Origin of the sequence: Geomonas oryzisoli (genome assembly GCF_018986915.1) — a bacterium.
Taxonomy (GTDB): Bacteria; Desulfobacterota; Desulfuromonadia; order Geobacterales; family Geobacteraceae; genus Geomonas; species Geomonas oryzisoli.
In genome coordinates, this window is sequence record NZ_CP076723.1 from 4,457,231 (window position 1) to 4,687,916 (window position 230,686).

Annotated in this window: 193 protein-coding genes, 4 tRNA genes and 1 pseudogene (2 of these 198 cut by a window edge); 103 read left to right on the forward strand and 95 right to left on the reverse strand. The window is 61.7% G+C overall.

What is annotated here, in order from left to right; all coding sequences use genetic code 11:
- From extKL to extH, 4 genes are all read right to left on the reverse strand, one after another.
- Nucleotides 1-475: the 5' end (the start) of a multiheme c-type cytochrome (seleno)protein ExtKL gene (gene extKL / locus KP004_RS19410; protein WP_275423146.1), read on the reverse strand. Its footprint begins 875 nt before the window's first position; the window shows 475 of its 1,350 coding nt (coding positions 1-475); it begins with the start codon at nt 473-475; its stop codon lies beyond the left edge, outside the window.
- 67 nt (nt 476-542) lie between these two features.
- Nucleotides 543-863: a selenite/tellurite reduction operon protein ExtJ gene (extJ, locus tag KP004_RS19415; protein ID WP_216800032.1), complete on the reverse strand. Its 321-nt coding sequence runs from the start codon at nt 861-863 to the stop codon at nt 543-545.
- 67 nt (nt 864-930) lie between these two features.
- Nucleotides 931-2,130: a selenite/tellurite reduction operon porin ExtI gene (extI, locus tag KP004_RS19420; RefSeq protein ID WP_216800033.1), complete on the reverse strand. Its 1,200-nt coding sequence runs from the start codon at nt 2,128-2,130 to the stop codon at nt 931-933.
- A gap of 60 nt (nt 2,131-2,190) precedes the next feature.
- Entirely contained in the window at nt 2,191-3,504 is a 1,314-nt protein-coding gene (gene extH, locus KP004_RS19425; protein WP_216800034.1) for a selenite/tellurite reduction operon rhodanese-like protein ExtH, read from the reverse strand.
- 513 nt (nt 3,505-4,017) lie between these two features.
- Between extH and KP004_RS19430 the strand changes: the two genes are divergently transcribed.
- Both KP004_RS19430 and nifJ read left to right on the forward strand, forming a co-directional pair.
- Complete coding sequence (locus tag KP004_RS19430; RefSeq protein ID WP_216800035.1) at nt 4,018-4,941, forward strand: LysR family transcriptional regulator; 924 nt, start codon at nt 4,018-4,020, stop codon at nt 4,939-4,941.
- A 253-nt stretch (nt 4,942-5,194) separates the two neighbouring features.
- Nucleotides 5,195-8,917, forward strand: a complete 3,723-nt coding sequence (gene nifJ, locus KP004_RS19435) for a pyruvate:ferredoxin (flavodoxin) oxidoreductase (protein WP_216800036.1) — start codon at nt 5,195-5,197, stop codon at nt 8,915-8,917.
- A gap of 283 nt (nt 8,918-9,200) precedes the next feature.
- Here the strand turns inward: nifJ and KP004_RS19440 are convergent, their stop codons facing one another.
- The 5 genes from KP004_RS19440 to KP004_RS19460 all read right to left on the reverse strand — a co-directional run bounded on the left by KP004_RS19440 (nt 9,201) and on the right by KP004_RS19460 (nt 17,071).
- A complete protein-coding gene (locus KP004_RS19440) occupies nt 9,201-10,463 on the reverse strand; it encodes an MFS transporter (RefSeq protein WP_216800037.1) in 1,263 nt (420 codons plus the stop codon).
- Between the two features lie 104 nt (nt 10,464-10,567).
- A complete protein-coding gene (locus KP004_RS19445; RefSeq protein WP_216800038.1) occupies nt 10,568-12,364 on the reverse strand; it encodes a flavocytochrome c in 1,797 nt (598 codons plus the stop codon).
- A gap of 43 nt (nt 12,365-12,407) precedes the next feature.
- Nucleotides 12,408-13,688 carry a porin gene (locus KP004_RS19450; RefSeq protein ID WP_216800039.1) on the reverse strand — a complete coding sequence of 427 codons (1,281 nt, stop codon included), beginning with the start codon at nt 13,686-13,688 and terminating at the stop codon, nt 12,408-12,410.
- Between the two features lie 265 nt (nt 13,689-13,953).
- Nucleotides 13,954-15,360, reverse strand: coding sequence for a sigma-54-dependent transcriptional regulator (locus KP004_RS19455; protein WP_216800040.1), 1,407 nt, complete (start codon nt 15,358-15,360; stop codon nt 13,954-13,956).
- The gene (locus KP004_RS19460; protein WP_216800041.1) at nt 15,350-17,071 is read right to left on the reverse strand and encodes a transporter substrate-binding domain-containing protein; all 1,722 of its coding nucleotides are present in this window, start codon (nt 17,069-17,071) and stop codon (nt 15,350-15,352) included. Before KP004_RS19460 ends, KP004_RS19455 begins: the two co-directional genes overlap by 11 nt.
- 340 nt (nt 17,072-17,411) lie before the next feature.
- Here KP004_RS19460 and KP004_RS19465 point away from each other — a divergent pair, with 340 nt between their 5' ends.
- The 5 genes from KP004_RS19465 (at nt 17,412) to KP004_RS19485 (ending at nt 20,762) form a co-directional block, all read left to right on the forward strand.
- Nucleotides 17,412-17,666 carry a GSU3529 family protein gene (locus KP004_RS19465; RefSeq protein ID WP_216800042.1) on the forward strand — a complete coding sequence of 85 codons (255 nt, stop codon included), beginning with the start codon at nt 17,412-17,414 and terminating at the stop codon, nt 17,664-17,666.
- 94 nt (nt 17,667-17,760) lie between these two features.
- On the forward strand, nt 17,761-18,027 hold the full coding sequence (locus tag KP004_RS19470; RefSeq protein ID WP_216800043.1) for a hypothetical protein: 267 nt from the start codon (nt 17,761-17,763) through the stop codon (nt 18,025-18,027).
- Nucleotides 18,028-18,218: 191 nt separating this feature from the next.
- The gene (locus tag KP004_RS19475; RefSeq protein ID WP_216800044.1) at nt 18,219-19,511 is read left to right on the forward strand and encodes a double-cubane-cluster-containing anaerobic reductase; all 1,293 of its coding nucleotides are present in this window, start codon (nt 18,219-18,221) and stop codon (nt 19,509-19,511) included.
- 3 nt (nt 19,512-19,514) lie between these two features.
- Nucleotides 19,515-20,258 carry an acyl-CoA dehydratase activase gene (locus tag KP004_RS19480; RefSeq protein ID WP_216800045.1) on the forward strand — a complete coding sequence of 248 codons (744 nt, stop codon included), beginning with the start codon at nt 19,515-19,517 and terminating at the stop codon, nt 20,256-20,258.
- 63 nt (nt 20,259-20,321) lie between these two features.
- On the forward strand, nt 20,322-20,762 hold the full coding sequence (locus KP004_RS19485; RefSeq protein ID WP_216800046.1) for a rhodanese-like domain-containing protein: 441 nt from the start codon (nt 20,322-20,324) through the stop codon (nt 20,760-20,762).
- Nucleotides 20,763-20,893: 131 nt separating this feature from the next.
- Here KP004_RS19485 and KP004_RS19490 read toward each other — a convergent pair whose 3' ends face one another.
- A complete protein-coding gene (locus tag KP004_RS19490) occupies nt 20,894-23,305 on the reverse strand; it encodes an ATP-dependent DNA helicase (protein WP_216800047.1) in 2,412 nt (803 codons plus the stop codon).
- Between the two features lie 149 nt (nt 23,306-23,454).
- Between KP004_RS19490 and KP004_RS19495 the strand changes: the two genes are divergently transcribed.
- From KP004_RS19495 to KP004_RS19510, 4 genes are all read left to right on the forward strand, one after another.
- Nucleotides 23,455-23,739, forward strand: coding sequence for a cytochrome c7 (locus KP004_RS19495; protein ID WP_216800048.1), 285 nt, complete (start codon nt 23,455-23,457; stop codon nt 23,737-23,739).
- 264 nt (nt 23,740-24,003) lie between these two features.
- A complete protein-coding gene (locus tag KP004_RS19500) occupies nt 24,004-24,432 on the forward strand; it encodes a hypothetical protein (protein ID WP_216800049.1) in 429 nt (142 codons plus the stop codon).
- A gap of 81 nt (nt 24,433-24,513) precedes the next feature.
- Complete coding sequence (locus tag KP004_RS19505; RefSeq protein WP_216800050.1) at nt 24,514-24,936, forward strand: hypothetical protein; 423 nt, start codon at nt 24,514-24,516, stop codon at nt 24,934-24,936.
- 25 nt (nt 24,937-24,961) lie between these two features.
- Nucleotides 24,962-26,356: a radical SAM/SPASM domain-containing protein gene (locus tag KP004_RS19510; protein WP_216800051.1), complete on the forward strand. Its 1,395-nt coding sequence runs from the start codon at nt 24,962-24,964 to the stop codon at nt 26,354-26,356.
- A gap of 13 nt (nt 26,357-26,369) precedes the next feature.
- Here KP004_RS19510 and trhA read toward each other — a convergent pair whose 3' ends face one another.
- The gene (trhA, locus tag KP004_RS19515) at nt 26,370-27,038 is read right to left on the reverse strand and encodes a PAQR family membrane homeostasis protein TrhA (protein ID WP_216800052.1); all 669 of its coding nucleotides are present in this window, start codon (nt 27,036-27,038) and stop codon (nt 26,370-26,372) included.
- A gap of 166 nt (nt 27,039-27,204) precedes the next feature.
- On the opposite strand from trhA, the gene KP004_RS19520 reads away from it, so the two are divergent.
- Nucleotides 27,205-28,302, forward strand: a complete 1,098-nt coding sequence (locus KP004_RS19520; protein ID WP_216800053.1) for a phosphotransacetylase family protein — start codon at nt 27,205-27,207, stop codon at nt 28,300-28,302.
- Between the two features lie 277 nt (nt 28,303-28,579).
- Here KP004_RS19520 and KP004_RS19525 read toward each other — a convergent pair whose 3' ends face one another.
- Nucleotides 28,580-28,852 carry a cytochrome c7 gene (locus tag KP004_RS19525; RefSeq protein ID WP_216800054.1) on the reverse strand — a complete coding sequence of 91 codons (273 nt, stop codon included), beginning with the start codon at nt 28,850-28,852 and terminating at the stop codon, nt 28,580-28,582.
- A 178-nt stretch (nt 28,853-29,030) separates the two neighbouring features.
- On the opposite strand from KP004_RS19525, the gene KP004_RS19530 reads away from it, so the two are divergent.
- The gene (locus KP004_RS19530) at nt 29,031-29,945 is read left to right on the forward strand and encodes a helix-turn-helix domain-containing protein (RefSeq protein ID WP_216800055.1); all 915 of its coding nucleotides are present in this window, start codon (nt 29,031-29,033) and stop codon (nt 29,943-29,945) included.
- 200 nt (nt 29,946-30,145) lie between these two features.
- Nucleotides 30,146-30,655 (forward strand): type 1 glutamine amidotransferase domain-containing protein, encoded by a 510-nt coding sequence (locus tag KP004_RS19535; protein ID WP_216800056.1) that lies wholly within the window; start codon nt 30,146-30,148, stop codon nt 30,653-30,655.
- 85 nt (nt 30,656-30,740) lie between these two features.
- Here KP004_RS19535 and KP004_RS19540 read toward each other — a convergent pair whose 3' ends face one another.
- From KP004_RS19540 to rpmH, 14 genes are all read right to left on the reverse strand, one after another.
- A complete protein-coding gene (locus KP004_RS19540) occupies nt 30,741-31,973 on the reverse strand; it encodes an LL-diaminopimelate aminotransferase (protein ID WP_216800057.1) in 1,233 nt (410 codons plus the stop codon).
- Between the two features lie 17 nt (nt 31,974-31,990).
- Nucleotides 31,991-32,389, reverse strand: coding sequence for a HEPN domain-containing protein (locus KP004_RS19545; RefSeq protein WP_216800058.1), 399 nt, complete (start codon nt 32,387-32,389; stop codon nt 31,991-31,993).
- Nucleotides 32,382-32,693 (reverse strand): nucleotidyltransferase domain-containing protein, encoded by a 312-nt coding sequence (locus KP004_RS19550; protein ID WP_216800059.1) that lies wholly within the window; start codon nt 32,691-32,693, stop codon nt 32,382-32,384. Before KP004_RS19550 ends, KP004_RS19545 begins: the two co-directional genes overlap by 8 nt.
- 41 nt (nt 32,694-32,734) lie before the next feature.
- Nucleotides 32,735-33,538: a 4-hydroxy-tetrahydrodipicolinate reductase gene (gene dapB / locus KP004_RS19555; protein ID WP_216800060.1), complete on the reverse strand. Its 804-nt coding sequence runs from the start codon at nt 33,536-33,538 to the stop codon at nt 32,735-32,737.
- 171 nt (nt 33,539-33,709) lie between these two features.
- Nucleotides 33,710-34,582 (reverse strand): 4-hydroxy-tetrahydrodipicolinate synthase, encoded by an 873-nt coding sequence (gene dapA, locus KP004_RS19560; RefSeq protein WP_199387205.1) that lies wholly within the window; start codon nt 34,580-34,582, stop codon nt 33,710-33,712.
- A gap of 85 nt (nt 34,583-34,667) precedes the next feature.
- A complete protein-coding gene (gene lysA / locus KP004_RS19565) occupies nt 34,668-35,921 on the reverse strand; it encodes a diaminopimelate decarboxylase (RefSeq protein WP_216800061.1) in 1,254 nt (417 codons plus the stop codon).
- Between the two features lie 477 nt (nt 35,922-36,398).
- Entirely contained in the window at nt 36,399-37,052 is a 654-nt protein-coding gene (gene rsmG, locus KP004_RS19570) for a 16S rRNA (guanine(527)-N(7))-methyltransferase RsmG (protein ID WP_216800062.1), read from the reverse strand.
- A complete protein-coding gene (gene mnmG, locus KP004_RS19575; protein WP_216800063.1) occupies nt 37,049-38,923 on the reverse strand; it encodes a tRNA uridine-5-carboxymethylaminomethyl(34) synthesis enzyme MnmG in 1,875 nt (624 codons plus the stop codon). Before mnmG ends, rsmG begins: the two co-directional genes overlap by 4 nt.
- A 143-nt stretch (nt 38,924-39,066) precedes the next feature.
- Entirely contained in the window at nt 39,067-39,657 is a 591-nt protein-coding gene (locus tag KP004_RS21520; RefSeq protein WP_367620768.1) for a hypothetical protein, read from the reverse strand.
- A gap of 271 nt (nt 39,658-39,928) precedes the next feature.
- Nucleotides 39,929-41,296 carry a tRNA uridine-5-carboxymethylaminomethyl(34) synthesis GTPase MnmE gene (mnmE, locus tag KP004_RS19580; RefSeq protein WP_216800064.1) on the reverse strand — a complete coding sequence of 456 codons (1,368 nt, stop codon included), beginning with the start codon at nt 41,294-41,296 and terminating at the stop codon, nt 39,929-39,931.
- A 19-nt stretch (nt 41,297-41,315) separates the two neighbouring features.
- The gene (gene yidC, locus KP004_RS19585; protein ID WP_216800065.1) at nt 41,316-42,932 is read right to left on the reverse strand and encodes a membrane protein insertase YidC; all 1,617 of its coding nucleotides are present in this window, start codon (nt 42,930-42,932) and stop codon (nt 41,316-41,318) included.
- Nucleotides 42,933-42,950: 18 nt separating this feature from the next.
- A complete protein-coding gene (gene yidD, locus KP004_RS19590) occupies nt 42,951-43,163 on the reverse strand; it encodes a membrane protein insertion efficiency factor YidD (RefSeq protein WP_216500147.1) in 213 nt (70 codons plus the stop codon).
- Nucleotides 43,153-43,506 (reverse strand): ribonuclease P protein component, encoded by a 354-nt coding sequence (gene rnpA, locus KP004_RS19595; RefSeq protein WP_199387211.1) that lies wholly within the window; start codon nt 43,504-43,506, stop codon nt 43,153-43,155. The genes yidD and rnpA overlap by 11 nt, the downstream gene beginning before the upstream one ends.
- Before the next feature lie 8 nt (nt 43,507-43,514).
- Nucleotides 43,515-43,664 (reverse strand): 50S ribosomal protein L34, encoded by a 150-nt coding sequence (gene rpmH / locus KP004_RS19600; RefSeq protein ID WP_183344104.1) that lies wholly within the window; start codon nt 43,662-43,664, stop codon nt 43,515-43,517.
- A gap of 271 nt (nt 43,665-43,935) precedes the next feature.
- Here rpmH and dnaA point away from each other — a divergent pair, with 271 nt between their 5' ends.
- The 19 genes from dnaA (at nt 43,936) to KP004_RS19695 (ending at nt 74,744) form a co-directional block, all read left to right on the forward strand.
- Nucleotides 43,936-45,315, forward strand: coding sequence for a chromosomal replication initiator protein DnaA (gene dnaA, locus KP004_RS19605; RefSeq protein ID WP_216800066.1), 1,380 nt, complete (start codon nt 43,936-43,938; stop codon nt 45,313-45,315).
- Nucleotides 45,316-45,530: 215 nt separating this feature from the next.
- Nucleotides 45,531-46,649 (forward strand): DNA polymerase III subunit beta, encoded by a 1,119-nt coding sequence (gene dnaN, locus KP004_RS19610; RefSeq protein ID WP_216800067.1) that lies wholly within the window; start codon nt 45,531-45,533, stop codon nt 46,647-46,649.
- Between the two features lie 187 nt (nt 46,650-46,836).
- Complete coding sequence (gene recF / locus KP004_RS19615) at nt 46,837-47,931, forward strand: DNA replication/repair protein RecF (protein WP_216800068.1); 1,095 nt, start codon at nt 46,837-46,839, stop codon at nt 47,929-47,931.
- A gap of 257 nt (nt 47,932-48,188) precedes the next feature.
- A complete protein-coding gene (gyrB, locus tag KP004_RS19620; RefSeq protein ID WP_216800069.1) occupies nt 48,189-50,579 on the forward strand; it encodes a DNA topoisomerase (ATP-hydrolyzing) subunit B in 2,391 nt (796 codons plus the stop codon).
- A gap of 259 nt (nt 50,580-50,838) precedes the next feature.
- Entirely contained in the window at nt 50,839-53,352 is a 2,514-nt protein-coding gene (gyrA, locus tag KP004_RS19625; protein ID WP_216800070.1) for a DNA gyrase subunit A, read from the forward strand.
- Between the two features lie 152 nt (nt 53,353-53,504).
- The gene (locus KP004_RS19630) at nt 53,505-55,013 is read left to right on the forward strand and encodes a HEAT repeat domain-containing protein (protein WP_239026867.1); all 1,509 of its coding nucleotides are present in this window, start codon (nt 53,505-53,507) and stop codon (nt 55,011-55,013) included.
- Nucleotides 55,014-55,163: 150 nt separating this feature from the next.
- Nucleotides 55,164-56,171: an NAD(P)H-dependent glycerol-3-phosphate dehydrogenase gene (locus KP004_RS19635; protein ID WP_216800072.1), complete on the forward strand. Its 1,008-nt coding sequence runs from the start codon at nt 55,164-55,166 to the stop codon at nt 56,169-56,171.
- A gap of 83 nt (nt 56,172-56,254) precedes the next feature.
- Complete coding sequence (locus KP004_RS19640; protein ID WP_216800073.1) at nt 56,255-58,525, forward strand: ATP-binding protein; 2,271 nt, start codon at nt 56,255-56,257, stop codon at nt 58,523-58,525.
- On the forward strand, nt 58,512-60,044 hold the full coding sequence (locus tag KP004_RS19645) for an ATP-binding response regulator (RefSeq protein ID WP_216800074.1): 1,533 nt from the start codon (nt 58,512-58,514) through the stop codon (nt 60,042-60,044). Before KP004_RS19640 ends, KP004_RS19645 begins: the two co-directional genes overlap by 14 nt.
- 183 nt (nt 60,045-60,227) lie before the next feature.
- Entirely contained in the window at nt 60,228-61,352 is a 1,125-nt protein-coding gene (locus KP004_RS19650) for a PAS domain-containing sensor histidine kinase (RefSeq protein WP_216800075.1), read from the forward strand.
- A 183-nt stretch (nt 61,353-61,535) separates the two neighbouring features.
- Entirely contained in the window at nt 61,536-63,683 is a 2,148-nt protein-coding gene (locus KP004_RS19655) for a hybrid sensor histidine kinase/response regulator (protein ID WP_216800076.1), read from the forward strand.
- Between the two features lie 186 nt (nt 63,684-63,869).
- Nucleotides 63,870-64,796: an ABC transporter ATP-binding protein gene (locus KP004_RS19660; RefSeq protein ID WP_216800077.1), complete on the forward strand. Its 927-nt coding sequence runs from the start codon at nt 63,870-63,872 to the stop codon at nt 64,794-64,796.
- A 91-nt stretch (nt 64,797-64,887) separates the two neighbouring features.
- Nucleotides 64,888-65,643, forward strand: coding sequence for an ABC transporter permease (locus tag KP004_RS19665; protein ID WP_216800078.1), 756 nt, complete (start codon nt 64,888-64,890; stop codon nt 65,641-65,643).
- Between the two features lie 216 nt (nt 65,644-65,859).
- Nucleotides 65,860-66,936 carry a radical SAM/SPASM domain-containing protein gene (locus KP004_RS19670; protein WP_216800079.1) on the forward strand — a complete coding sequence of 359 codons (1,077 nt, stop codon included), beginning with the start codon at nt 65,860-65,862 and terminating at the stop codon, nt 66,934-66,936.
- 213 nt (nt 66,937-67,149) lie between these two features.
- On the forward strand, nt 67,150-68,169 hold the full coding sequence (gene hemE, locus KP004_RS19675) for a uroporphyrinogen decarboxylase (protein WP_216500549.1): 1,020 nt from the start codon (nt 67,150-67,152) through the stop codon (nt 68,167-68,169).
- 117 nt (nt 68,170-68,286) lie between these two features.
- Nucleotides 68,287-69,240, forward strand: a complete 954-nt coding sequence (corA, locus tag KP004_RS19680) for a magnesium/cobalt transporter CorA (RefSeq protein ID WP_216800080.1) — start codon at nt 68,287-68,289, stop codon at nt 69,238-69,240.
- Nucleotides 69,241-69,352: 112 nt separating this feature from the next.
- Complete coding sequence (locus KP004_RS19685; protein ID WP_216800081.1) at nt 69,353-70,582, forward strand: OmpP1/FadL family transporter; 1,230 nt, start codon at nt 69,353-69,355, stop codon at nt 70,580-70,582.
- A gap of 317 nt (nt 70,583-70,899) precedes the next feature.
- Complete coding sequence (locus tag KP004_RS19690) at nt 70,900-71,841, forward strand: ABC transporter substrate-binding protein (protein ID WP_216800082.1); 942 nt, start codon at nt 70,900-70,902, stop codon at nt 71,839-71,841.
- A 26-nt stretch (nt 71,842-71,867) separates the two neighbouring features.
- A complete protein-coding gene (locus KP004_RS19695; protein WP_216800083.1) occupies nt 71,868-74,744 on the forward strand; it encodes a hybrid sensor histidine kinase/response regulator in 2,877 nt (958 codons plus the stop codon).
- Nucleotides 74,745-74,769: 25 nt separating this feature from the next.
- Here KP004_RS19695 and KP004_RS19700 read toward each other — a convergent pair whose 3' ends face one another.
- The 11 genes from KP004_RS19700 to KP004_RS19750 form a co-directional block, all read right to left on the reverse strand.
- Nucleotides 74,770-75,807 carry a cytochrome-c peroxidase gene (locus KP004_RS19700; protein WP_216800084.1) on the reverse strand — a complete coding sequence of 346 codons (1,038 nt, stop codon included), beginning with the start codon at nt 75,805-75,807 and terminating at the stop codon, nt 74,770-74,772.
- A gap of 372 nt (nt 75,808-76,179) precedes the next feature.
- Nucleotides 76,180-77,589 carry an NADPH-dependent glutamate synthase gene (gene gltA / locus KP004_RS19705; protein ID WP_216800085.1) on the reverse strand — a complete coding sequence of 470 codons (1,410 nt, stop codon included), beginning with the start codon at nt 77,587-77,589 and terminating at the stop codon, nt 76,180-76,182.
- Entirely contained in the window at nt 77,586-78,434 is an 849-nt protein-coding gene (locus KP004_RS19710; RefSeq protein ID WP_216800086.1) for a sulfide/dihydroorotate dehydrogenase-like FAD/NAD-binding protein, read from the reverse strand. The genes gltA and KP004_RS19710 overlap by 4 nt, the downstream gene beginning before the upstream one ends.
- A gap of 285 nt (nt 78,435-78,719) precedes the next feature.
- A complete protein-coding gene (locus tag KP004_RS19715; protein ID WP_216800087.1) occupies nt 78,720-79,595 on the reverse strand; it encodes a DMT family transporter in 876 nt (291 codons plus the stop codon).
- A 248-nt stretch (nt 79,596-79,843) separates the two neighbouring features.
- Nucleotides 79,844-80,686 (reverse strand): FAD/NAD(P)-binding protein, encoded by an 843-nt coding sequence (locus KP004_RS19720; RefSeq protein ID WP_183344149.1) that lies wholly within the window; start codon nt 80,684-80,686, stop codon nt 79,844-79,846.
- Between the two features lie 184 nt (nt 80,687-80,870).
- Nucleotides 80,871-81,875 (reverse strand): 4Fe-4S dicluster domain-containing protein, encoded by a 1,005-nt coding sequence (locus KP004_RS19725; protein WP_216800088.1) that lies wholly within the window; start codon nt 81,873-81,875, stop codon nt 80,871-80,873.
- Between the two features lie 220 nt (nt 81,876-82,095).
- Nucleotides 82,096-83,040 carry a ferredoxin family protein gene (locus tag KP004_RS19730; RefSeq protein WP_216800089.1) on the reverse strand — a complete coding sequence of 315 codons (945 nt, stop codon included), beginning with the start codon at nt 83,038-83,040 and terminating at the stop codon, nt 82,096-82,098.
- Nucleotides 83,041-83,207: 167 nt separating this feature from the next.
- The gene (locus tag KP004_RS19735) at nt 83,208-83,693 is read right to left on the reverse strand and encodes a hydrogenase iron-sulfur subunit (RefSeq protein WP_216800090.1); all 486 of its coding nucleotides are present in this window, start codon (nt 83,691-83,693) and stop codon (nt 83,208-83,210) included.
- A 127-nt stretch (nt 83,694-83,820) separates the two neighbouring features.
- Nucleotides 83,821-85,818, reverse strand: coding sequence for a CoB--CoM heterodisulfide reductase iron-sulfur subunit A family protein (locus tag KP004_RS19740; RefSeq protein WP_216800091.1), 1,998 nt, complete (start codon nt 85,816-85,818; stop codon nt 83,821-83,823).
- A gap of 33 nt (nt 85,819-85,851) precedes the next feature.
- On the reverse strand, nt 85,852-86,805 hold the full coding sequence (locus tag KP004_RS19745; RefSeq protein WP_216800092.1) for a CoB--CoM heterodisulfide reductase iron-sulfur subunit B family protein: 954 nt from the start codon (nt 86,803-86,805) through the stop codon (nt 85,852-85,854).
- Nucleotides 86,802-87,386 (reverse strand): 4Fe-4S dicluster domain-containing protein, encoded by a 585-nt coding sequence (locus tag KP004_RS19750; RefSeq protein WP_183344161.1) that lies wholly within the window; start codon nt 87,384-87,386, stop codon nt 86,802-86,804. Before KP004_RS19750 ends, KP004_RS19745 begins: the two co-directional genes overlap by 4 nt.
- A gap of 581 nt (nt 87,387-87,967) precedes the next feature.
- Between KP004_RS19750 and KP004_RS19755 the strand changes: the two genes are divergently transcribed.
- From KP004_RS19755 to KP004_RS19770, 4 genes are all read left to right on the forward strand, one after another.
- Nucleotides 87,968-89,677 (forward strand): ABC transporter ATP-binding protein, encoded by a 1,710-nt coding sequence (locus KP004_RS19755; RefSeq protein ID WP_216802713.1) that lies wholly within the window; start codon nt 87,968-87,970, stop codon nt 89,675-89,677.
- Between the two features lie 153 nt (nt 89,678-89,830).
- The gene (locus KP004_RS19760) at nt 89,831-91,771 is read left to right on the forward strand and encodes an ABC transporter ATP-binding protein (protein ID WP_216800093.1); all 1,941 of its coding nucleotides are present in this window, start codon (nt 89,831-89,833) and stop codon (nt 91,769-91,771) included.
- A 194-nt stretch (nt 91,772-91,965) separates the two neighbouring features.
- A complete protein-coding gene (selB, locus tag KP004_RS19765; RefSeq protein WP_216800094.1) occupies nt 91,966-93,876 on the forward strand; it encodes a selenocysteine-specific translation elongation factor in 1,911 nt (636 codons plus the stop codon).
- A 167-nt stretch (nt 93,877-94,043) separates the two neighbouring features.
- On the forward strand, nt 94,044-94,469 hold the full coding sequence (locus tag KP004_RS19770) for an endonuclease domain-containing protein (RefSeq protein ID WP_216800095.1): 426 nt from the start codon (nt 94,044-94,046) through the stop codon (nt 94,467-94,469).
- A 153-nt stretch (nt 94,470-94,622) separates the two neighbouring features.
- On the opposite strand, the gene KP004_RS19775 is transcribed toward KP004_RS19770, so the two are convergent.
- The 6 genes from KP004_RS19775 to KP004_RS19800 form a co-directional block, all read right to left on the reverse strand.
- Nucleotides 94,623-96,575 carry a TraB/GumN family protein gene (locus KP004_RS19775; protein WP_216802715.1) on the reverse strand — a complete coding sequence of 651 codons (1,953 nt, stop codon included), beginning with the start codon at nt 96,573-96,575 and terminating at the stop codon, nt 94,623-94,625.
- Between the two features lie 138 nt (nt 96,576-96,713).
- On the reverse strand, nt 96,714-97,532 hold the full coding sequence (locus KP004_RS19780) for an AAA family ATPase (RefSeq protein ID WP_216800096.1): 819 nt from the start codon (nt 97,530-97,532) through the stop codon (nt 96,714-96,716).
- 134 nt (nt 97,533-97,666) lie between these two features.
- A complete protein-coding gene (locus KP004_RS19785) occupies nt 97,667-97,846 on the reverse strand; it encodes a hypothetical protein (protein ID WP_183344170.1) in 180 nt (59 codons plus the stop codon).
- Nucleotides 97,843-98,799, reverse strand: coding sequence for a ferrochelatase (gene hemH, locus KP004_RS19790; RefSeq protein WP_216800097.1), 957 nt, complete (start codon nt 98,797-98,799; stop codon nt 97,843-97,845). The genes KP004_RS19785 and hemH overlap by 4 nt, the downstream gene beginning before the upstream one ends.
- Before the next feature lie 222 nt (nt 98,800-99,021).
- On the reverse strand, nt 99,022-100,578 hold the full coding sequence (locus KP004_RS19795; protein ID WP_216800098.1) for a bacteriohemerythrin: 1,557 nt from the start codon (nt 100,576-100,578) through the stop codon (nt 99,022-99,024).
- 182 nt (nt 100,579-100,760) lie between these two features.
- Nucleotides 100,761-100,949: a hypothetical protein gene (locus KP004_RS19800; protein ID WP_216800099.1), complete on the reverse strand. Its 189-nt coding sequence runs from the start codon at nt 100,947-100,949 to the stop codon at nt 100,761-100,763.
- A gap of 241 nt (nt 100,950-101,190) precedes the next feature.
- Here KP004_RS19800 and KP004_RS19805 point away from each other — a divergent pair, with 241 nt between their 5' ends.
- The 7 genes from KP004_RS19805 to KP004_RS19835 all read left to right on the forward strand — a co-directional run bounded on the left by KP004_RS19805 (nt 101,191) and on the right by KP004_RS19835 (nt 106,716).
- A complete protein-coding gene (locus KP004_RS19805) occupies nt 101,191-102,090 on the forward strand; it encodes an SCO family protein (RefSeq protein WP_239026868.1) in 900 nt (299 codons plus the stop codon).
- A 31-nt stretch (nt 102,091-102,121) separates the two neighbouring features.
- Nucleotides 102,122-103,741 (forward strand): cytochrome c oxidase subunit I, encoded by a 1,620-nt coding sequence (gene ctaD / locus KP004_RS19810; RefSeq protein ID WP_216800100.1) that lies wholly within the window; start codon nt 102,122-102,124, stop codon nt 103,739-103,741.
- The gene (locus KP004_RS19815) at nt 103,738-104,337 is read left to right on the forward strand and encodes a cytochrome c oxidase subunit 3 family protein (RefSeq protein ID WP_216800101.1); all 600 of its coding nucleotides are present in this window, start codon (nt 103,738-103,740) and stop codon (nt 104,335-104,337) included. Before ctaD ends, KP004_RS19815 begins: the two co-directional genes overlap by 4 nt.
- A 45-nt stretch (nt 104,338-104,382) precedes the next feature.
- On the forward strand, nt 104,383-104,670 hold the full coding sequence (locus KP004_RS19820; RefSeq protein WP_216800102.1) for a cytochrome C oxidase subunit IV family protein: 288 nt from the start codon (nt 104,383-104,385) through the stop codon (nt 104,668-104,670).
- A 25-nt stretch (nt 104,671-104,695) separates the two neighbouring features.
- Nucleotides 104,696-105,583, forward strand: a complete 888-nt coding sequence (gene coxB / locus KP004_RS19825) for a cytochrome c oxidase subunit II (RefSeq protein WP_239026869.1) — start codon at nt 104,696-104,698, stop codon at nt 105,581-105,583.
- The gene (locus KP004_RS19830) at nt 105,580-106,419 is read left to right on the forward strand and encodes a protoheme IX farnesyltransferase (protein WP_216800104.1); all 840 of its coding nucleotides are present in this window, start codon (nt 105,580-105,582) and stop codon (nt 106,417-106,419) included. The genes coxB and KP004_RS19830 overlap by 4 nt, the downstream gene beginning before the upstream one ends.
- A 105-nt stretch (nt 106,420-106,524) precedes the next feature.
- Nucleotides 106,525-106,716 carry a hypothetical protein gene (locus KP004_RS19835; RefSeq protein WP_216800105.1) on the forward strand — a complete coding sequence of 64 codons (192 nt, stop codon included), beginning with the start codon at nt 106,525-106,527 and terminating at the stop codon, nt 106,714-106,716.
- 15 nt (nt 106,717-106,731) lie between these two features.
- Here KP004_RS19835 and KP004_RS19840 read toward each other — a convergent pair whose 3' ends face one another.
- The 4 genes from KP004_RS19840 to tdh all read right to left on the reverse strand — a co-directional run bounded on the left by KP004_RS19840 (nt 106,732) and on the right by tdh (nt 111,092).
- Nucleotides 106,732-107,955, reverse strand: a complete 1,224-nt coding sequence (locus tag KP004_RS19840) for a TonB-dependent receptor (RefSeq protein WP_216800106.1) — start codon at nt 107,953-107,955, stop codon at nt 106,732-106,734.
- A 13-nt stretch (nt 107,956-107,968) separates the two neighbouring features.
- Nucleotides 107,969-108,415: a type 2 periplasmic-binding domain-containing protein gene (locus tag KP004_RS19845; RefSeq protein ID WP_216800107.1), complete on the reverse strand. Its 447-nt coding sequence runs from the start codon at nt 108,413-108,415 to the stop codon at nt 107,969-107,971.
- A gap of 260 nt (nt 108,416-108,675) precedes the next feature.
- Nucleotides 108,676-109,866 carry a glycine C-acetyltransferase gene (locus KP004_RS19850; RefSeq protein WP_216800108.1) on the reverse strand — a complete coding sequence of 397 codons (1,191 nt, stop codon included), beginning with the start codon at nt 109,864-109,866 and terminating at the stop codon, nt 108,676-108,678.
- Between the two features lie 173 nt (nt 109,867-110,039).
- Entirely contained in the window at nt 110,040-111,092 is a 1,053-nt protein-coding gene (tdh, locus tag KP004_RS19855) for an L-threonine 3-dehydrogenase (RefSeq protein WP_216800109.1), read from the reverse strand.
- A 463-nt stretch (nt 111,093-111,555) separates the two neighbouring features.
- On the opposite strand from tdh, the gene KP004_RS19860 reads away from it, so the two are divergent.
- Complete coding sequence (locus KP004_RS19860) at nt 111,556-112,206, forward strand: substrate-binding domain-containing protein (RefSeq protein WP_216800110.1); 651 nt, start codon at nt 111,556-111,558, stop codon at nt 112,204-112,206.
- A 40-nt stretch (nt 112,207-112,246) separates the two neighbouring features.
- Here KP004_RS19860 and KP004_RS19865 read toward each other — a convergent pair whose 3' ends face one another.
- Together KP004_RS19865 and KP004_RS19870 are read right to left on the reverse strand one after the other, a co-directional pair.
- Nucleotides 112,247-112,558 carry a helix-turn-helix domain-containing protein gene (locus KP004_RS19865; protein ID WP_216800111.1) on the reverse strand — a complete coding sequence of 104 codons (312 nt, stop codon included), beginning with the start codon at nt 112,556-112,558 and terminating at the stop codon, nt 112,247-112,249.
- The gene (locus KP004_RS19870; RefSeq protein WP_216800112.1) at nt 112,545-112,865 is read right to left on the reverse strand and encodes a type II toxin-antitoxin system RelE/ParE family toxin; all 321 of its coding nucleotides are present in this window, start codon (nt 112,863-112,865) and stop codon (nt 112,545-112,547) included. The genes KP004_RS19865 and KP004_RS19870 overlap by 14 nt, the downstream gene beginning before the upstream one ends.
- A gap of 194 nt (nt 112,866-113,059) precedes the next feature.
- On the opposite strand from KP004_RS19870, the gene cmoA reads away from it, so the two are divergent.
- Together cmoA and cmoB are read left to right on the forward strand one after the other, a co-directional pair.
- On the forward strand, nt 113,060-113,794 hold the full coding sequence (gene cmoA, locus KP004_RS19875; protein ID WP_216800113.1) for a carboxy-S-adenosyl-L-methionine synthase CmoA: 735 nt from the start codon (nt 113,060-113,062) through the stop codon (nt 113,792-113,794).
- Nucleotides 113,791-114,759: a tRNA 5-methoxyuridine(34)/uridine 5-oxyacetic acid(34) synthase CmoB gene (cmoB, locus tag KP004_RS19880; protein WP_216800114.1), complete on the forward strand. Its 969-nt coding sequence runs from the start codon at nt 113,791-113,793 to the stop codon at nt 114,757-114,759. Before cmoA ends, cmoB begins: the two co-directional genes overlap by 4 nt.
- Nucleotides 114,760-115,378: 619 nt before the next feature.
- On the opposite strand, the gene KP004_RS19885 is transcribed toward cmoB, so the two are convergent.
- Together KP004_RS19885 and KP004_RS19890 are read right to left on the reverse strand one after the other, a co-directional pair.
- A complete protein-coding gene (locus KP004_RS19885) occupies nt 115,379-115,546 on the reverse strand; it encodes a hypothetical protein (protein WP_216800115.1) in 168 nt (55 codons plus the stop codon).
- Nucleotides 115,547-115,649: 103 nt separating this feature from the next.
- On the reverse strand, nt 115,650-116,027 hold the full coding sequence (locus tag KP004_RS19890) for a response regulator (RefSeq protein ID WP_216800116.1): 378 nt from the start codon (nt 116,025-116,027) through the stop codon (nt 115,650-115,652).
- Nucleotides 116,028-116,250: 223 nt separating this feature from the next.
- Here KP004_RS19890 and KP004_RS19895 point away from each other — a divergent pair, with 223 nt between their 5' ends.
- The 4 genes from KP004_RS19895 to KP004_RS19910 all read left to right on the forward strand — a co-directional run bounded on the left by KP004_RS19895 (nt 116,251) and on the right by KP004_RS19910 (nt 118,479).
- Nucleotides 116,251-116,430: a hypothetical protein gene (locus KP004_RS19895; RefSeq protein WP_216800117.1), complete on the forward strand. Its 180-nt coding sequence runs from the start codon at nt 116,251-116,253 to the stop codon at nt 116,428-116,430.
- 309 nt (nt 116,431-116,739) lie between these two features.
- Nucleotides 116,740-117,756: an OmpA family protein gene (locus KP004_RS19900; protein ID WP_216800118.1), complete on the forward strand. Its 1,017-nt coding sequence runs from the start codon at nt 116,740-116,742 to the stop codon at nt 117,754-117,756.
- A 101-nt stretch (nt 117,757-117,857) separates the two neighbouring features.
- Nucleotides 117,858-118,175, forward strand: coding sequence for a type II toxin-antitoxin system HicA family toxin (locus KP004_RS21420; protein ID WP_239026870.1), 318 nt, complete (start codon nt 117,858-117,860; stop codon nt 118,173-118,175).
- The gene (locus KP004_RS19910) at nt 118,063-118,479 is read left to right on the forward strand and encodes a type II toxin-antitoxin system HicB family antitoxin (RefSeq protein WP_216800119.1); all 417 of its coding nucleotides are present in this window, start codon (nt 118,063-118,065) and stop codon (nt 118,477-118,479) included. Before KP004_RS21420 ends, KP004_RS19910 begins: the two co-directional genes overlap by 113 nt.
- Before the next feature lie 10 nt (nt 118,480-118,489).
- Here KP004_RS19910 and KP004_RS19915 read toward each other — a convergent pair whose 3' ends face one another.
- Nucleotides 118,490-119,494: a M28 family peptidase gene (locus tag KP004_RS19915; protein WP_216800120.1), complete on the reverse strand. Its 1,005-nt coding sequence runs from the start codon at nt 119,492-119,494 to the stop codon at nt 118,490-118,492.
- 183 nt (nt 119,495-119,677) lie between these two features.
- Here KP004_RS19915 and ovoA point away from each other — a divergent pair, with 183 nt between their 5' ends.
- Complete coding sequence (gene ovoA / locus KP004_RS19920; protein WP_216800121.1) at nt 119,678-121,783, forward strand: 5-histidylcysteine sulfoxide synthase; 2,106 nt, start codon at nt 119,678-119,680, stop codon at nt 121,781-121,783.
- Nucleotides 121,780-122,934: a MalY/PatB family protein gene (locus KP004_RS19925; RefSeq protein ID WP_216800122.1), complete on the forward strand. Its 1,155-nt coding sequence runs from the start codon at nt 121,780-121,782 to the stop codon at nt 122,932-122,934. Before ovoA ends, KP004_RS19925 begins: the two co-directional genes overlap by 4 nt.
- A gap of 154 nt (nt 122,935-123,088) precedes the next feature.
- Here the strand turns inward: KP004_RS19925 and KP004_RS19930 are convergent, their stop codons facing one another.
- Nucleotides 123,089-124,132 (reverse strand): GMP reductase, encoded by a 1,044-nt coding sequence (locus KP004_RS19930; RefSeq protein ID WP_216800123.1) that lies wholly within the window; start codon nt 124,130-124,132, stop codon nt 123,089-123,091.
- A 171-nt stretch (nt 124,133-124,303) separates the two neighbouring features.
- On the opposite strand from KP004_RS19930, the gene KP004_RS19935 reads away from it, so the two are divergent.
- A complete protein-coding gene (locus KP004_RS19935; protein WP_216800124.1) occupies nt 124,304-125,560 on the forward strand; it encodes an MFS transporter in 1,257 nt (418 codons plus the stop codon).
- 17 nt (nt 125,561-125,577) lie between these two features.
- On the opposite strand, the gene KP004_RS19940 is transcribed toward KP004_RS19935, so the two are convergent.
- Complete coding sequence (locus tag KP004_RS19940; protein WP_216800125.1) at nt 125,578-126,582, reverse strand: tRNA dihydrouridine synthase; 1,005 nt, start codon at nt 126,580-126,582, stop codon at nt 125,578-125,580.
- Between the two features lie 134 nt (nt 126,583-126,716).
- Nucleotides 126,717-127,223: an FKBP-type peptidyl-prolyl cis-trans isomerase gene (locus tag KP004_RS19945; RefSeq protein WP_216800126.1), complete on the reverse strand. Its 507-nt coding sequence runs from the start codon at nt 127,221-127,223 to the stop codon at nt 126,717-126,719.
- A 219-nt stretch (nt 127,224-127,442) separates the two neighbouring features.
- On the opposite strand from KP004_RS19945, the gene KP004_RS19950 reads away from it, so the two are divergent.
- On the forward strand, nt 127,443-127,649 hold the full coding sequence (locus tag KP004_RS19950; protein ID WP_216800127.1) for a MerR family transcriptional regulator: 207 nt from the start codon (nt 127,443-127,445) through the stop codon (nt 127,647-127,649).
- A gap of 105 nt (nt 127,650-127,754) precedes the next feature.
- Here KP004_RS19950 and KP004_RS19955 read toward each other — a convergent pair whose 3' ends face one another.
- Nucleotides 127,755-128,213: a hypothetical protein gene (locus KP004_RS19955; protein ID WP_216800128.1), complete on the reverse strand. Its 459-nt coding sequence runs from the start codon at nt 128,211-128,213 to the stop codon at nt 127,755-127,757.
- 229 nt (nt 128,214-128,442) lie between these two features.
- Between KP004_RS19955 and KP004_RS19960 the strand changes: the two genes are divergently transcribed.
- The 3 genes from KP004_RS19960 (at nt 128,443) to KP004_RS19970 (ending at nt 130,271) form a co-directional block, all read left to right on the forward strand.
- A complete protein-coding gene (locus KP004_RS19960) occupies nt 128,443-129,090 on the forward strand; it encodes a YceH family protein (RefSeq protein ID WP_216800129.1) in 648 nt (215 codons plus the stop codon).
- 9 nt (nt 129,091-129,099) lie between these two features.
- Nucleotides 129,100-129,402 carry a DUF2288 domain-containing protein gene (locus tag KP004_RS19965; protein WP_216800130.1) on the forward strand — a complete coding sequence of 101 codons (303 nt, stop codon included), beginning with the start codon at nt 129,100-129,102 and terminating at the stop codon, nt 129,400-129,402.
- Nucleotides 129,403-129,548: 146 nt separating this feature from the next.
- A complete protein-coding gene (locus KP004_RS19970; RefSeq protein WP_216800131.1) occupies nt 129,549-130,271 on the forward strand; it encodes a DUF1847 domain-containing protein in 723 nt (240 codons plus the stop codon).
- Here the strand turns inward: KP004_RS19970 and KP004_RS19975 are convergent.
- Entirely contained in the window at nt 130,255-130,458 is a 204-nt protein-coding gene (locus tag KP004_RS19975) for a hypothetical protein (protein WP_216800132.1), read from the reverse strand. The two genes, KP004_RS19970 and KP004_RS19975, sit on opposite strands and share 17 nt — an antisense overlap.
- Nucleotides 130,459-130,722: 264 nt before the next feature.
- Here KP004_RS19975 and KP004_RS19980 point away from each other — a divergent pair, with 264 nt between their 5' ends.
- The 4 genes from KP004_RS19980 to KP004_RS19995 all read left to right on the forward strand — a co-directional run bounded on the left by KP004_RS19980 (nt 130,723) and on the right by KP004_RS19995 (nt 136,250).
- Nucleotides 130,723-132,705, forward strand: coding sequence for an APC family permease (locus KP004_RS19980; protein ID WP_216800133.1), 1,983 nt, complete (start codon nt 130,723-130,725; stop codon nt 132,703-132,705).
- A 76-nt stretch (nt 132,706-132,781) separates the two neighbouring features.
- Nucleotides 132,782-134,353, forward strand: coding sequence for a DUF4118 domain-containing protein (locus tag KP004_RS19985; RefSeq protein WP_216800134.1), 1,572 nt, complete (start codon nt 132,782-132,784; stop codon nt 134,351-134,353).
- Nucleotides 134,319-135,047, forward strand: coding sequence for a response regulator (locus tag KP004_RS19990; protein ID WP_437178138.1), 729 nt, complete (start codon nt 134,319-134,321; stop codon nt 135,045-135,047). The genes KP004_RS19985 and KP004_RS19990 overlap by 35 nt, the downstream gene beginning before the upstream one ends.
- Before the next feature lie 384 nt (nt 135,048-135,431).
- Nucleotides 135,432-136,250: a flagellin N-terminal helical domain-containing protein gene (locus KP004_RS19995; protein WP_216800135.1), complete on the forward strand. Its 819-nt coding sequence runs from the start codon at nt 135,432-135,434 to the stop codon at nt 136,248-136,250.
- 191 nt (nt 136,251-136,441) lie between these two features.
- Here KP004_RS19995 and thpR read toward each other — a convergent pair whose 3' ends face one another.
- Nucleotides 136,442-136,978, reverse strand: coding sequence for an RNA 2',3'-cyclic phosphodiesterase (gene thpR / locus KP004_RS20000; protein WP_216800136.1), 537 nt, complete (start codon nt 136,976-136,978; stop codon nt 136,442-136,444).
- Between the two features lie 119 nt (nt 136,979-137,097).
- On the opposite strand from thpR, the gene serS reads away from it, so the two are divergent.
- From serS to KP004_RS20030, 6 genes are all read left to right on the forward strand, one after another.
- A complete protein-coding gene (serS, locus tag KP004_RS20005) occupies nt 137,098-138,366 on the forward strand; it encodes a serine--tRNA ligase (protein WP_216800137.1) in 1,269 nt (422 codons plus the stop codon).
- 5 nt (nt 138,367-138,371) lie between these two features.
- A tRNA-Ser gene (locus KP004_RS20010) sits at nt 138,372-138,457 on the forward strand.
- Nucleotides 138,458-138,496: 39 nt separating this feature from the next.
- Nucleotides 138,497-138,589: transfer RNA gene (locus KP004_RS20015), tRNA-Ser, on the forward strand.
- A gap of 48 nt (nt 138,590-138,637) precedes the next feature.
- The gene (locus KP004_RS20020) at nt 138,638-139,114 is read left to right on the forward strand and encodes a DUF2155 domain-containing protein (RefSeq protein WP_216800138.1); all 477 of its coding nucleotides are present in this window, start codon (nt 138,638-138,640) and stop codon (nt 139,112-139,114) included.
- 8 nt (nt 139,115-139,122) lie between these two features.
- Nucleotides 139,123-139,199 (forward strand) — tRNA-Arg (locus KP004_RS20025).
- 96 nt (nt 139,200-139,295) lie between these two features.
- Nucleotides 139,296-139,372, forward strand: a tRNA-Arg gene (locus KP004_RS20030).
- Nucleotides 139,373-139,905: 533 nt separating this feature from the next.
- Here KP004_RS20030 and KP004_RS20035 read toward each other — a convergent pair.
- Genes KP004_RS20035 through KP004_RS20045 form a run of 3 tightly spaced genes read right to left on the reverse strand, consistent with a single transcriptional unit; the run spans nt 139,906 to nt 143,878 of the window.
- Nucleotides 139,906-141,279 carry an AAA domain-containing protein gene (locus KP004_RS20035; protein WP_216800139.1) on the reverse strand — a complete coding sequence of 458 codons (1,374 nt, stop codon included), beginning with the start codon at nt 141,277-141,279 and terminating at the stop codon, nt 139,906-139,908.
- Complete coding sequence (locus tag KP004_RS20040) at nt 141,276-142,757, reverse strand: hypothetical protein (RefSeq protein ID WP_216800140.1); 1,482 nt, start codon at nt 142,755-142,757, stop codon at nt 141,276-141,278. Before KP004_RS20040 ends, KP004_RS20035 begins: the two co-directional genes overlap by 4 nt.
- Nucleotides 142,754-143,878: a hypothetical protein gene (locus KP004_RS20045; protein WP_216800141.1), complete on the reverse strand. Its 1,125-nt coding sequence runs from the start codon at nt 143,876-143,878 to the stop codon at nt 142,754-142,756. The genes KP004_RS20040 and KP004_RS20045 overlap by 4 nt, the downstream gene beginning before the upstream one ends.
- Before the next feature lie 1,027 nt (nt 143,879-144,905).
- Here KP004_RS20045 and KP004_RS20050 point away from each other — a divergent pair.
- The 7 genes from KP004_RS20050 (at nt 144,906) to KP004_RS20080 (ending at nt 153,232) form a co-directional block, all read left to right on the forward strand.
- Complete coding sequence (locus tag KP004_RS20050) at nt 144,906-145,370, forward strand: DUF2840 domain-containing protein (protein WP_216800142.1); 465 nt, start codon at nt 144,906-144,908, stop codon at nt 145,368-145,370.
- Between the two features lie 318 nt (nt 145,371-145,688).
- Entirely contained in the window at nt 145,689-147,314 is a 1,626-nt protein-coding gene (locus KP004_RS20055; protein WP_216800143.1) for a DUF3363 domain-containing protein, read from the forward strand.
- An 11-nt stretch (nt 147,315-147,325) separates the two neighbouring features.
- Complete coding sequence (locus tag KP004_RS20060) at nt 147,326-149,704, forward strand: type IV secretory system conjugative DNA transfer family protein (RefSeq protein ID WP_216800144.1); 2,379 nt, start codon at nt 147,326-147,328, stop codon at nt 149,702-149,704.
- Complete coding sequence (locus KP004_RS20065; protein WP_216800145.1) at nt 149,701-150,177, forward strand: ribbon-helix-helix protein, CopG family; 477 nt, start codon at nt 149,701-149,703, stop codon at nt 150,175-150,177. Before KP004_RS20060 ends, KP004_RS20065 begins: the two co-directional genes overlap by 4 nt.
- Before the next feature lie 266 nt (nt 150,178-150,443).
- Nucleotides 150,444-150,671, forward strand: a complete 228-nt coding sequence (locus KP004_RS20070; protein WP_216800146.1) for a helix-turn-helix transcriptional regulator — start codon at nt 150,444-150,446, stop codon at nt 150,669-150,671.
- A gap of 92 nt (nt 150,672-150,763) precedes the next feature.
- Complete coding sequence (locus KP004_RS20075) at nt 150,764-152,488, forward strand: Eco57I restriction-modification methylase domain-containing protein (RefSeq protein ID WP_216800147.1); 1,725 nt, start codon at nt 150,764-150,766, stop codon at nt 152,486-152,488.
- 3 nt (nt 152,489-152,491) lie between these two features.
- The gene (locus tag KP004_RS20080) at nt 152,492-153,232 is read left to right on the forward strand and encodes a PaeR7I family type II restriction endonuclease (protein WP_216800148.1); all 741 of its coding nucleotides are present in this window, start codon (nt 152,492-152,494) and stop codon (nt 153,230-153,232) included.
- Nucleotides 153,233-153,338: 106 nt separating this feature from the next.
- Here KP004_RS20080 and KP004_RS20085 read toward each other — a convergent pair whose 3' ends face one another.
- The 12 genes and pseudogenes from KP004_RS20085 to KP004_RS21620 form a co-directional block, all read right to left on the reverse strand.
- Nucleotides 153,339-154,460, reverse strand: a complete 1,122-nt coding sequence (locus KP004_RS20085) for a hypothetical protein (RefSeq protein ID WP_216800149.1) — start codon at nt 154,458-154,460, stop codon at nt 153,339-153,341.
- 89 nt (nt 154,461-154,549) lie between these two features.
- Nucleotides 154,550-154,981: a hypothetical protein gene (locus KP004_RS20090; protein WP_216800150.1), complete on the reverse strand. Its 432-nt coding sequence runs from the start codon at nt 154,979-154,981 to the stop codon at nt 154,550-154,552.
- 348 nt (nt 154,982-155,329) lie between these two features.
- The gene (locus KP004_RS20095; RefSeq protein WP_216800151.1) at nt 155,330-156,610 is read right to left on the reverse strand and encodes a tyrosine-type recombinase/integrase; all 1,281 of its coding nucleotides are present in this window, start codon (nt 156,608-156,610) and stop codon (nt 155,330-155,332) included.
- A gap of 374 nt (nt 156,611-156,984) precedes the next feature.
- Nucleotides 156,985-157,671, reverse strand: coding sequence for a cytochrome c biogenesis CcdA family protein (locus KP004_RS20100; protein ID WP_216800152.1), 687 nt, complete (start codon nt 157,669-157,671; stop codon nt 156,985-156,987).
- Nucleotides 157,668-158,045: a thioredoxin family protein gene (locus KP004_RS20105; RefSeq protein WP_216800153.1), complete on the reverse strand. Its 378-nt coding sequence runs from the start codon at nt 158,043-158,045 to the stop codon at nt 157,668-157,670. The genes KP004_RS20100 and KP004_RS20105 overlap by 4 nt, the downstream gene beginning before the upstream one ends.
- A complete protein-coding gene (locus tag KP004_RS20110) occupies nt 158,042-158,272 on the reverse strand; it encodes a thioredoxin family protein (protein WP_216800154.1) in 231 nt (76 codons plus the stop codon). Before KP004_RS20110 ends, KP004_RS20105 begins: the two co-directional genes overlap by 4 nt.
- Before the next feature lie 14 nt (nt 158,273-158,286).
- Nucleotides 158,287-159,234 (reverse strand): permease, encoded by a 948-nt coding sequence (locus KP004_RS20115; protein WP_216800155.1) that lies wholly within the window; start codon nt 159,232-159,234, stop codon nt 158,287-158,289.
- Between the two features lie 153 nt (nt 159,235-159,387).
- Entirely contained in the window at nt 159,388-159,726 is a 339-nt protein-coding gene (locus KP004_RS20120; RefSeq protein WP_216800156.1) for an ArsR/SmtB family transcription factor, read from the reverse strand.
- Nucleotides 159,727-160,440: 714 nt separating this feature from the next.
- Nucleotides 160,441-160,875, reverse strand: coding sequence for a hypothetical protein (locus KP004_RS20125; RefSeq protein WP_216800157.1), 435 nt, complete (start codon nt 160,873-160,875; stop codon nt 160,441-160,443).
- Between the two features lie 296 nt (nt 160,876-161,171).
- Complete coding sequence (locus KP004_RS20130) at nt 161,172-162,743, reverse strand: alpha-2-macroglobulin (RefSeq protein WP_239026871.1); 1,572 nt, start codon at nt 162,741-162,743, stop codon at nt 161,172-161,174.
- A 403-nt stretch (nt 162,744-163,146) separates the two neighbouring features.
- Nucleotides 163,147-165,570, reverse strand: a complete 2,424-nt coding sequence (locus KP004_RS20135) for a CheR family methyltransferase (protein ID WP_239026872.1) — start codon at nt 165,568-165,570, stop codon at nt 163,147-163,149.
- A 103-nt stretch (nt 165,571-165,673) separates the two neighbouring features.
- A pseudogene (locus KP004_RS21620) lies at nt 165,674-166,114 on the reverse strand (chemotaxis protein CheB); the annotation flags it as partial.
- A 165-nt stretch (nt 166,115-166,279) separates the two neighbouring features.
- Here KP004_RS21620 and KP004_RS20140 point away from each other — a divergent pair.
- From KP004_RS20140 to KP004_RS20180, 9 genes are all read left to right on the forward strand, one after another.
- On the forward strand, nt 166,280-167,272 hold the full coding sequence (locus tag KP004_RS20140) for a chemotaxis protein CheB (RefSeq protein ID WP_216800159.1): 993 nt from the start codon (nt 166,280-166,282) through the stop codon (nt 167,270-167,272).
- 190 nt (nt 167,273-167,462) lie between these two features.
- On the forward strand, nt 167,463-168,293 hold the full coding sequence (locus KP004_RS20145; RefSeq protein ID WP_216800160.1) for a sensor histidine kinase: 831 nt from the start codon (nt 167,463-167,465) through the stop codon (nt 168,291-168,293).
- A 306-nt stretch (nt 168,294-168,599) separates the two neighbouring features.
- Nucleotides 168,600-168,959: a hypothetical protein gene (locus KP004_RS20150; protein WP_216800161.1), complete on the forward strand. Its 360-nt coding sequence runs from the start codon at nt 168,600-168,602 to the stop codon at nt 168,957-168,959.
- 434 nt (nt 168,960-169,393) lie between these two features.
- The gene (locus KP004_RS20155; RefSeq protein WP_239026873.1) at nt 169,394-171,613 is read left to right on the forward strand and encodes a multicopper oxidase family protein; all 2,220 of its coding nucleotides are present in this window, start codon (nt 169,394-169,396) and stop codon (nt 171,611-171,613) included.
- A gap of 723 nt (nt 171,614-172,336) precedes the next feature.
- Nucleotides 172,337-174,391, forward strand: coding sequence for a TonB-dependent receptor plug domain-containing protein (locus KP004_RS20160; RefSeq protein ID WP_216800163.1), 2,055 nt, complete (start codon nt 172,337-172,339; stop codon nt 174,389-174,391).
- Between the two features lie 13 nt (nt 174,392-174,404).
- A complete protein-coding gene (locus tag KP004_RS20165) occupies nt 174,405-174,971 on the forward strand; it encodes a TOL_0243 family YfiR-like periplasmic protein (RefSeq protein ID WP_239026874.1) in 567 nt (188 codons plus the stop codon).
- Between the two features lies 1 nt (nt 174,972).
- Complete coding sequence (locus KP004_RS20170; RefSeq protein ID WP_239026875.1) at nt 174,973-177,144, forward strand: putative bifunctional diguanylate cyclase/phosphodiesterase; 2,172 nt, start codon at nt 174,973-174,975, stop codon at nt 177,142-177,144.
- A 19-nt stretch (nt 177,145-177,163) separates the two neighbouring features.
- Complete coding sequence (locus KP004_RS20175; protein WP_216800164.1) at nt 177,164-179,410, forward strand: GspE/PulE family protein; 2,247 nt, start codon at nt 177,164-177,166, stop codon at nt 179,408-179,410.
- Nucleotides 179,411-179,456: 46 nt separating this feature from the next.
- The gene (locus KP004_RS20180; RefSeq protein ID WP_216800165.1) at nt 179,457-182,195 is read left to right on the forward strand and encodes a hybrid sensor histidine kinase/response regulator; all 2,739 of its coding nucleotides are present in this window, start codon (nt 179,457-179,459) and stop codon (nt 182,193-182,195) included.
- A gap of 22 nt (nt 182,196-182,217) precedes the next feature.
- On the opposite strand, the gene KP004_RS20185 is transcribed toward KP004_RS20180, so the two are convergent.
- The 10 genes from KP004_RS20185 to KP004_RS20230 all read right to left on the reverse strand — a co-directional run bounded on the left by KP004_RS20185 (nt 182,218) and on the right by KP004_RS20230 (nt 192,576).
- Nucleotides 182,218-182,718 carry a c-type cytochrome gene (locus KP004_RS20185; RefSeq protein ID WP_216800166.1) on the reverse strand — a complete coding sequence of 167 codons (501 nt, stop codon included), beginning with the start codon at nt 182,716-182,718 and terminating at the stop codon, nt 182,218-182,220.
- A complete protein-coding gene (locus tag KP004_RS20190; RefSeq protein WP_216800167.1) occupies nt 182,718-183,005 on the reverse strand; it encodes a hypothetical protein in 288 nt (95 codons plus the stop codon). Before KP004_RS20190 ends, KP004_RS20185 begins: the two co-directional genes overlap by 1 nt.
- An 8-nt stretch (nt 183,006-183,013) precedes the next feature.
- The gene (locus KP004_RS20195) at nt 183,014-183,295 is read right to left on the reverse strand and encodes a hypothetical protein (protein WP_239026876.1); all 282 of its coding nucleotides are present in this window, start codon (nt 183,293-183,295) and stop codon (nt 183,014-183,016) included.
- Nucleotides 183,296-183,368: 73 nt separating this feature from the next.
- A complete protein-coding gene (gene ccoS, locus KP004_RS20200) occupies nt 183,369-183,554 on the reverse strand; it encodes a cbb3-type cytochrome oxidase assembly protein CcoS (RefSeq protein WP_216800168.1) in 186 nt (61 codons plus the stop codon).
- Nucleotides 183,555-183,677: 123 nt separating this feature from the next.
- Complete coding sequence (locus KP004_RS20205; protein WP_216800169.1) at nt 183,678-184,667, reverse strand: cbb3-type cytochrome c oxidase subunit II; 990 nt, start codon at nt 184,665-184,667, stop codon at nt 183,678-183,680.
- A complete protein-coding gene (locus KP004_RS20210; RefSeq protein ID WP_216800170.1) occupies nt 184,664-186,049 on the reverse strand; it encodes a cbb3-type cytochrome c oxidase subunit I in 1,386 nt (461 codons plus the stop codon). Before KP004_RS20210 ends, KP004_RS20205 begins: the two co-directional genes overlap by 4 nt.
- An 83-nt stretch (nt 186,050-186,132) precedes the next feature.
- Nucleotides 186,133-186,702, reverse strand: coding sequence for a cytochrome c3 family protein (locus tag KP004_RS20215; RefSeq protein ID WP_239026877.1), 570 nt, complete (start codon nt 186,700-186,702; stop codon nt 186,133-186,135).
- Nucleotides 186,699-187,754 (reverse strand): hypothetical protein, encoded by a 1,056-nt coding sequence (locus KP004_RS20220; RefSeq protein WP_216800171.1) that lies wholly within the window; start codon nt 187,752-187,754, stop codon nt 186,699-186,701. Before KP004_RS20220 ends, KP004_RS20215 begins: the two co-directional genes overlap by 4 nt.
- The gene (locus KP004_RS20225) at nt 187,741-189,612 is read right to left on the reverse strand and encodes a quinol:electron acceptor oxidoreductase subunit ActD (RefSeq protein ID WP_239026878.1); all 1,872 of its coding nucleotides are present in this window, start codon (nt 189,610-189,612) and stop codon (nt 187,741-187,743) included. The genes KP004_RS20220 and KP004_RS20225 overlap by 14 nt, the downstream gene beginning before the upstream one ends.
- 66 nt (nt 189,613-189,678) lie before the next feature.
- Nucleotides 189,679-192,576, reverse strand: a complete 2,898-nt coding sequence (locus KP004_RS20230) for a 4Fe-4S dicluster domain-containing protein (RefSeq protein WP_216800172.1) — start codon at nt 192,574-192,576, stop codon at nt 189,679-189,681.
- Nucleotides 192,577-192,777: 201 nt separating this feature from the next.
- On the opposite strand from KP004_RS20230, the gene KP004_RS20235 reads away from it, so the two are divergent.
- Both KP004_RS20235 and KP004_RS20240 read left to right on the forward strand, forming a co-directional pair.
- Nucleotides 192,778-194,568 carry a thiamine pyrophosphate-requiring protein gene (locus KP004_RS20235; RefSeq protein WP_216800173.1) on the forward strand — a complete coding sequence of 597 codons (1,791 nt, stop codon included), beginning with the start codon at nt 192,778-192,780 and terminating at the stop codon, nt 194,566-194,568.
- Nucleotides 194,569-194,835: 267 nt separating this feature from the next.
- The gene (locus tag KP004_RS20240; RefSeq protein WP_216800174.1) at nt 194,836-195,708 is read left to right on the forward strand and encodes an ADP-polyphosphate phosphotransferase; all 873 of its coding nucleotides are present in this window, start codon (nt 194,836-194,838) and stop codon (nt 195,706-195,708) included.
- Between the two features lie 105 nt (nt 195,709-195,813).
- On the opposite strand, the gene KP004_RS20245 is transcribed toward KP004_RS20240, so the two are convergent.
- Together KP004_RS20245 and ligD are read right to left on the reverse strand one after the other, a co-directional pair.
- A complete protein-coding gene (locus KP004_RS20245) occupies nt 195,814-195,990 on the reverse strand; it encodes a DUF1328 family protein (RefSeq protein WP_216800175.1) in 177 nt (58 codons plus the stop codon).
- Between the two features lie 146 nt (nt 195,991-196,136).
- Nucleotides 196,137-198,839 carry a DNA ligase D gene (ligD, locus tag KP004_RS20250; protein WP_216800176.1) on the reverse strand — a complete coding sequence of 901 codons (2,703 nt, stop codon included), beginning with the start codon at nt 198,837-198,839 and terminating at the stop codon, nt 196,137-196,139.
- 148 nt (nt 198,840-198,987) lie between these two features.
- Between ligD and KP004_RS20255 the strand changes: the two genes are divergently transcribed.
- The 9 genes from KP004_RS20255 to KP004_RS20295 all read left to right on the forward strand — a co-directional run bounded on the left by KP004_RS20255 (nt 198,988) and on the right by KP004_RS20295 (nt 213,402).
- A complete protein-coding gene (locus tag KP004_RS20255) occupies nt 198,988-199,167 on the forward strand; it encodes an SAP domain-containing protein (RefSeq protein WP_216800177.1) in 180 nt (59 codons plus the stop codon).
- A 23-nt stretch (nt 199,168-199,190) separates the two neighbouring features.
- Nucleotides 199,191-199,358, forward strand: coding sequence for a hypothetical protein (locus KP004_RS20260; RefSeq protein WP_216800178.1), 168 nt, complete (start codon nt 199,191-199,193; stop codon nt 199,356-199,358).
- A gap of 107 nt (nt 199,359-199,465) precedes the next feature.
- Nucleotides 199,466-199,906, forward strand: a complete 441-nt coding sequence (locus KP004_RS20265) for a ferritin-like domain-containing protein (protein WP_216800179.1) — start codon at nt 199,466-199,468, stop codon at nt 199,904-199,906.
- Between the two features lie 236 nt (nt 199,907-200,142).
- Nucleotides 200,143-202,029 carry a malto-oligosyltrehalose trehalohydrolase gene (gene treZ / locus KP004_RS20270; RefSeq protein WP_216800180.1) on the forward strand — a complete coding sequence of 629 codons (1,887 nt, stop codon included), beginning with the start codon at nt 200,143-200,145 and terminating at the stop codon, nt 202,027-202,029.
- Nucleotides 202,016-204,460 (forward strand): DUF3536 domain-containing protein, encoded by a 2,445-nt coding sequence (locus KP004_RS20275; protein WP_216800181.1) that lies wholly within the window; start codon nt 202,016-202,018, stop codon nt 204,458-204,460. Before treZ ends, KP004_RS20275 begins: the two co-directional genes overlap by 14 nt.
- Before the next feature lie 12 nt (nt 204,461-204,472).
- The gene (locus tag KP004_RS20280) at nt 204,473-207,427 is read left to right on the forward strand and encodes a malto-oligosyltrehalose synthase (protein ID WP_216800182.1); all 2,955 of its coding nucleotides are present in this window, start codon (nt 204,473-204,475) and stop codon (nt 207,425-207,427) included.
- A 31-nt stretch (nt 207,428-207,458) separates the two neighbouring features.
- Nucleotides 207,459-209,438, forward strand: coding sequence for an alpha-1,4-glucan--maltose-1-phosphate maltosyltransferase (locus KP004_RS20285; protein ID WP_216800183.1), 1,980 nt, complete (start codon nt 207,459-207,461; stop codon nt 209,436-209,438).
- A gap of 153 nt (nt 209,439-209,591) precedes the next feature.
- Nucleotides 209,592-212,927, forward strand: coding sequence for a maltose alpha-D-glucosyltransferase (treS, locus tag KP004_RS20290; protein WP_216800184.1), 3,336 nt, complete (start codon nt 209,592-209,594; stop codon nt 212,925-212,927).
- 16 nt (nt 212,928-212,943) lie between these two features.
- Nucleotides 212,944-213,402, forward strand: coding sequence for a CHRD domain-containing protein (locus KP004_RS20295; RefSeq protein ID WP_216800185.1), 459 nt, complete (start codon nt 212,944-212,946; stop codon nt 213,400-213,402).
- Nucleotides 213,403-213,549: 147 nt separating this feature from the next.
- Here KP004_RS20295 and KP004_RS20300 read toward each other — a convergent pair whose 3' ends face one another.
- The 6 genes from KP004_RS20300 to ku form a co-directional block, all read right to left on the reverse strand.
- The gene (locus tag KP004_RS20300) at nt 213,550-214,512 is read right to left on the reverse strand and encodes a YihY/virulence factor BrkB family protein (RefSeq protein ID WP_216800186.1); all 963 of its coding nucleotides are present in this window, start codon (nt 214,510-214,512) and stop codon (nt 213,550-213,552) included.
- A gap of 178 nt (nt 214,513-214,690) precedes the next feature.
- Nucleotides 214,691-215,773: an SDR family NAD(P)-dependent oxidoreductase gene (locus KP004_RS20305; RefSeq protein ID WP_216800187.1), complete on the reverse strand. Its 1,083-nt coding sequence runs from the start codon at nt 215,771-215,773 to the stop codon at nt 214,691-214,693.
- A gap of 68 nt (nt 215,774-215,841) precedes the next feature.
- Complete coding sequence (locus KP004_RS20310; RefSeq protein WP_216800188.1) at nt 215,842-216,702, reverse strand: SDR family oxidoreductase; 861 nt, start codon at nt 216,700-216,702, stop codon at nt 215,842-215,844.
- Nucleotides 216,703-216,884: 182 nt separating this feature from the next.
- Nucleotides 216,885-218,105, reverse strand: coding sequence for a zinc-dependent alcohol dehydrogenase (locus KP004_RS20315; RefSeq protein ID WP_216800189.1), 1,221 nt, complete (start codon nt 218,103-218,105; stop codon nt 216,885-216,887).
- 42 nt (nt 218,106-218,147) lie between these two features.
- A complete protein-coding gene (locus KP004_RS20320; protein WP_216800190.1) occupies nt 218,148-218,876 on the reverse strand; it encodes an SRPBCC family protein in 729 nt (242 codons plus the stop codon).
- 300 nt (nt 218,877-219,176) lie between these two features.
- Nucleotides 219,177-219,953, reverse strand: coding sequence for a non-homologous end joining protein Ku (ku, locus tag KP004_RS20325; RefSeq protein WP_216800191.1), 777 nt, complete (start codon nt 219,951-219,953; stop codon nt 219,177-219,179).
- Nucleotides 219,954-220,146: 193 nt separating this feature from the next.
- Between ku and KP004_RS20330 the strand changes: the two genes are divergently transcribed.
- The 6 genes from KP004_RS20330 to KP004_RS20355 all read left to right on the forward strand — a co-directional run bounded on the left by KP004_RS20330 (nt 220,147) and on the right by KP004_RS20355 (nt 224,216).
- Entirely contained in the window at nt 220,147-221,772 is a 1,626-nt protein-coding gene (locus KP004_RS20330; RefSeq protein WP_216800192.1) for an AsmA family protein, read from the forward strand.
- Between the two features lie 40 nt (nt 221,773-221,812).
- Complete coding sequence (locus KP004_RS20335; RefSeq protein WP_199393418.1) at nt 221,813-221,965, forward strand: DUF3309 family protein; 153 nt, start codon at nt 221,813-221,815, stop codon at nt 221,963-221,965.
- A 33-nt stretch (nt 221,966-221,998) separates the two neighbouring features.
- Entirely contained in the window at nt 221,999-222,184 is a 186-nt protein-coding gene (locus KP004_RS20340) for a DUF6496 domain-containing protein (protein WP_129124983.1), read from the forward strand.
- 44 nt (nt 222,185-222,228) lie between these two features.
- Nucleotides 222,229-222,792, forward strand: coding sequence for a quinol:electron acceptor oxidoreductase subunit ActD (locus KP004_RS20345; RefSeq protein ID WP_216800193.1), 564 nt, complete (start codon nt 222,229-222,231; stop codon nt 222,790-222,792).
- Between the two features lie 105 nt (nt 222,793-222,897).
- Nucleotides 222,898-223,410 carry a hemerythrin domain-containing protein gene (locus tag KP004_RS20350; RefSeq protein WP_216800194.1) on the forward strand — a complete coding sequence of 171 codons (513 nt, stop codon included), beginning with the start codon at nt 222,898-222,900 and terminating at the stop codon, nt 223,408-223,410.
- A gap of 422 nt (nt 223,411-223,832) precedes the next feature.
- A complete protein-coding gene (locus tag KP004_RS20355; protein ID WP_216800195.1) occupies nt 223,833-224,216 on the forward strand; it encodes a response regulator in 384 nt (127 codons plus the stop codon).
- Between the two features lie 20 nt (nt 224,217-224,236).
- On the opposite strand, the gene KP004_RS20360 is transcribed toward KP004_RS20355, so the two are convergent.
- The 3 genes from KP004_RS20360 to KP004_RS20370 all read right to left on the reverse strand — a co-directional run bounded on the left by KP004_RS20360 (nt 224,237) and on the right by KP004_RS20370 (nt 227,335).
- On the reverse strand, nt 224,237-225,088 hold the full coding sequence (locus KP004_RS20360) for an HDOD domain-containing protein (RefSeq protein WP_216800196.1): 852 nt from the start codon (nt 225,086-225,088) through the stop codon (nt 224,237-224,239).
- Nucleotides 225,089-225,131: 43 nt separating this feature from the next.
- On the reverse strand, nt 225,132-227,027 hold the full coding sequence (locus KP004_RS20365; protein ID WP_216800197.1) for a GspE/PulE family protein: 1,896 nt from the start codon (nt 227,025-227,027) through the stop codon (nt 225,132-225,134).
- Between the two features lie 116 nt (nt 227,028-227,143).
- On the reverse strand, nt 227,144-227,335 hold the full coding sequence (locus KP004_RS20370; RefSeq protein WP_015718486.1) for a twin-arginine translocase TatA/TatE family subunit: 192 nt from the start codon (nt 227,333-227,335) through the stop codon (nt 227,144-227,146).
- Between the two features lie 174 nt (nt 227,336-227,509).
- On the opposite strand from KP004_RS20370, the gene KP004_RS20375 reads away from it, so the two are divergent.
- Nucleotides 227,510-227,959, forward strand: a complete 450-nt coding sequence (locus KP004_RS20375; RefSeq protein WP_216800198.1) for a response regulator — start codon at nt 227,510-227,512, stop codon at nt 227,957-227,959.
- A 45-nt stretch (nt 227,960-228,004) separates the two neighbouring features.
- Entirely contained in the window at nt 228,005-229,993 is a 1,989-nt protein-coding gene (gene uvrB, locus KP004_RS20380; RefSeq protein WP_216800199.1) for an excinuclease ABC subunit UvrB, read from the forward strand.
- Nucleotides 229,994-230,227: 234 nt separating this feature from the next.
- Here the strand turns inward: uvrB and pcnB are convergent, their stop codons facing one another.
- Nucleotides 230,228-230,686, reverse strand: partial view of a polynucleotide adenylyltransferase PcnB gene (gene pcnB / locus KP004_RS20385; RefSeq protein ID WP_216800200.1) — the end only. Its footprint extends 978 nt past the window's final position; the window shows 459 of its 1,437 coding nt (coding positions 979-1,437); the start codon falls outside the window, past its right edge; it ends in the stop codon at nt 230,228-230,230.

A 230,686-nucleotide genomic window follows, 5' to 3' on the forward strand; every position in this document is an offset into this window, starting at 1 on the left:
CGAGTTTCTTGGCCCCCTCCTTGTCCTTCTTGGCCCGCGCCTCCTTCCAGCCGTAGAGGGTGGTGACCAGTTCCTGGGCCACCGAATCCTCGGCGTCGGCCAGTTGCGGCAGATGGCACTTGGCGCACCCCATCAGGTGCTCCACCTTGACGTCCTTCGGGCTCTTCACCCCCGAATAGGGTTCCTCCATCAGGCCGTTCTCAATAGTGGTCATTATGGTCATCGCCGTGCGCGCCGTGCCGAAGAGGGAGCGCGAGTGAATTGATTTCTGGGCCTGGTCATGCTGCTCCTGGTGACATTCGACGCAGGAGCTCGAGTCGTACATCTTGGCCAATTCGGCCAGGGTCTTCGCCTTCCCCGACTTGGCCGCTATCGTTTCCTGCCAGCCGATGCCGGCCTTACCCGCGAAAGCCGGCGCCGCCAACGCCACAAGAAGAGCGGCCGCCAGGCTTGCCTGCACATTCAGTCTCTTCATGATTTCCTCTGTCCTTTCCGGTTATCGAACAAAAGGGCGCCCCGCGCAGGCGGGGCGCCCATCCGCATCAGCAGCCCTGCAACTCATCCCCCTCGCACTCCGTGAGGGAGATCGGGGAATCCACCTTGATCTTTTCCGCCTTGGCTTTGCCGAACTTAAGCGTCACCTCGTTTCCCTGCACCGCGAGCACCTTCGGGCTCCCGCCGAGGGAAGTTACCATGGCGCCTTTCTTGACGAACGCAGGAGGAGCCGCCTCCAGGGTCACCGTGACCTGCTCCCCTTCCACCTTGGTTACTTTCCCCTTCGCCGGTCCTGCCGCGAAGGCCGTCGCCGCCAGGCTCAGCGCCACCAGGCCTGCCGCCGCAATCCGCATCGTTTTACCAAACATCGCTTTTCCTCCTCTTGGCCGAGGGGGACTGGCACCTACCGGAGCCAGTCCCCTTGGCTGTCTGTGGTTAGAAGATCACCTGGAGCTGGGTCACGTAGGTCATGAAGTCCTCGGTCCCGTCGGCCGTGGTACCGCTGCCGTTACGGAAGCCGGTGGAGTTGGCCTCGAAGGTGAGCTTCAGGTTCTGGTCACGCAGGTAGTAGTTCGCGCCGCCGCCGGTCCAGAAAACGCGCTGGTCGTAGATGCCGTTCAAGTTGGCGAACTTCCAGTTCTCGTGGCGCACGAACAGCTGGAGCGGGATGTTGGGGAGCATGTAGCCCGCCTTGACGTAGTAGCCGTTTTTCTCCCCGTTGATGCCGACCACGTTGACGTCGGGATTGTCGCCCAGGTAGGCGTTGTCGAGATCCACCTTCTCGTACGCGCCGGAAGCGGTGAAGGTTCCCAGCCCCTCGACCGGGTATTCGACGAAGCCGTCGAAGGTCCAGGCCTTGTAATCCTTCTTGCCGGTCCTGGCGATGGTGTCGGCGTAGGCGATGTCAGGCTCGAACTGGTAGGCCGCGCCGAAGGTGGCGACCTTCTTCTTGCCCAGGTAGGTCCCCTTGTAGCCGTAGTCGTTCTCCGGGTCGAGCAGCGTCACGTGGGCGCGGGCCGAGTAGCGGAAGTTCGAGGCGGGTGCGGTGTCCCCGGAAACGGCCTTGCGTCCCTCCATGGCGTCCAGGCGGTATTGGAACATGTCGTTGAAGAGGTTGCCCCAGACGGCCACACCGGTGTCGCGGGTGGTGACGTAGGGGGCCCGGATGAAGAGCGAGCGGTCCAGGGTAAGGGGCGCCTCGCAGGCCTCCAGGTTCTCGCGCGACAGGTTGTACTTGAACTTGCCGACGTTGATGCGGAATGCGTTGTCGATCTTGAAGCGGACCACCGCGTCCAGGAGCTGGAAGTTGGAGCCCTGGTTCTCGGATGCCACGTCGAGCGGGGTCAGGTTCTGGTCGTCGGTGTACTCGGTCTGCACGTAGATGGACATCATGTCGCCGTACTTGCCCATGAGCGCCAGGCGGTTGCGGCGGAAGTTGAAGTTGGCCGTGGTGTCCTCGTTGTTGTCGCCGGAGCCGATGTCGCGGAAGGTCATCTGGAACTGGCCCTTGTAGTCCAGCTGCAGCGCCCCCTCGTCGTTGGGTCCGAAGGTCATCTTGGGTCCTGCATATGCGGTTCCGCTGGCCAGAGCTACCCCGAGCAGGGCAGCACAGACGGTCTTGTTGATTTTGATCATAGTCGTCTACTCCCTATATGGTCATGTGGTCGATTGATGATCCGAAAGCTGCCTGGGCTCCTAGCAGCCGCCTCCGCCGCCGGAAGTGCCGCTGCCGCCGCTGGTGGTAACCGGGCTATGGTAGGCCGCATCCGTGTCTTCGATCTGGTTGCCGTTCGCGTAGCTCGGCTCCGGGCTCAAGAGGCGGGAGGTGTAGGTGACGATGGTGCGCCCGGCATCGATGTTGTAGGTGCGGGAATCGGTCAGGGCCGTGGTGTCCCAGATGGAACCGACGGCGAGCTTGCCGCCCGCGTTGGCCAGGGTGGTGCCGACTTTGTCGGAGCTGGCCATGAGCCCCCACTGTCCCCAGGAGCCGTCGTACCAGACCGCTTTCATGGTCCCGGCGGTGGTCTCGTTGTAGTAGGCATAGCCGTCGATGGCGAAGAACAGGACCGAGGCGATGTTGCCGGCGCGACAGATGGTGTAGATCGAGGTGCGGCCGGCCGGGATGGCCAGCGCCGTTTTGACGTCGTCGACGGACTTGAACTTGCCTGCCGTGTGCAGCAGGGTGTGCGCCTTGTTGCGGCCGCCGTGCACGGCGCCTTCGAAGACGACGTACTTGGTCGGAGTGGAGGTGTCGATCAGGTCGGAAGTGGGGCCGGCCGGAACGTCCGTGCTCCTGCCGTCGATGAAATCGTTGCTCACGGTTCCCGCGCTGACCGCGGCGATCATGTCGGAGAGCGAAGCCCTCAGATCAGGCTTGACCCGGTTGACGCCGTTAGGGGTCACCGCGTAGCTCGACCTGGCGATGGTGGGCTTGTCGAAGACCAGCGGCAGCCCCGCGGTCTTCCAGGCCTTGTTGCCGCCGTTGAGAACCTTGAGCCTTTCCTTGGGGAAGCCCCAGTAGCGGAATACGGTGTAGCCCCTGGTGAGGTTCCAGGGGGATCCGCTTTCGGCCTCGGAGGTGGTGAAAACGATGGTGGTGTTGGCATCGATGCCGGTGCGCTGGATCAGGGTGTCCATGGTCATCCCGTCCGGCACCATGGAGCCGGTGTACATCGGCCCCTCGACGCGGGTCTGCGCAAGCTCGGTGGTGAGCCCTACGCTCTGCGAGCCTGCGATGTGCCCGAGATCGTAGTTGGTAATCGTCCCGTCGACCTGGAGGATCACCACGCGGTCGTAGCCGCCGGCCTTGTTCACCTTGCCCTCGGTGAGCCACTGGTTCAGTTCCGTGGGCTCGATCAGTGCGGTTGCGGTTTTAGTCGTGGTTATAACCTTGGCGGGGCTGTCATAGCTGGTATCACCGCACCCCCAGATGCTGAGAGCCGCGACGGCCACCAGACCGAGCAGCGAGAACAGCACTACCCTGCTCTTTTTCATCATCTTTTCCGACATACAACCTCCTTTGGATTGGGTGAAATATGGCTGCCAACAGATGTTAAAGTTCTCGGCCTCCTTTCTCCATGATTAACACTGTCAAAGGGTTTACTTGCAAAAGTTAAAATATTTTCGTTTTCTGTCAAGAATGTTGATTTGGCAGTGCACGGTACGGAAAAATCCATACAGGCACTGTCAAAGAGTTGTGACGCTAAAGGTGCTGTTTCGGGCAGCGTGTCACAACTGACCGTGCAACAACAGTTTTCGATTGGACAGCCGCTGATAAGTCAACGACCAAAGACACTGTTGCTTTGTCGCAGGATAGGGTAAACTACTCAAGTGAAAGTTTTTCATGGCTTCATGCGCAATGCGCATGGTAATTAAATCTGTCTCATCCCATTTGATTGTCTATCGTTAATTTGCCAATTTCAGCCTTGCAATCTATATAAGTTTTTTGCAATATGCACAAACGACATATTCTCACACAACGTATGCGTATTTCGCATGACCCGGCAGCGAGAGAGCAGATCCATGGATTTCACCAATCTGAAAACCCTCGTAGTTTCGGTCGAATGTGGCAGTTTCTCCAAAGCTGCCGAGATCCTCTGTGTGACACAGTCCGCCGTCTCCCGCAGGATCAAGATCCTCGAGGATCACTACGGCCAACTCCTTTTGGACCGCTCAGGGCTCGCACTGAAAACGACGGCGGCCGGACAGCTGCTCGTGGAGAAGGCGCGGATGGTGCTGAAGATGGAGCAGGACTTCGTCCATGACCTTCAGCTGCTGGCTCGCAAGCGCAAGATCTCCTTCTGCTGCACCGCTCCCTTCGGCATCTCCTTCCTCCCCGACATCTTCACGCGCTTCATGTCGCGCAACTCCCAGACCAGCGAGCTGAGCTTCGTCTTCGACATGCCCGAAGGGGCCCTGAAGGGGCTGAAGGAAACGCTGTACGACCTCGTGCTGATCGAGTTCTGCGAAGACCTGAATCTCGACGAGTTCGCGGTCTACCCGCTGCCCGACGACGAGATGGTCTTCGTGAGCAAGCCCGGCTTCGGCATCGACGGCAGGGTGGTCACCGTCGAAACCATGCTGGGCCAGCGCCTGTACTGCAAGAAATCGGGCTGCTGCGCCCGGCGCTTCCTGGAAAAGAGCATGCACGGCATCGGCCGGGACGCCGCCGAGTTCCGCAACACGGTCTACTTCGACGACATCCCGTTCATCATCAAGGCCGTCCAGGCAGGAGAAGGGGTCACCTTCATATCCCGCAGCGTGGTGGCATCACATCTCGCCGACGGCTCACTGGTCAGCCACCACGTCGAAGGATTCGCCACGGCCCGGCCGCGGCGCCTGGTCCTGGAGAAGAACCGCAGCCTCGACCCGACGCTGTGCGACCTCATCGAAGGGATCTTCCACCGTTTCTCGCTCACCCCGCCCCCGGAACTGATGCCGCGCTGATCCACCCGCCGCACACGCCCCATTGCCGCCCCTCGGCATCCCGCCACCTCGCCCGCCACCTCGCCCGCCACCTCGCCCGCCCCAATCCCCAATCCCCAATCCCCAATCCCTAGCCCCCCTAAGTCCCCTTCCCTTCAAAAAAATTAGTGATAGCATATTAAACTTCATTATCCTCACCCACTCAGCGTCCCCATTATTGCGGGAAGGGCCACCGGGCGGGTGTAGCCATCTCTGGACAAGGGGGACTTTTCACATGAGTGGAACCAGGAAAACGATGGACGGCAACACGGCAGCGGCGCACGTCGCCTACGCGCTCAGCGAAACGGCGGCCATATATCCGATCACCCCTTCCTCGACCATGGGGGAAGTGGCGGACGAGTGGGCGGCGGAAGGTCGCAAGAACATCTTCGGGCAGACCTTGAACATCAAGGAGCTGCAGTCCGAGGCGGGGGCGGCCGGGGCGGTCCACGGTTCGCTGGTGGCAGGGGCGCTCACCACCACCTTCACCGCTTCGCAGGGGCTGTTGCTGATGCTGCCCAACATGTACAAGATCGCCGGTGAACAGCTCCCGGGGGTGTTCCACGTTTCCGCGCGCGCCATCGCCACCCACGCCCTCTCCATCTTCGGCGACCACCAGGACGTCATGGCCGCCCGTCCCACCGGCTTCGCCATGCTCTGTTCCTCCTCGGTCCAGGAGGTAATGGATCTCGCCCTGGTGGCGCACCTGGCCGCTTTGGAGGGAAGCCTTCCCTTCCTGCACTTCTTCGACGGCTTCCGCACCTCCCACGAGGTGCAGAAGATCGAGGTGATCGATTACGAGGAGATGGCCCGGCTGGTGAACTACGAGAAGCTGGCAGCCTTCCGCAGCAAGGCCATGAACCCCGAGCACCCCGAACTGCGGGGCACGGCACAAAACCCCGACATCTACTTCCAGGGGCGCGAGCGCGCCAACCCCTTCTATCAAGCGCTGCCCCAGGTAGTGATCGAGACCATGGAACGGGTGGGGCAGCTCACGGGACGGCACTACCGTCTCTTCGATTACGTGGGGCACGCCGAGGCGGACCGGGTCATCATCAGCATGGGATCGTCCTGCGAAACCGTGGAAGAGGTGGTGCAATACCTGAACGGGAAAGGGGAGAAGGTGGGGCTGGTCAAGGTGCGGCTCTACCGTCCCTTCGCCTCGGAGCTCCTGCTCGCCGCGATCCCCGTCTCGGCGGCCAAGATCACGGTGCTCGACCGCACCAAGGAGCCCGGTTCCCTGGGCGAGCCGCTCTACCAGGACGTCTGCACCGCGTTCCTGGAGCGCGGCGGCGAGATCCCCGAGCTCTACGCGGGGCGCTACGGCCTGGGCTCGAAGGAGTTCCGCCCGGTACACGTGAAGAGCATCTTTGAGAACATGAACGGCCGCCCCGGCAAACGCCACTTCACCGTCGGCATCACCGACGACGTGAGCGACAGCTCGCTCCCGGTCGAGGGAACCCTCTCCACGACCCCGGAGGGGACTATCCAGTGCCGCTTCTGGGGGATGGGAGCCGACGGCACCGTCGGGGCCAACAAGGCTGCCATCAAGATCATCGGCGACAACACCGACCTCTACGTCCAGGCCTACTTTTCCTATGATTCCAAGAAGTCCGGGGGGATCACCGTCTCCCACCTGCGCTTCGGCGAAAGCCCGATCCAGTCCACGTATCTTGTCGACGCCGCCGATTTCATCTCCTGCCAGAAAGCCCCCTACGTGCAGATCTACGACCTGCTGGAGGGGATCAGGGAGGGGGGCACCTTCCTCTTGAATTCACCCTGGAGCAGCGTGGAGGCGATGGAGGCCAACCTCCCGGCCACCATGCGCCGTGCCATCGCGCAGAAGAAGGTCCGCCTCTACAACGTGGACGCCATCAGCATCGCCCAGGCGGCAGGGCTCGGGGGGCGCATCAACATGATCATGCAGACCGCCTTCTTCAAGCTCTCCGGCGTGCTTCCCTTCGAGCGGGCCGTGGAGCTCTTGAAGGACTCGATCCGCAAGGAATACGGCAGGAAAGGCGAGCAGGTGGTGGAGATGAACCTTGCCGCGGTCGACCTCGCCGTGGAAAGCCTGGTCGAAATCCACTACCCCGACTCCTGGCAGCAGGCCGACGACGAGCGCGGCACCGACTTCAGGCTGAAGCAGCCGATGCCCGACTACATGCGCGACATGGTGTTCCCGATCCTGCGCCAGAAGGGGGATGACCTCCCCGTTTCCTCCTTCACGCCCGACGGGGTCTTCCCCTTCTCCACCGCGCGCTACGAGAAAAGGGGCGTCGCCATCAACGTCCCCGAGTGGATCAAGGAAAACTGCATCCAGTGCAACCAGTGCGCCTATATCTGCCCGCACGCCACCATCCGCCCCTTCGTGGCCACCGACGGGGAGCTGGCGGGGGCGCCGGAGACCTACCAGACCATTCCGGTCAACGCGCGGGAACTCAAGGGAATGGGCTTTAGGATCCAGGTCTACCCCCTGGACTGCATGGGGTGCGGCAACTGCGCCGACATCTGCCCGGCCAAGGTCCCGGCGCTGGTCATGAAGCCGATCGACACCCAGGCCGCCGTGCAGGAGCAAAACCGGGCCTTCGCCGAGACGCTGTCCCCGAAAGGGCACCTGGTGAAGCGGACCACCGTGATCGGCAGCCAGTTCCAGCAGCCCCTTCTCGAGTTCTCCGGCGCCTGCTCCGGCTGCGGCGAGACCCCCTACGCCAGGATCATCACCCAGCTCTTCGGGGAGCGCATGATGATCGCCAACGCCACCGGCTGCAGCTCGATCTGGGGGGCCTCCGCCCCGGTCTCCCCCTACTGCGCCAACGCCGACGGGCACGGTCCCGCCTGGAACAACTCGCTCTTCGAGGACGCCGCCGAATTCGGCTTCGGCTACCATATGGCCGTTTCCCAGCGCAGGCACCTCCTGGCCGACCAGGTGCGCCGGGCCGTGCACAGCCTGCCGGAAGGGGAGCTGAGGGAAGAGCTGGAAGGGTGGCTGGCCGGTATGATGGACCCGGAACTCTCCCGGCGCCACGGCGACCGGCTGAAGGAGCTCCTCCCCAAAGCCGGGGACAACGAGCTCCTGCAGCAGATCGCCGCCGGTGCGGACCTCTTCACCAAGAAGTCGATCTGGATCTACGGCGGCGACGGCTGGGCCTACGACATCGGCTTCGGCGGCCTGGACCACGTCATCTCCACCGGCGAGGACGTGAACCTCCTGGTGATGGATACCGAGCTCTACTCCAATACCGGCGGGCAATGCTCCAAGGCGACCCAGTTGGGCGCCATCGCCCGCTTCGCCGCCTCCGGAAAGAGGACATCGAAGAAGGACCTCGGGCGCATGGCGATGACCTACGGCTACGTCTACGTCGCCTCCATCGCCATCGGCGCCGACAAGAACCAGACCCTGCGCGCCATCGCCGAAGCCGAGGCCTACCCCGGCCCGTCGCTCATCATCGCCTACTCCACCTGCATCAACCAGGGGCTCAGGAAAGGGATGGGGAAATCGATCGAGGAAAGCCAGCTCGCGGTGAGATCCGGGTACTGGCCGCTGTACCGCTACAACCCGCTTCTGAAGCAGGAAGGGAAGAACCCGTTCATCCTGGAATCCAAGAAGCCCGACGGCTCGCTCGCCGACTTCCTCTCCGGAGAGGTGCGTTTCCAGGCCCTGGAAAAGCAGAACCCCGAGGTGGCACGGCAACTGCGCGAGCAGATGGAGCAGGAGGCGCTGGAGCGGTTCCGCATGTTCCGGGACATGGCCGACTGGCAGCCGAGCAAGGGGGACGTACCCAAAGAAGGAGGAAGGGATCATCAACACGTCCCCGCGGCCGCAGGAGCCGCCGAGGAACCGACGCCGGTCTGTGTCAGCGCAACCAGCGACCCGCGCTACAGCCGCCCCGGCGAGCCCGAGGAGGAATGCGACGACGGCCGTGCCGGGATCGACAAGAACATCAATGAACCCGATTAGTGACAATCTTCCGCTGGTAAAAGTCCCCCTTTGCGAAGGGGGATTTAGGGGGATTTGCTTTTGGTTCGGGAGAAGCAAATCCCCCCCGCCCCCCTTCGCAAAGGGGGGAGTGGCAGGAGCGGAAAGGGACAGGCTCCGTAGGTGCCTGTCCCTCTAGCGGAACGCGCCATTCCGCCCAGCCACCTTACCCAGACTGGCACCTCCCCCCATCTTACCCATGCCTACGGGAGCGGCTTCGCGCGACAGAGCCTGTAATGGCTCCATCCGAAAGCCGCTCCCGCAGTTATTTCAGGTTAGTGGCCTGGTGCAGTGCCTCTGCTCCCGCACCACGCAGGGGGACAGGCACCTGGCCATGCAGGGGGACAGGCACCTGGCGGAGCCAGTCCCCTAGGGTAGAGGCGGCGAAAAGCGCGGCTGCCGCCAGGCCGATCCAGCCGGCCGCGTAAAAGACGGCGGTGAGCCCGAAACGGTTCTGCAGCCATCCCCCAAGCAGCGGTCCCACCAAGAATCCCAGGTTCAGCGCAGTGTTGAAGATCCCCACCGCCAGCCCCGTCCCGTGACGTTCCCCCTGTTCCAGCAAGAGTGCCGTGCTCGCCGGCTGGGAAAGCACGCTGCACAGCCCGATCCCTCCCCCGAGCATGAGCACCTGGTGAAATCCCTGGGCCACCGGAACCAGGAAATAGAGCAGCGACACCGAAACACCGCCCAAAAGCACCAGTGACTTGCGCGGCAGCCGGTCGGAAAGCCACCCCACCGGTCGCAGCAGGGATGTGATGACGAGGGTGCTGGAAGCGAGCACCATCCCCGTCTGGGTGCCGCTGAGCCCCAGCCGGGCGTTCAGAAGGATGGGGAGAAAAGCTGCCAGGAGCGAGATGCCGCATCCCCTGCCGAAGATGAAGGCCAAAAGCCCCCCCATGGTCCCGTGGCGCGCCGCTTCCAGCGCGGCAGGCAGCGCGAGGCTGCAGTGGCGCCGGTTGGCGAGGACTGGTGGTTCGGTTGGCGCCGGTATCCGCCGCAGCGCGAGGGTCAGCGCGAAAAGGCATAACAGTGCCAGGCAGGCGAAGATGCCGTAAAAGCCCCAGAGATCGTGCAGCATCCCGCCCAGAAGCGGACCGATGCCGATGGCGAGGTAGAAGGAGATGTCGAAGGTCCCGGCGGCGCGCGCCTCCCCTTTCGGGCCGCCCACCACGGCAACCAGGGAAAGCATGACCGGCCTGAACATGGCGCACGCCATCCCCTGAAAGAGACGCAGCAGCGCGATAAGGGCAAGCCGTGAACAAAAGAGATAGCCGAGGGAAACGAGAAAGTAGAGGGTAAGGCTGAGGGTGGCGGCACGGCGGGCGCCGATGCGATCGACGCAGGCCCCCATGACCGGGCTGAGAACGATCTTCGACACGGAGAACAGCAGCAGCGGAAGCCCCAGCAGGAGCCCGCGCCCCCCGAGGGAGAAAAGGTAGGTGGAAAAGAAGGCGTCGGCGATGCCGAACCCGAGGCTCGTTGCGAAGTTGATCAGAAACAGCGACTGGAACAGTTTTCCATTCTTCATGTCGGTTCCCTGCGTCCGGTCACGCTCCGCCCCGGCCGGCGCTTCGACTGAAGCGCCCTGCGTACCAGGTGACGCAGGGCGCTTTGGGTCTTACCGCGAAGTTGTTACTTCTCTTTCTTGATGAAACTCGCCGCGTTGCTGCCGGCGATCCTGCCGAAGACCACGGTGTCGGTGATGGCGTTGCCGCCGAGGCGGTTCCAGCCGTGCACGCCGCCGGTCACCTCGCCCGCCGCGTAGAAGCCGGTGATCGGTTTTCCGTCCTTGCCGATGACCTGCGCCTCGGTGTTGATCTTCACGCCGCCCATGGTGTGGTGGCGCCCAGGCTTCACCCAGATCGCGTAGTACTTCGGCCCGTCCACGGGGCGCGGGATGTCCTGGCGCTGGAATTCCGGATCCTTTTTCGCCTCGAACGCCTTGTTGTAGGCGGTCACGGTGGCGGTAAGCGTATCCGCCGGCACGCCCATCTTGGCGGCAAGGGCGGCGATGCTGTCCGCCTGCTGCACCAGCCCGAGGGCGATGTAGCCGTCTATCTGCACGTTGCTCTTGCGGGTACTCTCGCCCAGTACCAGGAAGGCCGATTTCTCAGGCTGCGCCAGGATGGCCGCCGATGCCTTGTCGCGGGTGGTCAGCTCGTTCACGAAGCGCTTGCCGGCATGGTTGACCAGGATGGCGCCGCTGCCGCGCACGGTTTCCGACACGAGCACCTTGGTGTCGCCCCCCATGGTCGGGTGGATCTGGATCTGTTCCATGTCGATGAGCTTCGCGCCTGCTTTTTCGGCGAGGAACATCCCTTCGCCGGTCGCGCCGGGCTGGTTGGAAGAGGCGGTTTCCTTGAACTGGGGCTTAAAGGAGCCGACCAGTTCGTTGTTGGCGGCGAAACCGCCGGCGGTGTCGATGACGGCCTTGGCGTTGATGGTGTAGACGCCGCTGTGCTTGCCCTTCACCTGCACGCCGGTGACGCGCCCCTTGCCGTCGGAGAGGATCTGCACCACCTCGGAGTTCACCCTGACGTCGATGTTGCGCTTGGCCGCGTTGTCACGATAGACCTTGATCAGGTGCGGCCCTACCGCGGCGCCGCCGACCGGACGATGGGTGCGGTCCACCGCGACGCCCCCCGAGCGCACCAGGTCGGTCATGTCGGCACCGAGCGACACCAGGAAGTCCACCGCATCGGCGGACTGGTAGGCCAGCACCTTGACCAGCTCGGGGTCGTTCTTGTCACGCCCCCCCTTCATGGTTTCCTTCACCATTTCAGCCGGGTCGTCGTGCATCCCCAGCCGCTCCTGGTAGCGGGTCCTGGCCGCGTTGATGCCGCCGGCCGCCAGCATGCTGTTGCCGCCCGTTATGGGCATCTTCTCGAGCAGGATCACCTTGGCTCCCGCGTCGTGGGCGGTGATGGAGGCAACGTAGCCCGAGCCGCCGGCACCGATCACGACCACGTCGGCGGACTCGACCCGGTTCGATTTCAACTCCTTCTTCCCGGATGCCGATTCCTGCACCCATTTCTTGTCGTTCGACTCCTGCTCGGTCCCCATGGCGGGGATTTTCATGGCGAAGCTGTGGCAGTAGTTGCAGTACGCCTTCGAGGCGACGTGCCCCTTGTGGCAGGCGGTGCAGTTGGCATCGCCAAGGTGCGATTTGTGCGGGTTGATATGTTCCTTGGTCTTGGTTGCCAGCTCCGCGAAGCCGCCATGGCACCCCTTGCAGTTCTTGTTCAGCGCCGTTTCGCTGTCGTCCACGGTGAGGGTTTTTCCGTGACAATCGGCGCAGGTCACCTGGTTTTTCTTGTGCACGCCCGACAGGAAGGCCGTCTTGGACGAGTCGCCCCCCCAGGCGAGGGATGCTGTCATCAGCAGAGCCGCCGAGAGCAGCAGTGCCGGTACCATACTTGTGCGTTTCATTTTATTTCTCCTGTGAATGGTCGTCATTGTCCTGACCGGGCCCTTAGAAGAGCAGCTGCACCTGGGCGCGCGCTACCAGGTCGTCCACCTGCCCCTTGTAGATGTGGCGATTGCCGACATCGCCCTGGATCTTCAGGTTGTTGCCGTAGAGGAAGTAGTTGACCGCCCCCTGGACCTCCGAGATGGAGTCGCTGCCGATCTGGCTGTTGGGATCCATCCAGGCGTAGCGCAGCGCGAGCTCCAGGCGCTGCGGGATCACGAAGTAGCCGGCCTGGAGGTAGCCGCCCTTGGCGATCAGCTCCTTGCCGGAGGTTTCACCCACCGCCTTGCCCCAGAAGTACTCGCCCTGCATGGAAGCGCCGCGCCATTTGGCGGCGAAGTCCGCTTCCCAGGAGTCGACGCTGATGTCCTCGGCGACCTTGGTCCCGAAGTATTTCCCTTTCACCGCGGTGCCGAGCCAGCCGTTGCTGTCGGTTACGAAGTTGGAACTGTTGTTGTCCACAGCCGAGGTCGCGGTGGCTCCCGTTCCGGTCACCGTCTTTTTCACCGTGTTCAGGTAATAGCTGCTGCCCAGCGACACCAGCGGCTTCTGGGTGTTTTCCAGGTCGCCCTCGCCGTACTTCATGTCGCCGAGCGGGTTGAAGGTCAGCCTGAAGTTGTAGGCGTTGTCACCGGTTTTGTTCTTGGTGTTCTGACCGGCGCCGCCGAAGATGCCCGCGTCGTACTTGACCAGCCCGGTCCAGAGGTCGCCGTGCAGGTTGATGCCGATGTCGTACCCCTGCATGAAGGCGTTCCTGACGAAGGAGCCGTCCACGAACTGCTGCGCGGTATTGGAGGTGATCCACTGCCTGGAGTACTGGATCTTCTCCTGCCCCAGCATGACCTGCAGTTCGTCGGCGACACGGTACTTCATGTTCACCTCTTCCATCGCCTTGGAGTTTTCCTTGACCACGTTGGACCAGTTGTAGGTGGCCTTGTAGGTGAGGTCCTTGGTGAAGGCGTAGCCGCTCAGGAGGGTCTTGACGCGCCGCAGGTTGAACTGGCTCACGTCCTGCTTGTTGGCAACCTCGTAGTTGTCCAGCTCGTACTGGGCCTGGATCTGCCCGCCCAACAGCAGCTGGAACTTCTGATCCGGAGAGGTAAAGACGAAGCCCTTGCCCAGCTTGTAGTCGAAAGGCTTGGCCTTTGACGCTTCCTTGTACTCCGCCTCCGTGATGACACCTTTCTCCTTGAGAATGTCCTCCAGGCTTTTTGCCTGGGCATCGTTGCCCGCCGCCAGTACTGCCAGTACACCTGCCATCGCCAACGTCGCCTGTTTCTTCATGATCCTCTCCTTCTAAGTGTGAGGGCGTTCGCCCTGTGACAGCCTTTGCACTCATTAGAGCAGGATCGGTACCAAGATGTTATTTTCGGTTCAAGTTATTGAAATGGTAACGAAATTCGGGCAAAGAGGAGGGCGTTGCGAGGGTGAACCGCTATAGCCCAGGGCTATCGGCCTTACCGCCTTCGGCGTGGAAAAGTGACTGGATTACCGGGAGTTACAACTGGTATTGCCGGAGTCTATGACTATAGACTCCGGCAATAGGGGTTCAGCGACGGGTGAGCTTGAGGCGTTTCCAGAGGGAGGGTTGCGAGATGCCGAGCAGCCGGGCGGCGAGGGTCTGGTTGCCGCCGGCCCGGCTCATCGCCTCTTCCAGCAGGTATTCGGCCGCGTTGGCAAAGGTCGGCAGCGGCTCGAAGGAGGCGAAGGGGTTCTGGTCCGGGACGCGCTCCGCCACGGTACCGCCGGAGGCGTTGATCGACTTCACGAAGCTCTCCATGGAAAGCATGCGCTCCTTGTGCGTGCTCACCGCGTCGAAGACCATCGCCTTGAACTCGCGGACGTTGCCGGGAAAACCGTAGGTCGACAGAAGCTGCACGAGACCCGGCGGCGGAGTCGGCTTCTTCTTGGACAGCGTCGCGGCTGCCTCCTCCAGGAACAGGTCCAGGAGGTAAGGGATGTCTCCCTTGCGCTCGCGCAGCGGCGGGACCTCGACGTGGTGGGCGCGCAGCCGGTAGAAGAGGTCGCGCCTGAAGGTGCCTTCGGCGACCTTCGCCTCCAGGTTCTGGTGGGTCGCCACCACGACGCGCGCCTTCAGCCGCTTGGGCTGGTCGCTCCCCAGCGGGAAATACTCACCCTCCTGAAGCAGCCGCAACAGTTTCACCTGGGACGCGATGCTCAGATCCCCGATCTCGTCGAGGAAGAGGGTGCCGTTGGCGGCCGCCTCGATCATGCCGCGGCGCACCGCTTCGGCTCCAGTAAATGCGCCGCGTAGATGCCCGAAGAGGGTGTCTGCGAAGACCGTGTCGTCGAGGCCGGCCACGTTGACCGCGACCATCTCTCCTTTGCAGCCGCTGAGCCGGTGAGTGGCCTGCGCCAGCAGTTCCTTGCCCGAGCCGCTCTCGCCAGTGATCAGCAGGGGGAGCGGGCTCTTCGCCACCGCCTCGATGTAGGCGAACATCGCCTGCATGGCGCGATCGGCGGTGCAGATGGCAGAGAAGGCCTCCGGGTGCTTGAGCTCGCAGGAGACGAAACGCTGGGTCATCTCCTTGTGTTCCCGCTGCAGCTCGAGGTGCTTGATGGCCCGCACCACGCCGCAGACGATGCGTTCCTCGTCGTCGGTCTTCACGTAGTAGTCGTGGGCGCCGAGCTTCATGCAGGTGACCACCTTCCCCACCTGGTTCAGGCCGCTGACCACTATCACCGCCACCGCGGGGTAACGCTCCCCGATCTGGGTAAGCAGCTCCTCCCCGGAAACGTGCGGCATGGTGAGGTCGAGCAGGACCAGCCCGAAATCCTGCTGCGCCATCAGCTCCAGGACCTGTCGGCTGTCGCTGCACGTCTCCACGTTGGTGATCCCGGCGCTGCTTTCCAGCGCCAGCGACAGCGAACGGAGCCAGGCCGGCTCGTCATCCACCAGCAGCACCCGGAAGGACGGGTAGAGGTCACTGTCCATTTTTACCCCCTGCCACGGCAGCCGGAAGAGAAAGGGTGACCGTGGTCCCCTCACCGGGGTTCGACTCGAAGCCGAGGTCGCCGCCGTGGTCCTTGATGATGTTTGCCGAAATGCTGAGCCCGAGGCCGGTCCCTCCGCTCTCGCGCTTGGTGGTGAAGAACGGGTCGGTCAGGTGCTGCAGGTGTTCGGGTGCGATCCCGGTCCCCTGGTCCCGAACCTTTAGCACCACCCTCCCCGCCCCCGCGTCGTAGCTGGTGACGACCTCGATGCCGCGGCTCGGGTCCGGCAGCGCCTGCCCGGCGTTCATGATCAGGTTCACCACCACCTGCTCCAGCCGTTGCACGTTGCCGTAGACCGGCGGCAAGCCGGCGCCGTACCTCGCGCTGAAATTAGTGGTGAATTTCCGGGTCGCCACATCCACCAGCCGCACCGCGGTCTGCACCACGTCGTTGAAGTCCAGCGGTTCCTTGCGCGCCTCGTCGTCCTTACGGGCGAAGTTCTTCAGGTCGTCCACGGTCTTCTTGATGCGGTGCGCGCCGTCTTGTATCTCGTCCAGGATGAGCGGCACCTCCTGCCGTACCCGTTGGTACCTGATCCCCCCCAGGGAAAAGTCCCCCTCTTCCTCCTGGTAGCGGTCCAGGATGCGCTCCGCATCCCGGAATATCTTCTTAAGGGTCGGCATGTTCATCAGGATGATGCCCGTCGGGTTGTTGATCTCGTGGGCAACCCCGGACACCAGGATCCCGAGCGCCGCCATTTTGTCCGCCTGCACCAGTTGCTGCTGGTTTCTCTGCAACTCGGCCAGGGCGTTGGATAGGGACTCCGTACGCTGCGCCACCTGCCGGCGCAGGGAGTACGACCAGAGCACCGTCGCCGCCAGGATCAGGGAGAGGGGGATCACCACCAGCGCCGCGTACTTGGCGATGAGGAGCCACGAGGTCTTCTGCGGCTCCAGGACGCCGATCCACCGGTTGTAGATCTCGTCGAACTGGCCGGTCTTCTTCAGGATGCTCAACCCTTCGTTGAACTGGGCCAGCAGTTCCGCGTTCCCCTTCCTGACCGCGTAGCAGTAGTAGCGCTGGGGCGCCACATTGCTCGCCACCGGCACGATGTTCTCCAGTTTGTCCTCGCGGATGATGTGCATGCCCGGCAGCAGCGCGAGCACCGCGTAGTCGCAGTTCCCCCGGGCGAGCTGTTCCAGGGTGTCGCGCGGACTGTCGGTGAGCACCAGGTCGCGCTCCCACCCCTTCTCCTTGAGGTAGTTGTGCATCCCTCCGCCGCGGTGCACCAGCACCTTCTTCCCCTTGAGCTCATCGAGCCCCTGGACTTTGGGCGTCCCTTTCCTGGCGAAGATGGCCTGCACGATGATGGAGTGCGGAGTGGAAAAGTCGTAGTGTCCGGCCCGGCTCTCCGAGAACGAGAGCCCCTCCAGCACGTCCACCTCGCCGGTGTCGAGCTGCTTCAGAATGGTCCCGAAGTCTCCCAGCCGGATCTCGACCTGCATCCCCATGACGCCGGCGATGGCCTTGGTGAGGTCGACGATATAGCCCGCGGGCTGTCCGTACTTGTCCAGGAACTGGTAGGGAGGATAGTTGCTGTTGCCCCCGACGACGATGATTCGGGAAGCAGAGGCGGGAGCGGGCGACTGCGCCGCAAAGCCCGAGGCAGGCAAGACGAGGGCCAGCAGTAAAAGGATGATTCTGGTCAGCATGGCAAGCAGGGCTCCTACGCATAACCGCAACGTGCATGGCCAAGGAGAAAGGACGCTGACAGCGGGAACTTCGCGGCACTTATACCACCGCTGCGCGGCCGGGGTCAAAGCATATTTTGGTGGGGTTGCCCCTCGCCTGCCCTGTCGCCCCCGCCAAGATTCACACACAAACGATGCGGGAAAATGATGGTTATCATATAAATTACATTGACATATCGTTTCTTGAATGTTAACTGTACTCCCTGCATGAGATGGGGGACGTCGCTGAAGGTCAACCGCGGCGCCGCTGCCACGACCTTGAGATGCTTCTCCGCTGCGGGCATGGAAAAAGGAGCAGTGCATGGATCTGTCGGCGCAACTGGCCGAAACGGCAAGGCGGCAGCACGATGACGCGGGACTCCCGGCATGGCTGGTCGAGGATATCCTGGCCCTTTGCGCAGCTCCCGGCGTCTGTGACGTCGATGAAGAGCTGATCCGCCGTCTCCTGCGGCAGGTGGAGGAGTTCGACAGCTACGCCGGAGTCGGCTGCTTCGGCGATAGTGCCAGCGCCGCCGACATCGAGGCAACCCTTACCGAACTTCGGAAACGCCACTGAGCCTTCCGGTGCCGCTGTCCATCGTGCCGCGCGGCGCCACATGCAGGTGCAACATATTTCCGGTTAACAATGAACCAATTGCCAGAGGTGCATCATGGCGTGCGAACTCGTCGACTGCTGCCAGTTCTTCAAAGACAACATGAAGGATCTTCCCAAGGCGGCTCAATATATTCAGAGCAAACTCTGCTTCGGTGACTACCAAAGCTGCAACCGGTACCAGATCTACCGGCAGACCGGAGAGCATATGCCCTTCGACCTCTGCCCGGGAGACCAGGAAGCGATCCGGAAGGTGAAGCAGTGCCTTCAGAAGAAGCGTTGCCAGGACGAGCCGCCTGACTGCCCGGACCGCGAGATCAAATAGCCTCCCACACCTACCCCAGCTTTCCTGTAAGCCTCCGTTCGCGGAGGCTTTTCTTTTTCCACCAGGCCTCGCCCAACCCATCGCTGAAACCAATACGATCGAGAGTTTTTATCGAAACTATCGGTTTGACTTATTTCCTTCCTGCACATATATACATTTTACAATTTTTAATTTCCATCGGGAGGGGATGCATGAGCGACCAGTTTGAAGTGAAATCCGATCCGGCACTTTGGGAGAAGCTGGGCATGGACGTGGCCCGTTTCTCGGGAATGCCCCCCATGCTGACCAACGCCTACCGCGGCATCTTCCTGTCGCAGCAGGGGCGCCCCGAAAAAATGGCCTACTTCGACGACATGGTCGCCAACATCCACACCGGCCGCATCCAGGAGATCTACGACGCCAAGGTGGGCGGAAAGCCGGTCATCGGCACCTTCTGCGTCTACGTCCCCGAGGAGCTGGTGGTCGCCGCCGGAGGGATCTGTATCGGCCTGTGCGGCGGGGCCCAGGGCTCCATCGCGGACGCCGAGAAGATCCTGCCGCGCAACATCTGCCCGATGGTGAAATCCGCCTTCGGCTTCAAGGTCGGCAAGATCTGTCCCTACTTCCAGGTGGTCGACCTGGTCTACGGCGAAACCACCTGCGATGCGAAGAAAAAGACATGGGAGCTCCTGGACCGTTACGTGCCGACCCACGTCATGGAGATCCCGCAGATGAAGCGGGAGCGCGACAAGTGGCTCTGGCTGGACGAGGTCAAGGATTTCAAGGCTGCCGTGGAGCGGATCACCGACACCATTACCGATTTCGATGCGGTGGCCGCCGGGATCAAGACGGTCAACGCCAAGCGTTTCGCACTGCAGCGCCTGAACTCCCTGCGCCACCACAACCCGTCGCCCATCAGCGGCAAGGACATGCTGCTCATCGAGCAGATCGCCTTCTACGACGAGCCGGTCCGTTTCGCGCAGAAGGTGCACGAGCTGTGCGACGAACTGGAGCAGCGCATCGGCAGCGGCATCGCCGTGGCACCGAAGTCCACCCCGCGCATCATGGTCTCGGGCACCCCGATGGCGCTTCCCAACTGGAAGCTGCACCACATCATCGAGTCCGCAGGCGCCATCGTCGTGAACGAGGAGAGCTGCATCGGCACCCGCTATTACAAGGACCTGATCGACGAGGGTTCCACCGACCTGGAGCAGCAGCTGGAGCGGCTTACCGAGCGGTACATGAAGATCGACTGCTCCTGCTTCACCCCCAACGACGACCGTATCGCACAGGTGCTCAAGGAATACGAGGAGTCCGGCGCGGAGGGGATCATCGATTACTGCCTGCAGTTTTGCCACACCTACAACATCGAGGCGGTGAAGCTCCGGGAAGCGTGCGAGGCGCGCGACATCCCGTTCATGTCCATCGAAACCGACTATTCCCCCGACGATGTCGGGCAACTGCAGACGCGCGTCGAGGCGTTCCTGGAGCAGATCAAGGGGTAGGCCATGCAAATGGGGATCGATCTCGGCTCGCGCACCATCAAGACCGTCACCCTTAAGGGGGGTAGCATGCTGGAGCGCCGCGTCGTGGAAAGCGGCTTCGAGCCGCACCGCCAGGCCCTGCAGATGCTGGGCGAACACCCGCAGGCGCGCGTGGTGGCGACCGGCTACGGCAGACACCTGATGCAGCAGCACGCCGAACTCGACATCATCACCGAGATCAAGGCGCATGCCCTGGGTGCGCGCCACCTCTTCCCGCATTGCCGGGCCGTTCTCGACGTGGGCGGGCAGGACAGCAAGGTGATCCTGTTGAGCGACAACGGGCGCATCGTCAACTTCCAGATGAACGACAAGTGCGCCGCAGGTACCGGGCGCTTTCTGGAGATGATGGCGGTCTCCCTCGGTTACGGCCTGAAAGATTTCGGTATCGCCGCGGCACAGGCCGACGCCGGCACCCCCATCAACAGCATGTGCGCCGTCTTCGCGGAGTCCGAGGTGGTTTCCCTGAAGAACAGGGGCGTTCCTCCTGCGGAAATCGCCCGCGCGGTGCATCTCGCCGTCGCCTCACGTCTGGCGGCCATGGTTTCCAAGACCGGCGAGTGCCGCCATCTCGTTTTTACCGGAGGCGTCGCCAACAACAAGACGCTCGTGGCAATGCTGGAGAAGGCGCTGGGAGTGCCGGTGCTGGTTCCGGAAGACCCTTCCATAACAGGAGCACTCGGTGCGGCCCTGCACGCCGGCTGCTCCTGATACGCCTAAAGATAGATGTACGGGCAGCAATGGCCCGACAGAAAAAGGATAGGAGAGAAGAAGATGAAAAGAGTAGTTTCCCTGACCCTGGCAGTACTGTTCACCCTGATCGCGACGGCGGCCTTCGCAGGCAACCTTTTCGGCGGCAACTACCGCTACGTCGCGCCTGCCGACTTCAAGAAGTGGCTGGAGACCGGCAAGAAGGTGCAGATCGTCGACATCCAGGTACCTGTGGAGTTCCAGCAGCACCACTTCAAGGGAGCGGTGCAGACCAACGCCTTTCCGGTGAAGTCCGCCGAGGACAAGCAGAAGCTCGACCGGGTGCTGCCGCAGTTGACCGCTTCCCGCGAGGAGATCGTCATCATCTGCCCCCGTGGCGGCGGCGGCGCCAAGAACACCTACGACTACCTGAAGGGAAAAGGGATCGTCGAAGCGCGCCTGTTGATCCTCGAGGACGGCATGCAGGGGTGGCCCTACCGTGAACTGGTGGCGCAGGGGAAATAAAAACCTGCAGAAGGGACTGGCTCCGTCAGGTGCCAGTCCCTCTGGCGGAACGCTCTGTTCAGCTCAGCCAAACCAACAGCCAACTAAGGGGACAGGCACCTGGCGGAGCCAGTCCCCCCCGTCCTTCCTTTTCATCGTTCAACATCCTGCGGCTGCGCCCAAAACTCACCGATATCCTTCAGAATCGCTCCCGACACCAGTTCCTCCGCACGCGTCTCGAACCAGTCCGCCGGCATCGCGCTACTGTACCCCTCCTCCAGGAAGCGGTCATCCATGAGCACGATCACGCCGCGGTCCGTTTCGGAGCGGATCACCCTTCCCGCCGACTGGATCGCCTTGGACATGGCGGGGATGGTGTAGGCGTACTCGAACCCCTTGCCGTAATGGCGCTGGTAATAGGCGCGCATCTCCTCGCGCTCCAGGTCGTAGTTCGGGAGCGGCGGCCCCACCACGAACGCGCCGATCACCATGTCGCCGGCGTAATCCACCCCTTCCGACAGCGATCCACCCTGCACCGCGAAGACCACCGTGGGCACCTGCCCCGAGCGGAGCTGCTCCAGGAACTCGGCCGTCCTGGCCCCTTTCATGTTGCGTTCCTGCCGGAGCACCTCGAACCCTTCCGGTGCCCGGAACAGCTCGGCCACCCGATCCAAAAACGTGAAACTGGGGAAGAAGGCGAGATAGTTGCCGCGCCTGAGGGCGACGATCCGGGCCAGGGCGTCGGCGATGCGGGCGTAGTTGCGTTCGCGCTGCGAGTAGCGCGTGGAGACCTGCGGGATGATCAGGAGCTTGCGGCGCTCCGGCGGGAACGGGCTTTGGAACTCCGACCAGCGCACCTGGTCCGGGTCGAGGCCGGAAAGCTTCGCGTAGTACTCCATCGGCTTCAGCGTCGCGGAAAATCCGACCACCTGCTGGTACTCGGCATAACGCTCCCGGATCAGCTCGGAGGCGTCGCAACAGGTCACCTTGATGCTGCCACCGCCGCCCTGCGGCTGGTAGGAGGTGAAGAACTCCTGGCGCTCGGAACGCACGGCGAACTCCAGGGTCTCGGTGAATTCTGACCAGTAGTAGCAAAGGCGCAGGATAGGGTCCTCCTGCCTTATCTCCACGTCCGCCTCCAGGTAGCGGGACAAGAGTCCGCGCAACCTGCCGTCAAGCTCCAGGAACGGGGCGAGCGGCGGCTCGATCCGGGACGCCTTCCCCCCCTCCCCCCGGCGGCAGGCAAGAACCGCCGCGACGCATTCCTCCAGGAGCTCGGCCGTCTCGCGCCGAAACGCCAGCGGCACCCCGCCCAGGTCCTCGCGCATCCCCTCCAGGACCGTGCTGGAGAGTCTCGGGGAGTAATACTCCATGGCCCGGGACGGGAGGTTGTGCGCCTCGTCGATCACCAGGTTCGGCTTGCCCACCTGGTCCACCGGGAGACCGGCGGCCCGCCCCAGCGCCGATCGGGGCGCGAAGACGTAGTTGTAATCGCAGATGACCACGTCGGCCAGCTTGGCGCTGTCGATCTGCAGCTCGAAGGGGCAGACCTGGTACTCTTCGCCCAGCTGCCGGAAGGTGCGGCTTTTGAGGCTCCTCTTCTTCTCCAGCAGCTCCACCAGGCCGTGGCGCGCCACCTTGGCGTAGTAGTCGCGGGCGTACTCGCAGTACTCCGGGGTGCAGATGGGCTCCTCCTGGAAACAGATCTTGCCCTTAGCGGTGATGGTCAAGGAGCGCAGCTTCGAACCCGCCTCGCGGAACCGGTGCACTGCATCCTCGGCGACTTCATGCTGGCTGTTCTTGGGAGTGACGTAGCAGACCGCCTGGCCCCGCCCGAGCGCCTCCCCGAGCACCGGGTGCAGGACTCCCACCGTTTTGCCGAGCCCGGTCGGTGCCTGGATCAGCATGCGCCGCCCCAGCGCCATCCCCAGTTCGATCTCCTTTATCAGCTCCACCTGCCCCGGGCGCGGCTGTTCGAAGGGAAAGGGGAACGAAGCTGCCGTTTTCCGCCTGCGCTGCGCCCTCTTGGCAGCTGCAGTTGCCTCACGAACCAGTTCGTCCAGCCGGGCGTCCAGCCACACCCCGTATTCCTCGAGGTCGAGCCCGATCTCCAGGTCCGCCGAGTGGCCGTTACGCGACGAAACCAGGTGGAAGGTGAGCCTGGGCACCACGCCGTGCTCCAGCCAGTGGAAATAACCGTACGTCAAAAGCTGCAGGCAGTACGGTTCCTTGAGCGACCCGCCGGTGAGGCGCCGCTTCAGATCCCAGAGGTTGAAGCAGCTCTTGATCTCCTCGATGGAGGTAACTTCACGTCCCGAGACGCCGTCCATGCGACCGCTCACCTGGAATCGGAAGCCGCCGCGCTCCAAAAGCCGCACCACCGGCACCTCGGCCTGGTAGGTCGGGTCGTCCTGCGCCCGTTTCCTCTGCACCCGCTGGTGGATCTCCTGCCCGTCGCTCGTGGAGCGGTCGTAGCCCGAACGGGGCTCGATGCTCCCGGTGCGCGGCACGGGCAGGGCGAAGTAGCCGACCGGGATGTTGATGATGTCGCTTGCTGGTTTCATGCGCTCAGTTAGCCCCTTGATTCTACGCCAATTTCTAATGATACTCGCTCTTTTGTCAAGCTAAGAATCCGTGGGACGTTGCAATAACTGGCGGAGCGGGTATCCTCTTCAGCGTATTCTCTAATTACATGCCCAAAGGAGACGAAAACATGAGAAGAGCCATTGCAGCCGCCGTTCTTTCCCTTTTCTGCGCCGGGTTTGCCTTTGCCGCTGACGAGACCGTGGTCGTACTCCCGGCGAAGAACGGCAATGTGACCTTCCCGCACAAGCAACACAAGGACATGCCGGAGATGAAGTGCACCAACTGTCACGAAACCGACAAGGGAGGGAAGATCGCGGCCCTCGGCAAGGACTGGGCGCACACGACCTGCAAGGGGTGCCACACCGACAAGGGCAAAGGGCCCACCAAGTGCAACGAATGTCATAAGAAGTAACCCCTTTTCCGCCCGAACCACCCCGGCGGGGGCCTCGGCCTCCGCCGCTTTCATTCCTGCATCCCCACCGCCAAAATCCATTAGAACCCCGCCTATAACATTGACATTCTCTAATTTCTTGGTGTAATGAATTCGCTCTTGGGTCCGCGCTTATCTTGTGACGTCAGCCAAGTCCACGTATTGACACGGCCCGCCAGAAGTTCAACGCCGGAAACCGGGTTGTCAGGCTCTTCCATTAAAGGTTGAGGCGGAGGAGATTCACTCATGAAGGACCCTTTTCACGACCTGCACCATCACGAAACCGGAAGCACTTCCCACATCAGGCTCATCTCCGAGGGGGGGAACTCGCACGCCAGGAGCCCCGACCTTGTCTGCATCGACTCCATTCAAGCCACCCAGAATTGCACCACAGAGACCCAGCATACGGTCTACCCCGCCACCGTCGGGACCGGTTCCGTCCTTCCGGAAAGCCCGGTCTGCACCCTTCCGCCCGAGCATACCGAGGAGCTGGACCGCGAGATCCTCCCCGCCCTGCTGCGCCAGCGCCTGCAGTTGTTGAGTCTTCCCTTGACTCCGGCAGCAGCGGTGTCGGTGAAAGAGCGCGGCAGGCTCTGGCAGATCGCCGACGAGGGGTGCGCCTACTCGGTCAGGTTGGTCGCCGCGCGCATCGCGATATACGCGGAGTCGCGCTGACCGAATCGACAGAGTGGCTGATTACCGGTGGCGGGTCGAAGGTCCGCCGCACCGGATGCTATCCAATGAAAGGAGAGAGCGATGGCCGAAGAAAAAATGGGTGGGGAGCACGCCGACAGCAAGCACCTGAAGCTCGTCTCGGAGGGGGGAGGGGATGCATCGACCCGGCGCGCGCAATGCTGGTCGCCGGACCAGATCGTGGCGAGTTGCATCACGTCCCAGCAGATGGAGAACTTCCGGGCCTACAACAACGTCTGCATGACGCTGCCGACCAACGACATGTACGTATTCTCGCTGCCGCTGGAGCACGCCGGGGAACTGGACCAGGGGGAGATTCCGCACGCCGTGCGGCAGGAGTTCGAGACGAACGGCTCCACCCTGTCGCCGGCGGCGAGGGTCAACGTGCAGCAGTCCGGCAGAGTCTGGTTCATCATCGATCTGGACCGGAAGTACTCGATCCGGATGGTGCCGACCGGTTTGCTGGTCTACAGCGAAAGGCTATGACCAGCTGCCCAGCCGGAGACCAGTCATGAGCGACCACCACGCCTTCGAGCAGGGAGGGGAGAACTACCTCTTCTTCAGCCGCTCCGCAAAGCTCTACCAGATCAGCCCGCTGGCAGCCCTGCTGGTACGGGAGTTTTTCCCTGCCGAGGGCGGAGGAGCCCTGCCCCCACCCGGAACCATGCCGCCGCAGCCGCTTCTTCCCGAGGAAAACACGCTCTACGCCGAACTGCTCGCCCTTTTCACCCACGAGCTGTCGGTTCCGCTCCCCGCCGCTCATCAGCAGGACGATGCCGGCTCCGAGAACAGCTACCAGACCTTTTCCATCTACCTCGCCCAGACCTGTAACATGGCCTGCTGCTACTGCTGGAACCGCGGCGGCACGTTCGGCAAGCCGGGACACGTGATGGAGTGGAGCACGGCCCGCCGCGCCACACAGCTGATCCTATCCCTGGTGGAACGCTCCAGCGCGGAAAAGATCTTCATCAACTTCTACGGCGGCGAGCCGCTGCTCGACTTCCCGGTGCTGCAGCAGGTGACCAGGGAACTTATGAAACACGAGGCGCGCCTGGGGAAGAACTTCTGCCTGACCCTGGACACCAACGGCACGCTCCTGGAAGGACACGCCGCGCAGTTCCTGGCCCGCTACTTCACCCAGGTGGGGGTCAGCCTGGACGGGAGCCAGCGCATCCACGACCTGCTGCGTCCCGGGAAGTACGGCGAGGAAACCTGGCAGCGGATCGTCACCAACATCAGGTGCTTCCCCAACCCGAAGCTCCTGGGGATCAGGGCCACGCTGACCACCTTCTCGGACAGTTACCTGGAGACCTTCCGCCACCTCACCACCCTCGGGGTCGGCCGCATCCAGCTCGAGTACTGCCACGAGCCGGGCTACCACCAAAACCCCATCTACGAAAAGCTGATCGTGCCCCCGCAGCGGCAACTGGACGAACTGCGTGAGTTCGTCGACTACTACGTCGACTACATCGCATGTTACAAGAGCACCCGTGACATCCCCTTCGTCTCCAATCTTCTGGACAGCATCAACCGGATCAAGCGCGCCAACCGCTTCACCCGCCCCTGCGGCGCCGGGACCAACACGCTGGCCATCAACAGCCACGGCGTGGTTTTCCCCTGCATCGCGTTCGTGGAACGGGAGGCGTTCGCCATGGGGCAGAGCGCTGAGGAGTTGTCCCTGAACCAGTCCCTGCGAGGGTTCGAAGTGGACGGTCAGCTTCCCTGCCACGACTGCTGGCTGCGCTACGATTGCGCCGGCGGCTGCTACGCCACCCACTACGACATGACCGGCCACCCCAGGCAGCCGCACCCGGAATACTGCCGGAACATGCAGGGACGGGCGGAGGTCTACTTCTACGCCCTCACCCAGATCCTCACCAAATGCCCGTGGCACCTGGAACGGTGACCTCGGGACCCCGCTAACGCCCGCCGGGCGTCACGTACCAGAAGATGGCCAGGAAGTGGAAGGCGCTCCCCACCAGCACGAAGACGTGCCAGATGGCGTGGTTGTAAGGAAGGCGGTCCCAGAGGTAGAAGAGGACTCCGAGGGTGTAGGCCGCGCCGCCGGCAAAGAGCAGCAGCAGCCCGTTCAGGGCAAGGGACGCGGCAAGCGGCTTGATGACGACCAGCACCAGCCAGCCAAGCCCCAGGTAGAGCATCGGCCCGAGGTAGGGGAGCCGGTGGGTGGTGTACAGCTTCATGAAGGCACCTACCGTGCCCAATCCCCATACCGTGATCAACAGCCAGTACCCCCACGCCCCCCGCAACGTCACCATGGCAAAAGGGGTGTAGGTTCCGGCGATCATGAAATAGACGCAGGCGTGGTCCAGGATGCGGAACAGGTAGCGTAGCCGCGGCCTTCTCACGCTGTGGTAGATGGTGGAAACGGCGTAGAAGAGGAGCATGGCCCCGGCATACACGGAGGTAGAGACAATGCGCGCCATCTCGCCGATGCGCACCGCCAGGCTGATCAGGGCAGCTGACGCTGCCGCGCTGAGCATGAGCCCAATGCCATGGGTCCAGCGGTTGGCGAGCTCTTCCGCCTCGGAATAGTGAAACAGACGTTTACTGAGATCGTTCTCGTCCATCGCGCCCCCCGTACATTGTCACATTGGCACAGCCTAAGATAACGCGACTTTCCCCTGTCCGCAACGCCACGCCCCCCCTTTGCGCTTGACAAGCCGTCCCTTCGATACGATCATGAGCATCTCGTTTACAGTATGTTGATCATAATGGCGGTTAGCGGAGGGCACCTTGGCCAGGAAGATATTCGTTGCGGCTTCGGGTCAGAACATCGGTAAGACGACCATCAGCGTGTCACTGCTGCACCTCGCCCAGAAGAAATACGGCAGGGTGGGCTTCATGAAGCCGCTGGGGCCCAAACCCACCGTCCTGCGCGGCATCCCGGTGGACAAGGACGCCGCCCTCATGGCGCAGGTGTTCGACCTCACCAAGGACCTGCGCTACATGTCGCCGGTGGTGGTCTACCCGGAGACCTCGCGGCAGGCCATCGACGGCAAGCTCGATCTCCCCGAGTTGGCCGACCGCATCGTTACCAGCTTCGCCGAGCTCGAGAAACACTGTGACTTCATCATTATCGAGGGGTCCGGGCATCCCGGAGTCGGATCGGTGCTGCACCTCTCCAACGCACGGATCGCCAAGATGCTGGACGCGCCGGTCCTGATGCTGAGCGGCGGTGGGGTCGGCAACGTCGTCGACACGCTGGCCATGAACACGGCACTCTTCAAGCTGGAGGGGGCCGACGTGCGCGGGGTGCTGGTGAACAAGCTCTTCACCGAGAAACGGGACACCATGCTGGACTACCTTTCCCGCGCCTTCACGGGGCAGCCCTTCTCGGTGCTGGGGGGCTTCGACTACAAGCCGGTACTGGCAAACCCCTCCCTGGGCAGGGTGGCGCGCCTGCTCGACCTCCCCTTGTACGGCAACCGCCGCGAGGTGAAGCGCATCATCCACCACGTACAAATCGGCGCGGCCTCCACGCAGCGGGTGACCGAGATGCTGCGCGATTCCTCGCTGTTGCTGGTGACCAGCAGCCGCGACGAGTTGCTGGTCACCCTCGCCAACCTGTACCAGATGCCCGAGTTCCATCAGCAGATCGCCGGGCTGATCATCTCGGGCCAGGCACCGGTCAGCGGCATCACCCAGCGCATCATCGACCGCAGCAACATACCCTATTTCCGCACCAAAGAGACCACCACCGATATCTACAAGCTCATCACCGAGGACGTCTCGAAGCTGACCGCGAAGGACACCGAGAAGCTGGCCCTGATCCGGTCCCTGGCCGAGGAACGCCTCGACTTCGACGCTATCGACGAGCTGTTCGCGCAGTAGGGACTGGCTCCGTTAGGGGCCCGTCCCTTTAGCGGAACGCTCCTTTCAGCTCAGCCACCAAGGGGACAGGCACCTGGCGGAGCCAGTCCCCTCCTTGGGTCCGCTGGCAAAAGTCCCCCTTTGCGAAGGGGGATCTAGGGGGATTTGTCCCCCCCTTCGCAAAGGGAGGAGTAGCAGGTAGCGGAAAACCGTCACCAATCAGGAACTAAAAAGGCGGCCTCCGTAGGAGAGCCGCCTGCGCCGTCAATGGGGTGACGGCTTGCGCTGGTCGTTCCGGTTACTTCTTGTGGCAGTCGGCGCACTTGGTCGGGCCGGCGCCTTTGTCGCTGTGGCACCCTTTGCAGGTCTTGTGCGCCCAGTCCTTGCCGAACCCTTCGATCTTGCCCGGTGCCTTCTCATGGCACGCCTTACAGTCTTTCAGCGCGTCCTGGTGCTTCTTGTGGTTGAAGGTGATGTTGCCGTTTTTGGCAGGGAGGGTGATCACGTCGGCGGCGAAGGCCGCCCCTGCACCGAAGACGACGAGGGCCACTGCTACGACTACCTTTTTCATGGTGTGCTCCTTTTCTTTTTGAGTTTTTTGCTGCCGAACTGTGGTAAAAATAGCATCTGGTCTGCCACCCGGGTATCGACATCTATAGCGATTCCACCCGATGTCGGGTCCCGCGCAGGCCATGTCGGGTCGTCCCGCCCCGGGAAAGCCCCTTTTTATACCCGCTGAGAGAGTGGTAATGGTGGAAGCCAACGACAAAAACGAAAAGGTCCCCCTGCCGAGCGTCGCCATCGACGGCACCCGGATCAGGAACATACGGGAGACCAAGAAACTCACCCAGCTGTACGTGGCCAACGTGGTCGGGGTGACCACCGACACCATCTCGCGCTGGGAGAACAACCGCTACCCTTCCATCAAGCGGGATAACGCCCAGAAACTGGCCGACGCCCTCGAAGTACCTCTCGAGGAGGTATTGCGCCAGGACTCTTCCGACCCGGAGGAGGCCGCGCCGCAGCCGCCCCCGGCTCCAGCCAGGGGCGCCATGATTGCCGTCATCGCCGTCGTTGCCGCTGCCCTGGTCGGCATGCTCCTCTTCTTCCTGCTGCGGCAGCCTCCCGTTCCTCCCAGCGCCACCCGGTGGATGCCGCGATTTGCCGCTCCCGGCGAGGTCTTCCCGGTGCAGATCAAGGTGGCGCGCCACGTCGGCGCTCCCTTCGGCTTCATTCTCAGGGAAAAACTACCGACCGGCACCCGCCTGGTCAGCTCGCTCCCCCCCGCCTCCTCCACCGATGCCGAGGCGAAGTGGCTGGTTCCCAGCGGTGCCACCCCCTTCACCCTCTCCTTCACCCTCCAGGTCCCGGCCGGCTTCACCCCCGGCAAGGACGCGGCCCTCAAGGGCGAGATAGTCATCCATAACGCAGGCTCCTCGAATCGGACCGAAGCCGTCGGTGGCAGCGGTTCCATCCACATAGGCGCTTACCACTGGGCCGACAGCAACGGGGACGGCCGTATCGACGACGACGAGATCATGCCCGCCTATTACATCTGCGAAGAGATGAAGGGACTTGGCCTGGACTGGAAGACAATCGAGGCGATCTGGAGCGGCAAAGGCTACCGCTGGGACGCCAAACACGGCTACACCGTATTGAAGTAACCATTTCCGTTCCCCCTGCCCTGCCCCCCCCGATTCCCGCCCCTTAGAAGAGCCCCCCTCTTCGCATCATTAGTTTTATTTAGTCCACTTCATGCCTTTCGCGGGGTGCATGGTAAACTGTGTCCGTCGTACCTGGGCCGATCCAGGCATTGCGGTCCCTTTGGGAGCCTGCCTTATTAACTAAGAAGAACGGAGGAATCATGAAAGCACTGGTGTTAAGCGCGGACAATTTCGAGGATACCGAACTGCTCGTTCCACTGTACCGGCTGCGCGAGGTCGGCTACTCCGTCGTGGTCGCTTCGGCCAATACCGGGGCCATCCATGGTAAGCACGGCTACGAGGTGCCGGTAGACAAGCTCTTTTCCCAGATCAACCCCGCCGAGTACTCCGTCCTGGTGCTGCCGGGAGGAAAGGCACCTGCCGCCATCCGTAACATGCCCGAGGTGCAGGAGATCGCACGCGCCTTCATGTCGTCCGGGAAACCGGTGGCCGCCATCTGTCACGGGCCGCAGATCCTGATCTCCGCCGGGCTGCTCAAGGGGCGCAAGGCCACTTGCTACGAGTCGGTTGCACCGGAGCTGCGCGACGCTGGGGCGCAATACCAGGACATCGAGGTGCTGATCGACGGCAACCTGATCACCTCCAGGAAGCCCGACGACCTTCCCGCCTTCTGCCGAGAATTGACCCGCATGCTGAAGGCTCAAAATTAAACTGCGACACCTGTTTCACATGAAAAAAGGCGGCCCCGTAACCGGGACCGCCTTTTGTTTTTGCTGTTATTTGTAGCGTTTGCAGCTACTTAAGGTTCTTCTTGATCCTCTCTACCGCCTCGATGACGTTGTCGCGGTTGCCGAAGGCGGAGAGACGGAAATAGCCCTCGCCGGAGGGGCCGAAGCCGCTGCCCGGGGTACCCACCACGTTGCACTCGTTCAGGAGCTTATCGAAGAAGTCCCAGGAGGAGAGCCCGTTCGGGGTCTTGAGCCAGATGTAGGGGGCGTTCACGCCGCCGTACACGGTGAGGCCGGCCTCGGCAAGACCCTCGCGGATGATGCGGGCGTTCTCCATGTAGTAGTCGATGATCTCCTTGTTCTGCTTCCACCCTTCCTCGGAGTAGACCGCGGCAGCGGCCTTCTGCACCGGATAGGAGGCGCCGTTGAACTTGGTCGTGGTGCGGCGCAGCCAGAGCTTGTTAAAGGAGTACTTCTCGCCGCTCTCCGTGGTTCCGGTCACCTCTTCCGGCACGACCACCAGGCCGCAGCGCACGCCGGTGAAGCCGGCGGTCTTGGAGAAGGAGCGGAACTCGATGGCGCACTTCTTCGCCCCTTCCACCTCGTAGATGGAGTGCGGGATGCTGGGGTCGGTGATGAACGCCTCGTAGGCGGCGTCGTAGAAGATCACGGCGTCGTTGGCGAGGGCATAGTCCACCCACTTCTTCAGCTCGGCCTTGCTGGCTACGGTGCCGGTCGGGTTGTTGGGGAAGCAGAGGTAGATGATGTCCACTTTGCCGGTCGGAAGCGCCGGGATGAAGCCGTTCTCCTCGGTGCAGGGAAGATAGACGATCCCCTTGTAGTACCCCTTCTCGTCCGCCTCGCCGGTGCGGCCGATCATCACGTTGGTGTCGTTGTAGACCGGGTAGACCGGGTCGCCGATGGCCACCACGTTGTCCAGCGCGAAGATGTCCAGGATGTTGGCGCAGTCGCACTTGGAGCCGTCGGAGATGAACATCTCCTCGGTCTTCAGGTCGACGCCGAGCGGCTTATAGGACTTTTCGATGATGGCGTTGATGAGCCAGTCGTACCCCTGCTCCGGGCCGTAGCCGGCGAAGTTCTCGACGGTACCCAGGTCATCCACCGCTTCATGGAAGGCCTTGATGACGGCCGGGGCCAGAGGGCGGGTCACGTCGCCGATCCCCAGGCGGATCACCTTCGCCTCCGGGTTGGCGGCGGCGAAAGCGCGCACGCGGCGCCCGATCTCCGGGAAGAGGTAACCTGCTTTCAGTTTCAGGTAGTTATCGTTTATCTTTGCCATTGCTTCTCCTTCTTTCTCTAATTCAATTCTATCTTTTCCAGTATTCGGCTTCTTATTTCCTTAGCGATCTCGTACGCCTTAACAGCTTCGTCCAGAGATGGTTCGCTGAACCCATTGGGATACCGGACCGCAACTCCGTATTCCGTTATTTCCTCAAGACTATCCTCGTATTGTGACAGTTCGGGGATAAATTCGAGCACTTCCGTCAGTAGTCTGACCAGGTCGTGGGTTTTGCCGGCGTTTTGGCCATGAGCCACCAACACCGCTTTCAATGCTTTTTCTATCGCCTGCTGTGCGTGAAAGCATATTGTGTCTGTAGGAATTTCTTCTGCTGCAAGGTTGTTCTTGATGTTTCGCAGGTCGTTATCCGCCTTGTGCAACCACATCCCTACTATTTCATTTTGCGCCTCATCCATAGAGCAACCTGCCCTCGTGCGTAGCAGTGTACACTATGGTGCCAGGCACATCCTTATACCTTTCAAACTCCTCGGGGGTAAAAACAAAGGCATCCAGCGAAAACCTTCTACGAGGGAAGAGCCTTTTCAAGGTGACATTCCGTTTGTGCGGATCGAGGTCTGAGTTCATGACCACGACCAGGTCGATGTCGCTGTCCTCAGTCTGCCGTCCCTCGGCGTAAGAGCCGAACAGGAAAATCCTTTGCGGATGAACACCCTCCACGATGGTTTCGCAAAGCTTTTCTATGTCTATGGAAGTCAGCATTCAATTCCCCTCTGCTGCGGCCCCCTCGACAGCCTCTCCCCTTACCTGAGCCCGAGCACGTCCTGCATATCCCAGACGCCCGGCTTGGCGGTGACCACCCACTTGGCGGCGCGCACGGAGCCGCGGGAGAACATGTCGCGGGTGTGGGCGCGGTGGGTGAGCTCGATGCGCTCGCCCATGCCGATGAAGTAGACGGTGTGCTCGCCGACGATGTCGCCGCCGCGCACGGTCTGCATGCCGATCTCGTCGTGGGTACGCTCGCCGCAGATCCCCTCGCGGTGGTAGTTGGCGACCTTGTTGTAGTCGCGCCCCAGCGCGTTGGCCACCACCTCGCCCATCCTGACCGCGGTCCCGGAGGGGGAGTCCTTCTTCAGGCGATGGTGCGCCTCGACGATCTCGACGTCGAAGTCCTCGCCCAGGATTTTGGCCACGTCGGCCAGGACCTTGAAGCAGACGTTGACGCCCACCGACATGTTGGGCGCGATGATGACCGGGATTTCCCGGGCCAGTTCGGCCGCCAGCGCACGCTCTTCAGGGGTGAAGCCGGTGGAGCCTATGACGATGGACTTCTTGTAAAGAGCGCACACCTCGAGGTTCTTCAGGGAGACCTTGGGCGCGGTGAAGTCGATCAGCACGTCGCACCCCTGGACGGTTGCGTTCAAGTCGTCGCTGATAAAGACGCCGATGGCGCCCAGACCTGCGTTGTAACCGGCATCCTGCCCCACCATCGGGTGGCCGGGCCGCTCTAGGGCGCCGGAGAGCTCCACGCCCTCGGTCTCCTTGATGGCGGCGATGATGCGGCCACCCATGCGGCCGGCAGCCCCGCAAACTGCTATTTTAACCATTGGTTTCTCCATTCATGTTGCCTAAGGTCAAATATCTTCCGCTGGTAGAAGTCCCCCTATGCAAAGGGGGATTTAGGGGGATTTGCTTTTGGTTGGAAGAGGCAAATCCCCCCCGCCCCCCTTTACAAAGGGGGGAGTACAAGTAGCGGAAGGTTTGTCTGGTCAGGTTCCCTAGATCAGCTTGTATTCCTTCATGATGGCCACGAGCTTCGCCTTGTTGGCCTCCATCAGCGGAGCCAGCGGCAGGCGCACCTCGTCGCTGCACTTGCCCATGAGGGAAACGGCGGTCTTGACCGGCACCGGGTTGCTCTCGATGAACATCGCGTTGGAGATCTTCAGGAGGTACAGATGCAGCCTCCTTGCCTCCTCCATGTTCCCCGCGTTGAAGGCGTCCACCAGGGAGGCTACTTCCTTGGGCATGATGTTGGCGGTTACCGAGATGACCCCCTTGCCACCGGCTGCCATGATGGGCAGGGTGATGAAGTCGTCACCGGAGAGGACGTCGAGCTTGTCTCCGCAAAGTGCCAGCACCTCGGAAGCCTGCTGCAGCGAGCCGGTCGCCTCCTTGATGGCGACGATGTTCTGGTGCTCGGCGAGGCGCGCCACGGTCTCCGGCAGCAGGTTCACCCCGGTGCGGCCCGGTACGTTGTACAGGATCTGGGGGAGCGCCACGGCGTCGGCAACGGCCTTGTAGTGACGGTACAGACCTTCCTGGGAAGGTTTGTTGTAGTAAGGAGTTACCAGCAGTGCACCGTCCGCGCCCAGTTCCTTGGCGTGTTTGGTGATCTCGATCGCTTCGTGGGTCGAATTGGAACCGGTGCCGGCGATGACCGGAACCCTCTTGTTGACCTGCTCGACCACGATCTGAATGACCCGGTCGTGCTCCTCGTAGCTGAGAGTGGAGGACTCACCGGTGGTGCCGCAGGGCACGATGGCGTCGGTGCCGTTCTCGATCTGGAACTCGACGAGTTCCCTCAGTTTTTCTTCGTCCACCGCATGGTTGTTGAACGGGGTCACGATGGCAACGATACTTCCGTGAAACATGGTCTACCTCCTTATGGGTAACTATGAATAGTGCTGGTTTCGTTAAGTATTTTATCCTTCCCGCCGGGGGAGGGAGTATGTCCTGTTACAGAAACGCCGGGATGCTCTCGCCCCTTACCAGGTCCTCCAGCGTCTCGCGCTCGCGCACGACCTCGAATTTATCACCGTCGACCATGACCTCGGCCACCCTGGGGCGGCTGTTGTAGTTGCTGCTCATGGTGAAGCCGTAGGCCCCTGCCGACATGAACGCCATCAGGTCCCCCTGCTGGAAGTTCGGGATCTCGCGATCCTTGACCAGGAAGTCGCCGGACTCGCAGATCGGGCCGACGATATCCCCCTCGATGACGCCGCTTTGGTTCCGGATAACCGGTCGCACGCCATGGAAGGAGCCGTACAGCGCCGGCCGGGCCAGGTCGTTCATGCCCGCGTCGACGATGACGAAGTTCTTTTCCTCGCCCTTTTTAGTGTAGAGGCATCGGCCGACCAGAATGCCGGCGTTGCCTACTAGGTTCCTCCCTGGCTCGAAGAGCAGATGCAGCCCTAGGTCACGGGTCTCCTCCAGGATGGAGAAACCGTAATCCGCGGGGAGCGGCGGCGCTTCGTCGTTATACTGGATGCCGAGCCCGCCACCCAGGTCGAGGTACTTCACGTCCACACCCATCTCCCTGACGCCGATCAACAGACGCTTGAGCTTCTTGATGGTATCCACAAAGGGGGAGACCTTGGTGAGCTGGCTGCCTATGTGGCAGTCGATCCCGAGGATCTCCACGTTGCTCATTGCCTTGGCGCGCTGGTACTGCTCCAGGGCACGCTCGATATTTATGCCGAATTTCGCCTTCTTCAACCCGGTGGTGATGTAGGGATGGGTTTCCGGGTCGACATCGGGATTGACGCGGATGGCGATACCGGCCTTCTTGTTGAGACGACCGGCCACCTCGTTGATCCGGTCCAGTTCCTGCTCCGATTCCACGTTGAAGAGCAGTATGCCGGTCTGCAGGGCGTAGACGATCTCGTCGTCCCGCTTGCCGACGCCTGAATAAACCACTTTTTTAGGATCGACGCCGGCGGCGAGTGCGCGGTAGAGTTCTCCGCCCGAGACGATGTCGACGCCTCCGCCCAGATTGATGAAGGTCCTGAGGACGGCAAGGTTGGAGTTCGCCTTGACCGAGTAGCAGATGGTGTGGGGCGCGCCGGCAAAGGCGCTGTCCATGGCCTTGAAATGTCTCTCGAGGGTGGCCCGGGAGTAGATGTAGACGGGGCTGCCTACTTTAGCAACGATATCCTGTATCGCGACCTCTTCGGCGAAGAGTTCGTCACCCTTGTATTGAAAGTGATGCATCTATGTCATCCCCCTTCTTCCAGGTGAAGTTGCCGTCGTAAACAAAAAAAGTTTTTATTTCTAACATATAAACAGATAAAAAGTCAAAGTAATGCTTGGCGAATTGGTGCGCGGCCAGGTGGAGTTTGTCCGAAGGAGGGGACTGGCTCCGTCAGGTGCCTGTCCCCTTAGTGCATGGTTGGGAAGGTGGCTGAGTTGAAAGGAGCGTTCCTCTAGAGGGACCGGCACCTGGCGGAGCCAGTCCCTTCTTCCGTGCCCCTCTCTCTCCCGCTTCCATTTCATCGGACCTGTTCGGAGCTTAAAACCAGCCCGTCCCCTTTTCACCGGATTTGGACCCAATCTGCACAAAAAATAGGCTGTCATTTTGCCGTCAAAAATAGGCTTTCTCGATCCATCGCAGCCTCTGGCCTGCTTCTACCGTCCAAACAGCTTCTAGATGCTTTTTTGTTCGTTATAGACAAGGTTAACAAAAACCAATCATTTTTTAACCAGAATAACCAGCGATCTGGCGTCACCCGAGCCGGGCAAAGTGAAATCGTGTCTGCACTCGACCCTCGCGCCCAGTTTCTCGAGTTCGGCTTCGGCCGCCGTCACCTCCTCGGCGACGCTCTTCCCTTTCATGGCCACGATGCGTCCTCCATCCTTGAGGACCGGCAGCGCCATGGCAACGAAGGAAGGTATATCCGAAAAAGCGCGGGAGACGACCCAGTCGAAATGCCCCGCGTATTGCGCGGCCAGAGTCTCGGCACGGACGTGCAGCGCGTCGAATCCGACGAGGTTCAGCAGCCGCACCGCCTGTTTCTGAAAACTGATCTTCTTCACCACCGCATCTACCGACACGATCTCCAGATCCGGCTGCACCACCTTCACCGGAATGCCGGGGAAACCTCCTCCGGAGCCGATATCCAGCATACGCCCAGGCCCGTGCACCGCCTTAAGCAAGCTCAGCGAGTCGACCAGGTGCTTCACCGCGATCCCCTCGTCATCGGTTATGGCGGTGAGGTTGATCTTCCGGTTCCATTTTTTCAGCTCTTCAGCGAAGAGATCGAGGGCATTCAACTGGGCCGGAGTCAGCTCCAGGCCGAGTTCCGACGCCCCTTTTTTCAAGAGATCCTTGGCGCGCTGGTTCATCGGCCATACCTCGCTTTCAGCGCGATGGACAGGATGGTGATACCGGCGGGCGTGACCCCCGGGATGCGGGAAGCCTGCCCCAGGGTATCGGGTCGGAAGCGGGCAAGCTTCTCACGCACTTCGGCGGAAAGGCCGGAGATGGTTCCATAGTCCATGTCCTCGGGGATCCTGGTGCTTTCCAGCCTGGCGGAGCGGTCCACCTGTTCCAACTGGCGCTGGATATAGCCCTGGTACTTGATCTGGATCTCGAGCTGCTCGCGCACCTGCTCAGGCAGATCCATGATGGCCGGATAGACCCGAGACAGATCCTGGCAGGTGAATTCGGGGCGACGTAGCAACTGCTCGTAGCTGATGGCATTCTGTATTCCGACCAATCCCCATTCTTCCAGCAGTTCCTCACCGGCGGCCGAGGGAGCAAGTCTTTCCTTGGAAAGGCGCACCAGTTCCGACTCTATCAGCTCTTTTTTCGCCAGGAAGGAGCTGTACACCTCTTCCTGCACCAGCCCGATCGCGTGCCCCTTTTCCCTCAGACGCAGGTCCGCATTGTCTTCGCGCAGCAATAAACGGTACTCGGCCCGCGACGTGAACATGCGGTACGGCTCTTTGGTGCCCAAGGTCACCAGGTCGTCGATCATGACGCCGATGTAGGCTTCGCTGCGTCCAAGTACCAGTGGATCTTTGTCCTGCACTCTGAGCGCCGCGTTGATACCGGCCATGAGACCTTGCGCGGCAGCCTCCTCGTAACCGGAAGTACCGTTGATCTGGCCGGCATGGTAGAGGTTGCGCACCAGCTTGGTCTCCAGCGAGGCGTGCAACTGGATCGGGTTGACGTAGTCATACTCGATGGCGTAGGCCGGACGCATGATCTCGACCCGCTCCAATCCCTCAATGCTCCGGTAGAAGGCCCACTGGATATCGATGGGAAGCGAGGTGGACATGCCGCTGGGATAAACCTCGACCGTCTCCCGTCCTTCCGGCTCGATGAAGGTCTGGTGGCGATCCTTTTCAGGGAAGCGCACCACCTTATCCTCGATGGACGGGCAGTAGCGTGGGCCGATTCCCTCGATGATCCCGGCGTAGAGCGGCGAACGATCCAGACCGCTACGGATGATCTCGTGGGACCGCGGATTGGTATAGGCGATGTGGCAGGGCACCTGCGGCTGCTCGATGCGCTCGGTCGAAAAGGAGAACGGGATCGGGTTCTCGTCCCCGTACTGCTTCTCCAGCCTGTCAAAGTCGATGGTCCTGCCGTCCAGGCGCGCAGGGGTACCGGTTTTCAGACGGCCGACGTCGAAACCATAATCCTTGAGGCCGTCGGATAGCCCGATGGAAGGCAGATCCCCTGCCCTGCCGCCCGGGTAATTGACGAGGCCGATATGAATGAGGCCGCGCATGAAGGTGCCGGTGGTGAGCACGACAGTCTTGCCCAGGAAGCGCACGCCGCCACGGGTATCGACGCCCACGACCTCGCCATCCTCGATCACCAGTCCGGTTACTTCAACCTGCTTCAGGTCCAGATCGTCCTGCTGCTCCATCACGTGCTTCATGCGCAGGCGGTACAACTGCTTGTCCGCCTGGGCACGGGAGGCGCGCACGGCCGGTCCCTTCTTGGTATTCAGCACACGGAACTGGATGCCGGTCGCATCTATGTTGCGTCCCATCTCGCCGCCGAGGGCATCGATTTCCTTGACCAGGTGCCCCTTGGCCAAACCACCAATGGCAGGGTTGCAGGACATCAGCGCGATGGCGTCCAAGTTGATGGTGAGCATAAGGGTCGGGCGGCCCATGCGGGCAGCGGCGAGGGCCGCCTCGCATCCGGCATGACCGGCACCGACGACGATCACATCGTACTTCTTGTCATAAACTATCAAACCATACTCCGTTTACTGCGAAAGCATCTATGTGGGATGTTCCACGTGAAACAACACTAAAAAACAATTCAAATTTAAATAGTTAACCCATATCCACCCTGACAACCGCTCCAAAGAAGGTGGTTAAAGAAAGGCATCTGCCATCAAAAGCGAATTCCCTCTGCCCCACGCCTTTCGTAAAGGGGAGGACGTGGGTCCACCTTTGGCAGGCGAGTCACCGTGCACATCAGGTGAGTCACCTTACGCGTCAGGCGAGTCACCGTGCACGTCAGGCGAGTCACCGTGCACGTCAGGCGAGTCACATTGCGCATCAGGCGAGTCACCTTGCACGTCAGGCGAGTCACATTGCACGTCAGGCGAGTCACATTGCACGTCAGGCGAGTCACATTGCGCATCAGGCGAGTCACCTTGCACGTCAGGCGAGTCACATTGCGCATCAGGCGAGTCACCTTGCGCATCGTGCGAGTCACCTTGTGCGTCGGGCGAGTCACCTTGTGCGTCGGGCGAGTCACCTTGTGCGTCGGGCGAGTCACCTTGTGCGTCGGGCGAGTCACCTTGCGCGTCGTGCGAGTCACATTGCTCGTCGGGCGAGTCACCTTGCGCGTCGTGTGAGTCACCTTTCGCGTCGTGCGACTCACCTTGCGCGTCGGGCGAGTCACCTTGCGCGTCGTGCGACTCACATTGCGCGTCGTGTGAGTCACCTTGCGCGTCGGGCGAGTCACATTGCACGTCATGCGAGTCACATTGTGCACAAGGTGAGTCAACGTGCGCGGCAAGCGAGACACCCGAAACAACGAGCGAGTCACTTGGTGCGATGACGAACGGTACCTCTCCTTATAGTGGCGGCGGCTGGGCGAATAGTTATTCGCCCCTACAGTCGAATTCCTCTGCCCGCAATTTAAACTGATGAACAGGCAATGTAAGTATATGTTGCAACATCGAAAAAGGCATTTGTTTCACGTGAAACACCGCAGAGGCAATGCAAGGGCGAATAATTATTCGCCCCTACTTGCCGATACAGAAACTGGAGAAGATCCTGTCGAGGACATCGTCGGCGGTGGTCTCGCCGGTGACCTCCCCTACCGCGTCCAGCGCATCCCTCAGATCGACCGGCAGCAACTCCATGTTTACCCCTGCCTCAAGATTGGCAACGAACGACTGCAGCGAACAGCGTGCCTTGATCAGGGCGTCGCGATGGCGAGCCTTGGAAACCGCGACAAACTCCCTACCATCGATAGCGTGCCCATGCATGAAGGCGTTGGTGATGGCATTGCGAAGCTCAGGTACACCATCCCCGGTCAGCGTCGAGATGGCTACTACAGGACCGGAACACGCTTCAGGCAACACGGCGTTGACCTCCAGGTCTGCCTTGTTACGCACTACAAGATAGCTCTTGTTGCCGATGGCCTGCAAGATGGTCGCATCATCATCACCGAATTCACTGGAACCGTCGATGACAAAGAGCACCAAGTCCGCCTTCGGTATCCGGTCCAATGACAGCCTGACCCCTTCCTGCTCTACCTGATCCTCCGACTCACGTATTCCGGCGGTATCGAGAAGCTTTACCGGCAGCCCGTTGATGTTAACCACTTCCTCGATCAGGTCGCGCGTGGTGCCGGGCACGGAAGTAACGATGGCCCGCTTCTCTTTCAATAGGGTATTGAGCAGGCTCGATTTGCCCACGTTGGGCTTGCCGGCAATGACTACCGATACGCCATCACGCAGCACCCTCCCCTCGTCGAAACCCTCTATAAGGGCGTCGAGTTCCGCCAGTGCGGGAGCCACTTTGCCGAGCACGTCGGTCTCAACGGCAACATCGACGTCATCCTCCGGGAAGTCGATAAGCGCTTCCACGTAAGCAAGGGCATAGACGATGCTTTCCTTCACGGTGGAGATGCGCTTGGAGAGAAGCCCCTCGCGCTGGTGCTGGGCCAGGGCAAGCGATGCATCCGTGCGACTGGAGATGACATCCATGACGGCCTCAGCTTGCACCAGGTCTATCCTTCCGTTCAGGAAAGCGCGCTTGGTGAACTCGCCCGGCTCTGCCAACCGCGCCCCTTGTTCCAGTGCCAGCGACAAGATGCGTGACACAACCAGGGTGCCGCCGTGGCATTGGATCTCCACGACATCCTCGCGGGTGTAGGAGTTGGGCCCCTTCATATAGACCACCATGGCCTCATCGACCAAGTCGCCGTTGGCAGGACTTACCACGTCACCATAAGAAAAACGGTGGCTTTTTAGGCCACCGTTCGACTTTGCTCTGAAGATGCTGCTTGCGATGGGCAGGGAGGCAGGGCCGCTGATCCGTACGATCCCGATTCCCCCCTCACCTACCGCTGTGCTTATTGCTGCGATTGTGTCGCGAACATACATTGCTTTGATCCACTTTCGGTCAGTCGGCGACCGACTTGTTGATGTACATCTGCTGCGCGATGGTCAGCACGTTGTTGATCAGCCAGTAGATGACCAGGCCGGACGGGAAGTTCAGGAACATGAAGGTGAAGACAACCGGCAGCATCAGCATCATCTTGGCCTGTACCGGGTCCATGTTGGTCGGGGTCATCTTCTGCTGGATGAACATGGTGGCGCCCATGATGAGCGGGGTCACGTAGTACGGGTCCTTGGCAGAGAGGTCGGTGATCCAGAGGTAAAACGGCGCATGCCTGAGCTCGATGGAGTACATGAGCGCACGGTACAGACCGAAGAACACCGGGATCTGGACAATCATGGGCAGGCAGCCGCCCAGCGGGTTGACCTTGTGTGTCTTGTACAGTTCCATCACGGCGCGGTTCATGGCGTCGCGATCGTTCTTGTACTTCTCCTTCAGCTCGTTCATCTTCGGCTGCAACTTCTGCATGTCTTTCATGGACTTGTAGCTCTTGTGCGTGAGCGGGAAGAACACGAGCTTCAGGATGCAGGTGATGATGATGATGGCGATGCCGTAGTTGCCGGTGTACTTGTAGAGGAACTTCAGGAAGACCACCAGCGGTTTGGCGATGGCGGCAAACCAGCCGTAGTCGATGACCTCTTCCAGCCTGCTCCCCTGCGCCTTGAGGATGTCGAGATCCTTCGGGCCGTAGTAAAGGGCGTAGCTTACGGCTGCACTCTGGCCGGGGGCCACGGTGACGGTCGGGGAAGCGATGTCCCTCAGGTTGGCGTCGACGGAAGGGCGGGACAGACGTACCTGGGCAATGCTCCCCTTCTCGGCGATGACGCTCTCCATGAAGTACTTGTCGGCGAAGGCGGACCATACGATGTTCTTGTCGAACTGCACCGGAGTCTTGAGCAGACTGTCGAGCTTCTCGCTCTTTACGGCATTGTCGGTGAGGGTCGAGGGACCGTACACCTCGTAACGGCCGCCGCCTGCCTTCTGGTCGATAACGCGGGAGGTCTGCAGCAGGTGGACCGGTGCGGCCACCTGTGCGGAGCCGACATTCTGCACCTGCTCGGTGAGGCCGATGCGATAGGCATCGCCGGAGAAGGTGAAGGTCTTCTTGAAGACGATCCCCTGCGGCGTGGTGGTGGTGAACTCTAGGGTCCCCTTGTTGGCGCCGGTCAGTTTCAGATCGCTGCCGCTGACGTTGTAGAGTGCGGTCGGGTTGAGTCCCAGCTCGCGGGAGTCGCTGAGCAGGTTGAACCTGTTGGCAGCGGTCTCGTTGACCAGGACGATACCCTGCCCTTTCGGCCCGGCCACATCCTTGTACTTCTTCAGCACGAATTTCTTGAGGCCGGCGCCCTGAGTAGAGAAGACGGCACTGTAGAGATCGGTATCGACGGTGATGTCACGGGCAGCGCCGGCGGGTTGTGCCGGTACGGCGATGGGAGCGGCAGGAGCGCCAGCAGCAGCGATCGGTGCTGCCTGAGGTGCCGTTGCTACCGTAGCAGAGCTGACGGCGCCTTGCTTGGCACTACCTGCGGGCGGAACCTGTTTTGCGGGCGGGAAGATAAAAGAATAAGCGTACATGACCCCGATGGAGAGCAGTATCGCTACGATAGTACGTTTTTCCATTTCAATCTCCTGGAAGGACTATTTGACCGGATCGTAACCGCCCGGGTGAAACGGATGACACTTGAGTATGCGCGCAGCCGTCAGCCATAACCCCTTGACAGGGCCGTATTTTTCCAATGCTTGTAAGGAGTAGTGCGAACAGGTAGGGTAAAAACGGCAGGATGGGGCCTTGAGCGGAGAGATGAACCTCTGGTAGAGAACGATCAGGCCTTTGAGTGTGCTAGTGACCATGTTTTTTACGCAGCCGCCCGAAGGCGGCTGCGAGCTCGGTTGAGATCTGGTGAAAGTCAAGCAAGTCAGCTCCTTTCTTGGCAACGATATTGAAATCGGCCGAGATGAAAAGAGGCTTGTTCTGCCTGTAAAACTCCCGCAGCCTTCTCTTGATACTGTTTCTGACTACGGCGTTCCCTACCTTCTTGCTGACGGTAAACCCGACCCTGGTGACGCACCCGTCTTTTACCTTCCAGAGCAGCAGAAAGTGCGGCGTGTGCATCTTCGACGCGCCGTCGTTGAACTGCAGGAATTCGGGTCGCCTGCGCAGGCGTTCAGCCTTGGGAAAATCCGAGCAGGACAAAAAGGATATTACTTGGTGGCAATGCCTACGGAGAGACGCTTGCGGCCTTTAGCCCTTCTCCTCTTGATAACGAGACGGCCGTTCTTGGTGGCCATACGCACGAGGAAGCCGTGGGTCCTTTTCCTGGAAGTATTGCTGGGCTGGTAAGTTCTTTTCATCTTTATCTGCTCCTTAAGTCTTAGGGTTACAATGCTTTTAAAGGCAAGTGTCGAACTTAAACATAAACGCCAATCCTTGTCAAGACGTTTCTTTAAAGCCAAGTTTTGCCTTGCAAAAAAAGGGGATGACATGGTAGTGTGACACGCTAAAAATCTTAACATAGGCTTATTCTGTGCAAAACCCAGTAAGCCTCTGAAATTGTGCAACTTATCTATTATCAACAGTTGTTGATAAAGCTGTTTAAAAACAGTGAAAAAAAGGCCTCTCTCCATGGAAAATATTTGGCTGGAAGCCCAGGCAAATCTTAAACAAGTATTAACCGAGCAGACTTACACGACCTGGATAGAGCCGCTTAAGTTCCTTGGCGCCACCGCAGATACCGTAGTCCTCGAAGTACCGAGTTCGTTCTTTCAGAAATGGGTCACCGACAAGTACCTCTCCATGATCAAGGAAGTACTCTCCGCGATCACCTCAAAGACCTACCACATCGAGTTCCACGTCGCCGAAGCCAAACCCGAGCTCCCCGAGCCCAAAGCGGAGAAGGAGCCCAAGGCAAAAGCCAAGGATAAGGATAAAGAGAAGGAAGGAGAAAAGGACAAGGAAAAGGAGAAGGACAAAAAGCCCGAGCTCGTTCCCAACCTCAACCCCAAGTACACCTTCGAGTCTTTCGTCTCCGGGCCGAGCAACCAGTTCGCCTACGCGGCCTCTCAGGCGGTCGCCAACAAGCCGGCCTCCAACTACAACCCGCTCTTCATCTACGGGGGCGTGGGTCTTGGCAAGACGCACCTGGTGAACGCCATCGGGAACCAGATACTGGCCAAGAACCCCAAGGCGAAGATCTGCTACTACTCGTCCGAGAAGTTCATGAACGAGATGATCAACTCGCTCCGCTACAAGAAGATGGACGAGTTCCGCAACAAGTTCAGGAAGATGGACCTGCTGCTCATCGACGACATCCAGTTCATGGCCGGAAAAGAGGCGACCCAGGAGGAGTTCTTCCACACCTTCAACGCCCTCTACGAGTCCCATAAGCAGATCGTGGTCACCTCGGACAAGTTCCCCAAGGACATACCTGGTCTCGAGGAGCGTCTCAGATCGCGCTTCGAGTGGGGCCTGATCGCCGACATCCAGCCGCCGGGGGTGGAAACCAAGGTCGCCATCCTCAAGAAGAAGTCCGACATGCACGCGGTGAACCTCCCCGACGACGTGGCGCTGTTCCTCGCCGAGGGCGCCACCAGCAACATCCGTGAACTGGAAGGGATGCTGATCCGCCTGGAGGCCTTCGCGAGCCTGACGGGTAAAGAGATCACCCTGTCCATGGCGCGCGAGGTGATGAAGGACATCATCGTCGAGAAGACCCGCGACATCAGCGTGGAGATGATCCAGAAGATGGTCGCCGATCACTTCCGCATCAAGCTCTCCGAGCTCAAGTCGGACAAGCGCATCAAGACCCTGGTGGTGCCGCGCCAGATCGCCATATATATATGCCGGGAGCTGACCAAGGCGTCCTATCCGGAAATCGGCGAGAAATTCGGCGGCAAGGACCACTCGACCATCATCCACTCGGTGAAGAAGATAGAGAAGCAGTTGGCGGCCGACGCGGACCTGAAGGCGACTGTGGAAGATATCAAGAAAAGGCTGTTCACATAGTGGGGATAACTGTGGAGAACCGGCCTGTCTGAAGCCCTGTCAAAAAAAGCTGTGCAGAAATGAAGAGAAGTGGACGGATTTTCCCTTCAGGTTTCCATAGCCAAAAACGAAGCGATTTCAAAGGGTAAGCTGGGTTGTCCACAGTATCAACAGGACACTATCTACTACTACAATCTTTTATATAAAACATAATAAAACCAGAACCGGAGAGAGACATGGAATTCAGAATCAGCAAAGAGATTTTTATGAAAGCCCTCCAGAGAATCCAGGGTATCGTAGAAAAGCGTAACACCATGCCCATTCTCTCCAACGCACTACTCGAGGTTCAGAACGACCAGCTCTTCATCACCGCGACCGATCTCGAGGTCGGCATGAAGAGCTCGTATCCGACCACGGTAATCCGCGAGGGGAAGATCACCGTCTCGGCCAAGAAACTCTACGAGATCGTCAAGGAGATGCCGGACGAGGAGATCCTGTTCACCACCAAGGACAACGACTGGGTAGAGATCACCTGCGGCAAGGCCCGCTTCAACATCGTCGGCCTCTCGTCTGAGGAATTCCCCTACTTCCCCAAGGTGAAAGAGGAAAGCTTTCTGGTCTTCAAGAATGAGATCCTGGCTGACATGATCGAGAAGACCTCCTATGCCATCTGTTACGACGAGACCAAGTACAACCTGAACGGTATCTTCATCAAGGCGTTCGACGAGAACGGCACCAACGTCCTCAAGATGGTTGCTACCGACGGTCACCGCCTCTCCGTCGCCCAAAAGGAAATCAACGGCAACATCACCGCCGAGCTCTCCAAGGGGGTCATCTTCCCGAGGAAGGGTATCTTCGAATTGAAGAAGATGGTGGAAGAAGAAGACGGTGAGATCATGCTGGGCTTCATGGACAACAGCGCCGTCATCAAGAAGGGGAACACCGTGGTCGTGATGCGTCTCATCGACGGCGAGTTCCCGGACTACACCAAGGTTATCCCGGTCGCCAACGACCGCATCGTACAGATCAACCGCGACAAGTTCCTGCACTCCCTGAAAAGGATGTCGATCCTCTCCTCCGAGAAGTTCAAAGGGGTGAAGATCGACGTCAATCCGGAACTGGTGATCATTTCCTCCAGCAACCCGGAACTGGGCGAGGCACGCGAGGAGATCGAGATTGATTACGACGGCAACAGCATCTCGGCCCGCTTCAACGCCAAGTACCTGATCGACGTGCTCTCGGTCATGGAACAGCGTGAGGTGGAGCTGAAACTGAAGGACGAGCTCTCCCCGGTGATCATGAAAGCGGCCGACGGCGAAGAGTTCCTGGCGGTCATCATGCCGATGAGGCTCTAGAAGCAAGGTTGAGGTCAAGTTTTGGTTTGGGAGAGGCAAATCCCCCCTGCCCCCCCTTCGCAAAGGGGGGAACTTGAGCGGGGAGAAATACTTCGTGACCAGCTGCGGCAAAGCTTCCCCGAGAGTCGCTGGAGCACCATCGCAAAGTGGGAGCGGCACCATAACCTAAACCTCGGCCTGTTTTTGAATGAAACTTATAAAACTCAAACTTGCTTCATTCCGTAACCTGCAGAACATCGAGCTTGTTCCGGGCAAGAAGTTCAACGTTTTTTACGGCAACAACGGCCAGGGCAAGACCAACCTGCTGGAATCGATCTACCTCCTCGCCACGATGAAGTCATTCAAACAGGCGAAAAACGTCGAGCTGATCGCGTTCGGCTCGGAGTTCGCCCTGGTTAAGGGGATAGTGGAGAGGGACCGGGTCAGCAGGGAAATAGCGGTCCTTCTGGAGAAGCAGGGCAAGAAGGCGAAGATAGACGCGAAGCTGGCCACCCGGCTGGACGACTTCTTCGGCAGTTTGAATGTGGTGCTCTTCACGCCGGAAGAGATCACCATGGTGCGCGGGGGACCGGACCTGCGACGCAGGTACCTGGACCGGGCGGTCTTCACCTGTGATCTGAGTTACCTGGCCGCCTTCCACGACTACTCGAAGATCCTCAAGAACCGCAACGCCCTGTTGAAGGTCGGCGACGGCAGCGGGATGGAGGTCTGGACCGAGCAGTTGATCCAGGCGGCACAGCTGGTGATCGAGAGAAGAAAGGCTTACTTGGGCGAGATCGGGAAACTGCTGCAGGGGTTCTACAGCGAGATTTCCGGCAACGACGAGACGGTGCAGATCGAATACCGGCTGCACGGGGTGGACGAGAAGGCCTTCGCCGAGAATCCTTCCGGCGCACTGGCTGACGCCATCAAGGCGCATGCGGCGGAAGAGAAGAGGCGCCAGACCACGGCCATCGGGCCGCACCGGGACGACCTCTACTTCGGGTTGAACGGCCGCTCGGCCCGGCACTTCGCCTCGCAGGGGCAGCAGAGGTCCTTCGTGCTGGCGCTCAAGATGGCGGAGATCGAGTACATCACCAGGTGCTTCGAGGCGCCGCCGGTACTCCTGCTGGATGACATGACCAGCGAGCTGGACCGGGAGCGCAACAAGAACCTGATGGATTTCTTGAAGAAAAGAGAGATGCAGGTTTTCATCACCACCACGTCGCTCTCCAACGTGGCGATCGAGGAGATGGACGACAACAGGACCTTCCGCATCAAAGAAGGTCGCATTCTCGAGTAACGATGCGCAAGTTGTTCTCGTTCCCAAGGTCCACCTTGGGAACGCAAAGCTGGAGCTTTGCGCCATATGAGGGTTCCCAAGCTGGAGCTTGGGAACCAGGAAAAGGACGCATTCTCGGATAGTTGTAGCTGACGCTCCTCCCCCCGGAGGGGGGAGGTTGGGAGGGGGCTTGCTTGCATAAAGACTTCCCCCTCCCCTGCCCCTCCCCCTCCTGGGGAGGGAAATTGAGTAATTGAACTTTCTTGAAAGAGGTAACGATGAGCTCAGAAGAACAAAGCGATTACGGGGCGGATAAGATCCAGATTCTGGAAGGACTGGAAGCGGTAAGAAAGCGTCCGGCCATGTACATCGGTTCCACCGCTGCTCAGGGTCTGCACCACCTGGTTTACGAGCTGGTGGACAACGCCATCGACGAGGCGCTGGCCGGCTACTGCGACGCGGTCCAGGTCACCATCCACCTGGACGGCTCGGTGACGGTCGAGGACAACGGCCGCGGCATCCCGACCGACATGCACCCCACCGAGGGGAGGTCGGCGGCGGAGGTCGTTCTCACCGTGCTCCATGCCGGCGGCAAGTTCGACAACTCCTCCTACAAGGTTTCCGGCGGCCTGCACGGCGTCGGCAGCTCGGTCGTCAACGCGCTCTCCACCAAGCTCGAGCTGGAGATCCGCCGCAACGGCAACCTCTACACGCAGAGCTACAGAAGGGGCGTGCCCCAGGCGCCGCTCGCCATCACCGGCGAGACCAAGCGCCGCGGCACCAAGATCACCTTCCTTCCCGATGGCGAGATCTTCGAGACCACCGAGTTCTCCTTCGACGTCCTCTCCAAGCGCCTCAGGGAGCTGGCGTTCCTCAACGCGGGTGTGCGCATCAAGATCCACGACGAGCGCACCGAGAAGGACCACGACTTCTTCTACGAAGGCGGCATCCGGAGCTTCGTAGAATACCTGAACAAAAACAAGAACCTGGTCAACCCGGACCCGATCTACATCAAAGGTGAGAAAAGCGGCGTCGATATCGAGATCGCCATGCAGTACAACGACTCGTACGACGAGAAAGTGTTCTCCTTCGCCAACAACATCAACACCCACGAGGGGGGCACCCACCTGGTCGGCTTCAAAGCGTCCCTGACCAGGACCATGAACAACTACGCCACAGCCAACAACCTTCTGAAAAATGTGAAGGTGGCCATCTCCGGCGACGACCTGCGCGAAGGGCTCACCGCGGTCATCTCGGTCAAGATCTCGCAGCCGCAGTTCGAGGGGCAGACCAAGACCAAGCTGGGCAACTCCGAGGTGAAAGGGTACGTCGAGACCTTGATGAACGAGAAGCTCGCCACCTACCTGGAAGAGAACCCGGCCATGGCCAGGAAGATCCTGGAGAAGTCCATCGACGCGGCCCGCGCCCGCGAGGCGGCCAGGAAGGCCCGCGAACTGACCCGCCGCAAGGGGGCGCTCGAGGTGGGCACCCTCCCCGGCAAGCTGGCCGACTGCCAGGAGAAGGATCCGGCGCTGTGCGAACTGTTCCTGGTCGAGGGTGACTCCGCAGGGGGCTCGGCGAAGCAGGGGCGTGACCGCAAGTACCAGGCGATCCTCCCCTTGAAGGGTAAGATCCTCAACGTCGAGAAGGCGCGCTTCGACAAGATGCTCGCCTCACAGGAGATCAGGACCCTGATCTCGGCCCTGGGCACCTCGATCGGCAAAGAAGACTTCGACATCGCGAAGCTCCGTTACCACCGCATCATCATCATGACCGATGCGGACGTCGACGGCTCCCACATCCTCACGCTTTTGCTCACCTTCTTCTTCCGCCAGATGATGGAGCTGATCGAGCGCGGTTACCTCTACATCGCCCAGCCGCCTCTGTACAAGATCAAGCGCGGCAGGAAAGAGCAGTACCTGAAGAACGAAGCGGCGCTGCAGGCTTACCTCCTCGAGGAAGGGACCGAGGAAATGACGCTGAAGCTCGGCTCCGGCAGCGACGAGCGCGTCTACCGCGGCAAGCAGATCATCCCGATCCTCACCCAGCTGATCGACTACGACGAGCTCTTCGACAAGGTGGTCAAGAAGGGGATCAACGAACTGCTCTTGAAGGTCTTCCTGAAGGCCGGCATCAAGCCGGGCCTGGAGGAGATGTCCGACCTCATCGCGCTGTTGCCCAAGATGAAGGAGGCCTATCCCGAGGTGGAAGCACAGGTATTCGACGAAAGCATCATCTTCGCGTTCGGGAACCTGAGGGTGAAGATAGACCAGCAGATCTTCGAGGTGCTGGAGTCCTACGAGTACGCCATGCTGCTCGACAACCACAAGCGGGTCCGCTCGGTGATGGGAGCGGGCGCAGGGGTGATCCTGGGGCCGGAAGACAAGGTGATGTTCGAGAGCGAGAGCCAGGGCGAGATCCTGTCCTGGTTCATGGAGAGCGCCAAGAAGGGTCTCTACATCCAGCGCTACAAAGGTCTGGGCGAGATGAACCCGGAGCAGCTCTGGGAGACCACCATGCACCAGGAGAACAGGGTGCTGTTGCAGGTGAAGATAGAGGACGCCGTGGCGGCCGAGGAGATCTTCACCGTGCTCATGGGCGACCAGGTCGAGCCGCGCCGCGACTTTATCGAGCAGAATGCCTTGAACGTGAGCAACCTGGACGTCTAGTACCTCTCGTTGATGCAGCCCCACAGCTTACACCTTCCCCCTCCCTAACCCTCCCCCTCCGGGGGCGGGAACCCTTGGGGGAGTTGGGTATGACGCGTGAGAGCTTGTTAAGATCGCGGGATGCTTAAGAAAAAAAAATTTCCCCTCCCTTCGGGAGGGGATAGCGTTTTGCATATATCTACTGCAAATCAATTGTGAGGGCGTTTTTCGGGGGATTTCACCCAAAGGCGCCGCCTTTTGACCGGAAAGGGTTTCCTAAATGCTGAATCAACTGAACAAGGTATCGGTAAACATCGAAGACGAGATGAAGCGCTCCTACATGGACTACGCCATGTCGGTCATCGTCGGCCGCGCGCTTCCGGACGTACGCGACGGCCTGAAGCCAGTGCACAGGCGCTGCCTCTACGCCATGTACGACATGTCCAACGACTGGAACAAGCCGTACAAGAAATCGGCCCGCGTCGTCGGCGACGTCATCGGTAAGTACCACCCGCACGGCGACACCGCCGTCTACGACACCCTGGTCAGGATGGCCCAGGACTTTTCGCTTCGGTACCCGCTGGTCGACGGCCAGGGCAACTTCGGCTCCATCGACGGCGACTCCCCGGCGGCGATGCGTTACACCGAGATCAGGATGGAGCAGCTCGCCCACGAACTGCTGAACGACCTGGACAAGGAAACTGTCCCCTTCGGCCCGAACTACGACGACTCCTTGAAGGAGCCGCTGGTCCTCCCCTCCAAGTTCCCGAACCTGTTGGTGAACGGCTCGGCCGGCATCGCGGTCGGCATGGCGACCAACATCCCGCCGCACAACCTCTCCGAGGTGGTGGACGCCATCGTGGCCATCATCGAGAACCCGCAGCTCTCCTTCGAGGAGCTGGTTGAGCTGATCCCGGGTCCGGACTTCCCGACCGGCGGCTTCATCTACGGCCGCGAAGGGATCATGAAGGCCTACTCCACCGGCCGCGGCATCATCCAGATGCGCGCCAAGGTGCAGATAGAGACCCAGAAAAAGACCGAGCGCCAGTCCATCGTGGTCACCGAGATTCCGTACCAGGTGAACAAGGCGAAGCTCGTCGAGAAGATCGCCGAGCTGGTCAAGGAGAAGAAGATCGAGGGGATCTCCGACCTCAGAGACGAGAGCGACCGCGAGGGTATGCGCATCGTCATCGAGCTCAAGAAGGACGAGAACCCGACCATCATCCTGAACCACCTGTACAAGCAGACCCAGATGCAGTCCTCGTTCGGCATCATCATGCTGGCCATCGTGCACAACAGGCCGCGCGTCCTGACGCTGAAGGAGACCATCGAGTTCTTCATCGAGCACAGAAAAGAGATCGTCACCCGCCGCACCATCTTCGACCTGAAGAAGGCCGAGGCCCGGGCCCACATCCTGGAAGGCTTGAAGATCGCCCTGGACAACCTGGACGAGGTGATCGCCCTGATCAAGGCGAGCGCCTCGCCGGCCGAGGCGAAGGTAGGCCTCATGGAGAAGTTCGGTCTCTCCGACCTGCAGGCCCAGGCCATCCTGGACATGAGGCTGCACCGCCTGACCGGTCTCGAGCGTGAGAAGATCCTCGAGGAGCTGCGCGAGATCCTGAAGTACATCGCCCGCCTGAAGGAGATCCTCGCCTCCGAGGCCGAGATCCTGAAGATCATCGTGGGCGAACTGCTGGAGCTCAAAGACAAGTTCGGCGACAAGCGCCGTTCCGAGATCGTCATGCAGACCGCGGACATCTCGCTTGAGGACACCATCGTCGAGGAAGACATGGTGGTCACCATCTCCCACACCGGCTACATCAAGCGTAACGCGGTCACCCTGTACCGCGCCCAGCGCCGCGGCGGCAAAGGGAAGACCGGCATGAAGACCAAAGAGGAGGATTTCGTGGAGCAGCTGTTCATCGCCTCCACCAAGGACTACCTCATGTTCTTCACCGATGCCGGCAAGGTGTACTGGCTCAAGGTGTACGAGATCCCGGAAGCGGGCCGCGCTGCGCGCGGCAAGGCGATCGTGAACCTGTTGAACCTCGCCAACAACGAGAAGATCACCACCATCCTCCCGGTGAAGGAGTTCGTGGACGACAAGTTCATCATGATGGCCACGAGAAACGGCGTGGTGAAGAAGACCAACATGATGGAGTACTCGCACCCGAGGGTGGGCGGCATCATCGCCGTCAACCTGGACGAAGGGGACAAGCTCATCTCCGTGGCGCTCACCGACGGCAAGCAGGACGTGCTGCTCGCGACCGCCAACGGCAAGGCGATCCGCTTCAAGGAGGACGACGTCCGCACCGTGGGCCGCGTCTCCCGCGGCGTGCGCGGCATGACCCTCGAGGATGAGGACGTCGTCATCGGCATGGAGATCCTCAACGAGAACTTCACCGACTCCACCATATTCACCGTGACCGAGAACGGCTACGGCAAGAGGACCGAGATCAGCGAGTACCGCACCCAGTCCCGCGGCGGCAAGGGGATCATCACCATCAAGACCACCGAGAGAAACGGGCAGGTGGTGGACATCAAGCAGGTGGTGGACGACAACGACCTGATGCTGATCACCGACCAGGGCAAGATCCTGCGCGTCTCGGTGGCCGGCTTCTCCATCATCGGTCGCAACACCCAGGGCGTGCGCCTCATGGTGAAGGAAGAGAACGAGCGCGTGGTCGCCGTCGCCCGCCTGGCCGAGAAAGAGGACCAGGAAGAGAACGAGGAAGAAAACGATATCGACGAAATCGTCGAACTCGAAGGTGACGGTGGCGAGGGCGAGGAGTAGAGTCGGACGGTCGGACTCGGACCGGTCGGACTAGTCAGACCAGTCCGACTGGTCCGACAAAACAAAAGCAGTAAGCGTCGAACATGTAATCTTTGCCCTCCCCTTGGGAGGGGTGCCATGCAGTGAAAAAGGGTAGGCCCATGCAACAGAGCGTGAAGGTAGACAACTCCCTCAACGAGCGTCGCGACATTCTGGATCTCCTGGTGCGGCTTAAGGGTGACGGCATCTCCATAAGCGAGATGGAACGGATCGGCCACAAGTTCCAGGAGGCGGGCAAACGCGCGCTGCGACCGCTGGTGCGGGAACTCTGGCGCGAAAACTCGGGCGAACTGATCACCAAGTACACGTACATCCTGGACTTCTTCGACACCCAGGACTGGCTGGACCAGTTGATCCAGATCGCGCTCAAACGCCAGGATCTCGCCGCCGACGGCAAGGCCGCCCTGATGATCGCGCTGGAAGGTTACGGCGTCGACGTCCACTCACCCCCCTTCAAGCAGGAAAAAACGGGCTCCGGCGGCACCTCCCTGGGACAGCAGGTCCAGGGCGCCATGCAGCTGGGCGAGGAAGGGATGGTCACCTTCCTGGACGACTTCCTCTCCTACCCCGCCGAGGTGCAGCAAATCGTGATCCGCGAGCTGTGCCACTCGGGCGACAGCCAGTCGCCCCGGTTGCTGGAGGCGATGCTCTGGCACGAGGACCGCGACCTGGTCCACTCCGCACTTGCGGCCCTGGGCAAAATCAGGGATCCCCATGCGGCAGGGGTACTGCAGGACTTCCTGGCGGATTGCGATGCGGAACTGGCTCCCTTCGCGGAGAAGGCGCTGCGCAGGCTCCGCTTCCTGGGGGTGGCCGTACCGCCGCCGCGCAAGCTGCTCCCGTTTCATGCCGGCTATGCGACGCCGCCCGACGGCGACGGCTACCGCTCGCTGCTGCTGTCCCGCTGGGCCGGGCCGGACACGGTCAGTGTGCTTTACATGCAGGTGCACGAGCGGCGCGGGGTGCTGGCGGCTTGGGGTGCCGGGGAACTTACCCTGGACAACTTCCTGGCCGAGGTCGATGGCTTCCGCATGCAGGACAACCTGATCGAGGTGGCGCCGGCGTACCTGCTGGACCTGGTGCGCGACGCCCTTTACTGGAGTCGCGATCTCTGCTACCTTCCCGCAGACTTCTACATGAGGCGCGGCATCTTCGCCGGCGAGGACATGACCCCGGCGCGCTTCACCGAAAAACTCACCGGTCTCCCCCGCTCCCGTCGGCTCAGCTTTCAGGAAGGGGAGCACCTGGCCCAGCGTCTCTTCGCCGACACCTTCTTCTCCGGATGGTTCATGGCCGATCAGCGGGTCTATGACTTCGCCGAGGAGTATCGTAGCGGTAAAGGTGAGCAGGTGCTGGAGCGCTTCTGCGCCGAGCTGCTGGCACCGGAGCTGGAGCTGATTCGGGAGCGGCTGCTGGTGAGCGCGGATCTGATGCGTCGCTGCGGCAGGGACAGCTTCGAGGTGGCGCGGGTCGTGGGACTCGCCGACAGCCTGGTCGACAACCCGTTGCCGCACCATCTGCACCCGTTTCTGCGCCGCTTCGCCATGGAGAGCATGGAAATCGCACGGGAATCGCTGGAGCGTGGTGACGACCCGCCGCTGAGGGCGGTCGAAGAGCTGTAGGAAGAAGAGCCGTCCCGATAAAAACGCCTGCCCCGGCACCAGCGGGGGCAGGCTTCGCTTTTCCCTCGCCTTAGCGCGGGGAATTTTCATTATCGTGTGCTACAATGAAGTCCTCATGAGGGCTCAGATTCTGTAAGAGGGCTTGAATAGATGCTAGAGAAAGTTGCGGTAATAGGTGCCGGCAGCTGGGGCACCACGCTGGCGGATCTCCTCGCCAAGAAGGGACACGAGGTCACCCTTTGGGCCTATGAGCCCGAACTGGTCCTCACCATGCGCGAGACCAGGGAGAACGACCTGTTCCTCCCCGGAATCAAGCTGCAGGACGGGCTTGCCTTCACCAACGACCTCGAGGAAGCCTACCGCGGCTGCACCATGGTACTCTGCGTGGTCCCCTCCCAGCTGGTGCGCCGGGTGATCACCAACTCCCTCCCCTTCATCCCGAAGGATGCGGTCGTCGTCTCCGCCAGCAAGGGGATCGAGGTCGACACCCTTGCCACGGTCTCCGAGATCTATCAGGAGGTCCTCCCCCCCGAGATGTACGCCAGGTTCGCTGCGCTCTCCGGCCCGAGCTTCGCGCGGGAAGTGGCGCAGGAAATGCCTACCGCGGTCGCCGCGGCCGCGGCCGATGAGAAGATCGCCCGCCGGGTGCAGGAAGCCTTCACCACCAGCTTCTTCCGCGTCTACCGCAACGCCGACGTAGTGGGGGTCGAGCTCGGTGGAGCCATCAAGAACGTCATCGCCATCGCCGCCGGTATCTCGGACGGCCTCGGCTTCGGGAGCAACACCCGCGCGGCCCTGATCACCCGCGGCCTTGCTGAGATGACCCGCCTCGGGCTCGCCATGGGGGCTCAGCCCGCAACCTTTGCGGGGCTGGCAGGGATGGGGGACCTGGTGCTAACCTGCACCGGCGACCTCTCCAGGAACCGCAGCGTCGGCATCCAGATCGGCCAGGGGCGGCGTCTCGACGAGATCCTGGGCGAGATGCGCATGGTGGCCGAAGGCGTCAAGACCACGGAATCGGCGTACAACCTGGCCAGGAAGCTGGGGGTCGAGATGCCCATCATCGACCAGATGTACCAGATGCTCTACCAGAACAAGCCTGCCCGCGAAGCGGTCCTGGAGCTCATGACCAGGAACCTGAAAGCCGAAGGAGCTTAAAAGCAGGTTGAGGCTGAGGTTAAGGTTAAGAGAAATTCTCAACCTCGACCTCGACCTCAACCTGTTTCATCTAAGGATAGGTAATGCAACCACGCTTTGGCATAAGAACCAAACTGCTCCTGTCCATTCTCGCCATCCTTCTCATCTCCTATTCCACCCTGATCTACTCGACCATGAAGACCATGAGCGCATCGTTGCGTTCAGAGGTCGACCGTAACCTCGAAACAAACCTCACCTACGCCCGCAGCCAGTACCGCGACCGCGCCACTGTAATCAATTATTCGCTGCTGCAGCCGGCCACCGCGCCGGTGGTGCAGGGACATGTTGCGTCTGGTGATCGCAAATGGCTGGATGACCGGCTGAAACAGGTGCACAGGGTGCTCCCCTCCCTGGATATTTTGCTGATGCTGGATGGCAAAAAGAGGATCCTGGCGGGCATCGACACCACTTCGCAGGGCGAGGAGCTGTACCTGCCGGGGATACTGGACCAGGCTCTGGCGGGGAAAAGTGTGGTCAGCTCGACAGAGATACTGCCGGCTGTAACGCTGTGTCAGGCAGGGGTCAAACGATATTGCGAGGAGGAAAGCAACGCGGAGGCCCTGGTGAACACCGTGGTGGTGCCGGTGCTCAGCCAAGGCGGCAGCGTCTTGGGCTGCTTCGTCGCAGCCGAAATCCTTAACAACCAGGCGACCCTCCCCATCGACCTTCAGGAGGTATCAGGCAACGACGTCGAGGTGAGCATCACCCAGCGGGACATGCGTATCGCCAGCAGCCTGCCGGTTACCGTGCGTGATGCCTCCACCCTCTCCCCGAAGGTCGTCGACGTGCTGGAGCGGGGCGAGGTGTACCGCGGCGAGGCGCGCATCGGCTCAAGAGACTACGAGACGGTCATCGACCCTATCCTGAACAGCCGGGGCGAATTTGTCGGTTCCATTTCGGTTGCCGTGGCCATCGAAAGGTTCAGGGAAACCAAGCGGGAAAACCTGGGCAACATCCTGGCGGCGGCCTTCATCGGCATCCTCTGTTCCTTCGGCTTGGCCTTCCTTGCCTCCCGGTACTTTACCGGTCCGCTGCGGCAGCTGGCGGCAAGCGCCAGCAGGATCGAACAGGGGGACCTGGACCAGAGGGTCGAGGGTGACCAGGACGACGAGGTGGGGGTGCTGGCCTCTTCGTTCAACAAGATGGTGCAGGCGCTCAAGGAGCGCGACGCCATCATCAACAAGAAGACCGACGACCTCCAGGAGCTGAACGAGCAGCTGGAGCGGATGGTAGACGAGCGAACCTCCGCCCTGGTCATGGAGATGGGGAGGCTGGAGGCGGTGTTGACGAGCCTTGCCGAGGCGGTGGTGGTGACCGACCTGGACAACAGGGTGGTGCTCTTCAACCCGGCGGCGCAGCAGCTCTTCGAGATGGTGCCGCACCGCGTGGTGGGGCAGCCGATCGAGCAGGTGTGCGAACTGGTCGGCTTCACGCCGCTCTTGGAGCGGATCAGGGAACTGGGACAGTCCGAGCGCGCCGGCGGGACCAAGGAGGAGCTGACCGTAAAGGGGAAGCGGCTGCACGTCTACCTTTCCTCCCTCTCCGACGAGTACGGCAACTTCGCCGGCATCGTCCTCTCCATCCGCGACGTGACCGTGGAGCAGCAGGTGGACCGCATGAAGACCGAGTTCATCTCGACGGTTTCCCACGAGCTCAAGACGCCGCTTACGTCCATCAAGGGATCGTTGCAACTCCTCTTGACCCGGAGCAAGTGGCTGACCGACACCGAACGGCAGCTGCTCACCGTCTGCTTCCGCAACACCCAACGCCTGATCCGCCTGATCAGCGAGATACTGGACATCTCGGGCATCGAATCGGGCGGGATGGTGTTCAAGTTCAAACCGGTCTCCATCGGCGAGCTCACCGTGTACGCGGTCGAAGAGATCAAGTCCTACGCCATGGGACGCGACATCACCATCGTCAACACCGTCGGCGAACACCTCCCCATGGTGTACGGCGACAGCGACCGCTTGATCCAGGTGATCACCAACCTCCTTTCCAACGCGGTGAAGTTCTCTCCCGAGGGGAAGGTGGTCATGATCAGCGCCGAGCAGGAAGGGAACTACGTGGTGGTGTCGGTGGCGGACAAGGGGCGCGTGATCCAGTGGTCGGACCGCGACAAGCTTTTCAAGAAATTCCAGCAGATAGAATGCCAGGAGCGTGGCAAGGTGGGGGGGACCGGCCTGGGACTCGCGATATGCAAGGAGATCGTCGAGCGCCATCACGGCAGGATCTTCTACACCGCAGCCCAGGAGCGCGGCAACACCTTCAGCTTCACCGTGCCAATCATAGGGGAGACAGATGCAAAAGGATAAGATTCTCATAGTGGATGACGAGGCGGACATCGCCCTCATCCTCAAGCTGCAGCTCGAAGACGCCGGTTTCGAAACGGAGCGGGCCCGCGACGGGGTGGAGGCGCTGGAGGCGATAGAGCGCGAGCCCTTCTCGCTGATCATGCTGGACATCAAGATGCCCCGCATGGACGGCCTGGAGGTTTTGAGCCGGATCCGCAGCGACCAGACCCCGGTGGTGATGATGACCGCCCACGGCAGCGAGGACATCGCGGTCGACGCCATGAAGAAGGGGGCGCTCGACTACATCTCCAAACCCTTCTCCTCCGACGACATGCTGCAGAAGGTGGCACGCGCCATCGGCATCGACCGGACCAGGAAGGAGAACGCCAAGCTGCAACGGCAGTTGGACGAGGAGCGCCTCAAGATGGCGGCGGTGCTCCAGGGGATGGCGGACCTCCTGCTGGCGGTCGACCTGCAGGGAACGATCATCATGGCGAGCCGGCAGGCGGAGAGCGTCCTTTCCGGGGAGGGAGACCTCAGGGGCAAGGTGCTGGAAGAGGTGCTGAAGGGGGAGGTCCCGGGTGGGGAACTTCCGGCGCGGACCGTCTTACGCACCGGGGAGCCCTGCCTGGATGTCGCCTACCAGCTTCAGGTCGGCGGACAGCTGGTGCCGGTGCTTTCCTCGGCGGCGCCGCTCAAAAACGCCGCCGGCGAACTGGTCGGGAGCGTCGAGATCATCCGGGACATCTCCAAGCTGAAAGAACTGGAGCAGGAGAAGGAGGACTTCGTCAGCATGCTGTCGCACGACCTGAAGTCCCCGATCACCGCCGTGGTTGGCTCCATCGATCTGGTGCGCGAGGCGAAGCTCGGCCCGATCACCCCGGACCAGCGCGAGTACCTGAACGCCGCCATCGAGAGCTGCGAGGAGATGGTGGAGATGATAGACACCCTGCTCGGCATCCACAAGTTCGAGGCGGGCAAGATGAAGCTCAGCTTCAGGGACGAGGACCCCGCCGCCTTGATCAACCGCAGCGTCGCCAAGTTCCAGACTCCGGCTCAACGAGGGGAGATCAAGCTGTTCACCACCATCCCCCCCGGCCTGCCTCCCGTCTCGGCGGACCGCTCCTCCTTCAACCGCATCATGGGGAACCTCCTCTCCAACGCGGTGAAGTTCACCCCCGAAGGTGGTGAGATCGAGGTGTCGGCCGACCTGGTGCAGGACCCGACCACGGTAACGGGAAACGTCCCGGAGCAGAACTACGCGGCGCAGCAGCTCCCCGATGCGGGGGACTTCGTCCGGATCAGGGTGCGCGACAGCGGGGTCGGCATCCCCAAGGAAGCGCTGGGCTCCATCTTCGACCGCTTCGTCCAGGCCAGGAACCGCCGCCAGGGGAAGACCCGCGGCACCGGTCTTGGGCTTGCCTTCTGCAGGAAGGCCGTCGACGCCCACGATGGTTACATCTGGGCCGAGAGCGAGCCGGGTGCCGGCAGCGTCTTTACCATCCTCCTTCCAGCACAGCCGGAGGAGCCCGAGGAGTGATGCGGCAGCCGCTTCATTAGTTGCCGGAGCAGGCGGGCAGAAGACGGGGAATTAAAACGTTCTTTAATTATTGGGCTTTTTTCTTTTCAGAAATGTAGTAAAGTAGAGCAGCGTTGGAGAGGAAACCCCTCTCATGGGAGTGCCGGCAGTCGTTGACATGATCTTGGGAAGAGAGGGGGCCACGTGGCACTGCAAGAAACCGATGCGGGATACCGGGAGCTGTTCGAGGAAAACCCCGAGGCGATGTGGGTCTGCCACCGCGAGACGAAGCGGTTTTTGGCGGTCAACGAGGCGGCGCTCAGGCTGTACGGCTACCGTCGCAACCAGTTCCTGGAACTGGACCTCTCCCACCTCGGAGTTGTGGAGCCCCCCGCCGGTGACAGGGACCGGGTAGCCCCCTGTCTGCAGCGCAGGCTGGACGGCGCGGAGTTGGAACTGCAGCTCACCTGGCACCCGGTCACCTTTCAGGAAGAGCCGGCCCACCTGGTCCTGGTGCGGCGGCTCGCACCGGGTTCGGAAGAGGGGGACCAGTCGGGGTTGCGGCAGCAGGTGACCGAGCAGTTGGCCCAACTGGAGGCGGCGCACCGGGAGCTGGAGGCCTTCAGCTATTCCGTTTCCCACGACCTGCGGGCTCCGTTGCGGCACATCGACGGGTTCAGCCGTGCGCTCCTTGACGATTACGGCGACAAGCTCGGCAACCAGGGGCAGGAATACTTGACCCGCATCTGCCAGGCGACCGGTAAGATGGCGCAGCTCATCGATGCCGTTTTGCAACTGGTGCGGGCCGGACGTTCCGAATTGGAGCCCAGGGGCGTCGATCTGAGCGTCAAGGCCCAGGTGATCGCACTGGAGTTGAAGCACAACGAGCCGGAGCGTCAGGTCGAGTTCGAGATCCCGGACGGTATCAAGGCGGAGGCCGACCCGAAGCTGGCGCGGCAGCTCCTCGAGATACTGATCGGCAACGCCTGGAAGTTCAGCTCCAAGACCGCCGGGGCCCGGATCCGCTTCGGGCAGAAGGAAGAGGGCGGGGAACGGATCTACTTCGTCGGCGATAACGGCGCCGGTTTCGACATGGCCTACGCGGAGAAGCTCTTCACGGTATTCCACAGGCTGCACCGCGCCGACGAGTTCGAGGGGAGCGGTGTCGGGCTCGCCATCGCCCAGCGCATCGTGACCCGCCACGGCGGCAGGATCTGGGCCGAAAGCGCCCCCGGGGAGGGAGCGACCTTCTATTTCACGCTGGAACGCGGTGCAATTGACAATGGACAATTGACGATTGACAATGAAAAGCGCGCTGCCAGTAATTGACAAGGGACGGTTGACCGTTAACAATGGATGTCGTCAATTGGCAATGGAGCATTGACCATTGACGAATGAAGTCGATAAAAGCCGCTGCCAAAGGATGACAGCGGCTTTTTGACTGGTGCAGATAACAGTTGTAGAAAAAGCGTTTGTCAATTGTCCATTGTCAATTGTCAATTGGGTTTAGACATGGTTTCCAAAGAGCTCAAACTTCTGCTGGTTGAGGATTCCCAGGAAGACAGCCTGCTGCTGGTCCGGGAGCTGGTGCGCGGCGGGTACAAGCTGGAGCACCAGAGGGTGGAGACTGCCGAGGGGATGCAGTTCGCGCTGGAACGATGCAAGTGGGATGTCGTCATCTCCGACTACCGCATGCCCTCGTTCGATGCCTTGGGCGCGCTCCAGGTGCTGCACGAAAGCGGGCAGGACATTCCCTTCATCATCGTCTCCGGCAAGATAGGTGAGGACCTGGCCGTCGCCGCGATGAAATCGGGCGCCAGCGACTACCTCATGAAAGGGAACCTGGCCCGCCTGGTGCCGGTGGTGGAACGCGAGTTGCGCGAGTCCGCGGAACGCCGGACGCACCGGCAGACCCAGGACAAGGTGCGCCGCGGCAAGGCGGAGTGGGAATCGGTTTTCGACGCGGTCTCCGACCTCATCATCATCACCGACGCCGAAGGGGTAATCTCCCGCTGCAACGGCCGGGTCAAGGCCTACTTCCCCGGCGGGTACGATGCGGTGCTCGGCAAGCGCATCGACGAGATCTTCTTCGGAGCCCAGCAGCCCGAGGGGGAGGTGTTCCGGTTCCTGCACAGCCAGGGGGAAGCCGACGAGGACGTCCGCTTCCCCAACCTGAGCGGCTGGTACAACGTGACCAGTTACCCCATGCGCATCGAGGGGAACGATCGCGGTTTCGTGCACATCATCAAGGACATCACCAAGCGGCGCGAGGTCGAGGAAGAGAAGCGGACCAGCGATCGCGAGCTCCTCACCCTCTACGCGGTCGCCTTCCGCCTGCAGTACACCAAGGGGGTGGAAAAGGTGATGGGAGACCTCCTGTTCCAACTGCACAACATGCTGCAGATGGACTTCTCCTGCATCCACCTCTTCGAAGGGGAACGGCTCAGGATGCGGGCCTCGCTGGGGCTCTCCCCCGCCTTCGAGAAGGCCATGAAGTCGCTGCCTGCCGACGAGGAGTGGAGCAGGCTGGCGCAGAGCGGGCGGCCATTTCTGGGCGAGGAGCCGGACGCGCGCTTCCCGGAGAAGGCCAAGAAGGCGGCCGTCGCCATGGGGCTGCACTCCTGGTGCACGGTGCCCTTGAAGATCGGCCAGGAAGTGATGGGGGTAATGACGGTGGGGACACTGTCGGGGCGCAGCTACAGCGACCGCGACGTCTTCCTGCTCTGCTCCATCGCCGGTCAGCTCGCCGTCCTCATCGACAACTACAGCCTGTACGACAAGATGAAGGAGAAGGCCGAAGAGCTGTACAAGAGCAAGATGGAGCTCAAGGAAAACCTGCAGAAGGTGAAGAGGGCCAACATCGAGCTGGGGCGGCTCAACACCGCCAAGAACAACTTCATCGGCATCGCCTCTCACGAGCTGAAGACGCCGATCACCTCCATCATGGGGGGGGCGGAGTTCCTGCTGAAGTATGCCGGCATCCCGATGTCGCCGGAGCAGCACAGCATCCTCGCCTCGGTGTACGAAGGGACGGTGCAATTGAGGAAGCTGGTCGAGGATCTCTTGTCCATCTCAAGGATCGAGACCCAGGGACCGCTGGCCCAGAAGAAGCCGGCCAACCTGATGCAGGTCTGCCGCGAGGTGCACAACCTCTTCGCACTGCCGCTTTCCGAGCGGCACATCAACGTGACTATCGGCGGAGACGAGGCCGATGTGCCGGTCGACGAGGGGTTCGTCACCCTGGCGATCCGCAACCTCATGGAAAACGCCATCAAGTTCACCCACGACGGGGGCGAAGTGCGGCTTTCCGGGCGGGTCGTGAAGCATGCGCAGTTGAAGGAACTGACCCCCACCCTGCGCCAGTTCTACTCAGCGTTCCCGAACAACATCGCCACCGCCCAGAATTACTACCTGTTGCAGGTGAGCGACAACGGCATCGGCATTCCCGCCGACGAGCGGGTGAGGATATTCGGCAAGTTCTACGGAGTGGGCGACATCGCGCACCACTCTTCCGGCGACACTGCCTTCATGTCCAAGGGATCCGGGCTCGGGCTCTCCATCGTGCGCGGAATCATGGATGCCCACGAGGGGGTGGTGTGGGTGGAAGAGGCCGCAGGCGGCGGCAGCACCTTCTTTCTGCTTTTCCCACTGCAAAATTAACAGGGATAAAAGGGATAAAGGGGATAACACCGGATACCCCCTCAAACAGGGATAAAGGGGATAAAGGGGATAACACCGGATAGCACCTCAAACACTCTAAAGGGGACGGGCACCCGGCGGAGCTAGTCTCCTGGTTTTTATCCCTGTTATCCCTTTTATCCCTGTTAATCGCTGTTAGGGGAAGTCATGACTCACGCTATTACGTTGCATGACATCACCAAGAGCTACGACGGCTTCACGGCCGTGGACGCCTTCTCGCTGGAGGTGCAGCGCGGCACCGTCTTCGGCCTGTTGGGTCCCAACGGCGCCGGCAAGACCACCCTGATCAAGATCCTCACCACCCTGATGCGCCCTACCCTCGGCGACGCCTTTGTCGAGGGACACAGCGTCCTCACCGCGGGCAAGGAGGTCCGCCGGATGATCGGCGTGGTCCCCCAGGAAAACAACCTGGACCGCTACCTGACCGCGCGCGAGAACCTCGCCCTGCACGCCAGGCTGCACGGCATGCGCCCCGCCGCCTACAACCCGCGCCTCGACGAGCTCCTGGAGATGACCGGGCTCGCCGCACGCCAGCACGACTTTCCCGATACCTTTTCCGGAGGGATGCAGCGCCGCCTGGTGGTGGCGCGCGCCCTGGTGCACGAACCGAGGGTCCTCTTCCTCGACGAGCCGACCACCGGCCTCGATCCCCAGTCCAGGCGCTCCCTTTGGGACCACATCCGCGGGTTGCGCCGGAGCATGACCGTCTTTTTGACCACCCACTACATGGACGAGGCCGATGCCCTGTGCGACCGGATCATGATCATGGATCACGGCAAGAGCCTCGTTGACGGCACCGCCACGCAGTTGAAGGATGCCTTCTCGCGGGCCCACACCTACCAGGTCGAGTTCCGCAACAATGCCGACCGCTATCAGGGGGTGCTGGCCGGCCTCCCCTTCGTGAAGGGGGTGGAGCGTGACGGGAGCCTGTTCCAGATCACCCTGGCCGACGAAGAGTCGATAAAGCCGCTCATGGACCACCTCTCCGGCTCCGACATCCGCCGCATTTGCCTGAAGGAGCCCACCCTCGAGGACGTGTTCATCTCGCTGACCGGGGAGAAGGTCAGGGAGTAAGGTCGGACGTCAGACCAGTCAGACCAGTCAGACCAGTCAGACCAGTCAGACCAGTCAGACCAGTCAGACCAGTCAGACCAAAAGGAGCCTAATGTTTAGGGGCGCTTTTTCCATCTGGGGCAGGGACATGCTGGTGCTCAAGCGCAGCATCTTCTCGGAGCTCGTCTCCGTGATCGCTTACCCCCTCACCCTCTACCTCGCCTTCGGCTTCGGCCTCAAGGGGTACATCACCGACGTGAACGGCGTCCCCTACCCTCTCTTCATCGCACCCGGCCTCATCTCGATGACGGCGGTCAACGCGGCCTTCGACGAGAGCTCCTGGAGCATGTGGTTCCATCGCAAGGTGCAGCGCACCATCGAGGAGTACCGCGTCACCCCGGTCACCGTGTACGACATCGTTATCGGGAAGATCTTCTCCGGCTTCTCCCAGGGGGCGGTCAAGGCAACGGTGGTCTTCCTGGTCATCCTCGTCCTCACCCCCTTCCGCATCGATTACGCGAACCTGCCGATGTACCTTCTGTGCATCGCACTGTCCTCGATGACTTTCTCCTGCCTCGGCACCATCTGCGGTACTGTCATAGACAAACCGGAAAACATCGGGCGGGTGCAGTCGGTAGTCATAGTGCCGCTCATCTTCATGGCGGGCATTTTCTTCCCGCTTTCATCGTATCCTTCATCCATCCTGCCGCTGATACAGGTTCTACCCACCACCGCGGTATTCGAGGGCGCGCGTGACGCGATGCTCACAGGAGCGATCCCGTCACAGTACCTGGTCAACCTGGTGCTGAGCGCAGCCATCTGTTTCACCATCGCCGTATACACCTTCAACCGCAAGATGGCGGAATAAGCGATTCTTCTTGAGTTTACCGAGTCATTCATAGTAAAGTTTGCAGTAAACTTTTTACCTCCTGGATGCCACCTTCGGACGCCGTGTCGCGAAGCCGGCAAACCGAGCGTACCTTGTCGCAGAGCAAACCGTTTTTGGCGTGAATTCGTTCCCTGCCCGAGTCGATTAGCCCCCCGCCGCATCGCAACGCTTTCCAGGGTAACTATTGGAGATACCATGGCCGAAGAGTTCGTACCCAAATGGATCGCCTGGGAAACCACCCAGCGCTGCAACCTCAAATGCGTGCACTGCCGCTGCTCGTCCGAGATGACTTCGTCGGAAGGTGACTTCACCACCGAGGAAGGGAAGAAGCTCTTGAAGGAAATCGCCGACTTCTCCAAGCCGGTCGTGGTACTCTCCGGCGGCGAGCCGCTGATGAGGCCGGATATCTTCGAACTGGCCGAGTACGGCACTTCGCTCGGCCTCAGGATGTGCATGGCGACCAACGGCTCGCTGGTCACCGACGAGGTCTGCGAGAAGATGAAAAAGGCCGACATCAAGATGGTGTCGCTCTCCCTGGACGGCTCCTGCGCCGAGGTCCACGACGACTTCCGCCAGTGCCCGGGCGCCTTCGAGGGCGTCATGAAGGCCGCGGAACTGTTCAGAAAGCACGGCCAGAAGTTCCTGATCAACTCCTCCTTCACCAAAAGGAACCAGACCGACATCGCCGCCACCTTCAAGGTGGCCAAGTCCATCGGCGCCACCGCGTGGTACATGTTCATGATCGTCCCGACCGGCCGCGGCGAGGACATCATGAGCGAACTGATCTCCAAGGAAGACTACGAGGAGATCCTGGACTGGCACTACCACCAGGAGAAGAACGAGGACGACATCCTCATGCGTCCCACCTGCGCGCCGCACTACTACCGCATCGTGCCGCAGAAGGCCAAGGCGGAAGGCGAGAAGTTCGAGCGCCGCTCCCTCACCTTCTCCACCGGCGGCGGCAAGGGGTGCATCGCCGCGCAGACCATCTGCCTCATCGACTGCTTCGGCAACCTGAAGCCCTGCTCCTACTTCCACCGCACCGCGGGCAACGTGAAGGAAACCCCCTTCAAGGAACTCTGGGAAAACTCCGAGATCTTCAAGGACCTGCGTGACTTCAAAGCCTACAAAGGCAAGTGTGGCGAGTGCGAGTACCTGAACGTCTGCGGCGGCTGCCGCGCCCGCGCCGATGCGGTGTACGGCGACTACATGGAAGAGGAACCGTTCTGCAACTACGTGCCCATCAAGGTGCAGAGAAAGCAGAAGGACTAACGGCCGTTCAACGTTCTACGTTCTACGTTGAAACCCTATCCGACTCCCCCCCCTTTGCGAAGGGGGGCCGGGGGGGATTTGATTCTCCCTTCCCAAAAGCAAATCCCCCTAAATCCCCCTTCGCAAAGGGGGACTTTAACCCTCCCCACTTGGTGGAGGGGCACTGCCATGTACTGAACGAGATACGAAAATATTCCACCCAGGAGGATTACTATGAATACTCGATTTTTAGACGCTTGTTGGGGTAAGCCGGTTGACCGAGTGCCCGTATGGCTTATGCGCCAGGCTGGCCGCTATCTCCCCGACTACATGCGCGTCCGCTCCAAATGCACCTTCCTGGAACTGTGCAAGACCCCGGAACTCGCCGCTGAAGTGACCATTCAGCCGGTGGACATCCTGGGCGTCGATGCCGCGATCCTCTTCTCCGACATCCTCACCCCGATCGAGCCGATGGGCATGGAACTGGACTTCACCCCGGGCCCGGTCTTCACCAAGCCGATCCGCACCATGGCCGACGTCGAGGCGCTCAAGATCCCGAAGATGGAGACCGACGTCCCCTACGTGCTGGACGCCGTCAAACTGCTCCGCAAAGAACTCGCTGCCAAGGTGCCCCTGATCGGCTTCGGCGGTGCGCCGTTCACCCTCGCCTGCTACATGGTCGAGGGCAAAGGCTCCAAGGATTTCGCGGCGCTCAAGAAGATGATGTACGCCGAGCCCGAGATCTACGCGGCCCTCATGGACAAGATCACCACCATGGACATGGAGTACCTGAACGCCCAGATCGCTGCCGGCGCGCAGGCCATCCAGATCTTCGACACCTGGGGCGGCATGCTCTCCCCGTCCGACTACGAGCGCTACGTACTCCCCTACACCCAGCGCCTCATCAACGGCCTGAACCGCACCAACGTCCCGGTGATCCACTTCGTCAAGGGCGCCGGCACCATGCTGGAGATCGTCAAGCAGGCCGGCGGCGACGTCATGGGCCTCGACTGGCACGTAAACCTCGGCAAGGCCCGCGACATCCTGGGCGACATGGCGGTGCAGGGCAACCTCGACCCGACCGTGCTCTTCGCTCCCAAGGAGATCATCGAGCGCGAAGTGAAGCGCGTGCTGGACGAGAACGCCGGCAGGCCGGGCCTCATCTTCAACCTGGGCCACGGCATCCTCCCCACCGTGCCGCCGGAGAACGCGATCTTCATGGTCGACTGCGTGCACCGACTGACGCAGAAATAATTCAGGACCACAGACAAGGGCGGCCGATGAGGCCGCCCTTCTTGTTTGAACCCGTAAGGATCCGGCGGCCGTTTTGCCGCGGCCGGCACGCGGCGCCGGACCTCCCTGGAGCGCACCATGCTTAGGCTTTTCAAGATAGACAACGGGCTCATCAAGGAGATGGATTCCCAGAGGGAAGACCTCCCGAACCAGATCCTCAAGGCCGACTGGATCGACGCGCACGAACCGGACGACGAGGAGAGGGACCTCCTTGAGTTGCTGCTGCACACCGATATCCCGGAGTCGGACGAGGTAGACGAGATCGAGATTTCGGCGCGCTGCTTCGTCGACTCGGCCGGCATCCACGTGCACCCGCTGTTCCTTTCCCAGAGCGAGGGGCGTCACATGACGCTCACCGTCGCCTGCATCCTGCAGCAAAACCACCTGATCACCATCCGCGAGGGTGACCTCGCCGATTTCCGCCTGCTGCGCATGCGCGCCCGCCGAGGCCACGTCGAGTGCCGCTCCCCTGCCGAACTCCTGGTCACCCTGCTGGACCAGAAGGTGGAAAACCACGCGGACACCCTCGAGGACATCCACCGCCAGCTCGAAGGGGTGAGCCACATGGTGCTCGAAGACGACAAGTCCGAGCTGGAGGACGCCATCGGCAAACTGGCCCGGCTGGAGGACAGCAACGGGAAGATCCGGCTCTGCCTCATGGATACGCAGAGGGACATCTCGTTTCTCTTGCGCCATCTGCGCGACCGCACCGACCAGACCGAGACGCTCAGGGAGATCGCCCGAGACGTCGAGACCCTGATGTCGCACACCACCTTCCTGTTCGATAAGATCAACTTCCTGATGGATTCGACCCAGGGCTTCATCAACATCGAGCAGAACCAGATCATCAAGATCTTTTCCATTGCCGCGGTCGTGTTCCTCCCCCCTACCCTGGTGGCCAGCATCTACGGGATGAACTTCGAGATCATGCCCGAACTCAAGATGGGGCTTGGTTATCCCTGGGCTTTGCTGCTGATGCTAATCTCGGGATTCGCACCGTACTGGTACTTCAAGCGCAAGGGATGGCTGTAACAGAGACGCGGTAATGCGATTTTACGATGTTGTATACGAATAAATGGATGATTTACTCTTGGTAAGAAAAATGCTATAAGGCAGCTTGAATTAATCTAATTGAGGCGGACTTATGGCGAAGAAAGCGGTTCTGGCAGCGGCGGCAGCACTGGTACTTTCCTTTACCTCACCCGAAGCCTGGGCAACCAACGGCGACACCCTCATCGGTGTGGCGCCGGCGTCCCGCGCCATGGGTGGAGCCGGCGTCGCGGCGCCTCAGGACGCGATCAGCGCCATCTTCGCCAACCCCGCCGCGGTCTGCATGGGCCCCTACTGCCCCGGCAGCGAGTTCGTCTTCGCCTCGACCGTCTACAACCCCTCCGTAAAGGCCATCGTCAGCGTCGGCCCCAGCACGACTACGGCCAAGAGTGACATGAGGCCCTTCGTCATTCCGGCGGTCGGCATGATAACGCCGGTCAGTGACCGCCTTCGCTTCGGCCTGGGCATGTTCGGCATCACCGGCATGGGGGTCGATTACCGCAACAAGGGGATCGACCTCAACCCGCTGAGCCCGGGCGGCGAAGGTGATATCTACACCCAGTTGCAGATCCTCAAATTCGCCCCCAACGTCGCCTTCCTGGTAACCCCGGACTTCTCCATCGGCACTTCGATGCACCTGCTCTACGGTTCCCTCGACCTCGGCCAGGGGACCGCGCACAACTATGGTTTCGGCGAGCAGTTCGGCGCTCTCTATCGCATCGGTTCCGTGTCTCTTGGCGCGAGCTACACCACCCCCGAGAAGATCTCGCACCAGAACGTCACGGACTTCGGCATCGGGCTGCAGAAGCGGGAGCTTGACATGGAGTCGCCGAGGACCGCCTCGGCCGGCGTAGCCTGGCGCCCCACCGACGAGGTTCTCATAGAAGCGGACCTTAAGTGGCTGAACTGGGCCGACGCCGAGGGGTACAGGGAGTTCGACTGGAGCAACCAGTGGGTCTACGCCGTGGGGATGCAGTACAAGGACCCCGACGGCATCACCCTGCGACTGGGCTACAACTACGGCAAGAGCCCGGTCCGGCTGCACAAAGGTTTCGATGCCCAAGGGATGACCAACGTGCAGGGGAACACGATCCCCACGCTTTCCTACGAATACCTGCGCATGATCGGCTTCCCCGCCGTCGCCGAGCACCATTTCACATTCGGGGTCGGCTACCAGTTCTCCAGCAGGTTCGAGGCCCATCTCGGCGGGATGTGCGCCCTCGACAACAGCATCAGCGAGACCGACGCCAGCGGCACCTTCACCTTCGGGTCCAAGGTGCGCGAAACCTCCTACGACCTGGGCCTCATCTGGCACTTCATGTAACCTGCGCCGCGTTTCCGCAGCCGGGAGTACCGGCTGCGGTGCCCACCTCAAAAAATTCAAGTCACCTCCGTATCTGCCGATATATCAAAGCAGAAAATCGACTGTTTCCGCCCTCCCCTCCCCTAGTGAGCAGCGCGCTCTTGTGCTTTGGCCACAGTCGAAGAGTCAATCCCGGAAGCCCTCAAAGAGAAGCCATCATGCAGTTGTTACAGTTCCTGGTAGGTTGGCCCATCCTGCTGTTGTGTCTTGTGGCACTGCCTGTGTATTGCGGGGCCGCCCCCTCCCCTCCACGTCCCGTAAAGGTGATAGAGCTTGGGGTGCAGCCACTGGCATATCCGGTCGGCGCCATCGGATCCGTTCTCGCGCGCGATGCCGTCCTGAAGCGGGATCTGTCGGAGTCGGGGTACCTGCTGCGGGTGGTACCGTTTCGCAAAGGAACCGAGATGGTCGATCGCATGGGGGGGGATTTGAGCGCGGCCATAGTCGGGGACATGCCTGTCATACTGATGGCCCTTCGGGCCGATGTCCGCGTCGTAGGTCTGGCGAAAAAGACCTTCACCTCCCTGGTGGGACGTAACATCACCCTGCTGTCACAGCTTAAAGGGAAGCGGGTGGCATACATGGATGGTTCCTCGGCCCACCACACCCTGTTGCAGGCGCTGTCGAGCGCAGGTCTCAGCGAGCGGGACGTCACGCTGGTGCAGGCGGATCTCGATGCGATGCCGGGGTTGTTGGAGGGGGGGAAGGTGGATGCCTTTGCCGCCTGGGAGCCCGCCCCTACCCTGGCTCTTGTGAAGAACACCGACGCACGGGTCCTGTTCCGGGGAGCCAGCAGCGCATTCTTTCTCCTGTCCGGCAGCTTCGCGCAGAAAGACCCAAAGACGGCTCTTGTCCTGTCGGCAGCGTACATGCGTGCCATGAACTGGATGCGCAAGAGCAACGCCAATCTGCAGCAGGCGGCACTTTGGGCGACAAAGGACGGTGCAGCCCTCAGCCCAAGGGGGGCAAAACTGACGACGAGCCAGATCACTGAGATCACGCGCCGCGAAATCCTCGATGTCCCAGCTGCGCCGGTCATCGTAAGCCTGCCGGGGCGCCCTCCTCTGAAGAACGAATTCGACTTCCTGAAGAAGGTGGGGAAGATTCCCAGGAATTCTTCCTTTGCAGCACTGGAGCGCGCCTTCGCCTACGACGGCCTGCAGCAGGTCCTGAAGTCCCCCCTGCTCTACCGGCTGGCCGAGTTCGAGTACAGACCGTGACTGCGCCGGCACGAAATAAAGTCGGGTTGAACGGCATCCGTGAGCGCGTCATCGCCTATTTCGGCGTACTTTCCTTCCTTGGGTGCGCAGCCCTGCTCCTGGTCCTGATATACGGTGCTCCATGGCTTGGGATCGAGGGGATCCACGGGCTAAAGGAGGCGGAGATCGTCCGCGCCCTGGAAAATGCCGCGGACCAGAAGAAGCAGTCCATCCTCACCTGGCTCGCCTCGCGCCGTACCGAGTTGGCGGTGCTGGCCGATTCCAGCGACTTCGTCGGCGCGACTGCGGCCCTGGTGGATCAGCAGGCCGCGTCGTCCGCCCCTCCACAAGACCAGGTCCAATTTCTCTCCCAGCATCTGATCACTCTCAAGCACACCGGCTCCGATGCCTATGACAGCGTGGCGCTGATAGCGCCGGGAGGAAAGGTCATCGCCGCCAGCGAGCCGGACCAGGTAGGGAGCAACTACCGTTACCGAGAGTTCCTGAACGCCGCTTTCACCGTGGGAGCCACAGAGCAGATCGGCACCGCCTGGCGCGACGGCCATCCGGTGATACTGATCTCTCGGCAGGTCGCGATCCGGGACCGGGCGGGGCGGGAAACCGGGGAGGTGCCGGCAGTCCTGGTCAGCGTGACCAGGCCGCAACAGGGCCTGGAGTCGTTGGCGCTGTTGCCCGGAATCGCCGATGCGGAAGGGAACCAAATGATCCTGGTCGGGGCGCAGGGGGAACTGCTGGCCTCTATACCGGAACGCAAGCCGGAACAGGCGGCCCAGGACCCGCTGCTGGCCACGCTGGCGCGGCAGGCGATGACCATGACCGAGTCGGCGCGCCTGGAAACCCTGGAGGACGGGCGCCGGATCCTCGCCGCGTACCGTTACGTACCACTGGGAGTGGCACAGGGGTGGGGGATCGCGGTGGCGATGGACCAGGAGAAGGCATTTACGCCGCTGGTCTCCACCAAGGCCCGTGCCGTACTGTTTGGGATGACCATGATCGCCCTCGCGCTGGTACTGGTGGGCTGGGGGGGCGGACGTGTGGCCGGCCCGATCCGGGAGCTGAGGAATACGGTGCTGGCCCTGGAGCGCGGCAACCTGTCGGCGCGAACGGAGGCGAAGTACGGTGCACCGCAGGAAATCGCTGACCTTGCCGCAGCCTTCAACAGCATGGCAACGCGCATCGAGGATTCGCACCAGGACCTGGAGAGAAAGGTAGCGGACCGGACCAAGGAACTGCGCCTGGAGAAAGAGAATGCCAGGCGCTATCTGGACCTGGCCGGCGCCATGCTGATGCTTCTTGGGAGCGACGGCTGCATCCGGATGATCAACCGAGCGGGGGCGCAGCTCCTGGGCATGTCGGAGGGTGAGCCGCTCGGGTTGAACTGGTTCGACAACTTCGTGCCTCACGAGCGGAAGCACGAGGTCCGGGAGGTCTTCGATGCCCTGATGCGCGGAGAACAGCAGCTCCTCGAGTTCTACGAGAACCACATCCTGACCCGCGACAAGGGTGAACGGCTCATCTCCTGGCACAACATCCTCATGCGGGACGAGGACGGAACTATCCAGGGCGTGCTCTGCTCCGGTGAGGATGTGACCCAGAAACGGCAGGCGGACCTGGAGCGCGGCGAACTGGAGCGGCAGCTGCTGCACACCCAGAAGCTGGAAAGCCTCGGGGTGCTGGCCGGCGGCATCGCGCACGACTTCAATAACCTGTTGATGGCCATCGGCGGCAACGTGGAACTGGTGCGTCATGTAATCGAGCCGGACAGCCCGGCGATCAAATACCTGGAGAATGCCCACCAGGCGACCAAGCGGGCCGGGGATCTCACCAGGCAGATGCTGGCGTATTCGGGGAAGGGTGGCTACAGCGTTAAACTGGTGGACCTGAACCGCCTGGTCGGGGAGAACGTGGACCTGATGAAGGCTTCCATGCGCAAGGGGGCCACCTTCGCGGTCCAGTTGCAGCCGGAGCTCCCGCTTTTGGAGGCGGATCCCGGGCAGATGCAGCAGATTATCGTGAACCTGGTCACCAACGCCATCGAGGCGGCAGGGGAGGGGGGTACGATAACCGTGGCGACCAGCGTGGCGGAATTCGGCGCGACACAACTGGCAAAGAGCCGCCTGGAGCAAAAGCCTCAACCCGGTACCTTCCTCACCATCCAGGTCGTCGATGACGGCTGCGGCATGGACCGGGCGACCTGCGAGCGCATGTTCGACCCGTTCTTCTCCACGAAGTTTACCGGGAGGGGCCTCGGTCTATCGGCGGTGCAAGGAATCGTGCGGGGGCATAAAGGCGCCATTTTAGTGGAAAGCGCGCCGAAAGCGGGGACCAGGGTGCAGGTCCTTTTCCCGGCCTCGGCACCTAAAAGCGGGCTGCAACCGGCAGATCAAGTGGTACACGCGGTGCAGGACCGGCCGGCTGCAAGGGAAACGGCGCTGGAGCGGGCGTTGGCAAAGCAGGAGAGCGCCAAGGAGGTCGTCGCTGCCGGGGGCGCAGCATCCGCGGAGGGGGAAGAGCCTGAGGGTGCCGCCAGGGAGATGGTCCTCATCGTGGATGACGAAGAGATGGTACGGCTGGTATGTCGGGCCATGCTCCGGGGGCTTGGCTACCGCACCATGGTAGCCTCGGACGGCCCGGAGGCCGTGGCGCTGTTCCGCGAGCATGCCGATGAGATCGGAGTGGTGATCATGGACCTCTCCATGCCCCAGATGGACGGCATGACGGCCGCGGAGCATCTGCGCGGCATCCGGCCCGATGTCCGCATCGTCCTGTCCAGCGGCTTCAGTGCGGCAGAAGAGGCGAGACGGCTGTCCGGACACCATGGCGCCCAGTTCATCCAGAAACCCTATGACCTGGTATCGCTGAAGCAGGTGCTGGGCCAGGCCGACCCTGACCCGTCACCCTAGAACCACATCATCCGGCTCCCCGTCCTCATTTGAGCAGAGGGTGGGGCGTCTCGTCGGAGCCGGGTGGCAACAGCGGATAGGAAAGCCTCGGCTGTCTCCCGGTCAACGTCTTCAGAAAAGCCACCGTATCCTCCACTTCGCCATCCTTCAGCTTTACCCCCAGTTGAGCGGAACTCATCACCAGCACCGCATCGTGGAGCTTCCAGACCTTTCCGGAGTGGAAATAGGGCTGGGTGGCGGCAACGTTACGCAGCGAAGGGGCCTTGAAGACATACCGGTCGCTTTCGGTGTTGGTGACCATGAAACGGCCGGTATCGCCGGCAGGGCGGATTTCGGTAGTCGGGGCCTCCCTGACGCCGAAGGGGTAGTAGCCGACGCCCCCCACGTTGGTGCCGGCATGGCACGGCGCGCACCCCTTGTCCATGAAGATGCGCAGGCCCCGTTTTTCCCTGGCGTTCAAGGCGGCCGCGTCACCCTTCAGGAAACGGTCGAACGGGGAATCCGGGGTGAGCAGCGTCGCCTCGAAGACCTCGATGGCCCGGGCCATGTTGTCGAAGCTGACCGGGTCGGTGGCATGGGGGAAGGCGGACCTGAACAGCGGCAGGTACCCCGGGATGCTTTTCAGTGTCTTCACCACCAGCTCCGGGTTGCTGTTCATCTCGACGGCCGCCTGTACCGGCCCCTTGGCCTGGGTCTGCAGGTCCTTGGCCCGACCGTCCCAGAACTGCGCCACGTCGAAGACCGCGTTGAAGACGGTGGGGGAGTTGCGCGGCCCCTTCTGCCAACCGTGTCCCGTGGAGGTCTCCTGGAGGTCGGCTCCGGCCAATCCCACGTTGTGGCAGGTGTTGCAGCTGATGAGTTGCGAGGACGAGAGTCGTGGATCGAAAAACAGCTTCGCCCCCAGTTCGATCTTGGCCGGGGTGGCCGGATTTCCCTTGAGGGGAGGGGGCTTGGTCGGGACCGGCTTGAACAGCTTGTTGGCGCGCGACATGAGGTCGTCCGCGGCAAAGGCGGAGTGGCAGAGGCAAAGCGGCACGAGCAGCAACAAAAGCATCCTTTTCATGTGGCCTCCTGTTAGCGGTGTGGTGGCAAACCATTAAAAGGTACTTACTGGGAGAGGGGTGTCAACCCGGCGAGGGAGGGGGGGCGGCAGAAGGGACTGGCTCCGTCAGGTGCCTGTCCCTCTCGCGGAACGCTCCTTTCAGCCTTAGCAAGCATTCCAAGCACGGAACGGTCTCCCCCTCCCTTGACGGGAGGGGGCCGGGGGGTTGGTGAAGCTGCAAGCCGAGGAAAAGATGGCCAGTTCTCCCACCCCCTAACCCCCTCCCGCAAGGGGAGGGGGGACCTAAAGCGGTTCTGCGCTGAATGCTCTGATGAACCAAAAGAAAGGGGGCCGTAAGGCCCCCCTTGTTGCTTCCAATCATCTGCGCCGGTTTCAGCGCTTGAGATACTGGTCGATGGCGGCTGCGGCGCGCTTGCCGTCACCCATGGCCAGGATGACGGTCGCGCCGCCCCTGACGATGTCGCCGCCGGCGAAGACGCCGGGGATGCTGGTCTGACCCTCTTCATCGGCCACGACGTTGCCCCACTTGTTCAGCTTGAGATCGGGCGCGGTGGCGGTGAGGAGCGGGTTGGCGTTGGTGCCCACCGCGTTGATCACGATGCCCGCCGGGATGTCGAACTCGGAGTCCGCGACCGGCTGCGGACGGCGGCGGCCGGAATCGTCCGCCGGGCCCAGCTCCATCTTCTGGCAGCGCAGCGCCGACACCCAGCCGTCCTCGGTGCCGACGATGGCGAGAGGGGCGGTCAGCATGATGAACTCCACCCCTTCCTCCTTGGCGTGCTTGATCTCCTCGATCCTGGCCGGCATCTCGGCCTCACCGCGGCGATAGATGATCATGGCGCGCTTGGCGCCCAGTCTGCGGGCGGTCCTGACGCAGTCCATGGCGGTGTTGCCGCCGCCTATGACGGCGACTTCGTCGCGCTGCAGGATCGGCGTCGCGCTGTCCTCCCTGCGACCGGCCTCCATGAGGTTGACGCGGGTCAGGAATTCATTGGCGGCATAGACTCCTTTCAGGTTCTCCCCGGGGATGTTGAGCATGGTGGGGAGGCCTGCGCCGTTGGCGATGAAGACGGCGTCATAGTCCTCGGAGAGCTCGGCGACGGTCAGGGTCTTGCCGATGATCACGTTGCACTCGATGGTGACACCCAGCTCGGCAAGGACCGCCACCTCGCGGTCGATGATCTCCTTGGGAAGACGGAATTCGGGGATGCCGTAGCGGAGCACACCGCCGGTGTCGTGCAGCGCCTCGAAGATGGTTACCTGGTGCCCCATCCGCGCCAGTTCGCCGGCCGCGGTGAGCCCGGCGGGGCCGCAGCCGACCACTGCCACGGATTTGCCGGTCGCTTCCGGCTTCGCCTCTTTGAGCAGGCGGTCCGGGTGCAGCATGGCCCAGTCGGCCACGTAGCGCTCCAGGTAGCCGATGGCCACGGCGTCGCCTTTCTTGCCGCGCACGCAAAGGGCCTCGCACTGGGTCTCCTGGGGGCAGACCCTGCCGCAGACCGCGGGGAGGGCGTTGTCGCCGCGCAGGATCTTGGCGGCCTTGGGGAGGTCGTCGCAAGCGAGGGCGTCGATGAACTCGGGGATGGAGACGCCGACCGGGCAGCCGGCGACGCAGTTCCTGGTCTTGCACTGCAGGCAGCGCTGCGCCTCGGAAAGCGCCTGGTCCGCGGAGAGCCCCAGGTTTACTTCCTCGAAGTTTGTGCTCCGCTCGTCCGCGGGTAGTTCCGGCATGTGGACCCTATCTATAGCCATCCTCTCTTTGGGGGACAGGTCGTTACTCACTTCGCTACCTCCTTAGCCAGTTTGCAGCCCTCGGCTGCGTGCCTTGCCGCCTCTTCCTTGCGATAGCTGGTCAGACGATCGGAAAGACCGTCGAAATCAACCAGATGCGCGTCGAACTCGGGCCCGTCGACGCAGGCGAATTTCGTTTCGCTGCCGACCTGGACGCGGCAGCCGCCGCACATCCCGGTGCCGTCGATCATGATCGGGTTGAGGCTGACGATGGTCTCTATGCCCGGCTCGCGGGTCAGGTTGGCGACCGCCTTCATCATCGGAACCGGCCCCACGGCGAAGACCGCCTGCGGCGCGCGGGCCGGGTCGGCGATCATCTCGGAAAGGGGACCGGTGACGAAACCCTTGTAGCCCAGGCTGCCGTCCTCGGTGGTGATCAGCAGGTTCTTGGAAAGCGCCCCCAGTTCGTCCGCGAGGATGACGTAGCGCTCCGAGCGTCCGCCGATAATGGTGGTGATCTCGTTGCCGGCCTCGGCCAGCGCTTTCACCAGCGGGAAAAGCACGGCGGTGCCGACGCCGCCCCCGACGCAAACGACTCGACCCCAGTTGGTGATGTGAGTCTCTTTGCCCAGGGGGCCGGCCACGTCACGAATGAAGCCGCCGACCGGGGTCGAGACGATCTTTCGTGTCGAGGCGCCGATGGCCTGTATGAACAGGGTGATGGTCCCGGCTGCCGGGTCCGCGTCGCCGATGGTCAGCGGGATCCGTTCTTCGCCCTGAGCCAGTCTGACCATGACGAACTGTCCCGCCTTCCTGGCTTTGGCGATCCGGGGAGCGACCAACACCATCTTGTGGAGGTTTTCCGCGAGAATCTCGTTGCTTACAACTTCGAACATTGGGTCACCTTCTTGGAGGAGAGTATGTGCTGCAGCTGTTTTAGCGTAGTGAATACGATATCAGCTGTGAGGGAAAAAGCGCAAGGAAGTATACGGAAAGTCAGGGGTAATGAACAATTGACAATGGAGGAGGGGACTGGCTCCGCCAGGTGCCTGTCCCCTTAGTGCTTGAGGAAGCTGGCTGAGCTGAAAGGAGCGTTCCGCTAGAGAGGGACAGGCACCTAAAGGAGCCAGTCCCTTCGGCACCCGCCCCCGGAGGGGGAGGGCTGGGGAGGGGGAAGAGGCTTATCCCTTCACCTTATACGTCGCGCAGATGATGCCGGCGAAGATGAGCACGATCCCCGCCACGTGGAAGCTCTGCAGCCGCTCGCCCAGAAACGCCACCGCCATGATGGTGCTGAAGGCGGGCATCAGGTGCACGAACTGCCCGCCCACGTGCGGCCCCACCTGGCGCAGGCCGTGGTTCCAGGCGGTGAAGGCAACCACGGAGGCGAGGACCCCCACATACAGGACGCTGAGGATGGTGGGGAGGTTGAAGGTCATCAGGTGCCCCTGGGAGATCTCGTACCCGTAGAACGGGATGAGCAGCACCAGGCCGCACACGGTCATGGAGAACAGGAACACGAACGGGTTCAGACCCTGCGGGTAGCGCTTGATGGCGACGGAGTAGAGGCCCCAGGCGATAGCGGCCAGGAGCACCAGCAGGTCGCCGCGGTTGAAGGTCAGGGTGAGGATGCGGGACGGGTCGCCCCGCAGGATGATGGCGGCGACACCGATAAGGGACAGGGCAATTCCGGCGTGCTGGCGCAGCATGACCCGCTGCCCGTAGAAGATGCGCGCGAACATGATGATGAAGATTGGGATGGCGGAGTTGACCAGTGCCGCGTTGATGGCGGTGGTCCAGTGCATGGCCGTGTAGATCAGGAAGTTGAACAGGGTGACGCCGAACAGGCCGGAGATGCCGACCAGCGGCAGGTTGGCCCGGATGATGGGCCACTGCTCGCGCAGACGCGGCAGCACCACCGGGAGGAGCACGATAAGCGCCACTACCCAGCGCCAGAACACGAAACCGGCAGGGGGGATCACGTTGTTCATCGCCCGACTGATCACGAAGTTCCCGGACCAGATCAGGGCGCTCAGGGTTAGGAGGAGGTACGGCATCGCATATCCTGTCACAGAGTAAGGGTGGCGCCAAAGGCGAAAGACTCTCTCATTTTAGGTACTTGTGTCAAGCAAATTGAACAGGGATAAAAGGGATAAAGGCGGATGAAAAACAAAACCCTCCCGGAAGGGGAGGGCAGGGGAGGGCAGGGGAGGGCAGGGGAGGGGGGGCAGGTTGAACTCGGGTTGTGTGGCCGTAAGAAAAGGGGACAGGCACCTGCGGAGCCAGTCCCCTTCACGCAAAGTGCCTAGAACTCCTGGGACATTGCCTTCACTTGGCGGGCGGTGAAGACCGGGCCGTCTTTGCAGACGTAGACGTTGCCGACGTTGCAGCGACCGCACTTGCCGACGCCGCACTTCATCCGGTTCTCCAAGGTGGTGTAGATGTTGTCGTCGGTGAAACCGAGGCGCTCGAGAACCGGGAGGGTGAACTTGATCATGATCGGCGGGCCGCAGACCAGCGCAATGGTGTTTTCGGCGCTGGGCGCCGCTTCTTCCAGCACGGTGGGGACGAAACCGACTTTGCCGTCGAAATCCGGACCGGCGCCGCCGGGATCCACGCACTTCACCAGGCGCACGTCGTCGCGCTCCTGCCACTCCTTCAGTTCGTGCTTGTAGACCAGATCCGCTTCCGAGCGGGCGCCGTAGACGATGGTGATGTCCTTGAACTTGTCGCGCAGGTCCAGGCAGTTCCAGATCACGGTCCTAAGCGGCGGCAGGGCGATGCCCCCCGCGATGAAGACCAGGCTTTTGCCGTAGAACTCCTCGATGGGAAAGGAGTTGCCGTAGGGGCCGCGCACGCCGACAGTGTCGCCGACTTCGAGCCTTCTCAGCGACTCGGTCACCCGCCCCACGCTCCTGAAGCAGCACTCGATGTACCCCTTGCGGGTAGGAGCCGACGCTATGCAGAAGGTCGATTCGCCGAAGCCGAAGGAGGAGTATTCCGCGAACTGGCCGGCGCGGAAGCTGAAGTTCTCCCGGACCTGCTCGTCCTGGAACACCAGGCGCAGGGTCCTGACGTCAGGGGTCTCGTCGACGATGGCCTCGATGGTGGCAAGGTTGGGGAGGTAGATATTGTCTGATTTGCACATGTAAATTTCTCCAGAAAGCGAAAAACATCAAAAGCAGTTACGCAAAGGACACGAAGAATCCGCGAAGCACCCAAAGAAGGGCTTTTCAGGGTTTTAAACCTTTAAGAGCTTCTGATTTAATTGCGCCCTTCGCGACTACTCGGCGTTCTTTGCGTAACAGCTTCCAGGTTTTGGGTTTTGCGCTTTATTTGCTGTTTATCTGCTCCAGTATTTCCGCGATGTCGATGCCGACCGGGCAGGCGCGGATGCAGCGGCCGCAGCCGGTGCAAAGGGTCTTGCCGAACTTGTCGTCGTAGTACTTGAACTTGTGCATGATCCGGTTCCGGTAACGCTTGTTCTGCACGTCGCGCGGGTTATGGCCGGACGCGTGGTTGGTGAACTTGGCGAAGCCGCAGGCATCCCAGTGCTTGCGCCTGACGCCGTCGTCCGTGCTCCCCTCGTCGTTGATGTCGAAACAGTGGCAGGCCGGGCAGATGAAGGCACAGGCGCCGCAGCCGACGCAGATGTCGGCGATCTTCTCCCAGAGCGGATCCTCGAAGTGCTCTTCCAACCACTTCTTGATCTTGACCAGGTCGAGCTTCTCGACCGCCTGATCGACGAAAGGTTTCGGCTCGGCGCCCGCCCCCTCGGCGAACAGGTTTTGGTGCGCTGCCACCAGGGCCTGCCCTTTTTCCGTCACCGCCTTGCAGGCGTAGGAGCCGTCCTTGAGCGGGGTCAGGAACAGGTCGCTCCCCGCCTCGGCGTCCGGCGCGAGTCCTACCGCGCGACAGAAGCAGGCATCGTCACCCTTGGTGCAGGCGATGCCGACGATGGTGCTCTTGCGGCGGCGCTCCAGGTAGAACTCGTCCTTGTAATCCCAGGACATGACGGCGTCCAGGATGGCGGGGGAGCCGGCATCGCAGGGGGGCGCGCCGATCAGCACCGCCTCAGGGAACTTGGAGCGATCCATGTCGGACACCTTCATGGCGCCGTTTTCCCGCTTGTAGGAGAGGATGTCCTCGCAGATCGGGAAGAACAGCTCCTTCGAGGAGCGGCGCGGCAGCGCATCGAGGGTGAGGTCCGAGCCCGCCGTCAGCGGTTCATAGAGCACCACCGACCCGGACAGTTTCGGTCCCACCACGAGTTTGGCTTCCTTGACCAGGAGGTCGATCAGATTGCGAAGGTTCTGTTCCGTAATGATCTGCGGCATAGGGTTGTCTCTTTGTGTGCCGACCTTCTTAATCCCCTCTCCCTCCGGGAGAGGGGCAGGGGTGAGGGCCGCTGCTGACTGTTGAAATCAGGCTCTGTTTGAGCTCCTCCCCCCGGAGGGGGGAGGCTGGGAGGGGGGAAGCTTGGCGGTTGAAATCCCCCTCCCTGTCCCTCCCCCTCCGGGTGAGGGGACGTGAGGCTACGGTTTCAGCTTCTTGTATCTACTTGATGAAAGACTGGTCGTCGTTTTCCTTGTACTCGTTGAGCGGTCCCTTCTCCACCGGTGTGAGGCCCGCTTCGAAATCGTAAAGCTCCTTCAGTTCCTGGGCCATGCGACGGTTCAACAGGTTGAGCGGGATGTCCATGGGACAGACGCGCTCGCACTCGGCGCAACCGCCGCAACGCCCGGCAAGGTGCATGGCGCGCACGAGGTGCCAGGCCATGTTGCCGGCGGGGCGTGGCGAACTCTCCACCGCCTGCGGCCGGTTCTTGTCGCACAGGCACTGTTCGCAGTAGCAGAAGGGGCAGACCTGGCGGCAGGCCATGCAGCGGATGCAGCGGGAGAAATGCTCCTTCCAGAACGCCCAGCGCTCCGTCTGCGGCATCGCCTCGATGCGCGCCATTTCCTCCGCTTCCTCCGGGGTCAGATCGGCAAGCTCGGCGTGCGTTCCGGCGGCGACGTCGGCCCCTTCCGGCATGTGCACCGTGCACTCGCGGCACTTGCGGGCGATGTTTTCCTCGGTGAGAGTGCCGGTCCGCTGCACGCCGAAGCCGTACACGCCAGGGCAGACCACGCCGATGATGAAGAGGTCCTCGCGCTGGAGCTGCGATTCCGTCATCAGTCCGGCCAGCGCGCGCATGTCGCATCCCTTGGCGACGATGCCGACCTTGCCCTGCTTCAGCACCCCTTTCTTGGCCTTGGTGAGGTAGACCGAGAGGTTGTTGACGCAGGCGGGCGAGAAGATGAGCTTTTCCGCTTCTTCCACCGTGGTGACCAGTGCGGGGCTCGCGGTCCCTTTGCGGCGGCCGGGGAGGTAGCCGACGACGCCGACCACCGTCTCATTCTTCAGGATCTTTACAGCTTCCTTGCGGATCGCCTCGGTGATCGCCTCATAATAGGCGGGCTCGATGCTGGTCACGTGGTTCTTGTTTGCTTTAGCGTTCATGTCTGATCCGTTGGCGCCGCGGCAGATGCCGGACGCAAGTTGTGTCGGTAGGGAGCGGAATCCTCCCCCTCCCTAACCCTCCCCCTCCGGGGGAGGGGACTATGGCGCTTCTTCTTGCTCCTCCCCCCGGAGGGGGGAGGTTGGGAGGGGGGGCTACCCCCAGCCAATCAGCCGATGCTGTCGTAGGCCTCTTTAAGCTCCGGGGTATTGATGGCGCCAGACCACTGTTCCTCGTGCTCGAGCTCCTTGAATTCCGGCATCGGCCCCATGGTGCGCACCCGTTCGGTCAGCTCCGTCACCACGTCGACCCACTTGCCCCCTTCGGCAGCCGAGACCCAGGAGAACTGGAGCCGGTTCAGGTCGACGCCGACGAAGTTCAAGAGCGCCCGGAACGCGGCGAAGCGGCGCCGGGCGTGGAAGTTGCCCGCCATGTAGTGGCAGTCGCCCGGGTGGCACCCGGAAACCAGCACCCCGTCCGCCCCCTTCTGGAAGGCGCGCAGGATGAAGACCGGGTCGATCCTTCCCGTACAGGGGAACTTGAGCACCCGGACGTTGGGCGGGTACTGCATCCGGCTGGTGCCCGCGAGGTCCGCCCCCGCGTAGGTGCACCAGGTACAGACGAAGGCGACTATCTTTGGTTCGAAATCGTGCATGGAAACCTCAGAACCCGTTCTACGTTCTATGTTCTACGTTCTACGTTGAGAGGCAGAACCAGACCGAAGACGAGCTTTAGATTTAGGTGTTAACGTAGGACATAGGACGTAGAACGTAGAACTGCCGTTAAAGCGCCTCTATCATCGCCATGATCTGCTCGTCGGTATAGCCGTCGAGCTCGATGGACTTGGACGGGCAGGTGGCCTGGCAGGTGCCGCAGCCGCCGCAGACGCCCGGGTTCACATAGGCGACCTTCTTCACCAGGTTCCCCTGGCGGTCCCGGATCTCCTTCTCCTCGATGGCGCCGTAGGCGCAGACCTTCTTGCAGGCGAAGCAGCCGACGCAGTACTTCTCGTTCACCTTGGCGACCACCGGGTCGCGCTCCAGCTTGTCCTTGGCGAACAGCGTCATCACCTTGGCCGCCGCGGCCGAAGCCTGGCTTACCGTATCCGGGATGTCCTTCGGCCCCTGGCAGGCGCCGGCAAGATAGATCCCGGCAGTGGCGCACTCGACCGGCTTCAGCTTCGCGTGGGCCTCGGAGTAGAAGTTGTACTTGTCGTAGGAGATGCCGAGCTTCTGCGCCAGCAGATCCGCGCCGTCCTGGGGCTGCACCGCGGTCGCTAGTACCACGAGATCGGCCTCGATCTCGACCTGGACGCCGACCTGGATGTCGCTCCCCATCACGACGATCTTGTCGCCGCGCTGGTACATGCGGGAGACCATCCCCCTGATGTAGACCGCTTCCTCTTCCTCGACTGCGCGGCGCCAGAATTCGTCGTACCCCTTGCCCGGCGTCCTCGCGTCCATGAAGAAGACGTAGGCCTGTCCGTCGTGCACCTTGTGGTGGTAGAGCATGGTGTGCTTCGCGGTGTACATGCAGCAGACCTTGGAGCAGTAGGAGATCCCTTTCTCCCTGGCGCGTGAGCCGACGCACTGGATGAAGACCACCTGCTTGGGCTCCTTGCCGTCGGAAGGCCTGAGGATCTTGCCGCCGGTAGGTCCCGAGGCGGAGGCGAGGCGCTCGAAGGTCATGCCGTCGATGATGTCGGGGATGGTGCCGTAGCCGAATTCGCCGTAACCCTGGATGGGGCTACCTTCGGGTTTCCTGTCAATGGTGTAGAGCTTGAAGCCGGTGGCGACCACGATGGCGCCCACGTCCTCGACGGTGAGGGTGTCCTGCTGCTCGTAGTCCACCGCGCCCGGCCCGCAGACCTTGGCGCAGACGCCGCACTTGCCGCTTTGGAACATGGTGCAGTTCTCGCGGTCGATCACCGGCGTGTTGGGGACCGCCTGCGGGAAGGGGACGTAGATGGCGGGGCGCATGCCGTGCCCCTGGTCGAACTCGTTGGGGATCTTCTTCTTCGGGCATTTGGTCATGCAGACGCCGCAGCCGGTGCACTTGGACTCGTCCACCGAGCGCGCCTTGTGCTTCACGGTCACCTGGAAGTTGCCGATGTAGCCGTCCACCTTCTCGATTTCGCAATAGGTGTAGAGGGTGATGTTCGGGTGGTTCGCCACGTCGACCATCTTCGGGGTCATGATGCACTGGGAGCAGTCGAGGGTCGGGAAGGTCTCGGAGAGTTGCGCCATGTGGCCGCCGATGGAGGGCTCACGCTCCACCAGCACCACCTTGTGCCCCGCGTCGGCGATGTCGAGAGCCGCCTGAATGCCGGCGATGCCGCCGCCGATAACGAGTGCGCGCTTGGTGACCGGCACGGTGATCGGCGCCAGCGACTTCCCTTTCCTGACCCTTTCCACCATCAGCTTCACGATGTCCTTGGCCTTGGCGGTCGCCATGTCCCGGTCCTCGTGGACCCAGGAACAGTGCTCGCGGATGTTGGCCATCTCGCACAGGTACGGGTTCAGCCCCGCCGCCTCGGCCGCTTTCCGGAAGGTCTTCTCGTGCATGCGCGGGCTGCAGGCCGCCACCAGGACGCCGTCCAGCTTGTGCTCGGCGACCGCCTTCTTCAACAGGGTCTGCCCCGGGTCCGAACACATGTACTTGTAATCGCAGGAGAAGGCGACGCCGGGGATCTCCCCCGCGGCCTTCGCCACCTGCTCCACATCCACCGTGCGGGAGATGTTCTCACCGCAGTGGCACACAAAAACGCCGATTCTGGACATAAGCTCCTCAATCCATGCGCTGCCGCCCGCGGGCTACAGCAGCTGTTTATCTCTCAACAGCGGTTTCGGGTCGGTGATGACGCTTTCGAAACCGAGGCTCTCCGAGGCAACCCCCATCGCCAGCGCCGCCAACTGGGTGACGTAGAAGATGGGGAGGTCGCGCTGGTCGGGGGCGCTGCCGCCGTGCAACTCGGAACCGAAGATGTTGCCGAACAGGGTGGAGTCGGGAGCGCCGTAGGCCTCCTTGATCTCCTTCTGGCGGATATCCAGGTTGCCGTGGCACAAGGGGCAGGCGACCATGATGCAGTCCGCGCCGGCGATGCGCGCCGACTCCAGGATGGCGTTGGAGAGTTTGAGCACCACGCCCGGACGGGACAGGGTGAAGTTCGCGCCGCAGCATTCCATGCGGTGGCTCCACTTGACCGGCTCGGCGCCCAGCGCGCGCAGGAGGTCTTCCATGATGCTCGGGTCCTCGCAGTCGTCCAGCTCCGGTACTTCCGGGGGGCGGGTCAAGAGGCAGCCGTAGTAGGGAGCGACCTTGAGTCCCATGAGCGGCTTCTTGACGCTCTCCTCGAGCTTGCCGAGGCCGTATTCGCGGGCCAGGATCTCCAGGATGTGCTTGACCGGCTTGTTGAGCGCAGCCGGCCCGTCGATGGCGACCTCGACCTGCTTTCTCTTGGTCTCGTCCCCTTTCAGATGATGCTGGGTGGTCTTGAGGCGCGAGAAGCAGGCGGCGCAGGCGACGGCCAGGTCACCCTCGACCTCTTCGGCCAGGGAAAGGTTCTTGGCGCAGAGCGAGAGCGACAGGAGTTCGTCCACGTTGTGCGCCGGGGTGGCGCCGCAGCAGAACCAGTCCGGCACTTCCTTCAGCCCCACGTTGAGCGCCTTGAACAGCGCGCGGGTGGAGATATCGTATTCGCGCCCGGAGGCGTGCAGCGAGCACCCCGGGTAGTAGGAATAACTAAGACGTTTCTTGCCTGGTGTCACAGCGCCTCCCCTTTCTTGCGCATCTCCTCGATCCGCTTGAAGATCCCTTCGATCTCCGCGATGTTCTTGTTCTTGGAATGGAACATCTTCAGCTTGCCCTTGGAGATCAGCTTAGGTCCGAGCATGAGGTCCTTCAGGAACTGCCCGCTTTTCATGTTGAAGGCGGCGCCCAGGCGGAGCTCATACTGACGGCCGTAGGTGCGGATGTTCTCGATGAAGAGCCTGTTGGCGAGCTGCACGTAGCTTTCTTTCGAGGGACCGTCGGCATCCCAGGAGAGTTTTCTCAGCGCGTCCATGATGGCGGCGAGATCGACCTTGTTGGGGCAGCGGGTGGTGCAGGTCTCGCAGGAGGCGCAGTACCAGATGGAGCGCCCCGCGAGGATGCGCTGCCCCTGCCCCAACTGCAGCAGGCGCACCACCCGGTTGGGGGGATGCTCCATGAAGGTGGACATGGGGCAGCCTGCCGAGCACTTGCCGCACTGGAAGCAGCGCCGCACGGAACTGCCGGAGAGTGCTTCCACCTTCTTCACGAACCCGATGTTCATGGTCTCGTTGGAGAGGTGCATCAACTTGTTTTTCACTGCGGACCTCGTGATTGGGTAATGGTCGTTCGACCAATCGGTTGATAAACGGCTAAAGATGATACGCCCAATGAAAGCCAAAAAGCAAGGGCTTCATGGGACGTTATTTTGAATTACAAGAACATCGTTTTAAAATGAAGGAAATTTCTGTCATACGAAAATTTCGAATGGACTATACGCCATTTTAAAACAAAAAAGCAAGCATTTGTTTTCGATGAAACTGTCTGAAAAAGATAGACTTTTGTCAGAATGTCACTGGAAATGGCCGTTTTGGGTGGCGCTATGACAGAAAAAAAATCCAAAAAACGCGAAATTTTAGAACAAGCGATCGCTTGTTATTGTCTCGGCTGAAAGTAGCTGATGTAGCGCGGGAATTGGTTAAAAAATTCCGATTTCGGGAAATTCTGACTGCACAGCGGTTTGGCGGGGTCAAAACGCGGCGTTTACGTTTTTTTAAAACATCGCCGGCTAATTATTGGAATTGGCAAATACTTTGACAGAAAAAACGAAATGTAATAATACTGTCGGCGCGTTATCTCGCGAGGTGAGCCATCGGCGAATTGACAAGACTATACCGCTACATGCGCAGCCGCCGGGGGGCTTACCTGTTGGGAGCCCTGCTGCTGGTGGGGACCAACCTGTGCGGGCTCGCCATACCGTGGCTCTTGAAGCTGGCCATCGAAGCCTTGCAGGCGCCGGCCAAGGCCGGCTATACCCCGGCACAGTACGGCGGGATGATCGCCGCCGCCGCCGTGGCGCAGGGAGTCATCCGCGTCTTTTCCCGCATCACCCTCTTGAACGCCGGGCGACGCATCGAGTATGAACTGCGCGAGGATCTCTACGCGAAGCTGCTCACCCTGGATCGTACCTACTTCTCCAACTGGCGCACCGGCGACATCCTGTCCCGTCTTGCCAACGATCTCACCAACGTGAGGATGCTGCTCGGTTTCGGTGTCCTGAGCCTTCTGAACACGGTGGTGATCTACACAGCCTCTCTGATCCTCCTCACCCGGATTTCCCCGTTTCTCACCCTGTGTGCCGTGCTCCCCTTCCCGGTCATGATCCTGATCGTTAAGCAGATGAGCGCCAACATGTTCCGCGTCTCCAAACGGACCCAGGAAGCGCTGGCCCGGCTTACCACGAAGGTCGAGGAAAACGTCTCCGCCGCGGCGGTGGTGCGGGCGTACTGCCGTGAGGACGGAGAGATCGAAAGTTTCGGCGCCGTATGCGACAGCTACAGCGACGCCAGCATGGCGATGGCCAAGATCCGCGGCATGATGCTGCCGGTCATGGCGGCGACGGGAGCCATCGGCACCCTGGTCATCCTCTTTGTCGGCGGCAACCAGGTCATCAGCGGCAAGCTTACCCTGGGCGGCTTCGTCGCCTTCAACGGCTATCTCGCCATGCTGGTGTGGCCCACCATCATGTTCGGATGGATCCTCAACCTGGTGCAAAGGGGGGCCGCATCGATGACCCGCCTGGGCGAGATACTGAACGCCACCGCCGAGGTCGTGGAGCCGGAGCAGCCCGTCGATCCCGGCGAGATCGGGGGGGAAATCGAGTACCGCAACTTCAGCTTCAGCTACGGCAGCGCCGAGATGTTGCGCGGTATCGATCTTAAGATCGCGCGCGGGGCCCGCATCGGCATCGTCGGGGTGGTGGGGAGCGGCAAGTCGACCCTGGTGCGCATGATTCCGCGGCTCTTCCCGGTGGCCGACGGCACGCTCTTTATCGACGGCGTCGACCTGAACCGGCTCCCCCTGCAGCGTATCCGCGCCGCAGTGGGCTTCGTGCCCCAGGAGACCTTTCTTTTCTCCCGCACCATTGCCGAGAACATCGCCTACGGCAAGCACGGCGCCACCCGTGAAGACATCGAGCGCGCCGCCAGGATCGCGGGGCTGTCCGGCGATCTCACCAGGTTCCCTCAGGGGCTGGACACACTGGTCGGGGAGCGGGGTGTGACCCTGTCCGGCGGGCAGAAGCAGCGTGTCTCCATCGCCCGGGCGTTGATCAAGGAGCCGAGCATACTGATATTGGACGATCCCCTTTCCGCCGTCGATGCCGACACCGAGGAGGAGATTCTCTCCGCACTCTCCGGCTATTACGGCAAGAGGACCGTGCTGATCGTATCGCATCGGCTGTCGCCGCTGCGTAACTGCGACCGGATCATCGTCCTGGAGCAGGGGAGCATCGTGGAAGAGGGGAGCCATGCGGAGCTGTTGGAACTCGGCGGTCGCTACGCCGCCATCCACAGGGAAGAGCAGTTGAAGGCGGAGATAGAGAGGCTTTAAAGGCCAAGGCGTCAACGCAAAGGCGCAAAGGCGCTAAGACGCAGGGAAAAGCAGGAAGCGGGTTTTAAACCTTTTCAAAGATTCTCTTTGCGTCTCCGCGCCTCCGCGGCTTTGCGTTAATGCTTCAGCTTTTCATGTTTAAAAGGGAGCGGCATGCACTTCGGCGGGATATATGAGGATGAAACGGTAGGTAAGGTGTACGACCGGCGCCTGATGGGGCGCTTTGTCGCCTACATCCTGCCGTACCGCCGCATGCTGGTAACGGCGCTCCTGCTGCTCCCCCTAATCGCCGCTTCCAAACTCGCCCAGCCCTGGATCATCAAGGTCGCCATCGACGACCACATCGTGAAGGGGCGCATGGAGGGGCTTCCGACCCTCGCCGCGGCGTTTCTCGCGATCATCTTCGCAGAATCGATCCTCATGTTCGCCCAGGTCTACCTGCTGCAGTGGGTGGGACAGCGGGTCATGTACGACATCAGGGTCAAGCTTTTCAGCCACATCCAGCGCCTCTCCACCCGCTTCTTCGACCAGACCCCGGTCGGGAGCCTCGTTTCACGACTGACCAGCGATATCGAGGTGCTGGGCGAGATGTTTGCTGCCGGCATCGTGACGGTGGTCGGGGACATCCTGGTGCTGGCGGGCATCGTCGGCATCATGCTCTGGATGAACGTGCGCCTCTCGCTGGTCACCTTCTCGGTGCTGCCGGTGCTGATCTGGGTCGCGTTTGCCTTCCGCAAGTGGATGCGTCTTGCGTTCCGCCAGGTTCGGGCACGCCAGGCGAACCTCTCCGCTTTTCTGGCGGAGAGCATCGGCGGCATGGCAGTAGTGCAGCTCTTCAACCGAGAGCGGGACGAGGCGAAGGAATTCCGCAGGCTGAACGCCTCCTACGTCGAGGCGAACTTCCCGGTGATCACCTGGGACGCGGCTCTGTACGCGGTGGTGGAATCGCTCTCCTCGGTGGCCGTGGCGCTGATCATCTGGTACGGCGGCGGCGAGATCGTGAAGGGGACGCTCTCCTTCGGCTCGCTGGTCGCCTTCATCCAGTACATCGAGAAGTTCTTCTCCCCGATCCGGGACCTCTCCGCCAAGTACTCCATCATGCAGGGGGCGATGGCCTCACTGGAGCGGATCTTCGCGCTTTTGGACAATAACGACCGCGAGCCCGAACCGGTGCCGTCCCCGGAAGCCGCAGCTGGGACGGTAAGGACTGACAGCCGACTGACTCAAGCTCCCCCTCCACCGGAGGGGGAGGGCAGGGGAGGGGGAAGTACGGACTCGCTTTGGTCTTCCCCCCTCCCGGCCTCCCCCCTCCGGGGGGAGGAGTTGCGGACCAGAGTGCAGGCGTGCCAGGGATCGCCCGAGCACGCGCTGCAGAACATCTGCTTCAACGACATCTGGTTCGCCTACAAGGACCGGGATTACGTGCTGAAGGGGTTCTCCCTGCAGATGAGGCGCGGCGAGAAGGTGGCGCTGGTCGGGGAAACCGGCGGCGGCAAGACCACCGTGACCAGGCTTTTGTCACGGCTCTACGACGTCGAGCGCGGCTCCATCACCATCGACGGCACCGACATCCGTGAGTTGCCGCTCCCGGCGCTGCGCAAGCGGATCGGCGTGGTTTTGCAAGATCCCTATTTATTCTCCGGCACCATCGCCTACAACATCTCGTTGGGAGATCCCGAGGCGCTCAAGAGGGTGGAGCAGGCGGCGGCCGTCGTCGGCGCCGACCGTTTCATCCGCGAGCTTCCCAAAGGCTATGACGAAGAGGTGCGTGAGCGCGGCGTGAACTTCTCTGCCGGAGAACGGCAGCTGATTTCCTTTGCCCGCGCCGTCGCCTTCGACCCCGAGATCCTGGTGCTGGACGAGGCGACCGCCAGCGTGGACACGGCGAGCGAGCGGCTGATCCAGCAGGGGCTCGAGGGGCTGATGCAGGGACGCACCACGCTCGTGGTTGCCCACCGGCTCTCCACCATCCGCGATGCCGACCGCATCGTGGTCATCCACCACGGCGAGAAAGCGGAAGAGGGGACGCACGCCGAGCTGATGGCCGCGCAGGGGCTGTACTACCGGCTGTACCAGTTGCAGTTTAAAGACTGACAGACCGCTGCTTTAAGCTCTCCCTCCCCCGGAGGGGGAGGGCAGGGGAGGGGGAAGTACGGACACACTTTGATCTTCCCCCCTCCCGACCTCCCCCCTCCGGGGGGAGGAGTTGCTGGCAGAGTTGGAAAGACTGATTGACCTTTGATTCAAAAATTGAGATATAGGAAAGAATTTTTTCACGGAGCACCACCATGAAGCATCTCATTCTCGGCACTGCCGGACACATAGATCATGGCAAGACCTCGCTGGTGAAGGCACTGACCGGCGTCGATACCGATCGCCTCAAAGAGGAGAAGGCCCGCGGCATCACCATCGAGCTCGGCTTCGCGCACCTGGAACTCCCGGGTGACCTGCGCTTCGGCATCGTCGACGTGCCCGGCCACGAGCGCTTCGTGCGCACCATGGTGGCCGGCGTGGGCGGGATGGACCTGGTGCTTTTGGTAATCGCGGCGGACGAAGGGATCATGCCCCAGACCCGAGAGCACCTGGAGATCTGCCAGTTGTTGGGCGTGAAGCGCGGCATCGTGGTGCTCACCAAGAAGGACATGGTGGAACCGGACTGGCTTGACCTGGTCACCGAGGAGGTGCGCGACTACCTCGCGGAAAGCTTCCTCTCCGGCGCACCCATCATCAGCGTTTCCTCCCGCACCGGCGACGGCATCGAGACCCTGAAGGCTGAACTCACCAAAATGGCGAAGGAGATCGAGCAGAAGCGGGTCGACTCGCCCTTCCGGCTCCCGGTGGACCGCGTCTTCACCGTTACCGGCTTCGGCACCGTCGTTACCGGCACGCTCCTCTCCGGTGCCGTCACCGTCGGCGACGAGGTCGAGATCCTGCCGTCGGGCATTGCCTGCCGCGTGCGCGGCGTGCAGTCCTTCGGCTCCAAGGTGGAGAAGGGTGGCGCGGGCGAAAGGCTTGCGGTCAACCTTCAGGGTGTGGACCATACCGACGTGCAGCGCGGCGACGTTGTGGTGCCCAAGGGGCTCTACAAGCCGACCAGCGCCGTCGACGTCCGGCTCAACTATCTGGCCTCCATGGGCAAGGAGTTGAAGCACCGCGCCGGCGTCCGCCTGCACTCGGCAACCTACGAAGTCCCCGCCAAGGTCATCCTGTTCGATCGCGACGCGCTCCAGCCTGGCGACAGCGCCTACGTGCAACTCCGGCTCGACCACCCGGTGCTGCTCCTGCCGGGCGACCCCTTCGTGCTCCGGACCTATTCGCCGCAGGCGACCCTCGGTGGCGGCACCGTTCTTGACCCGGCTCCGCCGCGTCGTCGTCGCCGTTCCGCTGAAGCCCTGGCGCTCCTGGAGGCGGCCGAGTCCGGCGTGGACCAGGAGCGGATCCGGCTGCTGGTCGAGTCCTCGCTGCTTTCCGGCATCTCCATCCAGGAGATGGTGAACCGCTCCGGGATGTCCGGTAAGAGGATTGAAGCCGCGCTTGCCCCGCTGCTTTCCAGCGGTGCGGTGCTCCAGGTGGTGAAGGAGCCTCGCATCTTCCTCAGCAAGGATGCCTTTGCGCAGCTGAAGCAGAGGCTTTCCGAGGAGTTGCACGAGTACCTCCAGGAAAACCCGATGCAGGAAGGTATCGGCAAGGAAGAGCTGAAGTCCCGGATCCCAAGGCGCAGCGACGCGCGCTTCTTCGGTCCGGTGCTGGCGAGCCTTGAGAAGGATGGGCTGGCGCTTTCCGATCGCGAACTGGTGAAGCTCCCCGGGCGCAAGGTCGGCGTGACCCAGGACCAGGCGAGCGTGCAGCGGGCGCTCGAAGAGGCGCTGACCAAGGCGTGGTTCGAGCCTCCCACGTTGAAGGAGCTTTGCGACCTGGTCGGTGCCACCGAGAAGCAGGTGCTCGATCACGCCAACATGATGTTCCGCGAGGGGAGGGTGGCCAAGATCAAGGGCGACATCTTCTATGCCCCTGGCGCCGTCAACGAGCTGCGCGACAAGCTGGTGGCCCATCTGAAGGAGAAGGGTGAGATCACTCCGCCGGAGTTTAGGGACATAACCGGCCTGTCCAGAAAGTTCATGATTCCGCTGCTGGAGTACTTCGACCAGGAAAAGCTCACCATCCGCATGGGTGACAAGAGGGTGTTGAGGAAGGGGTAAAGAGGCAGATTAAGACTGAGATTAAGATAAAGGAAAACGAAAAGGCCCTTCGGTTCGAGGGGCCTTTGTCATTTGTCTGTTGCCGGAGCCATCGTCTCAGTTATGCTTCTGTGCGTTTCGTCTCAGCTCCCTCCCCCGGAGGGGGAGGGTTGGGGAGGGGGGAAAGCATGGACGCAGACAATCCCATATTCGACCCGCCGCCATTGCCAACTGAACTCCTTAAGGCTGCTCGCATGTTGCGCCAGCATATGACGGACGCGGAGCAACTGCTTTGGTTTTGCTTGCGACGTAAGCAGATGGGTGGCTTCCGGTTCCGGCGGCAGCACCCGGTTGAGAAGTACGTGCTGGATTTCTATTGTGCGGAGGCAAGATTTGCGGTGGAGTTGGACGGTGGGCAGCACAACCAGCCTCTCAATGCCCTACGTGATCGAGGAAGAACAGATTTCCTGGAGGCGCAGGGCATTTCTGTTCTCAGGGTATGGAACCATGAACTCTTCGTGAATTTGGAAGGAGTGCTGGAAAGAATTTACGAGGTGTTGCTACAGAGGGCGGGAGTTAGTTACGGCAGGTATAAAGATCTTCCCCCTCCCTAACCCTCCCCCTCCGGGGGAGGGGACACTTTGATGAGTTCGAGGACTGAAATAGGGGAGCAATCACATCGGCCGCAGCTCTTTCTTCTGGTGGGAGGCGTCCAGCTCCCTCCCCCGGAGGGGGAGGGTTGGGGAGGGGGAAGACTTGTCGCATTCCTACCAGATGTAATCCTTGGCAATATCCCGCTTGTCACGCCCGTACAGAATGTGGAAGGCCCGCAGCTTCTTCAGGGCAACGGGGGACAGGCTCCCCAGCGGCAAGTAGATGATCCTTTTTCCCAACCGCGCCGCGTGCTGCTTCAGGAAACTCCTGGGGGGCTTGGCGGCGGCGTACACCACGTCCTTCTCCAGCGAATAGTCGAGCGCCGCCATCAAGAGGTGCTCACTCTTCCCGAGCGCATACCGGTAGTCCGGGTCGTGCCAGACGTCCACCATCCGCCGCGGCGGATAACTCAGTAAAAACCCGCCGTACTCGCAGCGCGAAATGCCGGGCCCCACTATGTTGTCGGTAGGCGGCGTGGCATAGAAGGCCATGTCGGACTCCTGCGCATGCTCGCCGAGCCAGGTCATGCAGTACGGGTATTTCGTCCCCTCCTTGTCCTCGTCGAGGATCACCACCACGCACCCAACGCCGCTCTTTTGCCGCTTGTTCTCCCGGACGTAGATCTTCCCCTCGTGCAGGTTGCGCAAGGTCTCGCGCATGTCGATCCCGTCCAAAAGCGACGATGTGAAGGGCTCGGACTTGCTCGCCTCCTCGCTCAACTGCCGGGCCCCGATCCGCTTCAGGTTGCGGCCGTATTCCTCGATGTTCAGATCCTCTGGGGGGAAGGAACAGATGTACGGATCGTCGAATCCCTCGATCCAGTCGCCAGGGCGCTTTTCCTTCTTGCGGTTCATCATCTTGAGCCGCGAGAGCCCCTTGGCGCGCACCTGCTCGCGCGGGCGGAACCTGATCCTCTTGGTGGCGGACCAGAGTTCGGCGGCGGAGAGGCGCAGGGTGGGGAGGTCGCTCCCCTCCTTCTGCCAGGGGTAATGGGCGGCCAGCCGGAAGAAGGCATAGGCGAAGTTGTCGTCCAGGCAACCGCGCGCGGCGGCGAGCATCTGGAACAAGTCGGGAAGCAGCATGCGCGACAACAGCGCGTAGTTGCGGGCAAAGCGGAAGAAGGCCCGCTTCTGCCAGAAGTGCACCTTGTCGCCGGTTTCCTGCCGGTAGTGGCGGGCAGCTTCCAAAAAGAGCCGCAGCAAGATCTTCTGCCGGTCGGGCGGTTCCCCTTCGGGACCGATCCGGTGTGCACTTCTCTGCACCGATTCGGCCAGCGCCTCCTCCTCGGGAATGCTCTGCTTTCCCCCGAGGATCAATTCGAATGCGTTGAAGCTCTTTCTCAGCGAGGGTCCACCCGGTGCGGGCTCGGGAGGGAGGGGAGAACGCCTGGTCTCATAGAGGGCGGAGAGGAAGGGGTATTCGGCCAGCACCTCGTGGCAGCATTCCGGGTGCAGGTTGAAGATGGTGATCCCTTCGCGGTGGGTGCGGGTCAGGGGCTGGGCCTGTGGCGCGTCGAAATCCTGGCGGATCCGCTCCAGGTGCGACATGCCACAGATGAAAAGGACGCGCTCGTGCTGTGCCGAGAGCTGCCTCAGGCGGTAGGCCATGCCGCGCTCGCGGCGCAGGTCCTCCTCACCGGGCGGGATCTCACGGTACAGTTTGGCCACTTCACGGTAGAACGGCTCCAGGCCGATGCGTTGCACCGAGTAGGAATCGGGGAGCTGTTCCGGGTGTGAAGGGTAGGAATCGAGGTCGATGTCGACCAGGTGCAACGGGATTTCGTTTTCCAGGGCGAGCCGTGCCCCCTCGATCAGGGGATCGGCGGGTTCGATGATGAGGAACACGGACTGGGCTGCGACGTGGTAGGCGAGCACCGAGATTTCCGGCAGGCGCCGCACGCCGCGCAGGAACTGCTGCTCCAGCGTTTGCGGCAGCTCCAGCGCGATGCAGTCCGGCTTTACCGCGTCAAACGCCTCCCGCACCAGGTGGGCGAACTCCATCCGGTAGTGCAGGATGGGGAGGGCGTGGACGTTGCCGAATTGTTCCAGGTAGAGGTGATCGGGCATAGGTATGTCCAAAGCTCCTCCCCCCGGAGGGGGGAGGCTGGGAGGGGGGAGGCTGGGAGGAAGGATGGTAAAAGGACCGAAAGCTTCCCCCTCCCTGACCCTCCCCCTCCGGGGGAGGGAATTAGACCTCAAAAAAAGTTACTTCAAATACCGTAGCGCTTCCTCGCCCAGAATCCGCTCCACCGCGAGCGGCAGCAGCTCACGCGGGTCTTTCTCGGTCGCCGTCATCATCTTCAGGGCGTAGCGGGCGATGTTGATGCCGTCGCGCACCGAGTAGGGCTCGTCCGCCGCATGGCCGCGCTGCAGGAACTGCACGACGTAGTTGAGGATGGAGCTGCCGGCGAAGGGGAGGTTTTCCTTCAGGATGGCCAGTTCCTCGTCCGCCTCGGGGAAATCGATGAAAAGCTGCGGCTGCAGGCGGGAATGGATGTACTCAGGCACCTCGAAGGTGGAGGAGTCCTCGTTCATGGTCACCACGATGCGGAAGTCCGGGTGGGCCTGGATCCTGAGGCCGGTGATGATCGATTCGACGTAGCGGCGGTCGTCCAGAAGCGGCGCCAGCGACGCCCAGGCCTTCTCGCTCATCCGGTTCCCCTCGTCGAGAATCAGCACGCCCCCCGAGATCATCGCCGAGACCAGCGAGGAGGCGGCGTACTGGATGGTTCCCTCCGGACCGATCACCGGTGTCACGATCAGGTCCTCGGGGCGGGTATCCATGGTGGCCTGGAACAGGTAGACCTTGCGGCCGAGCCTCTTGGCGGCCGCGTAGGCGAGGGTGGTCTTGCCGACGCCCGGCTTGCCGATCAGGCGCGGGTTGAAGGGGATGTCGCGCTCGTCGATGACCATCCAGGCAGCCAGAAGCTGCCGGAGCAGTTCCTCGTCCCCGACCCAGCGTAGCGGCAGCTCGATGGGGTTGGCGAGGGTCAGGTTGATGCCGTCTATCGTGATCCGGTCCATAAAAACTCCAATAAAAACCTTGCTGTTGGCCACGGAGAACATCTGAGGACATCTGAGAAAATCAAAACATAAAGCTTTGTTTTGGTTCTCTCAGACTTTCTCCGAAGTTCTCCGTGGCTAACGGTTTCAGGGTTTTAGGTGTTCATCTCGTGCCCATACATCATGACCAGCCGGGCGCGGTTCTCGCGGCAGCTTTTGCACAGCTCGCCGGCGTCCTTGAAGAATTCCTCCGCCAGCCACTCCCCCGCCTCGCCGTACAGCGAATCAGGCTCGTTCTCGTCGTACTCGGTCTTGCAGATGCTGCAGGTTTTCATGCTTTTACCGTGGTCCGCACCAGGTCCGCCAGGCAATCCAGGAACATGGGATCGGAGTTGAGCGATTCGGTCCTGACGAAGCGCTTGATGCCGTGCGCCTTGGCCTCCTCGGCGTACTGGATGTCGATCTCGTACAGGGTTTCGATGTGATCGGAGACGAAAGAGAGCGGCACCATCAACAGGTTCTCCCTTCCCTCCCTGGCCAGCCGCTGGATGGTCGCCTCGGTGGACGGCTCCAGCCACTTGACCTTGCTCGCCTTGGACTGGAAGCAGAGCAGGTGGTTCGCCTCCCCTACCTGCTCCATCACCAGCCGCACCGTTTCCTGGATGTGTGCCAGGTAGGGGTCGCCTTCGTCGATGAAGGACTGGGGGAGCGAATGGGCCGAAAAGACGATCTCGACATCTTTGGGATCCGGGAAGGCCTGCAGCCCGCGCATCACCTTGCCGGCCAGGGCCTTTATATAGAGCGGATGGTTGTAGAAACGGTCGATGTAGGTGATCTCGAAGTCCGCCTTCGCCTCCTTCAGGACGCGCTGCAGTTCGTTGACGCTGGAGCCTGTGGTCGCCTTGGAGTAATGCGGGTAGAGCGAAAGCGCCACTACGCGTTTGATCCCCTCGCGCTTGATCGCAGCCAGGGCGTCGATGGTGGTGGGGCGGGAGTAGCGCATGGCGACGAAGGAACGGAAGCGTTCGCCTAAAAGAGCCTGCAGTCCTGCGCCCTGGGCCTCGGTCAGCTCCCGTATCGGGGATTTGCCGCCGATCCGGCGGTAGAACTCGGTGACCTCCGGTGCCCGCTTGTTGACGATGCGCCGGGCGATGAAGGGCTGCAAAAAGGCCGGGCCGATCTTGATGATGTCGCGGTCGGTGAAGAGGTTCATGAGGAACGGGTGCACGGCATCGAGCGAGTCGGGGCCTCCCATCTGGAGCAGCAGGAGTGCGGTTTTGTCAGACATGGCAACCTCTTGGGCGAGAATAGTGGCCCAAGAAATGTAGCAGAAAACGAGGGGAAGTAGAACCGGTTTAATTCATTGGAGGGAGAAGCAGGCAAAACAAATTAACAGGGATAAAAAGGATAAAAGGGATGAACGGCAAAAACCATACGGCTTGGGTTTAAAACCCAAAGCTTTTGGTTATGCAGTTATCCCCTTTATCCCTTTTATCCCTGTTAAATGCCTTTAGCGGACGCCGGCCTTGCTGAGGTGGGGGGCGTAGCGTTTGTCGGTCCCCTTGATGTGGTTCACCAGCCAGTTCTGCAGGAACTCGATGACGTCGTGGGTCAGCACCGTTTCGCCCGAGTTGAACTTCTGCTGGAGCTCGACCACCTGGCTCACCAGGGCCCTGTGCTGCTGGACGTGCGCAGCTTCCTCGGGATAGCCGGATTTGCGGAACGCCTCTTCCTCTGCGGCGAAGTGGCTGCCGGTGTACTCGATCAGGCGTTGCAGCACGGAACCGATCGCTTCCTTGCTCCGCTTCTGCTGCATCGCCTGCGCCAGCTCATTGATCATGGCGAACAGCTTCTTGTGCTGCTCGTCGAAGGTGTTGATGGTGGTGGCGAAGCTCTGGTCCCAGACCATGGCGTCGGAGAGCTGGAAGTGGGAAACCAGTTCGTGCAGCTCGTCCACCTGCTGCACCAGTTTGCTGGTGGCCGCCTTGGTGTTGCGGGCGCTCTCCACGTTGCTGTTGACCACGGAGGTGATCATCTGGATGTTGCCGGTGATCTCGTGCGTGGTGGCGGTCTGCTCCTCGGCGGCGGTGGCGATCTGGGAGAGCTGCATGGTCAGGTCGTTGATCATGCCCAGGATCCCGTTCAGGGCCTCGCCGGAGCGGCAGGTCTCCGCGGTCCCCTGGTTCACCTGCTGCACCCCTTCGCTCATGGCGCCGACTGCGTCTCGCGTCTCGCTCTGGATCGACTTGATCATGGTGTCGATCTCCTTGGTGGCGCGGGTGGTGCGTTCGGCCAGGGCACGCACCTCGTCCGCCACGACGGCGAAGCCGCGCCCGGTCTCGCCGGCGCGCGCCGCCTCGATGGCGGCGTTCAGGGCAAGGAGGTTGGTCTGGTCGGCGATGTCCTCGATGGTGCCGGCGATGGCGCCGATCTGGTCGGAGCGCTCGCCGAGACCTGCTACCGAGGTCGAGGTCGAAGTGACCCGCTGCGCGATGTTCTCCATGAGGACCGCGCTGTTCCTGACGATCTCAGCGCCGGCGGTGGTCTCGGCGGTCGCCTTGTGCGCGTTTTCGGCGGCGTAGATGCAGTTGCGGGCGATGTCGGCGGAGGTGGCGGACATCTCCTCGCTCGCCGTGGCGATGGTGGACGCCTGCATGGCGACGTCTTCGGCGGCGGACGCCATGGCGTCGTTGGTGGCGCTCACCAGAGCGACCGAGTCGCGGACCAGGTCGGTAACCGTGAAGAACTGGTGCATGGTCTTGTTCCAGTCCCCCATCATGTTGTTGAAGGCGTTTGCGATACGTCCGATTTCGCCGCTGGGGATGTCTTCGACGCGGCGGGACAACGTCCCCTGGGAAGCAGCCTCCAGCGCGTCGGCAATCTCCCGCAGCACGCGGGATTCGGAGCGGGCCACGAACCAGCTCGCCAGCGCGGAAATGAAAAAGATGAAGGTCCCGGCCCCCACCATCGTCAGGATGTTGCCGCAGTTACCCAAAGCAATGGTAGAGGTGACCGTCGCACAGACAGCAATCAGGTTGATCGTGATTAGGCGGGTACTAAAAGACATGAACGATCTCCTTTTCTAGGCTTTTCACACTCAAGGAGATTATCGTCTGTGACACTGAAAACTTTAAAGGTATTCGATTGTTTACAATTAAAATCCACAGCGGACCCTGCCGAAGCCGGCGGTTATCCGGTTAGGGCATCGACTGGCCGAAAAGGTCCCCGGTTGTGCGGTTGGCGTGGTTGTTACCAGGAAAGGCGTCCGCTTTGGTGCAAACGGTCTTGGACGGCGGCGAGGTTGGCGGCGATTTCGGGATTGGTGATCTGCTGGTTTCTCTGCCTCTGCTGGACCTTTTCGGACTGTTCGATCTGCATCACGAACCCGCAGGAGAGGATGATGGCTGCCATCACGATCTTGCAAGGAAAACTCTTCATGACCGGCCTCCTTGTTGCCGGGAGAGCTTCGGGGCCGCTCTCCGGGCTGACTGCCAGATGAGGAAAAACATTGGCACAGTCTAATGTAACCGAAAATTAAGTCAAGTTTAATCTTTTCCGGTCCCGCAAACACCCGAGAACATGGGGGGGAAAGAGCGGGCCGGGGGATTTTCTCCTAAATAATTTTCGCCTCATGTGGACAGCCGGGAAGATTGATTTATAATGAGCACTTGTTTTTCCCATGAGAGGTGCAATGGAATTGACCGGGATCATTGGTTTTATCAGGCGGGCGGTGCTGTTGGGAGTGGTGGTCGTGTCGCTGCTTCCGGCTGTCGTACATGCCCACAGCGAGGAGGATGCCTCTGCGCATCAGTCCCACCAGGGCGCACCGCAGGCGGATGCGAACGTGGGGCTCGATGAGCGGCTGGGGGCGAGGATCCCGCTGGACCTGGTCTTCAACGACGAAAACGGGCGCCAGCGACGCCTGCATGACCTGATCACCGGACCGACCATCATCCTCCCCGTATATTACTCCTGCACCAACGTCTGCAATTACCTGCAGGAAGGCCTGGCCAGGGCGCTTCCCGAGATCAAACTGGAGCCCGGGAAAGAATACCGGATCATCTCGGTCAGCTTCGACGACCGTGAGAACCCGCAGCGGGCGCTGAAGTCGAAGCACCTGTATCAGACGGTGATGAAAGGGAAATTCCCGGAGGGGAACTGGACCTTTCTCACCGGCGACGCGGCCAACATCCGCAAGCTCACCGACGCGGCCGGATTCCACTTTCAACGCAAGGGTAACGATTTCGTGCACCCCGTCGCGAGCTTCATCGTGGCGCGGGACGGCATGATCGTGCGCTACCTTTACGGCACGCAGTTCCTGCCCAAGGACCTCACCCTGGCCCTGATGGAAGCGCGCCAGGGACGCATCGGCACAACCATTAGCAAGATGGTGAGCTACTGCTTCAGCTTCGACCCCAATAGCAAGAGCTACGAGTTCAACATCCTTCGGGTGAGCGCCACGGTGATCATAGTCTGCGTGGTGGGCTTCATCATCTTCCTCGTGGTGGGCGGCAAAAACGGGAATAACGGTAAACACGGGAATAACGGCAATAACAAGGGAACCAACAACAACGCCTAGCTGCGCGGGCGCTGCATGTTTCGGGGGAACAATGAGTCAAGAATCGGCAATGGCGGAAGGCGGCTTCTGGCGGGATACCGGGAGGACCGGGATCGGAGCCTGGATATTCTCGACCGATCACAAGCGGATCGGGTTGATGTACCTGTACTGTGTGCTCGGCTTCTTCCTGGTGGGAGCCTTTCTCGGGCTTTTGATCCGGCTGGAGCTCATGGCGCCGGGACCGACCATCATGACCGCGCAGACCTACAACGCGATGTTCACGGTGCACGGGGTGGTGATGATCTTTCTCTTCATCATTCCGGGAATACCGGCCTCCTTCGGGAACCTGGTGCTCCCCATACAGCTCGGCGCCCGGGATGTCGCCTTCCCGCGGGTGAACCTCTTCTCCTGGTGGCTCTACGCCATCGGGGCCGTCATCGTGCTGACCTCGCTCTTCACCGGCGGCGGCGCCCCCGACACCGGCTGGACCTTCTACGTCCCTTTCAGCGCCCGGACCACGACCAACGTCTCCCTGGCGGTCTTCGGGGTTTTCGTGCTCGGCTTCTCCTCCATCCTCACCGGGATCAACTTCATCACCACCATCCACAGGATGCGCGCGCCGGGGATGACCTGGACCCGCATCCCGCTCTTCACCTGGAGCCTCTACGCGACGGCCTGGGTGCAGGTACTGGCCACCCCGATCATCGCCATCACCCTGCTGCTCGTGGTGACGGAGAGGATCCTGGGGCTCGGCCTCTTCGACCCCACCCGCGGTGGCGACCCGGTCATGTACCAGCACATGTTCTGGATCTACTCGCACCCGGCGGTCTACATCATGATCCTCCCGGGGATGGGGGTCATCTCCGACATTATCCCGGTCTTCTCCAGAAAACCGATCTTCGGCTACAAGATGATCGCCTTTTCGAGCCTCGCCATCGCGGCGGCCGGCTCGGCGGTGTGGGGACACCACATGTACACCTCGGGGATGAGCGATCTCGGCGTCCTGGTCTTCTCCTTTTTGACCTTCATCGTGGCGATTCCCTCGGCCATCAAGGTGTTCAACTGGGTCTCCACCATGTACAAGGGTTCGATCTCGCTGGAAGCGCCCATGCTCTTCGCGCTCTCCTTCATTCTGCTCTTCTCCATCGGCGGCCTCTCCGGCCTCATCCTGGGCGCGGCGGCCACCGACATCCACGTGCACGACACCCACTTCGTGGTCGGGCACTTCCACTACGTCATGTTCGGCGGCACCGGCTTCGCCTTCTTCGCGGCGGCCCACTACTGGCTTCCCAAGTACTTCGGGCGCCGCTACCAGGAGAAGCCGGCCATTATCGGCTGGGTGCTCATGTTCATCGGCTTCAACATCCTCTACTTCACCATGCAGGTGCTGGGGATGGAAGGGATGCCGCGACGCTACTACGACTACCTCCCGGAATTCGCCCGGCTCAATTTCGTGGCGACGGTGGGGAGCTGGATCATGCTGGCCGGGGTGGCCATCGTAGTCTGGAACCTGTGGCGCGGGCTGTTCAAGGGGGAGCCGTTCATCGGCAACCCTTGGGGCGGGGCGAGTCTCGAGTGGAGCATCGCGACCCCTCCACCCACGGAAAATTTCGAAGAGGACCCGGTGGTGTCCCACGGGCCGTACGATTTCAAAGGGGCGGGGGTTCCATGAGTCACCTGGAAAAGGACAGTTTCGGCGCCAAGCTCGGCATGTGGTTGTTCCTGTTCACGGAGATGCTCCTCTTCGGCGGCGTCTTCATCCTCTACTCGGTCTACCTGACCCGCTACCCCAAGGAGTTCGGGCTGGGGGGACACCAGTTGGACTTGGTCTACGGCGCCACCAATACCGTCGTGCTCCTGACCAGCTCACTGTTCGCGGCCATGTCGGTTACCGCGATCAAGTCGGGAGCGAAAAAACTCACCCTGGGGCTTCTTTCCGGGACGGTGGGATGCGCGTTCATCTTTCTCGGGATCAAGTACCTGGAGTGGAGCGCCAAGTTCCACCACGGCATCTATCCGAACTCCCCGAAGCTGATCGCGGGGCCGCCGGGAGAGTCCATATTCTTCGGGTTGTACTACCTGACCACCGGCCTGCACGGCATCCACGTCATCGTGGGCGCGGTGCTGATGACGTGGACCGCGGTGATGGTGCAAAAGGAAAGGTTGAACGCGAACGACAACGTGACGCTGGAAAACGTCACACTGTACTGGCACCTGGTCGACCTGGTCTGGATCTTCATCTTCCCGCTCTACTACCTGATCCTGTAGCAGGCGGGTTAGGGCGAGGGAGTTCAAACGCTTGGAGTGAACGGTATGACAGAGGAACACGCGGAACACATCCTGAGTTACGGAAAACTGACCACCGTCTGGGTGGCCCTGCTGGTTCTGACCGCGGCGACCATCATGGTGACCCGGGTCGAGCTGGGGGTCTGGAAGGTCTGGGCGGCGCTCGCCATCGCCAGCGTCAAATCCGGCCTGGTAATCGCCTTCTTCATGCACATGAAGTACGAGCCGCGGCTGTTCCGGATCATCCTGTTCGTGGCGCTCTTCACCCTGGCGAGCTTCATCGGGGGAACCTTCTTCGACGTACTCTACCGTTAAAGGGGCGAACGTGGAAAATCAGCTTTTGACAACGACGCAAGCCGTCGACCCGGTCTTCAAGTTCCTCTTCGGCGCCTGCACGGTGCTCCTTTTGGGGATCACCATCACCATGATCTTCTTCGTGGTGCGCTACCGCCGCTCCAAGAATCCGGAACCGACCTCCCAGGTATCGGGAAGCCCGCTGCTCGAGGTGGTCTGGACCCTGCTCCCAACCCTGCTGGTGATCGGCATGTTCTATTACGGCTGGACCAGCTATCTGTCGCTGCGGACCGTGCCCAAAAACGCACTGCAGGTGACGGCGGAAGGGCGGATGTGGTCCTGGAACTTCGTCTACGACAACGGCAAGAGCAGTCCCAAGCTCTACGTGCCGGTCGGCAGGCCGGTGCAGGTCAACCTGGTTTCCAAGGACGTGGTGCACGGCTTCTACGTTCCCGCCTTCAGGATCAAGCGCGACGTGGTGCCCGGTATGAAGAACCACGTCTGGTTCGTCGCCACCAGTCCCGGCAGCTACGATCTCTTCTGTTCGCAGTACTGCGGCACCGGCCATTCGGCCATGATCAGCACGGTGGAGGCGCTGCCGCCGGAGCAGTTCGCAGCCTGGCTGGGGCAGAAGCCGGCCGGCGTGGGGGCGCAGGGACAGGAGCTGCTGCAGAAGTACGGATGCCTGGGATGTCATTCCCTGGACGGGACCCCGAAGGTGGGACCGACCTTCAAGGGGCTCTACGACAGCCAGGTGAAAGTGACCCGCGGCGGCAAGCCCGAGACGGTGAAGGCGGACGAGAAATACCTGCGTGAATCCATAGTCGACCCCGGTGCGGCCGTTGTGGAGGGCTTCCCCCCGATCATGCCCAAAACCGAGATCCCGGAGGCGGAGCTGAAGGCGATAGTGGAATTCCTGGAAGGGGACAAATGATCGCAGCTGCAATTTGGAACGGATGTAAAGGGATCTACCGCCTGTTCCGGCTCCCGCTGTCGCTGATGAACGCAACGGCGGCGCTGGGGGGCTACCTGATGTGTCGGGGGCGGTCGGATCTGGGCGCGCTTTCCCTGTTTGCCGGGGTGGCCCTGATGGCTTGTGCCGCCTCGGCGCTGAATCAGGTGCTGGAGCGCGACCTCGATGCCCTCATGGACCGCACCAGGTTACGTCCCATCGCCTCCGGCGAGCTCGGGGTGGCGGGAGGTTTGTTCATCGGTCTGATACCCCTCGGCCTAGGGGTGCTGTTCCTCAACCTCAGCGGCCTCCTGCCGCTGTGCCTCGCCCTCTTCACACTGCTCTGGTACCTCCTCTGCTATACCCCCCTCAAACGACGCACCCCGTTGGCACTCTTGGTCGGCGCCGTCTGCGGTGCAGCGACGCCGCTCATCGGCTGGAGCGCAGCCGGGGGCGCCGTCACCGATTTCAGGATCGTCCTGCTCTGCGGCATCCTCTATCTGTGGCAGGTGCCGCACTTCTGGATGCTGCAGAAACGGCACGCCGAGGAGTACCGTCGGGCCGGCGTGCCGCTGTTCGCACCGTGCACGTTCCGCGGTCCGGCGCCGTTTCTGGTGCTCTGGCTTCTGGCCACCATCGTGGCAACACTCATGCTCCCGGTCTTCGGCCTGATCGCAGGTCAGCACGCCCCCTTGTGGTGCCTCGCCTTCTGTCTGCCGCTGTTGCTGTATCCGTTCGAGCGTTGGGAGCCAGCGGCGTTCGCCGGAGTCAACATCTTTCCGGCGCTGCTTACCCTGGCGCTGTACGGCACGCCGTAACCGTCGATCCGCGCGCTGTTGTGGGCACCCTCACCCGCTTCGGGACCGACTAGAGCTATCGAGCGGGAGAGGGGACCAAAGAGACCTGCACAGGAGGTTTGTTGGATGGGAGAAAAAGAGAAGTGTGAGCAGCCGGCACTGCACAAGGCTCACATGTGCAAGCTGAAAAAGGACGGCAGGATGGAAGAATTCGACCGCCGCGCCGAAAAGCCGATCGTCTACTGCAACAAGTGCAAGGTGCAGGCGAACGACCCTCTGGTGGTCTGCAACCCCAGGAGTATCAAGTCTTCACGCTGACCCGCCGAATCCCGCCTAGAAAAATACCGTTGCCTTGGTGGCCACCAGGTACCAGTTACGTTTCGACGCGTCGGTATATTCCGACATGTTCCAGGTCCCGTCGATCAGGTGCCCCTCGACTTTCAGCACCAGGTTGCGCATCGGGTCGAAACGAAGCGTCAGTACCTTTTCCTTCTGCCACGTCTGCCAGGGAGCGCCCACGCCCAGATCCTCGAACGTCGATCCGTCCCGGTGATGCCGGTCCGCGTAGATCTCCGTGTAGTATCCGCCAAGCTCGAACCAGTCCGTGAAGCGGTAGGCGGCGCTGACGTACCAGCCGTCCGAAGCCTGTCTGGAGGTGAAGTTCTCCAGGGCAGGGTTCTGGTAGTCCGCCGACACCGTGTAGTCGTCCCGCTGGTATTCGGTGGCGAGGGTCAGGTCGTCGAGGATGTACTCGACGCCCAGGATGTAGCGGTGCCAGGAATCGAACTTCCATTTCGCCGTGACCGGCGTGGTGGCGGAGGTCACCGGATCGGTGTAGATCCCGGAGGCGGTGCCGTCGAAGGAGGTGTGCAGCCCGCTGAAGGTGGCCCGCACCCCGACCGGCGTTCTCCATTCCAGGTGGTGCACGAACGCGGTGTCGGAGTTCACGTCGGTGGTGGTGAGGGGGGCGTCCACGGTGGAGATGTAAGCCGAGTAGTTTTTCGCCGACGCGCCGTCCAGGGGGATCGGGGTGGTGCCGATCTGGAACTGGTAGTTCACGGTCCCCGCCGGTCCGACGGGGACCGACCCGTAGACGCTTGCCCCGGTGATGGCGTTCACCGAATCCCGTTCGTAGTCGTAATACTCGTTCTGGGGGAGGAAGATGAAGGTGCGGGCGGCGTCGTTGTCACGCGACTCGTTGTACAGCCCCAGGGGGATCTTGATCTTGCCGGCCCGGAAGCCGAGCCAGTCGGTGAGGCGGTAGTCGCCGAAGCCCCAGTCGAGGGTGATCTTGTCCTTGCCGTAGCTGCCACGGTCCATGGCCAGCAACTGCAGGCCGACGCGCAGGTCCGGATTGACCTCCTTGGAGAAGTTCACGGCGAAGTCGTTGAAGTTGAAGGAGCCTTCTCCGCTGTTGGACACGGGGAAATTGTTGTCAGGGGAGGTCTTTATGTACCCCTGCGAGGCGAAACCGTGAATTTCGACGCCGGCCAGGTCCACGGCGTGGGCCGACCCGGCGAAGGCGAACAGCATCATCGCAGTCAAAGTTTTCTTCATAGCGAAATCTCCCCTACTTGATGGCAATGGTTTTGACGGCATCGCCCGTCTGGCCGGAAGCGACGAACCCGATGGCATTGGGGGTCCTGGCCACGAAGTCGATCAGCTGCTGACTGTCGGTAAAAGCGGGAGGCATGGAAGCCTTCCCGGTGGTCACCATCCGGACCCAATGCTGGTCGAATTGCGACGGGGTCTTGCCGAGGACCGTCTGCAGGAAATCCTTGAGCGTCCGCTCTTCTTCCAGCACCGCGATCTTGATGTGTTTCCGGTTGTTCCACTTCACCTTTTCGCCGAGGTAGATGCCCTGCAACTCGGCCCGGGTCAGGGTGCTTTCCGCGACGCTCTTGTTTGCGATGACGATGAAACCGGCCGCATGGGCGTTGGAGTGCCCCCAGGCGATCAGACACAACAGCAGCAGAATCTTTGTCCCCATGTTGCAGAACCGTTTGGGGTGGAACATGCAGCACCTCCCATGGTTTCTATTCACATAAAAGCATTTACTGGCATAAATCAGCCTTGAGACTCTATCGGCTGACATAAGAAGGACTTTAAAGCTGATTGTTAAAAGGTTACTGTTGGCTGACTCAAATTAACACACAATATCAATATTGCAATAGACAATAACGCTCGGTGATTGAGTCATGGCAGTTATGAGAGAGGAGTCAGAGGCAGGAAGTTTCCCTCCCCCTGTTGGCAAGGGGGAGGGGAGGAAAAGCATGCTCAGCCGATCACGCCGAGCTCGCGGCCGATAGTGGTGAAGGTCTTCAGACCCGTTTCCAGGTCATCCTGGGTGTGAGCCGCGCTGATCATGACGCGGATGCGTGCCTTGCCCTGCGCAACGGTGGGGAAGCCGATGGGCATGGCGAAGATGCCGGGCTCGGCGGCGAAGAGCCTGCGTGAAAACTCCTGCGCCGCGGTCGCTTCCCCCAGCATGACCGGCGTGATGGGCGTGACGCTCGCCCCGATGTCGAATCCCGCCTGCCGCATCCCCTCCTTGAAATAGCGCGTATTGTCCCAGAGCTTCTGCACCAGTGCGGTGCTTTCCTCGAGAAGGTCCACGGCGGCGAGACACGCGGCGGTGTCGGCCGCGGTAACCGCGCTGGAGAAGAGGAAAGGACGCGCTTTCTGACGGATCCAGTCGACGACCACCTTTTTCCCCGCGATGACCCCGCCCATGACGCCGAACGCCTTGGACAGGGTGCCGATCTCCAGGTCGAACTTGCCGTTGAGCTTGAAGTGATCCACGATGCCGCGCCCGCCGTGGCCGAGCACCCCTTCGCCGTGGGCGTCGTCCACCATGGTGATGATGCCGTGGCGCTCGCAGAGCTCGAACAGTCTGTCCAGCGGTGCGATGTCACCATCCATGGAGAAGACGCCGTCGGTGATGAGGAGCGCCCGCCGGTACTGTCCGATGTTCTCGTTGATGACCCGCTCGCAGTCGGCGAGGTCGCAGTGCTCGTAGACCAGGATCTTCGCCGATGAAAGCCGGCAGCCGTCGATGATGCTGGCGTGGTTCAGCCGGTCGGTGAAGATGACGTCGCCCTTGCCCACCATGGGAGGGATGGCAGCCTGGTTGGCGCAGAATCCCGACTGCACGTAGAGCGCGTCCTCCACCCCCTTGAACGCCGCCAGGCGCTGTTCCAGCCTGCGGTGCAGTTCCAGGGTCCCCGCGATACTGCGCACCGCCGCCGGACCGACCCCCCACTGCTCGACCGCCTCCTGCGCCGCCTTCTTCAGGCGCGGGTGGTTGGCGAGTCCCAGGTAGTTGTTGGTGCAGAAGTTGAGCACCTTCTTCCCGTCCACCACCATCCAGGGGCCGCAGGCCGAGCCGATGGTGCGGATGGTGGTCCTCAGTCCCTGCTCTTCCAGGGCGTTCATCTCTTCGGTGATCCAGGCGAATTTGTCTGCCATGTCTAGCTCCTATAAATGTAGGGGCGAATAATCATTCGCCCCCCATGTGCCTTCAGCACCTCTTGTGCCACAGGATACGTTGTGCGCGAGAGGCTGGGCAAATAATTATTTGCCCCTACAGGTAAGCTCCCCCATCGAATGCCCAGTACACGGTGCAGGTGGCGACCCAGTCATTACTGCTCGCCATCCTCCACCCAATTGAGGATGACCTTGCCCGCGTTGCCGCTGCTCATCACCTTGAAGGCCTCCTCGAATTCGGTGTAGTGCATCCGGTGCGTGATCACCGGGGTGAGATCCAGCCCGATCTTGATCAGCGACTGCATCAGGTACCAGGTCTCGTACATTTCCCGGCCGTAGATCCCCTTGATGGTGAGCATGTTGAAAATCACCTCGTTCCAGTCGATGGCGAGGTCGCCCGACGGGATCCCCAGCATGGCGATCTTGCCGCCGTGGCACATGTTGGCGATCATCTCCTTGAAGGCGTTGCCGTTGCCCGACATCTCCAGGCCGACGTCGAACCCCTCCTTCATCCCCAGTTCCTTGCGCACGTCCGCGAGGGTCCGCTCCTTCACGTTGAGCGCCACCGTCGCCCCCATCTTCTTGGCCAGTTCGAGCCGGTAGGGGTTCATGTCCGTGGTGACGATGTAGCGCGCCCCGGCGTGCCGGGCGATGGCGGTAGCCATGATGCCGATCGGCCCGGCCCCGGTGATCAGCACGTCCTCCCCCAGCACCGGGAAGGCGAGGGTGGTGTGGGTCGCGTTGCCGAAGGGGTCGAATATACTCAGGATCTCCATCGGGATGGACGGGTCGGCATGCCAGACGTTGGTCACCGGGATGCAGATGTACTCCGCGAAGGCCCCGGTCCGGTTCACCCCGACGCCGTTGGTGTCCTTGCACAGGTGCCGTCTTCCCGCCAGGCAGTTACGGCATCTGCCGCAGACGATGTGCCCCTCGCCGGAGACGATGTCCCCGATGTTGAGGTCGGCGACGTTGCTCCCCATCGCCACCACTCGGCCTACGAACTCGTGTCCGATCACCATCGGCACCGGGATCGTCTTCTGCGCCCACGCGTTCCAGTCCCAGATGTGCAGGTCGGTGCCGCAGACCGCCGTCTTGTGCACCTTGATCAGGACATCGTTGATACCGACCTCGGGTACCGGCACCTCATCCAGCCATAGTCCCGGTTTGGGGTATTTCTTAACCAGCGCACGCATGGTCTTTTGCATAATGAACTCCTCGACAGTAGTGGCCGTTTCGGCTCATTAATGTTACCAACAACGCAACTCTTGTAAATAGCGGCCCGGCAAAACACGGCAAGGGGTCACTGGTGGCATATGGATAGTTTTGAATAAATTGATTATATGTCTTGCAAAAAAATGTGACTTTATTCACGTCAAAGTGCTCCAGACAATAGTATTTCGAAAATACTGTGTTGATTATTCTAAAAAATTGGATGATATTGGCGGGTGCCTTTGTCGTACACATTGATTTGCGTGAAAGGTTTATAGTGTGTTTATTTTAAATCGGTACGCTGTAATTTGCAGGATGGCAGCAATGAAACGATCCATTTCACTCTGCGCGCTGGTTATGGCTGTTTGTTGTAGCGCGGGGTGTGCGACGTTAAAAAAAGAAGCGGCAACCCAGCCGCCGACACCTGAGGTCATTAGGATTGGTGGTGGCGATGCCGCATTGACCGAAGTCATCGTACCGGTGAAGGAAACCTTCGAAGACGAAAACCCGTCTCTGCGCCTGGTCACCATACAAAGCAAACCCGGGACGGAACTGGCGGACCTCGATGGTGGCTCCCTCGATGCCGTCGTCTCGACCGTCGATCTGCATACATTCCTGCAGCGGTCAGCTGAAACCGGAACGGCGGTCGACGGTGATGCTTTTCGGGAGGTGCCGGTCGGCACCAACGAAACCGTCATCTTTCTTAACGACAGTGTAAAGATCAAGAAGCTGAGCAGGAAGCAGTTAAAGGGGATCTTCACCGGAAGGATCACCAACTGGAAGAAGCTTGGCGGCCCGAACCGCCGCGTTGTCGTCGTCTGGTCGCCGGCCGCCGATGCGGAAAACGAGGCGTTCATCGGAAAGGTGCTGGATGGCGAACAGGTCGTGTCGACGTTTTGTCAGGTGGCAAGCGTCGAGGAGATGAGGGCGAAAGTGCTGGAGACGCCGGGTGCCATCGGTATCGGCCCCAGTGCGTTGGTTTCGCGCGGCGTGCGGGTCCCGGGGAGTCTGACGGTTGCCGCCTCGATCATGCTGATCACCAAGGGAGAGCCCTCGCCCAAGGTGCAAAAACTGCTCGACCTCCTCAACGACGTCGCCTTCCTGCGCTAAGGGCGATAGCTGTCAGCTGCGCTGGGCCGTCTTTTCGTTGCTAGGCAGCCAGTAGTTTCTGAAGGGTTTCCGGGTCCTTGATGGCGATAGTGATCAGTGATTTCGCGGCTCCTGACGGCTTTCTTCTCCCCTGCTCCCACTCTTGCAGTGTTCGGAGCGATACACCCAGCATGCTGGCAAATTCACTCTGGGAGAGTCCTATTCTCTGACGGGCCGAGGCCAGCGGAGAGACTTCCATAGTGGATATTCTCCCGACGTTGCCGGCCTTTATATCCCGCACAGCTTGGAGCAACTCCTCGCCAATGTTACGCTTGGCGTCACGTTCAAGTAGCTCTTTTTCATCGACTGGCATGTTCCATCTCCTCCTTAAGCTGTTTCAGTATGTGTCCGGGTATGCTTTCTACAGTGCTCTTCGCATATATCAGCAACAACCATATTTCTCCTGCGCTGGTGCGAGCGAAATAAAGGACCCTGACCCCACCACTTTTGCCGACCCCACGACGTGACCAACGTATCTTGCGAACCCCGCCGGAGCCGCGGACTACATCACCGACCTCTGGGTTGGCGGCGAGAAACCTCTGGAAGCCGCCATACTCATCATCAGTCAGGTAGTCGTGAACCTGTTTATTGAAAAGTGGTGATTCGACAAAGGTAACCATGGGGACGATTATACGGCATTGACGTATGGTGTCAACGGTTCACGCATCAAGACGGAGGCCAGGGAGACAGCAGGTTGTTTGCCCGTAGGTGCAATTGATGGGGCGCTATTCTGCAACAAGGGGTTGATGTTCCGCAGCAAACCCGCTATGTTCGACTTTTTTACGGATTGTCAGTTGAAAAGGATCGAAAGACTGTGACAAGAACCAAGGATGCTATCTACGCGGCGCCGCTGCAGGAAATGATCGATTTCAAGTTCGACGAACGGGTGGTCGCTGTCTTCCCCGACATGATCCAGCGCTCGGTCCCGGGCTACGGCATGATCATCTCGAATATCGGGATCCTCGCCGGCAAGTACGCCCAGGCCGGGAGCCACTGCTACGATCTCGGCTGTTCCCTCGGGGCGGCCACCCTCGCCATGCGCCAACGGATCAGCCAACCGGACTGCGACATCATCGCCGTGGATAACTCCCCCGCCATGATCGAACGCGGCCGTGAACTGTTGGCTCGCGATGCCGGCTCGGCCGTTCCGGTGACCATGATCTGTGCCGATCTCCAGGATGTCACGGTCGAGAACGCCTCGGTGGTCGTGCTCAACTTCACCCTGCAATTCATCCCCCCGACGCAGCGCCAGGCGCTAATCCAGCGCATCCATACCGGGCTCAGACCTGGCGGCATCCTCATCCTCTCCGAAAAGATCGCCTTCAGTGAACCGAAGCGGCAGCATTTCCACGTCGAACTGCATCACGACTTCAAACGGGCCAACGGCTACAGCGATCTCGAGATCAGTCAGAAACGGTCCGCGCTGGAGAACGTGATGATCCCGGAAACCCTTGCCTGTCACCACAAGCGGCTGCAGGCGGCCGGGTTCTCTTCGTCGGAAGTCTGGTTCCAGTGCTTCAACTTCGCCTCGCTGGTCGCAATGAAATGAATTACGATTCCCTCTACTCCCAACTCGCAGCCATGGGGCAGGAGCGCTGGGCTGAGCAGCTGCAGGCGACCCTGCCGGAAAGACTCCAGCTCGAGAGCCACGGCAAGCTCGCGGGGTGGCAGAGCGCCCTGGAATCGCTGCCGGCGATACGCCCTTCCCGCATCGAGCTCAAAGACAACGTCACCATAGGCTCCAGCGCCGATCTTGGCGACATCCGCCGCGAAGAGGTCATAACTCAGCTCCAGGCGTTTCACCCCTGGCGCAAAGGCCCCTACAGTTTTTTCGGCATCGATATCGATACGGAATGGCGCTCGGACTGGAAGTGGGATCGGGTGCTGCCGCATATCGAGCCCTTGGCCGGGCGCAAGGTGCTCGATGTCGGCTGCGGCAACGGCTATCACGGCTGGCGCATGCGCGGTGCCGGCGCCGACTTTGTCCTGGGCATCGAGCCCTTCCTGCTTTCAGTGCAGCAGTTCCAGGTGATGCAGCGCTACCTGTGCGATCCGCAGCACCACGTCATCCCCATCGGCATCGAGGATGTTCCGGAAAACCTCGCATGCTTCGACAGCGTCTTTTCCATGGGGGTCCTCTACCATCGTCGTTCCCCCCTCGACCATCTCTTCGAGCTCAAGGGATGCCTGAGACCGGGAGGGGAGTTGATCCTGGAGACGCTGATTGTGGACGGCGACCGGGAAACGGTGTTCATGCCGCCGGGACGCTACGCAAAGATGCGCAACGTCTGGTTCCTCCCGTCCATCGAGGCGATGATCCTGTGGCTGCAGCGCTGCGGGTTCACGCAGATTGCCTGCGTCGGCACCAACCGCACCAGCCGCGACGAGCAACGTTCGACGCAGTGGATGCAGTTCGAGTCGCTGGCGGATTTTCTCGATCCTGAAGATGCGGAGAAGACCATCGAAGGGCACCCGGCACCGTTACGGGCGGTATTCACGGCAAAAAGGGCGTGAAGCGAAGCAGGTGGAGCGAGAAAATAATCGAGGGACGTCATAGAAGATTGCGTGCAGACAGCGGCAAAGCCAACACGGGCCGTGTATAAGAAAAACGAGATCGTCTTCAGATAAACCGAGGCCGCAGGTAACCGAAAGCACACCACGCACAAACGAAACCGAACCGCAGTTAAATTAAACATGGTCGCAATTAAAATAAAGTAGACCATGTTTAAAGTAAACATGACCGTGTTCAAATTAAATAAGGGTGTAGTTAAACTAAAGCAGCATCTTCATTAGTGATCGACGGTGGTTTCGAACGAAAAGGTGAGGATTTTGGAAAAAGCAAGGGTGCAATTACGATAATGGAGGTGGACCTGGATTATAAAGTGGGGTGAAAAATGACCAGGCTCGGCTTTAGCGTAAACTTCAAGCCTCCGATTCGAGCCGGCGGCGGCTGTTTTTAGCAAAAACAGGTGTCATTTAATATAAACATGACCGCATATTAGAAAAAGCAGACTTATATTAGAAAAATGAGGTTGGAGGTGGCCTGATGACAACGGCAACCTGCTGCTGCCCCCCGACGGCGCCGCCCCACGTTGTGCAGGAGGCGGTTCCGTCGGGTTTGCGTTGAATCCGTTTACCTGCGCCAGCCGTACGGGCCGCGGCCGTAGCGACCGTCGTAGTCGCCGTAATAACCTCCGTGATGGTGTCCACCGTAAAAATCATCCACCGGCACGACGACGCAGGCCGACAGCAGTGACGGTACCACCAGTAGTGCGATTAGATACCGGATTTTCTTTTTCATCTCGATTCTCCTTTTTCCCGGGGCACGTTGCCAGTGTCTCCAGGGTAGGAGGAAATTGAGGATGAAATATGGAGCAAAAAAGAAAACCGGAGCTACTTTGCTTTCAGGTGCCGCACAAAACGTTCTTGATGGTGTCGTAAATCTCCCTTGGCTCGAAAGGTTTCTTCAGTATCCCCTTGGCCCCGACTTTCATCACCGCGCTGGTGTCGCTGGGGCAATCTGAGGCGCTGCTGGTGAGCACGTTGGCGTTTTTGTTCAGCGCGATCATCTCCCTCGTGGCGTCAATACCGTTTTTGACGGGCATATAAACGTCCATGATCACGATATGCGGGCGATGCGCAAGGAACATCCGAACTCCCTCGATTCCATCCGCCGCTTCGGCAACCACAGTGAATCCGATCCTGCCGAGAATGTCGCGCAACGAATCACGATAAAACTTCTCATCATCGACTATCAGTATCCGTACATCCTTCAGGGCCATCGGTCCTCCCCTTGCGCTTGGCGCCAAAGAGTTTTCAGGAAGAAGATGTTATGACTCCTTGACCTGCCGCATTGTGATATTTACATGAGGCTGGATTTCGAAGAATATATAAATCTTTCCTTCTGCCAGGTCAATTTAAAATATATGAAGTATGGAATGTTGGCGCCAACAGCCGTGAAGACCTGCTATGATGGATCATCAACTCGCACAAAAGGAGAACGACATGAGCGAGAAGGAAGACTGTCCAAAACCGAAGCAACACCCGGCGCATATGTGCCAGTTGAAACATGAGGGTAGGATCGAGGAGATCGACAGGCATTCGGCCCGACCGAACTTCGTCTGCAACCGGTGCCGCGCCAAGGCTGACGAGGAGGATTACCTCTGCAACCCGCGGCCACTGTAGCACCGCCTGTATATCAATATAGCCACGGCCGCCGACTCGGGCGGCCGTTCTTTTTCAGCTCCTCCGAGTCGACGACAGGGTCACACTCAGCACCATTCCCGTCATTGTATTGGTGTAAATTAATTCCCTTCGCCGCTGGAATCTTTAATCATTTCAAAGTAAATTTTATTTGCCCGGCTTGGCACAGCGCTGGCTGAAATGTACCTTGGCCTCTGATCGAAGCCGGCTGTTCTTTGATCCCGTCTGCCTGTTCCAGGCATGTGAATGTCGACAGACAGTTAAAAGGGAAAAATGTGATAAGGAGGTAACATGAGAAGAGAGAAACAGTTGAGGGGGGCTTTGCTGCTGACGGCTTTGGTCTCGGTGGGGGCCATGTCCGGCTGCGCTCATTACGAGGTCAATAGCGGGCGCGGCAATATTCCCGGCTACTACATCGTCGCCGACGTGCAGCAGGCCGATAAAGCGATCGAAGCGGCCCGTGCCGAGGGTAAGGACAAGCTCTGCCCGGCAGAGTTCGCACAGGCCGAAGCCGCCAAGAATCACGCCTACGACGTCCTGAGGGCCTGCCACACCGAAGAGGCGATTGCGCTTGCCAAGGATGCCACCGCCAAGGCCAAGGCACTTTGCCCTGCCAAGGCACCCGAACCTGCGCCCAAGCCGGTCGAGCCGCCGCCTCCCGCCCCGGCTCCCGTCGCTCCCACCGATCAACTGACCGTCACCCCGTCGTCGGTCACCAAGGGGGATTCCGTCACTCTCAATTGGCAATCCAGCAACGCGACCAACTGCGTCATCGAACCGGGCATAGGACCGGTGCAGCCGGCGGGCTCGATGGTGGTCACCCCGCAGGACAGCGTCGGCTATACCCTGACCTGCACCGGGGCCGGCGGCAGTGCGAAGAGCACGGCGAAAGTCGACGTGGCGGTCCCCGCACCGAAGCCTGCACCGGTGGTAGTGGTGCCGCCGCCCGAACCGGCCAAGCTGTGCAAGCCGACGGTGATCAACATCAAGTTCGACACCAACAAGTCGGACATCAAGGCGGAGTACCATGACGAGCTGAAGGCGCTGGCGGACTTCCTCAAGGAGTTCCCCAACGCCAAGGGGACCATCGAAGGGCACACCGACAGCGTCGGCGACAAGGCCGCCAACATGAAGCTCTCGCAGCGTCGCGCCGACAGCGTGCGCAATTACCTGATCAAGAACTTCGGCATCGCCCCCGACCGCATCAAGGCCGTCGGCTACGGGCCGACCAAACCGGTGGCCAGCAACAAGACCGCGGCAGGCAAGCTGCAAAACCGCCGCATCGAATCCAACTTCAGCTGCGACTAGCGCTTCGCAAGCGATAGCCGCAATAGTCAAAAATAAGGCGCCCCCTGCCACGCAGGGGGCGCCTTTTCATTTAGGAACCCTGTTGTTGACTTACACCTTATATGTTGTATATCATCCGGATGACCGGGAAACAGCTTAAAAAGCTGCTGCTTGAATCGGGATGGCGGCTCGATCGCATTTCCGGCAGCCACCACATCATGATCAAGGATGGCCGCCGCTCCATTCCGGTCCCTAACCATGGCAACGTGGACCTGCCTAAAGGGCTGGTGCACGCGGTGCTCAAACAAGCGGGAATAAGGAATAAAAATGCTTTCGTATCCTGCACGCATAAAGAAGGACGCGGACGGTTACCTGGTGACCTTCCCCGATTTCGAAAATGTTATGACTTACGGGCTGACGATGGAGGAAGCCCTGCTTAACGCTGAGGAAGCGCTTAACGGTTGTCTCGAGTCGGACTTCGAGCGCAATTTCAAAATAGCGGAGCCATCACATGTCAACGGGAGGAACGTGCACCAGGTTCCGGTGGCTCCGCATGTGGCGGTAGCGATCATGCTTCGGACGCTGCGTGCCGAGCGTTCGCAGATGGAAATCGCCAAGCAGTTGAACATCGCCTACCAGGTCTACCAGCGCCTGGAAAACCCCCGCAAGGCCAACCCCACCATAAAGACACTGGAGAAGATCGCCAAGGTCTTCGGCAGACGCGTCGAACTCGGTTTTGTATGAACCTGCTGTCTCAATTACTGATGAGCTCCCCCACTACCCTGTCGAGTCCGGCGACGACGCGGCTTAGCTTGCCGTAGTCGATCTTGTCGGGGGTGTCGGAAGGCTGGTGGTAATGAGGGTAGCGGAAGGGGGCTGTGTCGGTGATCATGATGCCGGGATAGCCGAGCTGCCAGAAGGACCATTGATCGGACCAGCCGATGCCGGGAAGGCGTTCGGGGGCGGCCACCCCCTGGGACGGGAAGCGGGTGGTTTTGCGGAAGGTCCCGATGGCCCGGTGCACGATATCCCGTGACTTCACGTTTCCCACGAAGGCGATGAAGTCGCCGGTATCGGGATAGAAGCGGTCCAGCGGTGCCGGGTACCGCTGGCTTCCGGCTTTGTCGTAATAGCACCCCATAGTCTCCAGCGACAGCATGGCTACGATATTCTCGCCGCGCTCCCGGCAGCGCCGGGCGTAGATCATGCTTCCCATGGCCTTGCCCTGGAAGTACGGCGGTTCCTCGTTGGTGAAGGCGACGAAACGCAGGGTGCGCTCCGGCTGTACCGCGGCAAAGCGGCGTGCCAATTCCAGCAGGGCCGCCACTCCGGTGGCGTTGTCGTTCGCGCCCGGCGTGCCGGGAGCGGAATCGTAGTGGGCACCGATCACCACGACCTCTTCCGGAGACCGGCTCCCCCGCAGCACCCCCTCGAGATTCACCACCGTCCTTCCCTCTACCAGCTCGCTCTGCTCGCCGACCGTGAGGCCGTACTCCCGGAGCCGGTCGCCGACGTACTGCGCCGCGTCCTGGAGTGCGTGATAGTGGGCGACGTTTCTTTCCCCGATCTGTCCGGCCAGCACCAGGACATGCTCGTGCAAACGGTCGGCGAGCTGCTTTTCCTCCGGGGTGAGGGGAGGGAGCGGGCCCTTGTGCGTTTTGCCGGGCATCTTGACCATCGTTCCGCCCACGGCGCCAACGATAAGAAGTATCAGCACGGCGCAGGCAGCTACCCACACTATGGCTGTCTTGTAGTTCATAGAAGATTCCTTCCGGTAGGCTGCAACCAGCGAAAAGGATAATGTCGCCACCCCGGATGTCAATGTCATGAAAACCGCCAGAACCGAAGCTCGACGACTGCGGGAAAAGATCTGGTACTATAGAAGAACCGCTGTTCAGACAGAAGTGCAACCGTATTGTCACAGGGAAATGTGGAGGCAGACATGGATCTCAGAACCACTCATAGCGTAGTACTGAACGAAGGGGACCCGGAACAGAAACGCGCCGAGATACTGGAGTACTTCAACGCGACGTTTACCATAGACGAACTGCTCTACGACACCCTGAAGGACGACGGCGCTTTTTACCTGAGGGCCGACCGGCTACGCCACCCGCTTATTTTCTACTTCGGGCACACCGCCTCCTTCTTCGTCAACAAGCTGATGATAGCCAGACTCATCGAAAAGCGCATCGACCCGCGCCTGGAGGCCATGTTCGCCGTCGGCGTGGACGAGATGTCCTGGGACGACCTGAACGAGGCCCATTACGACTGGCCCACCCGGGCCGAGGTGAAGGTCTACCGAGACAAGGTGCGCGAGCTGGTGACGGGGTTGATCAAGACCCTGGCGCTTACCTTGCCGATCACCTGGGAGAGCCCGTTCTGGGCGATCATGATGGGGATCGAGCATGAGCGCATCCACCTGGAGACCTCCTCGGTGCTGATCCGGCAGCTTCCCATCGACCGGGTGCGCCGCCACGAGTTCTGGGAGATCTGCCGCGATGCCGGGGTGGCCCCGGAGAACGGACTGATCCCCGTTCCGGGAGGGCAGGTGGTGCTGGGCAAGGAAGAGGGGCATCCGCTCTACGGGTGGGACAACGAGTACGGCCGCCACGAGGCGCAGCTGCAAGGGTTCGCCGCGTCGAAATATCTCGTGTCGAACCGCGAGTTCCTTTCCTTCGTCGAGGGCGGTGGCTACCGCGAGGAGCGCTGGTGGACCGAAGAGGGATGGCACTGGCGCAACTTCAAACAGGCAGAGCACCCGCTGTTCTGGGTGGAACGCCCGCAGGGGTGGGGGCTGCGCACCATGGTCGAGGTGATCGATCTCCCCTGGAACTGGCCGGTGGAGGTGAACTACCTCGAGGCGAAGGCTTTCTGCAACTGGCTCGCCGACAAGACCGGCAAACGGCTCCGCCTGCCCAGCGAGGATGAATGGTACCGGATCTATGATGCTGCGGGTGTCCGCGACCCGCAGGAGTGGCGCGAGGCTCCCGGCAACATCAACCTCGCCTACTGGGCCTCGTCCTGCCCGGTGGACCGTTTCCGCTTCGGGGAACTCTCCGACGTCGTCGGCAATGTCTGGCAGTGGACGGAAACCCCCATCTACGCCTTCCACGGGTTCCGTATCCATCCCTGGTACGACGACTTCTCGACGCCGACCTTCGACACGCGTCACAACCTTATCAAGGGGGGCTCCTGGATCTCCACCGGGAACGAGGCGACCCGCGACTCCCGCTACGCCTTCCGGCGTCACTTCTTCCAGCATGCCGGCTTCCGTTACGTCGAAAGCGACAACCAGGTGCAGCTGCACGAGGACCCGTACGAGACCGATGCGCTGGCGGCGCAGTACTGCGACGCACACTACGGCCCGGAGCGTTTCGGGGTTCCCAATTTCGCCAAGGCTTGTGCAGATATTTGTTTGGAGGTAACATCCGGGCGCACCAGGGGGCATGCCCTCGACCTCGGCTGCGCGGTGGGACGTGCCAGCTTCGAGCTGGCGCGTGGCTTCGACAGGGTGACGGGGATCGACTTCTCCAGCAGGTTCTTCAGGCTGGCGGCGCGGATGCAGGAGGAAGGGTACCTCCGCTACGCCCTTCCCGAGGAGGGGGAGATCGTCTCGTACCATGAGCTGAGCCTGGATGAGTTGGGACTCGCCGCGCTGCGGGACCGGGTGCAGTTCTACCAGGGGGACGCCTGCAACCTGCCGGACAAGTTCTCCGGTTACGACCTGATCCTAGCCGCGAACATGCTGGACCGGCTCTATTCGCCGCGCCGATTCCTGGCTGGCATCCGCGGCCGTCTCAACAGCGGCGGGCTCCTGGTGCTGGTTTCCCCCTACACCTGGCTGGAGGAGTACACCAAGAAAGAAGAGTGGCTGGGAGGATACCGGGAGGCGGGCGAGCCGGTGTGGACCCTCGATGCACTCAAGGCAGAGCTGTCACCTCATTTCCGCATGCTGGGCGAGCCGCGCGACGTTCCCTTCGTGATACGGGAGACGCGCCGCAAGTTCCAGCACGGCATTTCCGAACTGACCGTATGGGAGCTTAAATGACGCAGAAGAAGTACGATTTCGACGAGATCATCGACCGGCGCGGCACCGCGAGCGAAAAATGGGACAAGTACCGCGGCCGCGACATCATCCCCCTGTGGGTGGCGGATATGGATTTCCGTTCGCCCCCTGCCATCATCCAGGCGCTGCACGAGCGGGTGGAGCACGGCGTGTTCGGCTATACCGCGCCGCCGGAGAGTCTGGTGCAGGCGGTGATGGACTCGTTGGAGGCGGAGTTCGACTGGCAGGTGCGCAGGGAATGGATCACCTGGCTGCCTGGGCTGGTAACCGGGCTCAACGTGAGCTGCCGTGCGGTGGGTGAGGCGGGGGACGATGTCGTCACCTTCACGCCGGTCTATCCCCCCTTCATGTCGGCGCCCCCCCTTTCCGGCCGTAACGTCATCAACGTGCCGCTTCGCTGTGACGGGAATGTATGGGGGCTGGACCTGGAGGCGCTGGAGGCCGCGGTGACACCAAGGACCAGGCAGCTTCTTTTGTGCAGCCCGCACAATCCGGTGGGGCGGGTCTGGACCCGAGATGAACTTGCGGCGCTGGACGATTTCGCGGTGCGGCACGACTTGGTCATCTGCAGCGACGAGATCCATGCCGGCCTGGTCCTGGAGCCGGGGGTGCGTCACATCCCGATCGCCACGCTCTCCCCGGAAACCAGCCGGCGCACCATCACCTTGATGGCGCCCAGCAAGACCTACAACGTGCCGGGACTCGGCTGCTCCTTCGCAGTCATCTCCGACGACACCCTGCGCCGCGCCTTCAGGAAGGCGATGGGGCGCATCGTGCCGCACGTGAATCTCTTGGGTTATACCGCCGCCGAGGCGGCCTACCGCGACGGGGAGGAGTGGCGCCGGGAACTTTTGGAATACCTGCGGGGCAACCGGGATCTGGTGGAAAAAGAGGTGACCGGGATGGGGCTAACCGTGGCGCGGGTCGAGGCGACCTACCTCTCCTGGATCGATCTGCGTGAGACGGGGATCGAGGACCCGGTGCGCTTCTTCGAGGAAGCCGGGGTCGGTCTTTCCGGGGGGAGCGACTTCGGTCTTCCCGGCTATGTGAGGCTCAATTTCGGTTGCCGGCGTGAACTGTTGCAGGAGGCGCTCGGGCGCATGCGGCTGGCGCTGGAGGGAAAAAGGGGGTAGCAGAAAGGGACAGGCTCCGTTAGGTGCCTGTCCCTCTAGCGGAACGCTCGGTTCCCCCCAACCACCTTATTCAAGCCCCTAAGGGGACAGGCACCTGGCGGAGCCTGTCCCCTCCTTCGGTGTAGGGCTGGGCAGAGCGGAAACGAATAGGGCATTACCCGAAAATCCTGTTCTCCTGTTCCCCCACCCTGATGAAGGTGGTGCGCTTGGTCAGCTCCTTGAGCGCGGCGGCTCCCACGTAGGTGCAGGCGGAACGCACCCCGCCCAGGATGTCCCGCACCGTCTCGTCGATCGGGCCGCGGTAGGGTACTTCCACCGTCTTCCCCTCCGAAGCGCGGTAATGCGCTACGCCACCGGAGTGTTTGTCCATGGCCGTAGCCGAACTCATGCCGTAGAAAAGTTTGAACTGCCGACCGCTGCGTTCAACGATCTGACCGCCGCTCTCATCGTGGCCCGCGAACATCCCTCCCAGCATGACGAAATCCGCCCCGCCGCCGAAGGCCTTGGCGACGTCCCCCGGGCAGGTGCAACCGCCATCGGACACGATTCTTCCCCCCAGCCCGTGCGCGGCATCGGCGCATTCGATCACCGCCGAAAGTTGCGGATAGCCGACCCCCGCCTTGACGCGGGTGGTGCAGACCGAACCGGGGCCGATGCCTACCTTGACGATGTCGGCACCGGATAACAGCAGTTCCTCGACCATCTCGCCGGTGACCACGTTGCCCGCCACGATGGTCTTGTCCGGAAAGCCGTCCCTCACCTTCTGCACGAATTCGACGAAGCTCTCCGCGTAGCCGTTGGCGACGTCGATGCAGATGAACTGCAGCTTGGGATGGTTGGCGATGATGGCCGAGAATTTGTCGTAGTCGCTGTCCGAGGTCCCGGTGCTGACCATGATGCGGTTGTAGATGTCGTCGCCGTGGTTGTGGTTGTCAAGCCAGGTATCCCACTCCGCCACCGTGTAGTGCTTGTGCAGCGCGGTCAGCATCCCGTGCTCGGCGAGCCGGTCCGCCACCTCGAAGGTGCCTGTGGTGTCCATATTGGCGGCGATCACCGGGATGCCGCTCCAATCGTACTTGCTGTGCAGGAACCTGAAGTGTCGCTGCAGGTCGACCTGGGCCCTGCTCTTCAGGTTCGACCGCTTGGGTCTGATGAGTACGTCGCTGAACCCCAGCTTTATGTCGCTTTCCAGGAACATGTCGTATCCTCCGTTAGGGTTTCCCTTTCTCTCAGGATCTGCCATACCACTGACACAGCCAGTAAAGAGAGTACCGGAAATCGATAGGTCCACAAGGTGTATGTGATTCCGCGCGCTTGGTTGAGTTTGACCCGGCGCTGTGCTAGAGTGCGCGGCGGAGGAGCGTATACAATGGTCGATGCACGTCAGCGCCGCCAGCGCTGGTTGATATTTTTCATCCTGTCCCTGATCTACATCCTGGTTTACTTCTATCGCGTATCGCTCGCCGTCGTCGCCAAGGACGTCTCGCGCGACCTGCACCTCACTCCGGCGCAACTGGGCTCGCTCTCCAGCATCCTCTTCTACGTGTATGCGGCGGCGCAGATCCCGCTGGGGCCGATGATCGACCGGCTGGGGAGCCGCGTGGTGATCAGCGGCTGCGGCGTGTTGACCGCCATCGGGGGGATCCTCTTCTCGCAGGCGGGAAACATGGGGCAGGCGCTGGCAGCGCGCATCCTCATCGGCATCGGGACCGCGTCGGTGTTGATGGCGACCTTCAGCCTTTTCAGCCACTGGTTTACCAGGCAGGAATTCGGCAAGGTTTCCGGGCTGATGGTCGCGGTCGGGAACATGGGTAACCTGGCCGGGACCGCACCGTTGGCATTGGCGGTGGCGTGGATCGGATGGCGCAACTCGTTTCTTGCTATCGGAGTGATGCAGGCTGTCGCCACCGTGCTGGTCTTTTTGCTGGTGCGCGACCGGCCCACGGTGGCCGTGGAAGGTGCCGGCGAGCCGGCGCCGGCGAAGATGGGGATGTTGCAGGCCTGGAAGCACATCACCACCAACCGGGACTTCTGGCTGCTGGCGGGCCTGGCGTTCGCCTGGTACGGGTGCTACCTGGCGGTGCAGGGGCTGTGGGGCGGGCCGTACCTGATGGAGGTGCTCAAGCTGACGCGCGAGGAGACGGGGCGGATGCTGATGTTCACGTCGATCGGCTTCATCTGCGGGAGCCTCGTCATCGACTCCGTCGCCCGGAAGCTGATGCATTCCTACAAGAAGACCTTTCTCTGGGGGCAGATACTGTTGCTGGTCCTGATGATCGGTTTCCAGGGGCCGCTCGATCATCTCCCCCTGCTGCTTCTGAGCGGATACTTCTTCTGCCTCGGACTCGCCGTGTCGAGCGGCGTCATGATCTATCCGATCAACCGTTCCATGTTCCCGGTTTCCATCGTCGGCACCGCGCTCACCTCCATCAACCTCTTCGTGCTGCTGGGAGCGGCTTCGGTGCAGCAGAGCATGGGGATGGTCATCGATGCCGTAGGCAAGACTACGCCGGAAGCGACGGTGCAGGCGTTCCATTCGGCGTTCCTGGTCCCGGTCGGCGTGCAGGCCGTGGCGGCGGCGTTGTTCTTTTTTGCCAGGGATTACTGGGAGGAGCCCAGGGGCTAGGGACTAGGGACTGCGGACTAGGGGGCGAGGTCTTCGACTGCGGCGCGGAAGGCGTGCAGGTTCTTGGCGCGCTTGAGCTGCTTCAGCTCACGCTCCAACTCGTGGTCCTCCACGTTGGAAACCACACCCTTGATCTTGCCGAGCACCTGCATGTCCCCGCAGAAGAGTTTGCCGTAAAGGGGCAGCAGGTCGCTCAGGTAGCGGTGCAGCATGGCACGCCTCTCGGCACGATCCGGTTCGGCGGCGGCGCGGCCGCGCAGCCTCTCGAAAAGCATCGGCTCGCCGATGCCGCCGCGACCCAGCATGAGGCCGGCCGCCCCGGTTTGTTCCAGCAGTTCCAGGCCGAATGCGGCGCTCCTGATGTCGCCGTTGGCGATCACGGGAATGGAGGTCCGCTTGATCACTTCGGCGGTGACGGCGTGGTCGGCGAAACCTTCGTAGGCCTGGCGCACAGTGCGCGGGTGCAGCACCAGGAAATCGACCCGGGAGCTCTCGAAGAGGGGGAGCAGCGAGAAGATCTGCTGCGGATCGTCGTACCCGGCGCGGATCTTGACCGAGAACGAACCGCGGACTTCCTCACGCAATGCCGGAATGATTTCTTCCAGAAGCTCCGGGCGCTTCAGCATCCCGCCCCCGGTCAGCCCACTGGTCATGCGCCCGTAGGGGCAACCCATGTTCAGGTTGATGTGTCTCGCACCGGCGTTCTGTGCGGTGCGCGCGGCGGCAACCAGCGCGTCCCTGCCGTGCCCGATCAACTGCACCACCAGCGGCACCCCGTTTTCCTCCGCGGCACATTCGCGCACGTCCCCCGGCATGAGCAGCTTCTTCTCGGACTGGGAGTTGACGCGCATGAACTCGGTCCATACCACGTCCGGCCGCACCCACGTGGTGAACAGCTCGCGCAGCGCGCGGTTGGTGAGCCCCTGCATGGGGGCGAGCATGAGCGGCTTCTCTCCCGGAGTCCAGGGGAGCACGTTGGCCGTTTGAGGATTGGTTGCGGGATTTGCTTCGGTATTCTGCATGCTTTTCAGGATGATGCGTTTTGGGGTACGGGATCAGCTCCGGGACGGGGCTGTCCTAAAAACTGTAGGGGCGAATAATCATTCGCCCCCACACTTCGACCGGCAACTTGTGCCCCCCTACGGGGACGATCAAGTTACAGGATTTCCAGCAGTTCGATCTCGTAGGTGATGTCTTCGCCGGCCAGCGGGTGGTTGGCGTCGACCACGATGGCGGTCTCGTTCACCTCGACCACGACCACGTCTACCGGCTCGTCGTCGTCGCCGGTCAGCTCGAGCTCCATGCCGACTTCCGGCTCGATGTCACCGGTGAGCTGCTCGCGGCTGATGGCGAACACCTCGTCCTCGTCGTACTCGCCGAAGGCGTCCTCGGCCGGGATCACGATGGTCTTCTTCTCGCCCGGTGCCATGCCGACCAGCGCCTCTTCGATCTGCGGGAAGAAGTCCTCGTTGCCGATGGTGATCTCCATCGGGCCGTGCTCGCCGCAGCCGCAGCCGTCGTCTTCGCAGCCGTCATCGCCGCAGCCGCAATCGTCATCTTCGCAGCAACCGGAATCGCCGATGGTGGTATCGATGATGGTGCCATCTTCCAAGCTGCCGGTGTAGTTGATCTTTACTTTGTCGCCTTGCTTTGCAATTGCCATTTTTACTCGGTTCCTTCTAATGGGGTTGATGTCTAGCTCCAGGCTATTCCCGGATGGTACGTGGGACGGTGCCCGCTAGTCCAGCAAAATCTGGTGCCGGCTCTCTTTTTTTGTCCGCTGTGACTGCGTCGCAGCCCCCTTTGTCTGGACAATCGTCACTTTACTGCGCGGGTCTCCTTGTGGAATCATTATCTATAGGGGGGAAGGAGGATTCGGGTCATGTCGGAAACGAAGAAGAAAGTGACGATGGAAGAGTGGAACTCCAGGTTCAGGTCCCTCGGGGTGGACGACAACATCATGGGGCACTGGCATACCCTGTTCGAAAGGGAAAACCCCTCGGGGCACCAGAGCTTTCTTGAATGGCTGGGGCTTCCCGAGGAGCGGATCGCGCAGGTGCGCGCCAAATCCGCGGAGTCGAAAAAATAAGCCCACCTCAAAAAAAGCCGCCACGGGTAGTGGCGGCTTTGTCGAAAAGCAGGTTGGTATTCGCCCCCTTTGGGGCGTTTTTTTTTAGCTCGACCCCGCCTCCGCCTACCGGGAGGCTTTCTTCACCGCGAAGCTGTAGCACTGCAGGTAGGTGAGGATGGTGAGCAGGAAGCTGTAGATGATGACGCTGAGGATGAAGGGATCGGACGGGGCGGCCAGGGCGAAGATGAAGTAGAAGCCCAGCACGGACATCTTGGTCACGTCGGTCCATCTCTTTTTCTTGGCGAACTCCTTGGCCTCCTCCTGGGTCGGCGTCTTCCCGGCCAGGTCGATGTCACGCTCGGCTTCCTTGGCCGCGAACCTGTAGATGGGGTAGAACAGCAGCATCTGGATCACGAAGGCGTACAGCACGCCGTTCATGAAGCGATATCCCCTGTTCAGGGCCTGCAGCCGCTGCTGAAAGTTGACCGCAGTGTACACCAGCAGGGCGATCAGCCCGAACTGCGCCACGGCAAAAATCTTTATCGTCTTGTTGATCTTCTTCAGGTCCAGGGTCGCCGCCATGTCACCTCCTTGCGTGGATTTGCTGCTGCAGCCTTAACTGCGCCATACCATAGCAAATAAAATGATGTTATACAACAGAAGAGTCTTGGCAGCAGCTACCGCTCTTTTTGCATTGAACCATGTCCGGGAATCTAGTAAGTTGGAGCGACTTCACGCACGGGTAGGGCACAAAGTGCACTGCCCGCTGTTTTATTGATGATTAGAAGCCCCCGGACAAAGGAGCTTTTCCATGGATGCGACACTGAACGCCATCGAAGTCAGAGTGCTTGGTTCCCTGATCGAGAAGGAACTGACCACGCCTGAGTACTACCCCCTTTCCCTGAACGCGCTGGTGAACGCCTGCAACCAGAAATCGAACCGCGACCCGGTTACCAGCCTCGATGAGGCCGAGGTGACCGGTGCCCTGGACGCGCTGCGTTTCAAGCAGTTCGCGCTCCTCTCCGGAGCCGGCGGCAGGGTCTCCAAGTACCGCCACGCGCTGGTGGAGAAGTTTCGGTTCACCCCGGCCGAGCTCGCGCTTTTATGCGAGTTGATGCTGCGCGGCCCGCAGACCGTGGGCGAGCTGAGGACGCGAGGCGAGCGGATGCACGCCTTTGCCGATCTGGCCGAGGTGGAGGCGGTGCTGCAGGACCTCATGGAGAGGACGCCTCCGCTGGTGACGCGCCTGCCGGTTCAACCCGGTCGCAAGGAACCCCGCTACTGCCAGCTCCTGTCGGGCGAGCCGGATCTTACGGAGCTGGCGGCCGCGTCGGAAGGCGGAAGGGGTGGCGCGGACAACAAACGGATCGCGGAACTGGAGCAGGAGGTTGCCGCCCTGCGCGAGGAGGTGGCGGTCCTGCGCCAGACCATCGCCGATTTCAAGAAAACTTTCGAATAGGAGTTTGAGATGACTGATGCCAAGGAGGAACTAGCCACCAAGGTCGATATCGCCGACTGGCTTTCGCTCAGGGCGCACCTGGAGCGCGGCGGGGTGATCGTGGTGGATCCCTTGCTGGAACTTGCCGAGGTGGGGGCGGCGCTGGCGGCGGACGAGGTGCAGGCGGTGCAGCGTTGGCTGTCGACTTCGCTTTTGAGCAAGCCGAGCCTGGAGCAGATACAGAAGTGGGATGCCGACAAGGGGAAGATTTTCAACTGCCTGATCATCTCGCCGTACGTCTTGATTCAGGAGCCGACCCCGCAAAACCCTTAATGCAAAGAGGGGAGGGGACTGGCTCCGCCAGGTGCCTGTCCCCTTGGCGGCTGAGCTGAAAGGAGCGTTCCGATAAAGGGACAGGCACCTAACGGAGCCAGTCCCTTCCCTGATGATCTTTGCTTGCAGCCTAAAAGGAGGGCGATATGGAAAAGGAATACGCCGAGGTAACCTGCGCTAGTTGCAGCGCGGTCTGGCAGAAGAAAGGAACCACCAACTGCTGGAGCGGCGATCCCGCCACGGCACCGCCCAGACCGGGCAACTGCCCCGCCGACAGACATGCCGCGGTGGTAAAGGAAACGGCGGAGCTCATGAAAGGGGAGAGCGAGGACGCCAAGATGGCCTTCGTGGCGGCCCGCGTGGAAGGCCTTTGCTACCAGCCGATCCCCGGCAGCGATGCGGTGAACGCGCGCTGGACCCGCGTCGAGGATACCATCGCTTTCGCAAAACTCATGGGGTACCAGAGGATCGGCATCGCCACCTGCATCGGGCTGCTCGACGAGTGCGAGCGGTTAGTCGCCATCCTGAAGGCCCAGGGCTTCACCCCGTTCAGCGTCTGCTGCAAGGCGGGGAGCATCGACAAGAAGGAGTTGGGACTGGCCGAGACAGACAAGGTGCGTCCCGGCACCTTCGAACCCGCCTGCAACCCGATCGCCCAGGCGGAAATCTGCAACGACCTCGACACCGACATGAACATGATCGTCGGTCTGTGCGTCGGCCACGACATGCTCTTCAACAAGTACTCGAAGGCCCCGGTCACTACCCTGGTGGTGAAGGACCGCGTCACCGGCCACAACCCCGCCGCCGTGCTCTACGGCCAAAATTTCTACTATAAGCGGCTCCAGAAGGGGCCTATGGTCGTCGAGTAGCGGAAAGCGGCTGCAGCACCCACCTGTTTTCTGCGGCCACGAATACCGGCACCTCCCTCCGCCCGTAGGGGGGAGGTGCTATCGCGGTCGCGCCGGCTGGAACGTTCAGACCGCCGGCCATGGCATCATCGGCATAATCCTCGCCGAGGTAGAGGCCGTCTTCCGTATTGAAAAGGTAGATCTTCATGTCGTCCTCCCCATGTTTTCCGTAATCTCCGATCTCCCGACCGGTTCTCCCAATCTCATGATTTCACCATAGCGCTTCGCGGATAAAGGCGGGATCAAGATCGAGCGCAAAGGCGTCATGAACTGATCAAGATCTTCCGACGCCGCACGCCCTCTTGATACTTTCTTGATGCGCCCGGCCGCATCTTGACACCCTCTTTATGCCGCACGCGGTAGCATCGTCCCAGGGCCGAAAGAGAAGAGGCCGGTTCAGGGAGGAGCGAGCATGGGACAGGAACTGCCTGCGGCAAGGCAAAATCTGGTCAAACGAGTGGCGACGGCTGTTTTCGGGGCGCCGAAATACCTGAAGGACCCGAGCCTTTTTCACAAGATGTCGCTCATCCCGGTGCTGGCCTGGGTCGGATTGGGTGCGGACGGGCTTTCCTCGTCGTCCTACGGTCCCGAGGAGGCGTTCCGGGCCCTGGGAAGCCACACCTACCTCGCGATCACGCTCGGAACCTTCACGGCGCTCACGGTATTTATCATCTCCTACGCCTATTCCCGCATCATCGAGCACTTCCCGCACGGCGGCGGGGGCTACATCGTGGCGACGCACATGCTGGGGGAACGGGCGGGGGTGGTCTCGGGGAGCGCCCTCCTGGTCGACTACGTGCTGACCATCACAGTCTCCATAGCCTCCTGCGTCGATGCCCTGTTCAGCTACATCCCTACGCACTTTCACGCCTACAAGGTCGAGGTGGCATGTGTCCTGGCCGTGGTGCTGATCGTGCTTAACATCAGGGGGGTGAAGGAATCGATCGCCGTCATGGCCCCGATCTTCATGGTCTTCGTCGCGACACACGCGCTCCTTCTGCTGGACGGCATCTTCACCCACACCGACCGTTTTGCGCCGCTTGCCGCCGGGTTTCGCTCCGGGCTCTCACATGACCTCTCCACCATCGGCGTCTTCGGCATCATGATGCTCTTCCTGCGCGCCTATTCCCTGGGGGGCGGGACCTATACCGGCATAGAAGCGGTCTCAAACGGCCTGCAGATCATGCGCGAGCCGCGGGTGCAGACCGGAAAGAGGACCATGATGTACATGGCGAGCTCGCTTGCGTTCACCGCCGGCCTGCTCTTTCTCTGCTATACGCTGATCGGGGTCCGGCCGGTGGAGGGGAAGACGCTGAACTCGGTGCTGGCGGACGCCCTCTTCGCCGACTGGCCGCTGGGCGGCGTGCTTGCATTCGTGACCATCTTCTCCGAAGGGGCATTGCTCCTGGTTGCCGCGCAGGCCGGGTTCGTCGACGGCCCGCGCGTCATGTCCAACATGGCGGTCGACTCCTGGCTGCCGCACCGCTTCGCGGCGCTTTCGGTGCGCCTCACCATGCGCAACGGCATCGTCCTGATGGGACTCGCCTCCATCGTGCTCCTGGTCTACACCGGCGGCAGCGTCTCCGCGCTCGTGGTCATGTACTCCATCAACGTCTTTCTTACCTTTTCCCTGTCGCAGCTCGGCATGTCGCGGTTCTACATCCAGCGCCGCCACGAGGACCCGCAGTGGGTGCGGCACCTGTCGGTGCACCTGGTGGGCCTGGTCCTTTGTGCCACCATCCTGGCCGTCACCACCGTGGAGAAGTTCGCGGAAGGGGGATGGCTCACCCTGCTCATCACCTCGGTCGTTATCGGCGTCTGCTACCTGATCAGGGGGCACTACCAGTCGGTGCGCAAGGGGATGGCGCAACTGGACGAGGCGCTGCTCGATTTCCCGACCACCGGCCCGGTCAACGAGGCGGCGCCCTCGCGCAACGATCCCACGGCGATCCAGCTCGTCTCCGCCTACTCCGGCTTCGGCGTGCATACGCTCCTTTCCATCCTCACCACCTTCCCCAGAACCTACAAGAACGTCATCTTCGTCTCGGTCGCCGTGATCGATTCGGGCTCGTTCAAGGGTGCCGAGGAGTTGGAGGCGCTGGAGCGGTCGGTTCAGGAGGGGCTTGTCAAATACGTGGCGCTGGCGAGAAGGCTCGGCTTTGCGGCGGACTACCGGCTGGCAGTGGCGACGGACGTGGTGGAGAGCGTGGTCCACATCTGCAAGGAACTGGGCGAGGAGTACCCGCGCTGCACCGTCTTCACCGGCCAGCTCACTTTCCGGCTGGAGAAGTTCTACCACCGGATGCTGCACAACGAGACCGCCTTCGCCATCCAGCGCCGCCTGCAGTGGGACGGCCTCACCACGGTGATACTGCCGATACGGGTGAGCATCTGAGGTCCGGCTGTGTCCCGTCGACAGGAAAGGCGGGAAAACCGCTTGTATGGAGAGGCACTTCTGCTAGATTCGAAATATGAGCAAGAGCCGTGAGACATCCACATTAGAGAAAGCGCTGCTGCGGAGCAGACCGCACCCCGCGTGGTACCAGGGAGGGGGAGCGTACGCGGCCTCGGTCGCCCTGGTCGCGGTGGCGACGCTGCTGTGCGATCAGGCCCGCCCCTACCTCTCGCCGGTCAACATGGTGATGGGATACCTGCTGGTGGTGGTTGTGGCGGCGCTTTTTCTCGGACGCCGCCCCGCACTGCTGAGCGCGTTTCTCGGCGTACTCGCCTTCGACTTCTATTTCGTGCCGCCCCGCCTCTCCTTCAGGATCGCGGACAAGGAATACCTGGTCACCTTCCTTGCCCTGTTTTCGGTGGGGCTCGTGATCAGCTCACTGGTGGCCAAGGCGCGGGAAAGTCTCGACGCGCTCAGGGTGCGCGAGCGGCAGACGGCGAGTCTGTACCGGCTGAGCCGCGATCTTGCGGCCGCGACCGACACGGTTTCCCTGGCGACTGCGGCGGTTGCCAACCTCGAGGACTCGCTGGGCAGCCAGGTGGCGCTGATCCTCGGGCAGGAGGGTGAGTTGGCGCCGGCGGCGGCAAGCCTGGGGTTCACCCTTGCCCCCGAGGCCCTGCAGGTCGCCGAGTGGTGCCTGCGATCCCGGCGTCTGGCCGGAACCGGCACCGATTCCTACGGCAGCGATCCGCTCACCTACGTGCCGCTCAAGGCCCTGGCGGAGACGCACGGGGTGCTGGCCCTCCGGTTGGAAGAACAAGACCTGCGGCTTGACGCGGACCTGCAGCGGCTGCTTGCCGCCTACGCCACCCAGATCGCCATGGCCCTGGAGCGGCTGCGCCTATTGCAACAGGCACAGGAGACGCGCATCCTCAAGGAACGCGAGAACCTGGAGCGGGCCCTGCTCAACTCGATCTCCCACGACCTGCGCACCCCGCTCACGGCCATTACCGGTGCCCTGAGCGCGGTGCTGGAGGAAGGGGAGAAGCTCAACAGCGGGTCACGCACCGAGTTGCTGGAAACGGCCCGCGAGGAGGCGGCGCGTCTGAACCGTTTCGTCGGCAATCTCCTGGACATGACCCGGCTGGAGGCCGGCGTGTTGCAGTTGAAGAAGGAGCCGTGCGACGTGCAGGACCTGATAGGGACGGCGCTGGCGACGGTGGAGCCGCGCCTTCGGGAGGTGGCGGTGTCGGTGCGGTTGGCTCCGGAGCTCCCGCTGGTCTCCCTCGATTTCGTGCTGATGCTCCAGGTGCTGGTCAACCTGCTGGATAACGCGCTCAAGCATGCCGCAGCAGGAGGAGAGCTCGAGATCGATGCGCGCCTGGCGGGAGAACGGCTGGTGCTCGGCGTGGCCGACCGCGGCCCGGGGGTCCCGGAAGCGGACCTGCCGCACATCTTCGAGAAGTTCTACCGCACTCCGGTCCCGGAGGTGGTGGGAGGGACCGGGCTCGGGCTTTCCATCTGCCGGGGCATCGTCGAGGCGCACGGCGGGTCGATCCGGGCGGCGAATAGGAAGGGGAAAGGATTGAGGATCGTGGTGGAGGTGCCGCTTCATGCCGCTGAAGAAGGGAGAGCCGATGAAGGGTGAAGAACAGAAGACGAACCTGCCGCGGGTCCTTGTGATCGATGACGAGGTGGCGATTCAGCGCTTCCTGAAGACGGCGCTCGATACCGGCGACTACTCCGTGCATCTGGCGGACAGCGCGCATGCCGGGCTGGCCGCGGCGGTGGCGGTCCGCCCCGACGTCATCCTCCTGGACCTGGGGCTTCCCGACCTGGACGGCATCGAAGTGATCAGGCGGGTGCGCGAGTGGTCCCAGGTCCCCATCATCGTCATTTCGGTGCGCGAGCGCGAGGACGAGAAGGTGCGGGCGCTGGACTGCGGTGCCGACGATTACCTCACCAAGCCTTTCGGAATCGGGGAGTTGCTGGCCCGGATCAAGGTGGCGCTGCGCCGTTCGTTGCAGCAGGCGCCGGAACCGGTGTTCCAGGCGGGCGAACTGCTGGTCGACCTGCCGCGCCGCAGGGTCACCGTGCGGGGGGAAGAGGTGCAGCTCACCCCAACCGAATACGAGCTGCTGCGCATGCTGGTGACCCATGCCGGCAAGGTGCTGACCCACAGCCAGATCCTGAGGCAGATCTGGGGCGTCGCCTACCTCGAGCAGCCTCACGTCCTGCGGGTCAACATCAGTAACCTCAGGCGCAAGATCGAGGCCGATGCCTCCCGCCCCCGTCATATCCTGACCGAGGCGGGGGTAGGATACCGGCTCAAGTCGGAGTAGTGTTCTTCATTTGCTGCGGCGTCCCATGGTCTTCATTATTTTTGACAGCGCATCGGCAGAAGCAAGGACGGCGGCGACGGTTTTTTGACTTCTCTCCCGGGTTCCCTGCAGGGGTCACACAGATCTCACCGCGACTCCCGTAGCCGCAAATTTTTTTTTCTCTTCCTAACCCCGTGAGCTCTTCCTTGCCAACCCATTGTAGATATTAAATTTTGTCGGAGGCTGCGCTGAGGTTCACGGCACGGTGGACACTTCCGAAAAGGGGTCCGCTGCCGGCAGGAACCTGAAAACGGCACGCATGGTGAAAAAGGGATCTCCCTATCGGCCGCAGTACAAAAAAACCGGCAAGAACGCCGGGACCAAAACCAGAAGGGGGAAAACACCATGTCGACCAGCGATATCTCTTTAACAGCAGGAATGAGGACCAACCTCCTCAATCTCCAACAGACCAGCCAGCTCCTGAACAGGACCCAGCAGAGGCTCTCTTCGGGCAAGCAGGTCAACAGCGCACTGGACAACCCGACGAACTACTTTGCAGCGCAGAACGCGAACCAGCGCGCCAGCGACCTGTCCGACCGTAAGGACGGCATGTCGGAGGCGGTGCAGACGGTTGGCGCTACCAACGCGGGCATCACGGCCATCACCGGCCTGATCAACGCCGCCAAAGGTATCGCGCAGTCCGCTCTCTCCACCAGCGACACCTCGACCAGGTCCAAACTGGCCACCCAGTACGACACCATCCGGAGCCAGATCGACAACATCTCGTCCGACTCCGGCTACCGCGGTCTGAACCTGCTGAGCGCGACCAACACGCTGACCGTAAACTTCAACGAAGACGCAAGCTCCAGCCTCGACGTCGTCGGCTTCCTGGCCAACTCCACCGGTCTGAGCCTCTCCAGCGCCAGCGGCGCCTGGGCTACCAACTCGGACATCACCACCGACACGGCGAACATGGACACCGCGATCTCCACGTTGAGAACCAACACCCAAACCCTGGCGGCGAACCTGAACATCATCACCACCCGCCAGAGCTTCACCGATGCCATGGTGAACACGCTGCAAACCGGCGCCGACAACCTGACTCTGGCCGATATGAACCAGGAAGGCGCCAACATGCTGATGCTGCAGACTCGTCAGAGCTTGGGCACCACCTCGCTCTCGATGTCTTCGCAGGCAGCTCAGTCCGTACTCAAGCTGTTCTAAACCTCAACCCGGCCCGGAGGGGGACACTCCTCCGGGTCGACCTTAACCCCGCCCCACACCCCCTGAGCGACCGCTGATGTCGCTGCCGCACCACGCCCCGATACGATTCCCATAGATGATTTTTTGACTCGCCGCACAGCGGACTTCAGCGCCGACAGCGAGCGAACCATCCCGCGCTGCGCCTGGACAGGTCAGCCGCAGCGGTAGGTTTCTTCGATGCGGTGCATCGCGCCCTTCGGGGTAAGAACACTGGAGAAGAGGATGAACTCTTCGACGTTGAAAGGGGGGAAGCTGAGAGCCCGGTGCACCGACTCGAAGCGCGCCACGGCGGACGACGCGTTCTCCTTGATGCGGGCCAGGGTGATGTGAGGGGAGAAGCCGCGCTCTTCGGGGACGATGCCGGCGCCGACCACGGCGGCTTCCACCTGCTGCTGCAGGGAGAGGAGCGCCCGGGATTCCTCCAGGCCGACCCAGAGCACCCTCGGGTGACCGTGCGGCGGGAAGTGCCCCACGCCGCGCAGGGTGAGCGGGAAGGGAGTGAAGCTGACAGCAGCGAGGTTCTTTTTCAGCATGGCACAGGTCTGGGGGAGGACGTCCCCCAGAAAGCGCAGGGTCAGGTGGATCTGATCGGGCGGCACCCAGCGCAGGCCGGGGATCTCGTCGCGGAAGGATGACAGAGCGGCTTTTATATCGCCAGGTAATTCAACGGCTATGAACAGTCTGGCCACGGCTTCTCCTGTCACATCAGGTATGAGGAGTGCGGTCTGTGCAAAAAAAGAGTTGACTAACCGAAATTTGAATGTTAGACAGTATAGCTTTGGTGATCTGAAAGTAAAGGCGCTCAACGATGCTCGACGCTAGATACTTACGCGAAAATCTGGAGACTGTGGAAGCCCGGTTGAAGACCAGGGGCGAAGGCGTCAATATCGCCCGCTTCAAGGAACTCGACGGCTCCCGTCGCGAGCTGCTTCAGCAGAGCGAGACGCTCAAAGCGTTGCGCAACAAGGTCACCGAAGAGATCGCCCGCCTGCAGGACAAGAGTCAGGGCGCCGAAATGAAGGCGCAGATGCGCGAGGTCTCCCAGCAGATCAAGGGGATCGACGAGCAGCTGAAGGGCGTGGAAGAGGAGCTGCAGGGATTCCTGCTGACCGTTCCCAATATCCCCAACGAGACGACCCCGGTGGGTAAGTCCGAAGCGGATAACGTGGTGGTCCGCCTGGAAGGGAACATCCCCAGCCTCTCGTTCGAGCCGAAACCGCACTGGGAGATCGGCGAGAACCTCAACATCCTCGATTTCGAGCGCGGCGCGAAGCTCACCGGCGCGCGTTTCACCCTGTACAAAGGGCTCGGTGCGAGGCTGGAAAGAGCGCTGATCAACTTCATGCTCGACCTCCATATCGACGAGCATAAATATATTGAAATGCTGCCGCCCTTTATGGTAAACAGGGACAGCATGACCGGTACGGGCCAACTGCCCAAGTTCGAGGAAGATCTCTTCCACCTGGAAGGGGTCGATTTTTTTCTCATCCCCACGGCAGAGGTTCCGGTAACCAACATTCATCGCGGCGAGATCCTGAAAGGATCGGACCTGCCGATTTCATACTGCGCCTACACTCCCTGCTTCCGGAAGGAGGCGGGTTCTTACGGCAAGGACACGCGCGGCCTGATCAGGCAGCACCAGTTCAACAAGGTCGAGCTGGTCAAGTTCACCACCCCCGAGGAATCCTACCAGGAGCTGCAGAAGCTGCTCGGCAACGCCGAGGAGGTGCTGCGCAGGTTGCAGATACCTTACCGGGTCGTCGAGCTTTGCACCGGTGACATCGGTTTTTCGGCCGCCAAGACCTTCGACATCGAGGTCTGGTTGCCGGGCCAGAACTGCTACCGGGAGATATCCTCCTGCAGCTGTTTCGAAGATTTTCAGGCGCGTCGGGCCGGGATTCGTTTCCGCCCGGACGAGAAGGCAAAGCCGGAATTTGTCCACACGCTGAACGGCTCGGGTCTCGCAGTCGGCAGAACCGTGGTAGCGGTGCTGGAGAACTACCAGCAGGCGGACGGTTCGGTGCTGATCCCCGAGGTGCTCAGGCCCTACATGGGCGGGGCGGAGCGTATCAGCTAGGCTTTGGAGGAATGGCCGAGTGGTTGAAGGCGGCGGTCTTGAAAACCGTTGAACGAAAGTTCCGTGGGTTCGAATCCTACTTCCTCCGCCATTGATTTAGCGCAGTACCAAAAGCAGTAGAGGTTGAAACGGAGAGCTGGCCGAGTAGGTCGAAGGCGCACGCCTGCTAAGCGTGTATACTGGGAAACCGGTATCGAGGGTTCGAATCCCTCGCTCTCCGCCATTTTTTGCAGTAGGCAGTAACAGGGTTGTTGCAACTCCGGAGGTTGTGGTGAAGCGGTTGATGAAACTCACGGTTTTGTCTCTGATCGCTATCGGGTTCGCAGCAGGGTGCAACGAAAAGGAAAAGACGGAGCAGACGGCAGCCGCACCGAAGGTGGCCGAGGCTCCCTCCACGGTAGTGGTACCGGACCAGGTGAAGGGGAAGTGGAAGGCGGTGCAGATCCAGGTCGCCGACAAGAACGCCCACCTGAAGAAGGTCTACACGCTGAAGATAGGCTCGGATTTTCATCTTCCCGGGTCGGATCTGACGCTCAACGTGGAAACCTTTTTCCCGCACTTCGTGATGGAAGGCACCACCCTCACTTCCCAGTCGAACGACCTGGTCAATCCAGCGGCACAGCTGGTGATCCGGGAGAAGGGGAAGGAGATTTACAAGGGGTGGCTGTTTTCGCTCTACCCTACCACGCATGCGTTTCAGCATCCGCAGTACGGTTTCACCCTGGTCGACTACCTGCCGGCCAGTTGATAAAGAATGCGCTCGTAGCTCAGCTGGATAGAGCAACGGACTACGAATCCGTAGGTCGGGAGTTCGAATCTCTCCGAGCGCGCCATAAAAACAAGGGATTGGTTGTTTCGTCTGATCCCGTGTTTGATTTTTAAGCCTTCAAAGACTCTCCTTCGAAGGTTTGCAGTAAAAACAGCAGTTTGCGCCCGTAGCTCAGCTGGATAGAGCACAAGACTACGAATCTTGGGGCCAGGAGTTCGAATCTCTTCGGGCGCGCCATTTTGGAAAATAGAACGGCCTCTCCATTTTTACTGGAGGGGCCGTTCTATTTCGTGTGGTCTCTCGTGTGGTCTCCAAAGTGCTGATCGTGGATGATATATCCTGAAACCGTCTGCACGAAAAACCTTCTCCCTGCCATTACTGTCCAACTCTTTTCCCAGATATTGCTTCGTCCTCTTCTGTTACCTCGGGCCTCTTGCGTGAAATGGGCTATTGCGGAGGAGTTTTCTTTTAGCCCCGTACGTCCCTACGGGGGAATCCTAATCTTTCTCCCTCAGCAGGTTTTGATACCGCTCAGGCCTAAAGACCTGTCTTCCGGTTCAGGTGCCGGACCAGGGCGGAAAGGAATCGGTCAGGCGCCTTGATGGGTTGGCTATTCCGGATATGGGGGAGGTCGCAGACCGACCTTAAAAATAGGATTGTCGAAAACTCGTCTCTCTGCCATAGATCGCTTCAGCCCTCAGAGCCAATTTTCATGCTTCGAGTTTTCCGATGCCACTCGCCGATAGGATTTCAACACTCTGCGAAAGATCTTAAATTTGTACGAGATAAGGAGTGAGAGCAGAAAAGACGCCTTGGTGGACCTCCCACCCCCGCAGAATGTCGTCATCATCGGGTGCAGAGCCTGGATAAGCCGGCGTTGCCGGCGGCAACCCCTCGACCAGCTCCCGATCGCCGCGACGCCCAACTACAAAACACGCGTGACGGTGACGTGTGCACATGACGCACAGACGGCCTGCCTCGAGATGAAATTTGTCTGGTTCATCCAGTCCCGCCATCGGGTGCCAACAAACTACGACATCGAACTCAAGCCCCTGCAGCTTATTAGCGGTGTTGACCACGACGCCTGCCAACCCAACATCATTAAGCATCCCGCGGACCATGTCCTTCTGATCATTATGGGAAACAACCACGGCGATCCGCTCGGCATCAAGAGGAGCTCCCTTTTGGTTACGTTCACAGGTGAGAGTACAGGTCCGATGCATTAACCGACAGATCAGGTCTGTGATGAGCTGTCCCGTAACCGGATCCAGTATCAGGGTCTGGAAAGCCGGTTGCTCCAGATAGGCCCACCCTGACTGTGCAGCTGTGGACAAGGCCTTATCAAGGGCCTTCTCGCGTGAACTGACGGCTGTGGCCGGACCTAGTTTCATGGTCCTGACGCCATCGGCGACCGCCGCTTCGAAATGGTGATCGTGGGAATAAAAATTCCTCGCTATCAAAGCGCCACGGCTGTCGAGCCGCCTGGTGATCGGAAAGCGATGGAGCGGTGTGTTCGGGTGGTTTAGGCGGAGTACCCCTACCGCTGTCTGCAACGGGTCTTCAGCAAGGCCCTTCCACTGCAGCCCAGCCTCAACGGTGGTAAACGGCAAAATCTGGCCGCTATCGCCTACGCACAGATGCCTCGGCGCAATGCCAGCAACGGCGAAGTAGTTTGCCGAGGTAGCCTGGAAGCTCTCATCGATGATGAGCGCGTCAAATTGGCCCAAGGCAGGAATGAATCCGCTTTGCGGGTTAATAGCCGACGCGAGTTTGTGGATGGTGCCCACTAGCACGGTCTCACCGGTCGCTTGATATGCCGGGGATATGATGGCGACATTTGGCCGCAGGATACCAAGAGGAGGGATAACCTTCTCCCCGTGTATGTACGCGACACGCCCCGGGTCGCTGTCGGCAATGGAGCGAACGAGACTGAACACCTGTTCATTTGTAGGGGCACCAACAGCAACCCGCAACCCGAGCGCTCTACACTTTTTGACCGTGTCGGTGACAAAGTAGCTCTTTCCTGCACCTGCAACGGCGGAGACGATGACCGCACCATTCCCTGTGATCTTGAAAAAATCGTTCTGAGCGGCCCCTGCGACCTTACCCGCCGCCTCGATGACATCTTGATTGAACATGATCATGCCGCTTGTCCAGTTACGTCGTTGTAGTCAAGATCAGTGGTAGCTGCCGGTTCAGCAACTTTGTGCGTCCAAGGAACCTGCTTCGGCAGGTAGAGCTCATACCCGGGACGAGTGTTGAACAGTGAGAAGCAGGCGCGAGCACCGACTTGGGGTAGCCCTTCTTTTTGGGACCGATTGGTCTGTAGGACGAGGGTGACATCGGATCCACTACCTGACGCGGATACAGCGATTATGCGCCATTGTTTTGCGCTCGGTGCCCGCGTCCACCAGACCTCCGTGCCCACCTGCATCAGGCAAGGAACATCGGTGTGAACAGTGACGCCCGGGCGAAGGCATTTCTTGCCATTGATGAGCTCGCGGCGAGACGGGTTGCTATTGATCACAAGGCCCGCCAGCGCCTTGCCGCTAAGCAGATGAGGGGCCATGCGCAAGGGGTCATCGACGGCTTCTTCAGCCAGGACAAGGGCCTCTGTGCGTTCCAGCTCGTTGAGCCGGACTGCGGCGTTCCGGGCTGTCATGCGGGCCTTGCGACGTCCCTCCGCTGGCCCCATCATCCACGACAGGTGTACGGCGTACTCGAATCGATCCACATCGGCGCGCCGTGGGACGGATGCAGCTTCCTGCCTGCCCCGTTCCCTATCGATCACCTTCCAGATCAGGTCCCAGGTCTCCTCAGTCATATCCTGGTAAACAGCTCGCAACGGTGCGGAAAGCTTCTGAATGGTCTGCGAGTTCTTACTCCCTGCACGAGCCTTGTTGAACGCCTGCATCAACTTGAAAACCTGCTCGCCGTCTTTTGGCATAGGGAGAGGGCCAACTGCGTGGTCTTCTGCGACTTCCGCAGCATTGAAGCCGTGAGTGTCCGGAGCTGGCTCTATCCAGGCATCTAGCGCAGCCAGCGAATGCGACTCGAAGGTGCTCATGGCTGTGGCGTAGTGCGACACAAGCAGATCGGCTGCGGATAAGATCAGCTGCTGCCCCGGCAGATGCGCGTGGTTAGCCAGCCACATCAGGTGGCGGCCCAAGCGCAGGAGCAGCGGATCCGCCGGGTACGGGCCTTCTGTCGGAAGATATGCGAGACGGCGGCCAAGCCGCCCAAGGAGCCTGATCGTTTCGGAGTTGGCAACAATGATCTGAGGCATGGCTACGGGTACCGAAAGCTGCTCGCCGAAATGTGAAACATACTCGCATGGGCCGTTCGCGTAGCTCTCGAGGGCGGGGCAGAACTCCTTGGCAAAGTCCAGGAGCGCGGCGAACAACAGGTCGCGGTCAAGAGGATACCCAGGAACATACAGGTGGAACCCGGTTGACTGCCTGCCAATCGCTATAGCACCCGGGCTGTAAGGCTCGGCTCCGAGCTGCCAGGCAACGATACAAAGCGGATCTTTGGCGATAGCTCGATGCCTGTACAGGGCCGTGGGCTGGGCCTTCCCTTCTTCGTGCGCGCGCGCAGCCAATAAAGCCTGAAAACTACTCATAGCACCCCCTCGGCGAGCACGCGCCCGAGAACCTCATTTGCGCGCACCAGCGCGGCCGCCGCATGCACTTCCTGAGGAGAGGCCGGGGCACCGTCCGCCAGCTCGGCGGCGCGATGCAGTGACCCTATACCCGGAAAGTAGCGCACAACTGCGCTGCCGCAGAGAGCGACGTGCCCCGAGCCGTGCGCCCGTGCACGGCACAGCTTGGCCATTCCGCAGTCTCGAAGACAATCGGGCCGATAACAGGTGCCAATTTTGTCCATCATCTGCTCGAGCATATCGAGCCGCAGCTGAGGCTTCATGGTCTCGGCAGGAAACTGGAATCCGCACGAGAGTTCGAGGATATCCTCTTCCTTGGGAGCGGACTCGAGAAGGCGCTCCGCCCGCCGTACCCTGGCGGCTAGATCCTTTATCAATAGCGTCGGGCGCAGGCCAATACCCTGCGGCAAAATGATGAACCCGTTGTTGGAAACGGTGTCGGGCGGTAGGCCAAGCTCGCAAAGTGCACGCCGGCAAAGTAGGACATACCACGCTGCCTGGTCACAAGCGGCACCGAACTTGTCGGGGTCGCACTGGTTGTCAGTGATCGGAAATGACTTGATTTCAGCCGCGTGGATCTTGCCGCCCGAGGCAGCTGCCAGGCCGTCCGCCTCGAAATAGGCCTTCTTGCCTGCAATCGTGCAGGTCAGTACCGCTCCATCAATTATGTTCGGCGCATCCGGAGCATAGTTTGCGATCTTTCGCAACAGCTGTCGGGTTTCCACAGCACGCTGCTTCAACCCCTCTTTGTTGGGCGCTGTCCCTTGATGCAGGTCACGGATCCCAGCGTCTTCCAGGGGAAAACCTGCCTTCTCGCGCAGCAGCTGTATCAATCCGGCATAGCCGTTGTCCTTGACGCGGAACTCGAACATCTCTCCACGTTGGAAAGCTTGTGGGTCCTGCCCGAAATCGACTGAGTAGTAGGTGTCCTTACACATGTGGTCGAGATCGGTCCGAGCAGCCAGAGCCAATCTAGCAAATGTGCAGTCGCTATGCGACATGGCCGTAGCGAGCACGCGGACCGTAGGGGTCTTCTCAGAAGCGTCACCTCTCACCTTTGCGATTTGATCATCCACCGTCATTGATTACTCCCTCAGCCTATCTTGCCTTATTCGCAATCACGTGCGGTATCGTGCCGCCCCACAGCTGGTCATCCTCGTTGAGGCTGCGTACCGCTCGCTCAGCCTCCTTCTGGCGCCCCTTCTGATCTTCACCCTCTATCAAATTAAGCTCGGCAAGAACTGCCTTACGGATTCTAACAGTGTCCAGTTCCTCGCTGGAGTTCCATGCGTTCTCCAAAGCGTCAGGTACCGTGCGAGCCAACTCGCCTAGCAGCCTGCACATGCGGGCGGACATCTCAGGGTCAGCAACCTTTGCCTCGCATTGGTCAACTAAGCGAAGGCAAACCTTAAGGTGATCCACCCTTGGGCTCAGCGGCCCGACAATTCGCTGCCAAAGGGGCCAATGGGAGAGGACGAACTTGCCGCGGCCGGCAATGAACCAAGGCCCTTCCAGGGCAGGAAGGACGTAGGTATCACGTCTCGAACCAGACTCCCAAGAGCGACGCTCGTCCCGCCGGATAGATGCCATAGAGCGCTGATCCAAAGCGTCCCCGCTCCGAGCTTCACTGTACGCTGCGATCAACTTGGGAGAGCACGGCACGTTAAGCTCGGTAAGAGTACTGACAACGCGGTCACGAGCGCTCAGGCTCTTGCTGGCAGATGGCCGGGCTGCCCGCTGCTGCCCTATTCTTCGAGCCCTCTGCCATGCGGCTTCCGCCTCCAGCTGGAGACGTGCGACAGCGTCCATGTCCCCACGGCTCGATGCCTCAGCAGTTTCGGTGGCCAGGCGCGCAACTTCTTGCATTATTGCTATTAGCTTATCGTTCATGGAGGTCATCTTACCAGATATTTTCCAGACTGCAAGAATTTTTCCAGACTTTTTGTGCTCAAGACTTCCAGCCTCCAGACCGCACCGACAGGCAGGATGCCTGCCCTACATATTGCCATATCCTCCACCTTTCCCTCCCTTGCAGTACGCCATTGTCGTGCCTGCCCAAGAAATTTACTTACCGCTTGGAGTCTAACGGGATTGAGTTAGAATTCACCAATGTCTTATTGCCTGACCCGCCTTATACTGATGCACCAGGAGAAGACCAGGCGCTGGCAGCTGGTCTTCGGGGAGCCCGAGGCTATCCGCGAGGTGGGCGGGCCGTTCGCCGAGCGGCATGTCTTCTTTCAGCCCGGGCAGCTCTTCGGGGTAGAATTCTGGGAGGCGAACGAGTACGGCACGGTGAGCTGGCACGTGATGGTGCTGAGAGCCGTGGCACCTGGCGAGCGTGCGCACGTGCTGAAACAGGTTGCACCCGGGGCGGAGATCCTGCTCGACGCCGGGGGGAGGAAGAAGGTACGTGAGGCGCTTAAGTGGCTACGTGAACTTTCGCGGAATAGCCTGTCTCTTGTCGCACTCGATCCCGACTATTACCGCGCGTCGCACTATAAGCTGAAAGCGCGGCTGAAACCTCGCGACCCCGCCGCGCCCACGGGAAAAGTGCGCGACCTCTTGCGACGCTGAGAGAGTTGTTCACGTGTGCATTTCAGCGCGGCGCGAGCCGCGGTCGACGGCGGGGTTGAGTTCGGAGTTCTTTTCATCTTCCTGGCCGGTTTTCGGGGTGGTGGTTTTGAATGGCTGGAGGGGTGAGGGGGCGGTAACTGAAGCGGGTGGAAGGGAGGAAAGAGGGGATAAGGCAAGATAAAGGTGCAGGCGCCGGGTCTTTGCAAGCCCGCGTCTTGGCTCCCTCTTTTCGGCGTATCGCTGGAAAGCGTACGCCGTTCTCCCTGAAAAGCCCCGCTCAGAGCCGCTTGCCTCGGCGCCTGTTTTCGGAGGCCTTTCATGTCGCGAGGTTACCGAGAAGAGTCCGAAGAGGATGATCGCTTCCGGATCAGGCTCAAAAAGGAGCGCAAATCATCAGGTTCCGGCACCCAGTCAGCGTCCTTTTTCCAGGTGGTGCAGCGGGTCTGCCTGGCCGGGAAAGCGACTAAGGGGCGCGCATTTTCAGGCGGCAAAGGTTCACATCGAAACCAGAAAGGGAAGGGGACCTTCACCAGAAACGCGGCGAGAAATTTTCAGCGGGTGGTGGTGAAAACCAGGGTGGTGAAGAACTTCTCCGGCTCAAAGGGGGTGCGGGCCCTGAAGCTCCATGTCTCGTATCTGACCCGGCCCGGGGTGGGGCTGGAAGGGCCGGAGCGCGGACGCTGTTACGACGAAAACGGCCCGCTGGAGAAGCGGGAGCTCGGCCTTTGGGAGGAGAAAATTGCCAAGGACCGGCATCACTTCCGCTTCATCGTCTCGCCGGAAAAGGGGCGGGAGTTGGATCTCTCGGACTACACGAAGGAGCTGGTCCGGTCGATGGAAAAGGATCTTGGCACCTCCCTCGACTATGTCGCCGTGAACCACTACAACACGGACAACCCGCACGTACACCTGATCGTGCGTGGCCGAAACGACCGGGGGGAGAACCTGGTGCTCGGCCGGGACTACATCGCGAGCGGGGTGCGGAACCGGGCCAGGGAAATCGCCACTTCGCGGCTTGGGCGCCGTACCGAACTGGAGATCCAGGATGGCCTGGTCGCCGAGATCAAGCTTGAGCGCTATACCGGGATCGATCGTGAACTGGTCCTTTTACAGGAGCGGAGCCCGGCCCGGGAGATCGACTTGAGGGCACCGCCGGGGAGGGAAAACAGCATCGCCGCCTTCCACCGCAGCGTGAAAAAGCAAAGGGTAAAGGAGCTTGAACGGCTGGGGCTCGCCCAGGAAAAAGCGCCGGGGATCTGGCGGCTGGACGGGGAGACGGAGCGGGTATTGCGCGAACTCGGCCTGCAAAACGACATCATCAAGACCATGCACAAGAGCCTCGGCCGCGAGGGGGACCGGGAGCTGGTTATCTTCGATCCGACCGATCCCTTGCAGCGTGAGTTGCAGGGGAAGGTGTTGGACCGGGGTGTCGCGGACGAGCTATCCGATCGAAGCTACCTGGTCGTTTCCGGCAGCGATAACCGGACCTACTACGTGGGGCTGTCCCGCTTTTCCGAAGTAGAGGGGAGGGAGGCGCTCCCCGGCTCACTGGTGCGGATCTCGGTGCCACAGCACGAGCTGGAGTTGACCGATCTGGACCGGGAGATCCTGGGCCTTTCCCGGCAGGGGGGCGGCATCTACCGGGATGGGGTGGATCTTGAGACGAGGGGGGCGGGGCGTCTGCCGCCGGGACTTGATCTTGGTTCCACTGCCGAGATGCGCCTGAAACGTCTCAAGGTACTGGAGCGAAACGGGCTGACCGAGGAGCTCTCCGAAGGGAGCTGGCGGGTGCCGGACGACCTGCCGGACAGGATGCGGGATCTCGCCCTGAAGAAGGGACTCTCCCGCGACGTGCGGGTGGTCCTCGAGGCACCGTCGCGTGCCCAGGAGCTTGCCCAAACGCTGGAGAAAAGGTTGCAGCCCGAGCGTGATCTGACCCGCTAAAGGGAGGAGCCATGAGGCCAAAGCTGTTCGCTCTTTTGCGTCTGGTCGTCGCCGTTTCCCTGGTGGTTCTTGGTGCCTGGATGGCCACCCAAAGTTTCGCCGCCGTCTACGGTTACCGGGACAGTCTGGGGGAGCCCTGGTTCCGGTTGGCGGGGCGGGCCCTCTATCCTCCCTTCCGGTTTCTTTACTGGGATGCACTGCAAAACGGTAACGGCGCCGAACATTTCGCCCGGAGCTGGCGCTACCTTTACGGCGGCATTACTCTCGGCTTGCTGGTGTTTCTCTCCGGCGTCCCTGGTCGCTTTTCGTTCCGTGTGCTCAGACGGCACCTGGTGGTCCTTGGTTGCCTGCTCCCCGGTTTGGCCTGTGCGCTGGGCGGGCTCTTTCTGGCGGCGCAGCTGCAGGCGAGGCTGGCCCGGTATCCCGTCTCGCTCGGCGCTCCGTTTCGCTACTGGTACCGCATTCCCCTGTACCGTCCCCACTCTTTTCTGGCCTGGCGCATCATGTTCCAGCGTGACCCTGCCTATCGTCGCGACTTCAATCGGGTGCAGTGGCTCGCCTGGGGCGGGCTCCTCTTGGGCGTCGTCGTGAGCGGCAGGCTTTGGCTGCGCCTGAAAAAGCCGGAGCCGGTAGCCGACAGCCACGGTACGGCGCGCTGGGCCGGCGAGGAGGTGCTGGAACAGGCGCGGCTCTACGGCGAGCACGGGGTGGTGCTCGGCCGTTCCCAGTCGGGGAGGCTTTTGAGCCACGACCGGGAGGAGCACGTTCTTTTGCTGGCGCCCCCCAGAAGTGGGAAGGGGGTGGGGGTGATCGTCCCCACTCTTTTCTCGTGGCCGCATTCCGTGGTGATCACCGACATCAAGGGGGAGAACTGGGGCATCAGCGCGGGGTACCGCAAGAGTGAACTGGGGAACCTGGTGCTCCGCTTCAACCCGACCGCCGAGGAAGGGTGCGCCCGCTTCAACCCGCTGGAGGAGATCCGGGTCGGGACCCTTAAGGAGGTGGCCGATACCCAGAACATAGCCGATATCCTGGTGAACCCCTTCGGCGAAGGGATGCAGAACCACTGGGACAAGACGAGCTACGACCTTTTGGTCGGGACCATCCTGCACATCCTCTACTCCCCCGAGATCAAGGAGAAGAACCTCGCCACCCTGGCCCTCATCCTGAGCGACCCCGAGCGGAGTTTCGACGACACCCTGAAGGCGATGCTCACCGCCCGGCACGACCCGGAATTCAGCTTCGGCTGGCAAAGCGCCACCGGAACTCCTACTCCTACCCATCCCGTGGTCGCGAGCGCCGCCCGCGCCATGCTGGACCGGGCCGACACCGAGCGCTCCGGGGTGAAGTCCACCGCCCTGGCTTCCCTTGCCCTTTACCGCGATCCCCTCGTGGCCAGGAACACCAGCTGCTCCGACTTCAGCATCACCGATCTCATGCAGCACGAAAAGCCGGTGAGCCTGTATCTCGCCATCCCCACCTCGGAGATCTCCCGCACCAAGCCTCTCTACCGGATGATCATGAACATGCTGGGACGCAAGTGCACCGAGTCCATGGAATTCAAGGAGGGTCGCCAGGTGGTTTCCTACCGGCACCGGCTGCTCCTTCTGATGGACGAGTTCCAGTCACTCGGCCAACTCGAGTTTTTCGAGGCGGCACTTGCCTTCATCGCGGGGTACGGCATTAAGGCGCTTCTGGTGGTGCAGAACCTGGAGCAGATCAGGAAGTACTACGGCCCGCACAATTCGATCTTCTCCAACTGCAACGTCCGGGTGGTTTTCACCCCGAACGACATCGAGAGCGCGGAATTGATCAGCCGCATGCTGGGGGAGAAGACGGAGCTCGTGACCAGCACCAGTTATTCGGGACGGCGCCTCGACTTTTGGTTGCGTAACACGACGCACTCGACCCAGGAGATCGCGCGGCGGCTGTTAACCCCCGGAGAGGTGCTCGAATTCCCGGAAAAGGAGGAGATCATCTTCCTGGCGGGGCATCCCCCCATCCGGGCCAACAAGATCCGCCACTTCAAGGACCGCAGTTTCAAGAGCCGGGTGCGGGCGGCACCTGCCGTAAGCGATACCATCGCTGTGGCGGGGCGAAACCCGATCGCGGCGGTGGTCGCGGCGGCGCAAGGGGGTAAGGAAGAGGTCCGCTTGCCGATCTGGGGCGGGACCGCGTGGCAGACGGAGGAGAACGAGGAGGCAGCGCCCGTGCCCGTTCCTGCCCCCGTCCAGGAGCGTGAGGTCTCAACACCACCTCCTGCGGCACAGGAGCCGGGAGGGGGGACACAGGAGGAGATGCCGCGCTGGGCGCGCGAGCTTATGGAGTCGCGGCACAGGGAGGAAAAGCCTGAGACCGAGGATGACGGCACGGGAGGGGTGACGCTATGAGAGGACCGACGGTGCGCTACAGCATCAGGCTGTCGGCGGAGTTGAACGAGGCCTTGGAGGGGATCTGCGCCCGGCGCAGGAACCTGACCAAAAAGGCGATCATCGAGGCGGCCCTGAAGGAGTACCTTTATCCGGAAGGGGCGGACAAGAGGGAGCTTGAGTTCTCCCGGTTCATGGACCGCATCGAGAAGCGTCTGAAAGCGGAGGAGCGCTATCTGGAGATCGTCGGGGAGACCTTGTCCCTCTACATCCGGGTATGGCTGACCCAGACCCGGGAACTCCCCGAGGAGCAGCAGGAGCTGGCGAAACGGATCGGTGGGAAACGTTACCGGAGGTTCCTAGAGATCCTGGGCGAGAACCTGAGACAGGGCAAGAGCATCTTCGAGGAGCTGCCAGGGGAAGTTTACTGCGGCGAGGATGCCTTCTTCGAGGCTGGGGAGGAAGAGATCTCAGGGGAGGGTGTAACCGCCTGAGGTAAGACTCCGTCAGGGGGGAGGCTTCCCCCTCGCTGCAAACGCGGGGGCGTTTTCCGCTACCCCCTCTGCGGGGGAGCCCCGCAACGCCCCATGAAGGCAGGCCGCAAGTAGGACCAAAGCAGCCGCCGCATTGCGCCGGCAGCTTTAAGCGGTCCCGGCCCGACCGGAGGCACGGCCTCCGATCCGGCCACCTTCGAGAGCCGACACGCCGGGCGCAGGACCTGGAACCGGTCCTGCCTCCTTCATTCAGAGGAGATACCGCCATGGAGACGAGGAACAAAGTGGTCAGGCGCAAGGAGCTGCTCGATATCATAGGGCTGAGCAACGCCACCCAGTACAGGATGGAAAAGGCCGGGCTCTTTCCGGCCCGAATCAGGCTGGGCAAGGGGTCGGTCGGCTGGCTCCTCTGCGAAGTCGAGGAGTGGCTGCAAAACCGGCAGCGGGTGTCGGTCACCGTCGGGCGCGGTCCCGGCGGACAGCCCCCCCGCTGATCCTCGGCCAACATTTTATTGTCCCGCTGTCGCTGTAAGCTGTGGTATATAAGCGCTTGCAGCGCCGTGGCAACAACGAAAGGTATATGGACATGTCTCCTCGTCAACTCAGCTTCGAATTACCCTTAAACCAGCTCTGCCCCAAGGTGCTTGATGCCGTTGAAACGCTCTCTGCCACCACAGAGGCGGATTCACGCGGTGCCATCTACACCCGCAGTGAAGTCGTCGACTTCATCCTCGACCTGGTCGGATATACGGCGGACAAGCCGCTGCAGCAGTATCGGCTCCTGGAGCCGTCGTGCGGAGAAGCAGACTTTCTGCTGCCGGTCCTGAGGCGTCTTCTGGCTTCCTGGCGGCGCTTCGGGAACTCAAACGATGCTATCGAGGAGTTGGGCGAAGCGATCCGGGGAGTGGAGCTGCATCGCGATACCTTCCACGTCACCCGCCTTGCCGTCATCGCGCTACTGGTTGAAGAGGGGATTGCCCATCCGACGGCTGAGGAGCTTGCCGACCGCTGGCTTATCATGGGTGATTTCCTGCTATCCCCATTGGATGCCCGGTTCGATTTCGTGGTGGGCAACCCGCCCTACGTGCGTCAGGAACTGATCCCCGCCCCGCTGCTGGCCGAGTACCGGAACCGCTTCGAGACCATGTACGACCGGGCCGACCTCTACGTTCCCTTCATCGAACGTTCCCTCTCTCTCTTGACCTCCGGGGGGGCTTTGGCGTTTATCTGCGCCGACCGCTGGATGAAGAATCGCTATGGCGGACCGCTGCGCAAGCTCATATCCGAGCGTTACCACCTGAAGATTTACGTCGACATGGTTGACACCCCCGCCTTCCATTCCGAGGTGACGGCGTACCCCGCAATTACCGTCATAACCCGGGAGAAGCCTGGACCAACCCGGATTGCCCGGCGACCCAAGATAGACCGGGCCACCTTGGCCGAGCTTGCCGGGGCGTTGTCCGGTCAGCCGGCAGCTCCGGACGCAGCCGGGATTCGCGAGGTGCCCCGGGTGACCTGCGGGGCCGAGCCGTGGCTTCTGGAAACATCGGACCAGATGGCGCTGATCCGGCGGCTGGAGGCAGAGTTCCCCACGCTGGAGCAGGCAGGCTGCAAGGTCGGGATCGGTGTCGCTACCGGGGCGGACAAGGCCTTTATCGGCGACTTCCAAGGGCTCGACGTGGAGCCGGACCGGAAGGTTCCTCTGGTGACCACCCGGGACATCGACTCGGGTGAGGTTCGGTGGCGGGGACTTGGGGTGATCAACCCCTTTGCCGACGAGGGCGGTTTGGTTCCCTTGGAGCAATACCCGCGCTTACGCAACTACCTGGAGTCGAGGCGGGAAGCGATTGCGGGGCGCCACTGCGCTCAGAAGGCGCCCGCCAACTGGTACCGCACCATTGACCGCATCACGCCGGCTCTCGCGGCAAGGCCAAAGCTGCTGATCCCCGATATAAAGGGGGAGGCGCACATCGTCTATGAGGAAGGCAAGCTCTACCCTCACCACAACCTTTACTACGTCACCGCCGAGGATTGGGATCTGCGGGCGCTGCAGGCGGTTTTGCTCTCCGAGATAACGAGGCTCTTCATCGCGACCTATTCGACCAAGATGCGCGGCGGGTTCCTCAGGTTCCAGGCGCAGTATCTGAGGCGGCTCCGGCTCCCGCTCTGGGAAAATGTGCCGGCGGAGCTGCGTACCAGGCTGGCCGAAGCGGCAACGAAGAGGGATCTGGTGGAGTGCAACCAGGCCACATTTGCATTGTATGCATTGAGTAGTGAAGAACAAGCCGCCCTGGGCGGGACTGGAGAGTGAAACGTGGGTCTGGACCTTGTGAACTATGAAGCGAAGGCCCGGGAAGCTGTCAAGGCTTTTTGGGGGAACCGTGAGGCTGCCAGAAAAAAACAGATCGAAGCCGGCAAGGCGGATCAAGGCGAGCGTGCGGGTGTGACCAGCGGGAAGAATATGGACGGCTTCATTGCTCTGATCCTGGACATCATTCGCGCCAACGGTCTCGCGCATGCAGAGATCCACCAGAAACGTGCTGTGCTTACCCTGCCGGGGTATTTCCGGCCCACCAAGCTTTGGGACCTCCTGGTAATTCACAAGGGGGAGCTCATCGCCGCGATAGAGCTGAAGAGCCAGGTGGGGCCGTCCTTTGGGAACAACTTCAACAACCGGACTGAAGAGGCCATCGGTACCGCACATGACCTATGGACGGCATACCGGGAGGAGGCGTTCGGAAAGCAGCCTCGTCCTTTTGTAGGGTGGGTGATGATGGTCGAAGACGCCCCCGGTTCCAGAGCAGCTGTTAGGGACGCCTCTCCGCACTTCCCTGTGTTCGAGGAGTTTAGGGGCGCTTCCTATATCAAGAGATATGATCTCTTGTGCCAGCGCCTGGTTAAGGAGCAACTGTACACGACAGCTGCACTCATTACCTCCGAGCGCAGTGCGGTGTCAACTGGTACCTATTCTGAAGTATCTGCCATGACAGGTTTAAAGGCTTTTGTTGCAGCCCTTGCTGGGCATGTTGCAGCAGAAGCCTCCCGCTTAGAGTGATACAGGACCGTCAGCAATTATATGGCGGATGGAAAACAGACAGGCACCTGCGGTATTCCGTAGGTGCCTGCCATGTTCGCGTTTGGTGATGTTCTCGGCGAGCTATTTATTTCTTGATATAGTGCAATAAACATTCATCTAAATCATATAAATGATTGTAGGATGACGCATCGGCTCTTTGACTCTTTGTTTCATAAATATCAGTATAGTTTGCTATAACTTTACCCATTTTCTTTATTTGCGACTCAACCAGATGTGCAGACAGCTTTTTATCTACATCATTATAGGTTTTTGAAATTTCGGTAAACAACCTTCTAGTGAATAAGTAAATTGACATTAGGTCAGCAAAGACATAGCCCGCAGACACATCCGATTCCTCAAAGTAATCCTCTTTAACGTGGTCCATGCAAAGAAACCCAAATATGAGCCTGTCGGCATTTGGCATCCTCAAGGTAAAATCATCATCCAAAACATTGTTCAATAAAGTCAACGGTACTATTAAGGTTGATTTGTAGAAAGATGACGTATCGGTGTTTTTACCATAATCTTCCCAGCACTCTGCCCAATTCAGTCTTTTCTTTTTGCTTTCTATGACTTTCAAGAAAATACTTTTGTCACGGCTGGCGCAGAAATCTATTGATTTTTTGTTTAAAAGTCGTGGATTATGGTATTTCCCCTCTGCAGCAGCCTTAGGAATATCGTTGCATAAGAAATGTCTTCCGGTTGTTTTAATATGATAGAAGCCCGTGTTTTTCTGTATAGCGCAATCTGATATGTAACTAACTTTCTTATTTCTGAATACAGTAATAACAGAGTCACCAGTTCTATCCTCTTTGAAGTTGCCTTTAAGACAGAACCTAGGGCTTACATTATCTCTTCCCTCGAAGTATTCCTCCAAAAGATTAAAATTTTTGAGAGTATATTCTTCAAATTTGTGGTTTAGGTAATCAATAAGCCTATCCATCAATCTTTCAACTTTAAAAGTTTGAACGTTTTCCCCATTGACATATTCTTTAAGGTCCTTGTGATACTCGGACGCAATATAAAAATATTGAGCTATAGCACCTTGATTAAAACAGCACACTTTTTTAAGGGTATGGAGTCGTTTTTCGTAATTATTTTGAGCAGGAGCTACAACCATATCTTCAAGCTCTTTGTAAGCTCTAAAAGGTCTAAAATATACCTTGGCGGCATGTTTGCAGATATCTGGGGTCTGTTTAAACAGCATGTATAACTGTTTCTTGAACTTATCCCGTGACTTTTTTTTGTGAAATTTCTGGTTTGGCAACAATATGTGGTCTAAATTATTGGTAGTTATCATACTCGACTCAACCTCACCATGGATTTACGTGTATGAATAGCAGTACCACCCACAAAAAATATGGCGTCAATCACAAATAAAGTGGTTTGTACATGATTGATACCAGTTTTCGTTATATCATCCGCTCTACAAACGGTAGCAAACCAGTGCAGGATTAAGTGCAGAGAAAGGGTCACTGCGGCAAAAACCAAGAAAGCTGCTGCGAACAGGATGAAATGACAGACCCAGTCCCATACAATGCTTAACGGTGTTTCATTATGCGAGGTCGAAGCTGGTGCCACCATCAGCGTGGTAGGCTGAGCCTCTGGTAGTGCATCTGGTTGGCCCACATTGGCGAGATCAACAGGTTTAGGCACTTCGATACCGGGAGATTCCATCACAAGTCCTAATAAATACCATTGAATTTGAAACCGGCAAGATTTAACCATAATTTTTACTACAGCACAATCTAATTCAGGCCCAGCTCAACACTCCCCTCCCCGCGTTCGGGGAGGCAGAGCCTGCAGGACGTAGAGATGTATTTCGGAGGGGAGATCGCCCCAGATCTCAATGGAAGGGGCTGGCACAACTCACCATGGGCACAACTCACCATGGTGGAAGAGGGGGCGGCATCGCAGTAAGCCCTGTACGGCACCCCCGTCATTGCACATTGCGCGGTTCCAAGGCGCACAAGCACTCTGTCGTGAGGGTACCATCCTCTTGGGGGCTTTACCTGTACAGCATCACCCACCCAACAGCCTTCTGGCTGGACATTGCCGACAGCGAGCCGACCAGCTTCAGCGGCGTGAATGCCAAGTGGCGGCGGGGATCGGAATTACTTTCCCGAAAGCCGTTCTGGTAACAATGCTGAGCAGTCGACGTTCCCAGTTCTCCATAGCCGATTGTTTTTCCCTATCGTAACGGTACAGGTTGTACACTCGGATTATGCCTTGTTTCGCGTGGTTAAGCACCGCATCGATCACCTCGTCCATCTGTCGCATCTCAGCGAGAAATGTTGCGGCGGTACGCCTCAGGTCGTGAGGGGTGAAAGGTTCTATGCCGAAACGATTTGCTGTCGAGGGCAGGCCGTCCACACTTTCGGCAGGCCAAGCCAGGTTCCGACGCACGGCGTGAGCTAGTGAGCTCACCGAGATCGGTTGCTTTTTTTGGGTATGAGGACAAGGGAAAATGTAACCCCTCGCTTTTCTCTCACCGGTCTCCTCGTCGACTACTGTGAGATCCCCAATCAGGTCCAGCGCCGTCGTCGTTAAAAACACACGATGTGCCTTGCCGTTCTTTGCGCGTAGCGAGGGGATTGTCCACCAGTTACCATCGATCTCGTCGCTGTGCATCCCCGTGACCTCCCCGGGGCGCTGCGCCGTTACCAGCACCAGTTTTAAGGCGCGCTTCGTTTCTTCGCTCATGGAGGCCTCATCTATGGTCTTCCACAAGGTGGCCACCTCAGCCTCTGAAAGAGCCCGCTCCCGCCGGTTGATTGGGCCGGGCATCTTCACCCCGGTACAGGGCGAGAACTTCAGGATGTCGCGCTCCACCGCGAAGTTGAACACTTTCCTTATGCATCTGAAGTTGCCGTTTGCCGACCCGGGAGACCCCCGCTCCAGGATCGATTCGAGCAGAAGGACCACATCGCGCTTGGTGATGTCCTCGGCCTTGCGCTTGCCCCACGCCGGGAGCGCATCCCTGGAGAGGATGCGCAGGTCTTCCTTCCACCCCCGTTTCTTCACCTTGGCGTGCCTCTCTATGTACTCGTGCACCAGGTCTGCGAACGAGTTCGCATTCTGCCGCTGGTCTTTCACCTGACTTGCCATCATGAGGGGATCTTTCCCGGCCTCCACGACCCTAAGGGCGTCGCGGTACCGTATCCTGGCTTCGGCAAGCGAGACGGCAGGGTAGTGCCCGAGGTTCAGGAAGCGCCGCTTCCCATCGCTGCGGAAGATGAAGAACCAGGTCTTGACGCCCCCCGGCGTCACCCTTATGCCGAAGCCACCGCCTTCCCGTATGTCGACGATTTTTTTCTCTGGTTTCAGGCTGTCGATGAACTTGTCGCTAAACTTCATGGTAGCTCCCGATGTCCCCGTGTGGTCTCTCGTGTGGTCTCAGATGGTCTGGCTGGGGTGGAATTTCCTGATGTGCCATGAATAAGAAAATAGCGGCTAAATGCAGTAGTGTCAACGGTTTTAGGTTGGTGAATGGGACGTGGTGAGGCAGGGTGAAACGGCATGAAAAGGCGGTTTGTCCTGACTACGAATCTTGGGGCCAGGAGTTCGAATCTCTTCGGGCGCGCCATTTTGGAAAATAGAACGGCCTCTCCATTCAACTGGAGGGGCCGTTTTATTTTCTTACCATTGCCGCTCCTGATACCGCTGACGTGCGGTGCCACTGATGTTTCCCCCCAAAGATCTGCATGCTGCTTCCGCGGACAATGAGGAGGCTAGAACAACTGTGAAAGCAAGAAGATGCCCACTGCGACGACAAGCGCCCCCGCTCCACGCTTGGTCCAGGTCGAGAAAGCGACCACCCCTTTCGCCTTTATGAAAGAGTCTACGAACCCGGTACAGGTCCCGGCCACCAGCATGAGGAGGCAGTGGCCGACCGCGTAGGTGAACAGGAGCGCCATACCGTAGAGGAGCCCTCCCTTGGTTGCCACCACCGTCAGAAGGATCACCAGGACGGGGGTCGCGCAGGGGGATGAAACCACTCCGAAGAACAGGCCCAGGAAAAAAGCGCCGAGCATCCCTCCCCGCCTCGGCCGATAACCCTTTCCGGAAAAGAAGGTGACCTCGTAGAGCCCCAGGAGCTGCCCCCCCATGGCAAGAGCCACCGTTGCGGCGGCCACGTACCACCATCCTCCCAGTGTCCCGAACATGGTGCCGAAGAGGCCGGCGGCCGCGCCGAAGGCGGTGAAGGTCAGGGACAGACCCAGCACGAAAGCGAGGGAATACCGGAAGGCCCTCACCCGGTCACCGTCGGCGTATCCGCCGACGAAACCAACGACCAGCGGGATGGTCGCCAGGACGCATGGGGAAGCAGAGGACAATACCCCGGCCAGGAAGACCACCCCGAAAGCGATCAGAGGGTAGGCGGCAATGACCTGTTCTGCGTTCTCCAGGAGACTCACCTCACCCCCAGCGCCTTCAGTTCCCGAACGAGGTCGGTTCTATCCAGTGCACCTACATGCCTTTTCACCTCACGTCCCTTCGCGTCGAAGAACACCTGGGTCGGGATCATCTGGACCTTGAACCTTTCGGCGGCGGCGTTGTCGGCATGTACGTCAATAAAAAGCACCGATGCCCGCCCCCGGTATTCCGCCCCGAGGTTTTCGAGGATCGGTGCCATCTTCTTACAGGGGATGCAGGTGCGCGCGCCCAGGTCGATGACGGTGGGCTTGCCCGAGGCTAGCGCCTGGCGGATAACTGCTGTAGACGCGGAGGGGAGCTCGGCATGGGCGGGAAGGGCGAACAGAAGCACGGTCGCAGCAACCAGTCGCCTCATGACAGCAGCCCCATGATTTCCACTACCGATGCCACCTTGCCGGAGAATTTCACCTGGCCGTCTATGACCAGCGCGGGAGTACTCATGACCCCGTACTTCATGATGGAGGGGATGTCTTCGACCTTCAGCACCTCCGCAGCGGTGCCGCTCTCCTCGACCGCTTTCTTCGTGTTCTCGTACAGTGTCTTGCATTTGGCACACCCGGTACCGAGGATTTCAATTTTCATTCGTTTTCTCCTTGCTAAAGAATGGCATTGAACAGATAGCCGACAATGATGATAGCGGCTGCGACTATTCCGAAAAACGTGGCGAGAAGCCTCGTCTTCAGGACGTTTTTCAGAATGACAGCCTCCGGGAAGGAGAGGGCCGTCACGGCCATCATGAAGGCGAGCACCGTGCCGATCGGGAGTCCCTTCTCCATCAAGGCCTGAACCACCGGGACGATGCCGGCTGCGTTGCTGTAGAGCGGGACGCCGACAAGGACCGCCAGTGGCACCGCCAGGATGTTGTCTCTACTCGCGTAGCGTACCAAAAGATCCTCGGGTGCGTAGCCGTGGATAAAAGCGCCCAGGCCGATGCCGACAACCACGTAAGGCCAGATCTTCTTGAGCAGCGCCACCGTGTAGTCGGCGGCGTAATCGAGTTTTTCCCGGAAGGTCTGTTCCTGCATCTCAGCGGCCCCGACCTTGATCTCCCACACATAGTCCTGGACGTGCCTTTCCATTCGGAGCCGGCCGATCACCATTCCGGCGAGGATCGCGACAACCACTCCGGAGCCGACATACGTCAGGGCGATCTTCCAGCCGAACAGCCCCCAGAGCATGATGAGGGCAACCTCGTTCACCATGGGAGAGGAGACCAGGAAGGAAAAGGTGACCCCGAGGGGGATGCCGGACTCGACGAAACCGATGAACAGGGGGACGGCCGAGCACGAACAAAAAGGAGTCACTATCCCCAGGAGTGCAGCGAGCACGTTGCCGACATACTCGCGGTTATGGGACAGGATGCGCCGGGTACGCTCCGGTGAAAAGTAGGAGCGGATCACCGCGACGGCATAAACGATAGTAGTCAGAAGCAGGAAGATCTTGACCGTATCATAAATGAAGAAATCGAGAGCCTCGCCGAGCCGGCTTTTTGCATCGAGGCCGATGACCTGGAACACCAAGTAATCGGCTAAATTTTTCAGCATCGGAGGCTCCTATCAGGACAAAGAGCAGCCACACCCGTTACCGGCGCCTTCGTTGTTCAGGCCTGACACATTGAAGGTAGCGGGTGGCGGAGGTGTGGTCTCCTCGAACTGTTCTTTTCATCCGAATGGACGGATATATCTCGACAAAAAAAATCAGGCGCAGTGAGCACCTTCGGAAAAGGAAGCGAGGCGCTTCATGTCTTCCCCTACCACCGCGATGTCGGCCAATCGCTCTTTGAGCACCTCGGCCAGTTGTCGCTTCATGTCGTCATCTGTGGCGACGGTATAAAAGATCCAGACCCCTTCCCTACGGTCATTCACCCATCCCGCATTTTTCAGATAGGAAAGGTGCCTGGATACCGTCGACTGCGGAAGTTGCAGCGTGGCGGTGACATCGCAGACGCAAAGTTCTCCGGAGTTGAGGAGCAGTGCTAATATGCGGAGGCGGGTTTCGTCTGCCAAGGCTCTGAAATACTGAACGGTCTTTTTCATGCGGTCAATATATCCGGATGGGCGAATGTGTCAAGTGAAAAACTGGGATGGCTCCCTCTGTATGTACTCGTGCACCAGGTCTGCGCAGTGTTTGCCTTCTGCCACTGCTCCTTCACCGGGTTCGCGGTCACGAGAGGTAAACTTAATGGGCCCGTACCAGTCTGCAACGAGCACGTGCTGATCTCTGACCCGTCATCGACAACTTGCAACGTGCACGTGGTAATTTGTCATGCGCCCGTGCAAAAAAGAAACGTGTGCGTGTTAACTTGCAACGCGTCCGTAGGAAGTTGAAACGCGCGCGTGCTAACTTGTAACGCGTCCGTAGGAAGTTGCAACGTGCCCGTGCTAAGTTACAACGCGCCCGTGCAAAAAAGAAACGTGCGCGTGCAAACTTGCAACGCGTCCGTATGAAGTCGCAACGTGCGCGTACTAACTTGCAATGTGCCCGTAGGAAGTTGAAACGCGCGCGTGCAATCTTGAAACATGCATGTGACAGCTTGAAACGTTGGCCCGGTAATCAGGGCCGCTGTGATGCAAATTAGAAACATGCACGACTAGGGGAGGGGATGGTGCGCAGCTAATCGGTGGAAGAGCCGGTGGGAGACAAACAAAGGGGGCACCTGAACGGTGCCCCCTAAAGTTTTCGTTCATCCGGATTGTTAGCGCTATGGAGTGAGCGCCGACGGGCTAGCTTCCTGCGGTGGGACTACGTCATCAGGAAGGAGACTGCGCACCGTCCTCGATGCTGGCATCTTCAGACGGTCCCTGCCCGCTCGACCTGGTGAGGTTCCTCCGTTCCTTGGTGAGATCGAACCCCGAAACGAGAAGTACCTCCGGATTACGAATGGCAGCCGCTTCCAACACCGAAGCGATCTCGTCCATGTATTGAATTAACTGTGACTGGAGTATTTCTCGCTCGGTGATATCAAGCTTGCTGGAGTAGAGGGAGGCCCTTTGGTAGACCTCGTGGTACTTTGCCGCCAGGGCCAAAAATAACTGCAGCAGTTCCGGATGCGCCGCCCAAACCGATCCGGGAATCCTCGGGTTGTCGGTCAGGCACTTCCACACCCTCAGCATGATGTTGTAGAACCTGCTCGGACTCTTGCATCGATAGCTTCTCAGGATCCTACAGTGCGGTTGCCGTACCATCGCTACCTCCTTTACCCAGGCGGACTGGGTTGCCGGTTGCTGCGCCTCTGGATGTTAGAAAAAACACATCGAAAGTTTAAGCAGGCAACCTCCGTTTTCAAGTGGCAAGAGGACCAAAATCTCCAGTGCGTCTTTTCAAGGAACTAAAGCAAAGGGGACTGGCACCTGCGGAGCCAGTCCCCTTTTCGCTTGCGGGAGGAGGAGGGCGGTCTGAGAGATCTCCTCCGGAATTCTCTGATGAACAAAAAAATGGGCCCGTTGCCGGGCCCCAATTGCAGGGAAAAACGGTGTGAAGATTAGCCGGGAAGCAGGCCGATGCGAAGGTTGCGCTCGGGACGGGTGAAGCCGTGGCACATGGAGCAGTCGATCTGCTTATCCTTCACGTGCTTGTCGTGCATGCTGATGTAGTCCAGGGAATGCACGTCCTTGAAGCTGTGGCACTGGGTGCAGGTGGCGGACGCGGTCCCCTTGATGCCGTACCCCATGGTGTTGACGAGCTTCAGCTGGGTGGCGGTGGCGTTGGGGTGGCAGCCGGCGCAGGCCAGGGTGTTGCCGGAGGCGACCGGGATCTGGTGGTTCAGCAGCTGGTACTCGTCGGTGGTGACGGTGGTGTAGGGGGTGCTGCTGGCAAGCCCGAGGTAGACGAGGCCGTCGCGCACGGCGTCGTCATAGAGGCCGGTGGCGAAGAACTTGGCGGTGGAGATGGGGACGATCTTGCCGTTGGCCAAGGCCTGGGCCGCGGTCTTGTATTTGAAGGGGTAGAGCTTGGTGCCGACACCGTCGGTGATGGCGCCCACCGGACGGGATACCTTGTAGGCGCCGGTCGCGGTGTCGAGGACGGCGCTGTTGAACGCGTTGTTGCCCCAGCTCTTGCCGTTCCAGAATGCGTATTTCGGGATCAGGTTGTTGGCCTTGGTCGGCACCGGCTCGTAGCGGTTCAGCGTGGCGTTCCACTCCGCGGAGACCCAGGTGCGGTGGGTTTCGGTGGCTTCGCTGGCGGCGGAGTCGCTGGCGTTCTTGGCGTATTTCGCGAGGTGGCAGGACTGGCAGGCGACGCGGGCCTGGTGCCGGTTCACGTATTCGTTGCCGTGGCTTGCCGTGGTGCTGGTCTTGGTCGGGTGGCAGGTGGAGGTGGCGCAGGCGATCTGGGTGGTGCTGTCCTGCGGCCGGAGATCGGTGCCGCGGCCGGCGACCCGGTGCGAGCTGAAGGTATGGCAGGCCTGGCAGGCGAGGTTGCCGCCGTTGCCGGTTGCCATGTGGGTGTCGTAGAGGACGTCAGCGGTGGTCCCGCTGGCAAGGGCGATGTCGCCGCGCTTCACCGCGTCGCCGCCGCCCGCCTTGGCGTGGCAACCCAGGCAGTTCTTGCGCACCGGCTTGATGGCGGCTTTCTGGACCACGAGGTTCATGTTGAGCCCGGCCGCCGGCTCGAAGAGGCCGGTGCCGGCGTTACGCACGCGGGAATAGGGGGCGTTCACAGTGTCGTTGTGGCAGATGAGGCAGTCGATGGCGGCAAGCTGCGCGGCGGACGGGTTGCTGGTGGCCACCGGCTTCGCCCCGGTGCCGACGTGGCAGGCCCCGCAGGGACCCCAGTTCCCTTGGATGTTGATGCAGTAGGCGTTGAGGGCGCTGGAGCCGTCGGTGGCGTCGATCTTGCCCTGGGTGGCCGGGCCGGTGGTCATCTCCGCGGCCGATCCCTTCCACTGGTAGTGGACCGACTGGTACATGGCCTTCGCCTGCGTCGTGTGGCACGAGCTGCACATGCCGTATCCCGTCCAGGTCAGTGTCGGGTGGGTGAGGCCGAGAGCGGTGCCGGCGAGAGCCAGCACCGTGCCGCCGATGCTGCACAGTGCTACGATCGTCTTTTTCATCCTTGCTTCCTCCTTTGGGTAGTGGCTGCGACCATCCGTGCGGACGGTGCAGGAAAACACGTGCGTTGCTTGCCAAGGGATGCGCGACGGAGGAAATAGCATGACCCATACCAGCGGGACGCTTACGGGGGGAGATAAGGAATAGTGATTTTCCTATAACCGTGCCTAACGCGGGATTGCGGTTGAGTGAGGGAAGGGTAGCTTTAGAAGGTTGTAATTTTGGATGCGAAGTCGGGGGGGAAGACACCCTTTTTTGGGGGAAATTACCCACCTTGGTTGGGTTAAACACCCTAGCGGTGAGCGTGCCGTCCTGGCTGGAAAAGGTGGGGTACGGACCAGGTCCAAGCGGCTGGAAGAAGGGCCAGGCGACGTCGCCCGGCCCTTCTCGGTTTTTTAGGGGATTTCAGTCCCGGCTGGTGCGAATCGGCGCGAGGTTGACCGCCATGCAGGCGATCTTTGTTGGCGACACCGGATAGATGTTGAGGTGCAGGTCGAGCTGGGGCTCATCGGTTTTGACCTCCTGCACCTGGATCCGGCCGCTCTCTATGACGCTGCGGCAGCCGCTTACCAAGGCCTCCCCGACAACCGGCGCCAGCAGCGGCAGCACATCCTCCAGGCGCTTGCCGGAGAGCGCTGCTCCCTGCACCCCCAGGAGCTTCTCGAAGCCCGGGTTGGCCGGATGGAAACGGTACCGCTCGACCGAGCCTGGGGCTTTGGCGTCGGCCTCCAGCAGGGCGAAGCCGTGCGGCATGCCGTTCATCAGAGTGCACACCTGGCGGTGGTTTTCCTCGAGCTGCTGCTCCAGGCACTTCTCCACGGTGATGTCGGAGAAGGTGATCACCACGCCGTTGGTGATGTTATCGAGGTTGCGGTAGGGCTTGATGCGCACGCTGAACCAGCTTCCCTCGCCGGCCGGCGCCTTGTGTTCGTACGGGGTCAGTGTCTCGAGCACCTTCTTGGCGTCCTTGAGCAGGTCGGGGTAGTCGAGCTGGCTCACGATGTCGGACAGCGGCCGCCCCACGTCGCTGGGGATCAGCTTGAACAGCTGCTGTGCGCCCTTGGTATAGAGACGCACATGGAGATCGGTGTCGAGAAAGACTGTGATCACCTCGGTGCTGTCCAGAAGGTTCTTCATGTCCGAGCTCATCCGGGACAGCTCGTCCACCTTGGCCTGCTGCTCGGCGTTCACCGCCTGCAGTTCCTCGTTCATGGACTGCATCTCTTCCTTGGAGGTCGTGAGCTCCTCGTTGGTCGATTGCAGCTCCTCGTTGGTAGACTGCAGCTCCTCGTTCATCGACTTCAACTCTTCCTGGGAACTCTGCATCTCCTCCCGGAAGGAACTGATCTCGTCGCGCCGCTGCTGCAGTTCCTGCTCGAGTTCCGTGATGCGGGCGTCCGACGCGGAACCGGACTTGACGCCGCGCGGCTTCTTCAGTTCCGGCACCGGGGGGACGTCCTTGAAGATGATCATGGCCATCCCCCTGAGGGCATCCGGGTTCTCGATCCTTTGCACGATCAGGTCGACCAGCTGCGTGCTGCCGTTGGTGCCGACCTTGGCCCCCTTGACCATCACCGGGGCTTGCTGCCGCAACGCCTTCTGGAAGGCGCTGGTCAGCTCGAAGCGGAGCCCGTCCCGGGCCATGGCAAACACGTTCCAGTTGGCGCGTCCCATGGCCGGTTCAAGGTACTTGCCGGTGCGTCCGTTGATGTAGACGATGTCACCCTGGTCGGTGACCAATACCGCCGGGGGAGCGTACTGTTGCAGGATCAGTTGGTCCACGAGGGACTGCAGGTTGACCGGCGATTTTTGCATTTCGGTTTCCTTGTTGGGGGAGGGCAACGGTGCGACGAAGGACGAAGGGAAGGCGACCGGTTCGGTGCCCAGGAGGGCTTCTCCACGCCAGTACAGCCTGGACTTGCCCTGCACCGGCGTGAAGATGTCGCTAAAGTTGCCGATCGTCTCGGCGCTTCCCAAAAAGAGCACTCCGCCGGGGTTGATGCTGTAGTGGAACAGGGGGAACAGCTTCTTCTGCAGCTCGGGGACCAGGTAGATGAGCAGGTTGCGGCAGACCAGGATGTCGAGCTTGGTGAAGGGGGGATCCATGATCACGTTCTGGGTGGCGAAGGTGATCATGTCCCTGATGTCCTTCGTGACCTGGTAGCCGTTGTCGACCTCGATGAAGAAGCGGCGCAACCGGTCGGCACTGACGTCGGCGCTGATGTTGGGCTGGAAACGCCCCAGGCGGGCCTTGTCTATGGCATTGACGTCGAGGTCGGTGGCGAAGATCTGCAGGGAGTAGTTAGCGTCAGGCTTCAGGCGCTCCAGTGCTTCCTTGAAGATGATGGCCAGCGAGTAGGCTTCTTCTCCGGTCGAGCATCCCACGGACCAGGCGCGCAGTGCCCCGCCGTTAGGGAACCGTTTCAGGAGCAGCGGGATCACCTCGTCGCGCAGCTGCGTCCAGGAGGCTTGATCCCTGAAGAAGTTGGTGACGCCGATCAGGAGTTCGTTGAAGAGTAACTGCACTTCCTGGGGGCTCTCCTGCAGGTAGCGCGCGTAGTTGGCGATCTTGTCGACCTGGTGGATCCCCATGCGCCGCTCGATGCGGCGGTACAGGGTGCTCTTCTTGTACATGGAGAAGTCGTGCCCGGTCCGGGAACGGAGCAGGATGAGCACCTTGTCCAGGGCGCTTTCCTCCTTGTGATCCAACTGCTGCTCGCGCCGGGGGAGCTGCAGCGAGTGCAGCAGGTACGCGGCTATCTTGCCGGGAAGGTGGTGGGGCGGCGCCACGATGTCGGCAAGTCCGGCGGAGATCGCGCTCTGCGGCATGCTGTCGAAACGCGCGGTCGAAGGTTCCTGGACCAGGACGAGCCCCCCCCTTCTCCTTGATGGCGCGCAGCCCCATGGTGCCGTCGGACCCCATGCCGGAGAGGATGACGCCGATGGCGCGTTCCTGGCAGTCGTCGGCAAGCGAGCGCAGGAAGAAATCGATGGGAAGGCGCAGCCCCCGGGACGCCGCGGGCTCGAACAGGTGCAGGACGCCGTGCAGGATGGACATGTCCTTGTTGGGCGGTATCACGTAAACCTGGTCCGGTGCCACGGGCATGTGGTCCGTGGCCTGGGTGACCGTCATGGTGGTCGCCCGCTGCAGCAGTTCCGGCATGATCCCCTTGTGAGTCGGGTCCAGGTGCTGGATCACCACGTAGGCCACGCCGCTTTTTTGCGGCACGTGCTGGAGGAAAAGTTCCAGAGCTTCCAGCCCACCGGCGGAGGCGCCGATACAGGCGACGGGAACCGGGCCGGGAGGGGCGGGGAGCGATGCGTCGTGGCTTGCCGTGCCATCCGTTTTTTGTTTGTTTACAGATTTTTTCATGAGCGTATCAATAACACTTTTCAGGCCATATCACAAATCCGTTTTTCATAGGATCAGTATCGGTTGGATCGTACTTTGCGGCCAGAGGGCGGAAGCACAGTATGACCCGATTGCTCTCAGGCCGATATCTGTTACTCTTAGCGGGGTTTTTGTTAGGAGGGGCTAATGTATGATCCGCAAGCAGTGATAGTCGTGGGAGCCTCGGCAGGCGGCATGGAAGCATTCAGCCGCCTGGCGTCGGGACTGGATCCAGCATTGCCGGCGGCGATCTGCCTGGTGGTGCACATCACCGGGGCGGAACCCACTGCGTTTGCCGCGCGCTTGAGCCGCAACGGCCCGTTTACTGCCGTGTTTCCCGGCGACGGTACCAGGCTCCAGGCAGGCTGCATCTACCTGGCGCCTCCGGACCGGCACCTGGTGCTGGCCGACAGCACGATCCGGCTCCTGTACGGTCCGCGCGAAAACTGGAACCGTCCCGCCATCGATCCGCTGTTCCGCTCCGCCGCGGTGCATTACCGCATCAGGACGGTAGGGGTGCTCCTGTCGGGCCTATTGGACGACGGGGTGGACGGGCTGCGGGCTATCCAGAGCTGTGGCGGCACGACGGTGGTGCAGGACCCGTCGGAAGCGATGTACCCGGACATGCCGCAGAACGCCGTGCGACGCGGCTGCGCCGACCACGTGGTATCGCTGGACGCGATGCCGGAACTTCTGGCGAGGCTTGCGGTCTCCCCGCACGGCACGGAGCCGCCGGTGCCCGAGGAACTATTGCGCGAGGTGGCCTTCGTGGAGCAGGGCGCCGTCGCCTACCGATACGGCGCCCCCGACTGGCGGGAAACGACCCTCGCCTGCCCCGAGTGCGGAGGCCCGCTGTGGGACAAAGCGGGAAAAGGGGAGATGTACGGTTGCACCGTGGGGCACCGTTTCGGCTCCGACAGTCTCGCGGCACTCCAGGACCAGGGGATCGAGCAGGCCCTGTGGCAGGCGCTGAGGCTCCTCGAAGAGCGGGGTCAGCTGCAGAAACGGCTGGCGGATGACGAGTCGAGCCGGGGCCGCGTCACCATGGCGGAAAAATACCGCGAGCGCTCGGAGGAGTCCCTGTCAAACGCGGAGCGTCTGAAGCAGTTTCTGCAGCATCTGCGCGCCACGACGAACTAGCAGGGCAGCCGTTTCTGTCATAGCCATTCCGACGCCCTCTCAAGAAAATCGATAAGGGTTAAATTTTGGTTGCAGTTAATCTATTAATCCATTAATGTGCTCGCACATTTTAAAATTTACCTATTTGTTGGGTGGTCACATGAGTGCGCCAATTCCGGGTAAAAGTAAAAGAGTTGAGGGAAGTGCGACGGTGAGCCTGAGCCTGTCGTCGCCGGCGTCCGCACCTGCGCCGGATTTCGACAAACAGCGCCTGATGCTGGAACTGGAACTGCACCAGACGGAACTCGAGCTGCAGAACCAGGAACTCCAGGCGGCCTGGCAAAAGGCGGACCAACGCGCGCACAGCCTGGAGCTCGCCGTGAAGGAGCTGGAATCCTTCAGCTACGCGGTCTCACACGACCTGCGGGCGCCGTTACGCCACATCAACGGGTACCTGAGCATCCTGGCGCACGATTTCGAGTCGCATCTGCCGGCGGAGGCGCGACGCCTCCTGGAGCGTTCCCGCGAGGCCACCAGGGACATGGGCCGGCTTATCGACGACCTGCTCGATCTCGCCAAGGTGAGCCGCATCAAGATAAACAGCAAGATGGTCAACGTTTCCCACCTGGCCCACGCGGCCATCGACCGACTCCTGGAAGGGGAGCCGAACCGGAAGGTGGATGTGGTCATCGCCGAGGGGCTTTTCGTCCAGGGGGGCCAGGCCCTGCTGAGCCAGTTGATGTGGAATCTCCTGGAGAATGCCTGGAAGTACACCTCGACCACGGCGGCAGCGAAGATAGAAGTCGGCCGGCTCATTGTGGACGACAGGCTGATCATATTCGTGAAGGACAACGGGGTGGGGTTCGACAGCAGCTACAAGGAAAAACTTTTCGAGGCTTTCCAAAGGCTCCACGGCAGAGAGTTCGAGGGAAACGGCATAGGACTCGCTACAGTACGACGTGTCATCGAGCGACACCAGGGAAAGATCTGGGCCGAATCTGAAAAGGGCGAGGGAGCTATCTTCTTCTTCACCCTGCCCTAACTACACACGCTACCTGCAGTCAAAGGGACCATGACTATGTCGGGTCCCTTTTTTTATTGTGAGGGGACTGGCTCCGAAGGTGCCTGTCCCCCTTGGGGTTGGGTGTGGTGACTGAGTGCAATGATTGTTTCTGAGCTGAAGAGAGTGTTCCGCTAGAGGGACAGGCACCTAGCGGAGCCAGTCCCTTCTGCTATGGGGACAGGCACCTAGCGGAGCCAGTCCCCTCCTTCTTATTGATGTCTGATGAATTTTCTTCTATACTGGCGAGATTGTTCACCGCACACACTGCATAAGGAGGAGGTAATCATGAATGTCGCGATAGTCCATAAAGCAAATGTGAATGACGAGGTGCTTGACGGCCTGGCCAGAGAGCTCCCTTCCATCATTTCGGAATTGCTGGAGATCCGCGGCGGGAAGATGGCGATCCTCAAACCGGAGCAGATCTCGCTGCAGTTCTCCCAGGCAAGCAGCCGGGACATCGGCGCGGACATCCGCATCATCGTGCTGGCCAGGAGCCTGGGACCCCGCACCTCGGTTGAAAACAAGCTGGCCGCCGCCATCCTCGAAAAAGCGATCGCCAATGTCGACGGTATCGCCGGTGCCTGTTCGATCACGGTAAGGCTCTACCTTACCGAAATCGGCGCGGCGGAGTACGTTCCGGAGTAGCTGCCGCGCCGCCGCGAGTCACGACGGCACATCCATCAACGGACTGAGTGAGGGGGACAGGTGAAAGCCTGTCCTCTTTTTTTGTGCCTAGTCAGACTGGCAGTTGTTGCGTGCCCGCTAGGTTGGGCTGACACAAAGAGGTGCGAAAAAAGCGACTAGTAGATAAATATTTTTCATCACTCTGTATCAAGTACAGACAGCTTCCGCCGGCTCTAGTCTTCAACGCCATAAAAACCCTCATTTCTGTCTAAGGCACGCTTGTTGCTCAAGTAAAGTCATGCTTATGAAATTCGGGTAAAAGGGAGGACTGTATGAAACGGCGACTTTTAGCAGTTACGGTAGGTGCTGTTGCAATAATCACTTCACACCTTGTCAGTGCCTGGGGAGGTGTGACACCACAGGTTCCATTGGCCGCATCGGCTATACCACAGTTCGTGGATCCGCTGCCGAACCTCGACATCGTGCCGGCGGGAGCCAATACCATCGAACTCCGCATGAAGGAGTTCAAGAGCATGGTCCTCCCTGCCAACGCAGTCCCCGGATACACTGGGACCTGGGTCTGGGGCTATCTCCAGCCGGGCCAGGTCGCGGCGCAGACGGTGGACGGGAAAATCCCGGGGCGGGAATCTTTTATTGGTCCTGTAGTCGTCTCGACGCGCGGAGTCCCCACCGAGATGAAGTTCGTCAACGAACTGCCTACGGTGAAAACCACTAACGTACTGGCCTATCGCTACAGCACCGACCAAACCCTGCACTGGGCTGACCCGCTCAACGGTGGGATGAGCATGTGCGCCCACATGGCGATGCCCCCGGCGCCGGGAAGCGAGTGCGCCTCGAACTACGGGGAAACCTTCGATGCGCCGATCCCGGCGGCGGTCCACCTGCACGGGGGCGAGGTGCCGCCGCAGCTGGACGGCGGTCCCGACTCCTGGTTCACCAGCGACGGGACCATGAAGGGGGCGTCCTTCTACAGCAAAGACGGGGCGACGGCGTCGAACTACGCCATCTATCGCTACCCGAACACCCAGGAAGGAGCGCCGATCTGGTTCCACGACCATACCTTGGGCGCCACCCGCCTCAACGTCTATGCCGGGCTTGCCGGCGCCTACGTCGTGAGCGATCCCGCCCGCGACCCGGCCAACCTGCCGGAACTGGTGCCGCTGGTGCTCCAGGACCGCATGTTCGACAGCAACGGGCAGCTCTTCTTCACTGCCGCCAGCGCCGGTGGCATACTCTGGGCGCTCAACCCGGACCACCCGTACTGGAACCCGGAATTCGTCGGCGACGTCATCGTGGTCAACGGCAAGTCGTGGCCCTACAAGAACGTGGAGGCCAAGCGTTACACTTTCCTGTTCCTGAACGGATCCAACGCCCGGACCTATGAAATGGCGCTGGTCGACCCGGTATCGAAGAACCTCGGTCCCCCGCTCTACGTCATCGGCACCGACGGCGGCTACCTGGACCGCCCCGCCAAACTCGATCCGGCGCTGGGTGGGAAGCTGGTCATGATGCCGGGTGAGCGCTACCAGGTCATCGTCGACTTCGCCGGCTACCAGGCAGGGAAGAAAGGCCCCAACGGCCTGCCGTATTCGGGTAACTGGCTGCTGCGCAACACGGCGAAGACTCCCTACCCGGCCGGTGGCACTCCGAACGGCAACACCACGGGGCGGATCATGCTGTTCAAGGTCGGCGCGGCGTCGGCTGCGGATACCTCCTTCAACCCGGCTGCAGCCGGAGCCACGCTGCGCGGCGGTGCGGGGCAGGGGCCGGCACTGGTAAGACTGGCGAACCCTGCGGCAGGGACCCTCGCTGCTGGCGTGACGGTACAGAAGACCCGCCAGCTTACCCTGAACGAGGTGATGGGGATGCCGCAGACCGCGGTTGACCCGGTGACCGGGGCGCTGACTGCCTACCCGGGAGGGCCGCTGGAGATCCTGGTCAACAACACCAAGTGGAACGGCAAGCGGATCACCGGCGTCATGGACGGGATGTACCAGTTCCAGCCGATCCCGGGCTTCAGCGCCGACGCAACGGGGAACTTCATCTCCGAGATGCCCAAAGAGGGTGAGACCGAGGTATGGGAGATCGTGAACCTCACCGCCGATGCGCATCCGATTCACCTGCACCTGGCGCAGTTCCAGCTCATCAACCGGCAGGGCTTCGACACCAACGCTTACGGCGCGGCGTACGCCGCAGCGTTCCCGGGCGGTGGGTACGATCCGATGACCGGTCTCCCCTATCCGGCGGGAGTCTACATCCCTGGCTTCGGTCCGCCGCAGAGCTACGACGGCAACCCGGCCAACGCGAGGGCGGTGGGTGGCAACCCGGACATCGCGCTAATGGGCAAGAACGGCAAGCCGTTGTATCTCCAGGGGCCGGCCACAGCAGCACTGCCGCAGGAAGCGGGATGGAAGGACACCATACTGGCCATGCCTGGTCAGGTGACACGGATCGCGGTGCGCTGGGCACCCACCGACCTGGCGGCATCGACCGCGCCCGCCGCAGCGTCCTTTGGCTTCGACCCCAACGGCGGCAACGGCTACGTCTGGCATTGCCACATCATCGACCACGAGGACAACGAGATGATGCGGCCGAGCCAGGTGCTTGCCAACCCGGCGGCCGTCCGCAGCTACCTCATGGGGAGCGATTACTGATCGGACCAGGTGACGAGCCGCGGCGGCGGGCTGTTGGGGGGGCGCCGCGGCAATAAAGAAGGGGCTATGCGTAGGCATAGCCCCTTTCTTTGTACAAAGAACAGGACTGGTGAACCTGGGGAAGCGCGCAGCAAGGAACAAATCCCCCCCGTCCCCCCTTCGCAAAGGGGGGCGCCCTCGTTCACGTTCACCACTTCGTAAGTCACTTTTCCGCGCCCCGGTATTCCCGGAAGACCTTTGACAAGCAGGGGATGTGATGGCGTCGTGTCACGTATCGATGCGCGGGTTCTCCCTTCTCGGTTTTTTTGCCCCCTTCCAACACAATATGACAATCCAACCCTAACTTTGACGGCGCAGCATCCGATGAGATGAATGTGGCTGCGATCGCGAAACGATGCATGTGTCAGGTCGTTTGGCTCAATTGCATTGCTTCTACAGTGTGATAGGCTTCCTCACGAGAGCCGTGCAAGTCATAACGCAGGGTTAGCAAGATATAGTTGCAGCTGATTAATTATTATTGCTTTGTCTTTGGCTGTACATTGTGTAAATACCTGGTTCGTAGTCATATTAGTTATTGACAATAATAATAAAATATTAAATGATCCGGTACTCGTCACTGTTTTACCAGCGATTTATTGAGTTACCGCAGCGCCTTCTTCCACAGGCTCGTTGTTCCGTCCGGCGGCACAGGTGCAGTAGAAGCAGGTATGCTGGAGGAAGACGATGAAAAAATACCGTCCCGGCCTGCGGCTGGCACTTGCCGGCTCACTGCTGTTCTCCCTGCTCTGCGGCACGGCGGTGCTCGCCCAGGACGTTGCGGAGTCGCCCTCCGCGCCCGACCTGGGGGCGATGGACCTGGAGCAACTCACCAACCTGAAGGTGGAAACGGTCTACGGCGTCTCCAAGTTCGAGCAGGTGGTGACCGAAGCGCCCGCCTCGGTAACCGTGGTGACCTCGGACGAGATCAAGCGCTACGGCTGGCGCACCCTGGCGGACGTGCTCAAGGCGACCCGCGGCTTCTTCACCACCTACGACAGAAACTACAGCTACATCGGCACCCGCGGTTTCAACCGCCCCGGCGATTACAACACCCGCGTGCTCCTTCTGGTGGACGGACACCAGATCAACGACGCCATCTACGAATCCGCCGCCATCGGCACCGAGTTCATCCTGGACATGGCGCTCATCGACCGCATCGAGATCATCAGGGGGCCGAGTTCGTCGCTCTACGGCGCGGGGGCCTTCTTCGGCGTGATCAACGTGATCAGCAAGAGCGCCAGGCAGATCGAAGGGGTCGAAGTGGGAGGGAGCTGGGGGAGCCAGCAGACCGGCTCCGGCCGCATAAGCTACGGCAAGCTCTTCAACGGCGGCGAGTTCCTGATCTCCGGCTCCGGATTATCCAGCCGGGGCAACGACCGCCTCTTCTTCCCGGAGTTCAACGATCCTGCCACCAACAACGGCATCGCCGCCAACATGGACCGGGACCGCAGCTATTCCCTGTTCGCTTCGGGCCACCTCCGGGACTTCACCCTCGCCGGCGCCTTCATCTCGCGCGACAAGAGGATCCCGACCGCCTCCTTCGGCACCATCTTCAACGACCCGCGCACCAACTCCAACGACCGCAGGAGCTATCTCGATCTCAAGTACGACAAGGCGATCGACGGGACCAGCATCACCGCCAGGCTCTTCTACGACGAGTACCGCTTCACCGGGAACTTCGCCTACGACCGCACCGCCGACGATCCTGTCTTCTACCCGGCCAGCTACATGAACCGCGACCAGCACCTGGCGCGCTGGTGGGGCGCGGAGGCGCAGGCGAGCCGGCAGTTGCTGCCGCGGCTGCAACTGACCGGCGGTGTCAGGTTCCGCGACAACTACGAGGTGGAGCTCCCCAACTACGACCTCGTGCCGGGGGGGCGTCGGCTCGACAATAGCCACGAGAACGTCTTCTACGCCCTGTTCGGCCAGGCCGAGCTGCGCATCCTGGAGTCGCTGATCCTGAACGCCGGGGTGCGCTACGACCACTACGAGACCTTCGGCGGGGCCACCAGCCCGCGCCTGGCACTCATCTACACACCTGTCGAAGGGACGGTCTTCAAGCTGGTCTACGGCCAGGCCTTTCGCGCCCCCAACGCCTACGAGCTCTACTACAACGACGTCTTCAACGGCTACGCCACCAGTTCCGCGCTCAGGGCGGAGACCATGCGCAGCTACGAGGCGATCTACGAGCAGTACTACGGCGACGTGGTGCGCACCAGCGCCAGCCTGTTCTACAACAAGATCGACAACCTAATCAGCTACCAGGATGTCTCGCCGACCCAGGTGGCCTTCGCCAACGTCGAACGGGTCAGGGCCCTTGGGGGCGAGTTCGAGATCGAGGGGCAGTGGAGCAGCGGCTTCGCGGCCAGGAGCAGCTACGGCTTCGTCTCCGCCAGGGACCAGGCGACCGACCAGAGCCTCGACTACTCGCCGCGCCACCTGGTGAAACTCAACCTGACCGCCCCGCTGTACCGGAAGAAGCTCTTCGCGGGCATCGAGCTGCAGGGAGTGAGCCGGCGCGAGTTCAGCCACAACGGCGCCCAGGTCGCCTCCCCGGGGTACCTGGTCACCAACGCCACCCTCTCTTCGACGGCGCTGCTGCCGGGGCTGGAGACTTCCTTCTCGGTGTACAACCTCCTGGACCGGCGTCTGGAGGACCCGGCCACCACCGACCACATGCAGAACCTGATCCCCCAGGATGGCAGGACCTACCGGCTCCTGTTCAGTTACCGGTTCTAAGGGAGAGGGACCGATGCCAGCGATGCCGCGCATAACGAGGTGTTCCCTGGGGCTTTTGCTCCCGGTGATCCTCTGTCTTCTTCTCGGGAGGCCGGACTCCCCGCGGGCGGAAGCGCCCCAGGAATACCAGGTGAAGGGGGCCATGGTGTTCAACATGGCCAAGTACATCGAGTGGCCCGCCGACGCCTTCTCGGGAAGCGGCGCCCCGCTGGTGGTCTGCAGCGTCGGGCGCGGCCCCTTCACGGCCGCGCTGGAGCAGTACCGCGGCAGGACGGTGCTGGGGCATCCCGTGCAGGTGAAACGGGTGCAGCCCGGCGAGGAGCTGGGGGAGTGCCACCTGCTGGTGGTAAGCGGGGTGGAGAAGCGTTACCTGGCCGGCATCGTGGACCAGGCGCGCAGGAGATCGCTGCTGACGGTGGGCGATCTCCCGGACTTCGCGAGACTCGGGGGGGCGATCGGGCTGGTGGAGGTCGAGGGGCGCGTCCGCTTCGAGATCAACGTCAAGGCGGCACAGCAGTCCCGCTCCAAGATCAGCTCGCAACTCTTGAAACTGGCCAGAATCGTACGGGAAGGGGACTGACGTGAGGCGACCAGGCGAAAAGTTCATCAGGAACCTGCCCCTGCAGCGCAAGCTCATGCTGATCATCATGAGCTGCTGCACTGCGACCCTTTTCGTCTCGTCCCTCTTCTTCGTGGCGCGCGAGGCGAAGGTCCTGTACCGGGACCAGCAGGAATACCTGGTGTCGCTGGCGGACATGATCGGCAGAAACAGTGCCGCGGCCCTGGTCTTCAACGACCTGAAGACGGCAGAGGAGACCATTAGGCCCCTCACCCAGAAGGACAACGTGCTCGCGGTTTACATCGTCAACAAGGACGGACGCCTTTTTGCGCGCTACCAGTCCGCGGCACAGGCGCATCCTGCGCTCCCCCTGGAGCTCCTTCCCGATTGGGCCTCGCCGGACCAGGTGAACCAGGCGGTGCAGCAGGTGACCCGCGAGGAGTACACCAGCTCGTTTCTGTCCGGTTACGCCAGCGTGGTGCGGCCGATCCGCATGGACGACGAACAGGTCGGCACGGTGGTGATCCACGCCAATGCCAGGGGGTTCCTGAACTCCCTGCGCTACAACATCCTGGTGGCGCTGGGGTTCATGGGGGTCACCTTCCTCGTCTTCTGCCTGTTCTCCGCGCGGTTGCAGCTGATGATCTCGGCGCCGCTTTTGGGGCTGCTGGCCGCCATGAAGGAGATATCAGCGGGCAAGAACTTCGCCCTGCGTGTGACCAAGCCGTGCGACGACGAGATCGGCCTCTTGTATGACGGCTTCAACCACATGCTCCACGAAATCGAGGAGCGCGACCAGATCCTCAGGCAGCGCCAGGCCCACCTGCAGCAACTCGCGCACTACGACCCGCTGACCCGGCTCCCCAACCGGACCCTGTTCTACGACCGCCTGGCCCAGGCGTTGTTCCACGCCGAGCGGGCCCGGGAGACGGTGGCGGTGATCTTCATCGACCTGGACCACTTCAAGGACATCAACGACACCCTGGGGCACCGCACCGGCGACCTGCTGCTGATCGAGGTGGCCGGGCGGCTGGCGACCGTGGTGCGCAGCTGCGACACCGTGGCGCGCCTTGGTGGGGACGAGTTCACCATCTTCTGCCAGAACGTGGCCAACGAGGAGAATGCGACCGTCGTGGCGCAGAAGCTGGTCGCCCTGTTCGCGACCCCGTTCCGGCTGGGCGCCAGCGAGATCCGCGTGACCGCGAGCGTCGGGGTAACCCTCTACCCCCACGACGGCAGGACGGTGGACGAGCTGCTCATGAACGCCGACATCGCCATGTACCACGCCAAGGGGTGCGGCAAGAACGTCTTCGCCCTCTTCGACAAGAAGATGAACGAGCACGCCAGCGAGCGGGTGACCTTCCTGGCCGACCTGCGCCAGGCGGTGGAACTGGAGCAGTTCGTGCTGCACTACCAGCCCAAGGTCGATCTGTTGACCGGCAAGGTGACCAGCGTGGAGGCGCTGGTGCGCTGGATGCACCCGCGCCTTGGCATGCTCGCCCCGGACAGGTTCATCCGCCTGGCCGAAGAGGGGGGAATGATCGCGGAGCTGACCGAGTGGGTCATGCGCACCGCCTGCCTGCAGGCCAAGGCGTGGCAGGAGGCGGACCTCGCGCCGGTCCGGGTGGCGGTGAACCTTTCCCCGTTCCACTTCCAGCGCCAGGACGTGAAGCAGTCGGTCTGCGCCGTGCTGGGGGAGACCGGGCTGGACCCTTCCCTTTTGGAGATAGAGATCACCGAGAGCGCCCTGATGCAGAACGACGAGTACACCTGCCGCGTCCTGAGCGAGCTGCGCGAGATGGGGGTCACCATCTCCGTGGACGATTTCGGCACCGGCTATTCCTCACTGTCGTACCTGCACCGTTTCCCCATCAACACCCTGAAGATCGACCGCACCTTCATCCTGAACATGACCAAGAGTTCCGAGGACCAGGCCATCGTGACCGCGATCATCGCCATGGCGAAGAGCCTTAAGATGCAGATCGTCGCGGAGGGGGTGGAATCGGTGGAGCAGCTGGAGACCCTGAAGGACCAGGGATGCCACGAGATCCAGGGGTTCCTGGTGTCGCGGCCGGTGAACGCGGAGCGCGTCGCCCGGTTCTTCACCGACGAGGATCACCTGCAGGCGCACGGCGCAGCCGCGCAGGCCGTGCCGGGGGAAACCGCGCACCATCTGGTAAACGGCGGGAGCTGACGCCCGCCGAGGGGGGACGATGAACGAACTGACCATCAAGCTGAAGACCGGGGACGAGATCAAGGGGGTCCTGACCCGTTCCTTCAAGTATCAGGATACCGACCTCGAGGTGTTGACCGAGGGGAGCAGGGAGGCGCTGGTCTTCTCGCTGGACGAGATCTGCTACATCCGCTTTTTGAGCCCGCCGGCCGGCATCGGTCGCGGCGGCAGCGAGGCCCTGGAGGAGGTGCAGACCATCGCCGGCGAGACCTTCAGGGTGAACGTGCCGGGCAACGGGAAGTTCCTGAAGGGGTTCCTGGGGCTGCTGCCGGGAGACAGCAGCCAGACCATCTTTTTTACCGACTCAGGGGTGCGCTACCGCCAGGACGCCCGCTTCACGGGGCAGATCCTGCAGGACCAGGGATTCGTATCGACGGACAAGCTCGAGGCGGCGCTCAAGCTGCAGGAAGAGCAGGCGCACCGCGGGGAACAGGACGCGGCCATTCTCCTGGCCGACGCAGTTGACGAGGGAGAGATGCACGAGCAGACACAAAGGCACGAAATACACCACACGCGGGTCGGCGACATCCTGGTCGAATCGGGGCTGGTGACCAGGGAACAAGTCGAGGCCGCCTTCAAGAGCCAGAAGGGGAAGAAGCTGCAGGTGGGCGAGCTGCTGATCATGAAGGGGCTCATCACCGAGGAACAGCTCCTGTCGGCGCTGGCCACCAAGTTCCGGCTCCGCTTCGTGGACCTGGAAGCGGTGGTTCCCGGCGAAGCGGCCCTCGGGGCGATCTCCGAGGGGCTGGCGACCCGGCTCAAGGTCTTCCCCATCTCGCTGGAGGGGAGGAAACTGGTGGTCGCCACCTGCGCCCCCACCGACCTGACCATCGGGGACAACCTGCGGTTCTCCACCAACTTCGTCCCGGAGCTGGTGGTCGCCTCTTCGCGCCAGATCATGGCCGCCATCGACAAGTACTACCGCAACCGGATCGAGACGGTGGACACCCTCTTGAACTCGATGAGGGGCGAGGCGGAGACGGTGACCATAGAGGAGGAGGCGGACGACACCCGCCTGCTCTTCGAGCCAGACTCGAAGATCATCTCCCTGGTGAACCGGATCCTGATTGACGCCTACCGGCGCGGCGCATCGGACATCCACTTCGAGCCCGGCAACGGCAACGAACCGCTCAACATCCGTTACCGTATCGACGGCGAGTGCATCCATGCCCACAAGGTCGCCGCCTCTTACAAGGGGGCCATCACGGTGCGCATCAAGATCATGGCCGACCTGAACATAGCGGAACGGCGCCGCCCGCAAAGCGGCAAGATCCTGCTCCGCTACCGGCAGCAGATGCTGGAGTACCGGGTCGAGGTCACCCCGATGGTCGGGGGGCGGGAAGCGGCGGTCCTGAGGCTTTTGGCGGCCTCGAAGCCGCTTCCGCTGGCCGGGTTGGGGCTGCTGCCGCACAACCTGGTGCGCTTCGTGGACATCCTGGAGAAGCCGCACGGCATCATCCTCTGCGTCGGCCCGACCGGATCAGGCAAGACCACGACGCTCCACTCGGCGCTGGGACACATCAACACCCAGGAGCGCAAGATCTGGACCGCGGAGGACCCGGTGGAGATCACCCAGGCGGGACTGTGCCAGGTGCAGGTGAACGCAAAGATCGGCTTCACCTTCGCCGAGGCGCTGCGCTCGTTCCTGCGCGCCGACCCCGACGTGATCATGATCGGCGAGATGCGCGACGCCGAGACCTCGAAGATCGCCATCGAGGCCTCGCTCACCGGCCACCTGGTCTTTTCCACCCTGCACACCAACTCGGCTCCCGAGGCGGCGGTGCGCCTGATCGAGATGGGGATGGACCCCTTCAATTTCTCGGACGCGCTTTTGGGCATCGTGGCGCAGCGCCTGGCCAAGCGGCTCTGCCAGAACTGCAAGAAGCCGGCGCATAACCAGCGCGAGCTGTACGACGACATCGTGGCCTCCCTGCGCCAGGTCGCCGGGGATCGCGAGGGGGTCATCCCCGAGCTCAAGGAAGCCAACTTCATGAAGGCGGTGGGGTGCGAGGAGTGCGCCGGCACCGGCTACAGGGGGCGCATCGCCCTGCACGAGCTCATGATCGGGACCGAGACGGTCAAAACCGCTATCAGGCGCGGCGTGGGCATGGACGAGCTCCGCTCCATCGCCATGGACGAGGGGATGTGGACCCTGAAGATGGACGGCCTGATGAAGGTGCTGCAGGGGGAGACCGACCTGGAGCAGATCCTGAAAGTCTGCATGTAGTAGTAACGGCGGCACGATAAGGCGAAGCGCGCGGAGGGATCGGAAGATGCCTGAGGGTAAGGTGCGTTCCAGTTGGCAGTTGGTGCTTTTCGCGCTGGCCGTAGCGGCCGGCGTCCCGTTCCTGCTCCTGGAGCTGTCGGGGGCGGCGCTGTACGTGGTGCTGGACGTCCCCTCCTACCTCACCTTCCACAACACCGTGGAAATATTCAGCGTCATGGTCTCCCTCTCCATATTCGGGGTTGGGTGGTTCTCCTACAACCAAAGCCGTGACCGGCACTCCCTCTTCCTCGCCGTCGCCTTCCTGGGTATCGGGCTGATGGACTTCATGCACACCCTGGCCTACACCGGCATGCCCCCCCTGGTCACCCCGAACTCCCCCAACAAATCGACCCAGTTCTGGATCGCGGTGCGCCTGTTCTCCGCCGCCGCCTTCCTCGCCAGCGCCTTCGTCTCCGAGCAGAACCGCTCCCGTCTCCTGGGTCGGGTGCCACTCATGCTGGTGACGCTGGCCGTCACCGCCGCCACCTTCACCGCGGTCATCTTCCGTCCCGACCTGGTGCCGGACACCTTCGTGGCGGGGGTGGGGTTGACGCCGTTCAAAAAGGGCTCCGAGCTGGTCGTCATCGCCCTGTTCGTGCTGGCCACGCTCGCCTACGTGAAGCGCCTCACCGCCTCCCGGGACCGCATCTACCTGTACTACCTGAGCGCCTTCATCCTCTGCATCGTGAGCGAGCTCACCTTCACCGTCTACAAGAGTGTCTTCGACAGCTTCAACCTGCTGGGGCACCTGTACAAGCTGTTCGCCTTCCTGCTGATCTACCGGGGCATCTTTGCTGCCGCCATCAAGCGCCCCTACCGGCAACTGAACCTGGCCCTCGGAGAACTGCGCCACACCAACGACGTCCTCGTGGCCATCATGGACTCGATCCCCCACTGCATCTTCTGGAAGGACCGCCGCAGCGTCTATCTCGGCTGCAACCGTGAGTTCGCCAAAAGCGCGGGGCTGGCCGATCCTGCCCAGATCGTCGGCAAGTGCGACTACGACCTTCCCTGGAGCCGCGAAGAGTCCGACGGGTACCGCGCCGACGACAGCGAGGTCATGCAGAAGAACCAGGCCAAGATGCACATCATCGAGAACCTGACCCGGGCCGACGGCAGCGTCACCTGGATCGAGACCAGCAAGATGCCGCTTACCGACGAGGATGGCGCGGTGCGGGGGGTGCTCGGGATCTACGAGGACATCACGGCGAGAAAGCTGGCCGAGGAGCGGCTCTCGGAGACGCTGCAGTTCAACCAGGAGATCATCAACAGTGCCCGGGAGGGGATCATCGTCTACGACCGCGAGCTGCGCTACCTGGTCTGGAACCCGTACATGGAAGAGATCAGCGGCAGGCCCGCCGCCGAGGTCGTGGGCAAGCGCCCCGCGGAGGTCTTCCCGTGGCTTGCGGAGACCGGGTTGGTGCGCCGCCTGGAGCAGCTTCTGGCCGGGGGCGCACCCACGGTCACCGAATTCGGCGGCAGGCACGTGAGTGGGAGGATGCTCTGTATGTCCGACGCCTCCGCCCCGTTGAGAAGCAGCTCCGGCGAAGTAATCGGGATTATCGGCACGGTGCGCGACATCACCGAGCGGCGCGGCATCGAGGAGCAGCTGCGCCAGGCCCAGAAGCTGGAGTCGGTCGGGCGGCTGGCGGGTGGGGTGGCCCACGATTTCAACAACAAGCTCACGGTGATCATGGGGTGCGCCGAACTGGCGGCGCGGCAGACCGGGGAAGCCGCGGTCCTGGAACACCTGCGTCTGATCGTCAAGGCCGCCGAGCAGTCCCGCGACATCACCCGGCAGCTGCTCGCCTTCTCGCGCCAGCAGGTCGTCGCGCCCAGAACGGTGCAGGTGAACGGCATGCTGTGGGAGCTGAAAAAGTCATTGGGACGGCTTATCGGCGAAGACATCTCCATCGTGCTGGCACCCGGGGAGCAGCTTTGGAGCATCAGCATGGACCCGGTGCAGCTGGACCAGATCATCATGAACCTGGCGGTGAACGCCCGCGACGCCATGCCCCGGGGAGGGACCATCACCATCGAGACCGCCAACGTGCAGTTCGAGGAGCCGCCTCCCCTGCACCCGGAGGTGCCGCCGGGAGGATACGTAAGGATCACCTGCCGCGACACCGGTGTCGGCATGGATGCCGAGACCCGCGCCCACGTCTTCGAGCCCTTCTACACCACCAAGGAGCAGGGGAAAGGGACCGGGCTCGGGCTGGCCACCGTCTACGGCATCGTCAGGCAAAACGGAGGCTTCATCGATCTCGAGACCGCACCCGGTGCCGGCAGCGCGTTCAGCATCTGCCTGCCGAGGTGCGCCGACGGCGAGGAGAACCATACGCCGCCGCCCGCCGCAACGCGGCAACAAGGAGCGGGGACGGTGCTGCTGGTCGAGGACGAGGACATGGTGCGCGAGCTGACCGCCAGCATACTGGAGTCCCTGGGGTACCGCTGCCTCGCCACGGCCGACCCGCGCGAGGCGCTGGAGGTGGCCGGCAACCCCGAGGTCGCCATCGACCTGGTGCTCACCGACGTGGTGATGCCCGGCATGCGGGGACCGGAGATGATGCAGCGGATGCGGCGCGAGCGCCCGGATATCAAGTGCATCTACATGTCCGGCTTCACCGATGCCATCATGGACGAGGAGAGCGGGAGTTGGGAGGGGGGCGCCTTCTTGAAGAAGCCGTTCCAGATGGAAGAGCTGGCGCGCATGGTGCAGTCGGTGCTCGGCACGCAACCCGGCTGAGGTCGGCGCGCCGGGGGCAGGGTCAGCGGGGGGAGCTGAGCGAGCGCAGGTAGTGGACCAGCGGCCAGCGGTGCGGCGGGGGGACCACCCGTTCCAGCACCGGCTCGTGGCCGATGCCGGTCAGCATGGCGCGCAGAAGCTCGCCGTCGCGGTAGCCGGCGATCCTGGGGAGACGCAGGTCCGCCGGTCTCGGGAGGTAGCTGTTGCCGACGGGCCCGTCGCCGGCGCCGCTGGCGCCGTGGCAGAAGACGCAGTAATAGCCGAAGTAGGCCGCACCTTGGGCGACCACCGCCGGGGTGGCCGGGACCGGGTTGGCGAGCCCCGCCGCCTCGGCCTGGGCGGGCGTACGATTCCCCGTGGGGGCTACGCTCACCGAACCCGGCGCCGGTGCCGGGAGCACCATCTGGAATTCCCGCACGTGGTGCTGGACCGTCATGCGCGGGCCCCGGTACAGGATGTACCCGAAGAGCACCGCCCCGAGCAGCGGGGGCGCCACCACCATGAAGATCGTCAGCTTCCTCATCACTCCCTCCCGCGTTTTACGCCCGGCTGCCGGGGCGGCAGCGGCACCGCTTCCGGCAGTGCCCGGATCTGCCGCGGCACCTTCCCGTGCGGCTGCTCGCTCGAATAGATCGACTCCGCCGGAGCGTCCGGGAGCTGTCCGAAGTCCCAGCGACGGGGCGCGTCCTCGACCAGCAGGTACACCAGCCAACCAAACCCCATGATGGCGGCGCTGAAGGCGATCAGGATCACCCACTCCCAGGGGGAGCGCAGTTCCTGGTGCTCGTCGTATTCCGGCGTTCGTTCCATGGGTCGCCTCACCAGTTGGGGGGAGTGCCGTGGTTTTGCGTCACCTCGAAGAGGGTGAAGGCGATGCAGACCCCGAAGAGGATGATGATCACCCAGGGCATGAAGCTGCGCAGCCAGCGGAAGAAGCTGGCCGCCCCCCGCACCTTGATCTCTTCGCTTTGCTTCTCGAAACCGCGCGGCAGCCACAGCGCCTGGTAGGTGAGCGCCATGATCAAGACCAGCGCCGCGCCCGACAGGAGCGCGATGACCAGCCACTGGTTCTGCAGCACGTACAGGTAGAGCATCAGCATGGCTGCCCCCTAATTCCTTTCTCCACGTAACCTTCTCTTAAAGATGCCGCCCGGTTCCTCTAGGGGCGAATGATCATTCGCCCGTTTCGTCCCCCTCCGGAATGCCGCTGTCCAGCGCCAGGTAGCGGGCCCGCTCCTGGTCGGCGAACTGCCCCGACCGCACACCCCACACGAAGAAGACGATCAGCGCGGCGCACATCAATAGCGGCAGGCACATCCAGATCAGCAAAAAGGCGGGTGTTTCCAGGGGGCTCTGCATCTTCTTTTCTCCGTGTGATCTCTGCGTCCGGCTGGACCCGCCACTGTGCCCATCCTTGCGGCTTCACCCACCCCCCGGCCCCCTCCCGTCAAGGGGGGGGAGGCGGTAACGAGCTTGGCGGAGCTAGGGCGACTCCTGCACGGCCGGCGGCGGGTACGGGTTCTGCCAGTTCCCCTCGTAGGAGGCGTCGATGCCGCGGGGCTCGGTGTTGGCGTCGGTGTATCCGAGGAACGACACCGCCAGGTAGTTGGCCAGGTCCCAGATCTTCTCGCTCTCCAGGTGCTTCTTGAAGTAGGGCATGGCGGTGCCGGTGATGCCGTTCATGATCTGGTAGTAGAAGATCCCGCCGATGTACCGGTTCTCCACCAGGTGGCGCCTGAGAATGGTGAAGTTCAGCGGGGGCGGACCCAGGAAGGGCTGCGCCGGGCCGTTGCCGTCACCGATGGGGCTGTGGCAGTTGATGCACAGCTGCTGGTAGATCCTTTTGCCGCGCTGCAGCGCCGCCTGGGTGGCCGGGTAGGGGTTGGGCATCCGGCGCCAGACCTCGGGCACCTGCGCGTGCAGCCACTCGATGTTGCGGTCGACGCCCCCCGCGTAGGCCACCTGCGCCTGCCGCTTCCAGTCGCGCTGGCGCTTGTGCCTGAGGTCCGCGTCCTTTCCCCCCAGTGCCTGGACGTAGGCCGCCAGCGCCTGGATCTCGCGGACGGTCAGGAAGTCCCAGGCGGGCATCACCGATACGGGGGTGGTGTAGCGCGGGTTGGTGAAGTGGGCGATGTTCCAGTCGTCGCTGTGTTCCCCCCCCTCCTGGGAGAGGTCCGGGCCGGTGCGCTCGCTTCCCAGGATGGCCGGCTCGATGCCGGCGTAGTCGCCGGCCCGGGCGATCCGCTCCGCCCCGATGTCCCAGTCGCTGACCCGGATGAACTGGGAGTGGCAGTAGCTGCAGCCGTTTCTCACGTAGAGCCGGTGCCCCTCGCGCTCCAGCGGCGAGAGCGGCCGCCAGATGTCCGAGGGGTAGTCCTTCATGGTCATGGAGGGCAATCCCACGATGATGAAGGTTGAGGCCCAGAAGACCATGAGCGCGCCGACGATGAGAACGGCCGGGGTCATCTTCATGCCGCCTCCTCCGCCCGCCTGAGCAGCTCGGGCTCGGGCACCGGGCGCAGGGTCATGTACAGGTTGAAAAGCCCGACCAGCGAACCGGTCAGGATGAAGATGCCCAGCGCGGCCCGCAGCACCATGAAAGGGGCGATTTCGGGGAGCACCCGCAGCACCGTCTCCCCGTTGTGCCAGGCGCTCCCCTGCACCAGCCCCGCCATGGTCAGCACCAGGAAGAAGCCGGTGAGCCCCAGGGTGATCAGTCCGAACTGAAGGTTGACCAGCTTCTGGGAATAGACCGGACGCCCGCTCACCAGGGGGAGCACGTGCCACATGGCGCCCAGGGCGATGTAGCCGCCGAAGCCGAGCATGGCGATGTGGGCGTGCCCGACGGTCCAGTTGTTGAAGTGGGTCACCCGCTGCAGGAAGGGAAGCGACTGCAGCGGCCCCTGGATGCAGGTGATGATGTACCAGACGATCCCCCCCATCACCAGCCGGGCGGAGGGGTCGCTCCAGACCCTGCCGCCGAAGCCGCGCGCGGTGAGCCAGAGGTTGATCACCACGATGGAGACCGGCAGTATCATCGAGATGGAATCGACCACGGAAACCGTCTTCAGCCAGTTCGGGATGGGGGATTGCAGCACGTGGTGCCCGCCGATGTGGCTGTAGAGGGCGATCAGGAACCAGAAGCCCAGAAGCGACAGGGTGTGCGAGTTGAGCGGCGTCCGGGTCACCCGGGGGATCACGTAGTAGGCGGCGCCGGTGGCAAGGGGCGTGATCAGGAGTCCCGGGAGGTTATGCCCCCAAAACCAGAGAAAGAGCGAGTCGATCAGCCCGGGCATGGCACCGGTGGAGGGATGCCACATCACGTTTCCCAGCGGGTAGTTGCAGGCGGTCCAAAGGAGCGCGGCCATGAAATACCAGACGGAGACGTAGAGCTGCGGCTCCCGGCGCTGCGCGATGGTGAGGCCCGTGTCGACGATGAGGCAGGCGACGGCTATGACCAGCGAGACGTCGGCGAGCCAGACGTATTCGTTGTACTCGCGCCCCTGGGTGAGCCCGAAGGCGAATCCCACCGGGCCGCTCAGCACGGTCAGGTTCCAGAAGAGGAAGGCGACCCAGGCGAGCGGTTCGGACCAGAGCCTCGTTCGCAAGAGGGCCGGGAGGTAGTAGAGGCCCGAGCCGATCAGCATGGTGCCGGTGAAGCCGTAGAGCATGGTGTTGATGTGGACCGGGCGTTCCCGTCCGAACACCAGCGCCGCCACGTGGGGCAGGAACTCCGGCGCCACCAGGTGGATGGCGGAGAACATGCCGTACACGGCGCCCACCACGAACCAGACCGCCCCCGCGACCATGAAGGCGAGCGCCGCGCTCTGTGGTTTGTGGATGAAGTCGGCCATGGCAGTCCCCCCAGAAAAGTCTTTCTTTGCGTGCTCAGCGGATACTGTGCGTCCTTCGCGTAACCGCTTGTATCTCGGCCTTGTCACCTGTGGCAGACGAAGCAGTCGTGGGTGACCCGGTTGTCCCGGTGGCACTGGATGCAAAAGCCCATCTCGAACTTCACCGCCCCCGCCACCCGGTCCATGTGCCGGATGTCGCCGTGGCAGTGGCCGCAGTCGACGCCGCGCCGCAGGTGCATGGAGTGATCGAAATAGACGAACTCCGGCACCCAGTTCACCCGCTGCCAGACCACCGGCTGGTTCAGGGCCACCAGCTCCCGCAGCCGGGCGATGTACGGGTAGGTGCGGATGATGCGGGCGTGGCAGAGCAGGCAGGTCTGCAGCGGCGGTATGCCGGCCCGCGACGAACGGGTGGCGCTGTCGTGACACATGAAGCAGCTGATCTGCTTGATTCCGGCGTGCACCCGGTGGCTGAACGGGATGGGCTGGCGTGGGCCGAGTCCCACCGGGTAGAGCCGGTCCAGGTAGACGAGCGCCGCTGCCGCGGCGCACAGGACGACCACTGCCGCGGCGACATTGCCCCAGGGCGGCCCCGTTTTGTGCGGTGTGCCGCCGCTTCCCGCCGGAATCCCTTTGCCGGCTGCCGCCGTCATGGCCTTTCCCCCTCGACCCGGCGCAGCCAGGTCATTCCCAGCCCGAGTATCCCGGCAAACCCCGCGGCCAGCGAGAGCTCGGGGAGCCCCAGCCGGGGCGCCTGCTCGAAGGTGGGCGCCACCAGCCACCAGCGCTCCAGCCAGAGCCCGCACAATACCAGCAAGGAGATCACCCCGAGCGCGAGGCGGCTGCGCTTTGCGCGGATCGGCAACAGGAGCACCAGCGGCCCGAAATAGACCAGGGCCAGAAGGAAGGCGCTCACCGGCGCCCAGTCCCGCCCGTGCAGGCGCGGCACGATGAAGCGGACCTCGCGGGGGAGGTTCTCGTACCAAAACGGCAGGAGATGCGCGTACATGAGGTAGGTGGTCATCAGGCTGAAGGCGACCATCAGCTTGCCGAGGTCGTGAAGCTGGTCCGGTTCGGCCGCGGGATGGCTCGCGGCGAGGAGGGCCCAGCAGGTGATGGCGATGTAGAGCCCGGACATGAAGAAGTAGCCGCCGGCGAGGTTACTGTGCCAGTACGGGTCGAGCGCCATGACCAGGTCGAAGCCGAGCAGGGAGAAGACGAGGCAGTAAATGAGCACCAGCACCGGCCCCAGCCCCCCTCCCTCCCCCTTGCGCCGCTGCCGCAGGTGGTACCACCCCAACCCCCAGAAGACGAGGAGGGCGGCCAGGTCCCGGCCGAACAGGAAGTCCGGCTGCAGCCAGATCCCCTGATGGTAGTGGATGCCGCGCCAGGGACCCCACTCTCCGTTGGCGACCCAGAGGAGGACGAGGGCGGCCAGCGAGGGGAGTGCGAAGGCGATCCCGGCCGAGGCGAGCCGCTCGACCCTGACGTGCCATCTGCCGTTGCAGGTCGCCACCAGCGGCGGCCAGACCACCATCCCCCCCGCCAGCGAGGTGAAGAACAGGAAGTTGATCAGCAGCGAGCGCCAGGCGCGCGGCTCCTCGACGCCGTTTAACAGCACGACCCACACCGCGACTCCGGCCACGGCGAGGAGAAGCCAGAGCGGCAGCCAGAGCTTCGCGAAGGGACGCTCACTGGTGGACATGGAATTCCTCCGGTCGGGCAGGCGCGAGCCGCTCCTTCAGCAGTTCGACCTGGTCGGGCCCGCAGCTCACCAGCAGGCCGAACTTGTCGCGCGAGAAGCGCGGGTCGTACAAAGGACGCGTCTCCAGGCGGAACAGGCGGGCCAAAAGCGCGAGCCCCAGGAGGTTCGCCAGGCTCCCGATGAGGATGGTCCCCTCGAAGCCGACCACGCAGAAGGGGATCCAGGACAGGGGAGGCTTTCCCCCGACGGTGAGCCGGTTCACCAGCGCGGTGCCGCCGGCCAGCCAGAAGCCGCCGAGAAGGCCGGAGACGGCGCCCGCCAGGGTGAAGAGCCGCACCGGGCTCTTCTTAAGCTTCAGCACCTCGGAAAGCTGCTCGATCTTGACCGGCGAGAAGGTTTCCATGATCTCGAAGCCGCCGTCGCAGCAGAGCTTGGTGGCGCTGACCAGGCTGCCGGCATGGGAGAAGACGGCGAGGACCGTGGAACGGTGTTGCGGCAGCCTCTGGCTGACCCGGTTCAGGCACAGTTGCGTCTGTGGCACCTCCTCCTCGGCGATCTGCCCCTTCAACTCGCTCAGCGGAACGGTGGGGAGCCCCCTCGTGAAGAGGACGAAGAAGAGGAAGAAGAAGCCGAAGGAGCCGGCGGTGATCACCAGTTCCACCCAGGTGGGGAGGTAGCGCCCGAAGTTATGGGGGAGAAAGTCATGCGCCTGGGAGGTGTAGATGATCATCAGCCTCTCGTACCACATGCCGACGTTGACCAATAGCGAGATGACGAAGAGCGGCAGGTAGTGCGTGCGCAGGCGCCTGAAGACGAAGAGCCAGGGAACCAGCACGTTGCAGACCACGCAGAGCCAGTACATCCAGGCCACGGGCCCGAACAGGCGCCACTGGTAGTTTTGCCACTCGACCAGGTCGCCGGAGTACCAGGCGATGAACCCCTCGACGGCGTAGGCGTAGCCGACGATGGTGGCGGTGAGGATGATGGTCTTGGCCAGCATCTCGAAGTGGTGCATCTCGATCAGTCGCTCGAGGTGCAATAACTTCCGCATCGGGATCAGCAGGGTGAGCACCATGGCGAGCCCGGAATGGATGGCGCCGGCCACGAAGTAGGGGGGGAAGATGGCGCTGTGCCACCCCGGCAGAAGGCTCATGGCGAAGTCCCAGGAGACCACCGAGTGCACCGAGACCACCAGCGGGGTGGCCAGGGCGGCGAAGAAGAGGTAGGAGCGGCCGTAGTGGTGCCACTGGCTCCCGGAGCCGGACCACCCCACGGAGAGGGCGCGGTAGATCCTGCTTTTCAGGTGCTCCGGGCCCAGCTCAGTCCGGTAACGGTCCCGCGCCGCCGCGAGGTCGGGGATCAGGCCGATGTACCAGAAGATGAGGCTCACCGTGAAGTAGGTCGACACCGCCAGCACGTCCCAGACCAGGGGACTCACGAAGTTCGGCCAGATCTGGCGCTGCGACGGGTAGGGGATGATGTAGTAGAAAGCCCAGAGCCTTCCCAGGTGGATGAGCGGGAAGAGCCCCGCGGTCATGACCGCGAAGATGGTCATCGCCTCGGCCGAGCGCGACACCGCGTCGCGCCACTTGGCGCGCAGGAGGTACAGGATCGCCGAGATCAGGGTTCCGGAATGCGCGATACCGACCCAGAAGACGAAGTTCGTGATGTAGACCGCCCAGCCGACGGGGCGGTTCAGCCCGGTCACCCCCATCCCCGCCTGGACCTGGTACATCAGCGCGAGCGCCGCCAGTCCCACCAGCCCGGCCAGGGAGACCACCGCCAGGTAGAAGGCGTAGCCCGGCTTCTGCATGGCATTGAGGACGTCGTCGTTGATTTGGCCGTAGCTTGGCGGCACAGACGCTCTCCTTTGTCTGAAGGGGACTGGCTCCGCAGGTGCCTGTCCCCCTTGAGGCTCAGCTGATCAGACCACCTCGTTTTCCACCCGCTTCAGGAAGGTCACGGCGGGCTTCGTGTTCAGCTCGTGGAGCAGGTGGTAGCGGCGCGGGTCGCTGCGGGTGAGCCGGGTCACCTCCGCGGCGGGGTCGAGGAGGTCGCCGAAGGTGAAGACGCGGGCCGGGCAGGTCTGGGCGCAGGCGGGAACGATTTCGCCGTCCCGCAGTTTGCGCCCCTCCCGCGCGGCGCGGTACTGCGCCTGGCGGATGCGCTGGACGCAAAAGGTGCACTTTTCCATCACGCCGCGCTGGCGTACGGTCACCTCCGGGTTCAACTGCAGGTCCAGCGGCTTTCTCCACTCCAGGTTCAACCAGTTGAAGCGCCGCACCTTGTAGGGGCAGTTGTTGGAACAGTAGCGGGTGCCGATGCAGCGATTGTAGATCTGCGCGTTCAGCCCCTCCTCGTTGTGCACCGAGGCGAAGACCGGGCAGACCGGCTCGCAGGGGGCGGCGTCGCAGTGCTGGCAGTGCAGCGGGAGCCACGCGTAGCGCCAGGTACTGCCGGGGACGCGGTAGGGAGGGACGCGCAGCCATGCCATCTCCCGCCCGTCCGCCACCAGCTCCGGGCCGACCACCGGGACGTTGTTTTCGGCATAGCAGGCGACGGCGCAGGCGCCGCAGCCGATGCAGCGCTGCAGGTCGATCACCATGGCCCAGCGGTGCTTGGAGTGCTCATGCCTGGGGTAGAGGTCGCGGTCCGCGTGATAGCCCTCGGGGAGCGGAAGGTCGAACTCGACCGGGGGGGGCGGGGAGCGCAGCGCCGACAGCGGCACCGACTCGAGCAGGTCGCGGTGCAACTGGTCGTTGCGCAGCGCGGTGCGGATGGGGCGGGGGGCGTCGTCGGCGACCTTGCTGACCCGGCAGGGGGTGAAGAACCCGACCCGCTGGACGGCCTCGAGCAGGAGAAAGACGTTGGAGCCGACCCCCCTCGCGTTCTGGCCCAGGGCACTGTGCCCCTGGCCCAGCGCGATGGCCACGCTCTGCTCGTGCACCTCCGGGGTCAGGCGGACCGGCGCCCGCAGCGATCCGGAGACGCTGGTGAGCTGTACCAGGTCACCCTCCCCGATGCCGAGGGCGGCGGCCTTCTTCGGGTGCAGGTCGATCCAGTTGCCCCAGACGATGAAGCTCACCGGGTCGGGCGCCTCCTGCAGCCAGCCCCGGTTGGCCGGACGTCCGTCGTACAGCATGATGGAGGCCCAGGGCCAGAGCTCCACCTCCTCCGGGCGCGTCGCCCCAGGAGGAGGTTTGGCCTGGAAGGAGAACCCGGCCAGATGGGGGGCGGGTGCCGTCGTCGCAGCCGGAGCGGACACCTGCCAGGCTCCCCCCTTCCTGAGCGCCGCCTGCCAGCCTCGTTCCGCCTGGTCGCCTCCCCCGCCGAAACCACGCCGTTCCTTGAGCCACTGCTGCAGGTCGGCAGGTGTGGTGCCCCGTGCCGTCTTCAGCGGCCGCCCCGCCTGCCGGGCCAGGGCAATGAGGATGTCGCCGGCGCCGCGGGTGTCGTAGATGCGTCCCATCACCGGCTGTATCAGGCCGTCCACCCCCGGTTCCGGCTGGTACTCGCCCCACGATTCCAGCGGGTAGTCGGTCGGGAGCACCCAGCGTGCCAGTTCCGCGGTCTCGTCCAGCTGTGTTCCGAGGTACACCACCATCCCGGCCCGCGCCATCGCTTCCGCCGCTGCGGTCCTGCTGTAGGCGGGGTTCGCGTCGAGCACGAAGAGTACGTCCTGCGGCCCCAGCGAGGAAAAGAACAGGTCCAGCTCAGCCTCGCGGGCGCTTCCGCTCAGGGCGTGGGGACGGGAGAAATCGACGGTGGTGCCGAGCGCACCCGCGGCGTAGTTGAGCAGGGCGACGCAGAGGGCGGTGTCGGTGGCCGCCGGGCCCGAGGCATACTGCGGACCGGCCAGGGCGACGGGGCGGCGTGCTGCGGTGAAGTCGCGGGCCAGCGTGACCAGGAGCTCCTGGTCGACGGCGGGGGGAGGGGAGGAGTTGAACAGGGCGTCCAGCGCCGGTCGGACCGGCCCGAGGTCGTTCCGGTGCCATCCCCGCTCCAGGACCACCCTGAGCAGGGCCGCCGCCACGACCGGGAGCTGGTTCGGGGCAACCTGGACGAAACGGTCCGCGTTGCTCGCGGTCATGGAGAGGCGCGGCCCCAGGTAGGCCATGCGGGTCGGGGGTGCCCCCTCACGGTAGGCGCGGCCGTCGGCAAACTGCCGGGCCTGGCGGACCGGCGAGCCCCAGGTCTCCAGGAAGTCGGCGGCGAAACTGAGGATGAAGTCGCTCCCTTCCAGGTCGTGGCGGGGGATTACCGGGAGACCGAAGAGCTGCTGGTGCGCCGCGCGGAGGGATTCGCAGTTGAAGGGCTCGTAGAAGAGGAGCCGGTCCGAGCCGAAGGCGGCGGCAAATGCCTGCAGCACCTCCGCCTGCGCCCCGGTCTGCAGGCTGGAAAGCAGTGCCACCCTACCGCCGTGGGCCAGCCGGATGGAGATGGAGTCGAGAGCCTCCTGCCAGCTCTTGGGCCGGTACTTTCTCCCGGTGCGGTAGAGCACCTTGGTGACCCGGTCGGGGTCGAAAAGCCCCTGCAGCGAGGACTGCCCGCGCGGGCAGAGCGCGCCCCGGTTCACCGGGTGCTCGGGGTTCCCCTCCGCCTTGGTGGCGCGGCCGTCGCGGTTGGCGACGTGCATGCCGCAGCCGGCGGGGCATTCGCGGCAGGTCGTGGCGTAATAGGTCCAGTGGCCGGGAACGATCTCCTCCGGAGGGATCACCTTCGGGATCAGGTTGTTGACCAGCTTGCGCGGCGCGTCGGTCGCCAGTGCAATGCTGCTGCCCCCCGTGATCCACAAGAAGGTGCGTCTGGACATCTCGGACATCGGCTCCCCCCCGGGATGGTTCTCATTGGTGCATCGCGTCAATGAAGATGGAGATGAAAAAAGATTAACCTTTTTTATCAAGGTGGTGGACCTTGTCAAGCAGGCCGCGTAAATCGTGGTCTTCACTGTTGACAAAGGATGTCTCGTTCCTAGACTGTTAGGGTTGATTTAGATGACAAATCTAATGAGCAGGGAGGACTCATGACAACTGCCAGCGATTACCTGGTGCAAAGGCTTTACGACTGGGGGGTGCGCAAGGTCTACGGCTACCCGGGCGACGGCATCAACGGCGTGATGGGCGCCTTGAACCGGGAAAAGGAGAAGGTCGCCTTTATCCAGACCCGGCACGAGGAGGAGGCCGCTTTCATGGCCTGCGCGCACGCGAAGTTCACCGGCGAGGTCGGGGTCTGCATCGCCACCTCCGGGCCGGGCGCCATCCATCTGTTGAACGGGCTCTATGACGCGAAGCTCGACCACCAACCGGTGGTCGCCATCGTGGGACAGCAGCCCACCATGGCGCTCGGGGCGGACTTTCAGCAGGAGGTCGATCTCATTTCCTTGTACAAGGACGTGGCCCACCACTACGTGCACATGGCGAGCAGCGCCGAACAGATCAGGCAACTGGTCGACCGCGCCATCCGTATAGCCCTGGCTGAGCGGACCGTCACCTGCGTCATCCTTCCCAGCGACGTGCAGGAGATGGATGCGGTCCCCTCGCCGGTGCGCAAGCATGGTTCCACCTTCACCGGGCTCGGCTTCACCCGCCCTGACATCACCCCTGCCCGCGACGAGCTCAGGCGCGCCGCGGACGTCTTGAACGCCGGCAAGAAGGTGGCCATCCTGGTGGGGGCCGGCGCGCTCGGCGCAACTGAGGAGGTCGCCATAGCGGCCGAGAAGCTGGGGGCGGGGGTGGCCAAGGCGCTTTTGGGCAAGGCGGTGCTGCCGGACACCCTCCCGTACGTCACCGGTTCCATAGGGCTTTTGGGTACCAAGCCGAGCTGGGAGATGATGAAGGAGTGCGACACCCTGCTCATGATCGGCAGCGGCTTCCCCTATTCGGAGTTCCTGCCCAAGGAGGGGCAGGCGCGCGGGGTCCAGATCGATATCAGTCCGAGGATGCTGGGGCTGCGCTATCCCATGGAGGTGAACCTGCAGGGGGACGCGAGGCTCACCCTGCGGGCGTTGATCCCGCTGCTGGAGCAGAAGCAGGACCGGGGGTGGCGCGATGACATCGAGAAAGGGGTCAACGAGTGGTGGGAGGTGCTGGAGGCGCGCGCCAAGCTCGAGGCGAAGCCGATCAACCCGCAGCGCCTGTTCTGGGAGCTCTCCCCCCTGCTCCCGGACAACTGCATCCTGACCTGTGATTCGGGGTCGGCCGCCAACTGGTACGCGCGCGACCTCAAGATGAGGGCCGGCATGATGGCATCCCTGTCGGGCGGCCTGGCCACCATGTGCCCCGGGGTTCCTTACGCCGTCGCAGCCAAGATGAACTATCCGGACCGGCCGGTGATCGCCATGGTGGGAGACGGCGCCATGCAGATGCAGGGGATCAACGGGCTGGTGAACATCGCCAAGTACTGGAAGGAGTGGAGCAACCCGCGCCTGGTGGTCCTGGTCCTGAACAACGGAGACCTGAACCAGGTGACCTGGGAGCAGCGCGTCATGAACGGGGACGCGAAGTTCAGCGCGTCGCAGGACATTCCGGAATTCCCCTACGCGGGATACGCCGAGATGCTCGGCCTGGACGGGATCAGGTTGGAGGATCCGGAGCAGATCAGCGCGGCCTGGAGGACGGCGCTCTCGGCGAACCGGCCGGTGGTGATCGATGCGCGCTGCGACCCGGACGTGCCGCCGCTGCCGCCGCACATCACCTTCGAGCAGGCCAAGGGGTTCCTCTCCTCGCTCTTCAAGGGGGATCCGAACCTCGGCGGCATCATGACGCAGTCGGCCAAGCAGATGATGTCGACGCTGTTGACCAGGAGCGAGAAGTAGGGGAATGGGTAATTGACAATGGACAATTGACAATTGACAACGAACCGAGGGGGCTGGCTCCGCAGGTGCCGGTCCCCTTTTTGCGTCGGTCCGGGGAAGCTTGGCGAAGTCCCCCTTTGAGAAGGGGGATTTAGGGGGATTTGCTTTTGGAGAGGCGGGGGCAATTTGATTTTCCCTCTTCCCAATGAAAGCTGAGCCTGCGGACTCTCATTGAAAAGACGGCAAAGTGCGCTAGCCTCAACAGGTGTCGTCATAAAGGAGGCGCGCATGAAGATACCTACCGAGCAGTTCCGCGTGAAGCCCAAGGACAAGGTGGAGTTGAAGAAGCGCCCCACTTCGGTACCGCCTTTTTACCACTCCAAGGAGGAGTACCAGGAGCTTCTGACCGAACAGATCGAGCGGTTGAGCGCCCTGCAGGGACTTCTCTACGCCAACAACAGCTGGTCGGTCCTCCTCATCTTCCAGGCCATGGACGCCGCCGGCAAGGACAGCATGATCAAGCACGTCCTTTCCGGCATCAACCCGCAGGGTTGCGAGGTCTACTCCTTCAAGCACCCGAGCACCGAGGAACTGGACCACGATTTCCTGTGGCGCAGCATCAGGCGCCTGCCGGAGCGCGGCCGCATCGGCATCTTCAACCGCTCCTACTACGAGGAGGCCCTGATCGTACGGGTGCACCCGGAGATCCTGGCGGCGGAGAACCTCCCGGACGAACTATCCAGCCGCAAGAACATCTGGCGGGAGCGCTTCCGCTCCATGAACGACCTGGAAGCGCACCTGACTCGAAACGGCACCCTCATCATCAAGTTCTTCCTGCACATCTCCAAGGAAGAACAGCGCAAACGCTTCCTGGAGCGGATCGACAACCCGGAAAAGAACTGGAAATTCAACCGCGACGACATAGAAGAGCGCAAGCGCTGGAAGCAGTACATGAGGGCCTATGAGGAGTGCCTGGCCGCCACCAGCAGCAAGGAGGCACCCTGGTACGTCGTCCCGGCGGACGACAAGAAGAACGCACGGCTGGTCGTGGCCCAGGTGGTGGTGAACCTTTTGGAAGATTTGAAGATGAGGTATCCGGAAACCTCCGAGGAGAAGCGCCGGGAACTGCTGACCATACGTGACGAGTTGGCCAAATCGTGACCGGCGGGATTCCCGGCCGAGCGTCGGCCGGGAGGGTTTAGGGCAGCAAAAAGGCGGCTTGCGCCGCCTCGATTGAAGTTCTTGCCAAAGTCGTCATCGTGGTCGTCATCGTGTAATGCTCCGTCCTGCCAGCAGGCCTGCTACCAGCATCACCACGGCGATAACCAGGAACAGGTAGAAGAGCAATTTTGCGATACCCGCCGCAGCAGTGGCGATACCGCCGAAACCAAACACTGCAGCGATGATGGAAATAATGAAGAAAATGATGGCCCAACGTAACATGATCTTTCACCTCCCCGCACACTCATTAGCTTCCTTAAACAAAGTGTATCATGGGAACGGCAAGGTTTTAAATCTTGTAATTTTTTAATTTTTGTGTCGACCCCATCGTCCGTTGTCAATTGTCCATTGTCAATTGCCTCTCCCGTCTATCCCCGTTCCAGGTTCTCGATGCACTGCTCCAGGTCGATTCCAGGTCCCAGCACCCCCGCGAACAGGTCGCCCAGGTGCTCCAGCCGTCCCGGCATGGTGGCGATGGTGAACCGGCTCGGGTCGAGGCCCGGCTTTACCTCCTCCCACTTGAGCGGGGCGGAGACGGTTGCGCCGGGCCTGGGGCGTATGCTGTAGGGGGCCGCCAGGGTCTGTCCCGGCTTGTTCTGCAGGAAGTCGAGGTAGACCTTTTTCTGCCGCAACTTCGGGCTGCGCAGGATGCTGGTGAAGTCCGGGACCTTGTGGTGCACCAGGGTCGCGATCACCTTGGCGAATTCGCCCGCGGCATCGTAGTCGTACCTGGCGCCCAGCGGCACATAGATGTGGATGCCGGTTGCGCCGGAGGTCTTGGGAAAGCTGACGGCGCCTGCTTTGTCGAGGACTTCGCGCACGGCCAGTGCCGTCTCGATCACCTTGGCAAAGGGGATATCCTCGGGGTCCAGGTCGATGACGAAGTAGTCGGGGTAGTCGAGGTTTTGCAGCCGCGACAGCCAGGGGTTGATCTCGATGCAGCCCAGGTTGGCCATGTAGACCAGGGTGGCCTCATCCTGGCAGACGAAGAACTTGATGTTCTTGTCCACGTGCTTCGAGTAGATCTCGCGGGTCGTGATCCAGGCAGGCGGCAGCTCGCCCGCCTCCTTCTGGAAAAAGCCCGGCTCCGCGATGCCGTTGGGGGTGCGGTACAGCGACTCCGGACGGTCCACCAGGTGGGGGAGCATGGCGTGGGCCATGGTCCGGTAGTAGTTGACGACGTCTCCCTTGGTGTACCCCTGGTCCGGCCAGAACACCTTGTCCAGATTGGAAAGTTCCAGCCGGTGGCCGTCCAGGATCATCAGCTCTTCCCTGCCCCTCTTTCCGCTGGAGGTTTTAGCGGGGGGCGCCGGCTGGGACGGGGCAGGGGGCGGGGGGGGCGCAGCGGGCTTGGGGGGCGGGGCGGCGGCCGAGGCGACCAGCTCCCGCACCACGCCCTTCGGGTCCTTGTCCTCCCTGAGGCCGAGGTAGATGGGCTGGCGCATCACGTTTTCATCGGTCCATTCGGAAAATTCGACCTCGCAGACCAGTTCCGGCCTCACCCACGTGACCGGCATGTCCGACTTGACCGGCTGCTGGAACGGGGAGCTGTCCTGCACCAGCGGCTGCAGCAGGTCGTACATCTCCTTGAGCCCGGCGTCGTCGAAGCCCCCGCCGGCGAACCCGATGCAGACCAGCCGGTCGTCCTCGTACACGCCGAGCACCAGGGCGCCGAACCCCTTTCTGCTGCGGCGCGGCTGGGTGAAGCCGCAGATCACCGCCTCCTGTTGCAGGCGTACCTTGATTTTCAGCCACTCCTTGCTCCTTCTTCCCGCCTGGTACAGGCTGGCGGCACGTTTGGCCAGGATCCCCTCCAGGTTGTTCTGGCGCGCCAGCTCGAAGAACTCCCTGCCGTACTCCATGACGTGGTCGCTGTAGCGGATGTCGGCAAGGTCCGGCAGCAGGGCACGCAGCCGCTCCTTGCGGGCCAAAAGCGGCTGGTTGCGCAGGTCTTCACCGTTGAGGTAGAGCAGGTCGAAGACGAAATAGGCGATGTTGCCGCGGCCGGTGCGCTGGTAGTTCTGCAGCAGCTGAAAATAGGAGCGCCCGCTGTCGTCGAGCGCCACCACCTCGCCGTCGAAAATGGCGTCGACGCCGAGGGAGGCCAGCGCCGCGACAACAGTGGGGAATTTTTTGTTGAAGGAGAGGTTGTTGCGCGAGTAGAGGGAGACTTTGCTGCCGGAGACTTCGGCTAGGGCGCGGTAGCCGTCGAGCTTGATCTCGAAAAGCCAGTCCGGGTCGTCGAAGGACTCGGCCGCGGAGGTGGCAAGCATGGGGGTGCCGGCTGACACTGTGGACCTGATGGACCCGGTGGACCCGGTGGACCCGGTGGACCCGGGAGAGTTGGTGGGGGTGGTGGGGGTGGCGGACTCTGCGGGCGGTGTTGGGGGGGCGCCTGTTGCTTGCTCCTCCCCCAGGAGGGGGGAGGAAGGGTGGAGGGGAGCCGGTGCGGCGGCACCTGGTTGCCGCGCCTGCACGGACACGCGCTGCGGCATCCGGCCGGCCCGCACGTCCTCGATGGTCGCGTTGCTCACCACGGAACGGTCCAGGAGGGTCACGTCGTCGCTGCTGACGAACGGGTCCTTTTTCTTGATCAGCAGCCAGGAGTTCCCCTTGTCCCCCTTGATGCGCACCAGGGCGAACTCGCCGTTCAGCTTCTCACCGTGCAACACGAACTTCAGGTCGCCTTTCTGCAATCCCTCGCGCAAAAGCTCGAGACTCCGCTCCGGGGCCTCGCTTCCCGACGCATGGAAGGTGCCGGTGTCCCAGATGATCACTTCACCGGCGCCGTAGTTCCCTTTGGGGATCACTCCCTCGAAGTCGCCATACTCGTAAGGATGGTCCTCGACCATCATGGCCAGCCGCTTCACGGCAGGGTCGAGTGAGGGACCCTTGGGAATGGCCCAGCTCTTCAACACGCCGTCCAGCTCCAGGCGAAAATCGTAATGCAGGTGGGAGGCGGCATGCTTGTGGACCACGAAACGCAAGGCCCTGGCGGACCTCGCCCCGCTCCCGGCGGGCTCGGGTGTCCTGCTCAGGTCCCGTTTGCGCTGATACTCTTCCAGTCCCATGAGAACACCTCCTTTGGCTGCACATGAGTCTATCACAGCAACAGCACGCGGGAGATTGACAAAAGGAGAGCGGCGGCTAGATTATTATGCGTTGCTAATTTTGAGGCTAACCCAAGGCCCATCGCGGGCGCAAGAAAGGAGAGGAAGCATGAAGGTCCAGGAGATCAAGGAGATCGCACAAAAGATGGACATCCCGTGCGGGAAGCTGAAAAAAGGCGAGCTGATCCGCCTTATCCAAAACAAGGAAGGAAATAGCGCGTGTTTCGATTCGGGGCAGTCATCCCAGTGCGGGCAGCAGGGCTGCCTCTGGGCGGAGGACTGCAACTGAGGACCTGCCGGGAGGAGGCGCCGATGGACTTCGACTACACCAAGTACGAGTACATTCCAGAGTGCAAGGACGGTTGCGGCGCCATAACCGACTGGTTGAGCAGCAGGGAAATGGCGCGCGAGGCGGGGGAGAACCACCACAAGTCGACGGGTCACGAGTGGACCCTGCTGGAAAAGATGCGGGAGGAGTAGCACGCCATGTTATGGGGGTCATGCTGACTGAAGGAGGAAAGAGCGGTTTACCCGCGGCCATACGGGTCGCGAGCGAACAAATACCAAAAACTGATCCGGAGGAAAGCATGAACAGAGACGACATTCTCGACCAATTGGAAAAACTGATCCAGCTGGATGTGGACGCGACCCATGCCTATGACCAGGCCATCAAGAACGTGAACGAGGTGGTCATCAAGGACAAGTTGATCCAGTTCCAGGCGGACCACCGCAAGCACATCGACCTCCTCTCCGCGAAGCTGCTGGAGCTCGGGGGGACCCCGCCGGAGCTCACCTCCGACTTCAAGGGGTTCCTCATCTCCGGCTTCACGGCCCTGCGCAGCCTGACCGGCTCGAAGGGGGCACTGGAGGCGATGGAGAGCAACGAACGCCTGACCACCAGCCGTTACGAGGAGGCCTCCAAGCTCGATTTCCCCGTGGACATCTCGGCCATCGTGCGTGCCAACTACGCCGACGAGCAGCGCCACCTCTCCTTCATCCGCGAAGCACTGCCGACGTTGCGCAAGTAGGGTAACACCGAAAGCGCAACACCCTTCCGCCACGGCTGTGCTGCGGGAAAGCCCGGATCCACTGGATCCGGGCTTTCTTTTTTCATTAGGGCCGGAGGAAACGGGACTCATCTTCTGCGAAAGCGCCTCTCGCAAGGCATTGACATGAGTGGTCGCTAATGTATCTTTGGTTAGTATTTTTTTATGTGAATCCGGCCGCTCTCATGGGAGGGCAGTTATGGCCGGCGGAGGTGGTCATGGTAGCGGGTGGCTGGCGCGTAGAACTCGGCGCCACGGTTTTGAAGGATGGGACGCAGTTCCGGGTCTGGGCCCCCAAGTCCAAGACGGTGAACGTCCTCATCCTCTCCGGCAAGGCAACCGGCACGGTGGCCATGCAGCCGGAGGGAAAAGGATACTATTCGATCACCGTCCCCGGCGTGGCCGACGGCGACCGCTATCTCTACCAGCTCGACTCCGGCAGGACCTTTCCCGATCCCGTGTCACGCTACCAGCCCGACGGCGTGCACGAGCCGTCCCAGGTGGTGGACCCGGAACAGTTCCTGTGGAGCGAGGAGGGGTGGCAGGGTATCCCGTTGGAGCAGTACCGCATCTACGAAATCCACGTCGGTACCTTCACCGTGGAAGGGACCTTCGAAGCGGTGATCCAGCATCTGGACTACCTGGTCGAGCTGGGGATCACCGCGCTGGAGATCATGCCGGTGTCGCAATGCCCGGGGAGGCGCAACTGGGGCTACGACGGCGTGTACCATTTCGCCCCCCAAAGCAACTACGGCGGCCCCGAAGGGCTGAGAAGGCTGGTGAACGCCTGTCACAGGAAGGGACTCGCGGTGGTACTGGACGTGGTCTACAACCACTTCGGCCCGGAGGGGTGCTACCTGGACGACTTCGGCCACTACTTCACCGACAAGTACCGCACCCCCTGGGGGCGGGCCATGAACCTCGACGGCGCTGACAGCGACCCGGTCCTGGAATACTTCCTGGGCAACGCCGCCTACTGGACGACGGAATTCCGTTTCGACGGGCTGCGGCTGGATGCGGTGGACTGGATCTTCGACCAGACCCCGAAGCCGCTTTTGCGCCGCCTGGCCGACGAGATCCACCAGCACCGGGAGCGGCTGGGACGTCAGCTCTACCTCTTCGCGGAGAACGACACCAACGACGTGCGCCTGATCAATTCCCCGGATAAGTGCGGCTTCGGCCTCGATGCACAGTGGTGCGACAACTTCCATCACGCGCTGCGCGCGCTTTTGACCGGCGAGATCACCGGATACTACGAGGATTTCGGCCAGTTCAGCCAGCTGCAGAAGGCGTTCGAGGAGGCCTTCGTCTACACCGGCGAGTACTCGAGGTACCGCAGGCGGCGCCACGGCGGACCTACCGAAAAACATCCCGGCTCGCAGTTCGTGGTCTTCTCGCAGAACCACGACCAGGTCGGTAACCGCAAGTGCGGCGACCGCCTGAGCGCCACCCTCCCTTTGAATCAACTGCTCCTCGCGGCCGCCACGGTGATCCTGTCTCCCTACCTGCCGCTGATCTTCATGGGAGAGGAGTACGGGGAGCGCGCCCCCTTCCACTACTTCATCGACCACACCGACCCGGAACTCGTGGAGTTGGTGCGCAAGGGCAAGCACGAGGAGCATGCCTCCGGGATCTGCGAGGGTGACATCCCTGATCCAGCGGCCGAGTCTACCTTCGAGGAATCAGTGATCGACGTGGCGTCGCCCAAAGAGGGTGAGCAGGCCGTCATCCTCGCCTTCTACAGGAAGCTCTTTGCCCTGCGTACCGCCCTTCCGGCGCTACAGGTGTACCAGCGCGACGCGATGGCGGTCGCGGGGCTGCCTGAACAGAAGGTTCTCTTCCTGAGAAGGTGGACCGGCGGCTCCTCGGTGCTTTGCCTGTTCAGCTTCAGCAACATCCAGCAGGAGATCCCTCTCGATCTGCCGCGGGGAAATTGGGAGCGGGTGCTGGACTCCTCGGGGCAGCAGTGGCGAGGCCCGGGCGAGGAGGCCCCGGAGCGTGTGGAAGTCGGCGATGCGGAGCGGCACCGGATGGTCAGGGTCAACCCTTTCAGCGTGGTGATGTACAGCGCCCAACTTTCAGGAGGAACACATGGAGCCAGCTAAGGAGCGTTTCGTCTGCATCCACGGACACTTTTACCAGCCGCCGCGGGAAAACCCCTGGCTCGAGGCGGTGGAGATACAGGATTCGGCCTTCCCCTATCACGACTGGAACGAACGCATCACCGCCGAGTGCTACGCCTCGAACTCGGCCTCCCGCATCCTGGACGGCGACAGCCGCGTCATGGACATCACCAGCAATTACGCGAAGATAAGCTTCAACTTCGGGCCGACCGTCCTCTCCTGGATGGAGCTTGCCGCCCCCAACATCTACAACGCCATCCTGACCGCGGACAAGCAGAGCATGGAGTGGCGCTCGGGCCACGGCTCCGCCATCGCCCAGGTCTACAACCACATGATCATGCCGCTGGCGAACTCGCGCGACAAGCACACCCAGGTGGTGTGGGGCATCGCCGATTTCCAGAAACGTTTCGGGAGGTTCCCGGAAGGAATGTGGCTCGCCGAGACGGCGGTCGACCTGGAGACGCTGAACATCCTGGCCGAGCAGGGGATCAAGTACACCGTGCTCGCGCCGCACCAGGCCGGAGCGTACCGGGCGCTGGGGACGGAAGAATGGACCGAAACCGAGATCGACCCCACCCGCGCCTACCTCTGCAAGCTCCCCTCCGGGCGCTCCATCACCCTGTTCTTCTACGACGGCCCCATCTCGCGCGCGGTCGCCTTCGAAAACCTCCTGGACAGCGGGGAGGCCCTGGCGGGGCGGCTGATCGGCGGCTTCACCGAAGACCGCGACTGGACCCAGCTGATGCACATCGCCACCGACGGTGAGACCTACGGCCACCATCAGAAATTCGGCGACATGGCGCTTGCCGCCTGCTTGAACCACATCGAGGGGAACAACCTGGCGCGGCTCACCAACTACGGCGAGTACCTGGAACTGTGCCCGCCGGCCATGGAGGTGCAGATCCGCGAGCGGACCTCCTGGAGCTGCGCCCACGGCGTGGAGCGCTGGAACAGCGATTGCGGCTGCTCGGGCGGGGTCCCGGGATGGAACCAGCAGTGGCGCGCCCCGCTTCGCGCCGCGCTCGACTGGCTGCGGGACCGGCTCGCCAAGGGGTTCGAGCAGAAGGGGAGGGAATTTTTCAAGGATCCCTGGCAGGCACGCGACGCCTACATCGAGGTGATCCTGGACCGCAGCATGGAGCGTGCGGAAAGCTTCCTGTCCCAGCACGCCTCCCGGGAACTGGCCAGGGACGAGAAGATTCAGGCCCTGAAACTGCTGGAGATGCAGCGCCACGCCATGCTCATGTACACGAGCTGCGGCTGGTTCTTCGACGAGCTCTCGGGGCTGGAGACGGTCCAGGTGATCGACTACGCGAGCCGCGCCCTGCAGCTCGCCGGGGGAATCGTGGAAAGGAACCTGGAACAGGCCTTCCTGGGCCGGCTCAAGGAGGCCAAGAGCAACATCCCCGAGCACCAGGACGGCCTCTGGATCTACCAGAACTTCGTACTCCCGATCCGGCTCGACCTGGTCAGGGTCGCCGCCCACTACGCCTTCAGCTCGCTCTACGAGGAGTATGAGGAGCGCTCCCAGATCTACTGCTACGCCATCGCCAGGGAGGAGTACCACAAGATCGCCAGCGCGGACGCGGTCATGGCCATGGGGCGCATCCACGTGGCGAGCGAGATCACCGAGGAGGAGGCCTGCCTCACCTTCTGCGTCATGCGCATCGGCAGCCACGACTTCAAGGGGGGTGTGAAGGAGGCCTGTGACGCGGGTGGCTACGCGGCCATGCGGGAGGAGATGAGCGGCGCCTTCGACAAGGGGCTCTACACCGACCTGGTCACCCTGATGGACAAACACTTCGGCACGCACAGCTTCTCCCTGGTGAACCTGTTCAGCGACGAGCAGCGCAAGATCATCAACCAGATCATCAAGCAGAGCATGGAGGAGGAGATATCCAGCTACCAGGAGATGTACGAACGCAGCCGCCCCCTCATGGAGTTCGTCAAGGAGACCCGGGTCCCGGTGCCGCACATCTTCATGGCGGTGGCTCAGCCGGCCCTGAACGAGGCCCTGCGCCACGCGATGAGCGAGGAGGAGGTCGACGCGGACGCGGTGCACAGGATCGTCGGGCAGATCCGGGCCTGGGGCGTTGCCATCGAGGAACCCGGGACGGAGTACTTCATGAGGCGCCGCCTCGAGGCGATGTCCGGCGAGCTGCGGCAGGATCCCTCCGACCTCAAGCTGATGGGTAGAATGCAGAAGTACATGGACCTCTTGTACGAGATCCCCATTAACGTCGTGCTCTGGCAGATGCAGAACGACTATTACCAGCTGGCCAAGACGGTGTACCCCGAGTACGTGACCCGATCGGGCGGAGGAGAGGAAGGGGCGGGCATCTGGCTCGACGCGTTCAGGAAGCTGGGGGAAACCCTGCGCTTCAACCTGGGAGCGGTGCTGCCACAAGGGTAGACCGGGGGGAGCATGGAGCCAAACCTGCCTGAGGCGCGTATTCCCAGCGCCACCTACCGGCTGCAGTTCAACGCCGGGTTCACCTTCGCCGACGCCACTGGGATCATCGCCTACCTGGACGACCTCGGCATCAGTGACGTGTACGCCTCCTCCTACCTCGCCGCCAAGGAAGGGAGCGTGCACGGCTACGACGTGGTGAACCAGACCATCCTGAACCGGGAGGTCGGGGACGAGCAGGGGCACCAGGTCATGGTCGACGAGCTCTCCCGCCACGGCATGGGGCACATCCTCGACTTCGTCCCCAACCACATGTGCATCGAAAGCGGCGACAACATCTGGTGGATGGACGTACTCGAAAACGGCATGAGCTCCCCCTTCGCCCGCTTCTTCGACATCGACTGGGAGCCGGTCAAAAAGGAACTGACCGGCAAGGTGCTGCTGCCGCTTTTGGGCGACCAGTACGGCAAGGTGCTGGAGGGGGGCGGGCTGCAGCTCCTCTTCCGCGACGGCGCCTTCTTCGTGCAGTGCTACTCCCTGCAGATCCCCATCGAGCCGCGCAGCTACCTCCGCATCCTGCAGTACCGGCTGGACATGCTGAAAGAGCGGTTCCCCCCGGAGGCCTCGCCGGTCCAGGAGTTCTTGAGCATCGAGACCGCACTGCAGCATCTCCCCCCTCCCACCGAGCAGGACCCCGAGAAGATGGGCGAGCGCCACCGCGAGAAGGAGATCATCAAGAAGCGGCTCTGGCAGTTGTGCCAGGATGCGCCGGAGGTGACGGAATTCATCGCGGAGAACGTCAGGATCTTCAACGGCGCCAAGGGGGAACCCGGCAGTTTCGATTCCCTGGACCAGCTGCTGCGGGACCAGGTGTACCGCCTCTCCTACTGGCGGGTCGCGACGGAGGAGATCAACTACCGCCGCTTCTTCGACATCAACGCCCTGGCGGCGATCCGCATGGAGGACCAGGCGGTCTACGACCTCACCCACACCCTGCTCTTCAGGCTGATCCGGGAGCGGAAGGTGACCGGGGTGCGCATCGACCACGTGGACGGTTTGTACGACCCGGTCTCCTACCTGCAGAACCTGCAAAAGAGCGCGTACCTGCTGCTGTGCGGCTGCGAGCCGGGGGGCGAGGGGGGCAATGGCGCCGAGGCGGAGTACTTCGCCGGACTGGAACAGGACCCCTTTTACCAGCCGCTCTACGCGGTGGTGGAGAAGATCCTGATGAAGGGGGAGCAGCTCCCCGAGCAGTGGCCGGTGGCCGGCACCACCGGGTACGAGTTCCTGAACAGCGTGAACGGCATCTTCGTCGATACTGAGGCCGCCAAGCAGTTCGACCGCATCTACGACCGCTTCGTCAAGCGGGCCTCCGACTTCACCGAGATCGTCTACGAAAAGAAAAAGCTGGTGATGCAGGTCTCGCTCTCGGGTGAGGTGAACATGCTGGCGCACCAGCTGAACAACATCGCCGAGCAGGACCGGCTCACCCGCGATTTCACCCTGAACAGCCTGGTCCGCGCCATCAGCGAGGTGATCGCCTGCTTCCCGGTGTACCGCACCTACGCCAATTCCGCCTCGGTGCGCGACAAGGACGTGCAGTACATCGAGGCGGCGGTGTCCAAGGCCAAGCGCAGGAACCCCGCCATCAGCGGCTCCGTCTTCGACTTCGTACGGGACGTGCTTCTTCTGAAGGCGCCGGAGCGGGCCGGCGAGGAGAGTCGCCGCGCCTGGCTCTATTTCGCCATGCGCTTCCAGCAGATCACCGGGCCGGTCATGGCCAAGGGGCTGGAGGACACCGCCTTCTACGTCTATCACCGGCTCATCTCGCTCAACGACGTCGGGGGGATGCCCGGCAAGTTCGGCACCACGCTGGAGGCCTTCCACGGGCAGAACCTGGAGCGCAACAAGAACTTCCCCCATGCCATGGTCACCACCTCGACCCACGACTCCAAGCGCGGCGAGGACGTGCGCACCCGGATCGACGCCCTCTCCGAGCTCCCGGAACTCTGGCAGAAGTCGGTGGTGCGCTGGAGCCGGACCAACAAGGGGCGGGGGAGCCTGATTGAAAACCAGAGGGTCCCGGACCGCAACGAGGAATACCTGATTTACCAGACCCTGCTGGGCGCCTGGCCCGCGGGGGAGATGGACCAGGCGGGGTACGACAGCTTCAGGGGGAGGATCCGCGACTACGTGATCAAGGCGCTGCGGGAGGCGAAGGTCAACAGCAGCTGGGTGAGCCCCAACAGCGCCTATGAGGAGGCGGTGCTGGGTTTCCTGGACGGCATCCTGGAGCAGTCGCCGGGGAACCCGTTCCTGCGCGAGTTTCAGCCGCTGCAACGGCGGGTCTCGCGTTGCGGCCTGTTCAGCTCCCTGTCCCAGACCCTTCTTAAGATGACTGCCCCGGGGGTGCCGGACTTCTACCAGGGGACGGAGCTGATCGAGTTCACCCTGGTCGATCCGGACAACCGGCGCCAGGTCGATTACGCCGCCAGGAAGGAGGCGCTGCGCGAGATAAAGGAGCGCGAGGCCGAGATCGGCGCGCAGCCCCTATGCCGGGAGCTCCTGGAACGAAGCGAAGACGGCAGGATCAAGCTCTTCCTGATCTACCGGGTGCTGAACTACCGCCGTCGGCACCGGGATCCCTTCGATTCCGGAGAGTACCTGCCGCTCGAGGCCAAGGGGGCACGCGAGCGGCACGTCTGCGCCTTCGCCCGGAAGGGAAGCGAGAGCACGCTGATCGTGGCGGCGGCGCGGCTGGTGGCCGGGTTGATGCCGGATGAGGGGAGCACTCCGCTGGGGGCGGCCTGGCAGGACACCGTGCTGCTGGTGCCGGAAGGGTGCGGGGAGAGGTTCAGCAATATCGTCAACGACCAGCAGGTGGAGGCGGAGCGCTGCGATGGACGGCTGGCGATACCCCTTGCGGCACTGTTCAGCGATGTGAGCGTGGCGTTGCTGGAGCCGGTATAGAGAGGGAGGGAGCGGATAGAGAGGTGAGTCTATGGAAGGGAGAGCCCGGATAGCGATCGAGGCCGTGCACCCGCAGATCGACTGCGGCAGGTTCGCGGTGCAGCGGGTCAGCGGCGACCAGATGGTGGTGCAGGCCGACGTCTTCAGCGACGGCCACGACGAGGTCGTGGCGCTGCTTTTGTACCGCCGGATGGGCGAGGAGCAGTGGCAGGAAAACGTCATGCGGCGCCTGGACAACGACCGCTGGGAGGGGAGCTTCGTCCTGGGCGAGCCGGGCTTCTACCAGTACACCCTGATGGGGTGGGTCGACCACTTCCGTACCTGGCAGCGGGACCTGCAAAAGAGGTTCGAGGCGGGGCAGGACGTGGCGGTCGACCTCCAAATCGGCGCGCAGATCCTGGAACAGGCGGTCGGGGAGGCCGACGAGGGGGATGCGGCGCGGCTGCGCGAGGCGGCAGCGGCGCTCTCGGCGCAACAGGAGCAGGAAGGCGCGGTGGCGCTGGGGCTCGATTCCCGGCTTTCCGACCTGGTCAGCACCTGCTGCGCCCGGGGGCTCGCCACCCGCTATCACAAGGAATTGGTGGTCCGGGTGGACCGGAAGAAGGCGCTTTTCAGCAGCTGGTACGAGCTCTTCCCGCGCTCGCTGGGGGGCGAGGGGCGTCACGGGACGCTGCGCGACTGCATCGCGCTTCTGCCGGACGTCGCGGAACTGGGCTTCGATGTCCTCTACCTTCCCCCGATTCACCCCATCGGCTCCAGCAAACGCAAGGGGAAGGCCAACGCGGTCGAGGCGCAGCCGGGCGACCCTGGCAGCCCGTGGGCCATCGGTTCCGAGGCAGGGGGGCACAAGGCGGTGCACCCGGAACTGGGGACCCTGGACGATTTCCGGGACCTGGTGCGCGAGGCGGAAAAGCAGGGGATCGAGATCGCCCTGGACCTCGCCTTCCAGTGCTCGCCGGACCACCCCTACCTGAAGGAACACCCTGAGTGGTTCAGGTGGCGCCCGGACGGCACCGTGCAGTACGCCGAGAATCCCCCCAAGAAGTACCAGGATATCGTGCCGATAAACTTCGAGACCCCGCAGTGGGAGGAACTCTGGCAGGAGCTGAAGTCGATCGTCTTCTTCTGGATGGACCAGGGGGTGCGCATCTTCCGGGTGGACAACCCGCACACGAAACCCTTCCCCATGTGGGAGTGGCTGATCGACCAGGCAAAGGAGAAGTCCCAGGACGTCATCTTCCTCGCCGAGGCGTTCACCAGGCCCAAGATCATGGCCCGGCTGGCCAAGATCGGCTTCACCCAGTCCTACAGCTACTTCTCCTGGCGCAACAGCAAGGCCGAGCTGACCGAGTACCTGACCGAGCTGACCCGCGGGGACACCAGGGAATTCATGCGCCCGAACTTCTGGCCCAACACGCCGGACATCCTGACCGAGTACCTGCAGTACGGCGGCCGCCCCGCCTTCATGATCCGGCTCGTGCTCGCCGCCACGCTCTCCTCCAACTACGGCATCTACGGCCCGGTGTACGAGCTCTGTGTGGGGAAACCGGAAAAGGCAGGCTCCGAGGAATATTTCGAGGCCGAGAAGTACGAGATCCGGCGGTGGGACCGGAAAGGCCCCGGCAACATCCGGGAGCTGATCGTCACGCTGAACCGGATCCGCCGCGATCACGTGGCGCTGCAGCAGACCAACAACGTCACCTTCCTCGCGTCCGACGACGACAGCGTCCTCTTCTACGCGAAGATCGGGACACAGAAGAAGGGGGCGCTGCTGATCGCGGTGAACCTCGATCCGTTCCGGGTTCGGACCGCGCGCCTCAGCCTGCCGCTGGAGCTGTTCGGCGTCCTGCCGGGGCAGTCGTACCTGCTGCACGACCTGATCGGCGGCGATCACTCGATCTGGCAGGGGGAGACCACCACCGTCCGGCTCGACCCGCAGGTGAACCCGGCCTGCATCTACCGGATCAGCACCTGGCAGCGCCGGGAGTCCGATTTCGACTACTACTTTTGACAACTTCTCCCCCTCCCTTGACGGGAGGGGGCGGGGGGGAGGGTGACGGCGGCAGCGGCAGGATGGCAGGCCATGGCACCTTCCCCCACCCCCTGACCCCCTCCCGCAAGGGGAGGGGGAACGAGGACTTAACAGCAGCACGTGGGGTGAGTCATGCCATTTCGAAACGAGAAGAACCCGCTCTGGTTCAAGGACGCCGTCATCTACGAGGTGCACATCAAGAGCTTTTGCGATTCCAACGGGGACGGTATCGGGGACTTTCGGGGGCTGACCCAGAAGCTCCCGTACCTGCGCGACCTGGGCATCACCGCGGTCTGGGTGCTCCCCTTCTACCCCTCGCCGCTGCGCGACGACGGCTACGACATCGCCGACTACCGCAGCGTCCACCCGGACTACGGCACCCTGCGCGATTTCCAGGAGTTCCTCAAGGCCGCCCACGCCCTGGGGATGCGGGTCATCACCGAGCTGGTGCTGAACCACACCTCGGACCAGCACCCCTGGTTCCAGAAATCGCGCAGCGCCAAGCCCGGCTCCCCCTGGCGCGACTTCTACGTCTGGAGCGATACCCCCGACAAGTACCTGGACGCCCGCATCATTTTCAAGGACTTCGAGGTCTCCAACTGGACCCGCGATCCCGTCGCCAAGAGCTACTACTGGCACCGCTTCTACTCGCACCAGCCCGACCTGAACTACGACAACCCCCGGGTGCACGAGGCGATGTTCCGGGTCATCGACTTCTGGTTCGGCATGGGGGTGGACGGCCTGCGACTGGACGCGGTCCCCTATCTGTACGAGCGCGAGGGGACCAACTGCGAAAACCTCCCGGAAACCTACGAGTTCCTGACGAAGCTGCGCGCCTACATCGACGCGAAATACCAGGACAAGATGCTGCTCGCCGAGGCGAACCAGTGGCCCGAGGATGCCGCCTCCTACTTCGGCGGGGGCGCCGCCTGCCACATGGCCTTCCATTTCCCGCTCATGCCCCGCATGTTCATGGCGCTGCAGATGGAGGATTCCTTCCCCATCGTCAACATCCTGCAGCAGACCCCGGCCATCCCGCAGCAGTGCCAGTGGGCCATGTTCCTGAGAAACCACGACGAGCTCACCCTGGAGATGGTGACCGACGAGGAGCGGGACTACATGTACCGGATCTACGCCCGCGACCCCCGCGCCCGCATCAACCTGGGCATCCGGCGCCGCCTGGCGCCGCTCATGGGGGACGACCGGCGCAAGATCGAGCTGATGAACGTGCTCCTGTTCACCATGCCCGGCACCCCCATCATCTACTACGGCGACGAGATCGGCATGGGGGACAACTACTACCTGGGCGACCGCAACGGCGTGCGCACCCCGATGCAGTGGAGTCCCGACCGCAACGCCGGCTTCTCGCCGGCCAACCCGCAAAAGCTCTACCTCCCCACCATCATCGACCCCGAGTATCACTACGAGGCGCGCAACGTCGAGAACCAGGCCAAGAACCCTTCGTCGCTGCTGTGGTGGATGAAGCGGATGATCGACCTCAGGAAGCGGTTCCGGGCCTTCGGCTGGGGAACGCTGGAATTCATCCCGCTGGACAACCCCAAGGTGCTGGCCATGCTGCGCCAGTACGATGACCAGACCATTCTCGTACTGATCAACCTTTCCCGGTCCACCCAGTTCGTGCAGGTGAACCAGCCCCGCTTCGTGGGGTTCTACCCGGAGGAGATGTTCAGCCGCAACCGCTTTCCCTCCATCAAGGATTCCCCCTATGGCGTGATCCTCGGGCCCTACGACTACCACCTGCTTCTTTTGACCGACGGACGCGAGAAGACCAAGCCCCGCGAGGAGGGGGGGCTGGAGGAGATCGCGGTGACGGGAGGGTGGGAGAACGTGCTGAGGGCGGCCGGGCTGCGCCAGCTGGAGCAATCGGTCCTGCCGGACTACCTCAGGAAGTCGCGCTGGTTCCAGGGCAAGAGCCGCATCATGGTGCGCTTTTCGGTGCTGGACCGGCTCCAGGTGGCGATCGACGGCTCTTCGGCGGTGCTCACCTTCCTGGAGGTGACCTACAGCGAAGGGGCTCCCGAGGTCTATCTCCTGCCGCTGCATTACCTTCCCATGGACGGGGGGGGCGAGACGGTGCTGGGCGACTCGCCCGAGGCCGTGATCTGCCTGCTCAAGGTGGGGGACCGCCAGGGTGTGCTCTACGACGGGTTGTACAACTCGCACCTGCGCTGGATCCTCTTCGAACTGATCTGGCGCAGGAAGACCGTGCGCGGCGACAGCGGCAGGCTCTCGGGACGCCCCGCTTCCGGCATGGCCGCGCTCATGGAAGGGAAGCAGCCCCCGTTCTCCTCCCTGGTGGGGAAGTCGGAACAGAGCAACAGCTCGGTCGTTTTCGAGAAGAGTTTCTTCTTCAAGATGTACCGCCGCATGGAGGAAGGAGCCCATCCCGAGGTGGAGATCGGCACCTTCCTGGACCGGGTGCGCTTCCCGCACGTGGCGCCTCTGGCAGGCTCTCTGGAGTACCGGCGCGGCAGCGGCGAGAGCTTCGCGCTGGGGCTTTTGCAGGGATTCGTGCCCAACCAGGGGGACGCCTGGACCTTCACCCTGGGCGAGGTCGGGCAGTTCGTGGACCGGGTGCTCGCCCACCGCGAAGAGAGCAGGAAGTCGGGGCTGGAGCCTCATCCCGGCAACGAGTCCAGCGGCTATACCCCGGCCCTGCTGGAACTGATCCAGGGCTTCTACCCCGATATGGTCGCCCTGATCGGCAGGCGCACCGCCGAGTTTCACCTCGCCCTCTCTTCGCGCACCGATGATGCCGATTTCGCCGCGGAGCCCTTCGCGCTCCTCTACCAACGCTCGGTGTACCAGTCCATGCGCAGCCGCAGCAAAAAGATCTTCGACCTGCTGCGCAAGAACATGGCCCGGATCCCGCAGCACGTCGCCGGCGACGCCGAAGGGCTCCTTGCCCTGGAGAACGAGGTGCTCGGGGTCTTCCAGAAGTTCATGCTGCGCAAGTTCGGCGCCATGAAGACCCGCATCCACGGCGATTACCATCTGGGCCAACTGCTCTACACCGGCGACAACTTCCTGATCATCGACCTGGAAGGCGAACCGATCAAATCGCTGAGCGAGCGCAGGATCAAGCAGTCGCCGCTTAAGGACGTGGCGGGGATGGTGCGTTCCTTCCACTACGCGGCGCACGCCGTCATCATGCAGCGCACCCAGGTGCGCGACGAGGATATCGCCTACCTGCTCCCCTGGGTGCAGGCCTGGTACCGCTACAACGCCTCGGTGTTCATCAAGGCCTACCGGGAGGCGGTGGCGGGGGCGCGGTTCATGCCGACCGCGGAGGACGAGGTCGACATCATGCTGCAGACCTTCATGCTGGACAAGGCGATCTACGAACTGGGCTACGAGCTCAACAACCGTCCGGAGTGGGTCTCGATACCGCTCTCCGGCATTCTCGACCTCCTGGCGCAGGTGGCCACCGGGCCGGAGGGGCGCTGAAAAAGGGGAGAACGTCATGAGAAAATGGCAGATGTCGGTCGTGGTGTTGGCAGTGCTGGCTGCCCTGCCGGCGGGTGCGGAACAGCGGATCTTTCGGGCGAAGCTTTCGGGGCAGCAGGAGGTTCCAGCGGTGAAGACGCCGGCGCGGGGGGATATCAAGATGATCTACGCGGACGGCGAGATGAGTTACGAACTGAACGTGAGCAGGATAACGAGCCCGGTCGCGGCGCACATCCATCACGGCAAACCGGGGCAGAACGGCCCCCCGCTGGTTGGGCTGTTCGGTGGCCCCACGAAGATGGGCAAGTTCAAGGGGATCCTTGCCGAGGGGCTCATCACCAACGAGAACCTGATTGGCGAACTGGAGGGGAAAACGGTCGAGGACCTCGTCCGTATCATCGATGCCGGCGAGGCGTACGTTGATGTGCCGACGGTGACGTACCCGATGGGCGAGATACGGGGGCAGATCAAGTAATTTCGTTCTAGCTGAGCCTGTTGCCTGGGCGTACCCTCCCCCGGAGGGGGAGGGACAGGGAGGGGGAACACCGGCCGCCAGAGCCTTCCCCCCTCCCAACCTCCCCCCTCCGGGGGGAGGAGCTGTCACCGCTACCCGGTAGTAGCGCTATGATTTTGCAGCTTCCCCCTTCGCCTTTTGCTGCGATTCCGCTTTCGAATGGGTGCCGCGCTCGGCGGCATGTTCCCCTTCCACCTTTTCACCCGGCTCTTTCCCTTCCTCCGAACTGTGCTCGATCACCGCGTTGATGACGGCACCCGCCAGGATGATCAGTCCGCTGAGATAGAGCCACAACAGGAGCACGATCACGGCCCCGATGCTGCCGTAGGTCTTGTCGTAGGAACCGAAGTTGTTGATGTAGTAGGAGAAGCCGAAGGACATCACGACCCAGCAGGGGATGGCGACTACCGCCCCCGGGCTGATCCATTTCCACGCGTGCTCCACGTCCGGGGTGAAGTAGTAGATGACCGCGACGGCGAGTACCAGGAGGAACAGGGTGACAGGGATCAGGCCGATCACGAAACCGATCTTGAAGGCGACGCCGAAGTTGATCAGCCCGGCGATGAAGTTGGCGATCTTGACCCCGAACATGAGCAGGACCATCGCACACAAAATGAGCAGGGAAAGGCCGACCACCAGCCCAATCGCGGTCAGACGCACTTTCCAGAACGGCCTCCCCTCCTTGACGTCGTAGAGGTTGTTCATGGCGTCCATGACCGAAACGATGGCGTTGGAGGAAGCCCACAGCGCCAGCAGGATGCCGAAGGATAGCAGTCCTTCCTTCTTGTTCATGAACAGCGCCCGTATGTTGCTTTCGATCAGGGAGAACGCCTCGGATGGGAGAAACTTGGCCGCGTTGGCCAGCATGTAGTCCATGAGGTGCGGGATGGGGAGGTAGCCGATCAAGGTGGTGAGAAAGAGCAGGAACGGAAACGACGCGAACAGGAAGTAATAGGCCATGGCGGCGGCGTGTTCGGGGCAATCCTCGTCGCTGAACTTGTGGTAGACCTTCTTGGCCAGGTCCATGTAGCTGGCGTCACCCAGTTTGAAGTAGCTGCGCAGTGAGAACATGGTCGACTCCTTTTGACGGCACTCTCCCCCTCCCTTGACGGGAGGGGGCCGGGGGGGTGGGTGAAGTAGCCATGACGGTCGGAGGTGGCAACCTCCCTCCACCCCCTTACCCCCTCCCTTGACGGGAGGGGGGATGGTGTACCGTCTGTCCGCAGCAGATTGTCATATGCCGGCAGCGCTAGACACGGGAACGGTATCTGCCGTCAACCCGTTCTACGTAGGCCGAATCGTGAGGCTGTTCATTGTTTTGCTCGATGGCACGGTCGCTGGAGCGGGTGAGGAACGACGGGGCCAGCCTGGAGCGGCTGTCCCAGCCGGGATGCTGCCGGTTGTCGGCGGGCGCCGCCGGGCCGGGGAGCATCCTGGCTGCCACCCCGGCGGCTACTGATGTCATTTCCGGAAATAGGGCATTGGCGGCGTGCAGCAGGCGGGCAGGCCAGTTGATGATCAGGCGGGCTTGGCCGTAGCGACATGCCTCGATGATCTTATGCGCCGCGGCCGGTGCCGCGGTGGAAAGCGCGGGGTTGGCGCCCGAAATGGCGAACCAGGCGAATTCTTTCTGGTGCTGTCCCTTGAAATTGGCATTGATATGGGAGCCCGTGCGCATGAGGCCGGGGGCGACGGTGGTGACGTAGATGCCATCCTTGGCGAGCTCGGCGCGGAAGCCGTCGGAGAGGCCGGTCAGGGCGAACTTGCCCATGGTGTAGGCCAAAAGGTGCGGCACCGCCACCAGCCCCCCTATCGAGGAGACGTTGACGATGCGCCCGCTCCTGCGCCGCTGCATGTGCGGCGCCACGGCGCGGATCATGTGGTAGGGCCCCCAGGCGTGCACGTCCATGGACTCCTGGAAGTCCTTCAGCTCCAGGTTTTCGAAAGGCGCAACCTGGATGACGCCGGCGACGTTGATCAGAACGTCGATACTGCGGCGCAGCTCGATAACGGCCGCCACGGCCTCCTCGACCTGCTGGCGCACCCCGATGTCGCAGGGGAAGGTGATCACATCGCCGCCGGCGCGGGCCAGCTCGGCGCGGGCGCGCTCCAACTCGTCAGGCCGGCGCGCCAAAAGCACCAGTCTCGCCCCTTCCTTGACCAACTGCCGGGCGATTTCGAGCCCGAGGCCCCGCGAGCCGCCGGCAATCACCACTGTCTTGCCCATAAAGTCGATGCGGCGCGCGCGGCGGCGCATGCTCCAGAGGAAAAAAGCGGCCCCGGCTCCCAACATCGCCAAGGCCAGCGAATTGCGACGGTCTGCAGATTTCATGAACGCTCCTTGTCAGGCTTCGGGGTTTTCGGCACCTGCCTTTGGTTGCCCCCCCTCCCGCAAATCCTTTAACCTCCGACGATGGTGCCGCCGTTGGGGTGCATGATCTGGCCGGTCATGTAGGCTCCGCCTTCCGAGGCGAGGAAGACGTAGCTGTGCGCCACCTCCACCGGCTGCCCGGCACGCTTGAGCGGCACCTCCGTACCGAACTTTTCCGTCTTCTCCTCGGGGAAGGTGCCGGGTATGAGCGGCGTCCAGATCGGCCCCGGCGCGACGCCGTTGACCAGTATCCCTTTCTCGGCCAGCGACAGTGCCAGCGACCGGGTAAAGGCGACGATGGCCCCCTTGGTGGACGAGTAGTCGAGCAGCATCGGGCTTCCCTTGAAGGCGGTGACCGAGGTGGTGTTGATGATGCGGGCGCCTTCCTTCAGGTGCTTGAGCGCCGCCTTGGTCAGGAAGAAGTAGGAGAAGATGTTGGTGCGGAAGGTCCGCTCCAGCTGTTCCGCCGAGATCTGCTCGAGGCTCTCGCAGTAGTGCTGCTCGGCGGCGTTGTTCACCAGGATGTCCAGCTTCCCGAAGGCCCCGATGGTCTTGCCGACGATGTCGATGCAGAGCTGCTCCTGCCCCACGTCGCCGCGAAAGGCGAGGCAGCGCACCCCCTCCCGCTCCACGATGTCGCGGGTCTCCCTGGCGTCCTGGTCCTCTTCGAGATAGGCGAAGGCGATGTTGGCGCCCTCCCGGGCGAAGGCGATGGCCACGGCGCGGCCGATGCCGCTGTCGCCCCCGGTGATGAGGGCGGTTTTCCCTTGGAGCTTGGCAGAGCCGCGGTATTCGAACTCGCCGCTTTGCGGTCTCGGTTTCATCTCGGCTTCGCTGGCCGGCTGCTCCTGGCGCTGGCGCGGGAACGGCTTTTCCTCTTGCGGGGTCATCTGTACCTCCTCCATGGTTTGCTGGTTCAAGTACGTCTGGAAAGCTTGACCTTGTTCCCCCCTCCCCTTGCGGGAGGGGGCTAGGGGGTGGGGGAAGCTGCCATCAATTTCCATGTCTTGCGGCTTCACCCACCCCCCGTCCCCCTCCCGGCAAGGGAGGGGGGGCTGCCAAGCTTTGCGGCTCAGCCGGCGCTTGCCTGTTCGGAGCCCGGTGTGGCTGCGGCTCCCTGAGCCTGAGGGTTCAACACAATTTTGATGCAGGCATCCTGCTTGTTAAGGAAGGTCTTGTACCCCCTGGGGGCCTCCTCGAGCGGCAGCCGGTGCGTGATGATCGAGGACGGATTCAGCTGCTGCTCCTGTACCAGCTTGAGCAGGTGCGGCAGGTACTTGTGCACGTGGGCCTGCCCCGCATGCAGGGTGAGCCCCTTGGCGAAGATGGCGCCCATGGGGAACTTGTCGATGAAGCCGCTGTAGACCCCGACGATGGAGAGCGTTCCCCCCTTGCGGCAGGCCTTGGTCAGCTGGCGCAGCGCCGAGGCCCGGTCGTTTTCCAGCCTGAGCGTCTGCTTCACCGAGTCGTAGATCCCCTCGATGCCGGTTCCGACCGCTTCCAGGCCCACCGCGTCGATGCAGGAGTCGGGGCCGCGTCCGCCGGTCATGTTCTGCAGCGCCTCCGCCACGTCCACCTCTTCGTAGTTCAGCACCTCGGCCTGGCACTGGGAGTGGGCCATCTGCAGGCGGTCGGGGAAGCGGTCTATGCCGATCACCCGCTCGGCTCCCAGGTGCCGCGCCGACATCATCGCCATCAGCCCCACCGGCCCGCAGCCCCAGACGGCGACGGTGTCGCCGGGGTTGATGTTGCAGTTGTCGGCGGCCTGGTAGCCGGTCGGACAGATGTCGGTCAACAGCACCACCTGCTCGTAGGGGATGCCGTCCGGTATCTTCTCGAGCCCCACGTCCGCGAACGGGACCCGGACATACTCGGCCTGGCCGCCGGAGAAGCCGCCGTACATGTGCGAGTAGCCGAAGATGCCCCCCCCCGTGTCGCCGTAAAGGTGCTCCAGCATCCATGAGTTGGGGTTACTGTTGTCGCACAGGGACCACAGCTCGTGCTTGCAGTACCAGCAGACGCCGCAGGAGATCGGGAAGGGGACGATGACCCGGTCCCCGACGTGGAAGCGGGTGACGCCGCTGCCCGCCTCGACGACCTCACCGACGAACTCGTGCCCCAGGATGTCCCCCTTCTTCATGGTGGGGACGTAGCCGTTGTACAGGTGCAGGTCGGAGCCGCAGATGCAGGTCAGCGCGACCTTGACGATGACATCTCCCTTGCTGACGATTTGCGGGTCCGCTACCTCGTCGACCCGCACGTCGTGTTTGCCGTGCCAGCATACCGCCCTCATATTCCCTCCTTGCCCCGCGCCCGGTGGCGGCGGGGAATCGGTTTATTGGACCGTGCGCCTTGCCGTGGTCTCCTCGCCCACTTCCAGGATCTGCTTCAGCCTTTTCAGATCTTCCTCGAGTTGCTGCGAGTTGATCCCCTGGGCGAGTTTCGCCGCCGCTCTCCCCGCTCCGCCGCCGGGCGGGTAGTAGTCGATGGTCACCTTCACCTCGGTTCCCCGGTATCCCGGGGCCTCCCTGAACTCCACGCTCCCCTTGTTGGGGACGTCCGCTTCGCCCACGGAGTGCCAGCTGATCTGCTGCCCCGGCACGTCCTCCATCATCTCGGCGTCCCATTCCGCGCTGATGCCGCCCGGGCCGACCGCTTTCCAGTGCGAGGTGCGGGCACCGGTCACCTGTACCGACTCCAGGTGCCTCATGAAGCGCGGCAGGTTCTCCAGGTTGCGCCAGAACTCGTAGACCTCGTTCGGCGGCAGCCCTATGGTCACCGCCTTCTCTATGGTCAGCGCGGAGTTGTGCGTGTGCACGGTGTCGACCCCCATGGCGTCGTAGATCCCGCAGTGCCCGGTCTGCCCCCGGTACAGGAACATCCCGCCGGCGAGCATCATGGCGAGCCCCGAGGCGTAATTTCTCTTGCTGATGCACCTGAGTCCCGAAACCGCCAGGGCCGCGCCGCCGATGACGGACGCCTTCCGCTCGGCGGGCCCCACGTTTACCCGTGTCTCTCTTCGCCATTCTCTCGACTGGCTGCGCTCGGTTTCACTCGGATCCATGCTTTATCCTCCCTTGGAAGCTGATGGCGCTTGTTCTTATTAAGGTGCCGGGGGTTTTGAATTAGAACAAACTAACATAGCAGGAGGCGATTGCAACAGGGTGGTGGGAAATATGGGGAAGGTGGGGGTAGGGGGTGGTTGTAGGTGCCACATGTGCGGTCATGGCAAGGTCACCCACCCCCCTGCCCCCTCCCGTCAAGGGAGGGGGAGAGCTGGCAGCGGCCCGATTTTGACCCGTGGCGAAGGTAGAGACAGAAGGCGGGAGAGGGGTAGCGAGGCGGAGAGCGGTGGAGAGCGCCGCTACGCAGCTTCTTTCCGCTTCTGCTTAAGGCTCTCTTTCAACAGGGCCATCATGTCGGCCACCTTAGGCGGCGGCGCTGCCTTGGCCGGAGCGGGCTGGCGCCCCTGCGCCTTCTCTTCGATCATCTTTTTAAGGTCGTCGATGTACTGATCCCTGTACTTCGCAGGGTCGAACTTGACCGTCAACTGGTCGATCAGGGACAACGCCAGGGACACTTCCTGCTCACGCACGTTCTCGTTGCCCGGCAACTTGAGGTCCGCGGCGTCGCGCACCTCCTCGGCATACCGGATCTGGTTCAAGACGAGCAGGTCGTCCAGAGGCCTGACGATGCCGAGGCTGCCCCGGTTTCTCAGGACATAATAGGCGACGCCCACTTTTCCTGAACGTTTCAACGCCTCCCGGAGCAGCGCATACGCTTTTGGCCCACTCTTGTCCGGTTCGAGGTAGTAGGGCTTTTCGAAGAATCGGGTGTCTATCTCTCTCTCATCGATGAAATCAACGATGTCGATCAAATGGGTCTTCTCAAGGCTGGCGTTTTCAAAGTCTTGGTCTGTGAGGACGATGTACTCGCCGTCGCTGTACTCGTACCCTTTTACGATTTCCTCGTAAGGGACTTCCTTGTTGTCGGTCTTGCAGACCCGCAGGTACTTGATCGGGCAGAGATCATTCTTGCGCAGCATATCCAGATCAAGCGAATTGCTCTGGGAGCCGCTGTAGAGTTTCACCGGGATGTTCACCAGCCCGAAACTTATCGAACCAGACCACATAGCTCTCATGTCTGACCTCCTCGGAAGCTGACTTTCTTAGGCACGGTGCCGGGTTCAGGCACAGCTGGAATTTTACCATGATTACCGGCCGGGGTAGGGGGAAAGCGCCCGCCACGATTGACAACAGGCAGGCAATGCATACATTTATTAACGTGCTTTCATCATAGATGTACCCCTCCAACTGTAACCTCTGGAGATTGTTATGGTTGAACCGAACGAGCCGGTGCCGCAGGGCACCCGTCGCATGCCGGCGATACCGAAGGTGCTGCTCTGGATCGTGGGGATCATCGTCTCCCTGGTCCTGATCGCCTTCATAGCCAGCTTCTTCATCGACGAACCGCTGCGGCGCACCACGGAACGGCGCATGAACCAGAGTCTCAAGGGGTACAAGGTACGGCTCCCAAAGCTGCACTTCAGCCTGATCGGACTCTCCATCACCTTGAAAGGTTTGACCATTTCCCAGGAGGCACACCCCCAGCCCCCGGTGGCGGAGTTCCCCTATCTGAGGGCCAGCGTGCAGTGGCGCGAGATCCTGTCCGGCAAGCTGGTCGGAGACATGACGCTGAAGGGCCCCAAGGTCCACGTCAACCTGCTGCAGCTCAAAGCCGAGGCGGCCAGCAAGGTCCCCATGAAGCAGAAGGGGTGGCAACAGGCGTTCGAGGCCATCTATCCCCTGAAGATCAACCTCCTGAAGATCAGCGACGGCAGTCTCACCTACATCGATGAGGATCCCAAGAGACCGCTGAAACTCTCCAACCTGAGCCTTTCGGCCAACAACATCCGCAACATACACCTGCCCGACAAGGTGTACCCCTCGGACTTCCAGTTGGAGACCGACATCTTCGGTAGTGGACACGGACGCGTGGAGGGGCGGGCGAACTTCCTGGCGGAACCGACCCCCGCGGTGAAGGCCGCCATCGAACTGGCCAAGGTCCCCCTCGCCTACTTCGCCCAGTTGGCGGCCCGCTCCAACCTCAGGATCGAAGGGGGCGTCCTGAGTGCGAGCGGCGACGTGGAGTACGGCCGCAAGGTACAGACTGCCCGGTTCAAAAAACTCACCATACACGGCGTCAAACTCGATTACATCCACACCGCCGCGACGGCCCGCGCGGAAGCGAGAAGGGCGGAGAAGGTGAAGCAGGCCGCGAAGGAAGTAAGCAACAAGCCGAACCTGATCCTGACCATCGAGCACTTCAGCCTGACCGACGCCAATGTCGGGTTCATCAACACCTACGGGGGGAAGAAAGTCCGCCTGTTCCTTTCGGAGGCGAACCTCTTCCTCGACAACTTCTCCAACCAGTTCTCCAAGGGGCCGGCCAAGGCCAGGATGTCAGGCAAATTCATGGGAAGCGGCGCCACCCAGGCGACTGCCACCTTCCGCCCCGAGGACAAGGGGCCGGACCTGGACCTCTACCTCAAAATCGACAACACGCAGCTGGTTTCGCTGAACGACCTGTTGCGCAGCTACGGCAACTTCGACGTCACTGCCGGCACCTTCTCGCTGGTCACGGAACTGCACGTGAAAAACAACAGGGTGAACGGTTACATCAAGCCCTTCTTCAAGGACATGAAGGTGTACGACCGGCGCCAGGACAAAAACAAAGGGTTCTTCCACCGGGTCTACGAAATGCTGGTCGGGGGGATCGCCAAGCTGCTGGAAAACAGGCCCCATGACCAGGTGGCGACTAAGGCGGACATTTCAGGTTCGCTGCAAAACCCGAAAACCAGCACTTGGCAGGTCGTGCTGGAACTGATCCGCAATGCCTTCATCAAAGCCATTCTGCCTACCTTCGAGAGGGACGTAAACGCGCTGGGCAAACACAAGTGATGCAACAGCAGCAGATTCCCAAGGGAAAAAGGAGGAAGTCATGAGGTTGATACTGCTTGTGATCGTGATCTTGCTGCTCGTCGGTTCACTCCCCACCTGGCCCTACAGCGCCGGATGGGGTTACTACCCAAGCGGGGGCTTGGGGCTGGTCCTGCTGATCCTGCTGATCCTGGTGCTATTGGGACGCATCTAGAGGGTCGCGCGCGGGACGAGGGAGGAGAAGGAGATGGCCAAATACGGGAAGAAGGCGCAGGAGACGGTGCACGAGGTGATGGACAAGTTCAAAAAGGGGGAGCTCAAAAGTGGTGGCAGTGGCAAAAAGGTGACCGACCGCAAGCAGGCGGTGGCCATCGGTCTTTCGGAGGCGCGCGAGAAGGGAGCCAAGGTGCCTGAGCCTCCGAAGAAGAAGTAAAACCAGGCACCGCAATCAGGCAGCACCAGAAAAGGAGGTTCATCATGGCAAAAAACACGGCAGTTTTCGGCATCTACCGCAGCCGCGACAGCGTAGAACAGGCAGTTGATTCGCTGCGCGCGGCGGACTTCCGCAACACCGACATCTCGGTCCTGTTCTCCGAGAACGTAGGCACCAAGGACTTCGCCCATGAAAAACACACCAAGGTCCCCGAAGGCTCGACGGCGGGCGCGGGCACCGGTGCGGTCATCGGCGGGGCCTTGGGGTGGCTTTCCGGCATCGGTGCCTTGGCCATCCCGGGTGTAGGTCCGTTCATCGCGGCAGGCCCGATCGTCGCGGCGCTGGCCGGTGTGGGCGCAGGCGGGGTGATCGGCGGCATCGCGGGGGCGCTCATCGGCATGGGCATCCCGGAGTACGAGGCCAAGCGGTACGAGGGTCGCGTGAAGGAAGGGGGCATCCTGCTTTCGGTCCACTGCGACAACGCGGACTGGAAAAAGCGCGCCATCGAGATCCTGAAGCAGACCGGTGCGACCGACATCGGGTCGGAAGGCGAGTCCAAGGCGGACTTCGCCAGCTCCGACAAGCCCAAGCCGAGGGGCATGGCATAGGAGCGGTACCTGACAAACAGGGCAGTTGCAACGTGGGGGCGAACGGAAGTTCGCCCCTACATGTATGAGTTCAAGCTATCGTGACGCCAAAAAGGAGACACGCAGATGCCTACCAGCCAAAAGCCGAGCGAGTCGCACAGCCATGCGGAGATGACCATCTTCGATGTGCTGAAACAGGACCACGAAAAGGCGCGTTACCTTTTCGACAAGGCGGAAAAAGCCGGGAGGAAGGAGATTTCATCGCTGCAGAAGCTCTTCTCCCAGTTGCAGGAAGAGCTCGAGCTGCACATGGAGGGAGAGGAACGCTTTTTCTACAGCGTCCTGGAGCAGAACGAGGAAATGCGCGACAAGGTGCTGCAGGCCTTCGAGGAGCACCAGGTGACCAAGACCATGCTGGGGACCTTCCAGTCCCTGGCGGTGGATGACGAGCGCTGGGTGGCGAAGTTGAAGGTACTGAGCGAGATCGTGGAGCACCACATGCAGGAAGAAGAAAAAGAGATTTTCAAACTCGCCCGGAAAGCACTGGGCAAGGAGCAGCAGCACGAAATCGCCCTGGCTTTTCAAAGAAGCAAGCGGGAGGGGCGCAAGCCCTCACGAGGAGCGCCGGTCGAGGGATAGCATAGACCACGGCAGACGGCAAGGGCGCCGCGTCAGTGTGAACTCACTGCCGCGGCGCCTTTTTTTTGTATGACTTTCGAAAAATCTTACTTGTGTGAGAGTTAATGTATGCTATAAAATGATTTCTAGCTCAGAGGTGTGACGCAGCAATGTCACAACTCGCCCCCTCTGGTCTCAAAACCTTCGCTTTCAGGCGCTATGAGCGCAGCAGTATCGGCTAAATAACGGTCTGTGACAGAGCTGGCCAAGCCGATATCGGGCAGTGGCAAAATGAGCTGAAGACTGTACTGTAGCAGAGCCAGGGTGATGAGTAATAGAAATATATATTAAAAATTTACTAATTTGTCGTGTGGGATAACCGCCGAATCACCACCCCACGTCTGACAGTGAAAGGACCCTGAATGGCAGTTTTTGGAGGCGCTATGCAAGACGCTGAGATTTTGCTGGTCGAAGATAACAGCAATTGCGAAGAACTCGCCTTGCGGGCCCTGAAAAAAGCGGGCTATGACAAGGTGACGGTTGCGCGCGACGGGGCCGAAGCGTTGGGGATGCTCCTGGGAGAGGGGACGCCCCCGGGCGAGCACCATGAACCCAATTTCGTACTGCTGGACATGAAGCTGCCGAAGATCGACGGCGTCGGGGTACTGCAGCGGTTGCGCAGCAACGACCGCACCAAGGCCCTCAAGGTCTTTGCCCTCTCCTCCTCGGAAGATCCCAAGGACCTGGAGCAGTGCAGGAGCCTGGGGGTGCTGGCCGTTCTGCCCAAGCCGCTCAATCCCGAGCTGCTCAAGCGGTGGCTGCACTGAAACGGCGCCACTGCCGGTTGTTATTCCGCTGAAATGGGGACGCTGAGCGCGTCCTCGATGACGATTTCCAATTCCGCCAGCGCGGTTTCCTTGAGCCCCAGCACCTGTGCCTCTCCAGAGGCGAAGAGCAGGACCGAAGGGTCGCGGTTCATTCCGATGCCCAGCTTCCGGCAGGCCAGGTTCGCGAGCCGCACCATGGCCAGCAGGACGTTCGCCTGGTCCCAGCGCTCCTGCTGGTGCCCGGCGACGATGTCGCAGTAGATCTGCGGCATCTGCCACTGCACCATGAGCTGGTGTCCCTGCTCTACGTGCAGCGTCGAGAGTACCTCCCGCAGCACGGCCTGACTGGTCACCCCACTGAAATGCCTCTCACGGCACACCTCCTCCATGCACTTCAGGAGGAACAGTTTACCCAGGTCGTGTAGCAGTCCTCCCAGGAAGGCCTCCTGTGCCTGCGCTGCGAACCCCACTTTTTGCGCCAACCACTTGCTCCCCACCGCACAACAGAAGGAGTGTTTCCAGAGTGTCTGCATGACGGCGTTGTAACGCGTGTCGTTGGAACGGTACAGGTCCTGCTGCGTCGTGACCATGGCCAGGTTTGCCACCTCGTTGGCGCCCAGCCTGATGATCGCTTCCCGGATGGTGCTCACCTTGGTGAGGCCGGCGTAGAAGGCCGAGTTGGCCGCCCTGAGGACGCCTGTGGCGATACCGGGATCGGCGTTCAGTAGCTGGTGCACCTCCTTGATGTCGAAGTCCGGGCGCGCCAGTGCCTGCTGCAGCCTGACGGCCACGGCGTGAAACACCGGAATGCTGAGGGTTCCCTCGGCGAGCCGCGCCCTGATCACCTCGACGATGGAGGTTTGCTGGTTCATGTCAGCTGCTCTCCTTGCTGTGTGCATCTCTTTCTCTTGCTCCTCAGTACCCGAGGATGCGCCGCAGTTCCATGAGTGGCCTGGGCGTCCCTATCCGTGGGAGGTCGCGCAGCACCTCCTGGACCGAGATCAACCCGTTGGCCGCCTTGACGAGGCCGTCCTCGAACAGGGTGACCAACCCGGAGGTTTCCATGCTCAGCCTGCGGATCTCGGCGGAGGACCTGTTCTGCAGGATGGCCTCCTTCACCGGCTCGTTCAGAACCAGGAGCTCGAAGACGGCGCTTCTCCCCTTGAAGCCGGTGAAGCGGCAGTTGGTGCATCCCCTCCCGGCGCGGAAGCTGGCGCCGGCCAGGTCCTTGGCCGACATCCCCATCCTGCCGTACTCGGCCGGCGCCGGGATGTAGGGCTCCGCGCAGTCGTTGCAGACCAGGCGCAGCAGGCGCTGCGCGACCACGCAGACCACGGTGGAGGAGATCAAAAACGACTCGATCTGCATGTTCATCAGGCGCAAAAGGCCGCCGATGCTGTCCTCGGTGTGGAAGGTGGTAAGCACCTTGTGGCCGGTCAGGGCGGCCTGGATCGCGGTTTCGGCGGAGAAGGTGTCGCGGATCTCGCCGAGGACGATCACGTCCGGGTCCTGGCGCACCATGTGGCGCAGGGTCTCCTCGAAGGTGACCCCGATCTTGTTGTTAATGGAGCACTGGGACACCCCCTCGATCACGTACTCCACCGGGTCCTCGGCCGTGATGATGCTGGTGTTGATGTTATTGAGGTGGCTGACGCAGCCGTAGAGGGTCGAGGTTTTGCCGCTGCCGGTGGGACCGGTGATGATCATGACCCCGGACGGGGTTTCCAGGGCGTCTTCCATGAACTGCCTGAGCATGCGCGGCGCCATGCCGATCTGCGAGACCTCGAGAATCGCCTCCTTCTTGTTCAGAAGGCGCAGCACGATCTTCTCGCCGAAGATGGTGATGTAGAAGGAGACGCGCATGTCGAGGTTGAAGCCGTGCAACCGGCTCTCGTAGATGATGCGCCCGTCCTGGTGGCGCCTCTTCTCGGCGATGTCGGCCTGGGCCATGACCTTGATGCGCGAGGAGAGCTGCGGCGCGAGGTCGAGCGACAGCTCCATGTGCGGCATCATGACCCCATCGTGGCGCAGCCGTATCCGGAGCCGGTCCCGGAGCGGCTCGATGTGGATGTCGCTGGCCCCCATGGTCATGGCGTCGTCGAAGAGCTTGTTGATCATCCCCACCACGGTGCTCTCGTCGGGGATGGCTGCATCGTCACCGGCGGTCTTTTGCGCCGCGGCGATGGCGGAAAGGATGGCGGTCCGGGTTGCGATGGCGGGCTTCACGTTCCTGCCGAAGATCTTCTCGGCAGACAGGCGGGAGTACTTCTCCAGCGGGTTGGCGAATGCCACCAGCGTGTTCCCGTCCTGGTCCGCGAAGTAGGGGACGAAGAGCTCGTCTCTGAAAACCTCGAAGGGGGCCTTGGCGAACAGCTTGCGGTCCAGCTTGCGGAATTCAAGCTCCGCCATGGGGAAGCCGAGCTGGAAGGACAGCACCTCGGTCAGCCTGCGCTCCTCGATGAACCCCTTCTCGACGATGATGTCGCCGAGCATCTTGCGCGGCGTCCCCCCTTCCTTCTGCAGGTTCAGCGCAGTCAGCAGCTCGCTCTGCTTCAGATAGCCTAGTTCGACCAGCAGATCGCCTATCCTGATGGAAAGGCTGTTCTCGCGCAGGGTGCGCACCACGTCGTCGCGCTTTATGTACTCCAGTTCCTGGAGGACATCGATCAGCGTCTTCGTGGACTGCAACTTCCCGTGCACGCGCTGGGCGTAGAGGAGTTGCTGTTTGGTGATGACGCCGGTGGCAACCAGGAGATCTACGATCTGGCCGGCGCCATGGGCGGCTGAGGCATCCTTGTGGTGTTTTTTCATCTTTGTTCCGGGGGCGACTGTCTGACCTGCCGTTATACCGCGCCAAAAAAACAAAAGGTCCCCGCTAGCTGCAGCGGAGACCTCGAAACGACGGGACGCAAACTAATGAGCTGGAGCTAGCTCCCTTTCTTATCGTCATCCGGGCGACCGGCTTTAATCTCAATTTCGTCCTTGCCGCTGGAAGCCTTCTTGAAGTTCCTGATGCTCTTGCCGAGCGCGCCGCCGATCTCGGGGAGACGGCCGGCACCGAACACCACGAGCACGATCACCAGGATAATAATGAGCTCCGGCATTCCGAATCCAAACATGTGACCTCCCTTTGTGAATTGCGTAAGATGCTGCAGTATCGCACAGGGGCCGCAGAAAAATCAACATTTCCATTAATAGCGCCATAAGAGCAAAATTATTAAAAAATTATTGTAAACGGGTTCAAAGTTTGATACAAACATGTGCCCCCTATCTGTGTAGCAAGGAGGACTGTCGTGAACAAGATGATCCTGCTGGTCGAGGACAACCCCGACGATGAAGCTTTAACCCTTAGGGCGATACGCAAGCACATGCCCTACGGCATCGTGGTGGCGCGCGACGGCGCCGAGGCGCTGGAGCACCTGTTCGGCACCGGGCGCAACGCCGGAGTGGGGCAGGCGCTGACGCCGCTTCTGGTACTGCTCGACCTGAAGCTTCCCAAGGTGAACGGCCTGGAGGTCTTGCGGCGCATGAGGGAGGAGGCGAGGACCCGCTCCATCCCGGTGATCGTGTTCACCTCGTCCACCGAGGAGCAGGATATCCTGGACAGCTATCGCCTGGGCGCCAACAGCTACATCCGGAAACCGGTGGATTACGGCCAGTTCTGCGAAAATATGAAGCAGGTGATGAACTACTGGCTGAGCGTGAACCAGCTCCCCCCGCAACGGACCTGCGCCGCGGTCTGATCCCCCTGTTGCCAAGGCGCACCTCATCCTGTTAATATCCTGCGCATGGACAAATTCGAACTGGTAACCGGTTTCCAGGCGCGGGGCGACCAGCCGCGCGCCATCGAAGAGCTTTCCGAAGGGGTGCTGCGCGGCGACCAGCACCAGGTCCTGCTCGGGGTCACCGGCTCCGGCAAGACCTTCACCATGGCGCAGGTCATCGCCTCGTGCAACCGCCCCGCCCTCGTGCTCGCTCCCAACAAGACCCTCGCGGCCCAGCTCTACGGCGAGTTCAAGGAGCTCTTCCCAAACAACGCCGTCGAATACTTCGTTTCCTACTACGATTACTACCAGCCCGAAGCCTACATCCCCTCCTCGGACACCTTCATCGAGAAGGACTCCTCGATCAACGACGAGATCGACAAATTCCGCCATGCCGCGACCAGGAGCCTGTTGACCCGGCGCGACGTGATCATCGTCGCCTCGGTTTCCTGCATCTACGGCATCGGCTCGCCGGAATCGTACCAGGAGATGCAGATCCGGGTGCGCGAGGGGGACGATCTCGGCCGCGACGAGCTGTTGAAGCGCCTGGTGGAGATCCAGTACGAGAGAAACGACGTCGACTTCCACCGCGGCAGCTTCCGGGTGCGCGGCGACACCGTCGAGGTGTTCCCTGCTCACGATGACGAGCGCGCCATCCGCATCGAGTTCTGGGGCGACACCGTGGAGGCGATCTCGGAGATCGACCCGCTGCGCGGCGTGCAGCTCCAGAAACTGCCGCGTTTCGCCATCTACCCGGCGTCGCACTACGTGGCGAGCCGCCAGACCCTGGAGCGGGCCGTCGAGCAGATCCGGCTCGAACTGGAGGAGCGCATCCGCTACTTCAAGGAGCAGAACATGCTCCTGGAGGCGCAGCGCATCGAGCAGCGCACCTTCTTCGACATCGAGATGATGGAGCAGATGGGCTTTTGCCAGGGGATCGAGAACTATTCCAGGCACTTCGACGGGCGCCAGGCGGGGGAGCCCCCCTACACGCTCATCGACTACTTCCCCGATGATTTCCTGCTGGTGGTGGACGAGTCGCACATCACCGTGTCGCAGGTGGGTGGGATGTATCGCGGCGACCGGAGCCGCAAGGAAACCCTGGTCAACTTCGGCTTCCGGCTCCCCTCGGCCCTGGACAACCGGCCGCTTACCTTCCAGGAGTTCACCCGGAAGCTGAACCAGACCATCTACGTCTCGGCGACCCCAGCGGAGTACGAGCTGAAGATGTCCGGGGGCGTCGTGGTGGAGCAGCTGATCCGCCCCACCGGCCTCATCGATCCGGTTATCGAGGTGCGTCCCGCGGCGGGGCAGGTGGACGATCTGCTGCACGAGGTCCGTCTCACCGCCGAGCGGGGCGAGCGCATCCTGGTCACCACCCTCACCAAGAGGATGGCGGAGGAGCTTACCGACTACTACCGCGAACTCGGTATCCGGGTGCGTTACCTGCACTCCGACATCGACACCTTCCAGCGCATGGAGATCCTGCGCGATTTGCGGCTGGGCGAATTCGACGTGCTGGTCGGCATAAACCTGCTGCGCGAGGGGCTTGACCTCCCCGAGGTGTCGTTGGTCGCCATCCTTGACGCCGACAAGGAAGGGTTCCTGCGTTCGACCCGCTCCCTGATCCAGACCTGCGGTCGCGCCGCGAGGAACGTGTCCGGGCGGGTGCTCATGTACGCCGACAAGATAACCGGGTCGATGAAGGATGCCATCGACGAGACCATCAGGCGCCGTGAGCTGCAGCAGGCCTACAACGAGGAGCACGGCATCACGCCCGAGAGTGTGAAGAGGCTGATCGCCAACGTGCTGCAGGCACCCGAGGAGAAGGACTATGTCACGGTGCCGGTGAAGGGGGAGGATTTCCTCAATCCCAAGGACCTGGAGAAGACGCTGAAGCGGTTGAAGAAGGAGATGCTGGCCGCCGCCAAGGCCCAAGAGTTCGAGCGGGCGGCGGAGCTGCGCGACAAGATCAAGCGGCTCGAGGTGGCGGAAATTACCAAAGGCAATTGACGATTGACAATGGACAATTGACAACGAAAGGCAATTGACAACGAAAAAGCCCCTCGGTCCCGTTGCGGGAGAGGGGCTTTAATTATGAGCAGAAGGGACAGGCTCCGTTTAGATGCCTGTCCCTCTAGCGGGACGCTCCATTCCGCGAAGCCACCTTACCCAAGCCTAAGGGGACAGGCACCTGGCGGAGCCAGTCCCCCTCCTTCGGTGAAGGGCTTCAAGGGGAAGGAAACCTTATTCCGGCGCGCCTCCGGGTTTTCTGCGCCGTCTTCTCCTGCGTCGCTTTTTCTTGGCACCCTCGGCGGCTGCCGCCTCGCCTTTGGGGTGGGGCGCGGACTCTACTCCCTCCGCCTGCTGGGCGGCGAAGCGCTCCCACCACTCGGCCAGAGATCGCTTGGGAGGGGTAAGCTGCTCCATGAAATGCAGATACTGGAGGGCATCACGGAAGGCGGGACGTGCCACCACGCCGCGGCCGTTTCGCCCCGGTGTCTTCTGGAAGCGATGCTGCAGGTTCAGGATGTCACGTACCGTGACCAGCACCCGGTTCGGGACCGAGACGGTTGGGGTAAGTTCGCCGGCAAAGGCGGCCACCGCGGCGTCGGTCGCCTGCTGCGGGGGAAGCCCCTCGTCACGGAACTGCGCCACCTTCTCCTCCAGGTACTCGCCGAACATGAGGGCGATCAGCAGTGGCGG

What these genes read in the sequence shown, in the direction of transcription:
- yidC (WP_216800065.1), bottom strand. Translation starts at nt 42,932, where the DNA reads ATGGAAAAACGTACTATCGTAGCGATACTGCTCTCCATCGGGGTCATG.
- KP004_RS20370 (WP_015718486.1), bottom strand. Translation starts at nt 227,335, where the DNA reads ATGTTTGGATTCGGAATGCCGGAGCTCATTATTATCCTGGTGATCGTG.
- KP004_RS20110 (WP_216800154.1), bottom strand. Translation starts at nt 158,272, where the DNA reads ATGAAAATTGAAATCCTCGGTACCGGGTGTGCCAAATGCAAGACACTG.
- KP004_RS19805 (WP_239026868.1), top strand. Translation starts at nt 101,191, where the DNA reads ATGAGAGGTGCAATGGAATTGACCGGGATCATTGGTTTTATCAGGCGG.
- KP004_RS20330 (WP_216800192.1), top strand. Translation starts at nt 220,147, where the DNA reads ATGGTTGAACCGAACGAGCCGGTGCCGCAGGGCACCCGTCGCATGCCG.
- KP004_RS19775 (WP_216802715.1), bottom strand. Translation starts at nt 96,575, where the DNA reads ATGCCCGATCACCTCTACCTGGAACAATTCGGCAACGTCCACGCCCTC.
- KP004_RS19490 (WP_216800047.1), bottom strand. Translation starts at nt 23,305, where the DNA reads ATGAAACCAGCAAGCGACATCATCAACATCCCGGTCGGCTACTTCGCC.
- KP004_RS20310 (WP_216800188.1), bottom strand. Translation starts at nt 216,702, where the DNA reads ATGACCCCGCAAGAGGAAAAGCCGTTCCCGCGCCAGCGCCAGGAGCAG.
- KP004_RS19460 (WP_216800041.1), bottom strand. Translation starts at nt 17,071, where the DNA reads ATGCTGACCAGAATCATCCTTTTACTGCTGGCCCTCGTCTTGCCTGCC.
- KP004_RS19465 (WP_216800042.1), top strand. Translation starts at nt 17,412, where the DNA reads ATGGATCTGTCGGCGCAACTGGCCGAAACGGCAAGGCGGCAGCACGAT.
- KP004_RS20295 (WP_216800185.1), top strand. Translation starts at nt 212,944, where the DNA reads ATGAGAAAATGGCAGATGTCGGTCGTGGTGTTGGCAGTGCTGGCTGCC.
- KP004_RS19950 (WP_216800127.1), top strand. Translation starts at nt 127,443, where the DNA reads ATGTCGGAAACGAAGAAGAAAGTGACGATGGAAGAGTGGAACTCCAGG.
- KP004_RS19975 (WP_216800132.1), bottom strand. Translation starts at nt 130,458, where the DNA reads ATGAAGATCTACCTTTTCAATACGGAAGACGGCCTCTACCTCGGCGAG.
- cmoB (WP_216800114.1), top strand. Translation starts at nt 113,791, where the DNA reads ATGAATTACGATTCCCTCTACTCCCAACTCGCAGCCATGGGGCAGGAG.
- KP004_RS20035 (WP_216800139.1), bottom strand. Translation starts at nt 141,279, where the DNA reads ATGATCATGTTCAATCAAGATGTCATCGAGGCGGCGGGTAAGGTCGCA.
- KP004_RS19830 (WP_216800104.1), top strand. Translation starts at nt 105,580, where the DNA reads ATGATCGCAGCTGCAATTTGGAACGGATGTAAAGGGATCTACCGCCTG.
- KP004_RS19910 (WP_216800119.1), top strand. Translation starts at nt 118,063, where the DNA reads ATGCTTTCGTATCCTGCACGCATAAAGAAGGACGCGGACGGTTACCTG.
- KP004_RS19850 (WP_216800108.1), bottom strand. Translation starts at nt 109,866, where the DNA reads ATGGCAGACAAATTCGCCTGGATCACCGAAGAGATGAACGCCCTGGAA.
- corA (WP_216800080.1), top strand. Translation starts at nt 68,287, where the DNA reads ATGCTTAGGCTTTTCAAGATAGACAACGGGCTCATCAAGGAGATGGAT.
- KP004_RS20130 (WP_239026871.1), bottom strand. Translation starts at nt 162,743, where the DNA reads ATGAAAAAGACGATCGTAGCACTGTGCAGCATCGGCGGCACGGTGCTG.
- KP004_RS19635 (WP_216800072.1), top strand. Translation starts at nt 55,164, where the DNA reads ATGCTAGAGAAAGTTGCGGTAATAGGTGCCGGCAGCTGGGGCACCACG.
- rpmH (WP_183344104.1), bottom strand. Translation starts at nt 43,664, where the DNA reads ATGAAAAGAACTTACCAGCCCAGCAATACTTCCAGGAAAAGGACCCAC.
- hemH (WP_216800097.1), bottom strand. Translation starts at nt 98,799, where the DNA reads ATGTCTGACAAAACCGCACTCCTGCTGCTCCAGATGGGAGGCCCCGAC.
- serS (WP_216800137.1), top strand. Translation starts at nt 137,098, where the DNA reads ATGCTCGACGCTAGATACTTACGCGAAAATCTGGAGACTGTGGAAGCC.
- dnaN (WP_216800067.1), top strand. Translation starts at nt 45,531, where the DNA reads ATGGAATTCAGAATCAGCAAAGAGATTTTTATGAAAGCCCTCCAGAGA.
- KP004_RS20340 (WP_129124983.1), top strand. Translation starts at nt 221,999, where the DNA reads ATGGCCAAATACGGGAAGAAGGCGCAGGAGACGGTGCACGAGGTGATG.
- KP004_RS20175 (WP_216800164.1), top strand. Translation starts at nt 177,164, where the DNA reads ATGAACGAACTGACCATCAAGCTGAAGACCGGGGACGAGATCAAGGGG.
- KP004_RS20120 (WP_216800156.1), bottom strand. Translation starts at nt 159,726, where the DNA reads ATGAAAAAGACCGTTCAGTATTTCAGAGCCTTGGCAGACGAAACCCGC.
- KP004_RS19865 (WP_216800111.1), bottom strand. Translation starts at nt 112,558, where the DNA reads ATGCCAGTCGATGAAAAAGAGCTACTTGAACGTGACGCCAAGCGTAAC.
- ku (WP_216800191.1), bottom strand. Translation starts at nt 219,953, where the DNA reads ATGAGAGCTATGTGGTCTGGTTCGATAAGTTTCGGGCTGGTGAACATC.
- KP004_RS20320 (WP_216800190.1), bottom strand. Translation starts at nt 218,876, where the DNA reads ATGGATCCGAGTGAAACCGAGCGCAGCCAGTCGAGAGAATGGCGAAGA.
- KP004_RS19780 (WP_216800096.1), bottom strand. Translation starts at nt 97,532, where the DNA reads ATGGACCGGATCACGATAGACGGCATCAACCTGACCCTCGCCAACCCC.
- KP004_RS20045 (WP_216800141.1), bottom strand. Translation starts at nt 143,878, where the DNA reads ATGACGGTGGATGATCAAATCGCAAAGGTGAGAGGTGACGCTTCTGAG.
- KP004_RS20065 (WP_216800145.1), top strand. Translation starts at nt 149,701, where the DNA reads ATGAGAGGACCGACGGTGCGCTACAGCATCAGGCTGTCGGCGGAGTTG.
- ctaD (WP_216800100.1), top strand. Translation starts at nt 102,122, where the DNA reads ATGAGTCAAGAATCGGCAATGGCGGAAGGCGGCTTCTGGCGGGATACC.
- uvrB (WP_216800199.1), top strand. Translation starts at nt 228,005, where the DNA reads ATGGACAAATTCGAACTGGTAACCGGTTTCCAGGCGCGGGGCGACCAG.
- KP004_RS19840 (WP_216800106.1), bottom strand. Translation starts at nt 107,955, where the DNA reads ATGAAGAAAACTTTGACTGCGATGATGCTGTTCGCCTTCGCCGGGTCG.
- KP004_RS19895 (WP_216800117.1), top strand. Translation starts at nt 116,251, where the DNA reads ATGAGCGAGAAGGAAGACTGTCCAAAACCGAAGCAACACCCGGCGCAT.
- KP004_RS19510 (WP_216800051.1), top strand. Translation starts at nt 24,962, where the DNA reads ATGAGCGACCACCACGCCTTCGAGCAGGGAGGGGAGAACTACCTCTTC.
- KP004_RS19835 (WP_216800105.1), top strand. Translation starts at nt 106,525, where the DNA reads ATGGGAGAAAAAGAGAAGTGTGAGCAGCCGGCACTGCACAAGGCTCAC.
- KP004_RS19760 (WP_216800093.1), top strand. Translation starts at nt 89,831, where the DNA reads ATGCACTTCGGCGGGATATATGAGGATGAAACGGTAGGTAAGGTGTAC.
- mnmE (WP_216800064.1), bottom strand. Translation starts at nt 41,296, where the DNA reads ATGTATGTTCGCGACACAATCGCAGCAATAAGCACAGCGGTAGGTGAG.
- KP004_RS20195 (WP_239026876.1), bottom strand. Translation starts at nt 183,295, where the DNA reads ATGCTGATGCTCTACCTGTACGTGCTGCAGAACCAGTGGCTGGTCATC.
- KP004_RS20180 (WP_216800165.1), top strand. Translation starts at nt 179,457, where the DNA reads ATGCCTGAGGGTAAGGTGCGTTCCAGTTGGCAGTTGGTGCTTTTCGCG.
- KP004_RS19965 (WP_216800130.1), top strand. Translation starts at nt 129,100, where the DNA reads ATGACTGATGCCAAGGAGGAACTAGCCACCAAGGTCGATATCGCCGAC.
- KP004_RS20040 (WP_216800140.1), bottom strand. Translation starts at nt 142,757, where the DNA reads ATGAGTAGTTTTCAGGCTTTATTGGCTGCGCGCGCGCACGAAGAAGGG.
- recF (WP_216800068.1), top strand. Translation starts at nt 46,837, where the DNA reads ATGAAACTTATAAAACTCAAACTTGCTTCATTCCGTAACCTGCAGAAC.
- KP004_RS19845 (WP_216800107.1), bottom strand. Translation starts at nt 108,415, where the DNA reads ATGTTCCACCCCAAACGGTTCTGCAACATGGGGACAAAGATTCTGCTG.
- KP004_RS20150 (WP_216800161.1), top strand. Translation starts at nt 168,600, where the DNA reads ATGAATGTCGCGATAGTCCATAAAGCAAATGTGAATGACGAGGTGCTT.
- KP004_RS19720 (WP_183344149.1), bottom strand. Translation starts at nt 80,686, where the DNA reads ATGTGCAAATCAGACAATATCTACCTCCCCAACCTTGCCACCATCGAG.
- KP004_RS19505 (WP_216800050.1), top strand. Translation starts at nt 24,514, where the DNA reads ATGGCCGAAGAAAAAATGGGTGGGGAGCACGCCGACAGCAAGCACCTG.
- KP004_RS19710 (WP_216800086.1), bottom strand. Translation starts at nt 78,434, where the DNA reads ATGTTCGAAGTTGTAAGCAACGAGATTCTCGCGGAAAACCTCCACAAG.
- selB (WP_216800094.1), top strand. Translation starts at nt 91,966, where the DNA reads ATGAAGCATCTCATTCTCGGCACTGCCGGACACATAGATCATGGCAAG.
- KP004_RS19785 (WP_183344170.1), bottom strand. Translation starts at nt 97,846, where the DNA reads ATGAAAACCTGCAGCATCTGCAAGACCGAGTACGACGAGAACGAGCCT.
- KP004_RS20285 (WP_216800183.1), top strand. Translation starts at nt 207,459, where the DNA reads ATGGAAGGGAGAGCCCGGATAGCGATCGAGGCCGTGCACCCGCAGATC.
- KP004_RS20055 (WP_216800143.1), top strand. Translation starts at nt 145,689, where the DNA reads ATGTCGCGAGGTTACCGAGAAGAGTCCGAAGAGGATGATCGCTTCCGG.
- KP004_RS19755 (WP_216802713.1), top strand. Translation starts at nt 87,968, where the DNA reads ATGCGCAGCCGCCGGGGGGCTTACCTGTTGGGAGCCCTGCTGCTGGTG.
- KP004_RS19655 (WP_216800076.1), top strand. Translation starts at nt 61,536, where the DNA reads ATGGTTTCCAAAGAGCTCAAACTTCTGCTGGTTGAGGATTCCCAGGAA.
- KP004_RS20230 (WP_216800172.1), bottom strand. Translation starts at nt 192,576, where the DNA reads ATGTCCGAGATGTCCAGACGCACCTTCTTGTGGATCACGGGGGGCAGC.
- KP004_RS19725 (WP_216800088.1), bottom strand. Translation starts at nt 81,875, where the DNA reads ATGCCGCAGATCATTACGGAACAGAACCTTCGCAATCTGATCGACCTC.
- KP004_RS19670 (WP_216800079.1), top strand. Translation starts at nt 65,860, where the DNA reads ATGGCCGAAGAGTTCGTACCCAAATGGATCGCCTGGGAAACCACCCAG.
- KP004_RS20350 (WP_216800194.1), top strand. Translation starts at nt 222,898, where the DNA reads ATGCCTACCAGCCAAAAGCCGAGCGAGTCGCACAGCCATGCGGAGATG.
- KP004_RS19945 (WP_216800126.1), bottom strand. Translation starts at nt 127,223, where the DNA reads ATGGCAATTGCAAAGCAAGGCGACAAAGTAAAGATCAACTACACCGGC.
- KP004_RS19770 (WP_216800095.1), top strand. Translation starts at nt 94,044, where the DNA reads ATGGACGCAGACAATCCCATATTCGACCCGCCGCCATTGCCAACTGAA.
- KP004_RS20255 (WP_216800177.1), top strand. Translation starts at nt 198,988, where the DNA reads ATGAAGGTCCAGGAGATCAAGGAGATCGCACAAAAGATGGACATCCCG.
- extJ (WP_216800032.1), bottom strand. Translation starts at nt 863, where the DNA reads ATGTTTGGTAAAACGATGCGGATTGCGGCGGCAGGCCTGGTGGCGCTG.
- KP004_RS19525 (WP_216800054.1), bottom strand. Translation starts at nt 28,852, where the DNA reads ATGAAAAAGGTAGTCGTAGCAGTGGCCCTCGTCGTCTTCGGTGCAGGG.
- KP004_RS20240 (WP_216800174.1), top strand. Translation starts at nt 194,836, where the DNA reads ATGAAGATACCTACCGAGCAGTTCCGCGTGAAGCCCAAGGACAAGGTG.
- KP004_RS20280 (WP_216800182.1), top strand. Translation starts at nt 204,473, where the DNA reads ATGGAGCCAAACCTGCCTGAGGCGCGTATTCCCAGCGCCACCTACCGG.
- KP004_RS20215 (WP_239026877.1), bottom strand. Translation starts at nt 186,702, where the DNA reads ATGACGGCGGCAGCCGGCAAAGGGATTCCGGCGGGAAGCGGCGGCACA.
- KP004_RS20105 (WP_216800153.1), bottom strand. Translation starts at nt 158,045, where the DNA reads ATGAGGCGACTGGTTGCTGCGACCGTGCTTCTGTTCGCCCTTCCCGCC.
- KP004_RS19470 (WP_216800043.1), top strand. Translation starts at nt 17,761, where the DNA reads ATGGCGTGCGAACTCGTCGACTGCTGCCAGTTCTTCAAAGACAACATG.
- KP004_RS19820 (WP_216800102.1), top strand. Translation starts at nt 104,383, where the DNA reads ATGACAGAGGAACACGCGGAACACATCCTGAGTTACGGAAAACTGACC.
- KP004_RS19500 (WP_216800049.1), top strand. Translation starts at nt 24,004, where the DNA reads ATGAAGGACCCTTTTCACGACCTGCACCATCACGAAACCGGAAGCACT.
- gyrB (WP_216800069.1), top strand. Translation starts at nt 48,189, where the DNA reads ATGAGCTCAGAAGAACAAAGCGATTACGGGGCGGATAAGATCCAGATT.
- KP004_RS20190 (WP_216800167.1), bottom strand. Translation starts at nt 183,005, where the DNA reads ATGGAACGAACGCCGGAATACGACGAGCACCAGGAACTGCGCTCCCCC.
- KP004_RS20305 (WP_216800187.1), bottom strand. Translation starts at nt 215,773, where the DNA reads ATGAAATCTGCAGACCGTCGCAATTCGCTGGCCTTGGCGATGTTGGGA.
- KP004_RS19545 (WP_216800058.1), bottom strand. Translation starts at nt 32,389, where the DNA reads ATGGATGAGGCGCAAAATGAAATAGTAGGGATGTGGTTGCACAAGGCG.
- KP004_RS19730 (WP_216800089.1), bottom strand. Translation starts at nt 83,040, where the DNA reads ATGAACGCTAAAGCAAACAAGAACCACGTGACCAGCATCGAGCCCGCC.
- KP004_RS19800 (WP_216800099.1), bottom strand. Translation starts at nt 100,949, where the DNA reads ATGAAGAGTTTTCCTTGCAAGATCGTGATGGCAGCCATCATCCTCTCC.
- lysA (WP_216800061.1), bottom strand. Translation starts at nt 35,921, where the DNA reads ATGCATCACTTTCAATACAAGGGTGACGAACTCTTCGCCGAAGAGGTC.
- KP004_RS19930 (WP_216800123.1), bottom strand. Translation starts at nt 124,132, where the DNA reads ATGTTCCTGGAAAGCGACATAAAGCTGGGGTTCAGCGACGTACTCATC.
- extI (WP_216800033.1), bottom strand. Translation starts at nt 2,130, where the DNA reads ATGATCAAAATCAACAAGACCGTCTGTGCTGCCCTGCTCGGGGTAGCT.
- dapB (WP_216800060.1), bottom strand. Translation starts at nt 33,538, where the DNA reads ATGGTTAAAATAGCAGTTTGCGGGGCTGCCGGCCGCATGGGTGGCCGC.
- KP004_RS19495 (WP_216800048.1), top strand. Translation starts at nt 23,455, where the DNA reads ATGAGAAGAGCCATTGCAGCCGCCGTTCTTTCCCTTTTCTGCGCCGGG.
- KP004_RS20360 (WP_216800196.1), bottom strand. Translation starts at nt 225,088, where the DNA reads ATGAACCAGCAAACCTCCATCGTCGAGGTGATCAGGGCGCGGCTCGCC.
- KP004_RS20220 (WP_216800171.1), bottom strand. Translation starts at nt 187,754, where the DNA reads ATGTCCACCAGTGAGCGTCCCTTCGCGAAGCTCTGGCTGCCGCTCTGG.
- KP004_RS20300 (WP_216800186.1), bottom strand. Translation starts at nt 214,512, where the DNA reads ATGTTCTCACTGCGCAGCTACTTCAAACTGGGTGACGCCAGCTACATG.
- KP004_RS20355 (WP_216800195.1), top strand. Translation starts at nt 223,833, where the DNA reads ATGCAAGACGCTGAGATTTTGCTGGTCGAAGATAACAGCAATTGCGAA.
- KP004_RS19900 (WP_216800118.1), top strand. Translation starts at nt 116,740, where the DNA reads ATGAGAAGAGAGAAACAGTTGAGGGGGGCTTTGCTGCTGACGGCTTTG.
- treZ (WP_216800180.1), top strand. Translation starts at nt 200,143, where the DNA reads ATGGTAGCGGGTGGCTGGCGCGTAGAACTCGGCGCCACGGTTTTGAAG.
- dnaA (WP_216800066.1), top strand. Translation starts at nt 43,936, where the DNA reads ATGGAAAATATTTGGCTGGAAGCCCAGGCAAATCTTAAACAAGTATTA.
- dapA (WP_199387205.1), bottom strand. Translation starts at nt 34,582, where the DNA reads ATGTTTCACGGAAGTATCGTTGCCATCGTGACCCCGTTCAACAACCAT.
- KP004_RS19815 (WP_216800101.1), top strand. Translation starts at nt 103,738, where the DNA reads ATGAGTCACCTGGAAAAGGACAGTTTCGGCGCCAAGCTCGGCATGTGG.
- KP004_RS19740 (WP_216800091.1), bottom strand. Translation starts at nt 85,818, where the DNA reads ATGTCCAGAATCGGCGTTTTTGTGTGCCACTGCGGTGAGAACATCTCC.
- KP004_RS19940 (WP_216800125.1), bottom strand. Translation starts at nt 126,582, where the DNA reads ATGCAGAATACCGAAGCAAATCCCGCAACCAATCCTCAAACGGCCAAC.
- nifJ (WP_216800036.1), top strand. Translation starts at nt 5,195, where the DNA reads ATGAGTGGAACCAGGAAAACGATGGACGGCAACACGGCAGCGGCGCAC.
- KP004_RS19660 (WP_216800077.1), top strand. Translation starts at nt 63,870, where the DNA reads ATGACTCACGCTATTACGTTGCATGACATCACCAAGAGCTACGACGGC.
- trhA (WP_216800052.1), bottom strand. Translation starts at nt 27,038, where the DNA reads ATGGACGAGAACGATCTCAGTAAACGTCTGTTTCACTATTCCGAGGCG.
- ccoS (WP_216800168.1), bottom strand. Translation starts at nt 183,554, where the DNA reads ATGCAGAGCCCCCTGGAAACACCCGCCTTTTTGCTGATCTGGATGTGC.
- KP004_RS19700 (WP_216800084.1), bottom strand. Translation starts at nt 75,807, where the DNA reads ATGAAAAGGATGCTTTTGTTGCTGCTCGTGCCGCTTTGCCTCTGCCAC.
- KP004_RS19550 (WP_216800059.1), bottom strand. Translation starts at nt 32,693, where the DNA reads ATGCTGACTTCCATAGACATAGAAAAGCTTTGCGAAACCATCGTGGAG.
- KP004_RS19960 (WP_216800129.1), top strand. Translation starts at nt 128,443, where the DNA reads ATGGATGCGACACTGAACGCCATCGAAGTCAGAGTGCTTGGTTCCCTG.
- tdh (WP_216800109.1), bottom strand. Translation starts at nt 111,092, where the DNA reads ATGCAAAAGACCATGCGTGCGCTGGTTAAGAAATACCCCAAACCGGGA.
- rsmG (WP_216800062.1), bottom strand. Translation starts at nt 37,052, where the DNA reads ATGAACCAGCGCGCCAAGGATCTCTTGAAAAAAGGGGCGTCGGAACTC.
- KP004_RS19955 (WP_216800128.1), bottom strand. Translation starts at nt 128,213, where the DNA reads ATGGCGGCGACCCTGGACCTGAAGAAGATCAACAAGACGATAAAGATT.
- KP004_RS20095 (WP_216800151.1), bottom strand. Translation starts at nt 156,610, where the DNA reads ATGAAGTTTAGCGACAAGTTCATCGACAGCCTGAAACCAGAGAAAAAA.
- KP004_RS20210 (WP_216800170.1), bottom strand. Translation starts at nt 186,049, where the DNA reads ATGGCCGACTTCATCCACAAACCACAGAGCGCGGCGCTCGCCTTCATG.
- KP004_RS19715 (WP_216800087.1), bottom strand. Translation starts at nt 79,595, where the DNA reads ATGCCGTACCTCCTCCTAACCCTGAGCGCCCTGATCTGGTCCGGGAAC.
- treS (WP_216800184.1), top strand. Translation starts at nt 209,592, where the DNA reads ATGCCATTTCGAAACGAGAAGAACCCGCTCTGGTTCAAGGACGCCGTC.
- KP004_RS19640 (WP_216800073.1), top strand. Translation starts at nt 56,255, where the DNA reads ATGCAACCACGCTTTGGCATAAGAACCAAACTGCTCCTGTCCATTCTC.
- KP004_RS19885 (WP_216800115.1), bottom strand. Translation starts at nt 115,546, where the DNA reads ATGAAAAAGAAAATCCGGTATCTAATCGCACTACTGGTGGTACCGTCA.
- KP004_RS20205 (WP_216800169.1), bottom strand. Translation starts at nt 184,667, where the DNA reads ATGAAGATGACCCCGGCCGTTCTCATCGTCGGCGCGCTCATGGTCTTC.
- KP004_RS19935 (WP_216800124.1), top strand. Translation starts at nt 124,304, where the DNA reads ATGGTCGATGCACGTCAGCGCCGCCAGCGCTGGTTGATATTTTTCATC.
- KP004_RS20235 (WP_216800173.1), top strand. Translation starts at nt 192,778, where the DNA reads ATGACAACTGCCAGCGATTACCTGGTGCAAAGGCTTTACGACTGGGGG.
- KP004_RS20125 (WP_216800157.1), bottom strand. Translation starts at nt 160,875, where the DNA reads ATGGTACGGCAACCGCACTGTAGGATCCTGAGAAGCTATCGATGCAAG.
- KP004_RS20315 (WP_216800189.1), bottom strand. Translation starts at nt 218,105, where the DNA reads ATGAGGGCGGTATGCTGGCACGGCAAACACGACGTGCGGGTCGACGAG.
- KP004_RS20070 (WP_216800146.1), top strand. Translation starts at nt 150,444, where the DNA reads ATGGAGACGAGGAACAAAGTGGTCAGGCGCAAGGAGCTGCTCGATATC.
- KP004_RS20075 (WP_216800147.1), top strand. Translation starts at nt 150,764, where the DNA reads ATGTCTCCTCGTCAACTCAGCTTCGAATTACCCTTAAACCAGCTCTGC.
- KP004_RS20060 (WP_216800144.1), top strand. Translation starts at nt 147,326, where the DNA reads ATGAGGCCAAAGCTGTTCGCTCTTTTGCGTCTGGTCGTCGCCGTTTCC.
- extH (WP_216800034.1), bottom strand. Translation starts at nt 3,504, where the DNA reads ATGTCGGAAAAGATGATGAAAAAGAGCAGGGTAGTGCTGTTCTCGCTG.
- KP004_RS19480 (WP_216800045.1), top strand. Translation starts at nt 19,515, where the DNA reads ATGCAAATGGGGATCGATCTCGGCTCGCGCACCATCAAGACCGTCACC.
- KP004_RS19985 (WP_216800134.1), top strand. Translation starts at nt 132,782, where the DNA reads ATGAGCAAGAGCCGTGAGACATCCACATTAGAGAAAGCGCTGCTGCGG.
- ligD (WP_216800176.1), bottom strand. Translation starts at nt 198,839, where the DNA reads ATGGGACTGGAAGAGTATCAGCGCAAACGGGACCTGAGCAGGACACCC.
- KP004_RS20115 (WP_216800155.1), bottom strand. Translation starts at nt 159,234, where the DNA reads ATGCTGAAAAATTTAGCCGATTACTTGGTGTTCCAGGTCATCGGCCTC.
- KP004_RS19980 (WP_216800133.1), top strand. Translation starts at nt 130,723, where the DNA reads ATGGGACAGGAACTGCCTGCGGCAAGGCAAAATCTGGTCAAACGAGTG.
- KP004_RS19990 (WP_437178138.1), top strand. Translation starts at nt 134,319, where the DNA reads ATGCCGCTGAAGAAGGGAGAGCCGATGAAGGGTGAAGAACAGAAGACG.
- KP004_RS19890 (WP_216800116.1), bottom strand. Translation starts at nt 116,027, where the DNA reads ATGGCCCTGAAGGATGTACGGATACTGATAGTCGATGATGAGAAGTTT.
- KP004_RS19685 (WP_216800081.1), top strand. Translation starts at nt 69,353, where the DNA reads ATGGCGAAGAAAGCGGTTCTGGCAGCGGCGGCAGCACTGGTACTTTCC.
- KP004_RS20140 (WP_216800159.1), top strand. Translation starts at nt 166,280, where the DNA reads ATGTATGATCCGCAAGCAGTGATAGTCGTGGGAGCCTCGGCAGGCGGC.
- hemE (WP_216500549.1), top strand. Translation starts at nt 67,150, where the DNA reads ATGAATACTCGATTTTTAGACGCTTGTTGGGGTAAGCCGGTTGACCGA.
- KP004_RS20165 (WP_239026874.1), top strand. Translation starts at nt 174,405, where the DNA reads ATGCCAGCGATGCCGCGCATAACGAGGTGTTCCCTGGGGCTTTTGCTC.
- KP004_RS19450 (WP_216800039.1), bottom strand. Translation starts at nt 13,688, where the DNA reads ATGAAGAAACAGGCGACGTTGGCGATGGCAGGTGTACTGGCAGTACTG.
- KP004_RS20050 (WP_216800142.1), top strand. Translation starts at nt 144,906, where the DNA reads ATGTCTTATTGCCTGACCCGCCTTATACTGATGCACCAGGAGAAGACC.
- KP004_RS20265 (WP_216800179.1), top strand. Translation starts at nt 199,466, where the DNA reads ATGAACAGAGACGACATTCTCGACCAATTGGAAAAACTGATCCAGCTG.
- KP004_RS20090 (WP_216800150.1), bottom strand. Translation starts at nt 154,981, where the DNA reads ATGGTTAAATCTTGCCGGTTTCAAATTCAATGGTATTTATTAGGACTT.
- KP004_RS19870 (WP_216800112.1), bottom strand. Translation starts at nt 112,865, where the DNA reads ATGGTTACCTTTGTCGAATCACCACTTTTCAATAAACAGGTTCACGAC.
- KP004_RS19475 (WP_216800044.1), top strand. Translation starts at nt 18,219, where the DNA reads ATGAGCGACCAGTTTGAAGTGAAATCCGATCCGGCACTTTGGGAGAAG.
- KP004_RS19915 (WP_216800120.1), bottom strand. Translation starts at nt 119,494, where the DNA reads ATGAACTACAAGACAGCCATAGTGTGGGTAGCTGCCTGCGCCGTGCTG.
- KP004_RS20185 (WP_216800166.1), bottom strand. Translation starts at nt 182,718, where the DNA reads ATGAGGAAGCTGACGATCTTCATGGTGGTGGCGCCCCCGCTGCTCGGG.
- KP004_RS20160 (WP_216800163.1), top strand. Translation starts at nt 172,337, where the DNA reads ATGAAAAAATACCGTCCCGGCCTGCGGCTGGCACTTGCCGGCTCACTG.
- KP004_RS19530 (WP_216800055.1), top strand. Translation starts at nt 29,031, where the DNA reads ATGGTGGAAGCCAACGACAAAAACGAAAAGGTCCCCCTGCCGAGCGTC.
- KP004_RS20260 (WP_216800178.1), top strand. Translation starts at nt 199,191, where the DNA reads ATGGACTTCGACTACACCAAGTACGAGTACATTCCAGAGTGCAAGGAC.
- KP004_RS20085 (WP_216800149.1), bottom strand. Translation starts at nt 154,460, where the DNA reads ATGCTGTTTAAACAGACCCCAGATATCTGCAAACATGCCGCCAAGGTA.
- KP004_RS19445 (WP_216800038.1), bottom strand. Translation starts at nt 12,364, where the DNA reads ATGAAACGCACAAGTATGGTACCGGCACTGCTGCTCTCGGCGGCTCTG.
- ovoA (WP_216800121.1), top strand. Translation starts at nt 119,678, where the DNA reads ATGGATCTCAGAACCACTCATAGCGTAGTACTGAACGAAGGGGACCCG.
- KP004_RS21420 (WP_239026870.1), top strand. Translation starts at nt 117,858, where the DNA reads ATGTTGTATATCATCCGGATGACCGGGAAACAGCTTAAAAAGCTGCTG.
- yidD (WP_216500147.1), bottom strand. Translation starts at nt 43,163, where the DNA reads ATGGTCACTAGCACACTCAAAGGCCTGATCGTTCTCTACCAGAGGTTC.
- KP004_RS19540 (WP_216800057.1), bottom strand. Translation starts at nt 31,973, where the DNA reads ATGGCAAAGATAAACGATAACTACCTGAAACTGAAAGCAGGTTACCTC.
- KP004_RS20365 (WP_216800197.1), bottom strand. Translation starts at nt 227,027, where the DNA reads ATGAAAAAACACCACAAGGATGCCTCAGCCGCCCATGGCGCCGGCCAG.
- KP004_RS20345 (WP_216800193.1), top strand. Translation starts at nt 222,229, where the DNA reads ATGGCAAAAAACACGGCAGTTTTCGGCATCTACCGCAGCCGCGACAGC.
- KP004_RS20275 (WP_216800181.1), top strand. Translation starts at nt 202,016, where the DNA reads ATGGAGCCAGCTAAGGAGCGTTTCGTCTGCATCCACGGACACTTTTAC.
- KP004_RS20245 (WP_216800175.1), bottom strand. Translation starts at nt 195,990, where the DNA reads ATGTTACGTTGGGCCATCATTTTCTTCATTATTTCCATCATCGCTGCA.
- KP004_RS19925 (WP_216800122.1), top strand. Translation starts at nt 121,780, where the DNA reads ATGACGCAGAAGAAGTACGATTTCGACGAGATCATCGACCGGCGCGGC.
- KP004_RS19995 (WP_216800135.1), top strand. Translation starts at nt 135,432, where the DNA reads ATGTCGACCAGCGATATCTCTTTAACAGCAGGAATGAGGACCAACCTC.
- KP004_RS19970 (WP_216800131.1), top strand. Translation starts at nt 129,549, where the DNA reads ATGGAAAAGGAATACGCCGAGGTAACCTGCGCTAGTTGCAGCGCGGTC.
- KP004_RS19440 (WP_216800037.1), bottom strand. Translation starts at nt 10,463, where the DNA reads ATGAAGAATGGAAAACTGTTCCAGTCGCTGTTTCTGATCAACTTCGCA.
- KP004_RS19665 (WP_216800078.1), top strand. Translation starts at nt 64,888, where the DNA reads ATGTTTAGGGGCGCTTTTTCCATCTGGGGCAGGGACATGCTGGTGCTC.
- KP004_RS21520 (WP_367620768.1), bottom strand. Translation starts at nt 39,657, where the DNA reads ATGACGTGCAATGTGACTCGCCCGACGCGCAAGGTGACTCACACGACG.
- KP004_RS19735 (WP_216800090.1), bottom strand. Translation starts at nt 83,693, where the DNA reads ATGCACGATTTCGAACCAAAGATAGTCGCCTTCGTCTGTACCTGGTGC.
- KP004_RS19645 (WP_216800074.1), top strand. Translation starts at nt 58,512, where the DNA reads ATGCAAAAGGATAAGATTCTCATAGTGGATGACGAGGCGGACATCGCC.
- KP004_RS20335 (WP_199393418.1), top strand. Translation starts at nt 221,813, where the DNA reads ATGAGGTTGATACTGCTTGTGATCGTGATCTTGCTGCTCGTCGGTTCA.
- KP004_RS19455 (WP_216800040.1), bottom strand. Translation starts at nt 15,360, where the DNA reads ATGGACAGTGACCTCTACCCGTCCTTCCGGGTGCTGCTGGTGGATGAC.
- gyrA (WP_216800070.1), top strand. Translation starts at nt 50,839, where the DNA reads ATGCTGAATCAACTGAACAAGGTATCGGTAAACATCGAAGACGAGATG.
- KP004_RS19535 (WP_216800056.1), top strand. Translation starts at nt 30,146, where the DNA reads ATGAAAGCACTGGTGTTAAGCGCGGACAATTTCGAGGATACCGAACTG.
- KP004_RS19795 (WP_216800098.1), bottom strand. Translation starts at nt 100,578, where the DNA reads ATGTCTTTTAGTACCCGCCTAATCACGATCAACCTGATTGCTGTCTGT.
- KP004_RS20135 (WP_239026872.1), bottom strand. Translation starts at nt 165,570, where the DNA reads ATGCCGCAGAGCGCGATCTCCGCCGGACTTGCCGACATCGTGGCGCCG.
- KP004_RS19430 (WP_216800035.1), top strand. Translation starts at nt 4,018, where the DNA reads ATGGATTTCACCAATCTGAAAACCCTCGTAGTTTCGGTCGAATGTGGC.
- KP004_RS19485 (WP_216800046.1), top strand. Translation starts at nt 20,322, where the DNA reads ATGAAAAGAGTAGTTTCCCTGACCCTGGCAGTACTGTTCACCCTGATC.